Source organism: Spongiivirga sp. MCCC 1A20706, assembly GCF_046524175.1.
GTDB lineage: Bacteria > Bacteroidota > Bacteroidia > Flavobacteriales > Flavobacteriaceae > Spongiivirga.
In genome coordinates this window covers 1-230,686 of the sequence record NZ_JBEFZF010000003.1, presented here as the reverse complement: position 1 = coordinate 230,686, position 230,686 = coordinate 1, and the positions used below count along the sequence as shown (strand labels likewise).

Annotated in this window: 209 protein-coding genes (1 of these 209 cut by a window edge); 108 read left to right on the top strand and 101 right to left on the bottom strand. The window is 36.0% G+C overall.

Features of this window, described 5'->3' with window-relative positions; all coding sequences use genetic code 11:
* The 3 genes from ABN763_RS08965 to nudK all read left to right on the top strand — a co-directional run.
* A protein-coding gene (locus tag ABN763_RS08965) for a Crp/Fnr family transcriptional regulator (protein WP_410485120.1) crosses the window boundary here: on the top strand, positions 1-253 show its final stretch. Its footprint begins 317 nt before the window's first position; 253 of the gene's 570 nt are visible here — the last part of the coding sequence; its start codon lies off the left edge, out of view; it ends in the stop codon at positions 251-253.
* Positions 254-319: 66 nt separating this feature from the next.
* A complete protein-coding gene (locus ABN763_RS08960) occupies positions 320-682 on the top strand; it encodes a DUF4406 domain-containing protein (protein WP_410485119.1) in 363 nt (120 codons plus the stop codon).
* On the top strand, positions 648-1,250 hold the full coding sequence (gene nudK / locus ABN763_RS08955) for a GDP-mannose pyrophosphatase NudK (protein ID WP_410485118.1): 603 nt from the start codon (positions 648-650) through the stop codon (positions 1,248-1,250). Before ABN763_RS08960 ends, nudK begins: the two co-directional genes overlap by 35 nt.
* Before the next feature lie 28 nt (positions 1,251-1,278).
* Here the strand turns inward: nudK and ABN763_RS08950 are convergent, their stop codons facing one another.
* Positions 1,279-3,993, bottom strand: coding sequence for a carboxypeptidase-like regulatory domain-containing protein (locus tag ABN763_RS08950; protein WP_410485117.1), 2,715 nt, complete (start codon positions 3,991-3,993; stop codon positions 1,279-1,281).
* A 48-nt stretch (positions 3,994-4,041) separates the two neighbouring features.
* On the bottom strand, positions 4,042-4,872 hold the full coding sequence (locus ABN763_RS08945) for a GLPGLI family protein (protein ID WP_410485116.1): 831 nt from the start codon (positions 4,870-4,872) through the stop codon (positions 4,042-4,044).
* 216 nt (positions 4,873-5,088) lie between these two features.
* Here ABN763_RS08945 and ABN763_RS08940 point away from each other — a divergent pair, with 216 nt between their 5' ends.
* From ABN763_RS08940 to ABN763_RS08925, 4 genes are all read left to right on the top strand, one after another.
* Positions 5,089-5,979 carry a hypothetical protein gene (locus ABN763_RS08940; protein WP_410485115.1) on the top strand — a complete coding sequence of 297 codons (891 nt, stop codon included), beginning with the start codon at positions 5,089-5,091 and terminating at the stop codon, positions 5,977-5,979.
* 32 nt (positions 5,980-6,011) lie between these two features.
* Positions 6,012-6,941 (top strand): carbon-nitrogen hydrolase family protein, encoded by a 930-nt coding sequence (locus ABN763_RS08935; protein ID WP_410485114.1) that lies wholly within the window; start codon positions 6,012-6,014, stop codon positions 6,939-6,941.
* A 61-nt stretch (positions 6,942-7,002) separates the two neighbouring features.
* On the top strand, positions 7,003-7,632 hold the full coding sequence (locus tag ABN763_RS08930) for a hypothetical protein (RefSeq protein WP_410485113.1): 630 nt from the start codon (positions 7,003-7,005) through the stop codon (positions 7,630-7,632).
* A 6-nt stretch (positions 7,633-7,638) separates the two neighbouring features.
* Positions 7,639-8,436 carry a DUF1853 family protein gene (locus ABN763_RS08925; RefSeq protein ID WP_410485112.1) on the top strand — a complete coding sequence of 266 codons (798 nt, stop codon included), beginning with the start codon at positions 7,639-7,641 and terminating at the stop codon, positions 8,434-8,436.
* A gap of 146 nt (positions 8,437-8,582) precedes the next feature.
* On the opposite strand, the gene ABN763_RS08920 is transcribed toward ABN763_RS08925, so the two are convergent.
* The 7 genes from ABN763_RS08920 to ABN763_RS08890 form a co-directional block, all read right to left on the bottom strand.
* Entirely contained in the window at positions 8,583-9,005 is a 423-nt protein-coding gene (locus tag ABN763_RS08920) for a DUF2141 domain-containing protein (RefSeq protein ID WP_410485111.1), read from the bottom strand.
* A gap of 199 nt (positions 9,006-9,204) precedes the next feature.
* The gene (locus ABN763_RS08915) at positions 9,205-10,539 is read right to left on the bottom strand and encodes a DUF58 domain-containing protein (RefSeq protein WP_410485110.1); all 1,335 of its coding nucleotides are present in this window, start codon (positions 10,537-10,539) and stop codon (positions 9,205-9,207) included.
* A gap of 8 nt (positions 10,540-10,547) precedes the next feature.
* Positions 10,548-11,606 carry an AAA family ATPase gene (locus ABN763_RS08910; RefSeq protein WP_410485109.1) on the bottom strand — a complete coding sequence of 353 codons (1,059 nt, stop codon included), beginning with the start codon at positions 11,604-11,606 and terminating at the stop codon, positions 10,548-10,550.
* Positions 11,607-11,611: 5 nt separating this feature from the next.
* Entirely contained in the window at positions 11,612-12,817 is a 1,206-nt protein-coding gene (locus tag ABN763_RS08905; RefSeq protein WP_410485108.1) for a DUF4350 domain-containing protein, read from the bottom strand.
* Positions 12,814-13,557 carry a DUF4129 domain-containing protein gene (locus tag ABN763_RS08900; RefSeq protein ID WP_410485107.1) on the bottom strand — a complete coding sequence of 248 codons (744 nt, stop codon included), beginning with the start codon at positions 13,555-13,557 and terminating at the stop codon, positions 12,814-12,816. Before ABN763_RS08900 ends, ABN763_RS08905 begins: the two co-directional genes overlap by 4 nt.
* A gap of 64 nt (positions 13,558-13,621) precedes the next feature.
* Positions 13,622-14,563: a hypothetical protein gene (locus tag ABN763_RS08895; protein ID WP_410485106.1), complete on the bottom strand. Its 942-nt coding sequence runs from the start codon at positions 14,561-14,563 to the stop codon at positions 13,622-13,624.
* Positions 14,550-15,527: a stage II sporulation protein M gene (locus tag ABN763_RS08890; protein ID WP_410485105.1), complete on the bottom strand. Its 978-nt coding sequence runs from the start codon at positions 15,525-15,527 to the stop codon at positions 14,550-14,552. The genes ABN763_RS08895 and ABN763_RS08890 overlap by 14 nt, the downstream gene beginning before the upstream one ends.
* Before the next feature lie 23 nt (positions 15,528-15,550).
* On the opposite strand from ABN763_RS08890, the gene ABN763_RS08885 reads away from it, so the two are divergent.
* Together ABN763_RS08885 and ABN763_RS08880 are read left to right on the top strand one after the other, a co-directional pair.
* Positions 15,551-16,294, top strand: a complete 744-nt coding sequence (locus ABN763_RS08885; protein WP_410485104.1) for an RDD family protein — start codon at positions 15,551-15,553, stop codon at positions 16,292-16,294.
* Between the two features lie 20 nt (positions 16,295-16,314).
* Positions 16,315-16,899: a trimeric intracellular cation channel family protein gene (locus ABN763_RS08880; RefSeq protein ID WP_410485103.1), complete on the top strand. Its 585-nt coding sequence runs from the start codon at positions 16,315-16,317 to the stop codon at positions 16,897-16,899.
* 50 nt (positions 16,900-16,949) lie between these two features.
* Here the strand turns inward: ABN763_RS08880 and ABN763_RS08875 are convergent, their stop codons facing one another.
* The 5 genes from ABN763_RS08875 to ABN763_RS08855 all read right to left on the bottom strand — a co-directional run bounded on the left by ABN763_RS08875 (position 16,950) and on the right by ABN763_RS08855 (position 22,932).
* Positions 16,950-17,474: a GNAT family N-acetyltransferase gene (locus ABN763_RS08875; protein WP_410485102.1), complete on the bottom strand. Its 525-nt coding sequence runs from the start codon at positions 17,472-17,474 to the stop codon at positions 16,950-16,952.
* Positions 17,462-18,019, bottom strand: a complete 558-nt coding sequence (locus tag ABN763_RS08870) for a thioredoxin family protein (protein WP_410485101.1) — start codon at positions 18,017-18,019, stop codon at positions 17,462-17,464. Before ABN763_RS08870 ends, ABN763_RS08875 begins: the two co-directional genes overlap by 13 nt.
* Positions 18,020-18,109: 90 nt before the next feature.
* A complete protein-coding gene (locus ABN763_RS08865; RefSeq protein ID WP_410485100.1) occupies positions 18,110-20,620 on the bottom strand; it encodes a M14 family metallopeptidase in 2,511 nt (836 codons plus the stop codon).
* 97 nt (positions 20,621-20,717) lie between these two features.
* On the bottom strand, positions 20,718-21,098 hold the full coding sequence (locus ABN763_RS08860; RefSeq protein WP_410485099.1) for a PUR family DNA/RNA-binding protein: 381 nt from the start codon (positions 21,096-21,098) through the stop codon (positions 20,718-20,720).
* Between the two features lie 76 nt (positions 21,099-21,174).
* Positions 21,175-22,932 carry an ABC transporter ATP-binding protein gene (locus tag ABN763_RS08855; protein WP_410485098.1) on the bottom strand — a complete coding sequence of 586 codons (1,758 nt, stop codon included), beginning with the start codon at positions 22,930-22,932 and terminating at the stop codon, positions 21,175-21,177.
* A 142-nt stretch (positions 22,933-23,074) separates the two neighbouring features.
* On the opposite strand from ABN763_RS08855, the gene ABN763_RS08850 reads away from it, so the two are divergent.
* The 4 genes from ABN763_RS08850 to yajC all read left to right on the top strand — a co-directional run bounded on the left by ABN763_RS08850 (position 23,075) and on the right by yajC (position 26,040).
* Positions 23,075-24,178, top strand: coding sequence for a Glu/Leu/Phe/Val family dehydrogenase (locus ABN763_RS08850; protein WP_410485097.1), 1,104 nt, complete (start codon positions 23,075-23,077; stop codon positions 24,176-24,178).
* 85 nt (positions 24,179-24,263) lie between these two features.
* Positions 24,264-25,202: a transcription antitermination factor NusB gene (nusB, locus tag ABN763_RS08845; protein ID WP_410485096.1), complete on the top strand. Its 939-nt coding sequence runs from the start codon at positions 24,264-24,266 to the stop codon at positions 25,200-25,202.
* 40 nt (positions 25,203-25,242) lie between these two features.
* Entirely contained in the window at positions 25,243-25,716 is a 474-nt protein-coding gene (locus tag ABN763_RS08840; protein ID WP_410485095.1) for a DUF1573 domain-containing protein, read from the top strand.
* A gap of 24 nt (positions 25,717-25,740) precedes the next feature.
* Complete coding sequence (gene yajC, locus ABN763_RS08835; RefSeq protein WP_410485094.1) at positions 25,741-26,040, top strand: preprotein translocase subunit YajC; 300 nt, start codon at positions 25,741-25,743, stop codon at positions 26,038-26,040.
* Between the two features lie 90 nt (positions 26,041-26,130).
* Here yajC and ABN763_RS08830 read toward each other — a convergent pair whose 3' ends face one another.
* Both ABN763_RS08830 and pepT read right to left on the bottom strand, forming a co-directional pair.
* Complete coding sequence (locus tag ABN763_RS08830; RefSeq protein ID WP_410485093.1) at positions 26,131-26,718, bottom strand: YdeI/OmpD-associated family protein; 588 nt, start codon at positions 26,716-26,718, stop codon at positions 26,131-26,133.
* A gap of 320 nt (positions 26,719-27,038) precedes the next feature.
* Positions 27,039-28,274: a peptidase T gene (pepT, locus tag ABN763_RS08825; protein WP_410485092.1), complete on the bottom strand. Its 1,236-nt coding sequence runs from the start codon at positions 28,272-28,274 to the stop codon at positions 27,039-27,041.
* Between the two features lie 159 nt (positions 28,275-28,433).
* Between pepT and ABN763_RS08820 the strand changes: the two genes are divergently transcribed.
* The 10 genes from ABN763_RS08820 (at position 28,434) to yidC (ending at position 41,554) form a co-directional block, all read left to right on the top strand.
* Entirely contained in the window at positions 28,434-29,462 is a 1,029-nt protein-coding gene (locus tag ABN763_RS08820) for a quinone-dependent dihydroorotate dehydrogenase (RefSeq protein WP_410485091.1), read from the top strand.
* A complete protein-coding gene (locus ABN763_RS08815; protein WP_410485090.1) occupies positions 29,463-30,089 on the top strand; it encodes a LysE family translocator in 627 nt (208 codons plus the stop codon).
* A gap of 31 nt (positions 30,090-30,120) precedes the next feature.
* Positions 30,121-30,984, top strand: coding sequence for a hydroxymethylglutaryl-CoA lyase (locus tag ABN763_RS08810; RefSeq protein ID WP_410485089.1), 864 nt, complete (start codon positions 30,121-30,123; stop codon positions 30,982-30,984).
* A gap of 138 nt (positions 30,985-31,122) precedes the next feature.
* Positions 31,123-32,340 carry a DUF4856 domain-containing protein gene (locus ABN763_RS08805; RefSeq protein ID WP_410485088.1) on the top strand — a complete coding sequence of 406 codons (1,218 nt, stop codon included), beginning with the start codon at positions 31,123-31,125 and terminating at the stop codon, positions 32,338-32,340.
* A 130-nt stretch (positions 32,341-32,470) separates the two neighbouring features.
* A complete protein-coding gene (locus ABN763_RS08800; RefSeq protein WP_410485087.1) occupies positions 32,471-33,592 on the top strand; it encodes an imelysin family protein in 1,122 nt (373 codons plus the stop codon).
* 3 nt (positions 33,593-33,595) lie between these two features.
* Positions 33,596-34,966, top strand: a complete 1,371-nt coding sequence (locus tag ABN763_RS08795) for an HTTM domain-containing protein (protein ID WP_410485086.1) — start codon at positions 33,596-33,598, stop codon at positions 34,964-34,966.
* Positions 34,947-37,382 (top strand): TonB-dependent receptor domain-containing protein, encoded by a 2,436-nt coding sequence (locus ABN763_RS08790; protein WP_410485085.1) that lies wholly within the window; start codon positions 34,947-34,949, stop codon positions 37,380-37,382. Before ABN763_RS08795 ends, ABN763_RS08790 begins: the two co-directional genes overlap by 20 nt.
* Positions 37,383-37,400: 18 nt before the next feature.
* The gene (locus ABN763_RS08785) at positions 37,401-37,880 is read left to right on the top strand and encodes a heme-binding domain-containing protein (RefSeq protein ID WP_410485084.1); all 480 of its coding nucleotides are present in this window, start codon (positions 37,401-37,403) and stop codon (positions 37,878-37,880) included.
* An 83-nt stretch (positions 37,881-37,963) separates the two neighbouring features.
* Positions 37,964-39,598 (top strand): CTP synthase, encoded by a 1,635-nt coding sequence (locus ABN763_RS08780; protein WP_410485083.1) that lies wholly within the window; start codon positions 37,964-37,966, stop codon positions 39,596-39,598.
* A gap of 66 nt (positions 39,599-39,664) precedes the next feature.
* The gene (gene yidC / locus ABN763_RS08775; protein ID WP_410485082.1) at positions 39,665-41,554 is read left to right on the top strand and encodes a membrane protein insertase YidC; all 1,890 of its coding nucleotides are present in this window, start codon (positions 39,665-39,667) and stop codon (positions 41,552-41,554) included.
* 68 nt (positions 41,555-41,622) lie between these two features.
* Here the strand turns inward: yidC and ABN763_RS08770 are convergent, their stop codons facing one another.
* Positions 41,623-42,363 carry a hypothetical protein gene (locus tag ABN763_RS08770; RefSeq protein WP_410485081.1) on the bottom strand — a complete coding sequence of 247 codons (741 nt, stop codon included), beginning with the start codon at positions 42,361-42,363 and terminating at the stop codon, positions 41,623-41,625.
* A gap of 95 nt (positions 42,364-42,458) precedes the next feature.
* On the opposite strand from ABN763_RS08770, the gene ABN763_RS08765 reads away from it, so the two are divergent.
* The 6 genes from ABN763_RS08765 to ABN763_RS08740 are packed head-to-tail and all read left to right on the top strand — an operon-like array spanning position 42,459 to position 48,328.
* A complete protein-coding gene (locus ABN763_RS08765; RefSeq protein ID WP_410485080.1) occupies positions 42,459-43,337 on the top strand; it encodes a PPK2 family polyphosphate kinase in 879 nt (292 codons plus the stop codon).
* Positions 43,330-44,736 carry a M20/M25/M40 family metallo-hydrolase gene (locus tag ABN763_RS08760; RefSeq protein ID WP_410485079.1) on the top strand — a complete coding sequence of 469 codons (1,407 nt, stop codon included), beginning with the start codon at positions 43,330-43,332 and terminating at the stop codon, positions 44,734-44,736. Before ABN763_RS08765 ends, ABN763_RS08760 begins: the two co-directional genes overlap by 8 nt.
* 17 nt (positions 44,737-44,753) lie before the next feature.
* Positions 44,754-46,064, top strand: coding sequence for a CoF synthetase (locus tag ABN763_RS08755; RefSeq protein WP_410485078.1), 1,311 nt, complete (start codon positions 44,754-44,756; stop codon positions 46,062-46,064).
* Positions 46,065-46,117: 53 nt separating this feature from the next.
* Positions 46,118-47,503: an MATE family efflux transporter gene (locus tag ABN763_RS08750; RefSeq protein WP_410485077.1), complete on the top strand. Its 1,386-nt coding sequence runs from the start codon at positions 46,118-46,120 to the stop codon at positions 47,501-47,503.
* Between the two features lie 22 nt (positions 47,504-47,525).
* Positions 47,526-47,753 carry a hypothetical protein gene (locus tag ABN763_RS08745; protein ID WP_410485076.1) on the top strand — a complete coding sequence of 76 codons (228 nt, stop codon included), beginning with the start codon at positions 47,526-47,528 and terminating at the stop codon, positions 47,751-47,753.
* Between the two features lie 5 nt (positions 47,754-47,758).
* The gene (locus tag ABN763_RS08740) at positions 47,759-48,328 is read left to right on the top strand and encodes a phosphatase PAP2 family protein (protein ID WP_410485075.1); all 570 of its coding nucleotides are present in this window, start codon (positions 47,759-47,761) and stop codon (positions 48,326-48,328) included.
* On the opposite strand, the gene ABN763_RS08735 is transcribed toward ABN763_RS08740, so the two are convergent.
* Genes ABN763_RS08735 through ABN763_RS08715 form a run of 5 tightly spaced genes read right to left on the bottom strand, consistent with a single transcriptional unit; the run spans position 48,315 to position 52,362 of the window.
* Positions 48,315-49,004: a hypothetical protein gene (locus ABN763_RS08735; RefSeq protein WP_410485074.1), complete on the bottom strand. Its 690-nt coding sequence runs from the start codon at positions 49,002-49,004 to the stop codon at positions 48,315-48,317. The two genes, ABN763_RS08740 and ABN763_RS08735, sit on opposite strands and share 14 nt — an antisense overlap.
* A 53-nt stretch (positions 49,005-49,057) precedes the next feature.
* Positions 49,058-49,777 carry a glycosyltransferase family 2 protein gene (locus ABN763_RS08730; RefSeq protein WP_410485073.1) on the bottom strand — a complete coding sequence of 240 codons (720 nt, stop codon included), beginning with the start codon at positions 49,775-49,777 and terminating at the stop codon, positions 49,058-49,060.
* Positions 49,778-49,791: 14 nt separating this feature from the next.
* Positions 49,792-50,877, bottom strand: a complete 1,086-nt coding sequence (gene meaB, locus ABN763_RS08725; protein ID WP_410485072.1) for a methylmalonyl Co-A mutase-associated GTPase MeaB — start codon at positions 50,875-50,877, stop codon at positions 49,792-49,794.
* A complete protein-coding gene (locus tag ABN763_RS08720; protein WP_410485071.1) occupies positions 50,877-51,428 on the bottom strand; it encodes a DUF2911 domain-containing protein in 552 nt (183 codons plus the stop codon). The genes meaB and ABN763_RS08720 overlap by 1 nt, the downstream gene beginning before the upstream one ends.
* Positions 51,429-51,453: 25 nt before the next feature.
* Positions 51,454-52,362 (bottom strand): aldose epimerase family protein, encoded by a 909-nt coding sequence (locus tag ABN763_RS08715; protein ID WP_410485070.1) that lies wholly within the window; start codon positions 52,360-52,362, stop codon positions 51,454-51,456.
* Positions 52,363-52,487: 125 nt separating this feature from the next.
* Here ABN763_RS08715 and ABN763_RS08710 point away from each other — a divergent pair, with 125 nt between their 5' ends.
* The 5 genes from ABN763_RS08710 (at position 52,488) to ABN763_RS08690 (ending at position 57,016) form a co-directional block, all read left to right on the top strand.
* The gene (locus tag ABN763_RS08710) at positions 52,488-53,030 is read left to right on the top strand and encodes an RNA polymerase sigma factor (protein ID WP_410485069.1); all 543 of its coding nucleotides are present in this window, start codon (positions 52,488-52,490) and stop codon (positions 53,028-53,030) included.
* Positions 53,014-53,595 carry a hypothetical protein gene (locus ABN763_RS08705; protein WP_410485068.1) on the top strand — a complete coding sequence of 194 codons (582 nt, stop codon included), beginning with the start codon at positions 53,014-53,016 and terminating at the stop codon, positions 53,593-53,595. The genes ABN763_RS08710 and ABN763_RS08705 overlap by 17 nt, the downstream gene beginning before the upstream one ends.
* On the top strand, positions 53,567-54,994 hold the full coding sequence (locus ABN763_RS08700; RefSeq protein ID WP_410485067.1) for a hypothetical protein: 1,428 nt from the start codon (positions 53,567-53,569) through the stop codon (positions 54,992-54,994). Before ABN763_RS08705 ends, ABN763_RS08700 begins: the two co-directional genes overlap by 29 nt.
* 4 nt (positions 54,995-54,998) lie before the next feature.
* A complete protein-coding gene (locus ABN763_RS08695) occupies positions 54,999-55,574 on the top strand; it encodes a hypothetical protein (RefSeq protein ID WP_410485066.1) in 576 nt (191 codons plus the stop codon).
* A gap of 236 nt (positions 55,575-55,810) precedes the next feature.
* Positions 55,811-57,016, top strand: a complete 1,206-nt coding sequence (locus tag ABN763_RS08690; RefSeq protein WP_410485065.1) for a hypothetical protein — start codon at positions 55,811-55,813, stop codon at positions 57,014-57,016.
* A 66-nt stretch (positions 57,017-57,082) separates the two neighbouring features.
* Here ABN763_RS08690 and ABN763_RS08685 read toward each other — a convergent pair whose 3' ends face one another.
* From ABN763_RS08685 to ABN763_RS08675, 3 genes are all read right to left on the bottom strand, one after another.
* A complete protein-coding gene (locus ABN763_RS08685; protein ID WP_410485064.1) occupies positions 57,083-57,745 on the bottom strand; it encodes a M15 family metallopeptidase in 663 nt (220 codons plus the stop codon).
* A 91-nt stretch (positions 57,746-57,836) separates the two neighbouring features.
* Positions 57,837-58,502, bottom strand: a complete 666-nt coding sequence (gene msrA, locus ABN763_RS08680) for a peptide-methionine (S)-S-oxide reductase MsrA (protein ID WP_410485063.1) — start codon at positions 58,500-58,502, stop codon at positions 57,837-57,839.
* Positions 58,503-58,568: 66 nt separating this feature from the next.
* On the bottom strand, positions 58,569-58,922 hold the full coding sequence (locus tag ABN763_RS08675; RefSeq protein WP_410485062.1) for a DUF6249 domain-containing protein: 354 nt from the start codon (positions 58,920-58,922) through the stop codon (positions 58,569-58,571).
* A gap of 241 nt (positions 58,923-59,163) precedes the next feature.
* Between ABN763_RS08675 and ABN763_RS08670 the strand changes: the two genes are divergently transcribed.
* Genes ABN763_RS08670 through ABN763_RS08660 form a run of 3 tightly spaced genes read left to right on the top strand, consistent with a single transcriptional unit; the run spans position 59,164 to position 60,819 of the window.
* Positions 59,164-59,754, top strand: a complete 591-nt coding sequence (locus ABN763_RS08670) for an RNA polymerase sigma factor (RefSeq protein WP_410485061.1) — start codon at positions 59,164-59,166, stop codon at positions 59,752-59,754.
* Positions 59,735-60,127: a hypothetical protein gene (locus ABN763_RS08665; protein ID WP_410485060.1), complete on the top strand. Its 393-nt coding sequence runs from the start codon at positions 59,735-59,737 to the stop codon at positions 60,125-60,127. Before ABN763_RS08670 ends, ABN763_RS08665 begins: the two co-directional genes overlap by 20 nt.
* Before the next feature lie 8 nt (positions 60,128-60,135).
* Positions 60,136-60,819, top strand: a complete 684-nt coding sequence (locus ABN763_RS08660) for a peptidoglycan DD-metalloendopeptidase family protein (RefSeq protein ID WP_410485059.1) — start codon at positions 60,136-60,138, stop codon at positions 60,817-60,819.
* A 10-nt stretch (positions 60,820-60,829) separates the two neighbouring features.
* On the opposite strand, the gene ABN763_RS08655 is transcribed toward ABN763_RS08660, so the two are convergent.
* From ABN763_RS08655 to ABN763_RS08615, 9 genes are all read right to left on the bottom strand, one after another.
* Complete coding sequence (locus ABN763_RS08655) at positions 60,830-61,309, bottom strand: DUF4199 domain-containing protein (protein ID WP_410485058.1); 480 nt, start codon at positions 61,307-61,309, stop codon at positions 60,830-60,832.
* 113 nt (positions 61,310-61,422) lie between these two features.
* The gene (locus ABN763_RS08650) at positions 61,423-62,988 is read right to left on the bottom strand and encodes an amidohydrolase family protein (protein ID WP_410485057.1); all 1,566 of its coding nucleotides are present in this window, start codon (positions 62,986-62,988) and stop codon (positions 61,423-61,425) included.
* 11 nt (positions 62,989-62,999) lie between these two features.
* A complete protein-coding gene (locus ABN763_RS08645; RefSeq protein WP_410485056.1) occupies positions 63,000-65,534 on the bottom strand; it encodes a M14 family metallopeptidase in 2,535 nt (844 codons plus the stop codon).
* A 127-nt stretch (positions 65,535-65,661) separates the two neighbouring features.
* Complete coding sequence (secA, locus tag ABN763_RS08640; protein ID WP_410485055.1) at positions 65,662-69,018, bottom strand: preprotein translocase subunit SecA; 3,357 nt, start codon at positions 69,016-69,018, stop codon at positions 65,662-65,664.
* A gap of 79 nt (positions 69,019-69,097) precedes the next feature.
* Entirely contained in the window at positions 69,098-69,319 is a 222-nt protein-coding gene (locus ABN763_RS08635) for a DUF2795 domain-containing protein (protein ID WP_164029274.1), read from the bottom strand.
* 160 nt (positions 69,320-69,479) lie between these two features.
* Positions 69,480-70,052: a cob(I)yrinic acid a,c-diamide adenosyltransferase gene (locus ABN763_RS08630; protein WP_410485054.1), complete on the bottom strand. Its 573-nt coding sequence runs from the start codon at positions 70,050-70,052 to the stop codon at positions 69,480-69,482.
* A 299-nt stretch (positions 70,053-70,351) separates the two neighbouring features.
* Positions 70,352-70,780, bottom strand: coding sequence for a hypothetical protein (locus tag ABN763_RS08625; protein ID WP_410485053.1), 429 nt, complete (start codon positions 70,778-70,780; stop codon positions 70,352-70,354).
* Complete coding sequence (locus ABN763_RS08620; protein WP_410485052.1) at positions 70,773-71,546, bottom strand: glycosyltransferase family 2 protein; 774 nt, start codon at positions 71,544-71,546, stop codon at positions 70,773-70,775. The genes ABN763_RS08625 and ABN763_RS08620 overlap by 8 nt, the downstream gene beginning before the upstream one ends.
* 72 nt (positions 71,547-71,618) lie before the next feature.
* The gene (locus ABN763_RS08615; RefSeq protein ID WP_410485051.1) at positions 71,619-72,434 is read right to left on the bottom strand and encodes a 2,3,4,5-tetrahydropyridine-2,6-dicarboxylate N-succinyltransferase; all 816 of its coding nucleotides are present in this window, start codon (positions 72,432-72,434) and stop codon (positions 71,619-71,621) included.
* Between the two features lie 256 nt (positions 72,435-72,690).
* On the opposite strand from ABN763_RS08615, the gene ruvX reads away from it, so the two are divergent.
* The 4 genes from ruvX to mazG are packed head-to-tail and all read left to right on the top strand — an operon-like array spanning position 72,691 to position 74,941.
* The gene (gene ruvX, locus ABN763_RS08610) at positions 72,691-73,101 is read left to right on the top strand and encodes a Holliday junction resolvase RuvX (protein ID WP_410485050.1); all 411 of its coding nucleotides are present in this window, start codon (positions 72,691-72,693) and stop codon (positions 73,099-73,101) included.
* Positions 73,102-73,125: 24 nt separating this feature from the next.
* Positions 73,126-73,716, top strand: a complete 591-nt coding sequence (gene def / locus ABN763_RS08605) for a peptide deformylase (RefSeq protein ID WP_410485049.1) — start codon at positions 73,126-73,128, stop codon at positions 73,714-73,716.
* Positions 73,717-73,736: 20 nt separating this feature from the next.
* On the top strand, positions 73,737-74,162 hold the full coding sequence (locus ABN763_RS08600; protein WP_410485048.1) for a DUF5606 domain-containing protein: 426 nt from the start codon (positions 73,737-73,739) through the stop codon (positions 74,160-74,162).
* Between the two features lie 5 nt (positions 74,163-74,167).
* Positions 74,168-74,941 (top strand): nucleoside triphosphate pyrophosphohydrolase, encoded by a 774-nt coding sequence (mazG, locus tag ABN763_RS08595; RefSeq protein ID WP_410485047.1) that lies wholly within the window; start codon positions 74,168-74,170, stop codon positions 74,939-74,941.
* A 9-nt stretch (positions 74,942-74,950) separates the two neighbouring features.
* Here the strand turns inward: mazG and ABN763_RS08590 are convergent, their stop codons facing one another.
* The 14 genes from ABN763_RS08590 to ABN763_RS08525 form a co-directional block, all read right to left on the bottom strand.
* Positions 74,951-75,718 carry a CDP-alcohol phosphatidyltransferase family protein gene (locus ABN763_RS08590; protein WP_410485046.1) on the bottom strand — a complete coding sequence of 256 codons (768 nt, stop codon included), beginning with the start codon at positions 75,716-75,718 and terminating at the stop codon, positions 74,951-74,953.
* Positions 75,719-75,777: 59 nt separating this feature from the next.
* The gene (locus ABN763_RS08585; protein WP_410485045.1) at positions 75,778-77,721 is read right to left on the bottom strand and encodes a DUF349 domain-containing protein; all 1,944 of its coding nucleotides are present in this window, start codon (positions 77,719-77,721) and stop codon (positions 75,778-75,780) included.
* Positions 77,722-77,861: 140 nt separating this feature from the next.
* Positions 77,862-78,593 (bottom strand): shikimate dehydrogenase family protein, encoded by a 732-nt coding sequence (locus ABN763_RS08580; protein WP_410485044.1) that lies wholly within the window; start codon positions 78,591-78,593, stop codon positions 77,862-77,864.
* 6 nt (positions 78,594-78,599) lie between these two features.
* Positions 78,600-79,628: a DUF368 domain-containing protein gene (locus ABN763_RS08575; protein WP_410485385.1), complete on the bottom strand. Its 1,029-nt coding sequence runs from the start codon at positions 79,626-79,628 to the stop codon at positions 78,600-78,602.
* A gap of 7 nt (positions 79,629-79,635) precedes the next feature.
* The gene (locus ABN763_RS08570; protein WP_410485043.1) at positions 79,636-80,601 is read right to left on the bottom strand and encodes a DUF368 domain-containing protein; all 966 of its coding nucleotides are present in this window, start codon (positions 80,599-80,601) and stop codon (positions 79,636-79,638) included.
* 43 nt (positions 80,602-80,644) lie between these two features.
* The gene (locus ABN763_RS08565) at positions 80,645-82,045 is read right to left on the bottom strand and encodes a tetratricopeptide repeat protein (protein WP_410485042.1); all 1,401 of its coding nucleotides are present in this window, start codon (positions 82,043-82,045) and stop codon (positions 80,645-80,647) included.
* A 152-nt stretch (positions 82,046-82,197) separates the two neighbouring features.
* Positions 82,198-83,373, bottom strand: coding sequence for an aspartate aminotransferase family protein (locus ABN763_RS08560; RefSeq protein ID WP_410485041.1), 1,176 nt, complete (start codon positions 83,371-83,373; stop codon positions 82,198-82,200).
* A 1-nt stretch (position 83,374) separates the two neighbouring features.
* A complete protein-coding gene (locus ABN763_RS08555; protein ID WP_410485040.1) occupies positions 83,375-83,887 on the bottom strand; it encodes a hypothetical protein in 513 nt (170 codons plus the stop codon).
* Positions 83,888-83,904: 17 nt separating this feature from the next.
* Positions 83,905-85,539 (bottom strand): OstA-like protein, encoded by a 1,635-nt coding sequence (locus tag ABN763_RS08550; RefSeq protein WP_410485039.1) that lies wholly within the window; start codon positions 85,537-85,539, stop codon positions 83,905-83,907.
* Positions 85,540-85,643: 104 nt separating this feature from the next.
* Entirely contained in the window at positions 85,644-86,915 is a 1,272-nt protein-coding gene (locus ABN763_RS08545) for an adenylosuccinate synthase (protein ID WP_410485038.1), read from the bottom strand.
* The gene (locus ABN763_RS08540; RefSeq protein WP_410485037.1) at positions 86,915-87,370 is read right to left on the bottom strand and encodes a Fur family transcriptional regulator; all 456 of its coding nucleotides are present in this window, start codon (positions 87,368-87,370) and stop codon (positions 86,915-86,917) included. Before ABN763_RS08540 ends, ABN763_RS08545 begins: the two co-directional genes overlap by 1 nt.
* A 101-nt stretch (positions 87,371-87,471) precedes the next feature.
* The gene (locus ABN763_RS08535; protein WP_410485036.1) at positions 87,472-89,676 is read right to left on the bottom strand and encodes a RelA/SpoT family protein; all 2,205 of its coding nucleotides are present in this window, start codon (positions 89,674-89,676) and stop codon (positions 87,472-87,474) included.
* Positions 89,677-89,773: 97 nt separating this feature from the next.
* Positions 89,774-91,012, bottom strand: coding sequence for a M48 family metallopeptidase (locus tag ABN763_RS08530; protein ID WP_410485035.1), 1,239 nt, complete (start codon positions 91,010-91,012; stop codon positions 89,774-89,776).
* Positions 91,013-91,059: 47 nt separating this feature from the next.
* Complete coding sequence (locus ABN763_RS08525) at positions 91,060-91,857, bottom strand: TrmH family RNA methyltransferase (RefSeq protein WP_410485034.1); 798 nt, start codon at positions 91,855-91,857, stop codon at positions 91,060-91,062.
* A gap of 113 nt (positions 91,858-91,970) precedes the next feature.
* Between ABN763_RS08525 and ABN763_RS08520 the strand changes: the two genes are divergently transcribed.
* Positions 91,971-92,771, top strand: a complete 801-nt coding sequence (locus ABN763_RS08520) for a DUF6503 family protein (RefSeq protein WP_410485033.1) — start codon at positions 91,971-91,973, stop codon at positions 92,769-92,771.
* 60 nt (positions 92,772-92,831) lie between these two features.
* On the opposite strand, the gene ABN763_RS08515 is transcribed toward ABN763_RS08520, so the two are convergent.
* The gene (locus tag ABN763_RS08515) at positions 92,832-93,350 is read right to left on the bottom strand and encodes a fasciclin domain-containing protein (protein WP_410485032.1); all 519 of its coding nucleotides are present in this window, start codon (positions 93,348-93,350) and stop codon (positions 92,832-92,834) included.
* A 202-nt stretch (positions 93,351-93,552) separates the two neighbouring features.
* Here ABN763_RS08515 and ABN763_RS08510 point away from each other — a divergent pair, with 202 nt between their 5' ends.
* From ABN763_RS08510 to ABN763_RS08500, 3 genes are all read left to right on the top strand, one after another.
* Positions 93,553-94,110, top strand: coding sequence for an RNA polymerase sigma factor (locus ABN763_RS08510; RefSeq protein ID WP_410485031.1), 558 nt, complete (start codon positions 93,553-93,555; stop codon positions 94,108-94,110).
* Complete coding sequence (locus tag ABN763_RS08505) at positions 94,107-94,883, top strand: anti-sigma factor domain-containing protein (RefSeq protein WP_410485030.1); 777 nt, start codon at positions 94,107-94,109, stop codon at positions 94,881-94,883. Before ABN763_RS08510 ends, ABN763_RS08505 begins: the two co-directional genes overlap by 4 nt.
* Positions 94,884-94,968: 85 nt before the next feature.
* Entirely contained in the window at positions 94,969-95,565 is a 597-nt protein-coding gene (locus ABN763_RS08500) for a hypothetical protein (RefSeq protein ID WP_410485029.1), read from the top strand.
* Between the two features lie 54 nt (positions 95,566-95,619).
* On the opposite strand, the gene ABN763_RS08495 is transcribed toward ABN763_RS08500, so the two are convergent.
* Together ABN763_RS08495 and ABN763_RS08490 are read right to left on the bottom strand one after the other, a co-directional pair.
* Positions 95,620-96,735, bottom strand: a complete 1,116-nt coding sequence (locus ABN763_RS08495; protein WP_410485028.1) for a fasciclin domain-containing protein — start codon at positions 96,733-96,735, stop codon at positions 95,620-95,622.
* A gap of 151 nt (positions 96,736-96,886) precedes the next feature.
* Complete coding sequence (locus ABN763_RS08490) at positions 96,887-97,930, bottom strand: fasciclin domain-containing protein (protein ID WP_410485027.1); 1,044 nt, start codon at positions 97,928-97,930, stop codon at positions 96,887-96,889.
* Between the two features lie 247 nt (positions 97,931-98,177).
* Here ABN763_RS08490 and ABN763_RS08485 point away from each other — a divergent pair, with 247 nt between their 5' ends.
* Together ABN763_RS08485 and mnmA are read left to right on the top strand one after the other, a co-directional pair.
* Positions 98,178-98,873 carry a toxin-antitoxin system YwqK family antitoxin gene (locus tag ABN763_RS08485; RefSeq protein ID WP_410485026.1) on the top strand — a complete coding sequence of 232 codons (696 nt, stop codon included), beginning with the start codon at positions 98,178-98,180 and terminating at the stop codon, positions 98,871-98,873.
* Between the two features lie 63 nt (positions 98,874-98,936).
* Positions 98,937-100,124 (top strand): tRNA 2-thiouridine(34) synthase MnmA, encoded by a 1,188-nt coding sequence (mnmA, locus tag ABN763_RS08480; RefSeq protein WP_410485025.1) that lies wholly within the window; start codon positions 98,937-98,939, stop codon positions 100,122-100,124.
* 126 nt (positions 100,125-100,250) lie between these two features.
* On the opposite strand, the gene ABN763_RS08475 is transcribed toward mnmA, so the two are convergent.
* Complete coding sequence (locus tag ABN763_RS08475) at positions 100,251-101,321, bottom strand: hypothetical protein (protein ID WP_410485024.1); 1,071 nt, start codon at positions 101,319-101,321, stop codon at positions 100,251-100,253.
* 178 nt (positions 101,322-101,499) lie between these two features.
* Here ABN763_RS08475 and ABN763_RS08470 point away from each other — a divergent pair, with 178 nt between their 5' ends.
* From ABN763_RS08470 to uvrB, 4 genes are all read left to right on the top strand, one after another.
* Positions 101,500-102,408 (top strand): ABC transporter ATP-binding protein, encoded by a 909-nt coding sequence (locus ABN763_RS08470; protein ID WP_410485023.1) that lies wholly within the window; start codon positions 101,500-101,502, stop codon positions 102,406-102,408.
* 15 nt (positions 102,409-102,423) lie between these two features.
* Positions 102,424-103,257, top strand: a complete 834-nt coding sequence (locus ABN763_RS08465) for an ABC transporter permease (RefSeq protein WP_410485022.1) — start codon at positions 102,424-102,426, stop codon at positions 103,255-103,257.
* 68 nt (positions 103,258-103,325) lie between these two features.
* A complete protein-coding gene (locus ABN763_RS08460) occupies positions 103,326-105,335 on the top strand; it encodes a T9SS type B sorting domain-containing protein (RefSeq protein ID WP_410485021.1) in 2,010 nt (669 codons plus the stop codon).
* Between the two features lie 76 nt (positions 105,336-105,411).
* Entirely contained in the window at positions 105,412-107,415 is a 2,004-nt protein-coding gene (gene uvrB, locus ABN763_RS08455; RefSeq protein WP_410485020.1) for an excinuclease ABC subunit UvrB, read from the top strand.
* Positions 107,416-107,507: 92 nt separating this feature from the next.
* On the opposite strand, the gene ABN763_RS08450 is transcribed toward uvrB, so the two are convergent.
* The 4 genes from ABN763_RS08450 to ABN763_RS08435 form a co-directional block, all read right to left on the bottom strand.
* Positions 107,508-107,942, bottom strand: coding sequence for an Hsp20/alpha crystallin family protein (locus tag ABN763_RS08450; protein WP_410485019.1), 435 nt, complete (start codon positions 107,940-107,942; stop codon positions 107,508-107,510).
* A gap of 194 nt (positions 107,943-108,136) precedes the next feature.
* The gene (locus ABN763_RS08445; RefSeq protein ID WP_410485018.1) at positions 108,137-108,487 is read right to left on the bottom strand and encodes a hypothetical protein; all 351 of its coding nucleotides are present in this window, start codon (positions 108,485-108,487) and stop codon (positions 108,137-108,139) included.
* Positions 108,488-108,668: 181 nt separating this feature from the next.
* The gene (sucC, locus tag ABN763_RS08440) at positions 108,669-109,865 is read right to left on the bottom strand and encodes an ADP-forming succinate--CoA ligase subunit beta (RefSeq protein ID WP_410485017.1); all 1,197 of its coding nucleotides are present in this window, start codon (positions 109,863-109,865) and stop codon (positions 108,669-108,671) included.
* Positions 109,866-109,960: 95 nt separating this feature from the next.
* Positions 109,961-110,605 (bottom strand): LON peptidase substrate-binding domain-containing protein, encoded by a 645-nt coding sequence (locus ABN763_RS08435; RefSeq protein WP_410485016.1) that lies wholly within the window; start codon positions 110,603-110,605, stop codon positions 109,961-109,963.
* A gap of 140 nt (positions 110,606-110,745) precedes the next feature.
* On the opposite strand from ABN763_RS08435, the gene lysA reads away from it, so the two are divergent.
* The 5 genes from lysA to ABN763_RS08410 all read left to right on the top strand — a co-directional run bounded on the left by lysA (position 110,746) and on the right by ABN763_RS08410 (position 116,011).
* Positions 110,746-111,984 carry a diaminopimelate decarboxylase gene (gene lysA / locus ABN763_RS08430; RefSeq protein ID WP_410485015.1) on the top strand — a complete coding sequence of 413 codons (1,239 nt, stop codon included), beginning with the start codon at positions 110,746-110,748 and terminating at the stop codon, positions 111,982-111,984.
* A gap of 82 nt (positions 111,985-112,066) precedes the next feature.
* Positions 112,067-113,233 carry a serine hydrolase gene (locus ABN763_RS08425; protein ID WP_410485014.1) on the top strand — a complete coding sequence of 389 codons (1,167 nt, stop codon included), beginning with the start codon at positions 112,067-112,069 and terminating at the stop codon, positions 113,231-113,233.
* A complete protein-coding gene (locus tag ABN763_RS08420) occupies positions 113,214-113,729 on the top strand; it encodes an SRPBCC family protein (RefSeq protein ID WP_410485013.1) in 516 nt (171 codons plus the stop codon). Before ABN763_RS08425 ends, ABN763_RS08420 begins: the two co-directional genes overlap by 20 nt.
* A gap of 70 nt (positions 113,730-113,799) precedes the next feature.
* Positions 113,800-115,131 carry a hypothetical protein gene (locus ABN763_RS08415; protein WP_410485012.1) on the top strand — a complete coding sequence of 444 codons (1,332 nt, stop codon included), beginning with the start codon at positions 113,800-113,802 and terminating at the stop codon, positions 115,129-115,131.
* Positions 115,132-115,180: 49 nt separating this feature from the next.
* The gene (locus tag ABN763_RS08410) at positions 115,181-116,011 is read left to right on the top strand and encodes a M23 family metallopeptidase (RefSeq protein ID WP_410485011.1); all 831 of its coding nucleotides are present in this window, start codon (positions 115,181-115,183) and stop codon (positions 116,009-116,011) included.
* On the opposite strand, the gene ABN763_RS08405 is transcribed toward ABN763_RS08410, so the two are convergent.
* The gene (locus tag ABN763_RS08405) at positions 115,989-116,363 is read right to left on the bottom strand and encodes a VOC family protein (protein WP_410485010.1); all 375 of its coding nucleotides are present in this window, start codon (positions 116,361-116,363) and stop codon (positions 115,989-115,991) included. The two genes, ABN763_RS08410 and ABN763_RS08405, sit on opposite strands and share 23 nt — an antisense overlap.
* A gap of 27 nt (positions 116,364-116,390) precedes the next feature.
* Here ABN763_RS08405 and ABN763_RS08400 point away from each other — a divergent pair, with 27 nt between their 5' ends.
* Both ABN763_RS08400 and ABN763_RS08395 read left to right on the top strand, forming a co-directional pair.
* Positions 116,391-116,918 (top strand): DinB family protein, encoded by a 528-nt coding sequence (locus tag ABN763_RS08400; protein ID WP_410485009.1) that lies wholly within the window; start codon positions 116,391-116,393, stop codon positions 116,916-116,918.
* Positions 116,919-116,924: 6 nt separating this feature from the next.
* Positions 116,925-117,512 carry an NUDIX domain-containing protein gene (locus ABN763_RS08395; protein ID WP_410485008.1) on the top strand — a complete coding sequence of 196 codons (588 nt, stop codon included), beginning with the start codon at positions 116,925-116,927 and terminating at the stop codon, positions 117,510-117,512.
* A gap of 3 nt (positions 117,513-117,515) precedes the next feature.
* Here ABN763_RS08395 and ABN763_RS08390 read toward each other — a convergent pair whose 3' ends face one another.
* The 7 genes from ABN763_RS08390 to ABN763_RS08360 all read right to left on the bottom strand — a co-directional run bounded on the left by ABN763_RS08390 (position 117,516) and on the right by ABN763_RS08360 (position 123,502).
* Positions 117,516-118,472 carry an NAD(P)H-dependent flavin oxidoreductase gene (locus tag ABN763_RS08390; RefSeq protein WP_410485007.1) on the bottom strand — a complete coding sequence of 319 codons (957 nt, stop codon included), beginning with the start codon at positions 118,470-118,472 and terminating at the stop codon, positions 117,516-117,518.
* 57 nt (positions 118,473-118,529) lie between these two features.
* Entirely contained in the window at positions 118,530-119,588 is a 1,059-nt protein-coding gene (locus tag ABN763_RS08385) for a nucleoid-associated protein (protein ID WP_410485006.1), read from the bottom strand.
* Positions 119,589-119,624: 36 nt separating this feature from the next.
* Entirely contained in the window at positions 119,625-120,128 is a 504-nt protein-coding gene (locus tag ABN763_RS08380) for an IS1096 element passenger TnpR family protein (protein WP_410485005.1), read from the bottom strand.
* A gap of 23 nt (positions 120,129-120,151) precedes the next feature.
* Positions 120,152-121,186 carry a COX15/CtaA family protein gene (locus ABN763_RS08375; protein WP_410485004.1) on the bottom strand — a complete coding sequence of 345 codons (1,035 nt, stop codon included), beginning with the start codon at positions 121,184-121,186 and terminating at the stop codon, positions 120,152-120,154.
* Positions 121,187-121,189: 3 nt separating this feature from the next.
* A complete protein-coding gene (locus tag ABN763_RS08370) occupies positions 121,190-121,387 on the bottom strand; it encodes a hypothetical protein (RefSeq protein ID WP_410485003.1) in 198 nt (65 codons plus the stop codon).
* Positions 121,384-122,811 (bottom strand): CCA tRNA nucleotidyltransferase, encoded by a 1,428-nt coding sequence (locus ABN763_RS08365; RefSeq protein ID WP_410485002.1) that lies wholly within the window; start codon positions 122,809-122,811, stop codon positions 121,384-121,386. The genes ABN763_RS08370 and ABN763_RS08365 overlap by 4 nt, the downstream gene beginning before the upstream one ends.
* Before the next feature lie 124 nt (positions 122,812-122,935).
* A complete protein-coding gene (locus ABN763_RS08360) occupies positions 122,936-123,502 on the bottom strand; it encodes an L-threonylcarbamoyladenylate synthase (protein WP_410485001.1) in 567 nt (188 codons plus the stop codon).
* Positions 123,503-123,542: 40 nt separating this feature from the next.
* On the opposite strand from ABN763_RS08360, the gene ABN763_RS08355 reads away from it, so the two are divergent.
* On the top strand, positions 123,543-124,328 hold the full coding sequence (locus tag ABN763_RS08355; RefSeq protein ID WP_410485000.1) for a glycosyltransferase family 2 protein: 786 nt from the start codon (positions 123,543-123,545) through the stop codon (positions 124,326-124,328).
* Here the strand turns inward: ABN763_RS08355 and ABN763_RS08350 are convergent.
* On the bottom strand, positions 124,323-125,141 hold the full coding sequence (locus tag ABN763_RS08350) for a glycosyltransferase family A protein (protein ID WP_410484999.1): 819 nt from the start codon (positions 125,139-125,141) through the stop codon (positions 124,323-124,325). The two genes, ABN763_RS08355 and ABN763_RS08350, sit on opposite strands and share 6 nt — an antisense overlap.
* Complete coding sequence (locus ABN763_RS08345; RefSeq protein WP_410484998.1) at positions 125,131-126,207, bottom strand: glycosyltransferase family 9 protein; 1,077 nt, start codon at positions 126,205-126,207, stop codon at positions 125,131-125,133. Before ABN763_RS08345 ends, ABN763_RS08350 begins: the two co-directional genes overlap by 11 nt.
* Positions 126,208-126,292: 85 nt before the next feature.
* Between ABN763_RS08345 and ABN763_RS08340 the strand changes: the two genes are divergently transcribed.
* A complete protein-coding gene (locus ABN763_RS08340) occupies positions 126,293-127,129 on the top strand; it encodes a glycosyltransferase family 2 protein (protein ID WP_410484997.1) in 837 nt (278 codons plus the stop codon).
* On the opposite strand, the gene ABN763_RS08335 is transcribed toward ABN763_RS08340, so the two are convergent.
* From ABN763_RS08335 to ABN763_RS08325, 3 genes are all read right to left on the bottom strand, one after another.
* Entirely contained in the window at positions 127,126-128,991 is a 1,866-nt protein-coding gene (locus ABN763_RS08335; RefSeq protein WP_410484996.1) for an ABC-F family ATP-binding cassette domain-containing protein, read from the bottom strand. The two genes, ABN763_RS08340 and ABN763_RS08335, sit on opposite strands and share 4 nt — an antisense overlap.
* Positions 128,992-129,062: 71 nt before the next feature.
* A complete protein-coding gene (locus tag ABN763_RS08330) occupies positions 129,063-129,566 on the bottom strand; it encodes a hypothetical protein (protein WP_410484995.1) in 504 nt (167 codons plus the stop codon).
* Complete coding sequence (locus tag ABN763_RS08325; RefSeq protein ID WP_410484994.1) at positions 129,550-130,740, bottom strand: DUF4105 domain-containing protein; 1,191 nt, start codon at positions 130,738-130,740, stop codon at positions 129,550-129,552. The genes ABN763_RS08330 and ABN763_RS08325 overlap by 17 nt, the downstream gene beginning before the upstream one ends.
* Before the next feature lie 167 nt (positions 130,741-130,907).
* Here ABN763_RS08325 and ABN763_RS08320 point away from each other — a divergent pair, with 167 nt between their 5' ends.
* The gene (locus tag ABN763_RS08320) at positions 130,908-131,630 is read left to right on the top strand and encodes a CDP-alcohol phosphatidyltransferase family protein (protein ID WP_410484993.1); all 723 of its coding nucleotides are present in this window, start codon (positions 130,908-130,910) and stop codon (positions 131,628-131,630) included.
* Here the strand turns inward: ABN763_RS08320 and ABN763_RS08315 are convergent.
* The 5 genes from ABN763_RS08315 to ABN763_RS08295 all read right to left on the bottom strand — a co-directional run bounded on the left by ABN763_RS08315 (position 131,627) and on the right by ABN763_RS08295 (position 135,436).
* A complete protein-coding gene (locus ABN763_RS08315; protein ID WP_410484992.1) occupies positions 131,627-132,433 on the bottom strand; it encodes an alpha/beta fold hydrolase in 807 nt (268 codons plus the stop codon). The two genes, ABN763_RS08320 and ABN763_RS08315, sit on opposite strands and share 4 nt — an antisense overlap.
* A 46-nt stretch (positions 132,434-132,479) precedes the next feature.
* Positions 132,480-133,220, bottom strand: coding sequence for an LPS export ABC transporter ATP-binding protein (gene lptB, locus ABN763_RS08310; RefSeq protein WP_410484991.1), 741 nt, complete (start codon positions 133,218-133,220; stop codon positions 132,480-132,482).
* Positions 133,221-133,285: 65 nt separating this feature from the next.
* Positions 133,286-133,627 carry a carboxymuconolactone decarboxylase family protein gene (locus ABN763_RS08305; protein WP_410484990.1) on the bottom strand — a complete coding sequence of 114 codons (342 nt, stop codon included), beginning with the start codon at positions 133,625-133,627 and terminating at the stop codon, positions 133,286-133,288.
* A 7-nt stretch (positions 133,628-133,634) separates the two neighbouring features.
* The gene (tatC, locus tag ABN763_RS08300) at positions 133,635-134,474 is read right to left on the bottom strand and encodes a twin-arginine translocase subunit TatC (RefSeq protein WP_410484989.1); all 840 of its coding nucleotides are present in this window, start codon (positions 134,472-134,474) and stop codon (positions 133,635-133,637) included.
* On the bottom strand, positions 134,474-135,436 hold the full coding sequence (locus ABN763_RS08295) for an SIS domain-containing protein (protein ID WP_410484988.1): 963 nt from the start codon (positions 135,434-135,436) through the stop codon (positions 134,474-134,476). The genes tatC and ABN763_RS08295 overlap by 1 nt, the downstream gene beginning before the upstream one ends.
* Positions 135,437-135,534: 98 nt before the next feature.
* Here ABN763_RS08295 and ABN763_RS08290 point away from each other — a divergent pair, with 98 nt between their 5' ends.
* Together ABN763_RS08290 and ABN763_RS08285 are read left to right on the top strand one after the other, a co-directional pair.
* Positions 135,535-137,727, top strand: a complete 2,193-nt coding sequence (locus ABN763_RS08290; protein WP_410484987.1) for a RecQ family ATP-dependent DNA helicase — start codon at positions 135,535-135,537, stop codon at positions 137,725-137,727.
* Between the two features lie 487 nt (positions 137,728-138,214).
* The gene (locus ABN763_RS08285) at positions 138,215-141,973 is read left to right on the top strand and encodes a fasciclin domain-containing protein (RefSeq protein WP_410484986.1); all 3,759 of its coding nucleotides are present in this window, start codon (positions 138,215-138,217) and stop codon (positions 141,971-141,973) included.
* 98 nt (positions 141,974-142,071) lie between these two features.
* Here ABN763_RS08285 and ABN763_RS08280 read toward each other — a convergent pair whose 3' ends face one another.
* Complete coding sequence (locus ABN763_RS08280) at positions 142,072-142,284, bottom strand: DUF2892 domain-containing protein (RefSeq protein ID WP_410484985.1); 213 nt, start codon at positions 142,282-142,284, stop codon at positions 142,072-142,074.
* Between the two features lie 151 nt (positions 142,285-142,435).
* Positions 142,436-143,053, bottom strand: coding sequence for a Crp/Fnr family transcriptional regulator (locus tag ABN763_RS08275; RefSeq protein ID WP_410484984.1), 618 nt, complete (start codon positions 143,051-143,053; stop codon positions 142,436-142,438).
* A 144-nt stretch (positions 143,054-143,197) separates the two neighbouring features.
* On the opposite strand from ABN763_RS08275, the gene ABN763_RS08270 reads away from it, so the two are divergent.
* From ABN763_RS08270 to rimO, 6 genes are all read left to right on the top strand, one after another.
* On the top strand, positions 143,198-144,133 hold the full coding sequence (locus ABN763_RS08270; RefSeq protein WP_410484983.1) for a peptidylprolyl isomerase: 936 nt from the start codon (positions 143,198-143,200) through the stop codon (positions 144,131-144,133).
* A 130-nt stretch (positions 144,134-144,263) separates the two neighbouring features.
* Positions 144,264-145,292 (top strand): alpha/beta hydrolase, encoded by a 1,029-nt coding sequence (locus ABN763_RS08265; protein WP_410484982.1) that lies wholly within the window; start codon positions 144,264-144,266, stop codon positions 145,290-145,292.
* Positions 145,289-146,947, top strand: coding sequence for an amidase family protein (locus ABN763_RS08260; RefSeq protein WP_410484981.1), 1,659 nt, complete (start codon positions 145,289-145,291; stop codon positions 146,945-146,947). The genes ABN763_RS08265 and ABN763_RS08260 overlap by 4 nt, the downstream gene beginning before the upstream one ends.
* Complete coding sequence (locus ABN763_RS08255; RefSeq protein WP_410484980.1) at positions 146,948-147,229, top strand: hypothetical protein; 282 nt, start codon at positions 146,948-146,950, stop codon at positions 147,227-147,229.
* The gene (locus tag ABN763_RS08250; RefSeq protein ID WP_410484979.1) at positions 147,217-148,086 is read left to right on the top strand and encodes a DUF2911 domain-containing protein; all 870 of its coding nucleotides are present in this window, start codon (positions 147,217-147,219) and stop codon (positions 148,084-148,086) included. The genes ABN763_RS08255 and ABN763_RS08250 overlap by 13 nt, the downstream gene beginning before the upstream one ends.
* A 27-nt stretch (positions 148,087-148,113) precedes the next feature.
* Positions 148,114-149,421, top strand: a complete 1,308-nt coding sequence (gene rimO, locus ABN763_RS08245) for a 30S ribosomal protein S12 methylthiotransferase RimO (RefSeq protein ID WP_410484978.1) — start codon at positions 148,114-148,116, stop codon at positions 149,419-149,421.
* On the opposite strand, the gene ABN763_RS08240 is transcribed toward rimO, so the two are convergent.
* The 3 genes from ABN763_RS08240 to ABN763_RS08230 all read right to left on the bottom strand — a co-directional run bounded on the left by ABN763_RS08240 (position 149,422) and on the right by ABN763_RS08230 (position 152,857).
* Positions 149,422-149,835, bottom strand: a complete 414-nt coding sequence (locus tag ABN763_RS08240; RefSeq protein WP_410484977.1) for a response regulator — start codon at positions 149,833-149,835, stop codon at positions 149,422-149,424. It lies immediately after the preceding gene.
* Positions 149,836-149,848: 13 nt separating this feature from the next.
* A complete protein-coding gene (locus tag ABN763_RS08235; protein ID WP_410484976.1) occupies positions 149,849-151,330 on the bottom strand; it encodes a PAS domain S-box protein in 1,482 nt (493 codons plus the stop codon).
* Positions 151,331-151,552: 222 nt separating this feature from the next.
* A complete protein-coding gene (locus ABN763_RS08230) occupies positions 151,553-152,857 on the bottom strand; it encodes a carboxypeptidase-like regulatory domain-containing protein (RefSeq protein ID WP_410484975.1) in 1,305 nt (434 codons plus the stop codon).
* Between the two features lie 112 nt (positions 152,858-152,969).
* Between ABN763_RS08230 and ABN763_RS08225 the strand changes: the two genes are divergently transcribed.
* Complete coding sequence (locus ABN763_RS08225) at positions 152,970-153,848, top strand: aminotransferase class IV (protein ID WP_410484974.1); 879 nt, start codon at positions 152,970-152,972, stop codon at positions 153,846-153,848.
* Between the two features lie 73 nt (positions 153,849-153,921).
* Here the strand turns inward: ABN763_RS08225 and ABN763_RS08220 are convergent, their stop codons facing one another.
* The 7 genes from ABN763_RS08220 to ABN763_RS08190 all read right to left on the bottom strand — a co-directional run bounded on the left by ABN763_RS08220 (position 153,922) and on the right by ABN763_RS08190 (position 158,902).
* Positions 153,922-154,290 carry a hypothetical protein gene (locus tag ABN763_RS08220; protein WP_410484973.1) on the bottom strand — a complete coding sequence of 123 codons (369 nt, stop codon included), beginning with the start codon at positions 154,288-154,290 and terminating at the stop codon, positions 153,922-153,924.
* A 256-nt stretch (positions 154,291-154,546) separates the two neighbouring features.
* Positions 154,547-154,912, bottom strand: a complete 366-nt coding sequence (locus ABN763_RS08215; protein WP_410484972.1) for a hypothetical protein — start codon at positions 154,910-154,912, stop codon at positions 154,547-154,549.
* Positions 154,913-155,079: 167 nt separating this feature from the next.
* Positions 155,080-156,255 (bottom strand): THUMP-like domain-containing protein, encoded by a 1,176-nt coding sequence (locus ABN763_RS08210; protein ID WP_410484971.1) that lies wholly within the window; start codon positions 156,253-156,255, stop codon positions 155,080-155,082.
* 7 nt (positions 156,256-156,262) lie between these two features.
* Positions 156,263-157,351, bottom strand: coding sequence for an AI-2E family transporter (locus ABN763_RS08205; RefSeq protein ID WP_410484970.1), 1,089 nt, complete (start codon positions 157,349-157,351; stop codon positions 156,263-156,265).
* A gap of 37 nt (positions 157,352-157,388) precedes the next feature.
* The gene (locus tag ABN763_RS08200) at positions 157,389-157,904 is read right to left on the bottom strand and encodes a TrmH family RNA methyltransferase (RefSeq protein ID WP_410484969.1); all 516 of its coding nucleotides are present in this window, start codon (positions 157,902-157,904) and stop codon (positions 157,389-157,391) included.
* A gap of 1 nt (position 157,905) precedes the next feature.
* Positions 157,906-158,247 carry a GlsB/YeaQ/YmgE family stress response membrane protein gene (locus ABN763_RS08195; RefSeq protein WP_410484968.1) on the bottom strand — a complete coding sequence of 114 codons (342 nt, stop codon included), beginning with the start codon at positions 158,245-158,247 and terminating at the stop codon, positions 157,906-157,908.
* Positions 158,248-158,251: 4 nt separating this feature from the next.
* The gene (locus tag ABN763_RS08190; RefSeq protein ID WP_410484967.1) at positions 158,252-158,902 is read right to left on the bottom strand and encodes a DUF4159 domain-containing protein; all 651 of its coding nucleotides are present in this window, start codon (positions 158,900-158,902) and stop codon (positions 158,252-158,254) included.
* 60 nt (positions 158,903-158,962) lie between these two features.
* Between ABN763_RS08190 and ABN763_RS08185 the strand changes: the two genes are divergently transcribed.
* A complete protein-coding gene (locus ABN763_RS08185) occupies positions 158,963-159,733 on the top strand; it encodes a DUF1223 domain-containing protein (RefSeq protein WP_410484966.1) in 771 nt (256 codons plus the stop codon).
* A 249-nt stretch (positions 159,734-159,982) separates the two neighbouring features.
* Here the strand turns inward: ABN763_RS08185 and ABN763_RS08180 are convergent, their stop codons facing one another.
* Positions 159,983-160,687 carry a 16S rRNA (uracil(1498)-N(3))-methyltransferase gene (locus ABN763_RS08180; RefSeq protein WP_410484965.1) on the bottom strand — a complete coding sequence of 235 codons (705 nt, stop codon included), beginning with the start codon at positions 160,685-160,687 and terminating at the stop codon, positions 159,983-159,985.
* Between the two features lie 7 nt (positions 160,688-160,694).
* A complete protein-coding gene (tsaD, locus tag ABN763_RS08175; RefSeq protein WP_410484964.1) occupies positions 160,695-161,717 on the bottom strand; it encodes a tRNA (adenosine(37)-N6)-threonylcarbamoyltransferase complex transferase subunit TsaD in 1,023 nt (340 codons plus the stop codon).
* Between the two features lie 179 nt (positions 161,718-161,896).
* Between tsaD and ABN763_RS08170 the strand changes: the two genes are divergently transcribed.
* The 4 genes from ABN763_RS08170 (at position 161,897) to ABN763_RS08155 (ending at position 169,423) form a co-directional block, all read left to right on the top strand.
* Entirely contained in the window at positions 161,897-166,270 is a 4,374-nt protein-coding gene (locus ABN763_RS08170; protein ID WP_410484963.1) for a translocation/assembly module TamB domain-containing protein, read from the top strand.
* Positions 166,271-166,479: 209 nt separating this feature from the next.
* On the top strand, positions 166,480-167,466 hold the full coding sequence (gene pfkA / locus ABN763_RS08165) for a 6-phosphofructokinase (protein ID WP_410484962.1): 987 nt from the start codon (positions 166,480-166,482) through the stop codon (positions 167,464-167,466).
* Between the two features lie 22 nt (positions 167,467-167,488).
* A complete protein-coding gene (gap, locus tag ABN763_RS08160; protein WP_410484961.1) occupies positions 167,489-168,490 on the top strand; it encodes a type I glyceraldehyde-3-phosphate dehydrogenase in 1,002 nt (333 codons plus the stop codon).
* 72 nt (positions 168,491-168,562) lie between these two features.
* A complete protein-coding gene (locus ABN763_RS08155) occupies positions 168,563-169,423 on the top strand; it encodes an N-acetylglucosamine kinase (protein WP_410484960.1) in 861 nt (286 codons plus the stop codon).
* Positions 169,424-169,432: 9 nt separating this feature from the next.
* Here ABN763_RS08155 and ABN763_RS08150 read toward each other — a convergent pair whose 3' ends face one another.
* Together ABN763_RS08150 and ABN763_RS08145 are read right to left on the bottom strand one after the other, a co-directional pair.
* Positions 169,433-169,813 (bottom strand): Rid family detoxifying hydrolase, encoded by a 381-nt coding sequence (locus ABN763_RS08150; RefSeq protein ID WP_410484959.1) that lies wholly within the window; start codon positions 169,811-169,813, stop codon positions 169,433-169,435.
* 48 nt (positions 169,814-169,861) lie between these two features.
* Positions 169,862-172,576: a putative LPS assembly protein LptD gene (locus ABN763_RS08145; protein WP_410484958.1), complete on the bottom strand. Its 2,715-nt coding sequence runs from the start codon at positions 172,574-172,576 to the stop codon at positions 169,862-169,864.
* Between the two features lie 203 nt (positions 172,577-172,779).
* Between ABN763_RS08145 and ABN763_RS08140 the strand changes: the two genes are divergently transcribed.
* The 9 genes from ABN763_RS08140 (at position 172,780) to ABN763_RS08100 (ending at position 182,906) form a co-directional block, all read left to right on the top strand.
* Entirely contained in the window at positions 172,780-173,928 is a 1,149-nt protein-coding gene (locus tag ABN763_RS08140; protein WP_410484957.1) for an N-acetylmuramoyl-L-alanine amidase family protein, read from the top strand.
* A 115-nt stretch (positions 173,929-174,043) separates the two neighbouring features.
* Complete coding sequence (locus ABN763_RS08135) at positions 174,044-175,009, top strand: MlaD family protein (RefSeq protein ID WP_410484956.1); 966 nt, start codon at positions 174,044-174,046, stop codon at positions 175,007-175,009.
* 22 nt (positions 175,010-175,031) lie between these two features.
* Entirely contained in the window at positions 175,032-176,348 is a 1,317-nt protein-coding gene (locus ABN763_RS08130) for a 4Fe-4S dicluster domain-containing protein (RefSeq protein ID WP_410484955.1), read from the top strand.
* A 15-nt stretch (positions 176,349-176,363) separates the two neighbouring features.
* Positions 176,364-176,810, top strand: a complete 447-nt coding sequence (locus ABN763_RS08125) for a phosphoheptose isomerase (RefSeq protein WP_410484954.1) — start codon at positions 176,364-176,366, stop codon at positions 176,808-176,810.
* Positions 176,811-176,848: 38 nt separating this feature from the next.
* Positions 176,849-177,640, top strand: a complete 792-nt coding sequence (locus ABN763_RS08120) for a (Fe-S)-binding protein (RefSeq protein WP_410484953.1) — start codon at positions 176,849-176,851, stop codon at positions 177,638-177,640.
* 50 nt (positions 177,641-177,690) lie between these two features.
* Complete coding sequence (locus ABN763_RS08115) at positions 177,691-178,173, top strand: ABC transporter ATPase (protein ID WP_410484952.1); 483 nt, start codon at positions 177,691-177,693, stop codon at positions 178,171-178,173.
* 138 nt (positions 178,174-178,311) lie between these two features.
* The gene (locus ABN763_RS08110; RefSeq protein ID WP_410484951.1) at positions 178,312-181,227 is read left to right on the top strand and encodes a glycoside hydrolase family 3 N-terminal domain-containing protein; all 2,916 of its coding nucleotides are present in this window, start codon (positions 178,312-178,314) and stop codon (positions 181,225-181,227) included.
* Positions 181,228-181,293: 66 nt separating this feature from the next.
* Positions 181,294-182,421, top strand: a complete 1,128-nt coding sequence (bshA, locus tag ABN763_RS08105; RefSeq protein WP_410484950.1) for an N-acetyl-alpha-D-glucosaminyl L-malate synthase BshA — start codon at positions 181,294-181,296, stop codon at positions 182,419-182,421.
* Between the two features lie 11 nt (positions 182,422-182,432).
* Positions 182,433-182,906 (top strand): protease complex subunit PrcB family protein, encoded by a 474-nt coding sequence (locus tag ABN763_RS08100; protein WP_410484949.1) that lies wholly within the window; start codon positions 182,433-182,435, stop codon positions 182,904-182,906.
* On the opposite strand, the gene ABN763_RS08095 is transcribed toward ABN763_RS08100, so the two are convergent.
* Complete coding sequence (locus ABN763_RS08095) at positions 182,903-183,943, bottom strand: UDP-glucose--hexose-1-phosphate uridylyltransferase (protein WP_410484948.1); 1,041 nt, start codon at positions 183,941-183,943, stop codon at positions 182,903-182,905. The genes ABN763_RS08100 and ABN763_RS08095 overlap by 4 nt on opposite strands.
* Positions 183,943-185,115 (bottom strand): galactokinase, encoded by a 1,173-nt coding sequence (gene galK, locus ABN763_RS08090; RefSeq protein WP_410484947.1) that lies wholly within the window; start codon positions 185,113-185,115, stop codon positions 183,943-183,945. The genes ABN763_RS08095 and galK overlap by 1 nt, the downstream gene beginning before the upstream one ends.
* A 161-nt stretch (positions 185,116-185,276) precedes the next feature.
* On the opposite strand from galK, the gene ABN763_RS08085 reads away from it, so the two are divergent.
* The 9 genes from ABN763_RS08085 to ABN763_RS08045 all read left to right on the top strand — a co-directional run bounded on the left by ABN763_RS08085 (position 185,277) and on the right by ABN763_RS08045 (position 202,876).
* Positions 185,277-185,990, top strand: a complete 714-nt coding sequence (locus ABN763_RS08085; RefSeq protein WP_410484946.1) for an NUDIX hydrolase — start codon at positions 185,277-185,279, stop codon at positions 185,988-185,990.
* Between the two features lie 4 nt (positions 185,991-185,994).
* Positions 185,995-187,020: a GntR family transcriptional regulator gene (locus tag ABN763_RS08080; protein WP_410484945.1), complete on the top strand. Its 1,026-nt coding sequence runs from the start codon at positions 185,995-185,997 to the stop codon at positions 187,018-187,020.
* A gap of 346 nt (positions 187,021-187,366) precedes the next feature.
* Positions 187,367-190,444 carry a SusC/RagA family TonB-linked outer membrane protein gene (locus tag ABN763_RS08075; RefSeq protein ID WP_410484944.1) on the top strand — a complete coding sequence of 1,026 codons (3,078 nt, stop codon included), beginning with the start codon at positions 187,367-187,369 and terminating at the stop codon, positions 190,442-190,444.
* A 36-nt stretch (positions 190,445-190,480) separates the two neighbouring features.
* The gene (locus tag ABN763_RS08070) at positions 190,481-192,070 is read left to right on the top strand and encodes a RagB/SusD family nutrient uptake outer membrane protein (RefSeq protein WP_410484943.1); all 1,590 of its coding nucleotides are present in this window, start codon (positions 190,481-190,483) and stop codon (positions 192,068-192,070) included.
* Between the two features lie 117 nt (positions 192,071-192,187).
* Complete coding sequence (locus ABN763_RS08065) at positions 192,188-195,511, top strand: VCBS repeat-containing protein (RefSeq protein WP_410484942.1); 3,324 nt, start codon at positions 192,188-192,190, stop codon at positions 195,509-195,511.
* Positions 195,512-195,517: 6 nt separating this feature from the next.
* Complete coding sequence (locus tag ABN763_RS08060) at positions 195,518-197,281, top strand: glycoside hydrolase family 36 protein (RefSeq protein ID WP_410484941.1); 1,764 nt, start codon at positions 195,518-195,520, stop codon at positions 197,279-197,281.
* Positions 197,282-197,307: 26 nt separating this feature from the next.
* Positions 197,308-199,035, top strand: coding sequence for a solute:sodium symporter family transporter (locus ABN763_RS08055; RefSeq protein ID WP_410484940.1), 1,728 nt, complete (start codon positions 197,308-197,310; stop codon positions 199,033-199,035).
* Between the two features lie 149 nt (positions 199,036-199,184).
* Positions 199,185-202,346 (top strand): glycerol kinase GlpK, encoded by a 3,162-nt coding sequence (gene glpK / locus ABN763_RS08050; RefSeq protein WP_410484939.1) that lies wholly within the window; start codon positions 199,185-199,187, stop codon positions 202,344-202,346.
* A gap of 116 nt (positions 202,347-202,462) precedes the next feature.
* A complete protein-coding gene (locus tag ABN763_RS08045; RefSeq protein ID WP_410484938.1) occupies positions 202,463-202,876 on the top strand; it encodes a hypothetical protein in 414 nt (137 codons plus the stop codon).
* On the opposite strand, the gene ABN763_RS08040 is transcribed toward ABN763_RS08045, so the two are convergent.
* Positions 202,873-203,433, bottom strand: a complete 561-nt coding sequence (locus tag ABN763_RS08040) for a pentapeptide repeat-containing protein (RefSeq protein WP_410484937.1) — start codon at positions 203,431-203,433, stop codon at positions 202,873-202,875. The genes ABN763_RS08045 and ABN763_RS08040 overlap by 4 nt on opposite strands.
* 68 nt (positions 203,434-203,501) lie before the next feature.
* Here ABN763_RS08040 and ABN763_RS08035 point away from each other — a divergent pair, with 68 nt between their 5' ends.
* From ABN763_RS08035 to ABN763_RS07970, 14 genes are all read left to right on the top strand, one after another.
* On the top strand, positions 203,502-205,370 hold the full coding sequence (locus ABN763_RS08035; protein ID WP_410484936.1) for an ATP-binding protein: 1,869 nt from the start codon (positions 203,502-203,504) through the stop codon (positions 205,368-205,370).
* Entirely contained in the window at positions 205,367-206,008 is a 642-nt protein-coding gene (locus tag ABN763_RS08030; protein WP_410484935.1) for a response regulator, read from the top strand. Before ABN763_RS08035 ends, ABN763_RS08030 begins: the two co-directional genes overlap by 4 nt.
* 195 nt (positions 206,009-206,203) lie before the next feature.
* Positions 206,204-206,629, top strand: coding sequence for a hypothetical protein (locus ABN763_RS08025; RefSeq protein ID WP_410484934.1), 426 nt, complete (start codon positions 206,204-206,206; stop codon positions 206,627-206,629).
* 26 nt (positions 206,630-206,655) lie between these two features.
* A complete protein-coding gene (locus tag ABN763_RS08020; RefSeq protein WP_410484933.1) occupies positions 206,656-207,279 on the top strand; it encodes a hypothetical protein in 624 nt (207 codons plus the stop codon).
* Positions 207,280-207,640: 361 nt separating this feature from the next.
* Positions 207,641-209,281, top strand: coding sequence for a TldD/PmbA family protein (locus ABN763_RS08015; protein WP_410484932.1), 1,641 nt, complete (start codon positions 207,641-207,643; stop codon positions 209,279-209,281).
* A 30-nt stretch (positions 209,282-209,311) separates the two neighbouring features.
* Positions 209,312-210,628 (top strand): TldD/PmbA family protein, encoded by a 1,317-nt coding sequence (locus ABN763_RS08010; protein WP_410484931.1) that lies wholly within the window; start codon positions 209,312-209,314, stop codon positions 210,626-210,628.
* A 77-nt stretch (positions 210,629-210,705) separates the two neighbouring features.
* Positions 210,706-211,323, top strand: coding sequence for a DUF4159 domain-containing protein (locus ABN763_RS08005; protein WP_410484930.1), 618 nt, complete (start codon positions 210,706-210,708; stop codon positions 211,321-211,323).
* A 10-nt stretch (positions 211,324-211,333) separates the two neighbouring features.
* Complete coding sequence (locus ABN763_RS08000) at positions 211,334-212,326, top strand: AAA family ATPase (protein ID WP_410484929.1); 993 nt, start codon at positions 211,334-211,336, stop codon at positions 212,324-212,326.
* A 14-nt stretch (positions 212,327-212,340) separates the two neighbouring features.
* Positions 212,341-213,237, top strand: a complete 897-nt coding sequence (locus ABN763_RS07995; protein ID WP_410484928.1) for a DUF58 domain-containing protein — start codon at positions 212,341-212,343, stop codon at positions 213,235-213,237.
* On the top strand, positions 213,238-214,530 hold the full coding sequence (locus ABN763_RS07990) for a BatA domain-containing protein (RefSeq protein ID WP_410484927.1): 1,293 nt from the start codon (positions 213,238-213,240) through the stop codon (positions 214,528-214,530).
* Positions 214,530-216,773, top strand: coding sequence for a tryptophan-rich sensory protein (locus ABN763_RS07985; RefSeq protein ID WP_410484926.1), 2,244 nt, complete (start codon positions 214,530-214,532; stop codon positions 216,771-216,773). The genes ABN763_RS07990 and ABN763_RS07985 overlap by 1 nt, the downstream gene beginning before the upstream one ends.
* A complete protein-coding gene (locus ABN763_RS07980) occupies positions 216,766-218,517 on the top strand; it encodes a hypothetical protein (protein WP_410484925.1) in 1,752 nt (583 codons plus the stop codon). Before ABN763_RS07985 ends, ABN763_RS07980 begins: the two co-directional genes overlap by 8 nt.
* Positions 218,518-218,698: 181 nt before the next feature.
* On the top strand, positions 218,699-219,181 hold the full coding sequence (locus ABN763_RS07975) for a COG2426 family protein (protein WP_410485384.1): 483 nt from the start codon (positions 218,699-218,701) through the stop codon (positions 219,179-219,181).
* Between the two features lie 39 nt (positions 219,182-219,220).
* Positions 219,221-220,129 carry a LamG-like jellyroll fold domain-containing protein gene (locus ABN763_RS07970; protein WP_410484924.1) on the top strand — a complete coding sequence of 303 codons (909 nt, stop codon included), beginning with the start codon at positions 219,221-219,223 and terminating at the stop codon, positions 220,127-220,129.
* Positions 220,130-220,202: 73 nt separating this feature from the next.
* Here ABN763_RS07970 and ABN763_RS07965 read toward each other — a convergent pair whose 3' ends face one another.
* The gene (locus tag ABN763_RS07965) at positions 220,203-220,658 is read right to left on the bottom strand and encodes a hypothetical protein (protein ID WP_410484923.1); all 456 of its coding nucleotides are present in this window, start codon (positions 220,656-220,658) and stop codon (positions 220,203-220,205) included.
* A 229-nt stretch (positions 220,659-220,887) separates the two neighbouring features.
* Between ABN763_RS07965 and ABN763_RS07960 the strand changes: the two genes are divergently transcribed.
* Positions 220,888-222,024, top strand: a complete 1,137-nt coding sequence (locus tag ABN763_RS07960) for a right-handed parallel beta-helix repeat-containing protein (protein WP_410484922.1) — start codon at positions 220,888-220,890, stop codon at positions 222,022-222,024.
* Positions 222,025-222,031: 7 nt separating this feature from the next.
* On the opposite strand, the gene ABN763_RS07955 is transcribed toward ABN763_RS07960, so the two are convergent.
* The 7 genes from ABN763_RS07955 to ABN763_RS07925 all read right to left on the bottom strand — a co-directional run.
* Positions 222,032-223,795: a hypothetical protein gene (locus ABN763_RS07955; RefSeq protein ID WP_410484921.1), complete on the bottom strand. Its 1,764-nt coding sequence runs from the start codon at positions 223,793-223,795 to the stop codon at positions 222,032-222,034.
* 12 nt (positions 223,796-223,807) lie between these two features.
* Complete coding sequence (locus ABN763_RS07950) at positions 223,808-225,055, bottom strand: DUF4249 domain-containing protein (RefSeq protein WP_410484920.1); 1,248 nt, start codon at positions 225,053-225,055, stop codon at positions 223,808-223,810.
* A gap of 2 nt (positions 225,056-225,057) precedes the next feature.
* The gene (locus tag ABN763_RS07945) at positions 225,058-227,814 is read right to left on the bottom strand and encodes a carboxypeptidase-like regulatory domain-containing protein (RefSeq protein ID WP_410484919.1); all 2,757 of its coding nucleotides are present in this window, start codon (positions 227,812-227,814) and stop codon (positions 225,058-225,060) included.
* On the bottom strand, positions 227,814-228,572 hold the full coding sequence (locus ABN763_RS07940) for a hypothetical protein (RefSeq protein WP_410484918.1): 759 nt from the start codon (positions 228,570-228,572) through the stop codon (positions 227,814-227,816). The genes ABN763_RS07945 and ABN763_RS07940 overlap by 1 nt, the downstream gene beginning before the upstream one ends.
* 145 nt (positions 228,573-228,717) lie before the next feature.
* Positions 228,718-229,962: a GNAT family N-acetyltransferase gene (locus ABN763_RS07935; RefSeq protein ID WP_410484917.1), complete on the bottom strand. Its 1,245-nt coding sequence runs from the start codon at positions 229,960-229,962 to the stop codon at positions 228,718-228,720.
* A 363-nt stretch (positions 229,963-230,325) separates the two neighbouring features.
* Positions 230,326-230,475 carry a hypothetical protein gene (locus ABN763_RS07930; RefSeq protein WP_410484916.1) on the bottom strand — a complete coding sequence of 50 codons (150 nt, stop codon included), beginning with the start codon at positions 230,473-230,475 and terminating at the stop codon, positions 230,326-230,328.
* Positions 230,476-230,489: 14 nt separating this feature from the next.
* Positions 230,490-230,686 (bottom strand): type IX secretion system membrane protein PorP/SprF (locus tag ABN763_RS07925; RefSeq protein ID WP_410484915.1); only part of this gene is annotated, 197 nt, incomplete at its 5' end.

The window sequence follows — 230,686 nt, the reverse complement described above, 5'->3', positions numbered from 1 at the left end:
ATTAGATGGCAACGCTCTTGAAGCACTCTTTGATAAGATACCCAAGTTCGAACGTTTTTTTAGGATTCTTTTTCAGAATGCGTATATACGAGAACAGCAAAGAGCACTTCATTACATATCGCTAACAACGGAAGAACGGTATCGGAAATTTATTAATAAGTATCCAGGAATAGCTGACAAGGTAACACAAAAGCAAATTGCCTCATATCTTGGGGTGACCCCAGAATTTTTAAGCACAGTGAAAAGAAAATAGCGTTGTCTTAAACTATCTTATTTTTTAGAATGACACAATTTATAATGTTTGCAAAAAGCTTAACATATGATGCTAATATTAATTGCTGGTCCGTATAGAAGTGGTACCAATAATGACTTGAAACTTATTAAAAGAAACATGGACAGATTAGAGTCCGTAGCGCTCCCAATATTTAGAAAGGGTCATATACCTATGATTGGTGAGTGGGTCGCAAATCCATTAATAGCGTTGGCTGGATCTACAGAAGTAGGTGACGATATTTTTAATGAAATCCAGTATCCTGCGGCACATCGGTTACTGACCAAATGCGATGCTGTGTTGCGCATTGAGGGAGCATCAAAAGGCGCAGATCAAGATGTTGAAATTGCGAAGCAACTTGGATTAAAGATCTACTATGACATCAATGAAATTCCCGATGCCGGAGCGTAAAATTCGAAACTTAAAAACCGAGGTGCTTTCTGATCATTGGTATACATTGAGGAAGGCCACTTTTGAGTATTTAAAGAAAGATGGTAGCTGGGAAGTTCAAACTAGGGAAGCTTACGATCGTGGTAATGGTGCTACTATATTATTATATAACAACGCCAACCGCACTGTAATACTTACAAGGCAGTTTCGAATTCCTACATATTTAAATGGAAATGATTCTGGAATGTTAATTGAATCTTGTGCAGGGCTTTTAGACGCCGAAAATGCGGAAGATTGTATAAAAAGGGAAACAGAAGAAGAAACTGGTTATAAAATTGGCTCTGTGCAAAAGATTTTTGAGGCATATATGTCTCCTGGTTCGGTAACCGAAGTTGTACATTTTTTCATAGCTGGGTACACAAAATCAATGAAAGTAACCGCGGGTGGTGGCGCGCATGACGAACAGGAAGAGATAGAAGTTTTAGAATTACCAATTGAAAGGGCTATCGAGATGATAGCAGATGGTGAGATCAAAGACGGCAAAACGATTATGTTACTTCAATATGTACAACTAAAAGGTATTTTATAAATTGAGATTCGTTTTCTGAATATCTCTTTTACAAGGTGTATACAAATCGAAAGGTTACAAAGCGAGGCTGTATAAAGGTTTCTGAAGTAAAAACTGAAATATTATTCGCGTTGTTACGTACTTGAGAGTCGATATCTAAAATATTGGTTGCTTTTAGCTCATATTCCCACTTAGCATCTCGATTTTTACGGTAAGATAAGGTAGCATCCCAATTTTGGAAGGATTGAGAACTTCCGTTACCCAAATCTTGATTCGTATAAGTGTAATTCGTACGAAAAGTGAATTTCTTCCAGATATAAGCATCAAACTCAACCGAAGGTGCATTTGTAACAAAAGTGGTATTACGTCCTCCCTGGTTGTTGTCTGTAATACTATATCGATATCTAACATTGATATTAGGTGCTATCTTAAAATTCGTACGTATTCCAGGAATATACGTTTGGGTATACCCTTCATTTAAAGATCGCTGTCCTTGTATGAATTGATTGATTTTACTGTAGTTAAAACTAGCGCGTAATTCAGCTCTTATTTTACCAAAGGTTCGCTGTACTCGCCCGGAGACGTTGACGTTTTCATCGGCAAAATTTGAATTAAAAAATGTACTAGTTCGTATAACATTTTCGAAATTGGTAAGGTTTCGTATCTGATCGATGTTACTTGAGTATGAAGCCCTGGCAAAAACATTGGTATAATTAAATAAATTAAAGCTAGTGTAAATTAAATTGACATTATGCGATAACGCATTTTGTAGATCGGGTTCACCAAATTGAATACTGTTGAAGTTGTTTAAAACAAGACCTTGCGCTAATCGTGTGACGTCTGTAAATTGATTTCGCATATCATAGCGTAACGTCAAAGCCTCGCTCTTTTTTAATTGTATTCTGGTTTCAAAGTCAGGTAGTACTCGGAAGAAGTTATCTTTAAATGTTTCTCCAAATTGGGTGTTTTTGTTACCATAAGCATGTACAGAAAATCCTGGTGTAATGGTAAATTTTCCGGTTTTTATCCGATAGTGAAAGCCCATATATACATCACTAAAATTGTATTCGGTATCATTGGTGGCGCGGCCTTCGTTAAATGTAGGTGACGGGTTCAACTGCGAACCATCTCCTAAAAATTGAAAAATATTGGAATCAAATCGCTGATTGCTGAAAATAGTACCCAGGGTTATATTCAGGTTGCTCTTTTGATTAATCAGGTAGTAATAATCCAATTTAGCATCTAATTGATTTGATTTAATTCTTCTGTTTTGCCCAAGATCGTAATTAGTAAGTGTGGTGTTTAGTCCTAGTGCTTCTGCTGTAGTATCGAAAGCATCAACCCCAGTGGGATTATTGACTAGCAGTGCATTGTAAAAAGGATCTTCATCTTTTATTAAATGCTGTGCTTCAAAAGCGAATATATTTTTTTCGTTAAGGGTGTAATAATAATTTAAATTCTGATTAATGCTAAATGGAGTCACTTCATCAACCTGGGTGGTATTGCCAATAACTGATGAAAAAAGATTCTGATTTTGTCTATCGTTGGATGTTCTGGCCAACACATCATAGTCCATTTGGTTGTTAAGGTTAGGTTGGTACGAAGCACTTAGCTTTAGCAGTCCTTGATTTGACCGTTCTTTACTTGTTTGCTCAGTCGCTTCATCAGGAATACCCAAATTGGGATTGGTATATTGAACGAAGCTTGTTTCCCTAGAAAGGATACGACTTGAATTGTAAATAATAAATCCACTTAAATCTAAAGCTTTAGAAGGGGAGTAGCTAAAATTACCTGTGGCTAATTTATTTTCAATTTCAAGCGCATTGCCCTGAGTCGTTAAAAAATTTAGGCTATTATTCCCAAGATTGATATTAGTACCGCTACTCCTGCTGGGTGCTCTAAAACCTCCTTCGAAATTTCGAATATCCCGCCTTGTTAAGGCTGCTTCTCCCGTATTATTGAGGTCACCTATAAAATTGAGACTATAATTGGGGCTATAGTAAAATAGCTTTGGCTGTAATACATATAACTCATTATCCGGCGCGGTACCCCCACCAGCTGTAATATTGCCAAACCAAAAATTCTCTTTTCCTTCTTTGAGTTTGATATTTAAAGCAACATTGTCTTGATTATTGGTAACCCCGCGCAATTGGCCTACTTCTGAATAATTGCGCAGTACTTGTATCTTGTCAACTGCCTTGGAAGGAATATTTTTGGTAGCCAATTTGGTATCACCGTCAAAAAAATCCTTGCCATTAACCATGAGTTTGTTTACCACTTTTCCTTCAACTTCTACCTGACCATCTTCATTAATTTCGACACCGGGCAACTTTTCTAAAACGTCTTCTAACTTTCGTTCGCTACCGCTTTTGAAAGAGTCGGCATTGTAAACAATAGTATCGCCTTTTACGGCAACAGGCATTTCGTAAACCAGTTCTACTTCGTCTAAAACATTATTCGATGTTAGGATGTAATCTTTAGTAATATTACTTTCCTTTGTTGCAATGGTATCTTTGAGGGTTTGCATTCCCACATAACTAATCTGTATCTCATAAGAACCATTGATACCAAGCTCTAACTTAAATTTCCCCTGATCGTTAGTAATACCATATGATTCTAGGCTAGAAGTTTTCTGATTGATAGCAATAACATTAGCCAATTCTAAAGGCTTATTTAAACTATCCATTACAACACCTTCTAGTTTAATTTGACCATAAGTGATGCCTGTCACCAGAATAAGTGCGACACAAAGTAAATTTTTCATGAAGTTGGCTTAGGTTGCTTGTTAGCTGAAAGTAGTTTTTAAAGAAAATTATCGACTTCTTCTACGACCCCTATTGTTTGCCATTTCTCGCATCTTACCAACAATAGTTTCTTGATAACTCACTTTGGTGATTTCTTTACCTTTTCTAGGAGCTTCAATTTTAATTTTTTCTTTTGGGTTCATCACAATTTTAGAACACAACATTGTTGTATTTCCTGCACTTACTTCTAAAATTAACCCTGGCAAACCCCAAAACTCAGCAGGACCATGACCCACAGGAACTTGTGGTGTGTACCATGCTTCTACTTCAGTCATTTTAATTTCTGGAGTAGTATTAGTAGAATCGTTTTCCTTTCTGGCTTGTTGCCTTAATTGACTCCAAGAGAAATTGTACCAGCTAAGTTCACTTGTAGGAACGGAAGCGGTAGCTTTAAAGCATGTATATTGACCTATTTGTTTAGTTTCCGAACCCATTTTCCAATCAAACTTCTGCAGTTTGTCTTTAACCAAGAATTGTTTACCATAAAACTCCTGTTGCTGCACTAAAGCATTTTCCTTTACATTTTTATAGGATTCTCCTTGAGAAAAGTTCTTTCCCCAAGAGTCTGTTGCCCCAGAAATAGCATCTAATTTCTCCTCTTCATTAAAAACTGACTCTTCTTTGTTGAAATTAAGTATGTACGTTTTTTCTAATCTATTTTTTAAGCGAGCCATAATTTGCTTTTTCTGGGCTTCACTCATTCTTGCTCCCCAGCTGCCAAGTTCCATGGTCGACTTCGCGAAATAAGTAGCTTGCCCCTGAAATTCTTGAACGGTTGGTTTGTTCGACATTAGCAGAACAAAGGAAAGGAGACTGAATTTGAATAAAAGCGATTTCATGACTTTAAATATGAAGTTAGTTATTTTGTTTAACGAATTTAATTAAACATGAAACAAATAAGTAGTATTTATCAAAAGATTAACACGAGTTTTTTCTTTGATAGTATTAGAACAGGAACGTCATTAGTCAAAAACTAACAGGTTTTTAACGTTATTCGATCAAATAAAAACTACTTTGCGTACATACCTAAAACAATGCTTACCGTATTTCTAGTTATGAGGAAGAACCTTTTTTACCTTTTAATATTTATTGCATCCAATACTTTTGCCCAGAACAATCCAATTTTCGAAAGACTAACTGCTATTGCAAATGGCGGTACAATCTACTACAATATAGATGGTTATAGTATTACAAAAGAAACGTTGAATTTTCCTTTTACCGAAAAAGGACTTAAAAAGATTTACCGCAAATATAAAATTAGAAAAGACGATCCTAGAACGACAGATTCGTCAATTAAAACCAAGCATACGTACGTGTACAATAATGATAAGGTGACCACAGGGATTGTACAGCATAATTCGTTTTATTTTTTGGAGAATAAAAAGAAAAGGGTGGATATTATTCGCTTTAGCAATATCAATAAACTTGATAAAGCTTTTGAATTATCAATGCTAACGTTAATATTGGATAATAAGATTCCAAAGGCGAATTTTTCTTCGACTTCTACTGACAGTATTAACTTTGCGGGAAGGCAAATTAAATTAGGAGATCCTTGTCGTTGGATGGATGTGAATTCCGTTCAATGCCCCGGCCATGGTCAGATCAATTGGTCAGTTTACAAAGATTTTGAAAGCGCTAACAATGCAGTTCAATATCAATTTGAAATAACTAAAGCCAAAAGAGGGGGCAAGGTAATTTCTGAAGAAGAAGTCGATGTGATCTTTGAAGATACCGAGGTCAAAGCAAAGAAAGTGATATACGACTTTAAAGGAATTAACTCATTACTAGCCGGAATGTCTGGTGGAGAAACATTGACAATTTATTACGTTACTGCCCCTGTTCGAGCTAATTATGTAGGTTGTGTATTAAGTCATTGGAATAATGATGTCATTCAAGAAAACGGGCTTCCGTTATTATTAGGTGAGGTTATGAGCTTAAAAGAGTAAATTTAGATGGTAAAACTATTTCAATAAGATAAATGAAACTTAAAGTTTGCCTGATACAAGATGCTCCTATTTTCTTCAACAAAGAAAAGACCATTCAAAAGATCGAGGATCTTACAGTAAAACATGCTAAAGAAGGCTGTGGATTAATTGTGTTTCCGGAGTCTTTCATTCCGGGATACCCACGCGGATTTTCCTTTGGAGCGGTTATAGGAAGCAGGAGTGATGAAGGCAGGGCACTATACAATGAATACTATAAAAACAGTATTGACCTAGAAAGTGATGACCTTAAAAAGCTTGAAAAACTTGCTAAGTCAACCAAGACATATCTGGTAATTGGGATAACCGAAAAACAATATGTAAACGGTAGCTTATTTTGTTCAATGCTTTATATTTCTCCCAAAACAGGATTGTTAGGCGTACACCGAAAAATTAAACCTACGGGGACCGAGCGTTTAATATGGGCAGAAGCTGGGGCCGAATCGCTGGTAACATTTCAAACGGGTATTGGCAGGTTAGGCGGACTCATTTGTTGGGAGAATTATATGCCTCTTGCGCGAATGTCGATGTATAACAAGGGGGTAGAAATTTACATTGCTCCAACCGCTGATTCTCGCGAAGCCTGGTCCGCGACAATGCAGCAAATTGCGCTGGAAGGACGATGCTTTGTGTTAGGTTGTAATCAGTATTTTACAAAATCAATGCTTCCTGAAAAGTATCAGCACCTGGTTAAAGATGAGCCCGAAATAATGTGTCCCGGTGGAAGTGTAATAGTCTCTCCGCTTGGAAAAGTAATTGCAGGTCCGGTTTTTAACAAGCAAGAAGCACTTACCGCAGAGATCGATCTTGAAGATATTACCAAAAGCAAACTTGACTTTGATGTCATTGGTCATTATACAAGAAACGACCTTTTTGATTTTGGGGTGAAAGGGCAGCCAGAGACTTTAAATGAAAGTCAAAATTAATGGTCTACATGTAACAAATTCTTTCAAATGTTTACTTATAAATTAATAAAACGAACCGTTGATGAAAGAAATAGCACCATATACCGATAGTATTCAGGCTACTAAAACGCTAGATAATGGAGGCCGATTTTTTAATGTATTTACAAAAGAAGATGATGGTGTTATAAGTCAAGCAGAACTCAACAAAGTTGCAGGTTTATTGAGTGGCAAGCAACAAATGATATTACATCTTGAGTTACTATTGTCAGCACTTAGTGCGAATCAAAAACAGGCTGTTTTGACAAAGTTAGATGATAGTTTAAAAGGTATCTACAGAAAGTACAAACCAGAAAAATTAACCGTTGCTGAAGCGCTTGATAAAGGGAAATTATCTTCTAATGTTATTATTTCTGGAGTTCCCCGAATGATAGATACGAAGACGGAGTTTAATGGTTTTATAATGATTCCAATTATGACAGGGAAGGTAACCACATTTTCTATGGTTCCAATTATTGATCAATATGATGTATATGAGGTTAGGGATGAAGTATCGAAAGCAAGAGTGATCATAGCACATGCCAAGGGCCAACAAAAACTCCCGGAAAAGTCGTTGGCAATAGGGGGTGTATTGAAGGAGTTGAAGAAATCAAAAATTGCCGAAACAACCAATGAAAAATACTTGGAAGCCTTTTATTATTCGATTATTAAATAGTCCTTTTTGAAACATATTAACGGTTTTTTAAATTCAGAACCTTTGTGGATGGGCAACCAATTCGGGCTGCAGCAATTTAAAATGCCAATTGTTGATCTAGAAGCCTTTAAACCCAGGCCCATTCCGACAAATCTTCGATTAGGTCATCAAATAGAACATATTTTAACCCAAATACTTGATTATTGTGATGATTATGAATTACTAGCACACAGCATTCAAATAAAAAAAGGAAATGATACCATCGGTGAGTTGGATTACCTTATAAAATCCAATTCGCGCCAAATAGTTCATCTTGAGTTAAGTTATAAATTCTACTTGCTAGACCCCGATATCTCTGAACCTATTCATCGATTGGTAGGCCCAAATAGAAGAGATATGTTTTTTACTAAACTGGATAAAACTAAAGATAAACAGCTTCCTTTGTTATATACAGACTACTGTAAGCGCACCTTAATACGTAAAGCACTACCAACAGATAATATTGAACAACAAGTTTGTTTTAGAGCGCAGTTGTTTGCTCCATACCAACGGAAATCACCATCAATTCGTCCTTTAAACACTAATTGCGTCGTAGGTTATTGGCTTCGATTTGTTGTTTTCGAAACAGATGACTTTAAGGATCATACCTACTATTTGCCAAGAAAATATGAATGGCTGCATGAGCCCCATACTGGTGTAAAATTCAATAGCTTTTTCGATACGTTAATGGAGATCAATTTACAGCATTTAAATGAACGTAGTCCTATGGTATGGATGAAAAAGAAAGATAATAGTTTAGAAAAATTTTTTGTTGTTTGGTGGTAATGGTGGGTTTAAGGTTTAAAGTTTTAGTTCCATGCTTTTACAAGTAGATGATTAATACAAAAACCCCTCCGCAGAGCAGAGGGGCATCAGCTGTAAGCCGATGAAACTTACGTTTCTTTTCTATACCTGCATTGCAGGTTGGTTACTTATAATCTTATATTTAGGTTAAGGTCTTCTTTATTGACCTCGAACTTGGCAGAATCGAATTGTGGTGGTCCAAAGCTCATGTCATTTCCGCTCATCCCGTATGATTCTTTTGGCATTCCACTAGCATCAAAATCCATTTTTTGATTTTCATTTACATCATGTAAGAGCATGATCGCATAGGTGCCAGGAGTCACATTTTTAAATGTAATAGTGACTTTACCATCTTCAATTTTTGATTCAGCATTTTGAACGCCAGGTCCTTTCATAAAAGTGTCTTCAGTATGCAGCGCATACATTGCTTTGCCTTCATTGTTCAAGAAGTTTTCTGTTACAACCGTAATGGTTATTCCTTCAGTTTTTTCTTGTGCCAAACTTACTAATGATGTTAGTGCTAGAGTGAAAATTAGTGCTAGTTTTTTCATGTTATTGTTTTTAATGATTGATATTAAATCGTTCGTTCTTTGTTAATGACAGGTCAAATATCAGCACATAGTTCGATTGTTGGAAAAGAGAACTACCCAATTGTCATTTTTATAGGATGAGTTGTTGGTTAGCATAGGGGTGAGGGTAAAAGGTTATGAACCAACTCCATTACAACCACCTGCTATTACTCAATGAAGACTACAATAACCCTCTAGCCTTAATCTCTAAATACTTATTAATAGTATTAATCGTTAAGTCCTCAGGTTCAGTAAGGATAGAGTAGATACCGTATTTTTTAAGCTCGTTGACGATTAGACGCTTTTCAAACGCAAATTTCTCAGCAATGACTTTGTCATATACTTGTTGGATAGTGTTCGCATCTTTTTGTATCAACTCGTTTAATTCGGTATTCTTAAAGAAAATGACGACCAGTAAATGATTTTTGGCCAAACCTTTTAAGTACGGTAATTGCCGATTTAAACTGTCAAGGGTTTCAAAATTGGTGTAGAGTAGTAGCAGGCTTCGATGTGAAATATTCTTTTTTATATCGGCATATAAACGACCAAAATCTGATTCGTAAAAGTCCGTTTCTACATTGTATAATGCCTCCATGATCAAGTTCATTTGAGAATTTCGGCGTTCTGCGACCACCATATTCTCCACTTTTTTCGAGAAAGCAAACATTCCTGCTTTATCTTGTTTTTTGGTGGCTACATTACTTATTACTAAGGTGGCATTAATCGCATAATCTAGAAGACTCAACCCTTCAAAGGGCATTTTCATAAGACGACCCTTATCAATAACCGAATATACGGGCTGTGATTTTTCGTCTTGAAACTGATTAATCATTAACTGGTTTTTCTTTGCAGTCGCCTTCCAGTTAATGGTCCGAATATCGTCACCAAGCACATATTCTTTTATTTGTTCAAACTCCATTGTATGGCCCAATCGGCGTATTTTTTTAATGCCATATTGCAATAAATTATTGCTTATCGCGAGTAGGTCATATTTTTTAAGTTGAATAAAAGAAGGATATGTAGGCACCATTTGCTGGTCGTCAAAAATAAAACGACGACTCACTAAACCAATGGCTGAGCTAATGTAAATATTAAGTTTGCCAAAATGATATTCTCCTCGTTCGGTTGGGCGTAATTCATATTCAACGGCTTTACTGCTCGAGGCGGGTAGACTGCGTTTAATTTTAAAGTTACGAACCTGAAATTGTTCTGGTATTTCGTCAATGATACGGGCAATAACCTTAAAGGTATAATAGTTGGTAATGCTAACCTTAATGGGATTAGGGTCACCATTTGAAAATTTCTCCGTGGTTTCTCGTTTACCTAAAATTCCTCTTTTTGTGGCAAAAAGTATGATAATATCCAGAAATGTAAACATCAGCAAAGCCAACAGAAGCCACTTTACCACATTAAATAATTGTGGATAGATATAGCTAGCTATAAAGAGCGTAAAGATGCCAATACAGCAATAAAAAAAGCTGTTATTTAAATAAAGTGCCTTTATGGATTTAAGCATACTAATGTTTAACGAGGTATCTCTACCGCGTCAATTATTTGTCTAATAATCTGTTTTGAACTAATACCTTCCATCTCCCTTTCAGGGGTAACAATTACACGATGTTGTAATACTGGAATGGCCGCTTTTTTAATATCTTCAGGAGTAACAAAATCGCGTCCTGAAATAGCGGCAAATCCTTTGGAAGCTGCTAAGATGGCAATTGATGCACGTGGCGAAGCACCTAAAAACAAAAATGGGTTACTGCGTGTATTTACTATTAATTGGGCTATATAACTAAGCAAATGTGGCTCCACAATAATCTCGTTGACCAAGGCTTGAAATTTCTCAATTTGATCTTTGGACAAATGCGATTGTACTTTTTCTAATTTGTTAGCACCTTTAAGTGCATGCTCACGGTTTAGAATTTCAACTTCTTCTTCTAGTTTTGGATAGTCTACATCAACTTTGAAAAGAAAACGATCTAATTGCGCTTCAGGTAATCGGTAGGTACCCTCTTGTTCAACCGGATTTTGTGTTGCCAAAACCATGAAAGGAGCGTCCATCTCATATTTAGTACCATCAATGGTAATCTGGCGTTCTTCCATTACTTCAAATAAGGCTGCCTGTGTTTTTGCAGGAGCTCGGTTAATCTCATCGATCAATATCATATTTGAAAAGATAGGCCCCTTTTTAAATTCAAACTCTGATTTTTTCATATCAAAGATCGAGGTACCTAAGATATCAGAGGGCATTAAGTCCGGTGTAAATTGAATTCTGCTAAACCCAACATCTAAAGATCGTGCCAATAGCTTTGCCGATACGGTCTTAGCAACTCCAGGTACTCCTTCAATTAAAGCGTGGCCTTTTGCCAACATGGCAACGATAAGCATATCGACCATTTCTTTTTGACCGACAATGACCCTGCCAATTTCGGTTCTAATGGCTGCAATTCCTTCTTGCAGTTCGGTAAGGTCTATTCTGTTTTGAAAACTGAGATCTCCATTTGTAGTCGCATCTGTAACGGGTTGAATTGGCTTGATGTCAGACTTGTTTTCTTCTGGTTGTGCTCCTTCTTGATTTTCCATAGGGTCTAATTGCTATAAAATTTTTCAATGTTTTTATTAATCCGAAGTAAATCGTCTTCAGAACAGTATTTTTTCCCTTTAAGTTGGGCTATTAATTTGAATAAACGTTCTATTTGTTCCTTGTCTTTTCCTGATTTTAAGGCTAGATTCTTAACAAACTTCTCATCCATTACCTGGGTGTCTATATAATAGGTGCGCCTTATACTTTCAAGAAAGTAGGTAATCTTCTTTTCAACTAAATTATTATGATTTTTACTTTCGTAGTATAAGTTGCCAATTGTTTTAGTAAAAGCAATGGTTGTATTTTCTAGAGGCTTTATCACTTTAACGATGCGTTGTCTGCGCTTAGCATTAAAGATGATAAAGATTAACAACGCAGCAAGACCAAACTGCCAAGCCCAACGCAGCGGTGGTTGGTTCATGATAAAGCGTAGCTCATTATCACCTAATTCATCACCAACTTTATTTACTGAAGCAAAATAAACCGCACCGTCCGGGATATAAGATAGTACAGCCTCTGTATATTTTTTGTTATACTCTTTAAGTAGGTGATAATTGGTGAATGTTGCGGGCTGCAGATGTAAATAAATGGCACCTTTATTTTTAAAATCGACCTTTACAAAATTAACTCTGGTCGTATCATGTGCGGTTAATTTATGATAGCCCAAGACGGTAGTAGTAGCCGTATCTAAGGTTGTGAAATAACTTTGATTTAAGCCGCGATTAATAGTAATGGAATCGTTTTTAAACCGTTTATTGGCAAGTGAAATATTCCCTTTTTTAGATGGTTGAAAATCAGTCTTAACATCAAGCGCTAAGGTATCTAGTAAATGAGTCGGAGGATAGGTGTTTGATATAAAAAGTGTATTACCATTTTCAACAAATTTCAATAACTCGTTTGTTGAATATTTATCAACATAGCCTCCTTTGTTAATAGACAGAAATGTCCCCTTGGCATCAAAAGTGCCTTCTTCCCAATCAAAAGACTCGTTTAGGTATTCATAGGCTGTTCGTCTTATCGTTACAACAGAATCAATACCATCTAGATTTTCCAGTTGTTCTCTCAAAATCTTTAAACCGAATGGTTTAGTATGTTTTTCATTGTAGCTAGGTCGCCAATCGACGGGTGTGGGTTGAGAAAACTCTATAGCAACGATACCCACAAAGAATAGGATTAGTAACAGGATATATATACGAGCGGTTTTGTTCATGCGGCAGTAGCTTTGATTAACAAATCAAAGGCATTACTTGCCTTTACAAACTCATCGTCATTTACATCGAACTCACCATACCATATATAATTGTATAAGTAAGAGGTATAGCCGAACTCTTTCTGTAAGTTTTTATCTTTTAATTCATTTTGATAGTCACTATTGGTTTTTTCAACATCATACTCAATCAACTCCTTATTACTCATGTTTTTTAATAACCATAAATAATAATAACGCACTGCCATCCGGTAATTTTTTTCTTCTTTGGCTTGTTGTACCAAAGCAACGAAATCGGTTTCATGAATATTGGTTTCTACATCAACACCATTTACGACTCCTTTATCTGATGCTCTGCCAAAAATCCAATTGCCTTCATCATTCATTATTGCTCTAACAATAAAATAGACCACTAAAGCTAGAAGTGCAATACCGCCAATCCAGTAAAGTAATGTTATGAAATTTGAATTCGAAGCGTTTCGTCTAGTATCAAAAAGTTCAGCCCAAAAACGTCTCCAGCTTTCTTTAAAACGGGCCCACCAGCCTGTTGGATTAGTTTCGCGATCGTATCGATATTCTTCACCTTTATATAGCTCATTTAAATCTTCAGGAAATTCACGAGGATTCCGTGCACTGTCATCTTCAACGTTGTCTAATATTTCCTGTGGATTTAATACTCCATGAATAATACTTGTTTCTTCTTCCTCATCTTCATCAACTTCAATAATGTCTTGGGAAAACATAATTCCTACACTAAAAAAGCTTAGTAAGAAAAATACAAACAAATATTTGATATGTATTGAAGTACTACTCACCCGAACCTATCTGGTCTATTACACTGCTGGTATTAATATGTTCAGTCTCCTCTTTATAGGTGTAGAAAATAAGACTTTGATTAATTTGAAGGATTAAACCACAAAATGTTTGGATTACAAAGCTAATAATGTAAGAAACTAACAATATGATGATCATAATTGTTGAAGAATCCGCTATATCCATTTGGGCTTCCGGAGTCATGGTATAGATTCCCGCACCCGTAAATAGTGTTTGGATTAAGCTAAACCCAACCTGTACTACATAATACATTAAAACTAAAATACCGAGGCAGCCTATGGCATGCATAAACTTATTACCCAGAACACTAAAGCTATAACCAATAGAATCAAAAATACCGCGTTCGCCCCGTATATATTCCATTAATGTAGAGTGAAAAAAGAGCATAGGTATAGCAATAACAGCAGGAATTAATAACATACCAACGATGGTAATTGCAACAATGAAGACACCTATGCTAGTAGCAATGATCGCAGGGATAGCTAATAGAAAAATGGAAACTAAAACATAGATGATTAATTTACCAAAATTAGCTTTCAATTTATTGAACACTTCTTTGGAGGTAAAACTGGTACCGCCATTTTCTTCATAAAGTTTAAAGTAAATAGGAGTGAATGAATAGTTTACTACAGCGGCTATAATGGCAAAGATTATGAAGACAAACAGTAATACAATAGCTGTCGGCCCATAATTATCGATAAAATTTTCAACTTCCGATTGCCCACCACCATAAATAGTGCTGGTCATTAAATTGGCATAAAACTTTGAAAAGAAGTATGCAAATGTCATTAAAATAAGAAGAAAGATACCGTTAATAATCAGGTAGTTTTTAAAAAAATGCTTCCCGTTAAACTTAACAAAGTCAAACGTATCACTAAAAAATGAACTAAAGTCTCTAGATTTAAATAGTTCCATATTGGGAATTGAATTTTCTTTTTACAATATGCGGATAGATCAAATAATAAAATGAGATCAAGCTTAAAGTCACTAAAATTATCGTCACCGACCCCCAATTGGGCATGGTATTGTAATAACGGGTAATAAACCCTTCTAAGAATCCCGCTGCGATGGTAAAAGGCATCGTGCTTATCAAAATTTTAAAACCATCTTTTAGGCCACGGGTGAATGATAATTTTCTTGAATATGTTTTAGGAAATAAGATGCTTGCACCTAGCATAAAGCCAGCAGCGCCTTCGATAACAATGGCAAAAATCTCCATGCTTCCATGAATCCAAATGGCGCGAACACTTTCCCAAAAAACACCTTCTTCATAAAACATATATTGAAAAGCACCCAGCATGATTCCGTTTTTAAACATGATATAACCGGTGCCAATACCACCAAAAATGCCAAGAAAAAAGTTGTAAATACCTACCCGAAGATTGTTAAAAGTGATTCCGAAAAAGGTGCCAAAATGGCTACCTCCCTTATATACGGCTGCAGGGTCTCCTTTTTCAATGTTTTCTAAAGTCATATTCACATAGTAATCTCCAAGAATAAGCCTTACAAATGAATCATCATTCATTGCAGAAATAACACCGATGGTAACAAATAAGCCAAATACTAAAAACGCGTAAAGTACGTATCTTCTATACTCATGCATTAACAAAGGTACTTCTGTTTTAAAGAAGTGAACAAAGCGATTTTTATCCTCGCGTTTGGTCTTATATATTTTTTGAAAAGCTTTTGCTGCCAAATTGTTTAAATAGATTATTGTCTTACTTTTGGCGTAATAGGTTTGAGCAAAAGACAGGTCATTCATTAATTGAATGTAGAGTGAAGCGAGCTCATCTGGATTTTTAAAATTGTTGGTAAAAATGGCCTTTTCAAAATCGAGCCATTTTTCCTTATTTTGCTTGATAAATGCAGCTTCTCTCATAAGAGGCTAATGTAATACTTTAAATGTCAGAATTACAAGTAAACACTACACAAAATGTTAATTTAAACTTTACGGCGGCGACTGTGGGGCATCGAATTCTTGCATTCATAATTGATTTTTTAATTATCGCAGCCTACTGCTTTGTGTCGCTGTACATTTTATACGAAGTGCTGGGTTTTAATAGCTGGACACGTGACTGGGATGGTTGGTCCAAATCTTCTGTTGTGACGATCGTTTTATTACCTGCAATTTTTCACACCTTATTATTTGAAATGCTACTCGAAGGGCAAACCGTTGGTAAACGTATAATGAAAATTAAGGTGATTAAAATCGACGGTTATCAAGCTGGCTTTGCGGATTATATTGTGCGCTGGATGTTTCGTACAGTAGAAATTTATTTAGGTAGTGGTATTATAGGCATGATGGCGATCGTATTGAATAGTAAAAACAGAAGGTTAGGCGATATAGCTGCTGGAACAGCAGTCATTAATCTAAAAACTAATATTAATATTTCTCACACCATTTTAGAAGAAATTCATGAGCAGTATCAACCTATGTTTCCTAGCGTGATAAGACTTTCTGATCGGGATGCTACTATTATAAAAGATAGCTATTTGATTGCAAAAAAGAATAATGATCTTACTACAATCATTAAGTTGCGAAAGAAAATTGAAGAGGTGATCGACGTGAAGAATACATTATCTTCTGATTATCATTTTATTGATACTATATTGAAAGACTACAATTTTTATACTCAGAAAATGTGACACTCTTCGAGGTTTTTGATATGACAGGAACATTTGCATTTGCTGTTTCAGGTGCACTTACTGCCCTGAAAAAGCGAATGGATACCTTCGGTATTTTTATTATTGCTTTTGTCACAGCTGTTGGCGGTGGCACGCTTCGGGATGTTTTAATAGGGAAAACTCCGGTTTCCTGGATGACCGATTTATTAAATGTTTATATCATTTTCGGAGCAACTGTATTTACCATTCTTTTTAGAAACTACCTAAAATACCTTAGTAAGTCGCTTTTTCTGTTTGATACCATAGGATTGGGAGTTTTTACACTATTGGGTATTAAGGCTGGCTTATCGGTTGGGATTAGCGCTGTTGCTTGTGTCGGACTTGGGGCTATGACCGGTAGTTTTGGTGGTGTCATTCGGGACATATTATGTAATGAGATTCCAGTAATTTTTAGAAAAGAAGTATATGCCACTGCATGCATACTTGGCGGTGTATTCTATTTTGCGGCAAAACATACAGGAGCAACTGATTTGGTGATGGATATTGGTTGTGCCACTACGGTGATTGTAGTTAGGTTATTGGCTGTACGTTTTAAGTTGCAACTGCCAGTGGTTTATAGTAGGTAGTTTTCAGTTGTCTGTTTGATCAGGCTAGAGGAACCTTAAACTCGAAGGCATTAAAGCATTTTCAACATTCGATGCATTTTTAGTTGATCTGATTTTAGACCTGGGTAGTCTAAGTCCCAATTGCTCCAAGTATTAAATCCCATTTTCTCGTAGAATCTTTTTGCTGGACTTGTATGCATGACATCAACCCAGAGCACTTTCTTTCTTAATTCAGATGCTAACTTCATAATGTGATTAAGCGAAGCGTGACCAATTCCTTTTCCTGAAAACTCGTTAAGGATATATATTTTTTCAAGCTGAATTGCCTCTGCCGTTTTGTAAGAGCCAATCTTACTATTTAATTCCAATTTGTAAAAACCGACTAATACTTTAGCAACATATATTAGGTAGTAGGCCAAGTTTTCATTTTTAAGATCGGTTGCAAATACGTTTCGGGTAAACGCCTTTTGTATATAATATTCGGGTTTGTTTTGCTCCCAAACACTGGTATACGCTTGTAAATACGCTTTTTGCGCAATAGGCACTAAAATATCAATGTCGTTATTGGTGAGTTGCTTAAAACTTATACCTTCCATTTAATATTACAACCAATACTTGGTTTTTGAATAATATCTACTAGTGCTCCTTTTACTGTGGCATCGATCGCTATTCTCAAATCCTTACCGGTAACAGCGATTCCGTTCCCCGGACGGGAATCATCTAATTGGCCGCGATACGTTAGTTTTAAATTGGAATCAAACACATAGAAATCCGGAGTGCATGCTGCGTCATAATCTTTTGCCACTTGTTGGGTTTCATCATACAAGTAGGGGAAATTAAAGCCTTCATCAAGAGCATTTTGTTTCATTAACTCAGGGGAGTCGGCGGGATAATTTTCAACATCATTACTCGATATTGCGATAAAACCAACTCCACTATCTGCGTAATCAGCACCTATTGCCGCTAATTCCGCATTTACATGCTTTACAAAAGGGCAATGATTGCAAATAAACATAATAACGGTGGCTTTTGCACCTTTTGCTTGCTCTAGCGAAATATTATTTCCTGTAACAGTATCAAGGAGTTCAAAGTCAGGAGCGATTGTTCCCAACGGAATCATATTTGAAGGTGTACGGGCCATTTTTTTTGGTGTAAAAGTTAATACTCACTACTGATTACTCACTACTCACTACTCACTACTCACTACTTACTACTCATTACTAATATATTATTACATCATCTTGGAAAAGAAAATCGCATTCATCAACAATTTATTGGTGCCATACCAGAAAGCTCTAAAGTTGGTATTGTCCGTGAAAACAGTAACACGACCTCGACCTAAGCGCTTTGTTTGAAATGGTACCGTATTTTTTAAGCTATCTAAATTTTCTTCAGAAATATAACCTGCTAATAAGGGTTTTGAAGTATATTTAATTGGATTGTTATAGCTGTTTTTATCGGGTTTTATGTGAATATTGGTGTTTCTAAAAAGAGATATTTCATCATTTTTATATCCAAAGTTAATTGGGTGTGATCTATCAATATTGGCCTCGAAAATTGCACCACCGGTAACTTGTGCCCCTCTAAAATCACGACGTTGATCGAACTTAATATTTTTCGCTTCCATATCATTCTCTTTCAGCTCTAGCTTGATAAATTCTTTACGTTTAAGCCAGCTTACGGCATTTCTGTAACCAATTAGCGTACCACCATTACGAACCCAAGTCTTCAATTTCTTTGCACTATTATCACTTAAACCACCCCAACTATTTGGAAGTATAAAGTGTGTATATTTTGATAGGTTTACATTGTCAAAACTCCGAGTGTCAATTCGAGTTACGTTCATTTCATATCGTGTATCAAATAAATGCCAAATCTCACCCGCATCGTAACTGGTCACACCGTCACCAACCAACATAGCTACTTTTGGGAGGGTTAGGGCATCAAAGTCATTACTTCCTAAGTCAATGCCGATGGTATTTCCCGTATTCACCCCTGTTATGCTAATATGACTTTCTTCTGCTACTTCTTTTAAGAATTTAAAAAGCTCGTCAGACTTTAATTTTTGATTTTGTACTGGTACCATAATGGTTCCATAATCATAATTAACATCATTTAATTTGAATGGAGTAGCACCCACTTTTGCACGAAGTCCTTTCTTTAATATTTTATGTAGTGCTTTTGGTGTATAGTATTCATGCCACTCGAACAAATAGGCATAGTTACTTTTATTAATAGTACTTTTTGGGGCCTTGAGATCAGTGATTTCCGCTCCTGCCTGATTCAGGTTACTCAGCATTTCATGATCTAAACCAAAAGCCAGAGGGAATGTCCATGCTGATATATCATAAAAGATACTGTCCTGAAAACTTGTTTGACGGTTAAACATGGCCTTAATTAGCTTGTAATTTTGTTGCTGCATTGGCACGACATAACCATATCCCTTTTTATACTTTTTGCCTTTTTGGGTAAAATTGTCTTTCAGCTCATGTACTGTTATTTGGTGCCTTTTCAAAATTTCAGCAAGATGATATGCTTTGGTGGCATCTTTTTCATCGCCAAAAACAATAGCCTTTGTTCTATCTGAAGTGGCTTCTTTTTTAGCATCGCTATAAAAACTACGTTGGTAGTTAAGAATCTTCGTTCTCATTTCTTTCGCAGCTTCCAATGTTGATAAAGCTGCTGTAAACTGATTTCTTATAGAAAAGGGAAAGGTGACCACACCATTTTCACTTTCTTGAGCATGGCCACGAGAACTGCCTTGTTCGAATAAAATACCAATACCGCCATTTACATCTGGAAAAGTACTTCCTTTGCCATAATAGAAATCATCAAAGCCTTCTTCAGCATAATACAGAGAACCAATTTTATCAAGAGCATCAATGTGAAACTGACTAATTTCCTTAGTTAATTGCTGATTCATTTTCGGGGTAAGCGGATTCGTTCTTGATGGTACTCCAGGCTGAAAGAAGAAAGTACTGTTAGTACCCATTTCATGATGATCTGTCAAAACATTTGGCATCCATTTATGAAAACTAGCAATTCGGGCTCTTGATTCAGGTAATTGTACTGGTAGCCAGTCTCTATTCATGTCAAACCAATAGTGATTGGTTCGACCGCCCGGCCACACTTCTCTAAACTCACGATCGTTGTTATCCGTGTTTAGATGAATGCTTTTGTTGGTGTTCGCCCAATACGCAAAACGAGATAACCCGTCTGGATTGTAAGAGGGATCAAACAAGATTATAGCATCGTTCAATAATGCGTCGATTTCAGGACCTTGCGCTGCTGCAAGATGATATGCAGCTAATAAGGCAGCGTTAGAACCACTTGGTTCATTACCGTGTATAGAAAAACCTTGATACACTACAATAGGAATATCATTTACATTTTTTGAGGATTTTCCGGAAGCAAAATCATTGTGCTCTCTTCTGAGTTGATCAATATTTTGATGATTTTTTGGAGAGGTGATGGTCAATAATAATAGTGGTCTGTCTTCAAATGTCTTGCCGCGGTCTTCAATAGTAATTCTGTCTGATGCTGCAGCAAGAGCCTTCATGTAATACGCTAACTTGCTGTGGTAAACATGCCATTGCCCTACTTGATGACCAATAATACTTTCCGGGGTAGGAATATCAGGATTATAGGTGATGTTTTGGGGTAAATAATAAGAGAGATCAATAGTTTTTTGAGCAGTACAAAGTGCAGATACTGTTAGTAGCAGCAGAAAAATTTTCTTCATAGTTGTTTGGTGTAGTGGTTTGTTGGTGATGTAGTAAAAATAAAAAAAACCGTATTGATATTATCAATACGGTTTTTATATAATACGTTAAAACTTTCTAAATATCGTCAAAGCTGACATCGGTAAAGCTATCAGTACCTTTATTATCTTCGCTGGCGCTTTCATTCTCTTCATAATCTCTTTTAAAGTCACGCTGATGACGTTCTGAAATGACTTCCTGTCCTTTTTCATTGACTATATACTGGGTCATTTCCTCAAGAATTTCTTTAAAAGAATCAAAATCTTCTTTATACAGGTAAATTTTGTGTTTTTTGAAATGGTACGATCCGTCGTCGTTCGTAAATTTCTTACTTTCCGTTACAGTTAAATAGTAATCTCCTGCTCTTGTAGCTCTTACGTCAAAAAAATATGTTCTACGTCCGGCTCTTAATACTTTAGAAAAAATCTCTTCCTTTTCTAAAATTGATTTTTCACTCATATTCCTTCTACTTAAATCTAAGTTGGTTTAAACTGAACCAAATTTGTAAAAAAAAAAGTTAGCCACCAACAAATTCTTAGATTTCTTTTTCAGAGAGTTGCTTGTTATAAAGCTCTTTGTAGTATCCATCAATGTTTAAGAGAGAATCATGATTTCCTTCCTGAATAATATGGCCATCCTCTAATACGATTATTTTGTCAGCATTTTTAGCAGATGATACACGATGACTTACAATTATCGTAGTAGTATCTTGAGATATGCTGTATAGATTATTCAAAATCTGTTCTTCAGTTTCGGTGTCAACTGCAGATAAACAGTCGTCAAAAAGAAGTAATCTAGGGTTTTTTATGATAGCACGCGCTATCGATACACGCTGTTTCTGTCCACCTGACAATGTGATTCCGCGTTCACCAAGAACGGTATCATAACCTTTAGCAAAACCAATTATGTTTTCATGGACGGCGGCATTTTTAGAAGCTTCGATTACTTCTTCTTCAGTTGCCTTTTGCTTGCCAAACTTGATATTGTTTTTAATACTATCAGAAAATAAAAACGCATCTTGTGGTACATAACCAATGCTTTTTCGAAGATCGAATAAGTTCATATCTTTGATAGCACGGCCATCTATTTGAATAGCTCCGGAATTAATATCATACAAGCGGCCTATAAGGTCGAGAATGGTCGATTTCCCTGAGCCGGTTTTTCCGATAATAGCTAAAGTCTCACCTTGCTTAATGCTAAAAGAAACATTTTTTAATGCAGTAATGTTAGTATCATCATAAGTAAAACTCACATTTTTAAACTCAATATCTCCTAATACAGGTGTAGGATTCTCGTTATAATTTACAATAGCAGGTTCTTCGCTTAAAAATTCATTAATGCGTTTTTGAGATGCTTCAGCTTGTTTTACTATACTGGTCACCCAACCAACTGTGGCAACCGGCCAGGTGAGTAAGTTTACATATATAATAAATTCCGCAATAATACCTATGCTGGCTATTTCTCCACTAATGTATTGTTGACCGCCAATAAAAATCACGGTTAGGTTGCTTACCCCAATAAGCAATAGCATTAGTGGGAAAAATAATGCCTGTACCTTCGTAAGATCAATTTGTTTGTCCTTACTTTCATTAGATAATAACGCAAATGAAGCATTGGTTTGCGGTTCAATACCGTAGGCCTTGATGACCGATATGCCACTGAATGATTCTTGCGTGAAGGTTGATAATTTCGATAAATACTCCTGTACGATAGTACTACGTCTATGAATCGCTCTACTAAGCCTGTATATGATAACCGAGAGTATGGGTAGCGGTATGATGGTATATAAAGTCAATGTTGGTGCAACATTAAACATATAAATCAACGCTATAATGAAAAGTGTTAGCGTATTAATGCTATACATGATGGCTGGTCCGGAGTACATTCTTGTTTTACTTACGTCCTCACTAATACGGTTCATCAAATCGCCAGTTCTGTGACTCTTGTAGAAACTAAGTGATAGTCGTTGATATTGTTGATACACTTCATTTTTGAGATCATATTCAATATATCGAGATACATTAATAATGGTCTGGCGCATTAAAAAGGTCAAAATTCCTGCGATGATTGCAGCACCAATAATCAGTAAGATGTTTTCTACTAATTCAGTTTTTAAGACAGCTTTGTCAGTTATGATGCCCTCTTCATAATCGATAACCGCATCAATAGATTCCCTGATAAGGCGTGGTGTAAATAACAAAAATATCCGCGCCACTATGGTTATAATAATACCGAGGGTAAGTTGTTTACGATATTTGCGAAAGTATTTATTTAAATGCTGAAGTTCTTTCATTTACAAATTTGCTAATCAACGTTAAAGTATGCACATTTGACAATTTTAATAGTATTTTATGTAGAATTATTCAAAATGAAGTTATTTTTGCGCTATCATTTTGCGAATAATAAAATACATCTATTATAACAACTAAGTAATAATGACATCAGAAATACTAGAAAAAAAAGACTTGATAAAGGCCGATCCAGTGTTTGGACAACTTTCTTTTAACGACCATGAGCAAGTTGTTTTTTGTCAGGATAAAGATACAGGTTTAAAAGCAATCATTGGAATTCATAATACAGTTTTAGGTCCTGCTTTAGGGGGTACCCGAATGTGGTCGTACCAAAGTGAATGGGATGCCTTAAATGATGTATTACGCCTTTCCAGAGGTATGACTTACAAAGCCGCTATTACGGGATTGAATTTGGGCGGTGGCAAAGCGGTCATTATAGGAGACGCTAAAACCCAAAAAACACCGGAGTTGATGAAACGCTTTGGTGAATTTGTACATACTTTAGGCGGTAAATACTATACTGCCGAGGATGTAGGTATGGATACTGCTGATATGGATCTGGTACGAACAGTAACTCCTTTTGTTACCGGAATTTCTGAAGAGATTGGTGGTGCAGGAAATCCTAGTCCAATCACTGCTTATGGGGTGTATATGGGATTGAAAGCTGCCGCAAAGTATCAATTTGGGACTGATGATTTAAGAGGAAAGAAAATTTTAGTACAAGGTATAGGACATGTAGGCGAAACTTTAGTAGATTATTTGGCTAAAGAAGATACTAATATTGTCATTTCTGATATTAACGAAGAACGACTAGAAGTGGTTAGTAAAAAATACAATACCACGATTTTTAGAGGTGTAGATATTTTTGATGAAGATATGGACATTTACGCTCCATGTGCTTTAGGCGCAACCTTAAACGATGTGTCAATAACCAAATTGAAGGCTAAGGTGGTGGCTGGTGCAGCAAATAATCAATTAGCAGATGAAACTAGACATGGGGCCATGCTTAAAGACAGCGGTATTGCTTATGCTCCAGATTTCTTAATAAATGCTGGTGGTATTATTAATGTATATACCGAGTTAGAATCTCATGATCGGGATTGGATTATTAAAACAACTGAAAATATTTATAACACTACTTTAGATATTTTTAAGCATGCCGAAGTGAACGGGTATACATCACATCAGTCAGCCTTAAGTATTGCTCAACAACGAATTGATGATCGAAAAAAAGGCATTAAAAAGTAGCTTTTTTTTAGTATAATAGTATTTTTGCAGGGCGAAAGAAAATAACTTCTTTCGCCTTTTTTATTCATAGCCAAGTTCTTTATAAATGTTGACAAGAAGACATATTCGGGTGAAAGTAATGCAATCTGTTTACGCATTTCAACGTGCTAATAATGATGATCTTAAACCTCAAGAAAAGTTTTTGAATGCCAGTATGGATCATATGTATGATCTATACTTAATTATGATTAACCTGTTGTTGGAAACTAGAGCACTGGCAGAGGTTCAATTAGAAAAAGGACAAAAGAAATACTTGGCAACAGCCGAAGAAAAAAACCCTTCCAGAAAATTTATAGAAAACGAACTACTCACTACACTATCAAATAATTCTAATTTGATACACTTGTTAGATGATCGTAAACTACGAAATTGGAAAGATGACGATGAATACGTCCGTATCATTTACGATGCGATTGTTGAAAGCGACTTGTATCAGGTCTATCTACAAGATGAGAAAAGATCATTTAAGGGAGATTTGAACATTATAATAGATTTATACAAGCAAGTGATTGCTCCTAACGATAAGTTGTATGATTACTTAGAGGATAAACGCCTAACTTGGCTTGACGATTTACCTTTGGTAAATACAATGGTGTTAAAAACACTTCGGAAAATAAATCAGGACGTTGACTTTAAACTACCAAAGCTGTTTAAGGATGAAGATGATAAAAAATTTGCAATAGACCTTTTTCGAAAAACGGTACTTAATGACGAAGCATTAGGAAAAGAAATAGAAGGAAAAACACCAAATTGGGATAAAGAGCGTATTGCACAACTTGATGCCGTATTATTACGAATGGCGATATGCGAGTTTACAAAATTCCCTTCGATACCGGTTAAGGTTACTATAAATGAGTACTTAGAAATTGCAAAAGAATATTCAACTCCTAAGAGTAGTGTCTTTATTAATGGTATTCTTGATAAACTTGTAAAAGAATATCAGCAAAAAGGGACGTTAAATAAGGTCGGACGGGGTTTGATGTGAATAAAAAAATAGTATTTTTACCCATCAAAATTAAACAAAAATGAAAAAAATAGCTCTTTTATCAAGTGTGATATTGCTAACCTTTGCCATTGGTTGTAAAGAAAATGCAACTTCAAAAGTAAAGGCAGAAAATGTAGAAGTGGCTGCTCAACGAGATGCCAATGTAGGGAACTTTCCTGTGATGAAGTTTGAAGAAAACGAATGGGATTTTGGTGAAATCGAATCGAGAGCGGCTCAGCAGCATGTTTTTAAGTTTACCAATACAGGAAAAGCTCCTTTGGTAATAGCAAATATTAATACTACTTGTGGTTGTACTGCTCCTGAGTGGACCAGAGAACCTGTTGCACCAGGTGCTAGTGGAGAAATTCTTGTAAAGTTCAATGGTAGTGGCCAGAATCAAGTCACTAAACGTTTAACAGTAAACGCTAATACAGAGTCGGGTAAAGAGACTTTAACAATCAAGGCGTTTGTAAAGCCAGCAGCAACCGCAGCAGCGGCAACTAGCGGCAAATAATAATAAGTACCTGAAGTAAACGAGATGGAAGGATTAGGAGGACAGTTACCTTTTATATTGATGATGATCGTGGTGATATTCTTTTTTATGATATTACCAGCACAACGACGTCAAAAAAAGGAGAAGAATTTTGCAAGTAGCTTAAAACGCGGCGATCGTGTCATTACCAAAAGTGGTATGCATGGTAAAGTACTTGAACTTAATGATAAAGATAATACCTGTGTTATTGAAACAGGTGCAGGAAAAATCAAGTTTGAGCGTAGCGCATTGTCAATGGAAATGAGTCAGAAGCTAAATGCTCCTGCAGCGCCGGCGAAAAAATAGCATAGCAAATAGTACGATTGGATATAAAAGCCCGGCTAAATCTTAGCCGGGTTTTTTGTTTCTCTTAAAGTAAGCTGATTTAAATCGGACTTATTTATATTTATCATGGAGCCCTACACCGTCCATTATCATCGGAATGATTTTTTCCAATCTACTTAATTTAGTAGCTTCTCTTTTCGCCTCATTGATATACTCAATGAATTCTCTTTTTTTTCCTGGAGTTAGATCATCGAATTTAGATTGAAATCTTTTGTCATCTGCTAGTTTTTGTTCTAGCAGCTTCGGTACCACATCCGACTTTTTTTCTATTCGAATTTCTTTGCCATCTTTTTGATTTTGAACGGCTTCTTCAATATAGCTAGTAATGAATTCCGAATCCATTTCATTTATTGATGTAAAACGCCATTGCCGCATTCCTTTTGTCTTCCCTTCTTGGGCATTGACCAATACCTTCTTTTTGTCTTTTAAAAATGAACCTTGAAAAAACCATAAGCCTGCATAGGCCTTGAATGCTCCCAAACCAATAACATTTTTATTGTTCAAGGTATAAACAGGAAAATTCCACTTAAAATCTTCTTTTAACTCGGACTGATTTAAAAGTTTTCTCAAGAAACTAAGTTCTTCACCCCATTGTATGTTTCGTTTAAAATATCGTTCTAATCGTTCGGATTTTTCCATAACAGGTAGAGTTTACAGGAAAGAAGATACAAATTTGTGTGAAATAAGAAGAACTGAAATCAAAAACACCTGCCGAAACAGGTGTTTTCTTAGTTTGCAAAAACAAGTAGACTGTATAGGTCAAAATTGGGGACTTTGCTTTTGTCAAATGTAAATGATGATTTGATCAGAAATCATCGACTAATTCAAAATAATTAGTGCTATTTATATCGTAATTGCACTGCAATATAAATTAGACACCTTCGATAGAATGAAGTTTTGTTTAAAAAAGTATGGCTTTTCGATAAACAACTGATTTTTAAGGATAAAAATCCATTTATTTAAAGTTTTACTGCTTCTTTTGCTATGTTAACGATTACTTCAACGGCTTTGACCATGCTTTCTACAGGGACATATTCATAACGACCATGAAAATTATGTCCTCCGGCAAATATATTTGGACAAGGTAATCCCTTATAACTTAGTTGTGAGCCATCAGTTCCGCCTCTTATGGGTTTAATTATTGGTTTTATGTTAGCTATTTGCATGGCCTTTTCAGCTAGATCAACAATATGCATAACTGGTTCTATCTTTTCACGCATATTGTAATATTGATCAGCAATTTCTACATTCACTAGTTCTTTTTGGTACTTGCTGTTAATATCATATGCCAATTGCTCGAACATGTTTTTACGTGCTGCAAAATGCCCTTTGTCATGATCTCTAATAATATACTCTAAATGGGTTACGTCTACATTGCCATTAATATCAGTTAAATGAAAAAAACCTTCATAACCTTCGGTATGCTCTGGTGTCTCCATTTTTGGTAACGAATCAATAAATTCTTGAGCGATATACATACTGTTGATCATCTTTCCCTTGGCATAACCAGGATGTACAATTTTACCTTTTATATGAACCTTGGCACCTGCAGCATTAAAGTTTTCATATTCTAACTCGCCTATTTGGCTGCCATCCATTGTATAGGCCCAATCTGCTCCAAATTTTTGAACATCAAATAAATGAGCGCCACGGCCTATTTCTTCATCTGGAGTAAATCCTACTCTAATGGTACCATGTTTAATTTCAGGATGTTCAAGCAAATATTTCATTGCTTCCATGATTTCGGTAATACCTGCTTTATCATCAGCACCTAGTAGGGTAGTGCCATCAGTTGTTATCAAGGTTTTTCCTTTATATTGTTTAAGATCATCAAACTCCTTGGGAGATAAAATAATATCGAGTTCTTCATTTAGAACAATATCTTTTCCATCATAGTTTTCAATTATTTGTGGGCTCACATTAGCTCCTGTAAAATCCGGAGTAGTATCAAAATGAGAAATAAATCCTATAATAGGAACCTCGTGATTAACGTTAGTTGGTAATGTTGCCATGATATAGGCATTATCATCAATGCTTACATCACTCATTCCCATTTCTTTTAATTCATTAGCTAATTTATTTGCTAGGTCCCATTGCTTTTTTGTACTTGGACAAGTGTCAGAATTCGGGTCAGATTCCGTGTCGATGGTAACATAACTAATAAAACGATTTATTAGTTGTTCTTTATCAATCATAAGGCGGGCTTTTTCATCATAAATTTACGACACATGTGTTAAAATAAACCAGGGATTTTTCCTTTTTTATCATGCTCTTTTTATAAGTAGTAACTTTAGATGTTTGCTTTTTAAACTACCATACCTATTTGCTATTTTTGTGCTACTACACCTTATTATATGTATCGATTACTAATCAAACCCATACTTTTTCAATTCGATCCTGAAAAAGTTCATTATTTCACTTTCTCACTTATTCGTTTTTTATGTAAAATTCCTGGATTTAAGCAGCTATTTCGAAACTTATATGTGGTCGATAACCCGGGATTAAAGCGCGAGTTGTTTGGTCTTACTTTTAATAATCCTGTGGGACTAGCCGCGGGTTTTGATAAGGATGCCAAGTTGTACAACGAGTTGTCAAATTTTGGATTTGGATTTGTGGAAATCGGTACGTTAACCCCAAAGCCACAGGATGGTAACCCAAAGCAGCGTTTATTCCGACTGAAAACAGATAGTGCTATCATTAATCGAATGGGATTTAACAATGGGGGAGTTGAAGATGCTGTAAAACGATTGAAACAAAATAAGGGTGTTTTAATTGGTGGAAATATTGGTAAAAATAAGGTGACACCAAATGACAAAGCGGTGGATGACTATACCATTTGCTTTAATGCATTATATGATTATGTTGATTATTTTGTAGTAAATGTTTCTTCACCAAATACTCCCAATTTAAGAGCATTACAGGATAAAGAACCACTGACGCATTTATTGAATACGTTACAGCATCTAAATAACATTAAGCAAAAACCAAAACCAATTTTATTAAAAATAGCGCCTGATCTTACAGATGAACAGTTATTGGATATTATTGATATTGTAAAAGACACAAAAATTGCTGGAGTTATTGCTACCAACACTACAATATCGCGAAAAGGGTTAAAAAGTCCCATCACTTTGGCGAGTCAAAAAGGGGGATTAAGTGGAAAACCCCTAACCAATCGAAGCACTGAAGTAATAAAGTTTTTGGCAGAAAAAAGTAATAAAGCCTTCCCCATTATTGGTGTGGGCGGTATTCACTCAGCAAAAGATGCTCTTGAAAAATTGGAAGCCGGTGCAGATCTTCTTCAATTGTACACTGGTTTTATTTATGAAGGCCCTACTCTTATAGGTAAAATAAATCGTGCTATTTTAAAGCGTGTTTCGTAAATGGATTATGGAATACTTATCTCATTTATAGGTACAACGATGACCTTGGCAATTATGCCAGGTCCCGATAATATATTTGTATTAATGCAAAGCATGGTGAATGGTTTTAAGTACGGCTTTGCTACCGTTTTAGGACTAATGACAGGCTGCATTATTCATACTTCATTGGTTGCATTTGGCGTTTCAGCAATAATAAAAGCTAATGATTATTTGTTTTTTGGCTTAAAACTGTTTGGCGCAATCTATCTTTGCTATCTGGCGTGGATTGTGTATAACAGCAGTGGTGAAATTGTATTAAATAGGAAGGGTATTCAGAAAAAAAGTACCATTCAACTATTTAAACAGGGCTTTATAATGAATGTATTAAACCCAAAGGTTTCCATATTCTTTCTCGCATTTTTTCCCCGTTTTTTGTTTAGTAATACGTATTCCGAACTTGTCCAGTTTTACAGTTTAGGCTTTCTATTCATTCTGGCAAGCTTTTTTGTATTCACATTAATTGCATTATTGGCAGGAATGATATCAGGCTTTTTAATAAAGAATCCAAGATCCGGTTTGGTGCTAAAATGGCTCCAGATCATTGTTTTTGTAGGGATCGCCATTTTTATTTTAGTCCCGGATAAATAAATTATTTTTACGTAGGTTATTTTTCAACTATATGCAGCAAGTAAAATTAATTGAATGTCCGCGTGATGCCATGCAAGGTATCAAGACATTTATCCCTACGGATAAAAAAGTGCAATACATTCAATCGTTGTTGCGTTGTGGTTTTGATACTATCGATTTTGGGAGTTTTGTTTCACCAAAAGCCATTCCGCAAATGGTAGATACCGCTGAGGTGCTTTCAAAACTAGATCTTTCAAAAACCAGCAGTAAATTACTTGCTATTGTTGCGAATGTACGTGGCGCTACTGATGCTGCAAAGCATGAACCTATTGATTATTTGGGGTATCCTTTTTCTATTTCAGAGAACTTCCAAATGCGAAATACTCATAAAACAATAGCCCAATCTATCGATGTTTTAAAAGAGATTTTAGAAATAGCCTCTAACTCAAACAAAAAAGTAGTTGCTTACCTCTCGATGGGATTTGGTAATCCGTATGGCGATCCTTGGAACGTTGATATTGTTGGCGATTGGACCGAGAAATTAGCTAGCATGGGAGTGTCTATATTGTCTTTGTCAGATACCGTTGGTAGCTCTACACCCGAAGTGATATCCTATCTATTCTCTAATTTGATTCCTAAATATCCGGAGGTCGAGTTTGGTGCCCACTTACATACGACACCAACTAAATGGCATGAAAAAGTTGATGCCGCTTACAAGTCTGGTTGCCGAAGGTTTGACGGAGCTATTCAAGGTTTTGGAGGCTGTCCAATGGCTAAAGACGAACTGACAGGAAATATGCCAACCGAGCGGATGGTGTCTTATTTTACTGCGGAAAAAGCAAATACAAATATCCGGCCTATGAGCTTTGAAAGTGCTTATAATGAGGCAAGCAAAATCTTTAATCACTACCATTAAGAAGACTTAAGGCATTGCCTAATTGTTAAATATTATTTTTATTTAAAATAAATCTAAATAAAGGTTGTTTGTTTAGATTTACAACTATATATTTGCTTCGTATTTATAATCAGTCTAAATAAACATAAACACAAAATAATGAAGCTAATTACCAAATCACTAGCGCTTACTTCGCTATGTTTTATAGGATTTTCTTGTTCATCGGATGATGATAACATGCCTCCTATCGATAATACAGTAGTTGCACCGGCAACATATTCTTTCGAAAGAGATGGAAGTAGTACTGTAAGTTTTGGTGGGCAAACCACTAGAATAAAAATGGGAGAGGAACTAGCCGATATGCTAAAAGATTGGGATAACAACTCAGAGCAAATTTTGCTGGATATGTATGCCAATCAAAATACTCCGTTCGCAGAGGCAGCATTGAATGGCGAAACAACAAAAATTTTGAAAGCAAAAACTGCTAATTCTGCTGACTTTTTTGCTAACGATCCAACCGCTTCAGCGGAAATTAGAGCAGAGTTTGAAGACTTTATGACCAAGCAAATTACTGAAGTAAAACCGAATATAGATGTAGTAGCTACTGCAGGGAACGCTGGCCAAATTGCAGATGGTTCTAGTACCCGTTATGTAAATGATAAGGGGTTGGAGTATGATCAAGCAATTGTAAAAGGCTTAATAGGTGCTTTAATGGCAGATCAAGCAATTAATCACTACTTAGGTACTAATGTTTTAGATGAGTCAACCAATAGAGCAGATAACGACGCAGATATTGTTGCAGAGGGCAAAGTATATACTACTATGGAGCATAAGTGGGATGAAGCGTTTGGGTACGCTTATGGGTTAAACGCCGATCCTGCAAATCCGAATGCTGATCTAGGGGCTGATAGCTTTCTTAACAAGTATATTGGTCGTGTAGAAGGTGATGATGATTTTGCCGGGATAGCAGCTGATATTTTTGATGCCTTTAAATTAGGACGCGCGGCTATTGTTGCCAAAAATTATACAGTAAGAGATGAACAAGCCAATATTCTAAGAGGATTGATCTCAAAAGTAATTGGTATTAGAGCGGTTTACTATTTACAGCAAGGAAAAAATGCACTAGCCAATGAGGATTTTGGTGGTGGTTTTCATGATATATCAGAAGGTTATGGTTTCATTTACAGCTTACAATTTACTCGTAAGCCTGGTACCAACGAACCTTATTTCACAAGAACACAAGTCCAATCAATTATAAGTCGTTTAATGGGTGATGGTGATAATGGTCTTTGGACAGTTACCAGTGAAACTCTTGATGCTTTATCAGCAGAAATTGCTGCAGAATTTGACTTCACAGTAGCTCAAGCTGGAAGCTAAAAAGAACTTTGTGTGTCTTACACGAGTTTTTGGTTTTGAATGTTGAAAAAAGGGATGGGTTAATTACCGATAATTCATCTCTTTTTTTACCTTTGCTCCGCTTTAATTAGAATAAATAAAAATAAGAAGCATGAAAAAGATAATCACCTTTTTGATTATTGGATTGGTACTTATCGCATGTTCAGACGATAATGGTGATGGGGGAGATCAGACATCAGATAATTTTGATAGAGTAGCTCTTCTAACAAATTGGGCTGACAATATTATCATACCCGCTTATGCAGATTTTAATGCCAAGCTTAATGATTTGCAAACTTCCTTTAACACATTTGAGAACGAGACTACTCAAGAAAACCTAGTTGCTCTTCGTGCGGAATGGTTAACATCTTATAAGGTATGGCAACGTGTTTCGATGTTCGAGATAGGTCCGGCCGAACAAGTTGGCCTAAGACTTAACATCAATTCATATCCTGCAAGTGTAACCAAAATAGGCGATAATATCACGTCCGGATCGGCCAATTTAAGTTTGCCTTCTAACAGAGATGCAAAAGGTTTTCCGGCAATAGATTATTTGTTAAACGGTTTGGCAAGCACCGATGGCGAAATTGTTCAAATTTACTCAGGTAATTCTGAAGGGGAGGCGCATTTAGATTATCTAAAGCTTGTTATTCAAGATATGACCTCCTTATCTAATAGTGTAGCTTCAAGCTGGACTAATGATTATCGCGATACTTTTGTGAATAACAGCGGAAGTTCAGCAACTGCTTCTGTAGATCGTTTTGTAAACGATTTTATATTCTATTATGAGAAGTTCTTAAGAGCAGGGAAAATGGGTATTCCTCTTGGGGTTTTTACGGGCACTCCGGCACCTAATACCATAGAAGCTTTTCACAAAGCTGATGATGTTTCAAACGAATTGTTTTTAGTTGGACTTCAAGCAAGTATTGACTTCTTTAACGGTAAGCATTACAATTCAACGACGCGCGGAGAGAGTTTGAAATCGTATTTAGATGAGTTAAATACAGTGAAAAACGGTGCGGATTTATCCGCAGCGATAAACACACAATTGGAAACAGCTAAAACAGCCGTTTCAGCCTTAGGAGCATTTCGAACAGAAATAGAAACTAATAATCCACCTACGCAAATGCTTAATGCATATCAGCAAGTACAGGCTGCGGTACCGTTGTTTAAAGTAGACATGGTCTCTGCAATGAGCATTAGTATAGATTTTGTTGATGCTGATGGTGATTAATCAATGAGTAAGAATCGTTTTCAGAGCTATTTGAATAAGCATACTGAGGCCGCCCCTTTGGCGGTCTTTCGTATTTTTTTTGGTTTAATGATGCTCATTAGTATAGTTAGATTCTGGTCTTACGGTTGGATTGATAAACTATATATTCAACCAAAATTCTTCTTTTCTTATTTTGGTTTTGAATGGGTAAAGCCACTAGGCATTTATACTTATATACTATTTGCGATCGTGGCTATTGCTGCTGTTTTGGTTATGCTTGGTTATAAATATCGGATGGCGATCATTGTATTTTTTCTTGGGTTTACCTACATAGAACTCATGGATAAAACCACTTATCTAAACCACTACTATTTTATAAGCATATTGAGTTTCCTACTCATTTTTTTACCTGCCAATCGCTATTTTTCAATTGATGCCTTTAAAGATTCAAAGCTTCGGTTTCAACAAGTTCCTAAATGGACTATTGATAGCCTGAAATTATTAATGGCCATTGTGTATTTCTATGCAGGATTGGCTAAGCTTAATTCAGATTGGCTTCTCAATGCAATGCCCCTCAAAATATGGCTCCCCAGCAAATTCGATATTCCATTAATTGGTGACTTAATGACAGAAAGCTGGATACATTATGCCTTTAGTTGGGGTGGTGCCGTTTATGACCTTCTTATTCCGTTTTTTCTTTTGTATAAAAAGACAAGGCCATATGCATTTATAATGGTGGTAATATTTCATGTATTAACACGTGTATTGTTTCCCATTGGGATGTTTCCGTATATTATGATTGTGAGTGCATTGATATTTTTTGATGCTACTTTTCACAAAAAGATTATTCGCTTTATTGGAAGAATAATTAAAACCGACGTATCTATTTTTAATTCGGGGAGATCGTATCAACAACTATCACTGAATAGGAAAAAAGGAGTGCTAGTTGTTATTGGTGTTTTCTTTTTGTTTCAATTATTGTTTCCTTTTCGAAATCTGGCATATCCTGGTGAGTTGTTTTGGACGGAAGAAGGCTATCGTTTTTCTTGGCGCGTAATGTTGATGGAGAAATCCGGATATGCTCAATTTAAGATTGTCGATAAAAATACTGATAAGTGGTTTTATGTGGACAATAGCGATTTTTTGACACCTTTTCAAGAGAAGCAAATGTCCTTTCAGCCGGACTTCATTTTAGAATATGCACATTTCTTAAGCGACCACTTTTCTTCTAAAAATGAAACGAAAGTTGCCGTATATGTAGAAAATGTGGTGAGTCTTAATGGTCGTCCGAGTACCACCTTTGTAGACCCCACTGTCGATTTATCACAAATAAAAGAATCATTTAAACACAAAAATTGGATTATTCCGTTCAACGATGAGATTAAAGGAATTTAGATTATTTAGCGTTTTGTTTTTTATAAGTTTTTCCTGTTGGGCACAATTCACGCTGGATATAACTGTTGTCGATGGTTCAAATAATCCAGTAAATAATGTAGAGGTTTACCTCAAGAATATTGAATATGTATTGGTGACTGATGAAACGGGTAAGGTGCAATACAACAATCTTGATGCAGCTATCTACGATCTCATTGTTTTCGCATATGGCTACAAAATTGTGGAGCAAAAAGTTTCATTAAGTGCTAATGAAAAAATAACGATCCCCTTAGAGCAATTAGGAGAACAACTATCAGAAGTGGTGTTAACCCAACAGCGTGAAAAGGTATTTGCGCTTCGACGATTAAGAGAAGTAGAAGGCACGGCAATTTATTCCGGAAAAAAAACTGAGGTGATTCAGATTGATCAAATAACCGGGAATCTGGCAGCCAATAATGCAAGACAAGTTTATAGTCAAGTGGTCGGACTTAATATTTATGAGAATAATGATGCAGGACTTCAATTAAATATCGGAGGACGTGGACTAGACCCAAACCGAAGCGCTAATTTTAATACACGCCAAAATGGATATGATATTAGTGCCGATGTACTTGGTTATCCTGAGAGTTACTATACTCCACCGCCAGAAGCATTGAGCGAAATTCAAGTAATTCGTGGTGCAGCTTCCTTACAATACGGGACCCAATTTGGAGGACTGATTAATTTTAAATTTAAGCCACCAAGTTATAAACCGATTGAGTTTGTTTCGAGACAAAGTATTGGATCGAATAATTTATTAACCAGTTATAATAGTCTTAGCGGTACAAAAGGAAAGCTGAGTTACTTTGGTTATTTTTTATATAAAGAAGGGGATGGTTTTAGACCTAATTCTCGTTTTAATTCCAGAAATGGCCACATTCATATTGGGTATCAATTTACTGACAAAACCAAGTTAACAGCAGAGTGGTCTAAACTCAATTATTTGGCAAAACAAGCGGGTGGTTTAACTGATGCTCAGTTTATTGCAGATCCTGAGTTTAGTAATCGCGAACGCAATTGGTTTGATGTCGATTGGAATTTATATTCACTTCGCTTAGATCATCAATTTTCAACCAATACGGATGCGAGTCTTCATTTTTTTGGCCTAGATGCTTCTAGAAGTGCAGTTGGCTTTAGGCAAAATCGCGTCTCTCAGCCTGATGATATTACACAAGCAAGAGAGTTGCTTGTTGACAATTTCTCTAATTGGGGTGCAGAAGCACGTGTACTTACTCGTTATAAAATCAAGGAAAGAACATCAGCACTATTGCTAGGATCAAAGTTTTATAAAACTAGCAATGACCAGCGACAAGGTCCCGGAAGCGCTTCATTAGCCCCTGATTTTAATTTCGCCACTGATCAATTTCCAAATTTTGAAAGACAGGCACAATTTGATTTACCCAATTTGAATGTTGCATTTTTTGGTGAAAATGTGTTCAAACTATCCGATAAATTAACGGTAACTCCTGGCTTCAGATTTGAGTATGTCAAAACAGAAAGTGAGGGGAGTTTTCAAAATATCGTACTCGATCTGGCAGGTAATGTTTTGTTGAATGAGGCGGTTCGCGATGATCGTGTTTTCGAGCGGAATTTTATATTGCTCGGTATCGGAGCGACCTATAAATGGAATAAAGACATAGAATTATACGCTAATTTTTCAGAAAATTATCGCTCTGTAACCTTTAGTGATATCCGTATTACAAATCCTAGTTTTATAGTAGACCCTAATATTGGCGATGAAGATGGCTTTACGGCTGATCTCGGTCTTAGAGGTAAGTTGGGTAATGATCTTTCTTTCGATTTTAGTGCTTACGGCTTGCTATACGATAATAGGTTAGGCGAGGTGTTAGATGTTGATAATGGTCGTGTTGTTAGATTAAGGGGTAATATTGGCAAGGCTTTTATATACGGCTTAGAGACTTTTGCTGATTGGAATATTAAAAATACCCTGTTGAATCAGAATGACAATCTCAAACTAAATATGTTCACCAACCTAGCGTTGACCCAATCCGAATATTTAGAATCCCAGCGTAATAATGTGGAAGGTAAAAAGGTGGAGTTTATACCTACTATAAATCTTAAAACCGGGCTTAACTTTGGGTATAAAAATTTACTAGGTAGTATTCAGTATACATATCTTTCCGAGCAGTTTACTGATGCGACCAATGCCCCGCAAGATGTTACTGATAATCAGCGCGGTATCGAAGGAAGTATTCCTGCATATGACATTTTAGATGTATCCTTATCATATACCTATAAAAAATGGAAATTAGAAACGGGTATCAATAATCTCTTGAATAAATCGTATTTTACACGCAGAGCAACGGGTTATCCTGGACCGGGGATTATTCCTTCACCACCACTGACCTTTTATACAACACTTCAATTTAAAATATAAATCAACAAACTGAACAGTATGAAAATCATAAAAAAAATTCTAATTCTTGCTTTGGTAGCCTTAGTCGGAATTCAATTCTGGAGACCGGAAAAAAACCAATCAGGATATGAAACCGTAGCAGCCTTTGAAGCCGAAACAAAACTAACTGAGCAAATAACAGCCATTTTAAAAGCTAATTGCTACGACTGTCATAGTAATCAAACAAACTACCCTTGGTACGCTCAAATTGCACCTGTTTCTTTATGGTTAGATGATCATATACGTCACGGAAAAGGAGATTTCAATGTTTCAGAATGGGCTACTTATTCAGTTAAAAAGAAAGATCATAAGCTCGATGAATTGATAGAAGAGGTGGAAGAAGGGCATATGCCTTTAGATAGCTATACCTGGATTCACGGTAAGCTGTCAAAAGAAGATCAAAAAACCTTAATTGATTGGGCAAGAGCAGCAAGAAAGCCCTATCGTGCTCAATTGGCAAGCCAGGAATTGCCACAATAGTGGTACTGTAATAGCCTTAGTTTCTTCAAGGTCATCTCATTTCTTTTTGTATTTTTGCCGCGTCAAAAATCGCATCATTTATAATGGCTCAGACCAAGTATATATTCGTAACCGGTGGCGTTACATCGTCATTGGGAAAAGGGATTATTGCAGCTTCCCTGGCAAAATTGCTACAAGCACGAGGGTATAAAGTGACCATCCAAAAATTAGACCCCTATATTAACGTAGACCCTGGAACTTTAAACCCTTATGAACATGGAGAGTGTTACGTAACAAATGATGGTGCAGAGACAGATCTCGATCTTGGTCACTATGAACGTTTTTTAAACAGTCCGACCTCGCAAGCCAATAACGTTACTACGGGTAGAATTTACCAGAGCGTTATTGAAAAAGAGCGCAAAGGTGAGTTTTTAGGAAAAACCGTGCAGGTAATTCCGCATATCACAAATGAGATTAAAGATCGCATTCAAAAGCTTGGTAAGTCAGGTAACTTCGACATTGTAATTACTGAAATTGGTGGTACTGTTGGCGATATCGAGTCACTACCTTATATAGAGTCTGTAAGGCAATTGCTTTGGGAACTAGGCGAGAACAACGCCATTGTGGTGCACTTAACCTTAATTCCATTCTTATCTGCTGCTGGTGAGCTGAAAACCAAACCGACTCAGCATTCGGTTAAAACCTTAATGGAAAGCGGTGTTCAGGCGGATATTCTTGTTTGTAGAACGGAACATGAATTATCAGACGACCTTCGTCATAAATTAGCCCTTTTCTGTAATGTAAAAAGAGAAGCTGTTATTCAATCGATTGATGCATCAACCATTTATGATGTTCCTAATTTAATGTTAGAGGAGGGATTGGATAAAGTGACATTAGAGCGTTTAGATCTTAAAGGGTATAAGGAACCTGACCTCACTCAATGGAATCAATTTTTAAAGCGACATAAAAATCCAAAGGATACGGTAAAAATCGGTTTGGTAGGTAAGTATGTTGAACTTCAAGATTCTTACAAGTCGATTTTAGAAGCATTCATTCATGCTGGGGCAGAAAATGAAGTAAAGGTAGTAGTCGAAAGTATTCATTCTGAATATTTAGACATATCAAATGCGGAAGAAAAAATAAAACATCTGGATGGCATTCTAGTTGCACCTGGTTTTGGGGAGCGAGGTGTCGAAGGAAAGATCGCCGCTATAAAGTATGTAAGAGAGCATAACATTCCGTTTTTGGGTATTTGTTTAGGAATGCAGATGGCGGTTATCGAATACGCCCGTAATGTACTAGGTCTCGATGAAGCTAATTCCACAGAAATGGATCCCGAAACTGTCTATCCTGTAATTGATTTGATGGAAGATCAGAAAAACATAACTAATAAAGGAGGTACGATGCGTTTGGGCTCTTGGAAGTGTCAATTAACACCCGATAGTATGGTTGCTTCTATATACGATGATACTCTAATTGAAGAACGTCATAGGCATCGTTACGAGTTTAATGATAGTTTTAAAAATCAACTAACAGATGCTGGCATGATCGCATCGGGTTTAAACCCAGGGACAAACTTAGTTGAGGTCATTGAGTTACCTCAGCACGATTGGTTTGTTGGGGTACAGTATCATCCTGAATATAAGAGTACTGTGGCAAATCCACATCCACTATTTGTAGCCTTTGTTAAAGCAAGTTTAGCACATAAGATGAAAAAAGAAGGTGCCACTATGGCATAATTTTCAATTTTGGCTACCATTTTGAGATACCTTTTTTAATAAAGCACCTAAGATTTAAATAAACACATGGAAGAAAAGAAGCTGGATATAAATTCGATTATTGGTTTTGTACTAATATTTGGAATTTTAATGTGGATGACGATCAGTAATCAACCAACCCAGGAAGAGATTGATGCTGAAAAAGCAAAACAAGAACAGGTAGAAGCTGAAAAAAAAGCAGCTACAAATGGTTCTGACGCAAAGGTGGTAAATACGCCGACCGCTGTTCAAGAAGGAGATTCAACCGCTATGGCAGCTGCGCAGCAGAAACTTGGTGCATTTGCCTATGCAGCAGGGTTACCATCCGCTAATGGTGGTGAAACCGTTTTAGAAAATAGACTTGTCAAATTAGTGGTATCGAATCAAGGCGGGACTATTAAGGAAGCAAAGATGAATGAATATGTTCGCTTTGATTCATTACCGGTCTATTTGGTAAAAGATGATAACGCACAGTTCGGTATTACTTTTAGAACAAAAAATGGCAGAAAAATTAATACACAAGAAATGCCATTTGAGCCTTCGTTAACTAAAAACGGAGAGAATCAGGTGCTGTCAATGAAACTTAAGGTTGACGCAAATCGCTTTTTAGAGTACCGTTATGAAATGAAACCTGATGACTATATGGTCGATTTTAGTGTGCGGTCACAGGGCCTTGATGGTGTTATCGACGGTACCGAGCCAATTGAATTATCATGGGATCAAAAGGTACGCCGTCAGGCAAAGAGTGTGAGTTATGAAAACAGATATACTAGATTGACATATCAACATGATGGTACGAAGATTGACAAATTAGCCCAAACCGGTGCAGATGATGAAGTTGAAGAAGATGTCAACTGGTTATCGTACAGACAATTCTTTTTTAGCAATATTTTGTTAACTGATACTCCGTTTAAAACGGCATCAATAACTTCAGAGGATTTAGTAGAAGACGAAACTGTTGACACGGTATTTACCAAAAAGTATACGACGAAAATTCCATTGGAATTAAAGGGTAATGAGTTAGCTGAAAATTTAAGTTGGTATTATGGTCCGACGGATGTTGAAGTGCTAAAACAGTATGAGGCCGATTTAGAAGATAGTATTCCATTTGGTTGGGGCATTTTTGGTATTATCAACCGATATGTATTTACTCCTTTATTTGGCTTTTTAAGTAGCTTTTTACCCTTTGGTATTGCAATTATTGTAATGACTATTGTGGTTAGATTGGCGATGTCACCAGTAACCTACAAATCATATGTTTCTCAAGCTAAAATGAAGGTGCTAAAACCTGAAGTTGCTGAAATTAGCGAGAAGTACAAAAATGATCCTATGAAAAAGCAGCAGGCAACAATGAAGTTGTATAGCAAAGCAGGAGCAAGCCCAATGGCAGGATGTATCCCGGCCTTGTTACAGCTTCCGGTTTTCTACGCGTTGTTTATGTTTTTTCCTACCGCATTTGCTTTAAGACAAAAAAGCTTTTTATGGGCTGAAGATCTTTCGTCCTATGATGTAGTTGCGAAATTACCTTTTAACATCCCTTTTTATGGAGATCATGTTAGTCTATTTCCAATATTGGCTTCCGTTGCCATATTCTTTTACATGCGCATGACTACAGGCCAACAAATGGCAAGTCAGCCTACTCAAGAAGGGATGCCTGATATGAGTAAGATCATGAAATATATGATTTATGTATCACCGTTGTTCATGCTAATCTTCTTTAACAACTATGCGAGTGGATTGAGTTTATATTATTTCGTATCGAACTTGTTAACTATTGGAATCATGTTGGTTATCAAGAAATACATCATCGATGAAGATAAGATTCATGCGAAAATTCAGGAGAATAAAGCCAAGCCTAAAAAACAAAATAAGTTTCAAAAGCGGATGGCCGAAATGATGGAGCAGGCGGAGGCACAACAGAAAGCTAGGAAGAAGTAATTTTTAAACCAAAAAGAAAGCCGAATACTAAAAATAAAGTATTCGGCTTTCTTCTTTTAGGTACTTTATTATTGACAAGCTTTCAACTTATCGGCAAGTGCTTTAGCCAAATTAGCAGCTTCACTTTTAAAGACTGACTCAATTTCTTCAAAACTTAAATCAAGTATGCTGTTATCGGCTTCGGTCATTTCTAAGGTATCTTCGCATTTGGTAGCACTCAAAATGTTGTTTGCACTATTTACGAAAGCACTAAGATGTGCATTTTGTTTTTTTACAAAAGCTTCCTTTTTCAAACGTTCTTTCTCTTTTGCTTTTGTTGCCATTTCCTCCTTAAGCGCCATTTCTTTTGCTTTAAGTGCCTTTTGCTGCTCTTCCAATGCTTTTTGTTGCGCTTGTAACTCGGTTAGACCGCTGTCATCTAATGTTACCTCTTCGACCATTGGTCCGTTGGCCGCACATTGATCAAGCGCATCGATAATTTCTTGAGCCAATGTTTTAGATTTTTTTACGTAGTAGCGTCCATCTTCCCATTTAGTAACATCAACAGCCTTAGAAATTAATTCGACAGCATCATATGCTTTATTATAGGCATTATCACAACCGCATTTCTCGGCAGCGTCTCTTGTGTTTACAAAAGCTTCATACGCTCTCTCCGATGCTTGCGTTAAATGGTCTCTGTTATTGCTATCGTATGCTTTTTTGGTATGTGAGTAAGCATAAGAAGCCTGAGAAGAAGCATCATCACATGCCTGAGAATAACTAAATAATGAAATTAACAACAAAAAAGCAGTAGGTAGTAAAGTTTTCATTTTAATAAGTTTAGTAAAATTTGGAATGCTCAATGTAACAAAAAAATGCAGATGTAGCCTAAATTAAATATCTTTAAGCGGCAAACATCGACTAAATGAACAAGATATCTATTAATGACTTTAAAGTTACTTCGAACATTGAACTTAAAGAAAGATTGACCACCTACGATCTTGACGCTTCAAAGAAAAAAATTGAAAAGGAGCTCGAGGAAGTAAGAGAAAAACTGGGCGAACTTCAAGACACTATCTATGCACATGGCAAGTATGCGGTACTTATTTGTATTCAGGGTATGGATACAGCAGGTAAAGACAGTTTAATTCGCGAGGTGTTTAAAGATTTTAATAGTCGCGGTGTGGTGGTACACAGTTTTAAAGTCCCTACAGACTTAGAGCGTGCTCATGATTATTTATGGAGGCATTATATAGCACTTCCCGCAAGAGGGAAGTTTGCGGTTTTTAATAGAACACATTACGAAAATGTATTGGTCACACGAGTACATCCTGAATATATTTTAGGAGAAAATTTACCCGATGTACATTCCGTAAGTGACATCAATGATGCTTTTTGGAAAAAGCGATTTGAACAGATTAACAATTTTGAAAAAACCATTGCACAAAATGGGACCATTATCTTTAAGTTCTTTTTGCATTTGTCAAAAGACGAACAAAAAAATAGATTGCTAAGAAGACTGAGATTGAAGGAAAAAAACTGGAAGTTTTCTCCTGGAGATTTAAAAGAACGTAAGCTTTGGGATGACTATCAAGCTTGTTATGAAGATGCTATTAACAAGACTTCCAAATCGCATGCGCCATGGTATATTATTCCTGCCGATGATAAGCCAACGGCACGTCTATTAACGGCTAAAATTATGTACGATACGCTTAAAGAATATAAGGATATTAAAGAACCGGAGTTAGATGAAGAAGTGAAACTCCGGATTGATGAATTTAAAGATCAACTAAACAATGAATAAGTATTTATTTACATTTCTACTATTCGCAACTACCATTTCTTTTTCTCAGGATAAGGATGATGAAGTGCAATTAAAAAACATCTATAAAACGGCATTGACTAATGGGCAAAGCTATCAGTGGTTAGATCATTTGTCTAATAAAATAGGTGGGCGTCTATCGGGTTCTTTAAATGCAGAAAAAGCTGTTAAATATACCAAAGAAGAGTTAGAATCTCTTGGCTTAGATAAGGTATGGTTACAGCCGGTAATGGTACCAAAATGGGTTCGTGGTCCGAAGGAAGTAGCCTATATAGAAGCTCAACCGGGTTCTAAAAACGAAGTGCCGATTTGTGCGTTGGGTGGTTCTGTAGCAACACCAAAAGAGGGAATTAAAGCCAAGGTGATCGAGGTAGAATCACTAGAAGAACTTGATAGTTTAGGAGAACAAAAAATAAAAGGTAAAATAGTCTTCTATAATCGGCCCATGCAAGCCGACTTAATTAATACATTCCATGCCTATGGTGGGTGCGTCGATCAGCGGGCATCAGGGGCGAAGGAGGCTGCCAAATATGGGGCCGTTGGTGTAATTGTCCGGTCTATGAATTTACGATTAGACGATTTTCCACACACCGGGGCGATGAACTACGGCAATCTTCCTAGAAGAAAGTGGATACCGGCCGCTGCCATTAGTACCAATGGTGCTGAGCTGTTGAGTAAAATGATTAAGTGGAATCTAGACACACAATTTTACTTTAAACAATCTTGCGAACAATTTAAAGATGTAGAATCATATAATGTCATTGGCGAAATGACAGGAACAGAATTCCCGAAAGAAGTAATGGTTGTAGGAGGACATCTAGATTCTTGGGACCTTGGCGACGGAAGTCATGATGATGGTGCAGGGGTTGTGCAAAGCATGGAAGTATTGAGGTTACTTAAAAAAACCGGTTATAAACCAAAAAGAACAATTCGCGTTGTATTATTTATGAATGAAGAAAATGGACTTCGTGGCGGCCGTAAATATGCAGAGGTAGCGCGACAGAAAAATGAACGCCATGTGTTCGCTTTAGAAAGCGATTCCGGTGGATTTACACCCAGAGGTTTTTCTTTTGATGCAAATGACGCAGCTTTCGCTCAAGTGCAATCATGGAGGTCTTTATTCAAACCCTATCTTATTCATTATTTTGAAAAAGGTGAAAGTGGAGCGGACATCGGTCCCCTTAAAAATAATGAGATTGTAATGGCAGGATTGCGACCGGACTCACAGCGATATTTTGATTATCATCATGCTGCTAACGACACTTTTGATGCCGTCAATAAAAGAGAATTAGAACTTGGTGCCGCTACCATGACCTCATTAATGTACCTTTTTGACAAATATGGAGTAAAAACCCAACCGCAACCTAAAATAAAAGGATAGTTGATAGCTAATAATTTATGGCATTTACTAATCGGTTACGAAATAAAGCGTTCTGGCTTTTAGATACATTTAAAGGAAGTCCAGTTAAAAAACATTTTAATGAAGTACGTGTTATTTTAGGTTATGATAATTGGAACCAGGTTAAGCAATACCACAAGATTAAAATAGGCGAGTTAACGCAACACGCGATAAGAAATATTCCTTTCTATAGTAATTTAAATACTGCTCGTTTAGAGGATTTTCCAGTTGTTTTTAAAAGAAAAATCGTCGAAAATTATGAGGAGTTTTATGCTGAAAATTATTTAAAAGAAAAGTACTGGATAAAATCTACAAGCGGTTCAACCGGAGAGCCTTTTGATGTGCGTCAAAATGATTTGAAGATTAATAGAAATATTGCAGACACGCTATATTTTTCACAGCGTTCTGGATACCAATTGGGAAGCTCTTTATTCTACATACGTTTTTGGGATGAACTTCTTAGGAAAAGTGGTTTACAGGCAAAAATTCAGAATGTTGTTCAAATAGAAATTACAGAACTTGATGACCGTGCACTAAATCGTCTTTGTCAACAACTAAGTCGAAATCCTAAAAGAACAAAAGGGCTCTTAGGATATGCTTCTGGTTTTGATTTATTGATAAGGTATCTGGCAGATCAGCATGTACGTTTTGATTTTAGTGGAGTTAAATCCGCAATAGCGATGGCGGAAGCATTATCGCCAGTTACCCGTGACAAATTTAAATCTTATTTTGATGTTCCATTATTGTCACGATATTCTAATACTGAAAATGGAATTATCGCACAGCAAATCCCTGGCACGGGTACTGATTTTATAATTAATTGGGCTAGCTATTATATCGAAATTCTAGACTTTAATAGCGATACACCTGTTCAAAATGGTCAGCAAGGTAGAATAGTAATAACCGATCTGTTTAACTATGCAATGCCATTAATTAGATACGATACTGGTGACGTTGGGACTATGGAAATTGGTCATGACGGCATCCCATTATTATCTACCATCGAAGGCAGATTACATGATACTATTTACGATACCGAAGGTAACATTATTTCTTCTTTTATACCTTCTTATTTAGAGCGATATAAAGGCATCATAGAATACCAGTTTTTACAAACGGGTAAAAAAGAATACACAATTAACTTAATTATCAATGATCAGTTTTCAGTTGAAAAAGAGATTATTGAATTTATGAAATCACATTTTGGTGCGGATGCTGAATTGAAAATCAACTATATCGATTCCATTCCCTTACTTTCATCTGGTAAACGAAAAAAGGTGTTGAATACTTTTAAAAATCCAATGCACTAAACTTTAAAAAGCGAAAAGCAATACCGTATTTTTATAGTGTTAAATTTCCGCTAGTGTCCTTAACTAACTACACCAAAGAATTTGCATATAATTGGAAACTTGCAGCTCCCGTAATGCTTGGGATGCTTGGACACACTTTTGTGCAGTTTGTTGATAATATTATGGTAGGGCAATTAGGTACTGCTGAACTTGCTGCGGTTTCTTTAGGTAATAGTTTTATGTTTATTGCGATGTCAATAGGTATAGGTTTCTCCACAGCGATAACTCCCTTAATTGCCGAGGCTGATGCTGCTGAGAACTTTACCAATGGAAAATCATCATTTAAGCACGGACTATTTCTATGTACCATTTTGGGTGTAGTGCTGTTCATTATGGTGTACTTTGCAAAACCACTAATGTATTTAATGAAACAGCCCGAGGAAGTTGTTTTATTAGCAATTCCGTATCTCGATCTTGTTGCCTTTTCGCTCATACCCCTTATCGTATTTCAGGCATTTAAGCAGTTTAGCGATGGTTTATCTATGACTACCCTTCCTATGATTGCCACATTGATAGCGAACGTGGTAAATGTGGTGTTAAATTACCTCCTTATTTTTGGAAAGTTTGGGTTCCCTGAAATGGGAATAGTTGGTGCCGCCATTGGCACATTAACCTCCCGTTTTGTGATGGTCGCTTTTATTTGGATTTTACTGTCTAAACGAGAAAAATCAAAAGCATACGTAACGAATATTAAGTTTTTTACGCTTACGAGAAGAATGCTAAAAAAAATCATTAGCCTCGGTGCTCCAAGTGCCATGCAAATGTTTTTTGAAGTGGCGATATTTACATCGGCAATATGGTTATCAGGTATTTTAGGTAAAAACCCACAAGCTGCAAATCAGATAGCACTCAACTTATCATCAATGACCTTTATGGTAGCAATGGGTTTAAGTGTTGCTTCTATGATTCGTGTCGGTAATCAAAAAGGACTGGGTAATTTTAAAGAATTGAGGCGTATAGCCTTTTCAATTTTCTTACTTACGACATTGATAATGTTTGTTTTTGCAATGACATTTTTATTGTTTAATGAAGTGCTACCAACCGTATATGTAGACTTAAATGACGCAAGTAATTTTGCTGATAACACAGAGGTAATGGCTATTGCTTCACAACTATTGCTAGCTGCTGCTGTTTTTCAATTATCAGACGGAATTCAGGTGGTGGTTTTAGGCGCATTAAGAGGGTTACAAGATGTGGCAATCCCCACTTTGATTACTTTCATAGCTTATTGGTTAGTTGGTTTTCCAGTTATGTATTATCTAGGACTGCATACCGAATATAAGAGTACAGGTATATGGATAGGACTATTAGCTGGATTAACAACAGCAGCCTTATTTTTGTATATTCGATTTAATCATTTAACCAACAAACTTATTGCTCAAAAGCATGAGAATAAATAGCAAGTATTTAATGTTATAAACTATGGAACTACCTAAATTTATTCTAGGAGATAATACTGATTTTCCTGAAGCCATATTTATTGTGCACACCGATTTCCCTAGGTTTATTCTGAATTTGGAAAATGATGAGGTTGAATGGCTAGAAGATTTTGAAAAAGAAGATCAAAAAGAATTAGAAACAGAAGCAGAAAACCTAATTCAACAGGCCACCGACTTTTATGATCGTGAAGTGTCCAGGTATGATAATTAGGTAATATGGAAGAATTAATTAATCAAGATCAACAATTATTTCTTTTGTTAAACGGTTTAGGCACCGAAAGCTGGGACGGGTTTTGGATGTTCATGACCGCCAAACTAAGTTCACTACCGTTATACCTTTTATTACTATACCTAGCCTTTAGGCAATTAGGTTTAAAATCCACATTATTTCTTCTTATTATAGTTGCTTTAATGATTACAGCAAGCGATCAACTTTCGAATGCTTTCAAATATGGCTTTGAGCGTTTACGCCCTTGCCACGATGATATTATTTTTAATCAAATGCGATTGGTAAAACCGTATTGTGGGGGTAAGTTTGGTTATTTTTCTGCACACGCTTCTAATTCCTTTGCTGTGGCTACTTTTTTTGCACTGCTTCTAAATAAATCAAATAAATGGTGGCCAGCCATCCTATTATTGTGGGCATTAACTGTTGCCTACAGTCGTATCTATATTGGGGTACATTATCCACTAGACGTGATTACAGGAATGAGTTTTGGAATGTTGTTTGGATGGGGATTTTACAAGCTATTTAAAATAACTTCTCAACGATTTATAAGTAGTTAGCCTCTTCTTGATTTTTGAAAATTTCTCCGTTCAAAGGATTAATAAAAATTAATAAGAATATTACACCAAAAGCCAGTTCATAGACTTCCCATTTTCTATCAGAAGGAATAGCAAGGACAAATGCCGTGCTTAACAAAAATGCGATGGTATGCGACCATCTAGGAATCGGCACTGCGAAACGATTTGCAAGACTCTTAAACCAAGATGCTTTTCTAAACAAAATAGGGCAAACAATAAGATAAATGACCAGTACAAGGGTAAGAAGTTGACTAAAAATTACCTTGTTTACTTTTTTCCCGCCTACTACCATATTGTGTAGGTTGGTTTCACCTTGGGCATTATTTTCTTTAAAAAACTCGCTCGACTCAACATCGAAAATGCGTTGTCCCCAGCTTATTTCCTCTCCGGCGCCAAAAACAAAAAGTAGCACAAATAATGAGGTGCCCAAAATCCATAGGGCTTTTTTAACTTTCCCTAGTTTGATCAACCGGAATAACGATAAAAACGAGATGCTAATTAACATTACCGCAGTTAAGTATTCAATTACTCCATCTTCTACGGTAAAAACTGTATCAAAATAAATATCATCTGTAAAACCAAAATAAAGGCCTAGTATAAAAACTAACAATAAAAATAAAAATGCAATTTGTTCTAAACCTGTTATTTTACTTTTCAAGATTGTCTGTTTAATAAATTATTGAGAGACAAAAATACATTTAAAAAATGCAATCAATGAAGTTCCTTTTTACTTTCAATGGTATAATCAATATATTTTCGTTTCATCCATAAGTAAGCAAAGCAATCTGCAAATGAGCTAAATACTCGGTTGATTATTCCGAATTTAGATGTACCAGCCATCCTTGGAAAATGTCTTATGGGTATTTGTTTTATTTTTCCATTTTGCAACAATATCATGGCCGGTAAAAAACGGTGTATACCCCTGAACATTGGGATTTTTTTTGCATAGTTACTATGAATGACCTTTAGTGGGCAACCGGTATCATCCATACCGTCTTTTGTAAACAACCGTCTTATTTTGTTTGCAATGGTTGATGAGGCCTTTTTTATGAAAGCGTCGTTACGTTTATTTCGTGCACCGGTGACTAGTTGATAGTTATGTGCATGCTTTAATAGTAGATTGAAATCGTAGGGAGTAGTTTGTAAATCACCATCCATATATCCTGTTAAAGGGGTTTTAGTATGGTCGAATCCGGCTTTTATAGCGGTGCTTAGTCCACAATTTTCAGTAAATGAAATAAAACTAAATGCCTTATGCTCACATATGCTTTTAATCTTTAGCAAGCTATTATCGGTACTTCCGTCATTTACAAATAGAACACAAGTTTTTTTAATTGCTATTGGTAAGTAGTTTAGTAATTCCTTTTCAAGTCGATCCAGGTTTGCTTCCTCATTATAGATAGGAATAATTATGGTAAACTCAAAGTCCATATTGGCGGTAGTGCTTAACTTTTATACTGATCCAAAAGTGTTTTTGCAGCACTAAAAGGAGAAATTTGATTTTTTTCCACCTTTTCCAACATTTGCGCTAGCGCTTTTTTCATAACGGGATTTTGATAAAAAGTAGATTTAAGTTGCCGATCGATAGTTTGTATTAACCAATATTGGTTTTGTGCTGTCCGGTTTGTTTTAAAGTATTCATTTTCTTTTGTCTGCTTTACATAGTCTGCTATCATTTTCCATACCGTATCAATACCGTTGTTTTCAAGTGCAGAACATGTTGCTGTCTTCGCAATCCAACCTGATGGTTTAGGTGGGTACAAATGAAGTGCTCGCTGAAATTCTGTCTTCGCAAGTTTTGCTCTTTTAATGTTGTCTTTATCTGCCTTATTAATTATAATCGCGTCGGCCATTTCAATAATACCCCGTTTAATACCTTGTAGCTCATCACCAGCCCCGGCTAGTTTAAGTAGTAAGAAGAAATCAACCATGCTGTGTACCGCGGTTTCAGATTGGCCAACTCCGACAGTTTCAATTAAAATAGTATCGAACCCCGCAGCTTCGCATAAAATGATAGTTTCCCTTGTTTTTTTAGCAACCCCTCCAAGCGAATCTCCAGATGGAGAGGGCCTAATAAATGCATTGTCGTTTTTAACCAACTCTTCCATCCTGGTTTTATCACCAAGAATACTTCCTTTAGAAATACTACTACTGGGATCGACTGCAAGTACGGCTACTTTTTTTCCAATAGAGGTTAGATAAGTGCCAAATGCTTCAATAAATGTGCTTTTCCCTACTCCCGGTACTCCCGTTATGCCAATACGAATAGAATTGTTGGCAAAAGGTAAGCACTTTTCTATCAGTTGTTCGGCTTGTTTCTGGTGCTTAGGATTCTCACTTTCCACTAAGGTAATACCGCGACTAAGTGCGGTAATATTTTGCGCAATTAGTTGCTTACTAAGTGTTTCTATTTGGAACTTTTGCTTCCTTTTTTTTTTGATTTTTGAAGAAGCTAGCACATTAGTGCTTTGTGGTTGAGAAACACCATCTTTTTCTTTTAATGCCGATATATGCTTGTTCTTGTTTGACACTATTTTTTCCGAAATGGTATACTAACTTTGGTTCTATCCCATGAAAGTGTCATTGTTTGTGGGGTCTCATTTAGAGAAATCGTAAACTGTTCAACTTCTGGTACCTGTTCGACTGGAACTGTTGTAATAAGAACATCAAAATCGGGATTTCTAGCGGATACCCCAGCAAGTGAGACACCCCACCCATACATTTCGCTGTTAAAAATAATATCCCAACTACTTAAAGTAGGCTTTGTCCATAAGGTGTATTTACCTTTTGGTAGCGTTTCGCCATTAATTAGGAGGTCATGCTGTGTTTCAAACGTTGTTGCTTCATTAGCACCTGTTCTCCAAACCTTATCAAAAGGCACGAGCCCACCAAATACATCCCTTCCTTTTTTATACGGACGGCAATAAAACACTTCAATCTCGTTTCCTTGTTTAGTATATGTTATTGTTTGTTCTGGACTATGCTTTTTGGTTTGAGAGCGCATTATTGGTCCTACCACAAAAAAAAGTAGTAACGCTAGAATACCCACTACAGCGACTGTCCAAATTATAATTTTCTTCATGGCTATGAATATTTAGTTGGTAGTACTAAGTTAGGGAAAATTTGAACGTGGTTTCTTGTTTGTAATGCTTCTCTGGTGTTAAAACAGTAGACGGAAAATTCGAATGGTTTGGCGCATCAGGGCATTGTTGTGTTTCAAAACAAATACCACTTCCATCCGATGGTGTAAAAACAACCATTGCAGGTTGATTAGTCATTACATCCAATCGAATTCCACTTTCTTCGCATGACAGACTAGCTGCTCTTTGTGTAGGATTATTCAATATGAAAGTATCGTCTAAAAAAGCGCTTGTAACTGGTTTTTTCGAATTAAAATCATATTTGGTAGTACCAACATTCAAAATATTTCCCGAAGGTATTAGTCGGTCGTCTGTTTCTAAGTAGGTGTCTGAATTGATAAACAACGTGTGCGTTGTAATAGAATTTCCATTATTTAAATTAAAGTACGAGTGATTCGTTAAATTGAGAATTGTTGTTCTGTCGGTGGTAGCTTCGTATGAAAGCCGAAACTCGTTCTCAACAAGCTGATAAGTTAGGTTTACAGTAATATTTCCTGGATATCCCTTGGTATCATGTTCTTTTTTTAGTTGAAGCGTTACAGCAGGTCTCTTTCCATGTTCTTGGCTAATGATAGTCCATTCTCTTTCATGAAACCCGGCGTTACCTCCATGAAGATGTACACCATTAATTGTATCTAGTTGAATGTAGGTATCTCCCAGTCCGAAGCGTCCGTTGTCGATTCGTCCGGCATAAGGACCAATACATGCGCCTAAATACATCGGGTTCCCTTTTTTATATTCTTCTTCATTTTCCAAACCTAAAACAACATTCTGCCAATTATCATCTTTGTTCTTAACGAACAGCTTTTCTAAGATAGCTCCATAGCTTAGGATTTCAACCTTTAAAAAAGCGTTTTCAAGAATAACTTTGCTCAAAGTAGTTTCATTTTTGTCAGCGGTAAATTACATAATCAAATGTTAAAATTATACTCTTTTGCCACAGTGTTTTTTTTCTTACGTCTTTAAACTGAACATCAACTAAACCAAGTTAACCAATCAGCATGTTGCAAGTCGACATTATTGAACGTTGCAAACAGAACGACCGTAGGTCACAAATGGCATTGTACAAGCAGTACTGCGATGCCATGTTCTGTGTAGCGAATCGTTTTCTTAAGAATACTCACGATGCTGAAGATGTAATGCAAGAATCTTTTGTAAAAGCATTTCAAAAATTACATCAGTTTACAGGAGAAGTAAGCTTTGGAGCTTGGTTAAAGCGAATAGTAGTGAATAAAAGTATCGACAAATTAAGAGCCGAACAAGAACGATGGGTCCAAATTGACGATATGCCACTTTCAATAGCTGATGATAACGATTGGATGGTTGAAGAATCTTTAACCATTGATGAAGTAAAGTCTGCCATTGAAAAACTTCCAGAAAAGTATAAATATGTGGTCATGTTATACTTGATGGAAGGTTATGACCACAGCGAGATTTCTGAAATACTGCAGATTTCTGAAACCGCTTCACGAACGCAATTAATGAGAGGAAAGTTAAAGCTTAGAGAACTTTTAAAGCATAAAAGAAATGGGACAGGATCTTAGAAAAATGTTTGAGAAAGATGCCGAAAATAGCAAGTCTCAACTTGCTGAAGGCCATGAGGATCGGTTTTTAGAGCGGTTAGATACTGCACTACCGGAAAGTACAAAAAGGAATTATCCATTTTTGTGGTTGGCTGCATCGGTTGTGATTTTGGTTGCTTTAGGTGTTTGGTATCAAGTGAGTCAACAATCAACGATTCCTATGGAAACGAAAATTGTTAAAACGGATTCACAGGAATCAAATGATCTTTCCTTAGGCGATATTTCTCCAGATTTAAAAAAGATTGAAAATTATTATGTTTCGAATATCAATTATCAACTCTCACAAGTAGAAACCGATGAGGAGACCGAAACATTATTTGATTCTTATATGAGTCAGTTAAATGAACTAACTGAAGAACGTAAGGTATTGAATAAAGAACTTAATGAGTTTGGTCCCAACGAATTAATTATTGGGGCCCAAATAGATAATCTTCAAAAAAGCTTGCAGTTGTTGTTAGATTTAAATGAAAAGATTAAGGAACTTAAAAAATCAAAAAATGAACAATTCACTAATAAAACAATTTAGTGCAGGTATAGCATTTTTGCTACTAAGTTGCACTAGCCTGGCACAGGAGACTAAAACCTATAAAGAAGGTTTTGATGTTAGTAAAGATGTTACACTTAATGTGAATACCACCCATACAGATGTACAGTTTGAAACTTGGGATAAAGACCGTGTTGAGATCGTAGCAACTATTACGGTTGAGGATATGGATAAGGAAGAAGCCGAACGCTATATTAAAAACTGGAATTTTGATGCAAAAGGGAATAGCAGAGAAATAGACATTAGCTCAGGAAGAGGTTCTGGAAGATCTTCTTTTCCTTTAGCGGTATCAACAACTGGTTATAATGGAAATGATTTTTCGTTTAGGGTATCTCCTGATTTTCCCGGCCATTTTGATGTTGAACCATTACTAGGTATTATAGACGAAATGCCGCCAATGCCCTTCGTATATTCAGGGAAGAACAAATTTAGTTTTGATTATGAAGCGTACAAGAAGGATGGCGATAAGTATGTTGAAAAATGGAAGAAAGAGTATAAGGACAAATACGATGAAGAATGGGAGGAAAAAATGGAAAAATGGGCAAAGCGATTGGCTGAACGGAAGGAACGTCTAGAAAAGAAAAAGAGTGAGTATGCAGAACGTAGAAAAAAGTTAAAAGAAAGACGAGAAAAATCTGAAAAAGAGCGGGTTATTGCTATCGAAAAATTAAGAAGCAGTACAACGCTTCCAAGAGGTAGTGTTATCTGGTCAGATGGTGGGCAAAATTCGTTTTTCCGAATTTATGGTGGTAAGGATGATGAGAATAATGCCAAAGTAAAAAAGACAATTATCATCAAAATGCCTAAAGGCACAAAGCTCAATATGAATGTACGTCATGGTGAGGTGAAAATGGCAAACGTATTAAGAAATATTAAAGCTAATTTGTCACATAGCAGTTTACTTGCTGAAGTGATTGATGGTGATAAAACAGAAATTAAGTGTTCGTACGCTCCGGTTATCGTTGATAACTGGAACGGCGGGCAGCTTAACGTAAACTATATAAAAGATGTACAGCTTAAAACGGTAAAAGAATTAAAGTTATTGGCAAAATCATCAGATGTGTTAATTAACGAAGTTCTAACTGATGCCTTTTTATCAGCAAGAGGAGGAACGTTAAATATTGACAAAGTAGACCCTAAATTTGAATCGTTGCTAGTTGGTTTAGAAAATACCGATGCGGTCATAGTGTTGCCAAAAACTTCTTATGGTTTTAAATATCAGGGAGAACGCAGCAGAGTGGACTATCCTGAATCTATGAAGTTAGATGAGAAACAGTCGTGGAACACTATCTATCTGCTAAATCAAAATAGTAATAGCTCTCAAAATAAGATAGTAGATGTCAACGCTAAGTACAGCAAAGTGGTATTAAAAAACCAATAAGCCTATGAAAAGACTTTTACTTTTTTTTCTTCTTATCAATGTGAGTTGGATTAGCACTGCATCAGAAAATTTGATTGCGGTTTCTGTATTTATTGAAAATAGAACTATTCATAAATTTGAAAAAGGGCTTATACAATTCGATAAAGAAAAAGGATTAGTTTTCTCCGTTTCCGGTAATACCGATAATGAATTTTTAATACCTCGGGGAAAGTATGATGTAAAATTTGAATCTAAGGAATTTTCGTCTTGGGTAGTAAAACCGAAGCGAATTAATAAGAAAAACAATAGCATTAAGGTTATACTTTTCCCAAAAGAAAACCAGCTTAAGATTGATTTTGAAAAATCAATGTTTATTCAGGAAAGTAACGAGTTCATTGTTCATTCATTAATAGGAGAGCATAACAACTTAAGCGATTTTAGGGAAAAATATGATATAGGGTTTAAACTGGAAGCCTGCATGATCGACCCATTTTCAATGAAAAAGGCTAGAGAGCAAAATTTAAAACTAGCCCGACAACTAACTGAAAAATATGGCGATTCTTGGAAGAAAGATTTGCCACTTAAGCCTTTCGGTTTGTAAGTAATTACGTTAACAACACCTTACTTTTCCCTTTTCTCCTCACCATTTCTCACTATAAATCATAAGGATAAATACTTTAATATTTGGGGAGTCTTCTTTATTTAATACAGTACTTCTACTCTTGATTTAACCTCCATTCTGCATCTAATTTTGTGAGGTTCACGGGCTCAATCAATGAACTAGGCGCAAACCGAAAAGCCGATTAATAGAGTAGGCATCATTTAAATCAACCAATCATGAAAATGGACCAATGTACCTATGACCTAGGTACCGAAATTGTCGATGGGTGTGATCAGTGTAGAACGTCAAGGTTCAAAACACATCATACTATCCGACTGGGAGCTTTCCGTCTTGTTATCACAAGAAATTATCAGATAAAGACCTGTTTTGAAGGCTTCGCTCCTGGAAATTTAATCAATGCGTTTAGCTTACTACCTGGCGAAGAACAGGAGGTGGAAATCGTAAGAAGATCTAAGTATTCAAAAGCACTACATGAAGAACGATCTGTAGAAAGTGAGTTTGAATCAGAACTGCAAAATACCATGAGAGTAGAATTAAATAGTAGTCAAGATTTTAATTTTACTCAAAGTGCAGGGGGCGGATTTAACTTCTTTGGATTGTTCGGAGGTGGGGCAGAAGTCACTGCTGAGCAGGACTTCAGTTTCGACCAAAGTTTTTTTAATGAAGTAATTGCAAAAACTTCATTAAGCGTAAGTCGTAAATACGACGTTGCAATCGATATTAAAACAGAGGTAGAAAATCGGTTTAGATCATTGCGGAAGATTAAGAATCCTAATGACTGCAAGGTAGTCACCTATTTCTTTAAGCAATTGCATAAGAAATACAGTTTTGAAGTATCATTATTGTCTGTTAAATTTGATATTGTACGTGTTTTACCACCAATATTTGGAAACCGATCTCCTTTTATTTTGAAGCAATTAGCTGTTAGTGATAATCAGGAGATTCTTCCAGTTAAAACACTAGAACTTGCTGATGTAGGAAGCCGAAATCTGGCAGCGAGTAACATAGCAAGTTCAGCTACATTTGCTACTGCTGCGGTTTCTGCAGCACGACCTTCTAAAAATGTAAGCGTTTCAAGATCATTTGAACAGTTAAATCCAAGAGAAGAACGTCAGTTTTTAGAACTTGATGATGCGTTGTTAAACAATCGATTTGCAGTATTAAATGTGCCAACCAAATCGAAGAATGCGATTTTAAGACGTATTAAAGCAATTAAAGACAGTAAGTTTAATAAACCAAGAGTGGTTCATAAAACTGAGTATTGCGTTCGAACTCATAACGTTATTGCTGAGCCAAAAGTTTCAGAATGCTCAATATGCGATTGCGGGTGTGCCGATCACAAAGATCCTGATTTAAGAAAATTAGAGATTGAGAAACTGCAAGTAGAGATCGACCTACTTAAAAAACAACTAAACGATTAGAAAACTAAGCGTTTTGGTTTGAAGCAACAGGTGCTTGTATTGGGTGATAGCAGTATAAGTACCTGTTTATTGTACCGGAAAGTTGAAATAGGTCTTGGGAAAAGGTTCATCGGTCAATGTAAAGTGCCACCACTCGGTGCGTAAAGGCTTAAAGCCTTGTTTAATCATAGCTTGTCTTAGTATTAACCTGTTTTTTTGTTGTTTTTTTGTTATCTCGGTATTAGAAGGCCAGGATTTTTTACTGAAAAAATCCCATGGTGTACCCATATCGACCTCGTTTCCGCTAGCATCTACCAGGGTAAGGTCAACTGTGCTGCCTCGACTATGTCCCGATTTACTGGCAATGTAACCACGTTTAAATAATCTTGATTTTGGTTCGTTAGGATAATACTTGGCTTTCATCTTTGTATCTGATAGATTTCTTGCCCAACGAACAAAATGATCCACCGCTTGTTGGGGTCGATACGCATCAAATATTTTCAGGCCATATCCTTTTGATTTCAAGTCTGCTTGCACTTTTTTAAGTGCATTAGTTGCTGCTGTGCTAAGTATGCAAACATCATCTTTGTAACCATCAATAGTTTCACCAACGAAATTGTCATCTTGGCAATATCGAAGTTCTAAAACTATATCCGGAATCTTATTTTTTACATAAGTAAACCCTGTTGGGAGTTGCTGGCCTTTTAATTGGATTGCAAATAAAAATAAGATAAAAAGAAAACGATTCATACGCTAAGATTGAATTTTAAATATACAAAGACCCCAAAGGTTTCAAAACCTTTGGGGTCTATTATGTGTTTTAAAACAAACGATCTATATTCTAATGAATTCCCTTTTTTAATAACTCTGGATACAACTTTTGAAAACGCTTTAAGCGCGGTATTGATACATTACGGACATAAGGGTTATTTGGGTTTCTTTTTTCATAATCTTGATGATATGGCTCTGCATTATAAAATTTTTCGAGCTCCAATATCTGCGTAGTTATTGGTTTGCTGAATATTTTTTCATCCGTCAGCTTTTTCATGTAATTCTCAATGATCCTTTTTTCCTTTTCATTGGTATAAAAAGCTACAGAGCGATATTGTGTACCACGATCAGGTCCCTGTCTGTTTAAAGTAGTAGGATCATGCGATCCAAAAAATACTCTTACCAAAGTTGCAAAGCTCACAATATCGGGATCATAATAGATTTCGACGCTTTCTGCATGTCCGGTGCGTCCTGTACCAATTTGCTCGTACGTTGGATTTTTGGTGAGTCCACCTGCATAACCAGAAATCACTTCTTTGACCCCCTCGACACTTTCAAAAATTGCTTCAACACACCAAAAACAGCCACTAGCAAAATATGCTTTGCTATACTTGCTTAAATCTTGTTCAGTATCAACTTTAATTACTTCAGCATTATCTTTAGAGGCTGTGCTATAAATGCAGCTTGAAGAAATTATTAAAACAAAAAATAAGGAACTTAGTTTGAGATTTCGCATATCAATTTTATTTAAAACGATAGTCGAAACTAACTAAATTCCTTACGTTAGGATGTTTAAAAAGCGTTAAGATTCGCTTTCGTGCATTTTCTTGGTGATAAAGAATGAAGCTAAAAGCCCGAGTCCAGCAAATAAGAAAATGGCTCCTGGCATTGCAATTTCTTCTTCAAGCCCACCATATTCATACATCATGCCACCTACGAAAATACCTGCACCAATACCAACTAACAGTAAAGCTAGATTCAATACGATCATTTTGGTTGATGAGAATCCTTTTTTTCCTCCGTAAAAAATAGAAGCGTCTGCTCCTTTTTCAATAAGTGCCATACGTTCTTTATTTCTAGCCGTTACAAATAAATAGTAAATTCCGAATATGGTTCCGAAAAAAACAGGGATGATTACAAGTTCTGAGTGTATCATAATAATTCGCTTTAAGATTAAATTTTGATTTGTTTGCTTCTTATGACGATACTTTTTTGGAAAGGGTTACAAAAAGTTTAAAAAAAATATTTTTTTATCCTTTAAAAGGACAAATTGTTGCCCTAAGTTTATTTTAAGATTGCCATGTTTCCTTGTTTTTATGACCCCAAAAGTATGCAGATTCAGATTTAGAAACTTTTTTGTAACCAACTTAATGTGCGTATCGTCTTATTGCTAAACTATGACTAACGAAGACGACCAGTTTTATATAACCAAGATTCTTGAAGGCGATTCAAGTTACTATACCTATCTAGTAAATAGATATAAAAATTTGGTTTATAGTATAGTATTGCGAATGCTAAAAAATGAAGATGATGCGCATGAAGTGGCTCAAGATGTTTTTGTCAAAGTATATACTAATCTTGCCAGTTTTAAAGGTAAATCAAAGTTTAGTACTTGGATATACAAAATTGCTTATCATAAGTGTTTAGATGCATTAAAAGCCAAAAAAAGAAGTTTTGATACCATATCAATAGACGATGTTTTTGATATTAATACAGATGCTGTTGATAATGCATTAGATATGTTAGAAAAAGAAGCACGAAAGAAAACCATAATGAATGCAGTCATGTCTTTGAAAGAAGATTATGCGACGATCTTAACTTTGTATTATTTTGAAGAGTTATCTTTGAAGGAGATCACTGAGGTGGTTGGAAGCACCTTAGATAATGTTAAAATAAAGTTGTACAGAGGACGTAAACAGTTATTTACAATATTAAAAAAAGCACTAGACCCAGAAACACTTGCTATTTATGAAAAAGGATCAGAATGAGAAGATAGACAGCGCGAGCAAAAAAATGTTTAAAGAAACCGGACTTCAATTACCGGATAGCAACTTTGAGTTTAAAGTAATGCAGCAAATTCAAAAATTGCCTATTCCGGGAACAATTTCGTATAAAGCACCTTTTAGTAAGTGGGTAATACCAATTGCAGTTATTTTTATTTTGGGAACTATTTTAAGTGTTATTGCTTTGGGTACGGATGGTAGTTCATCACTTATCGATAAAATACCAAAAGTAAGTTTCGATAACCTAACCTTACCATCAATACAAGTACCCAAGTCGGTAATTTTTGGTTTATTGGCTTTTATAGCGCTAGTATTTGCCCAAGTTCCATTATTAAAAAATAGTTTTAAGCAACAGTAGGACTGTTTATGAATACCAAAGATTTCCAGGAGTTTTTAAAATCACTTACTAGCGGAATCACCTATGTAATCGATAAGACTATTCCATTTTCCGATTACGTTGTACTTGATTTGTCCAAAAAAAATCAAGAGCTTGAATCTGTAAACCTATCTGACCCTTACGAAATGCAGTCATATATTATTGATTTGTTATCTAGAAAAAAAGGGAAGTTGGCCTTTGGCGGATATAATGAACAGCGCGTTTTATATAAAGATAATGCACAGTTTAATGGTGCGGTTAAAAGAGATATTCATTTAGGTATAGATCTATGGATCACTGCCGGAACGAAAGTGTTAGCTCCATTAAGTGGGATAGTAGAAAGTTTTGCAAACAATAAGATGATAGGGGATTACGGACCAACGATTGTTTTAAGACATGAGTATGATGAAGTAGTATTTTTTACTTTATACGGGCATCTTTCAACATCATCATTAGATAATTTGTACATAGGTAAGCAATTCGACGCAGGCGATGTAATTGCCACATTAGGCAAGCCAGAAGAAAATGTAAATTATGCGCCACATCTACATTTTCAAATAATTAGAAATTTAGAGGGAAACATAGGTGACTATCCGGGTGTATGTTCGTCAGAAGATCGGTTATTTTATTTAAATAATTGCCCCGATCCTAATTTGCTGTTGAAAATCAATTAGCTAGAAGGCACTATTTCTTTTTCTGTAAAATCAATCCAAAGATTGTCCCCGCTACTAAACCTAAAGGAATTGCCGCTAGTGCTGATTGTTTAATAGTAGACTCAAGGGTATAAAAACTTTCTGCCATTTTTTGTGTCATTCCTCTTTCAACACCAGCTTTAATAGCATTATTAAAATAATCTGGGGAAATATAACTAAAGGTTACATATTGCACGATGGGTGAAAAAATAGCAACTATGGTACCAATAATTGCTCCTGAAACCACCAACTGCTTCCAATCCATAATACCATTATAATCAAGATCTCTTTTTTCTTTTAAAGCGAAGAAATAGACAAGTAAGGCAGGAATACCAAATGACATGGCATAAATGGGATACATTCCTACTTTTTCGTCGTGCCACCCCATACTTTTTTCGAAGTATGCCCATAGCACGGCTAAGACGGATAGTACGGCGCCCCATTTTATTTCGGTAGTTATTCTTTTGATCATTTTATTTAGGTGAAGGTTTAAGGGTAAAAGGTAAAAATAGGTTTCAATTCCACTTAACCGAACATTTTATAATTCCGTATTTTTTTTGCCGACTAAATACTGTCTATTGCAGACTAGTTCCCCGGTTGCTTTAATTCAAATCCCTCTTTCGCTTTAGCCTCATCTACCATTTTCTTTACATCTGCTAAAAGTCGTTTAGCATCATATATAATGCCATCTTTAATGGTGTATTTTACACCACCAACACGAACGACTTCATTGTCTTCTGTCAATCTGATAGCTCCTGTACCATATAGTACTTTAAAATTTTTCAGAGGGTTTTCTTCTACGACAACAAAATCTGCCATTTTTCCTATTTCTATTGATCCTATTAGATTATCCATCTTCAATGCTTCTGCACCATTCAAAGTAGCGGCCCTGATTACTTCTAGCGGATGAAAACCAGCTTCTCGAAGTAACTCCAATTCACGTATAAATGCAAACCCGTATAGCTGAAAAATAAACCCTGAATCAGAACCTGCGGTAACGCGACCGCCTCTGTTTTTATATTCGTTGATGAAGGTCATCCATAGTTTAAAATTACGTTTCCATGCGATTTCTTGTTCTGTTCCCCAATCGTGCCAATACGAACCATGAGATATTTTACTGGGTTGATAGAATTTCCACAACGAAGGTAAAGTATAGTCTTCATGCCATTCTGCCCTTCTTGCGCGATGTAAATCGCGACTTGCTTCGTAAATATTGAATGTTGGATCCAGTGTAAAATCCAATTCAATTAATTCGTTCATGACTTTGTTCCAATGCTCAGAATAAGGTTTTGCAGCCTGTTCCCATAATTTTCCGGCCTCTTCAAAACGATGTTGCTCGTTTTGATAGTTATAATCTAATGGGTAATCTTGTACAGTTCGGTCATCAAATAGTGCTTCTGGTAAACCATACCAATGTTCCATACTGGTTAATCCAGCTCTAGCCGAATGTAATACATTCCATCTAGCGACACTCATTTGGGCATGATGGCAGGCAGAACCTAATCCTAACTTTTTGTTTTCATCTAAAGCGGCAGTCATTATTTCTGGTTCTGCACCAAAAAACTTGATTCCGTCAGCACCCTTCTTTGCGTTATTTCTCACCCATTCTCTAGCCTGTTCGGGAGTACTTATGGGGTCTTTACTTCCTTGTCCAAAGCCTGTATATGCAATAACTCTAGGCGCTACAATCTTATTTTTTTTGCTCAGCTTTTTCAGGTTCAATGTCCAATCAAGCCCACGGCCCGACGGCTCTCTTACTGTTGTTACCCCATGTGCCATCCATAGTTTAAAAACATATTCTGAATCTGCTCCTTGAGCCACCCCTCCAATGTGTCCATGCATATCAATAAAACCAGGCAGCACATACATTCCCTTACAATCAATTTCTTTACCACCTGATTGTAATTTAGGCCTTTTGGTATCATCTATCTGTACACCTGGAAATCCAACAGTTTTAATAGCTACAATCTTTTTGTTTTCCACCACAATATCGACCGGACCAATGGGTGGAGCTCCGTTGCCGTTAATTAACATAGCGCCACGGAGAATCATTTGATTAAAAGGTCCATCACCTAAGTAGGTGTCTTGAGATTTGACAGCAGTGATTATAAACAGTGTCAATACTATAAAAAGTATGTACTTTTTTACCATGGCTATTTAGTTTAGTTTTCCGTTGGAACATCAATATGGTTACCAAGAAAAATGGCATTTAAAAATAGGCGATTGGTGCCGTACCAGGAACCGCGAAAGTTAGGATTATCCGCAAACATGACCACACGGCCGCGACCAACAGGGCTTACAATTAAAGAGGCTGATTTTGCAACGAAGTGATCCATATTTTTTTTTGTGACAAACCCATCAATGTGTGCGTTTTTACTGTACTTAGAAACAGTGGCGTATTCACTTTTGCTTGGTTTTAACCATATAGTATTGTTCTTGTATACAGGTAAGGTACCACTTGTATAGCCAAATGCTATCGGGTGTGTTACATCAATATCTGTACTTAAAATAACACCGCCAACCTGCTCTTTTCCGATGTTTTCTCCTGCTTCGATATATGGTTTACGCTCGACCGCTTTGGTGCTGTCTTTTTTATGTTTTATTATTGATTCTTTTACTATTTTCTTATCAATAACCCATTTTGAAGCCCCAGCTATTGTTATTAATGTATTGCCTTTTGAAATCCATTTTTTGATCTTTTCCTGTTGCTTTTTATCTAATGACCCATAAGAACCTGAGACCATTACCAATGTATTGTACTTGTCTAAACTTCTTCTACTAAAATTGCGCATTGGTATTTTGGTGATTGGCATATGTACTCTGGTATCCATTAGATGCCAAATTTCTCCAGCCTCATAAGAGCGGACACCATCCCCAATTAACATAGCAACTTTTGGTTTTTGTACCGCCGCCATCCATCGACTTCCTAAATCAACACCTTTTGTACTATAGCCTGAAGTGGTTGAAAACATTGGGATATTGTGCTTGCGCTGAGCTTTTTGAATGATGGCGAATAGCGAATCTTTACTTATACTTTGTTTACTTACTGGCACCAACAACGAGCCTTGATTAAAAGACTGTTTACCTTGATTGGTATTGATAGTAAACGGTTTAAAGGCTGTCGATATGTTGGCACCTTTTTCAAGAAGATAGTTTAAAACAGCAGGCGCATTATAGTCGTTTCCATCAATAAGATACATGTACTTGGCCTTCTCAATTGGTTTGATATTGAATAACCCATTGGTTGAGGTTACTTGATTGCCTAGGCTGGGAACTCTAGTTGATGAACGATACTTCATGTTATAAAAGTTGGCTACTGACCATGCTGAGGCATCATAATATACGCTATCACGATATTGCGAATAGGTTTCGAACATAGTTTGTACCATTCTATATTGATCTTGGTCAGTTGGCACGATATATTCTCCTTTCGCATTCGACTTATATAACTTAATTCGATGTAGTAACAACTTATCAACAAATGCTTTGGTCCTATTTTGATCTTTAGCATCCCCAAAGGTGTATGATCTTATTTTGCTTTTAGCTGCATTTTGAAGTCCGCTTTTAAAAAACCTTTGTTGGTACTTGTAAAGGGTGGCTTTATTTTCAACAGCAGCCTTTACCGTCGTCATACTTGAGATATATTGATTTCGAATAGTAAATGGGAATGTGACTTTACCATGTACTGTTTCTTGCACATGACCTCGAGAACTAGCCTGTTCAAATAAAATTCCTAATCCCCCTTGAAGGTCAGGATAAGATGAACCATAACCCGGATAGGTGCCATCAAATACCTCTTTGGTAAAGTAAAGACTCCCAATGTCATCCAATGACTTTGCAAAGTACTCACCAAATAGGTTATTTAAATCTTCATAATTCTCTTTTGGCATTATTGGATCCTTAGAGGCATTGATCTTCATGGGTTCAAAAAAATAGGTGCTGTTGGTTCCCATTTCGTGAAAATCGGTCACCACATTAGGATACCACTCGTGATACCAATTTAATTTGCCTCTACTTTCTGGGTTGATACCAAGTAACCAGTCCCTATTCAAGTCAAACCAATAATGATTGGTTCTACCGCCTGGCCAGTATTCATTATGTTCGGCATCAAAGGGATCTGAAACTAACGGACTACCCTTATACATGTTAGCCCATTGTGTGTGTCGATCACGTCCATCAGGATTAATAGTGGGGTCAACAAAAATTACCGCATTTTCACGATATTTTTTTATTTCGGGGTGTTGGGAAGCCACTAAAGTGTAAGCAGATAACATAGCAGCCTCAGAACTCGATGGTTCGTTGCCATGAACATTGTATCCAAGGTTTACAAAAATAGGAACGTCATCATAATTAGTGATAGTTTGCGCTGTATTGGTGAATGCCAAATGTTGTTTTTTAATTGTAGCTAGATTCCGAAGATTTGCTTTGCTCGTAATGGTTAAGATGATCAACGATCGGCCTTCATGCGTTTTACCATATTCAGAAATCGAAGCTCTGTCACTAATTTCTGCTAACTTTTTAAAATAGCTAACGATCATATCATGACGCGTATGTTGAAATCCGATAGGGTAGCCTAAAAATTCTTCTGGAGAAGGGATTTCTGTATCAAAAGGGGCATAATTTTTAAAGAAATAATTTTGTGAATACAGTGTTGTGCTTATCAGCAATAACAAACTGACTAAAAAAGTCTTTAGCATTGGTGTGGTGGTGTTGATTAATTAGCAGCTTAAAAATACGGCTTTCTTCAATAATCCTAAACGCATTTTGGTAAATAAAAAAGCCGGCATAATAGCCGGCTTTTCTTTCACTTTAATTAAATATTATTTACTCATCAACCAGAACCCACTCACCTTTGTTAATAAGAGGTTCAGCTTGCTTGTACTTCACCGTTTTCTTTTCTCCCGACATGACATGCGCTATGGTGACCCTATCGTTACGGCCTATTTTAGGCTTATCACGAACAATTGTTTCTACCACCTGTTGTCTTTGCCCTGCACCTTGTCCAGCTTGACGATTTCGTGCCGCCATTTCATCACTATTTAGTACTTCTTCTTTTGAAGTTTGTACTTTTTCACGACGATGGGTTTGTCTTGCCTCTTGAATTTGGTTTGGGTTTTGAGTCGGTAATTCACCTTTAAACAAGAATGAAATAACGTCTTTATTTACCTTATCGATCATTGTTTTGAATAACTCGAAGGATTCGAATTTATAGATCAACAGTGGGTCTTTTTGCTCATGCACAGCTAATTGCACGGATTGTTTTAACTCGTCCATTTTTCGCAAATGAGTTTTCCATGCATCATCAATAATCGCTAATGAAATATTTTTCTCGAAATCAGCAATTAATTGTTTTCCTTGAGAATTGTATGCATTTTCAAGATCGGTAACAACGTTGAGCGTTTTAACACCATCAGTAAATGGTACTACAATTCGCTCATATTTACTGTTAGGATCTTCATACACATTTTTGATTACTGGGAAAGCAGTAGTCGCGTTGCGCTCCATTTTTTCCTGGTAATGAGCATAGGCAACGTCATATACTTTAGAGGCAATATCCTGAACATTTAAGCTCTTTAACTCATCTTCAGAAATCGGCGAGCTAATTGAGAAATAGCGAATAAGTTCAAACTCGAAATTCTTAAAATCGTTAGCAAGCTTATTTGTTTCGGTAATTAATTCAGAAGTATCGTAGATCATATTTGCAATATCTACACTTAGTCGATCTCCAAATAATGCATGATGTCTACGCTTGTATATTACCTCTCGTTGCGCATTCATTACATCATCATACTCTAATAAGCGTTTACGAATACCAAAGTTGTTTTCTTCGACCTTTTTCTGGGCGCGTTCAATAGACTTAGTCATCATTGAATGTTGAATCACTTCCCCATCTTCAAGTCCCATACGATCCATCATTTTAGCTACACGTTCTGATCCGAACAGTCGCATTAAGTTATCTTCTAATGACACATAAAATTGCGAGCTTCCGGGGTCTCCTTGACGGCCTGAACGACCACGTAATTGTCTGTCAACGCGACGAGAATCATGGCGCTCGGTCCCAATAATGGCTAAACCACCGGCTTCTTTAACTGCATCAGATAATTTAATATCGGTACCTCGACCTGCCATATTGGTTGCAATGGTTACCATACCTGCCTTACCAGCATCGGCGACAATATCAGCCTCTTTTTTGTGCAATTTTGCATTTAATACATTATGCGGAATTTTACGAATAGTCAACATTCGACCTAATAACTCAGAAATTTCTACCGATGTGGTACCAATAAGTACTGGTCTGCCTGCATTTGATAATGCGGTCACCTCTTCAATCACCGCATTGTATTTTTCACGTTTCGTTTTATAGATTAAATCTTCACGATCATCACGAGCAATAGGTCGATTAGTAGGGATTTCTACCACATCTAGTTTATAGATTTCCCAGAATTCACCAGATTCCGTTACAGCTGTACCTGTCATACCGGATAGCTTGCCGTACATTCTAAAGTAATTTTGAAGCGTTACCGTAGCAAAGGTTTGTGTGGCTGCTTCAATTTTTACATTTTCCTTAGCCTCAATCGCTTGGTGCAGTCCGTCACTATAACGACGACCGTCCATAATACGACCGGTAGATTCATCAACGATTTTCACCTTGTTATCCATAACCACATACTCAACATCTTTTTCGAATAGGGTATAGGCTTTTAACAACTGGTTCATGGTGTGAATGCGCTCACTCTTCACTGAAAACTCCTTAAACAGTACTTCTTTAAGTTCTGCTTCTTTTTCAGCCTCCAAGCCTTGGTTTTCAATAGCGGCGATTTCTGTACCAATATCTGGCATGATAAAAAAGTCACGGTCTTCATCTCCCGAGAGTTCATCAACTCCTTTATCAGTCAATTCGATTTGGTTATTTTTTTCATCAATCACAAAAAGTAAGGCCTCATCAACCTTTGGCATTTCGCGATTGTTATCTTGCATATAAAAGTTCTCGGTTTTTTGGAGTAATTGCTTAACGCCTTCTTCACTTAAAAACTTAATTAACGCTTTATTTTTAGGCAGTCCTCTGTATACACGTAGTAGTTGAAAACCACCTTCTTTGGTATCTCCTTCTTTTATTAGTTTTTTAGCTTCTGCCAAAACTCCGGTTAGATACTGCCGTTGTTTTGTTACAATACTTGCAATACGCGGTTTTAATTCGTTAAACTCATGACGATCTCCCTGCGGTATGGGTCCGGAAATAATTAACGGAGTACGTGCATCATCAATTAAAACAGAATCTACTTCATCGACAATGGCATAGTTGTGTTTACGTTGCACCAGATCATTAGGTGCATGTGACATATTATCACGTAAATAGTCAAAACCAAATTCATTGTTGGTTCCATAGGTAATATCAGCATTATACGCTTTTCGGCGATCTTCAGAATTTGGTTGGTGGTAGTCGATACAGTCAACACTTAGCCCATGAAATTCGAAAATAGGCGCCATCCAAGCGCTATCCCGTTTTGCCAAATAGTCATTTACCGTAACTAAATGAACACCGTCGCCAGTCAGTGCGTTAAGATATACAGGAAGTGTGGCCACAAGAGTTTTACCTTCACCTGTTTGCATCTCAGCAATTTTTCCTTGGTGCATTGCAATACCGCCTATTAGCTGTACGTCATAGTGTACCATGTCCCAAGTAATGGCTTTTCCCGCAGCATCCCAACTGTTACTCCATATGGCATTGTCGCCATCGATTGTTACATTTTCCTTTTTTCCTGAAATCTCTCTATCAAAAGCTGATGCGGTTACTATAATCTCTTCGTTATTAGCAAAACGTTTAGCTGTTTCCTTCACTACGGCGAAGCCTTCCGGTAGAATTTCGTTTAAGACCGCTTCAGAAGCTTTGTATGATTGTTCTTTTAGTTGATCTATCTCAGTATAGATATTTTCTTTTCTGTCAATATCTGCAGTCTCAGATTCTTTTTGTAGTGTGGCTATCTGATCGTTAAATTCTTTTCTAGCTTCAGCGATCTTGTTTTTAAACTCAACAGTTTTAGCTCTAAGTTGATCGTTAGATAATGATTCTATTGCAGGCTCAAGTGCCTTTATTTTATCAACCAGCGGTTGAATTTCTTTAATGTCTTTCTTCGATTTGTCTCCAACAAATACCTTTAAAAGGTTGTTTACAAAACTCATGCTCCTTTATCTTATATCAGGTTTAAAATTAAGCAAAAAAAAAGCCTCAAATGAGACTTTTTCAGCTTTTAGTGTTTATTTAATATTCATCCTCATTCCAAAGATAATCTTCTTCTGTAGGATAGTCTGGCCATATTTCTTGTATCGATTCATAAGAATCGCCCTCATCTTCAATTGCCTGTAAATTTTCAACAACTTCTAAGGGAGCTCCTGTTCTAATTGCATAGTCAATAAGCTCGTCTTTTGTTGCCGGCCAAGGGGCATCACTTAAATAAGATGCCAGTTCTAGAGTCCAATACATAGCGTATTTTTTAAAATTGTTGCAAAAATAATTTTTTATGCGAAAAAGTCAAGTAAATAATACTCGAACTCGTAATTATTTATATGAACGTACAAATGAGGTTGTTTCAATGAATTTTTCTTAATTAAATGGCTATAAATCTAAATATTTGATAATGAATTTAGAGTTTTTCCGGAACCCATTTTACCTCATTTGCGCCCAAATCGTGGGACAATTTCCGTGCCAACACAAATAAGTAGTCAGATAGACGGTTAATAAATGACAAAGATGAAGGGTCAAACGGCGAAATTTCATATAATTGAGTAGCCATGCGCTCCGCTCTGCGGCAAACGCATCTGGCAATATGACATAATGACACTGTTTGATGTCCTCCTGGTAATATGAAGTGTGTCATTGGAGGCAACGATTCGTTCATTGTATCAATTTGCTTCTCGAGGTACACAATGTCATTTTCCGATATTTTAGGAATATTCAGACGTTCTTTACCGCTTTTAAGAATCGCTTTTGCGGGATCGGTTGCCATAACCGCTCCTACAGTAAATAATTTGTCTTGAACGTATTCTAACACCTGCTTATGACCAGTATCGATCTCTTGATCTCTAATAAGTCCTAAATGGCTGTTAAGTTCATCTATTGTGCCATAAGCCTCTATACGAATATGGTGCTTTGGAACTCGGGTACCGCCAAATAGAGCGGTAGTACCTTTATCACCGGTTTTGGTATATATTTTCATTTTTGGATGAGGTTTTAACTATAAGATGTTGGATTTTTAATCTAAATTCTGTTTTCCGAATTATACTTACTCTTTCAGACTACTAATGATCACTTTTAACTTCAACAAACCTTCAACAGATCACTACTCATCACTTGTTTCTTTTTTGCGCTGATAATAGTTTTTTCTGAAATTTCTTCCTTTTCGATTATACAATCGTTTTTCATTATTCTTATTGTTTCGAATAACTAAGATAAAAAGCGGAATAATTACTAAAGCCCACCACATAATTCAAATTCGTTTAATTAAATATAAGTTATTTAAACGCGGATAGCAAAATGCTGTTTTGGTTGCTCTTTTCTAACAAAAAGTAAACCAAGATAAAAAGTGTCAACACTTACCGAAACTGTCTCCAGTTGTATCAGTTGATTCCACAATAGTCGCCTAGATTTAGATTGATAAGGATCTTTAATGATCATGTAGGAGTCATTGTCAAATTGTTCTAACAGATTTTCTACCTCATTTATCTTGCAAAAACTGTCTTTTAAGAAGACGTATTCTGTTGTGTTGAAATAATTAATCACCTTTTTTGCAATTCGAGTACTTTTTGGCACTTCTTTATTTAATCTTTTGTCTTTTTCATTTAAACATTTTGTAACCAAATCGTACACAAAAGGCGAATGAACTCCATGTTTACTTACAGATTTGGCTAAAAATTTTAAATATAGATACGTATGCGAATTAAACATCAGCAACTTTCTGAGTTTGTAACCGTTGTAATTCCCTATATCGTTCGGCGACCCCAAGTGCATTTAGATAACAGACTATATACCCTTTTTTACCATCTAAAATTCCTAATCTGAAAATGTAGTGATTAACAAATTTGTAGGCTGGTTTTATTATGCGATGGAATAGTGTTGGTTTCTTGCCTTTAGTAAATAGTTCTTTAGCCCGAAGTCTGCCATAGCTCAGCATTTTTTGTTTGTACGATTCGTAATCATTGTATGAGTAATGAATTAGCTTGTGCTTTAACTTTCCTATATTACCATCTACACTGAGCGTTTCATGTACTAAGCGTTCTGCTACATATGAAGCTCTACTTTTTTTAAAAAGTCGAAAAATCTTATCAGTTTGCCAACCACTAAAATGAAGTGGCTTTTTACAAAACATGAACTTTCTGTAAAAATAGTAAGCGTCGTCAGCTTCAGGTTTCACTATGGTCTCTACTATTTCTTTCTGGAGAGCAGGTGTAACACGTTCGTCTGCATCTATGAAAAGAATCCAATCGTTAGAAGCCTTTTCAATAGCGAAGTTTCGTTGCGATGTGTAGTCATCAAAATGCCTTTGATATAATTGTACCGCATCAAGTTTTTTGATAGCTTCTACGGTCCCATCACTACTGTATGAGTCAACAACTATAAGCTCATCAGCAAATGATAAATTGACTAGTACATCGTTTATATGCGCAATCTCGTTATATACAATTAATAATGCAGATAATTTGTGCTTACTCAATACGGGTATCTTTATTTTTAAACGCTAACACAGTTTTGATTGTATTTGCGTGCCCAAAAATACGTATTCCTTTTAGATAGCTACATCATATTCGCGCAACGCATCATTAAGAGATGTTTTTTTATTGGTGCTTTCTTTGCGTTTACCTATTATTAACGCACACGGTACATTATAATCACCAGCGGGAAACTTTTTAGTATAGCTTCCTGGAATCACGACTGATCTTGCTGGTACAAGTCCTTTCAATTCAACTGGACTATCTCCCGTAACATCAATAATCTTGGTAGATCCGGTAAGTACCACATTGGCACCTAACACGGCTTCACTTTCTACACGAACACCTTCTACAACAATACAACGCGACCCAATGAAAGCATTATCTTCAATAATCACCGGGGCAGCTTGCAAAGGCTCGAGTACACCACCAATACCAACACCACCACTCAGGTGCACATTTTTTCCTATTTGTGCGCAACTCCCTACTGTTGCCCAAGTATCAACCATGGTTCCTGCATCAATATGAGCTCCAATATTTACATAACTTGGCATCATAATGACACCTTTGGAGATGTATGCCCCATGTCTGGCAACGGCATTGGGTACAACACGTATTCCTTTTTCTTCATACCCTGATTTTAATGGAATTTTATCATGATATTCGAAAATACCAGATTCTAATGTTTCCATTTTTTGAATTGGGAAATATAGGACAACTGCTTTTTTCACCCACTCATTTACCTGCCAACCGTTATTCGTTGGTTCAGCAACGCGAAGTGTTCCTTTATCTAAAAGATTAACAACTTCTCTAATAGCATTTATGGTAGTGGTATCGGTAAGCATGCTTCTGTCATCCCATGCTTTTTCTATAATTGATTGTAATTCGGTCATTAAATATGATATTTAGGGCAAATATAACTGCATTAGTTGAATTCTTAAAAGCATTCAAATAGCTTAAAATTGTAAATGTATGGTTCATAACATTTCAGTTTACGAATGGTATATTCTTAACTTTATCTTTAGTTGTTTTTCCGTAATTAGTAGCCACTATAACTGCTAATGTCGGCTAGATTAGAACCTATTTAATAATCCATGAACCTGTGTTATAATATGGTTGGAATATCCTATTTTTGCCAAAATTTTTAGAATGTCACGCATTGTTGCTATTGATTACGGGGTAAAGAGAAGTGGTGTTGCGGTTACTGATGAATTACAACTTATAGCAAGTGGATTAACAACAGTACCAACCACAGATTTACTCACTTTTTTAAAGCAATATCTGGCTGAAGAATCAGTTTCAATTGTGGTTATAGGTGAACCTAAGCAAATGAATAATGAAGCCTCAGAAAGTGAAGTGCATATTCAGGAATTTATTAAAAAGTTGAAAGAAGCCATTCCTATGATTGAGATAGCAAGAATAGATGAGCGTTTTACATCTAAAATGGCATTTCAAACGATGATCGATAGTGGTTTAAAAAAGAAACAAAGACAGAACAAAGCGTTGGTTGATGAAATTAGTGCGACTATCATTTTGCAGTCGTATCTGGAAAGTAAATAACATAAACGCAACAAACTAAACAACATGATATTACCAATAGTAGCATATGGAGATCCTGTATTAAGAAAGAAAGCTACTGATATTAATAAAGAGTATCCCAAACTTGATGAGCTGTTATCAAATATGTGGGAGACGATGTATGGCGCTCATGGTGTTGGATTAGCAGCACCACAGATTGGCCTACCTATTCGATTATTTATAATTGATGCTTCACCTTTTGCCGATGATGAAGAACTATCTGCTGAAGATCGAGAACAGTTAACCAATTTTAAACAAGTTTTTATTAACGCCGTCATAGAAGATGAAAGTGGGGAGGAATGGGCTTTTAATGAAGGTTGTTTAAGTATTCCGGACATACGTGAAGATGTTTTTAGAAATGAAGACTTGACAATCACATATTATGACGAGAATTTTGAAAAACATACACAAGAATTCTCAGGTATTGCAGCTCGTGTTATTCAGCATGAGTATGATCATATTGAAGGCGTCTTATTTACCGATAAGCTTTCGGGACTGAAAAAGCGATTACTAAAGGGAAAGCTAAGTAACATATCAAAAGGAAAAATAAAAGTCGACTATAGAATGCGTTTTCCCGCGGCAAAAAAGGGAAGATAATAATTTCATAATTTGAGAATATGGCATTAGATAAAATATTAAGTATTACTGGAAAACCCGGGTTATTTGAGTTAAAGACCCAGACAAGAACAGGTTTTGTGGCAGAATCGTTACTAGATGGCAAACGCATTACCGTAGGTATGCGTAGTAACGTTAGTTTACTAAGTGAGATTGCTATTTATACCTATAGCGAAGAAGTCCCCCTACGAGAGGTTTTTCAGAAAATAATGGATAAAGAAAATGGGGAGCCAACTGCTGTAAAACACAAAGATGATAAGAAAAAACTAGAGGCCTATTTTAGCGAGGTGCTTCCAGAATATGATGAAGATCAAGTGTATGCAAGTGATATTAAAAAAGTAATACAGTGGTATAACTTATTGCAATCTAAAGGTATGATGGATTTTTCTGCACCGGAAGAAGATGAGCAGAAGGAAGAAGCCAAATAAAATTTATGAATTCTAGGCAAAAACAGCTCAAAGCCATTGATCGCTTGCTTACCATTATGGATGAGTTGCGAGAAAAGTGTCCATGGGATAAAAAACAAACCATGCAAAGTCTTCGGCATCTAACCATTGAAGAAACGTATGAGCTGGGTGATGCTATTTTGGATAACGATCTGGAAGAAGTTAAAAAAGAACTGGGTGATTTATTACTCCACATTATTTTTTATGCCAAGATAGGAAGTGAGACCAATGATTTTGATATCGCTGATGTAGCCAATAGTATTTCGGAAAAACTAATTAGTCGCCATCCTCATATTTATGGAGATGTTGAGGTTGCAAATGAAGAAGATGTAAAACGCAACTGGGAAAACCTCAAGTTAAAAGAAGGAAAAAAGAGTGTTTTAGAAGGGGTGCCTAAAAGCCTACCAGCTTTGGTCAAAGCCAATCGAATTCAAGATAAAGTAGCGGGTGTTGGTTTTGACTGGGAGGCTCCAGAGCAGGTTTGGGAAAAACTAAAAGAAGAATTAGCCGAATTTCAAGATGAGGTAAAAGCAGGAGATCAGGAAAAAATGGAAGCGGAATTTGGTGATGTATTATTCTCAATGATCAACTATGCAAGGTTTTTGGAGATTAACCCCGAAAATGCATTAGAGCGAACAAACAAAAAATTCAGTAAGCGTTTTCAGTATTTGGAATCAAAAGCAAAGTCAATAAACAAAGACTTAAAAGATATGACCTTGGCAGAAATGGATATTTTCTGGGAAGAGGCAAAGCAGTTATAACAGCTATTACTACTTTAAAAAGACTCTTCTAATTCCGATGAAAACTACAATAAAAACTGAATATCCAATAAAAAAGGGGATCACATAGGTTTCTAATTCTAAAATTAGCATTGTTGCTATTAGCAGTAGTTGAAATCCCAATCCATAGATTGATATTGATGTCATAAACCATTTTGGGAAAGGTTGACCTTCATCTGCACTTTTGTCTAAATGATATATTGTCTTGTCGAAGACAATGTACAAGGCATCGTATATTCTGTACAAAATGGTAACCGTTTGTTGTTTTTCACCTTTCATAGCGGTGGGAACTTTATCTTCAACAATACGGCTCGTTGTATCACCTGCAACCTTATTTCTTTGTATTACATAATAATAATTGTAAACAGTGCCCTGCAGTTGTATTCCAACAAATGCAAGAAGCAAATAAATTATTGATTCTTGGGTTATATACCAAAAACTTAGTAAAAAGAGAAAATTTAAAATTAAATCGGCTATCGAGTCATAATACCTTCCAGTGTACGATGGTGTATTTTTCAATCGTGCTAGTTCTCCGTCCGCAGCATCCAAAACGGACTTCAAGATCAGGAAGAATGAGGCTGTAATGTAATATCCATTTAATATGCATACAATAGCTATCAGTCCTGAAATGATAAAAAGCGTAGTCAAGTGAAGAGGGGTGAAGGCTGTGTTTTTCAACGCTTCTGCAATTACCTTTCCTCCTCGTCTCCCATAGTCAGATAAATCAATAAATTGATATTGTTTTGGTAATTTCGACATGGGGTCTGTGCACTAAATCTGTGAAAGAATTTACCTTAAAGGTATAGTTGAGAAATCTACTAAATCTCCTTTAAATGTTTCAACTTCGCTTTCCAAATATCGAGTTCTTTGCGGTGTTTTTCAATATTTTTATGAACATCTTTCACCAACGGGTTTTCAGAATTACTGTTAGCAAAAAATTGTAAATTATTTTCCAGTTGATGCATTTTACCTGTGATTTCGGTGATTTTCTTACGAACAAAATTACGTTCGTTTTCAATTTTTCGGTGGTCCTTACTTTCAGATAAAGCGCTCATTTTGTTGCTGTATTTTATCATTTCAGCCTCCGTGGGGTCAACCCCCAATTTTTTGAAAATTCCGTCTAACCTTTTATTAAAAGTGTCTTCAATATTCTTTTTATTATAAGGAACTCGACCGATTCCTTTCCACTCATCGATATGTTGCTTTACAACTTCAAGATCAGCTTCCTTATCACCTGAGAACTCCAATGCGTTCATTTTTTCTAAAAAGACATTTTTAGTTTCCAGATTGGCAATTTCTTGTTCACTAGCTTTATTTTTAGAGGCATGAAGCCTGTCAAAATAATGATTGCAAGCATCTTTAAATTCTTTCCAAATTCGGTCACTATGTTTTCTTGGTACATGACCAATTCGTTTCCATTCACTTTGAATTTTCTTCATAATTGGGGTGGTCATCTCCCAATCTTCACTGTCTTTATGAGCTTGTGCGGTTTTAACAAGATCCAGCTTTTTATTTAAGTTACTTTGCTGATCCTTTTTTAGGTCCTTGTAAAAGGCGTTCTTATTGCGATTAAATGTACGTACAGCCTCTTTAAAAGCTGCCCAAGTATCTTCATTAACTTTTAAAGGAACTTTTCCTGCATTAAAAAAAGCTTCCCTCAATGCTTCGATCTCTTTTATTTTCTTTTGCCAAACATTATGACTACTCACTTTTTCGTTAGCCACTTGCATAATGTTTGATATGATTTCCTGTTTTTTAATCAGATTTTGCTCGTAAATAGCATCAATATTTTTTAAGTATTCTTGACGTTTGTCATGAATTACTTTAGTCGCATTGCTAAAACGTTGCCATATATCTTCTCGTAGTTCCTTGGCTACGGGGCCCACTTCTTCTTTCCAGATTTTGTGGAGAGACTGAAGCTTTCTAAACGCTTTGTTGGCATCAGCCTCTTCAGCAAGTGCTTCTGCTTGAGCAATTATTTGTTCTTTTTCTTCAAGATTTCTTTTAAAATCTAGATCCCTTAGATCCCTATTTAAATGAAGAAAATCATAAAAACGTTCAATATGATGATGATAGGTGCGCCATACGTTGTTGTATTCTCCTCTTGGAATTGGCCCAGCGTTTCGCCACTGTTCCTGAAGCGATTTAAAATGTTTATAGGTGGTATTTATATTTTCTTCAACATTGATGAGTCCCTTTAACTCTTCAATAATTGTTAATCGGTTAGCCAGATTTTGTTTTAGATCTTGTTCCAGGTTTTTATAGTAAGCGTTTCGCTTTTCTTTATACTCATTGTATATAGAGTTGAAGTCCGTTTTGACTACTGTAGTGTATCTAAAATCTATAATATTGCCGCCATCGGCAATGAATTCTTCCTTTTTTTGCTCGATTAATTCTCCGTACTTCTGATTAAATTCAGTTTTAATTTGATCAACGTGATCTTTTATCACTTGAATTTTTTCATTCTTAACAAGCTTACCAAACTCCTTAACCAAATTTTCCATGCTCATTGAGTGATAATCGAGCACTGGAATCTCATGTCGTTTGGTTGCAGACTCATCTTCAGAATCTTCCGCTACGGTTTCCTCTAATTCATTAACTGCCTCCTGTGTTTCCGCCTGAACTTCTTCTACTGTAGTATCTTCCGCTTGGGTTTCTTTGGTATCAGTTGTTAATTCTTCAGTTTTAGAAGTCACTTCCTCTTTTTTTTCAACTGCATTCGTGTCATCAGAGGTGGTAGGATCATTTTTCTCGTCTAACATTATAAAAATGTTTAAGGTTCATCATTGCTTTCATCATGAAAGATACTAACTAACTGCTAGATGTCAAAGTTAAAGAAGCTAAAAGGTAGAAGAGGATAGCGCTAGATATTACTTAAACCTTTAGGGTACAGCATCCAGTATTAACTATTCCAGATCATCCATGCTTTCTCTGCCTGAAATTCTAGCATTTTCAGACCATTAGTAATTGCAGCTTTTTGTTCCTCGCCTTTAGCAAGAAATGTCGACTTTTTTGGATTGTAAACAAGATCGTATAGTAAATGCTCTTTTGTCAAATACTCATAAGGAATATCAGGGCATTCCTCAATTTTTGGAAAAGTCCCTAGAGGAGTACAATTGATGATTATTTGATATTGGCGGATGGTTTTTTTATCAAGATCATTATAAGAAATATTTGATTTTACTGGAGATCTTGATACATATTTGTAGATTATTCCAAGTTGATCAAGGGTAAATGCAATTGCTTTTGAAGCACCGCCAGTTCCTAAAATCAAAGCTTTTTTGTGGTGAGGCTCAATAAATGGTTCAATCGATTTTCTAAAGCCATAGCAGTCGGTATTATACCCCTTTAGCTGCCCGTTTTTTAAAAACTTAATCGTATTTACTGCTCCAATTTTTTCTGCTTTCTTACTCAGTTTATCTAAAAAAGGAAGGACTGCTTCTTTGTATGGTATTGTAACATTAAGTCCCTTTAGTTTAGGGTAATCCTTTAACACTTGTGGTAAGGCCTCAATATCTTCTAAATCAAAATTATCATATCGACTTGAAACAAGTTTTAACTGTTTAAACTTATTGGTAAAGTATGCCTGAGAAAACGAGTATGATATGTTTTTGCCTATAAGTCCGTAGCGCATCTTGGGTTAATTTACTTCTAATTTTTTCCTATTCATTTTTCCGTACCAATCAAGTGATAGTACAATCAAAATACCAATGATCATAAATACAACCGCAATCCATGTTTCTGTATTGTTTAAATCAGGTGCAAAGCGTCGATAATTGAGAATAACTGGCTGACCAGATGAATCTATTAACTGTTCTCCGAATGCGTCCCTCTTGTAAACAGTTTCTTTCCAAGGCCAAACGGTACCTAAACTACCTGTAATGAAACCAATGATAACGGCAATCGTTATATGTTTAAAGTTTTTGAGAACATAGTTAAGCAGGTGTGACAAGGTAACCAATCCTGTAAATGATCCGGTCGCAAATACGGTAAGTACAGTTAATAACCGGGTTCTTTCCTGGTTATTAGTAAACGAAAAGTCTCCTCGTATTACTTCTGCTAAGGTATCGTAAAGTGCATTTACAGCGTCCACTAATAATAGAACATAGTTTCCTAATAAAATGAGTAAGAAAGAGCCAGACAAGCCTGGCAATGTCATGCCAGATACTCCGATTATACCGCATACAAATACAAACAGTAAATGATCATTTTGCTGCGCAGGGTCTAAAAAGCTTATTGAAATACCAATACTCATTCCTACTACTAATGAAAGTATTGTTTTGCGATTCCAATGTTCAAAGTCTTTAGCGATATAGTAAATTGAACCAAGTATCATCCCAAAGAAAGCTGACCACACATACAATTCTTTTTGTTGAATAAAATAATCAAGAATTTTTGATACACTAAAGTAACTAATTAGCATACCGAGTATTAGCAGGCTCAAAAAACGGCCATTGACATATCGGAAAAAACTATTGAATCGGCCACCGAATAGTAGGCGAAAGGCTGTTTTATTTATTCGCTGAAGTGAATATATGAATTCTTCATAGAATCCGGCTACAAATGCCACAACACCGCCCGAAACGCCTGGAACTTTGTTAGCAGCGCCCATTACCAGTCCTTTTATTACAAGAAACACTTTGTCTTGCAGCGATCTGGCTGGTTGCATTTGCATATTATTCTGCAGGTTTGTTAGCGATTTTTTCTAGAATAAAAATAGTCAAAAATCCCACTACCATAAGCCCAATCGCCAATAGTATTTTTGGCTCCCCTTCAAATGAACTGGGGCTAATACTTTTTTGCAATAAAGGAACAATCTCACCCTTTGAATTTACACGGGTACTAAGTGTTTCTTTCCAGGGCCAAATCTTGTTTAATGAACCTATCATAAAACCAGTAAGTATTGCTAAGGTTACATCTTTGTGCTTAGTAAACATCCAGGTAAGCGCTTTAGAAAATAGTTTGAGACCTACAACTGCTCCTAAAGCTAAAATGATGAACTTCATAAAAGCGTTACCAAACTTATCCCAATCGCTTTCTAAAAGCCCTTCACGTAATTGATTAACAGTACCTAAGGCAACTTCATAAGCACCAAGCAAAATAAGAATAAATGAACCCGAAATACCCGGTAGTATCATGGCGATGATCGCGATAGCGCCACAGAAAAATAGATAAAAATTATTGTCGGAATTACCTAGTGGTTCAGAAACAGTAATTAAATAGGATACGACAAGGCCAATGATACAGGCGATGATTACAGTAACACCCCACTTTTTTACTTGTTTTGCTATGTATACTGCACTTGCTACGATCAAGCCAAAAAAGAAAGACCACAACAAAATGGGCTTATTGTGCAATAGCCATTCTAGGCCTTTAGCTAATGAAAAAATACTAATAGCGACTCCACTAAAGAGGGCAAACAGAAAATTACCGTTGATGGATTTCCAAGTTGCTTTGAGACCATTTTTTTTCAGCTCTTTAAGCTTGCTGAAATCAAGGTTATTAATTGAAGACAGCAATTCTTCATAAATACCAGAAATGAAAGCTATGGTGCCGCCCGAAACCCCCGGTACCACATCAGCAGCTCCCATTGCAAGTCCTTTTAAACCAATAACGAAATAGTCGCCAATCGATCTTGACATAGAGTTGTTTTTAGGCAGCAAATATAGGTATAAAAAGAGCAGCCTAGAGGGGTGCTTTTTTAAAGGATTGTATGATGCTCTTTAAAGATGATTTGTCAAATATTGAAGGAAAAACTTCCTTTACAATATGTAAATATTCAGCATCAATATTCAAGGCGTTTTTTAAGTAGTATTCAGCTTTTGTGGTGTTCATTAAAAGCATATGTACGCCAGATAATCTGTATTCGATTTCAGCATGCTCTGGGTAAAACTCTATTGCCTGGTACAAGGTTTGTGCGGCAGTTTCATATTCACCGAGATGAACTAAAATATCTGTCCACGAAATCCAGGTTGACAATTCGTAATTACCTAGTTCAACAGTACGTTGATATGCGATATCAGCTTCTTCGTAAAAATGTAACTTTCGATTTAGTTCAGCATTTCGCTTCCAATACATTACATTTTTGTCATCAATTGCAATGGCTTTGTTTATATAATCTAATGCCTTTTGGTAGTCTTTTTTGCGATAATAAAAATCGGTAATTGCCGTCCATCCCTTATCTAAAAGTGGATCTTCATGAACTGTTTTATAATAAAAATCGACAGCTAGAATGTCATTTCCTAGTTTTTCATGACATTGCCCCATTCTTAAATATGCAAAAGAAGTAGGATCGTCTAGATGAAGTGTAATTTCATAATTTTCGATGGCCTCATTTAGCCGTCCCATCTTTTCAAGAACTTTTCCTTTTTCAAAATAGGCCCCTATGAAGGCATCATCAGCAATAACGGCAAAGTCAAAGGCAGTAAGTGCTTCTTGATACATTTTTTTGGTGTAGTACTGTTTACCCAATTGATGCCAGGCTACTTCACTATATGGGTTACTGTCAAGGAAAATATTTAGATATTCAATAGCACCATCGTAATCTTCTAAAAATTCAAAACAGTAGATTACATTGTAAAGCGCGGCATAATCTTGCTGGTCCAGCTCCAAGCATTTCATAAAGGATTCTTTTGATGCCTGGTAGTCTTCGACAAAAAGGTACTCCATTCCAATTAAGGAAAATACGTCAGCTTCATCTTCTGTGTAGGTTAAAGCCATTTTAAGTAAGTCGATGGCCTTATAGTGTTCGTCTTTTTTTGAATAGATGTTCGCTTTTTGTATATAAATCTCTTCATTAGAAGATTCTATCGCGAATAGTTCATCCAGTAACTGCTCAGCGATCTCTAGCTTGTTTTCAAAGACTAACAACTCAACTTTTGCTAATTTGAGATTAAGGGCATCTGGGTGCTGTTCAAGCCCAATTTTTATTGCCTTTTTGGCGAGCCCAATTTTTCCAGTATCTAGGTAATAATGAATAATGTCTTCAAACTCCAAGGAATCAAAGAAGAAAACAGTATTTGTTTTTAGCATGGACTCGAACTTCGATAGGGAAACATTGTGATCTTCGTTCGGACTAAATTGCATACAGGCTGAGTTAGGCTTTTCTACAATTATAAATGTAGTATTCAATGTGCCTGAATCAGATTGCTGTATTCGTAGTTTTTAACAAATTAATTAACATGGTCACAACAAATGTCGAAAATTCTAGCCGTTAATAAAGTGTGGGTTGCCTGATATTATAGGTGGTTCAAGGCATTTAAAATAATGCTACAGCCCTCAATTAATTCTTCATTGCTAATGGTTAAAGGCGGCGAAATTCGTACTGCTTTGGGCTCAAAAAGCAACCAAAAAAGGATAAGACCATTATCTTGACATTTAAAAATAAGTTGATTTACTAGCTCAGGGCTATCTAATATTAGCGCAAGCATAAGACCTTTACCTCTTATTTCTTTGATTAGAGGATGCTGTAGTTTTTCTCTTATTAAAGCTTCTTTTTCTAATACCTGTGACATCAAGGTTGATGATGTTATTTCTTGTAAAGTAGCATGTGCGGCAGCTGCAATGACAGGATGTCCACCAAAAGTGGTAATATGTCCTAGTTTTGGATTATCAGATAAACTATCCATCATTTCCCGTGATGCAATGAAGGCCCCAACTGGCATTCCACCTGCTAATCCCTTCCCAATTACCAATATGTCGGGAACAACATCATAATGTTCAAAACCAAATAGTTTTCCGGTGCGTCCCATTCCTGGTTGAATTTCATCTAAAACGAGTAAAGCACCCATTTTTTGGCATCTCTCTTTTACTTTTTGTAAGTATCCTGATTTAGGCTCAATAAAACCGGCACCACCTTGAATAGTCTCTAAAAATACTGCTGCCGTCTTTGCTGTAATCTTGTCGATATCGTGCCAGCAATTAAAACGAATATGACCAATATCTCCGACCATTGGCTTAAATGGTCTGGTTCGTTCTTCATGGGTCATTAAGCTCAATGCTCCATATGAATTACCGTGGTACGCATTTTTGGCAGCTAGTATTTCGGTTCGACCTGTGAATCTACGTGCAAGTTTCATAGCACCATCAATAGCTTCGGTACCGCTATTTACTAAATAGGTTTTGTTTAGCGTAGAAGGGAGCTGTTTAGCAAGTAATTTAGTAAGTTCTACTGCAGGTTTTTGAATGTATTCACCGTAAACCATTACATGTGTATAATGGTCAAGTTGTGTTTTAATTGCGTTAAGGACTTTTGGGTGCGAATGACCTAAAGAACAAGCCGAAACACCTGCTACAAAATCTAAATATTTTTTTTGATTGTTATCATAAATGTAAGAGCCTTTTGCGTGACTTATCTCCATCGCTAAAGGATGTGGGGTGGTTTGCGCCTGGTATTTTAGAAAGTCTTCTTTCAAATTATATTGAATCTAAGCTATATGCAGTTGTTTTCTTATTCACAAGTCGATAAATAATAATAAGCATAGAAATTGAAAGAATTACAAAAATAATTCCCATCGCCATGCCTAAAATTGATCGCCCAATAAAATTTGCAATAGCTGTAACTATAAATACTAAGGTAACTAAACTGTAAACAACAAGTTTTCTGCCGATGTTGAGTCTTTCCTCAGTTGTCAGTTTTTGATTAACTGAGTTTAGCATGTTTTGTGATAATTCAATATCACGATCTTTAAAGTGTAGAATAACGTCTTGAAGATTCTCGCCGTATTTTAAACGGTTTTTGACTTCTGCTACTAAATCGAAATTATACTTTTTTTGAAAATCTTTTAGAGATAGTCTTCTTTTTTTAAAGGTAGTTTCCGCTATTGCTATTACTTCTTTTTTATAAAGTCCGCGTTCAAGCGTAATTATTTTGAACAATGCCTCATCCGATAACTTTTCAATAGTTGCTATATGCGAAATATCCGCCATGATGAGGAATTATTTTTTTATTTGATTTTTTTCTCATCAACCTCCTCGCCAGGTAGTTCTAGATCGATATCTACACGTTCTTCAAGACCCTTTATTTTAACAAGCTTGATATTGTTATCATCTTCATCGAAAATATCATCTTTTTTCTTGATCCATTCATCTTCACGCCATACAAAACCCTTTAGCTTACGAGCATTTGGTGGCAGATCTTTTTCAGGATAGACATCGCCTTCAACATTGGTAAAAAAGGTGATATCACGAATTTGATTTTCTTCTAGTAACAAATTAATCTTGGTGCTACATATGGTTTTATCGATGCCTGCCAACTCACCACTTTCCTCTCTCATATAATATACGATCTCGGTATTTTTAACGATATCGACATCTCTTAAAGCATTATCAATAAACTTACCGTACAAATTAACCCCTTGTACCTGATTAAATGCATCGACTCCTAAACTATCCTTTTGAACAATAAACGCATTATTGATGATCTTTAGCGAATCTAATTTTTCGGTTTCTAAATTTGACAAAATATATATAGAATCACCCGTCATCTGGCTTTCACCTGACCATAAAACAGGGTTTCTAATTAATTTAGTGATTCCTGTTTTGTTGCTTACATGAATGGAATCACTTTTACCACTCATGTCAGATTTGAAGAATTTAGCATTGTAAAAACCACGAATAATACGATTATCCGGTTTACCCGTAACCATTAAAGTGTCCGCATGAATGTAAACGCTATCATTCTCAACTTTGTTAATAGCAACAGCTCTTTTTGTAATAAATACCGAATCTTTTTCTTTAAAAACTTCAGCATAATGACCTCGTACGACACCCTCGTTAATGGTGTCTGTTACCTTAATATTGTTGGTTGCTGAAGCAAATTTCCTGATATTGTCAAAATATAAACTATCACCTTCGATGATGCGGTTGTTGTAATTTATTTTTGATCTTTTTACAAAGTATCCATTGTCATTAGTGGTATCAAAAAAACCACGTTCGCAATAAATTTTATATTCTTCCCCGGTTATGGTCGAAGGCCCGTAAAGGTACGCATTACCAGCATCAGTATAGTAGTCTAATTGTGATGAGTTAAGTACGTAGTCGGGGTGGGTAATAACTACATCGCTAACAAATTGATATTTTTTTTGTGCTAAAAAGTAACGTCCTTTATTACTGGTAAGTACGTTGGCAGAGTCTTTTACGGTTCCGAAGCTATTATAATAGGCAACTTCGCGATCTCGATCGAAGTATAGCGTGTCAGTTTCTAAGGTTTGCTCAGGTGTTGTTAGTTTTACTTCGCCTTGTGACTTAGCAAGTTTATTATTACCATTATATTCAACATAGTCGCTAGTTTGTGAGATGGTATCGCCTTGTTTGAAAATAACGTCACCCCATGCTCTTAAGTTATTAGTAGCGCTGTATAAAACGGCTCGATCACAAATAAGTTCTGCACCTTCATGAACAAACTTCACACGTTTAGTGGCGTCTTTAGAAAATATCTTTGCGCCTGGAAACTTTTCCTCATTAACATCGGCTGCTCCTGCATATTGTAGAATTATCTTGGTTTTTTCTTGCTCTTGTGCTTTGGCTAAAGCGAACGCGAAAAAACAGGCTACTATAAATATAAAAAGACTTTTATTCATTTGCTATACTGCAACTTATACCAATAATACGATTCCAAAGTTAATCAAAACCACTTATCGGCTATTTTGATTAGCAAATATTTAGCATTGAGATCAACCCTAGTTTACCTATTTATTGTTTGCGTTCTATCCGGTCCTACGGATACTATTTTGATAGGGACCCCTAGCTCTTTTTCCAAAAAGATGATGTAGTCATTTAACGCTTTAGGCAATTGATCTGCAGCGGTCATTTTAGTAAGGTCTTCAGACCAACCTTTCATTTCTGTATAGATTGGTTTGACGTTTTCTTCTTCAATATTATAAGGAAGGTGCTCGATTTTTTGACCTTTATATTCGTAGGCCGTACAAACCTTTAGCGTTTTAAAACCAGAGAGTACATCACCCTTCATCATCATTAGTTGGGTAACACCGTTTACCTGTACCGCATATTTTAGTGCAACTAGATCTAACCAGCCGCAACGTCTAGGTCTACCAGTTGTGGCGCCAAATTCATTACCAACTTTGGCCATGGTTTTTCCATCTTCATCAAACAATTCGGTAGGGAAGGGGCCACTACCTACTCGCGTGGTGTATGCTTTAAAAATGCCAAAAACTTCTTTAATATGGTTCGGTGCAACACCAAGACCAGTACATGCACCTGCAGCCGTTGTATTTGAAGAAGTTACAAACGGATACGTGCCGAAATCAATATCTAACAATGAGCCTTGTGCGCCCTCAGCTAATATGGTTTTGCCAGATTTTTCAGCTTGATGAATGTATTCTTCACTGTCAATAAATTGTAGACTTTTTAGCACTTGGATAGCGGCAAAAAATTCTTCTTCTAACTCTTTTAAGTCATATTGAATATCGACATTGTAGAAGTCGATCATCGCCTCATGCTTATTGGCTAAATTGCGATACTTGGTTTTCCAATCGCTTAGTTCCAGATCACCAACTCGAATACCGTTACGTCCGGTTTTATCCATATAAGTAGGGCCAATACCCTTTAGGGTCGATCCTATTTTCGCTTTGCCCTTTGAAGCTTCAGATGCTGCGTCTAACAAGCGATGAGTCGGTAGAATAAGATGTGCTTTTCTTGATATCAACAACTTCTTTTGAATGTCTATATCAAACTTTTGAAGGTTGTCTAGTTCTTTTTTAAAAATAACGGGATCAATTACCACCCCATTACCCACTAAATTAATGGCATTTTCATGAAAAATACCAGAGGGAATCGTATGTAATACATGTTTAATCCCGTCGAATTCTAAAGTGTGTCCTGCATTTGGACCACCCTGAAAGCGCGCTATTATATTATAATTTGCCGTAAGAACATCAACAATTTTGCCTTTTCCTTCATCTCCCCACTGTAATCCTAGTAGTAAGTCTACCGCCATTATGTAGTTTGTTTTTTAGTCGATTTTTTAGTGCCGTAAAAGTATAAAGAATGATTGTGAATATCGATATCAAAAATCTCTTCTATTGTTTTTTTTATCGATTGAATTCGCGGGTCACAAAATTCCATTACGTCACCACTGTCGGTAAGGATAATATGATCATGTTGCTTGTCGAAATACGATTTTTCGTAATGAGCTTGATTATGCCCAAATTGATGTTTTCGTACTAAGTTACATTCCAACAATAATTCAATGGTATTGTATAAAGTAGCACGACTAACTCGATAGTTTTTGTTTTTCATTTTAATATAGAGCGATTCAATATCAAAATGTTCTTCACTATCATAAATCTCTTGAAGAATAGCAAATCGCTCGGGTGTTTTACGATGCCCTTTTTCTTCTAAAAATTTAGTAAAAACGTTTTTTACAATCTCTTGATTTTTGTTTTCAGCCATAACGGGATGATCCTATAAAGAACAAAGGTACATTTAAATTAGAAATCTAGCTGGAATATGTTTTGTCAATGCTACGTTAAAAGACCTAATAGTGGCGAAATTTATTGTCGAGTTACCTTTTCGATGCCCTGAATTTTCTTAAGATTTTGCATCAGTTTTTTAAGTTCATTGTTTGACTTAACAACAACAGTCATTTTGCCATTAAAAACACCATCGTCAGAGGTGAAGCTTATTTTTTTCATGTTAACGTGCATGTGATTTGAAATCACTTTTGTTACCTGATTGACCAATCCAAGGTCGTCGATGCCCGATACATTTAACACCGCCATATATTCTTGCTGAGAAGAATCGATCCATTTTGCTTGTATAATTCTGTACGCATATTTGGACTGCATGCCCAATGCATTAGGGCAGTTTTTTTTATGCACTTTTATACCATCATTGACTGATACGAAACCAAACACATCGTCACCAGGAATAGGATTACAGCAGTTGCTTAATTTATAGCTTAATTTTTCTTCTTCTTTACCAAAAACAAGCATGTCATACTTTGCAGTAATCTCATCCTTGTCAATATCTTGATTGCTGGTGCCTCGTCTAATTCTGCTTTTAAAGAAGTTTACAAAAGCATTATTCCGGCTAGCAGCAAATTCTTTAATCTTTGCATTATCTAAAGTGCCAATACCTGCCCTGTAGAAAAGATCCAGACTGGTTTTTAACTTGAAGAAAGTGACCATCTCATTAACCGACTTTTCATTTAATGTGATTTTAAGTTGTTTTAACTTTCTTCGTAAAAGTTCTTTTCCTTCTGCAGCAATCTCCTTTTTCTCCGCGTTTAAGACACTTTTAATTTTAGACCTTGCTCTTGCAGTAGTTGCATAGTCTAGCCAGTTTGAATTCGGTTTTTGGTTTTTTGAGGTAATAATTTCTACCTGATCACCACTTTGTAAAGGATGACTTAGCGGAACTAATTTCCCATTCACTTTCGCTCCTCTTGTCTGCATACCTACTTCGGTATGTATACTAAATGCAAAGTCGAGCGGAGTGGCCCCTTTTGGCAACGATTTTAATTCACCTTTCGGTGTAAATACAAAAATTTCCTTTGCGTATAAATTCAGCTTAAATTCTTCAACAAAGTCTACGGCATTTGCTTCAGGATCTTCTAATGCTTCCTGTAGTCTGTTTAGCCATTCGTCTAGGCCTTGTTCGTTTTGTTCTCCTTGTTTATATTTAAAATGCGCGGCGTAGCCTTTTTCTGCAATTTCATGCATACGTTCTGATCGTATTTGCACTTCGACCCATCGACCTTTTGGTCCCATTACGGTTATATGCAATGCTTCATACCCCGTTGATTTTGGTGATGAAATCCAATCTCGCAGTCTAACAGGGTTAGGTCTAAAATGATCAGTTACAATTGAGTAAATCTTCCAGGCCAGGAATTTTTCATTGGCTTTATCAGACTTATAAATGATTCTAATTGCAAACTTGTCGTACACTTCATCAAAAGTGACATTCTGCTTAATCATTTTTTGTCGAATACTAAACACAGATTTTGGCCTGCCTTTAATTTGATAGTTAAGCCCCTCACGTTCTAATGAATCATGAATAACTTCGGTGAACGATTCTATATATTCTTGTTGTGCTTCTTTACTATCCTCCATTTTTCCGAGGATATCATTGTACACTTCTGGTTCTGTATATTTTAGTCCAAGATCTTCTAGTTCGGTTTTGATGTTGTAAAGACCTATTCTATGAGCTAGTGGTGCATAAATATAAAGAGTTTCTGAGGCTATCTTTACCTGCTTATGCTCAGGCATTGATGCCATAGTTTGCATGTTGTGAAGACGATCGGCTATTTTAATTATGATCACCCGAACATCATCGTGCAAAGTGAGCAACATTTTTCTGAAATTCTCAGCTTGAAGTGATACATCTTTATCTTTTTTAAGGTGCGATATTTTGGTGAGCCCATCGACAATACGGGCTACCGTTTCACCAAACATATGCTCAATATCTGCTAAGGTGTACGGAGTATCTTCAACAACATCATGTAAGAGTGCTGCAGCGATTGAAGTTGCATCTAATCCGATTTCCGATGCTACAATCTTTGCCACAGCAATGGGATGAAAAATATAGGCTTCTCCCGATTTACGGCGTTGCGAGCTATGTGCATCAACAGCTATATCAAAAGCATTTCGAATAAGTTTTTTATCAGCACTACTTAGCGTCTGATAACTAATTCGGAGAAGCTCTTTATACTGTTTGGCAATTTCTTTGTTTTCTTTTTCAACATCAACTTCTACCATAAATTAAAGATAACTAATTTCTAATAAAGGATTAAAGTCCAAAGTTGAAAGTCCTAAGTCAAACCCTTTACCCAAATAACATAACGGTTGCCCTTAATTATTGTTCATTTTTCAAATTGCGTACCCTCTGTAACAATGTAGGGTGCGAGTAATTCATAAACACATAACTTGGATGAGGTGTAAGATTACTCAAGCTGTTTTTAGATAATTTTTTGAGTGAAGTAATTAAAGGTTCGGGCTGATAGGTTTCTTTTGCGTAGTCATCTGCTTGATATTCGAACATACGCGAAATATAGTTCATCACAATACCTGTAATTTCGGAAATAGGACTGTACAAAATACCAAAAGCAACAAGGCCAATATGAAAACTGGGAATGCGTACTCCTAATGCTTCTGATAAAAGTGGACTACTGATAAAAAGGGATAAAATGTAAAATGTAAGGCCCGTTAATAAGGTAGAGATAATCATATTATATATAATATGTTTTCGCTTATAATGCCCCACTTCATGCGCCAGTACGGCCACAATTTCGTCTGTCTCTAAATCGTTTATTAGAGTGTCGTATAGTGTAATTCGTTTTTCCCGTCCAAACCCTGAAAAATAAGCATTTGCCTTGGTTGATCGTTTACTACCATCGATGACAAAAATATTTTTCAGTTTAAAGCCCACTTTTCTTGCATATTCTGAGATAGCTGCTTTTAACTCGCCATCTTCTAGTGGGGTTTGTTTATTAAAAATAGGGACCACCAATCGGGCGTAAAACATATTCATAAATAAACTGAATACGGTAACAAAGAGCCATGTGTATATCCAGAAATAGTCTGTGGTCAATTGGTAAAACCAGATAATTAAAGCAAGAATACCACCGCCAACGATAAGCATTAATAACCATCCTTTCAACTTGTCAAAAAGAAATGTTGCTTTTGTTGTTTTGTTAAAACCAAATCGTTCTTCAATCACGAAGGTGTGGTAATAACTAAACGGGGTGCTTATTAGATCACTTGCAAATACCAACATTCCGAAAAAAATAAGGGCTATAATAATCTCATTATTTGAAAAACCCCTGGCAATACCATCGACTATAGCAAAGCCGTCAAAAAAGAAAAATAGTAAAAGACCGATAAAAGAAATTGACGAAACAACTAATGAAAAACGATAGTTTGTTTTTTTGTAACGTTGTGATTTTTCGTATTCCGTCTGGTCATAAACATCATTGATTTCTCTTGGTAATGCGTCTTGAAAATGCTTAGCATTAATCGCATTGATGATTTTATCAATTAAGAAATTGATAATCAAAATACCAATAATTAAATAAAAAAGGTAAGTAGCTGTCATATCATAAGGGGTAGGTTGTGCAAAGTTGTTTGGGGGCGATCACTAACTTATTGAAAATTACGTTGTCGCTTTGCTTCAAAGATAACAATCGCAGCCGAAACTGATACATTCATGCTATCAATTTCCCCTTGCATCGGTATAATGATGTTTTTTTCGGTATGTTGCAAGAATTCTTCACTTAAACCTGTCGCCTCTGTTCCCACAACAATAACCGCCGATTGTGTGAAATCAATAGTATAATATGGCACAGAAGCTGTTAGCGCTGCACCGAACATAGGAAGTTGTTTTCGGTTTATAAAACTAATAACGTCAGGAGTACTGGCCATTGCGATTTGATTGGTGAACACGCACCCTACGCTAGACCGAATAATATTTGGATTGTACAAATCTGTTTTTGGGTTTGCAATGATTACTGCATCAATATTAGCGGCATCCGCAGTGCGTAATAAAGCGCCAATATTACCAGGTTTTTCTGGTGCTTCGGCAATTAAAATGAGGGCTTTTTCTGTAGGAATTTTAAGCGTATCCAAACTGTGCTCTTTCGATTTAGCGATTGCCAAAATCCCTTCGGTTCCCTCTCGATATGCAATTTTCTGATATACTTCTTTTGAAATCTCGATCAGTTGTATATCATTTTTGTCAATAGCCTCAAACTCATCTTCATAGCTTAATTCTGGACAATATAGTATGGTTTGAAGTTGATAGCTACCTTTTTGCGCGAGCATAATCTCGCGACTTCCTTCAATAAGAAAGGTTCCTGTTTTCTTTCTTAAACGCGATTTTTCCTTTAAAGCAACCACCTCTTTGACGGTGGAGTTTTGTACACTTTCTATGCGCTTGATCATAATGCCAAATAATATCACAAAATAACGGTATTTTGCTGTAATGTATCATTCTGTATATCGACTTATTGACGATTAATAATTACTTAATTAACAAACCAAATAACTTTTACCATATGAAAAACTTATTGTTAATAGTTGCTTTACTATTGATTTTTACTGCTTGTAAACAAGAAAAAAAAGAATCTTCAACGGTTGAAACTTCTGTTGAGCAAGAAGCAAAACCCTCAAAAGTATACCCAGCAGATATAGCTGGTATTTTTAATGCCCACGGTGGTGTTGAAGCATGGAACACCATGAATTCAATAACCTTTGAAATTGTGAAGGAAGACGGAAATGAAAAGCAAACTATCGATCTTAACAGTAGAAATGATTTAGTCGAAACGCCGACCCACACTATTGGATTTAACGGAGAAAAATCGTGGCTAATTGAAAAAGAGGTGGGGAGTTATAAAGGGAACCCTCGTTTTTACCATAATTTGATGTTTTACTTTTATGCAATGCCATTTGTGTTGGCTGATGATGGGATCAATTATGAAAAGACGGATCCTATTACCTATGAAGATAAGACCTATCCCGGAATAAAAATATCATACAATGCAAATGTAGGTGATTCGCCAAACGACAATTACTATTTGTATTATGATCAGGAGACAAAGCAAATGCGATGGTTAGGTTACACGGTTACTTTTGGTAAGGATGAAGCAAGCACAAGGGTTAGCTACATACGTTATGATGATTGGGGTAATCATGGGGGGTTGGTATTACCAAATTCTATAACATGGCATAAGGTTGAAGATGGCGCTATAAAAGAAGCAGCTGCCACTAGAACTTTTACCAATATCAACATTTCTAAAGATGTAGTTGATGCTACCATATTCAATATTCCAGAAGGAGCAACGGTACCAGAGCAGTAAAACAATACAAAAAACCCTGGCGTTAACAGCCAGGGCTTTTATCAATCAACCATAACAAGCCTATTTAGGCATCACTACACTTTCGATAATGTGGATTACTCCGTTACTACCGGCAACATCGGTTTTTGCGATCTTGCTGTAATTGCCGTTAGCATCTTTTAAGTAGATACCACCATCTTTAGACATTGCAGTTAATTTTCCACCGCTTAAAGTGGTTAATTCTACCTTGCCTTTTCCTTTCTTCAAAGCTGCGGCTACGTCGCTAGCCATTAGCTTTCCTGACACCACGTGATATGTTAATATACCGGCTAAAGTTGATTTGTTTTTTGGTTCTAATAGCGAATTCAAGGTGTTGCTATCAATTTTTCCGAATGCATCGTTGGTTGGTGCAAATACGGTAAACGGTCCGTCACCCTTTAAAGCACCAACGAGGTCGGCTGCCTTTAAAGCCGTAACTAGTGTTGAGAAGTCGTCTACTGATACCGCAATATCAACAATGTCTTTTTTAGCTTGAGCTTGTGTTTGATTAAAAACAGCTGTGAATGCTATTAATGCGAATGTTACAATAATTTTTTTCATGATTTTGTTTTTCTAATGTTTAATAAATGATTGTTAAGCGCTTTCATTTTTATAAACACCAAAAAGAGATCTTTAGATGAGTTAAGATTTATTTTGTGAAACTTTTAACTAAATTCATTAAACAAAAAAATGAGTCAATGCATTCTATCCCGAATGTGTTGTTTGAATAATAATTCATTAATTTTGAGATATTCCATCTTACATGAAAGAAGATCTTAGTTTAATTAAGCAGTTACAGCAAAAAGACACCAAGGCATTGTCATTATTATATGACCACTATGCGCCAGCACTAAATGGTTTGATTATTAGGGTGTGTAAAGATGAAGTACTTGCGGAGGAGTTGCTACAAGAAACTTTTATGAAGATTTGGGAGAAAGCTACCTTGTACGATCCCAAAAAAGGTCGATTTTACACCTGGGCCTATCGCATAGCAAAAAATACTGCTTTAAACGGAATAAGAAATTCAAAAAAGCTCATCCAAACTGAAGATTTAGGTGTATATACAGAAAAAGCTGCTACTGAACCGGCTAGTGATTATACAGCACTTAAAGGTTCAATACATCAACTAGACCAACACCATCAGGAAGCCATTGAATTGGTTTACTTTAAAGGTTTAACGCATCGCGAAGCTCATCAGGAGATGGGAGTTCCGCTGGGTACGTTTAAATCATATGTAAGTCAGGCTTTAAAAAAATTGAGGGCAACCTACCAGAAACAACTAATGTTGTTAATTTGTTTAATTGAAATGGTTGGATCATGAAGAAGAAAATAAATTTGGAAGAAGAAGGGATTTTAGAGCAATATGTACTAGGTGGACTTTCTAAGGATGAAATGAGCCAGATACAGCGCTTGTTGTCTGAAAATGAAGAGCTGCAAACAAAGGTTGAGCAACTAGAAAAAGATCTTGAACGGTTAGCTGTTGAAAATGCGATCGAACCATCTTCAATAGTAAAAACAAAACTTCTAAGGTCAATAGAAGCTAAAAAATCTAAAGAAAGATACAATCTTACGTTACAGAAAAAATCCTATTATCTTCCATTAGCAGCTAGTATTGCTTGTATAGCTATTGCATTGGCTGGATATTTATTCACGCAATGGCAATCTGCTAAAAAACAACTTCTAGAAGTTGAGAATGAAACTGTTGTGTTAACTGATCGATTGAATGAAGTACAGAATCTGCTTGAGCAAACGGAACAGCGTTACAACGTGGTCAATAACTCGAAAGTAATACCCTTACGCTTAGTTGGAAACCAAAAAATGCCGCAGGCTGTCGCATTGGTTTATCTTAATCATGAAGCGATGGAAGTAGTTATTAACTCCCAAGGAATGCCTAAACTACCAAAAGATAAAGATTATCAACTTTGGGCCGATGTCAATGGCGAAATGATCAATATGGGCGTTGTACCGGCTGAGCAACAGTTGGTTAAAATGAAATATATATCAGATGCTTCATCCATTAACATTACGATAGAGCCGGCTGGTGGTAACGATCATGCTACAGTAGAGCAGTTAGTTTCAAATATCATTTTATAAAGATTTTTATCAATTAATTATCTAGTATCAGGTAAAAGAATTCTTTTAGCTACATTTAGCAGCATAAACATAAATAAGCTGTTAAATGAACGAACTTAAGTTTCCGATTAATTTCGATTTTAAAATTTCAACACTGTCCAATGATTTTACTGCGACTGATGCCAATGGTAATACCATTGCTTATGTAAGGCAAAAGATGTTTAAACTTAAAGAAGCGATTACCATTTATAATAACGATACGCGATCGCATGAGTTATATAAGATCAATGCCGATAAATGGTTGGATTTTTCTACTGCCTATAAATTTACCGATACAACTGGTACTAATTTAGGGAAGGTGGCTAGAAAGGGCTGGAAATCTCTTTGGAAAGCCAATTATGAGGTAATTGATCAGAATGAAAAAATGCAATATCGAATTCAAGAAGAAAATGCTTGGGTTAAAGTACTTGACGGTTTTTTAGGTGAAATACCGATTATTAATTTCTTCACAGGCTACTTAGCTAATCCTGCTTACATTGTAACTGATACCAAGGACCAAAAAGTAATGAGATTGAAAAAGCAGCCTTCATTTTTTGGTCGTAAGTTTCAAGTAACTGCTTTAAAACAAACTGATGCTGATGATGATCATCGCTTAATGCTAAGTCTAATGATGTTAGTGTTACTTGAGAGAAGACGAGGATAATAATACTTGTATAAAAACACCTTAGACCAAGAAAGACTTAAGGTGTTTTTTGTTTCAAATACTGTTTGGCATTAATACGCCTTCAATTAAATGAATAGCACCATTCCACGCTTGAATGTCAAGAGTGCTTAAGCTAAACGTATTGGTCTTTTCGTCAGTTATATGAATAGTATCTCCCATTCTACTTACGGTAAGTTCTCCTGTTTCAATGGTTGTTATTGTCATACCATCCATTAATCTTGCAGAAATCAAAATTTTGTCACTACCACTAGCTATAATTGCATGGTAGTTTAATAAGCTAACCAGTTGTGTGCTTGTGAAAACAGTAAGATCGGTATTATTAATAGCATTATTGGTAGGGGCGAAAATGGTGAAATCGGTATCAAGGTCGCCTAAAACTGTTCTCACGTCTTCGGTAATAATACTTTTAAAAGATGACATATTAGGATCGGCATCAATAAAATCGGCTACAGTTGGAAGCTTTAATACCTCGCTGGTTTTATGAATAATCCCATTAGTAACATTAATATTAGCTTCTGCTATGGTAACGGTTCCATTAAGTAAAATTGAATTTCCGGTCTGGACATATAAGTCAATATCTTGATTATTACTAAGTTCTTTAGCCAACGTACTAATGTAACCATTAGTAAAATTATCGCTTGCTGTGGCCCCACTTTTTAAATGATAATTGACCATTGCAGACAATAGCGTTGCCGGGATATTGTCTAAACCAATATTAGCTCCTAAAGTTTCAAAATACCTATCGAAAGCATCGTTATCTGGCAAAAACAAGGTGAAATTACCCGAGCTGTTGTTCAAGGCATTTGAAAAACCTATACGGTCTATTGCACTGCGAAAAGTCGAGTAATTTGCATCCGCATCAAGATATTCTATAATGTTCTGAGTGGCATTATTATCATTTCCTCCAGATCCATCGTTGTTTCCATCGCCCGAGCTGGAATTGTCATTTTCACCGTCATTAGATTCGCCGCCATCGCTGGAATCTCCATTAGCATCACTGTCGTTATCACTCTGTTCATCATCGTTATCTCCGTTTTGAATGTTTTCTAAAGCTTCCTGTAATTCAGGGTTTAAGGTTTGCACTTCACATCCTAGAGATACTAAAGAAATAAATGCAACTACTGCGGTTAATTTATAAAATTTGGGCATGGTTATTAGTTTGCCATGTAACGATGGAATGTTAAATTATTGTTTCCATTCAAGGAAACTACCCATTTATTCGATTAAGGACAAAAAGAAAGCTGATTTACTTATTTGCAAATCAGCTTTTTATAAGGTGAACTAAAACTTGTGTTGAGTCTTACATACCTTGCATAGCTGCAAAGTCTACCGCTTCTTGTGGTAATAAAACTTTGCTAACTACATGTACTACACCATTGGTAGCTTCAACATCAGTAGCGACTAAGCTTGCATCTGTCATTGAAGCATCGCCAATTACAAAAGTACCACCACTTTCTATAACTTCAATACTGTTATCAGTAAGAGCGGTCGCTACGGTACCCGCTGCTAAGTCTCCTGATTTTACTTGAGCAGGAACAACATGATACAGTAAAATGTTTCTTAATAAATCAATTTCAGCCATCTCATCAAAATCATCAAGACTGTTATAGTTTGGTCCTAATGCATCCAGCAAAGCCACGAAAGCATCATTCTGTGGTGCAAAAACAGTAAATGGACCTTCACTTTGCAAAGTGGTAACTAGGTCAGCTTTTATTACAGCATCTACTAAAACACTAAAGTTGGTGTCAGCTTGCGCAATTCCTACAATATCTTTTAAAGTAGCAACAAAGTCTAAAGCAGCTTGTGGCAATAATACCTTGTCGATTACATGTACTACTCCGTTGGTTGCTAAAACATCTGTTGCTGCGATATTAGCATTGGTGTCGGATGCATCACCAATCACAAAAGTATCACCACTTGCAATGATTTCAATACTATTGTCAGTAAGAGCAGTTGAAACATCACCTGCGGCCAAATCATTCGCTAGAACCTGACTTGGTACAACATGATATAATAAAATACTTCTTAATAATGCTATTTCTCCATCAGTATCAAAGTCATCAATACTGTTGTAGTTGCTTCCTAAAACATCTAACAATGCTTGAAAAGCTGTATCTGTTGGTGCAAAAACTGTAAACGGACCGTCACCACTAAGGGTATCTACAAGATCGGCTTTTATGACAGCTGCTTCTAATTGAGTAAGGTTATCATTAGCGATAGCCAGTTCTACAATATTTGAAGTTGGGACTGCTGGCCCTCCATCATCATCATCGTTACATGAAAATGCAACGAAAGAGGTGATTGCTAAAAATAAAACATGGGTTTTTTTGAAGATTGATTTCATAATACTTGATTTAATTTTTTGTTTAAGATATTTTACAATTAGTTAAACAATTTATAGGTGCCAATTATTGCTAAAGGTTGCTTTCGTTTATCGGATTTAGTAAAACTTTAACAATCAGTGAAAACTGATTTTTAGGAAGTAAAGACTTTAACGGAAGGTTTGGCAGTATTTTTGAAATACTACTCACATGTTATGTACGTTATGTTGACAAGTATTAGATGTTAAATAAATAGCTTTTAGATTAATTATGATCAAATCATTAATAATAGGAATATTCTTTTTTTGCCAATTACTTGTAGGTCAAGATATTAATCAATTTGATGCGAATAACAACCGTCATGGTACTTGGAAAAAATACTTTGATGGCACCAAGCAATTGCGTTATGAAGGTCAGTTTGACCACGGAAAAGAGGTAGGCTTGTTCAAGTTTTACACCAAAAAAAGTAAGGCGCAACCAGTTGCTACTCGTTTTTTTAAAAAAGAAAGCAATGTTGTTGAGGTAAAGTTCTATTCCTTATCTGGAAAACTTATTAGCAAGGGTAATTTGGTAGGAAAAGAACGTGATGGGGTTTGGGAGTTTTATCAAAAAGATGGAAAAACATTGTTATCTAAGGAAGTCTATTCAAAAGGAGTTCTAAATGGAGACTTTGAAGTGTATTATGATAATGGCCAACTATCTGAGTCTTTTACATATGATAATGGGCTTAAAGATGGCCCGTCTAAAAAGTATGCGCCTAACAAAGCAATTATTCATGAAGTGGTTTATGTGAAAGGAAAGCTTCGTGGTCCTGCAACCTATTACGGGGCTGATGGAAGTGTAAGTATTAAAGGTGAATATGCAGCTGATAGAAAGGCAGGTCTTTGGAAGTATTATGAAGGTAACAAGCTTGTAAAGGAAGTTGATTATAAAAATTGGAATAAGCCGGTGACCATTCAATATTAAATTAGGTTGTTGTAATTTTGCAAATCAAATTGCGACAGCTTTTTGACAAGTTAAAAATTGCAAATGAAACGTGTAATCGTAGGCCTTTCTGGTGGAGTTGATAGTAGTGTTACCGCATATCTTTTAAAAGAACAAGGATATGATGTGATCGGCCTATTTATGAAAAATTGGCATGATGACACAGTCACTCTTTCAAACGAATGTCCGTGGTTGGAAGATAGTAACGATGCGCTGATCGTTGCTGAAAAATTGGGCATTCCTTTTCAAACAGTAGATCTAAGCAAAGAATATAAAGAGCGCATTGTTGACTATATGTTTAACGAATATGAGCGTGGTCGTACGCCAAACCCTGATGTTCTTTGCAATCGTGAAATCAAATTTGATGTTTTTCTTAATATTGCACTTAGTTTGGGAGCGGATTATGTTGCAACCGGTCATTATTGTCAAAAAGATACTATTGAAGTCGATGGCCAGAATGTGCATAGATTGTTAGCAGGTAAAGATGATAATAAAGACCAATCGTATTTTTTATGCCAACTCTCGCAAGCTCAATTATCAAAAACGTTATTTCCAATAGGTCATTTAACGAAGCCTGAAGTTCGTGAGATTGCTAAAGAGCAAGACCTAATCACGGCAGGTAAAAAGGATTCACAAGGATTATGTTTTATTGGCAAAGTGAAACTTCCAGACTTTTTACAACAGCAATTGCAACCAAAGGAAGGAGTAATTGTTGAGATACCAGAGACTATAGATAGTTACAATAAATCAATTCCGCTTTTTTCATCTAAGGAAGAAGAATTGAAGTTTTTCTCGAATAAAATAGATTACAACATTGATCAAGGTAAGATAGTTGGTAAGCATCAAGGAGCCCATTATTTTACGATCGGCCAGCGTAAAGGCTTAGCAGTCGGCGGTACTGCGGAACCTTTATTTGTAATTGATACCGATGTTGATGAAAATGTAATTTACACGGGGCAAGGTAAGGCCCATCCGGGATTATATCGCCGCACCTTGTTTGTTGATGAATCTGAACTTCATTGGGTTCGAGAAGATTTTGCTTTGCAGTATGATGAAACTATGAGTGTAAAAGCAAGAATACGTTATCGTCAACCTTTACAAAAGGCAACGTTGTATAGGGTAGAAGGAGGGCTTTATGTTGATTTTGAAGAACCACAGGCATCAATAACTGCTGGACAGTTTGTTGCGTGGTATCAAGGTGAAGAGCTTATCGGTTCTGGTGTTATTGCCTAGATTAATTGAAAGTCAAAAGTGCAAGGTTGGAAAATAAGCAGTATAGCGGATATTAAACATTAAATATTGAATACTCTGTACTCAATACTGAATACTCACTACTCAATACTACGTCCATAAAATTAATCAACCATTCATTAATCGTTTCATATTGACATTTTCGTAGTTCCGCTTTACAAAATCTAATGCGGCAACCATGACGTCACCCATATTGGTACTTCTTTTAAATTCAACATCATTAGTCAAATCATAAATCTCTTTTTTTAGTCTTTTGATATGATCTTGCAAGGATATGGTATCATTTAACATACATGTTAGTAAATCTTCTAAACGATTTTCTGCACTCAACATTCGCTTTGCAATAATCGACCGTTCTTCAACCTTGTATTGATCAACCGATCGCTTTTGAAGTTTTGCTTGTACTAACTCCACCATTTTATTATTCTCTTTAAAAAATTGAGGACGGTATACCTTTAGTTTTCCTTCAAAACACTGTTGATCAAAGTCAATTGCTCGTATTCTATAAACAACATGGTCAAAGTCGTGTACTGGAACGATTACGTAGTTATATGATCGCATATCGCCTAATAAGCGAATCATACATCGTTCATTAAATTTCACAAACTCCTTCGCTATCTGCGATTTAGCACTTTCAGTAACGTTGGGTAATTCTTCTTTAATGAATACGTCGCCTGGAATTCCTGCTATATGCTCTTCTATCAGTGTATCCTTGTAGACAAGAAAGTTTAGATTATAAGGTGAAAGCATATGTTCAAGCTCCAAGCCATAAATTCGAGACGCATCTGCCTTTTTTACATAAAAATAGGTGTAGTTATCGTTTAAAATATTTCTGATTTTTACTCGAAATGGTTTACTGTTTCCAAAAGTGCAATAATCAATAGCATCTACATTTAGAAAAGGAATAGTCTCGTTTGTACCATCAGAATGCAGAATAGTGTAGACCTTTTTCAGACTAAGATCAATTTCTTCCCGTTCAAATTCAGAATAATAAACACGAACCCAAAGAGTATCTTCTTCGTTTTTATCGTATACAACAACTGAACCCTGAAAACGCAGTAGGTCTTCATAAAAAATGGGAATTTTTATGTTTCTATTATATTCATTTAAGTATGAATGCAGTTTTTCGTTTACCGGGTACGAAGGTTTTTTCTTCGACATTAATTTTTCATTATTCATCAAGCGGCTTTTAAGAAAAACCTCTAGACACTCTCTTAAAGTCCGTCTTGGAAACCAACTTTTGGTTTAAGGTAGAGCGTAGAGTATAAAAATCTCGATTATCAAGTAAAGTTAGCATCTTTTCTTGTAACAAAACTTTATTTTGGTCGTCATACGTACATAATCAATCAAACCAAACATGAGTTCAGAAACTATTTTGACCATAAACAACCTAACCAAAAAATATGGTTACGTAACCGCGGTCAAGGACCTTTCATTTACAATTGAAAAAGGGAATGTGTACGGCATTCTAGGACCCAACGGAAGCGGAAAAAGTACCACCTTAGGCATTGTGCTAAATGTTGTTAATAAAACATCAGGAGACTTTCATTGGTTTGATGGAACTGTCTCGACCCATCAAGCATTAAAAAGAGTAGGGGCTATTATTGAACGTCCCAACTTTTATCCGTATATGACGGCGGTTCAAAACCTAAAATTGGTTTGTAAGATCAAGGGAGTTCCGGAGCAAAAAATTCTAGAAAAATTAGATGTAGTTGGCTTACTTGAAAGAAAGGATAGTAAGTTTAGAACCTATAGTTTAGGTATGAAACAGCGTTTAGCAATTGCATCCGCTTTGCTAAATGATCCTGAAATTCTGATTCTAGATGAACCAACAAATGGACTTGATCCCGAAGGAATTCACTCTATTCGTGAAATCATAAAAAAGATCGCAAGTCAAGGCACCACAATTTTGTTAGCCTCACATCTCTTAGATGAGGTAGAGAAGGTGTGTAGTCATGTAGTTATATTGCGTAAGGGAGAAAAACTATATGGTGGTCGAGTGGATGAAATGGTTGCTAGCCATGGCTTTTTTGAATTAAAAAGTTCGGCTAACGGCGAGTTGGTAAAACTACTGGAATCGCATGACGCGTTTGGCAAAGTTACAACTGAAGGAGCGTTAATTACTGCGTTTTTAACTAAACCACTAAAATCTGATGAACTTAATAAATACCTTTTTGAAAAAAACATCGTGTTGTCACATTTAGTGCAACGAAAGGAAAGTTTAGAAGAGCAGTTCTTAACCATCACTCAAAATCAATCAAACTAAAACAGCAATCAAAAAATGGTACGTTTATTACAAATAGAATGGATTAAGCTCTGGAATAACAGAGCTAGTAAAATATTGATTATAGCCTATTTTGTATTGCTCACATTAATCTCTTTGGTGGCAGCAATTAAGTTTGATATTGGGCCAATAAAGTTTCATTTGGCAGAGTTAGGCATTTTCAATTTCCCATACATTTGGCACTTTAATACTTTTATCGCTGCTTTTTTTAAGTTATTCCTAGCCGTAGTAATTGTCTCAATGATGGCCAATGAATACAGCAATAAGACCATTAAGCAAAACCTAATTGATGGCTTTAGTAAATGGGAGTTTGTGTATTCAAAGTTTCTCACAGTACTTGCCTTTTCGGCGGTTTCAACTGCGTTTATTTTTGTTGTTTCAATGCTTTTAGGTTTGGGCTATTCAGATTATAATGAGATAGGAATAATTTTCTCGGATCTTGAATTTATACTAGCCTTTTTCATCAAACTAGTTGGCTTCTTTTCATTTTGTTTGTTCTTAGGTATTTTGGTAAAACGATCTGCATTCGCTTTAGGCTTTTTAATTCTATGGATCATCATCGAGCAGTTGATTTTTGGACTATTGGGTTGGAAAGTAGTATCCTGGGACACAGCTAAACAGATTAAGAATTTGTTTCCGCTCGAGTCTATGTCAAATTTAATCAACGAGCCTTTTAGTAGATTATCAGCTGTCCAAAATCTTGGACAACAAATAGGTGAAGACCTAAAATTTGATTATGCGGTACACTGGTACGAAATTCTAATCGTATTAGTTTGGAGTACCTTGTTCATCTACTGGTCCTATGCCTTATTAAAACGAAGAGATTTATAATATTTTGTCATTTTTTAAGTTATTCTAGAAGACCTTAACCCATTACGTTTTCTATTGTTAACCTAATTATGACTACCAATCGAATTACCAAATTTTTACTAGTAGTATTTTTATTTCTCTATGTAGAACAAAATCAGGCGTTTAGCGGTGTTTTTGTTCCGCCGGAATGTGTTAATCTAGTTTCACCATTAAATGGCGCCCAAAGTGTTGCGATCGATTCTAACATTAGTTGGGAAGAAGAACAAGATGCTACGGGGTACAGAATTACAGTAAGTACTGTAACACCGACAGCAGGAAATATTGCTAATAACCTAGATGTAGGCAATCAATTATTTTTCGATCCACCGGCTGATTTACCGGCAAATACGATCATTTTTGTTCAAATAGTGCCTTATAATTTGGACGGACCGGCAACACCTGCTTGTAAATTTCAATTTTTTAATACCGGTACAGGTAGTGTAACTGCGGGGGTGACAGACCTTGTTGAATGTGAAGGGCAAAATAATGCCGATGGAATCGCTGTATTTGACCTTACCGAAAAAGATGCTGAGATCACTCAGGGGGATCCGAATTTGGTTGTTTTTTATTACTTAACTGAGCAGGACGCTATTGATGCTACAAATTTGATAGTTGATCCGGAAAACGTAACAAACACTACAAACCCACAACAGATTTGGTTTAGAGCGCAAGATATTACGGACCCTTTAGTATTTACTACAGGGCCCTTTAACCTGGTTGTGGAGACTGGAGTAAATGCAAATAATGTTAGTGTTCTTACGCTACCTGATACCAATGCGAATGGTATTAACACCTTCGATCTAACTTCGGCCTATAATCAAATAACCAATACAACACCGGGTCTAACGTTACAGTTTTTTGAAAATATTGATGATGCCAGAAATAATTCGATAACCGATGAAATTACGAATCCCACGGCTTATGATAATATTGCCAACCCTCAAGAAATCTATGTTCGCGTTAGTAACGCAGCGGGTTGTGATGAGGTTGTAAGGCTTCGCTTACGTGTAGGTTGCGATTTTGACAGCGCTACCACTCCGGTATTAAATAGTATTCCGCCACTTGCGGTTTGTGATGATACTGATGGAGTTGATAGAAATGATGTGGGTGTTTTTGACCTTGAAAGAAAGCGAAATCAAATTCCTGTTGAAATAGGTCTTTCACCGGATGTGACGATAACATTTCACAGGACATTAACCGCTGCACAGAATAATCAGAATCCTATTACGGGTGACCTTACATCGCCTCCAGACTTTTTATACGTTCGTGTTGACGGAGGCGCCCAAGGTTGTAACGCCCAAATTACTGAGCTTACCTTGCTAGTAATTCCATTGCCAGTAATTGTAATGCCTTCAGAATTTATTTTGTGTTTGAATAACCTTCCAGAACCATTACGCATTAATGCGCCATTCGGTTTTGATGGGTACGAATGGAGACGGGTAGGGGATAATGCTGTAATTGAGACAGATTCTCAAATAGCAATTACTGAAGCAGGAATGTACAACCTTACCGTTTTTCAAAATAGTCCGTTTGGCCCTAGATGTGAGGATGATATGGATTTTGAAGTGATCGCCTCAAATATTGCAACGGTAACAAGTGTGGACGTTAATGATATTATGGACAAGAATACACTTGAAGTTTTTGTCGATGGTGAGGGTGATTACGAATATGTGCTTGATAATCCGGAAGGAACCTATCAAGATAGCAACTTTTTTGATGACGTACGACCAGGATTCAGAACCATTTATATTCGTGATAAAAATGGGTGCGGAATCACAGAATACGAAGTAGCAGTAATAGGTTATCCTAGATATTTCACTCCCAATGCCGATGGTTTTCATGATACTTGGCAAATTAAGGGTATAGATAATTCCATCCCGACAGATACCAAAATATATATCTTCGACCGTTATGGTAAGTTCATTAAACAAATAAGGACCGACAGTCCAGGTTGGGATGGTTTGGTTGATGGTAAACCATACCCCTCAACTGATTATTGGTTTACCGTAGAACTTGAGGACGGTAGAAGCTTCAAAGGTCACTTTGCATTAAAGCGTTAATTTAAATTACAAACTACTGACACAATTCCTTTTTTAGATTTACCATTTGCGACTTTCGTTTTCTTAATTTTGCAGTATGCAATTCAAACTTGAGTCAGAATTTGACCCTACTGGAGATCAGCCCGAAGCAATAAGCCAATTGGCAAACGGGATTACATCAGGAGAACGCTATCAAACACTATTGGGTGTAACCGGTTCAGGTAAAACATTTACGGTTGCTAATGTCGTGCAACAGGTGCAACGACCTACTTTGGTTTTAGCGCATAATAAAACTTTGGCCGCTCAATTATATTCTGAGTTTAAGCAGTTTTTTCCTAATAATGCGGTCGAATATTTTGTATCATATTACGATTACTACCAGCCTGAGGCTTATATTCCGGTCACAGGAACCTATATCGAAAAAGATCTTTCTATTAATGAAGATATTGAAAAGCTTCGCTTAAGCACTACCTCTTCGTTATTGTCAGGTAGGAGAGACGTTTTGGTAGTAGCATCAGTTTCTTGTTTGTATGGTATTGGAAACCCGATTGAGTTTCAGAAAAATGTGGTCAAGATTAAACGCGATCAGGTGATTTCTAGAACCAAGTTGCTGCATCAACTAGTTCAGAGTTTGTATTCTAGAACAGAAGCGGAATTTAAAAGAGGTAATTTTAGAATTAAAGGTGACACAGTAGATATCTTTCCGAGTTATGCTGACATCGCATTTAGAGTACACTTTTTTGGTGATGAAATTGAAGAAATTGAGGCTTTTGACCCAAATAACAATGCTGTTATAGAAAAGTATGATCGCTTGAATATCTATCCTGCAAATATGTTTGTTACCTCGCAGGATGTACTGCAAAATGCAATTTATCAAATTCAGGATGATCTGGTGAAGCAGATTGATTACTTTAAAGATATAGGTAAACATCTTGAGGCGAAGCGGCTTGAAGAGCGGACGAATTTCGATTTGGAGATGATTCGCGAACTCGGATATTGTTCTGGAATCGAAAATTACTCTCGTTATTTGGATGGCAGAGCTGCGGGTACCAGACCTTTCTGTTTGTTGGATTACTTTCCAGATGATTATTTGATGGTGGTTGATGAAAGCCATGTTACCATTTCACAAGTGCATGCCATGTATGGAGGCGATAGAAGTCGAAAAGAAAATCTAGTTGAATATGGCTTTAGACTTCCTGCAGCGATGGATAATCGTCCGTTAAAATTTGATGAGTTTGAAACATTACAAAATCAGGTAATTTACGTAAGTGCAACCCCGGCTGATTATGAAATGCAAAAGACGGAAGGTCTGTATGTTGAACAGGTCATTCGTCCTACTGGATTGCTAGATCCCGAAATTGAGGTACGCCCTAGCTTAAATCAGATTGATGATTTGATTGAGGAAATTCAACAACGGGTTGAAAAAGACGAACGAACATTGGTCACAACACTCACCAAGCGAATGGCGGAGGAATTGGCGAAATATTTAACACGAATTCAAATTCGATGCCGGTATATTCATAGTGATGTGGATACGTTGGAGCGTGTTGAAATTATGCAGGATTTGCGTAAAGGTATTTTTGATGTATTGATTGGGGTGAACTTACTTCGTGAAGGTTTGGATTTACCTGAGGTATCATTGGTGGCTATTTTAGATGCTGACAAAGAAGGATTTTTACGTAGCAACCGATCGTTAACACAAACGGTAGGTCGTGCGGCTCGAAATTTGAATGGTAAGGCTATTATGTATGCTGATACGATTACCGGAAGCATGAAAAAAACAATAGATGAAACCACCTATCGCCGTGAGAAGCAAATAGCATATAATGCCAAGCACAATATTGTGCCGAAAGCGCTGAAGAAAAGTATTGATAGTGCATTGGCTGGTAAAGGGTTTAGTCCCTATCGTTTTGATGAGGAGATGCCGCAGGTAGCCGCAGAACCTGAAAGCGAATACTTAACAAAACCACAATTAGAAAAGAAAATTCGCGAAAAGCGAAAAGCGATGGAAAAGGCTGCCAAGGATCTAGACTTCATGCAAGCAGCGAAATTAAGAGATGAGATCAAGGTCGCTCAAGATAAATTGAAGGAGTTAGCATAAAAAAAAGCGTCCCGCATAGGCGGGACGCTTTCAAACTAACTAACCAAACTTCCAGCATCCTAGCAAACACTGGAGTGTCTTTCTATACCTACTTAAGCAATTTCTATTGCTCGTTTGCTTGGTACAGTCGCTTCTTCTTTTTTGGGAAGCGTAATTTTTAAAATGCCATCTTCATAACCCGCATTAATGCTCTCTACATTCACCGTTTCAGGAATGGTAAATGAACGTTTGAATTCGCTATAGTTGAACTCAAATCTCGTATAACCATCATGTACGTTTTTGGTTTCTTCTTTAGTATTAGATGCAATCGTCAATACATCGTTGTCTAAGTCAATGTTAAAATCTTCCTTTTTTAGACCAGGTGCCGCAACTTCTAATATAAATGCGGTGTTATCTTCTTTAATGTTAACAGCCGGACTACTATTTTTAAAAGGCTTAAGGGTAACACCACCCATAAAATCATTTCCAAAAACGTCTTCTAAAAGAGAAGGAAACCAAATATCATTTTTTCTTTTAACTAAACTCATCGTATTTTATTTTTTTGGTGAATATCTATTTTCAAATTCACTGAGATATAGTCAAAAGCTATTCCATTAGTATTTTAGCGTCACTTTGTCATATTTTCTTATTAAACACATGTCAAAATGACATTTTTTAAAAAATACAAGAACCTGTTACCATCATTTTAGCAACAGATTCTTGGGCTCAAAGGTTTGAATATTTATTCTATACTTCTTTTAATAGTAACCGGTAGCTTAAATTCAGGCAGTTCATCTTTATTAACCTTAGTGGTAAGTTTTTTATAGTTTAAGCTCGCTTTAATATAGCTTACCACTTGTTGGTCTTTTGAATCAATAGATAATACTACAATTTCATTTTCATCATTAAGTGTAAACTTTACTAATGCTCTCACATCTTGCTTGACATTGAAGTCCGGAGTTTTTAAAAGCTTACTCATTTCGGCAGAGATTGCCGCATTGTTAATGGTTTTTGGTTCTGTTTTGGTTTCGCTTGCGAAAGCGCTTCCTATAGCAAAAACGGTTGCTAATAAGAAAACATTGATTTTTTTCATAATGTTCTATTTAATGATTGATGCTATAAAGACGCCTTAAAACAAATGATGTTACAAGAATATGTTGCATTTAACGTACGTTTAACTTTGATTAGTAATTTGTTAACGCAAGCACCTAAAATGAAAAAGCTCAACCGATAGGTCGAGCTTTCTTTTATATTGTAAGTATGTGTTCTATTCTCTATCCGATAACTGCTTGTACTTTATCAGCAGCTTCTTGAAACTGTACGGCCGATTGTACATCTAAGCCTGAATTATCTATTAATTCCTTGGCGATATCAGCATTAGTTCCTTGCAAGCGCACTATAATAGGAACTTTAATGGCATCTCCCATATTCTTATATGCATCTACTACACCTTGCGCTACACGATCACAACGTACAATACCACCAAAGATATTGATAAGAATGGCTTTTACATTCGGATCTTTCAGGATAATTCTGAATGCTTCTTCAACGCGTTTCGCATCAGCGGTACCACCAACATCTAAGAAATTTGCTGGCTCACCACCTGCTTGTTTTATCAAATCCATGGTTGCCATTGCAAGTCCAGCACCATTTACCATGCATCCAACATTACCATCAAGGTCAACATAATTTAATCCAACTTCTTTGGCTTCTACTTCGATCGGGTTTTCTTCACGTAAATCTCTCATATCAACATAATCCCTATGTCTGTACAAGGCATTATCATCTATTGTAACCTTTGCATCAACTGCCATGATCTTGTCATCAGTAGTTTTTAATACAGGATTTATTTCGAAAAGCGAAGCGTCAGAACTAACATATGCCTTATAAAGCGCTGATACGAATTTGGTCATATCTTTAAATGCCGCACCGCTAAGCCCTAAATTAAAAGCAACACGTCTTGCCTGAAATGGCATTAAGCCCACGGCAGGATCAATCTCCTCAGTAAAAATTAAATGAGGTGTTTTTTCAGCAACCTCTTCAATGTCCATCCCACCTTCTGTACTGTACATGATCATGTTTTTTCCTGATGCACGATTTAGTAGTACTGACATATAAAATTCTTTGGTCTCACCACCTTCAGTTGGGTAATACACATCTTCAGCAACAAGTACCTGATGTACTTTTTTCCCCTCGGCAGAAGTTTGTGGGGTAATCAAATTCATACCAATGATCTGTCCAGATAATTCTTCAACTTGCTCAAGGTTTTTTGCTAGTTTAACACCACCACCTTTACCTCGGCCGCCAGCGTGCACTTGTGCTTTAATTACATGCCATCCTGTTCCGGTTTCTGCGGTTAATTGTTTGGCAGCAGCAACTGCTTCTTTTTTATTCTGAGCTACGATACCGCGTTGTATGCGAACACCGAAACTGCTTAATATTTCTTTTCCTTGATATTCGTGTAAATTCATCTTGGTTGAATACTATTATTCGTATAATGCTTGCAAAAATAGGAAACCATTTATAGATTTTCTATTAATTACGGCTCAACTTTATGATAAAGCTTTTAGAGGTTGAAATCCTTAAAATCAAGTGGATCATAATTTCTAAAATGTCCGTTCATTTGAATGATTGACTTGGTACGATTGACTTCATCAAGTACCGGTATAATTTGGTTAATATGATTGATCATAAATTCAAGGCGCTCGTATTCACTAGTGACACCAAGTAAGTCATGCTCTTGTTTAATACTCATGCCAATCTTATGTGCATATTGATAGCTGTTGATGACTGCAGTTTGACCTTCAGGAATTTCAGTGTTGATCAAACGGTATAATTCACAAATACGTTGAAATAGAAGTTCACGTTGTTCAGTGGTACCATCGTCAGCGTTATCAAGCCAATCGACCATACCACCTGCATATAATTTAGTACCCAGAGGGTTGTAAAACTCTTTTACTTTAAACACCCTGCCGGCTTTACAAATGATGTCTGAAGAACCATTTTCGTACCTATTAATAACAGAATCTAGCGTGATTTCTGTACCGTACTTTATTTCATCATCTACTACAGCCGGAATTCCAAAAGTAATATTTTCTTCTTCACAATCTTGTATCAACTGCTGATAACGGTCCTCAAAGATATGTAGCGGGATACGTTCTTCCGGGTAGGCTACTAATTGCAAAGGAAATAGAGGTATAACTTCGGCCATTTCTTTTTATTTTTAAAAGTACAATTTTATCATTGATATTTGATTGTTATAAATATAACATTTTGTTGTAAATTTATATAAAACGAACTTGAAATTTGTGTTGCAATGACATGATTTCTAGTTTTATTAAAAATTTAGAAATGAATAGAAGTGATCTTTTAAACGTGGCGGAAGAATTCGGGAGTCCGTTATATGTGTATGATTCTGAAACAATAGTAAATCAATACAATCGACTAAGCAGTGCATTTAGTGGGGTGGCTGACCTTAGATTAAATTATGCTTGCAAGGCACTAAGCAATATTTCAATATTAAAATTAATGAATAAGCTAGGTGCCGGGTTAGATACTGTTTCTATTCAAGAAGTAAAACTAGGTTTAGCTGCAGGTTTTTCAGCCGAGCGAATCATATTCACACCAAATGGTGTTTCTTTACAAGAAATAGAAGAAGTAACTTCTTTAGGTGCACAGATTAATATTGACAATCTTTCAATATTAGAACAGTTTGGTACAAGGCACCCTGATGTACCGGTATGTATTCGTATTAATCCGCACGTTATGGCTGGTGGTAATACCAATATTTCGGTAGGGCATATCGATTCGAAATTCGGAATCAGTATTCATCAAATTCCACATTTACTGCGCATTGTCGAGAATACTGGAATGAATATCAATGGTATTCATATGCACACAGGTAGTGATATTCTTGATATTGATGTGTTTTTATATGCTTCGGAAATACTCTTTGAAACGGCTAAGAATTTTAAAGACTTAGAATTTATTGATTTTGGTAGCGGATTTAAAGTGCCCTATAAACCTGGCGATATTGAAACTAATATCGAAGAGTTGGGTGATAAGCTATCTACTCGATTTAACGAATTTTGCGTTGAATATGGCAAAGAATTAACCTTAGCTTTTGAACCAGGAAAATTCTTGGTAAGTGAAGCCGGCGTTTTTTTGGCGAAAGTAAATGTAGTGAAGCAAACTACCTCGACTGTTTTTGCCCAGGTTGATTCAGGATTTAATCATCTTATTAGACCTATGTTATATGGTTCGCAACACCAGATAGAAAACATATCGAACCCTAAGGGAAGAGAGCGCTTTTATTCAGTTGTAGGATATATCTGTGAGACCGATACATTTGCCAACAATCGTCGCATTAACGAAATATCTGAGGGCGATATTTTATGCTTTAAAAATGCAGGAGCTTACTGTATGACTATGGCATCGAATTATAATTCACGGTATCGTCCAGCTGAAGTATTATGGCATAACAACAAAGCACATTTAATTCGCAAACGAGAGACTTTTAATGATTTACTCCATAACCAAGTAGATGTTGAGATTTCGCTTTCCGAAAAAAAGGAAATGTTGGTAAAGTAGTATTTAATACATATTGATTGTTCAAAGCACTTGGTTTAAAAGACTAGGTGCTTTTTTTTATCTTTAGAAAAACAACTAATTCATGAACCGGCTCACTTTCGTATTGATTTTTCTATTTTTTATTTCCTGTAGCCAAGATCAAACACCACTTCAAAAAGTACTAAATAGCGACAAGCCCCTCATTAAAAAGGTAATGAAAAATGCAGCTAAGCATGAAGTACAAATTATGTATTCCCAAATAGATCGCGATAGTATGGGGAAGCCGTATTTTATAGACCATAGTTTTAAAGTGAATGATAACCAGTACTTCTATCCTGCGAGCACTGTTAAGATGCCTGTAGCTTTTTTAGCTTTAGAGAAGTTAAAGGAAATGCAACAAAATAATATCAACGTTGATAGAAATACTCCTTATTCTTTTGAGGGTGATACTATAAAGCATACGATCTCCAAAGACATTATCGAAATCTTTGCGGTAAGTGACAATAGTGCATACAATCGATTATATGAATTTTTAGGAAGAGATTATATCAATTATAAGATGAATGAAAAGGGGCTTGTTCCCTCTCAATTTTCGCATCGGTTATCAGTTGCTAATGCAGCAGAAGCTGAAACAAAACCGATACTATTTTTTATGGGTGACAGTTTGGTACATCGACAAGAAAGCATCAAAAACGCTGAAATAATAGCATTAAATGTGGAAAACACATTGAAAGGTAAAGGGTACAAAGAAGATGGAAAAATGGTTACGAACCCTATGGATTTTTCGAAGAAAAATCAATATTCAATTACTGCAATGCACAACACAATGAAACAATTGGTTGTTCCAGGTCGTTTTCAAGAAAAACAACGTTTTGATATTAGTAAAATTGACAGGGAGTTTTTAATAGTCGCTATGTCAACGCTACCAAAAGATGTAAAGTTTAAAAATTATGATCCCAAAACCTATTATGATAGCTATGTAAAGTTTTTCATGTTTGGTGACAAAAAAGATCCTATTCCCAATAATATCTCAATTTATAATAAGGTAGGCTATGCTTATGGATATCTAACGGACTGTGCTTATATAACAGATTATGAAAATAAGATTGCATTTATTTTAACAGCAACTGTTCATGTGAATGAAAATGGGATTTTTAATGATGATACCTACGAATATGACGAAGTGGGAATTCCCTTCTTGGCTGAATTAGGTCGACAGGTTTATGATTATGAACTAAATAGAAAAAAAAATGAAAACACTGAGCTTTGATTCCTTTACTAAAAAGATCTATATAAAAACATCTATTGAAAAGTTATATTGGTGTTGGGGCACTGCGGATGGGATAGCTTCTTGGTTTCTTCGTAATGCCGAATATATTTCTCCAGAAGGTGCAAAAAGAGTGCCCGGCGAAGGTATTCAAGCTGGAGATACATACACTTGGATGTGGCATAATTGGGATATTGCGGAAAAAGGAAAAGTACTTGCTGCAAATGGAAAAGATACTATTGCATTGAGTTTTGCTGGTGATTGTAGAGTAGAGGTCATGATGCATCAAAAAGGGCATGCAATTCTGTTAGAACTTGTTCAGTCAAACATACCCACAGATGATAAAAATAAACTCGATATTCATTATGGCTGTAGTAACGGTTGGACCTTTTGGCTTGCGAATTTAAAAGCATTTTTAGAATACGGAGTATTACTAAATGAAACTGAATTTGATCTTCGAAACGAGCCTTTAGCTGGTTATGAATTCGTGAATATGTAAAGTTGTTGTTATATTTAATTTGGTGTTACGAATATTAGTAAGCCTAATCTTTATTATATAACAATCCTATATGAGTACCGACTATACTAAGACTTCTTTTAAAAAATTACTCGAAAAACTACAAGAAGAAAGCTGGCAACTAGAACTTATTATTTCCGGTTTTGCCATTTTTGGACTATTTACAGCTTTAGATCCAATAAGTATCGCTCGAACTGAGGCACTAAATGTTGAGAATCCAGCAGGATATATCACATTAACCATAGTGCTTATTTCCTGTTATATCTTGTTGTTCAATTTATTATTACACGTTATTTTAAGAGGTTTATGGATAGGAGCGCTGGGGTTGCGATATGTATCTGGGGATATAGATTATGATGCATTGAATTATTCACCTAAATTCACCAAGTACCTTCAGAAAAAAATTGGATCTTTTGATCGGTACATAGGGACACTCGAAAATTATTGCAGCGTTATTTTCGCAATTTCCTTCCTTCTTATTTTCTATATTTTTTCGGTTACTCTTATAATCCTTTCTATCTTTTTGGTAGCCAACTACATTATTGGTAACGATGACTTACCTCAATATGTATCGATGGTTTTAGGTATTCCATTAATGCTTTTTATAGTCTTTGGCATGTTTCTCACTTTTTTCGATTTTATTACTCAAGGGTGGCTGAAGAAAAAACAGTGGATATCTAAAATATACTTTCCTATTTATTGGGTATTTAGTTTTATCACGCTATCATTTTTATATCGCGCACTTGTCTATAATTTTTTAGATCACAAATTTGGTAAACGCTTGAGTTTGATTTTGGTGCCGCTATATATCTTAATTTTCCTAGGCAGTTCTTTATATTTCAAAAACTCGAATTATTTTAGAATCACTGATCGCTCTAATTCTATATACGCCAATAACCGAAATTATGAAGATCTTATTGCAGACAAGAAAGATGTTTTTATTAATCGGGCAGCTATTCCCTCTAAAATAGTTTCGGCTCCTTATTTACAGGTTTTTGTAGTATATGATGACGCAATTGAAGATGCTGTTTTTGATTTTAATCAAGGTATTGAACCCGAAGAGGATAAGCGGGGTTTAAGCTTTGACATGCAATCCGGAAATAATAACAATTTTTCATCTTACAAACGTGATAGTATTCAATTGGAATACTTGCGAACTTTTAATGAGATTGTAAGCGTTAAAATTGATACGCTAGCATATCAAAGTGATTTTATTCTGGCGCAAAGCAGGAAAGATGAATTGGGGTTTGAGACTTTTCTGAACTTAAAAGGACTAAAAGAAGGAAAGCACTATGTAGATATCAATCGCAAGCGTATTTGGCGTCGTGATACCGTAAATAGACGTATAGCCAGAATTCCTTTTTGGTATTATAAGGAAAACTAATTGGATTTAAGAACAGGTTATCAATCAACTATTATCTAATAAGAGGAATTTGAAAAACTTAATTTGCTGTTTTATTGGGATTCTATTTGCTTCATCAATGAATGCGCAAAGCGTTAGTTTATTGAAAAAGTATGAAAATGATTCGGTTTACCTAAGCTTAAAGAGTAACTATCCTTGCAATGTAACCTATGTATATTCATTAAAAGATGCTTATAAAGGAAAGCTAAGATTGGCAGGAGAAATCGTTGTTCCAGCAAACGACACTTTGTTTGATGCAGCGGTTGTTCCGTTGAGTCTAGTTAAGGACACTGCAAGCATGCGTTTGGCTGACTACGCTAATGGAAAGGGTTATTTAGGAAATCTTGGCGATGAGCACGATGATTCTTATCGATATCATTTTCCATTTCCTACTGGAAAACGCTATAAAATAATTCAAAGTTTTAATGGGAGTTTTTCTCATTATGAAAAGCACTCTAAGTATGCGATTGATTTTAATTTGAAAGTAGGCGACACCGTTACCGCTGCCCGAGGTGGGGTCGTTGTGCGGGTCAAAGAGGATTCAAAAGAATATGGCGGACGTGAATACGTAGATAAAGGAAATAGAATTGTAATTATGCACAATGATGGTACTATGGGAGACTACGTTCATTTAGATTACAATGGTGCATTAGTGAAGGTAGGTGATACTATTAAAGTAGATCAACCGATCGGGATATCAGGGCTCACAGGTTTTACTACAGGTCCCCATTTGCATTTTGTGGTTATGAAACCAGGCAGTATATCCGTGCCTATTTATTTTAAAGGGTTGGGTAAAAAGAAACTTAGAAAAGGCAAATATTACAGAAGAGCAAGACCTACTAAAGATCACAATAAAAAGTAAGTCCGTTCATGTCAGGGTCGTAAAAAGCAAACTCTTTGGTGCCCCATGGTTTTTCTGATAACGAAGTGTGATTGTGAAAAACCCCTTTTAGTTTATATTCCTCATACAATGCTTCAATATTTTGAACGACAAATCGTAGCATCGGTCGGTCAATTCCAGCTTCCCATTCGCTTGCATCATGCCATTGTAGGTGAATTTCAATACCGTCTTTAGTAATACCCGCGTAAGTTGGACTCTTTTCTTCATCGGCAAAAGCCACATTAAATCCTAATTTATCTGTGTAATACAATAATGATTCGAAAACATTCTTCACGGGGAGTACAGGGTGAATCTCTTTGATATAACCTTTCATATTTATAAAGTTAATATATTTATCACTATGGATAAGGAAGCGATAGTTTTAAGGATAACACAAAACCACAATGATTTCCTAGATTATATGAATACCTTAAGTGATAGTGACTTTAATTATTCAGCTAATAAAGAAAAATGGACCGCAGGTCAAGAAATGTTACATATTGACAAGAGTATTGCGCCTTTGATTAAAGCATTTAAGATGCCAAAACTAGCTTTGAGAGCTTCTTTTGGCTTGGCAAATAGGCCTTCAAAGTCCTATGATGAACTAATAGAGAAGTATAAGAACAAATTAAATAATACTCAGGTTGCACTAGGCAGATTTGCTCCAAAAAAAGAAGGTGTCCCGGAAAAGGAAGATTTGATTGAAAAGCTATCTCAAAGAGTTGAAAAACTAACCAATCTAATTGCTAAGTTCAAAGAAAAAGAGCTAGATAAGTATATTTTGCCGCATCCTTTGTTAGGTAAACTAACTCTTAGAGAGATGCTCTATTTTACTGCATATCATGTTAATCATCATCTGAATAATTCAAAGAATAATTTGAATAAATAACAGCTAATGGTTGGAAATAGAATAAAGAACATCGCTAAAAAACTGCTATCTGATAATTGGTATATCCTGCATAAAGTTGATTTTGATTATCAACTTAATAATGGTGAATGGCAACGGCAACAGCGAGAAGTTTATGATCGAGGAAATGGTGCTTCCATATTACTTTATAATCAGAAGAAGGGTACGGTTATTTTAACTAAACAGGTTAGAATACCCACTTATTTAAATGGAAATGATGGCGGAATGATGATCGAAGTGGCTGCAGGGGTTATTGATGAAGAAAACATTGAAACTTGTATTAAACGAGAAGTTTTAGAAGAAACAGGTTATAAGCTAGACCAGGTAACCAAAGTCATGGAAGCCTATATGTCCCCCGGAGCATGTACAGAATTAATGCATCTATTTGTGGCGCATTATGATTCAAATATGAAAGTGAGTGAAGGTGGCGGACTCGCTTCGGAAACTGAAGAAATCGAGGTGCTAGAAATGCCCTTTTCTAAAGCAGTTGGAATGGTACAAAACGGTGAGATTAGAGATGCAAAGACAATGATGCTATTGCAATATGCGCAGCTTCATAATTTAGTTAAGAGTTAAGAGTTAAGAGTTAAGAGTTCGAAATGTGCTAATTTCCTTCGTGGCTTCTTCAAATTCTGCCACCATTTCCTTGACAATCTGTGCGGCAGGTTTGATTTCATGAATAAGTCCAGCTATTTGTCCTATTTCCAACTCTCCTTCCTCAAGGTCGCCTTCAAACATACCTTTTTTAGCGCGTGCTCGACCCAATAGTTCTTTTAACTCTTCTACGGTTGGTGCCGTTTTATAAAGTTCTTGTACGTCATTGAAAAACTTATTCTTGATCAGTCTAACAGGAGCTAGTTCTTTAAGAGTAAGTTGTGTATCGCCTTCTTTAGCTTTAACCACTGCATTTTTAAAATTGATATGGGACGAGGCTTCATGGCTGGCCACAAAACGACTTCCTACTTGAACGCCATCAGCTCCTAAAACCATAGCGGCTAGCATAGCGCGACCCGTTGCAATTCCTCCGGCTGCTATTAATGGAATTTTAATCTGCTCTTTTACCATTGGTATGAGTGTGAGAGTAGTGGTTTCATCACGCCCGTTATGGCCTCCAGCTTCAAAACCTTCAGCAACTACCGCATCAACTCCAGCCGCCTCAGCCTTTAGGGCAAATTTTACGCTGCTTACAACATGCACAACTGTAATTTCTTTTTCTCTAAAAAAAGGCGTCCAGGTTTTTGGGTTTCCAGCTGAAGTAAAAACAATTTTTACACCTTCTTCTGCGATAATATGCATGATCTGTTCTAAGTCAGGATATAGCATTGGTACGTTAACCGCAAAAGGTTTGTTAGTTGCTTTTTTACATTTTTGAATATGTTCAAGAAGTATCTCAGGGTACATAGACCCGGCTCCAATAATACCTAAACCACCCGCATTGCTTACCGCCGAAGCCAACTTCCATCCACTTGCCCAGATCATGCCAGCCTGTATTATTGGGTATTTTATATCGAAAAGTTGCGTGATGCGGTTTTTCATTTTTTTAAGTGTGCCTTAAATCTATGAATAAAGAATAATACTTCTTTACACTATTGGTTAACTCTTTTGTTCTTTATTAAAATATACCAAGTAATAGTACATCTGCTTTTCCTCATCCCAGCCTTTTTCGACAAATTTTTCTGCCGACTCCGGATTGATAAAATCCATTTTGATTTGAATATTAGTATCCAGATCAATGACATTTTTTATAGACTTTCTTGCGGCTGAAACCGCCTTGTTGGCAATAGGGAATGCAGTAAGATCTTCAATCTGATATTTAGGTGCTTTTTCTACTTTGTAGTGTTTAAACTCTGGAATAAGATCAGGATTATCGATCACCTCATTTAAAAAAGTAGATTCCTCAAAAGCATCATTTTTTGCAAAATGATTTACCGCACGGTTCATAAACATCACCTGCTCTTTTTTATCTTCTGCGGGTAGTACCACATCTTTTGCAAAATCCTGGCAGAACTTTAAGTATTTCTTGGTTTTGAAGTTTTCATCATTTAACGCATCTACTCCAAGAAAATGTTCTAGCCAATATTTAGTATCATATCTATTGCTGTCGACAGAAAGTATTTTGTATCCATTTTCTTTTTCCACATTGAAAATAATACACCCTTTATCTAACTTGTTCAAATTGATGCCTTGTTGCAATACCATTTCAAGATTATTCGATTGTTCTTCAAATTGCAGAAAATCATGTTTTACTTCTGATTTAAAAATACCAACCGCATCTACATTTTGATTATCAATGACCACATTCGTTAAATAGCTTACATAAACCTCTCCATTTTTAATGTGTGGATGTTGTGATTGATCAAATAGTAAACTTGTAATCTTTTTTGATTGTTCGTGCACATTTTCTGGGTTATCGAAAATGGCAGTTACAATTTCATAAAGACTATTAAAAGAAACGTCAACATCATTAGCAAACTGAAAGTAGTTTTCTTCTTTATCCCTAAAAGGTTTAAAAAAGAACTCTTTAATTAGTGGTTGAAGTTCATCCGTTAATTTGCATGGATTTTCAGATAGAAACATGCCTTCATTTCTGCTTTTGTTGCCAACTCTATGAAGCGATAAACTTTCAATATTTACAGGATATAGATTAATCATAAATAGGTGTGATTTTTTGAGCGGATTTTTAACAAATTAATTCCAGTTTTCATCAAAACCCAGTTCGTCATAATCTTCCGGGTCAAGATCATCATCGGTATTAAAGTCTTCAGTTTCAAATTGTTTTTCTGGCACTTCGTCAGGAAGTTGGCCATGCACAAACATTAAATTAGGGTAATCGGTACCATCAATTACATCTGCAATATCAGCAAGCTCTACTAAAAATGTCCATAAGTTGAAAAAATCATACACATAAATTAGTTTGGTTTTCTCTTTTGACACCACTTCTTCTAACATGGTTTCACCCATTAACCTCACTGGTTGACTCGCGTCACTCATATCAAAAAGTGAAATCTCCTCACCTTGATTCCAATCATCATCGCTGATGTAAAATGAAGCCATTTCTGTTCCGTCAAATCCAAATGATTGGGTTATGGAGTTATGGAAATCTTCTAGGGTATGATGTTTTAGCATCTCGATATCACGAAAAACATCTTCTTCGGCTTCTGAATCAAGAAGCACTCTGAAACGATATACCATTATAAATTGTTTAGCGGGTAAATTTACGAACTTTGAATGGTTGTACCTTGTTTTCTTGACTCTAAAAACAGGTAAAATTGTAGTCCGAATAATAATGTGGCAATTACCAAATGAATTGGCTGACTGCCAAATGGGAAATCAACATAAAACATCAGAATTCCGGTAATCACTTCGACAAAAATAAAAACCATCACCCAATTAATCTTGTTAAAACCAAGTTTCTTATTTTTATTTAAATACCATAAAAAGCCATTTGAAGCCAAAACTAATATAGATAGCGATCGATGTATATAAAAGGTTAAGGTAGGATTGTTAAGCCATAATTCAGGAGTATCATAGCCTACCGCTTTTATTTGAACATCGACATATTGACGTACCTGTGTGCCAATAATAACTTGAATAAGGCTTAAAAAGATAGCAGCTAAAAGAACGTTATTAAAGGTGATATTAAAAAGCTGTTGCCTAGGAACATCTTTACTCCGATAGATGAGCGTTAATAACAAGGCTACGATTAACAAGGCTACCGCCATATGAATGGTAATCTTATATGGAGCTAAATTAGAGTCGACCACTTCTTTACCCAACCAGGCTGTGAAGCCAAGTGCAATTAAGGTTAGTATTGACAAATGAGTAAGCCATTTATCGTCTTTAAAAAGAAAAAATGAAATTGCCGTTATTATCAGAATCGGGATGCCCGAAGCAGCACCAAGGAGTCTATTGATATACTCGATCCATGTGTGGAGCGGATTAAATATTGCATAGTCATGTTCGGTATACGCTTCCCAATTGGTATTACTATAACTAGCGCTCGTGGTGAAATCTTTGGGTGCAATTTGCAGTGCTTCATTGACAATTATTATACGTCCTTTTTTGTAAAACGTATCAGGCTGCCATTCTAGTGCTGCTCTTTCCGTTGGTGGAATATAAAACCCGAAACATTTAGGCCAGTCAGGGCAGCCCATTCCGCTTCCTGTCATCCGAACCACAGCTCCAGCTACAATCACTAGATATATTAGGATTAGGGATATTTTTGCAGCTTTTCTAAAGTTATTTTTCATAGTCTAATTTGAAGCGTCTTTTTTATTTTTCCAAGCAAAAACCGTTGCCATAAAAAAACCGACGAAGAGGAAATAAAAAAGAAATTGGCTAACGTCAAAAGGCTTTTTGTCGGTGAAATCAAAAATCGCCATTATTGTTGCAAAGGTTCCACCATTGGCGATAACAGAAAGTAAAAACGTTTTATTAAACCATCGCTTCATTTAACTTTTTTTAAACCAAGTTCTTTACCCTTTTGAAGCATCAGTTCTTTTGCAGCTTCATATTCATTAGGAATAGTACCTTCTAAAATTGCCTCTTTAATTGTTTCCTTAATAATTCCAATTTCCCTTGAAGGTTTTAAATTGAAGGTTTTCATGATTTCCTCACCAGAAACAGGAGGTTGAAAATTACGAATTTGATCGCGCTCTTCTACTTCGATCATTTTTTTACGCACCAGTTGAAAATTATTATGATATTTTCGAAATCGTTTGGGATTTTTGGTGGTAATATCAGCTTCGCATAAGGTCATTAAATCCTCAATATAATCACCAGCATCAAAAATTAATCTTCGTACTGCTGAGTCTGTAACGATGTCTTGAGCGATTACAATAGGTCGTGAACTCATCATCACCATTTTTTGAACAAATTTCATCCTTTCATTTAAAGGCATGCGTAAACGTTTAAACAGTTTGTATACCATTTTAGAACCAACAAATTCATGTCCGTGAAAGGTCCACCCAACTTTCTTACTGAAACGTTTTGTTGGGGCTTTACCAATATCATGTAATAGCGCGGCCCAACGCAACCACAAATCATCGGTGCGTTGGCTAATATTGTCAACTACCTCAAGTGTGTGATAAAAATTATCCTTATGGGTTTGGCCTTCAACTTCTTCCACGCCCTTAAGGGCTATCAACTCAGGCATGATATAGGATAAGAGACCTGTTTCTTCCAATAGTAAAAACCCAATTGAAGGTTTAGAACTTAATAATATTTTGTGTAGTTCGTCTACTATACGCTCTTTACTTATGATTTTAATTCGTTCTGCATTATGTGTAATTGCTTGGAGCGAAGCTTTTTCAATGTTAAAATTTAACTGCGTAGCAAAGCGAATAGCACGCATCATACGAAGCGGATCATCGGAGTATGTTATGTTGGGTTCTAAAGGCGTTTTTAAAATTTTCTTTTTCAGATCTTCAAACCCGTTAAAAGGATCAACTAATGCCCCGTAATCATGTTGATTTAGAGATATTGCCATTGCGTTAATGGTAAAATCTCTTCTGTTTTGATCATCTTCAAGTGTGCCATTTTCTACCGCTGGTTTTCTGCTGCTACGATCATAACTCTCTTTTCTGGCACCCACAAACTCTAGTTCGATATCGTGGGTTTTGATCATTGCAGTACCAAAGTTTTTAAACACCTGTACCTTGGTGTCCGGACCAATGCTTTTAGCAATTTGCTTTGCAAGCTCAATGCCACTTCCAACTGCTACGATATCAATGTCTTTTGGTCGATCTCGTTCCAGTAAATGATCCCTCACAAAACCACCAATGACGTAGGTTTCTAGCCCTGTTTGTATAGCAGCGCTTGCAACAAGATCAAAAATAGGATTTTTTAAGGCAGACTTTAAGTTATGTGTGCTCAAGGAGACAGTTTATTTTTTTGCTTGAAACAATGTAGCAAAGGTACTTTTTATACTTGTAAAGACCACGTATTAAAATCTCAAAAATTGCATAATGGTCGAATCGTTTAAAGAAGGATTTAAAAAATCATTTCCTAATAATATTGACCAAACCATTATTAGATAATTTAATAATGGATGAAGGTTTTGTTGTGACCTTTTCTTTTTCAAGCTTGACCACATAGTCAACACCATTGATTATATCAGCATGAATTTCTTTGAACGACTTAGGTGTTGGTTGCCCGCTAATATTTGCAGATGTAGAAACCAAAGGTCGCTTTAGTTTTTTAATAAGCTCTTGACAAAAGCGATGTCTCACAACTCGTATTGCTAAGGTATTATCATTTGCTACAAGGTTTGACGCAATTCTAATCGGATTGTCGTAAATTATGGTAGTAGGTTTTTGTGTGTTTTTTAGAATATCGTAAGCAACTTCCGGTACTTCTTCCACGTAATGTCCTAACATCCTAAAATCATTAACCATGCATATGAGTGCTTTGCTATCATCACGTTTTTTTAGGGCATAAACCTTTTTTATAGCATCAGGATTTGTAGCATCACAGCCAATACCCCAAACAGTATCGGTAGGATACAGAATTAATCCTCCTTTTTTCAAAACATTTAAAGATTGGTTTATTTCTTTATCAAGACTCATAATAGGGTAAAAATAGTATTTTTGTTCAACAATATTTGGTATGACTACAGCACTACTTTTTAGTACCTATAATTGGCCTGAGGCGCTAAACCTTCTCTTGAAAAGTATAATCAGACAGGTGGAAATGCCTGACGAAATTCTTATTGCCGATGACGGTTCTCGAAAAGAAACAAAACAGCTAATTGATAGCTACAGGGATAAGATTTCGGTACCCATTCATCATGTTTGGCACGAAGATAATGGCTTCAGGAAAACAATTATATTGAATCAGGCTTTGGCCAAATGCACTTCTGACTACATTATTCAAATAGATGGCGATTGTATTCTACCTTCTAAATTTATAAAAGATCATAAAAGTTTTGCAGATAGAGACTACTACGTATACGGTACTAGAGTTCATTTAAAAATGAGTCAAGTTAAAGAAATAGAAAAGAAGGAAAAGATTGACTTCTCATTTTTTAATGCTGCACTGAAAAAGCGGGCGAGAAGATTACGTTCACCAATTTTGGCACAAAACTCCAAACAAGAAGCAGTACTATCCAGAAAGTTGCGCGGTTGTAATATGGCATTTTGGAGAGAAGATATTCTAAAAATTAATGGCTTCAATGAGTCCATTCACGGATGGGGCCGATCGGATTCTGAACTAGCCGCCCGTATGTTAAACATTGGGATTAAGGCCCGTAGAATGAAGTTTATGGGTTTTGTTTATCATTTAGATCATCCTGTTAATGATAAAGGAAGACTTGGTGATAATAGTAAGATAGAAAGCAATACAATTAATAACAAAATAACTTGGGCTGATAACGGATTGGATAAATACCTATAGTTCAATTCCAAAGTACTCAATAAGAGCTTCCCATTGCGTTCTATTCTTATCATGGTCGATATTATGTTTTTTTAGGGATACTGCTTGTGTTCCAAAAATGGGAATCGCTTTTTTGGGTCTATTTTCAGCTTGAATAGATCGTGTCCCTTTTAAGAGAGACATCGCTTTAAACCAAAGATCATCCGCTTTAGGTGCCAGTTGCATAAATAAATCAACATTTACAACCCGACTATCAAGGCAATTTGGTGGATACAAAACACCTTCGGCACCGATGGGTAGTATGGCATTCTGATTCACCTGATTGTCATAAGGGTACAACCATTGTTTGTAAGGCAATACATTTCCTTTGGAGTCATATTGAATATACCTTGTTTGATTTCCGATTACGGCTTTAGGCTTTTTTAAGTGTTCATTATAGATAAGTGCTAACCAGTTTTTGCGATAAATCATGTCATCATCGCAGGTTACAATAATCTGATCTTGGTACTTTTTAAGACTGTGTATAAGCTTTCTATGTGAAAAAGTATAAGGTGATGATATTATTTCAAACCGATCGCCCTCAATTTTTCTCAAGCTATCGGGAAGCAACTCGAAATGATCTTCATTAAGCCATAAAACTACTTTCTCAGGCTTTTTAGATTGATCAAGAATACTTCTAACGGTAATATGAAGGGTTTTTAATCTACTGGGAATGGTTGTAAGTGATATTATAATGGGCAGTGATTTATCTTTACTTTCATGAAGAGATTTAGTTCGGAGTGATTTCAACCGAAGTGTATGATAAATAGATGTTGGTATTTCTTTAAGCTTCATGTTTATTGGATGGATAAATATGGGTAAGAAACGATATGAGTTTTTCAGTTATCAACGCTGGTTCAAATTCTCGATATAGTATTAAAGCATTTTCTTTTTGTTGCTTTCTGGATAGGTTTTGATATAGGTCCGGTTTAACATCCTTCAAATGTATTGCTTGATTGTTCTCATCGGCAAAAAGATGCCAGGCCTCTTTATTGATCCATGGAGAGAAAATGCTAAAAGTGGGCACATTAAGTGCTTTAGCCATATTAACAGCACCTCCTTCATTACCAATTAACGCATTGCAATGGGACAGGACCGCCAAAAATGATCGTAAGGAAGGTGTAAAAGCATCTAATTTAATGTGATTTTGCGTTTGGAGGTTGCAATGATCATATACTTCTTTAGCTTGATCAAATTGAGATGGGATGTAGTTAAAAAGGAGGTAAGCACCTGTTTTTTTAACAATCTGATCTAACAACTGTGCACTATATGTAGCCGGATAGGTCTTATTTTTAGAACTTCCAAGCACACTGATCATGATAATTTTATCATCTAACGAAAGTTTAAACTGTTTTAAAAAACTTTCTGCTTCTTTCTTTTCAGCATCGGTAAGATAAATTTTAGGCTTGACAATGATTTTCTTGTTGTCTATAAAGGATTCAACCAACAACAGACGGTCCTTTACCGCTAGATTATTACTTTCTTGCCGTTGACTTGAATCATAGGTTTTGTTATAAATCCATTTAGTATAAGACTTTTCCCAGGCAATTTTTGTTTTTGCACCAGAGAAAAAGCTTGTTAGATTACTTTCCAATTTACCATAAGCATCAATGACTACATCATATTTTTCTTTCCTAATAAGTTTAAGAAACTTATAAAGTTGAAACTTATTACTTCGGTACTCTTTTTTAAAAAGAACAAGCTTGTCAATCGATGGGTGGTTCTTTATAACAGACTCCGTATTTTCATTAATCATGTAATGAACAATACTATTTGGACGACTACGTTTTAAATTATCACAAATGATAGATGAGGTAAGTACGTCACCAATCATTTTTTGTTGAATAACCAAAATCTTCATACAGAAATTGTTGTCAAAAATATTAGTTTTTGAGATGATAGAAAAGAAACTTAACTTCGCAAAAGATTAAATAGCTCATTCCTAAATGAATATATCAGTAATCATAAGCACTTATAATGCGGAGGCTTGGCTTGAAAAAGTACTTATTGGTTATGATATGCAAATATTTAAAGATTTTGAAATGGTCATTGCCGATGATGGTTCCGGACCCAAAACTAAAGCTTTAATCGATAAATACCAGAAACTCGTAAGTTACCCAATTGTCCACGTGTGGCAAGAGGACGACGGTTTTCAAAAATCTCGTATTCTTAATAAAGCAGTAGAAGCTTGCAGTGCTCCGTATATAGTAATGAGTGATGGAGACTGCATTCCTAGACAAGATTTTTTAAAGATTCATGAAGAACATAAGGAACGCGGATACTTTTTGTCCGGAGGTTATTTTATGCTACCAATGAATATTTCTGAGGTTATTAATGAAGCTGATATCCGATCAGGCAGATGTTTTGATGCAAAATGGTTAGCAGCAAACGGGTTACCCTCTTCATTTAAGACGAACAAGTTAACCTCACATGGATTCAAATCTAGATTGTTAAATAAGCTCACTCCAACAAATGCCAGTTGGAATGGCCATAATGCTTCTGGTTGGAAAGATGATATTCTTGCAATTAATGGTTTTGACGAGCGTATGCAATATGGTGGTCAAGATCGTGAATTGGGAGAACGACTTTTTAATCTTGGGATCAAATCGAAACAAATACGATATAGTGCCATTTGTATTCATTTAGATCACCCAAGAGGCTACAAGAATAAGGAATCAATAGCAAAAAATCGGGCTATTCGTTTTGAGACCAGGTCCAAAAAGTTAAAGTGGACAGATCATGGTATTCAAAAAAAAGAGGAGGTTTTAAGTGAAACCGCTTAATTCTCCAGCTTATCTGCCAGTTCAAACCAACGCTCTTCTTTAACTTCGATTGATTTAATAACCTCTGCTAATTCTTTAGATTGTTCTAAAATGGCATCATTGTTTAGCGTTCCGCTAGCGAAAAGTGTTTCCATCTCTTTCTTTTTAAATTCTAGTTGCTTCAACTCTCTTTCAATTTTCTCATATTCTTTTTGCTCGTTATATGATAATTTATTGGAGCTATTCGTCTTTTTCCAGTGTCCTTTAACTACGGAAGTTTCTTTAGCGATAGGTTCCGGGGGCGTACTATCTTCATAACTTCTGAAATCGGAATAATTACCCGGAAAGTCTTCTATTTTGCCATTACCTCTGAATACAAAAAGATGATCTACAATCTTGTCCATAAAATAGCGATCGTGAGAAACCACGATCAAACATCCAGGAAAATCAAGTAGGAAGCTTTCTAATACGTTTAAGGTAACAATATCAAGATCGTTAGTGGGTTCATCTAAAATTAAAAAGTTGGGATTTTGTATTAGAACCGTACATAGATACAACCTTTTACGTTCGCCGCCACTTAGTTTCTCAACATAATCGTATTGCTTTTTTCTGTCGAACAGAAAACGCTCTAATAACTGTTGTGCTGAGATTTGCCGTCCCTTTTTCAAAGGAATGTAGTCACCAAATTCACGAATGACCTCAATTACTTTTTGACCAGGATTTATTTTAATACCCTTTTGAGTGTAGTAACCAAATTTTACTGTTTCGCCTACTACAATCTTACCGGCATCAGGCTGTAAACTTCCCGTTAGGATGTTTAGGAACGTCGACTTTCCAGTACCGTTTTTTCCAATTATACCCGCACGCTCTCCAGGTAGAAAGTTATGTTCAAATTGCTGTAGAATAACTTTTTCATCGAACGACTTACTTATTTTATGAAGTTCTACTACCTTATTGCCGAGGCGTTCCATGTTAATTTCTAACTGCAACTGATGATTCTCGCGTCGCTTATGCGCTTTTTGCTTTATTTCTTTAAAATCATCAATACGCGATTTCGATTTAGTAGTACGTGCTTTCGGTTGACGACGCATCCATTCCAACTCTTTTTTGTACAATTGCTTTGCTTTACCAGTGTTGACCGCTTCAAGTTGTAATCGTGCTTCTTTTTTCTCTAAATAGTATGAGTAGTTACCTTTGTATGTGTAAAGTTGTCCATCTTCCAACTCAACGATCTCATTACAAACTCTTTCAAGAAAGTATCGATCGTGTGTTACCATAAACAGCGTGATATTCTCCTTGGCAAAGTAGTCTTCCAGCCATTCGATCATTTCTAAGTCAAGGTGATTTGTCGGCTCATCTAGAATAAGAAGGTCTGGTTTGTTCAGCAATGCATTTGCCATGGCCAAGCGTTTTTTCTGACCACCTGACAACATTCCGACTTTTTGATCTAATTGTTCGAGTTTTAGTTTGAACAGAATTTGCTTGTACTGCGTTTCAAAATCCCAGGCTTGAAGTTGCTCCATCTCATCAAAAGCCTTTTGATATGCTTCTTGATCATCAGGATTGCCAAGTGCTTGTTCATATCGTTCAATTACCTTTAATATCTCATTGTCAGAAGTGAAAATGGTCTGCTCAACTGTAAGGGCAGCTTCTAAGTTAGGTTCCTGTGGTAGAAATGAGATCTTTATGCCTTTTCTGCTTACTACCTGGCCTGAATCCGGAGTAGCTACTCCGGCGATGATATCGAGAATAGATGTTTTTCCTGTTCCGTTTTTTGCAACAAAGGCTATTTTTTGGTCTTTGTTGATTCCGAATGAGATATCCTCGAATAAAACACGTTCGCCAAAGGCTTTCGATATATTTTCAACTGAAAGGTAGTTCACTTAAGCTCAATAAAAGTTGACAACAAAGGTACTAAGCTGAAGTAGTTTTTTGAGGTTTTCAATCTATTTAATTAATCTATCGGAAAAGCAACTCTCAAACTTACACTTCCTCTATTTATTGGCTCAAAATCTTTATTGCTTAAACGTATATGTGGATTTATGGATAACCTGAAAGGTTTACCACCAATACCAAAATATGGAACGAAGCGTAGGCTTTCATCTAGGAAATTGGTGTAATAGATTAATTCTGACCCTAAAACAAAACCACCAAAACTAACAAAACCACCTAATTTAGGGCCTATCAGAAATGAGTTTTTGACGAATCCCATTTCGCTAGTAGCGTACCAGTTGGCACTAGTAGCATGAACTCCTGAAGTACTGGATTTTTGATACCCAATTTCAAGAAGATGAAATTTACTGGTATTTGGTTCACCAAAATTGTAGTGATATCCAATTACGAACGATCTATCTTTAATGAATCCTGATGAGGTAACTTGATTTTGGTAGGCAAAGGCAATTTGATTGCATATGACTAATAAGCAGCAAGCAAGTAATAGTTTATTTAGTGGTTGCATTGGTTGAAAAGTATTGATATAAATACCAATAACGTATCAATAATAATACCAAAATAGGAGTAAGGGAAATAGCAAAAAGCTGAAAGCTAAATACCCATAAAATGAGCATTAAGATGAGTGCTCCTATTAGAAAGGAAACGTATCGTTTGTTCCACTTTAAATCATTCTTTTTTAGATAAAATAGGAATATGATGTTAGGGGCAAACGCCCAGAGAATATTAAAATTATTATCACTAGATGTATGGTCAGTAGCAAACCATAGAAGTAGCAAACCAATTCCGATTAAGCCGGTGAGTGAAAATATGAGCCAGTCCAGCAGCTTCGTTCTTTTACCTCTTTTTTTGTCTCTATAGGTTATATAAATCCCAAGAATAGTTAATAATGAAAATATGAAAAAGGGGCTCCAGAAGAAATCAATTTCGAAACTTGATTTTCGTGTGCTATCAATTATAGTGGCAGACTTTTTTATTATGGGAATGGTCCCATTTTCCGACTTTAATGTGGCCTTTTCAAATGCTTTATTTAGATATTGCGGAATGTACATATGTTCCATAGGAGTTGCTTCGCTGTCTATAACAGATCCTAATGCGGTTGTAATACCGAGATTCCCCCAGTCATTGACTGGCAATTCATCTAAGTATAGCTGTCTAATGGTACGAAGTTTGGCGACATACGATTCATCAAATTTGAGGTTGTCTCCTAAAATAGACTGAAGAACATCCCTAGGTCTAGTAGCACAATTATCGTAAAAGTAATCGTATAAGTAAGAGCTGTTTTGTGGCTTAGCATTGATCAATAGTTTATCAAAAAATTGCTGTTTTTGATCTTGATTTAAAGCGAGCCATTGTTCTTGTACAGATTGATTATCACGTTTGTAAGCACGTTCCAAAAATTCATAGCGGTAGTTAGAGAGCTTATATAATAATCTGCCCTTGGCAAAATTTAGATAGAAATTGGGTTGATCAAAATCAAAGGAACCATAGTTAAACACCACATCAAAACCATTTACAGGATCGTTAACACGAACTGCGGTATGTCCGAACTTAGTATATAAATTATCTCCAGGACCTCCGGTAAGAATACTTATTTCTGCTTCAGTAGACAAGGTGATGTCTTGCGCAACGACAGTGTTGAAAAAGGACAAGAAAATAAAAAGTATGTAAAAAAATCTCATAGTAATTATGCTCTTCAAATAGGTTGGTGCATGTATTCCTTTGGTGAAAATAGAAATATTAGTTTGTTTTACAGAACAAGATATTCATAAAATAAATCAAAAGAGGTTGTTTCATTATTAAGATACTTTAGGGTCATTTCTTATTTTAGCATTCGCGAAACCAACGAATGAAGAAACACATTCCAAACCTTTTTACCTTTGCCAACTTATGTTGTGGCTTATTAGCCATAATGTTTGCATTGAGGCACGAATTGGATTATGCTGCTTTTCTAGTCTTTTTGGGAATTTTCTTTGACTTTTTTGACGGACTAGCTGCACGGTTGTTAAAAGTAGAAAGTGAATTGGGGGTACAGCTAGACTCTCTTGCTGACCTCGTTACTAGTGGTGTAGTCCCTGGTTTTGTTATGATGCAACTTCTAGCAAGTAGCATAGGGAGTACCGCTATTTCCGGAGAATGGGTACTTGCCAGTTCGTTTGTTCCTTATATTGCTCTTTTGATACCTATAGCATCAGCATATAGACTGGCCAAGTTTAATATTGATGAGGAACAAAAGGATTCGTTCATTGGTCTGCCAACACCGGCCAATGCTATTTTAATTTTATCACTTCCGTTGATCATTGATTACCAATTTAGTGAGTTATCAGCTGGTATAATTCATAATTATTGGTTTCTAATAGGTCTTACCTTGCTGAGCACTTTTTTACTTAATGCGCCCATTCAACTTTTTGCACTGAAATTTAAAAGCTGGGGTTTTAAAGAAAATGCAGTTCGCTACGTTTTTATTGCATTATGTGCAATTTTGTTAGTGTTACTCAAGTTTGTTGCTATCCCAGTTATTATTACCAATTATATTTTTTTATCATTATTTTCTAAAAGTAAAAAGGGCTAACGAAGTTTTTCTTTGAAAATAAATTGTGAAGCCATACGACCGAAATTAGCCTGTTTATAGGTATTGTTATGGTCCCCCTTGACATAAATTAACGTACTGTTGGGCAATAATTTTTGCAGCGCTTCTCGATTGCCATTCGTGGTATCTTCTTTTCCTGAGATAATTAAAATTGGGATTTCTATGTTAGCACATTGTGCTGCTGTCGTTTTGGGTTGATGTTGTTGCTGTAAGCTTAAACTTTTAAGGTCAGCATTAATAGATTTTGCGTACGTAACGGCACCTCTGGTCATATCATTTAGCTCATCTTCACCACTAAATGCTTTGGCAAATAGTTCGGGAATTTCCCATTTAGGATTTGTAAAATCAGCTCCTACGCCACCAATAACTGCTTTTCTAATTCGATGATCCATTGTCAGTAATTTAGTAAGTATAATAGCACCCCGCGAGTACCCAACAGCTTTGTACGACGAGATATTTAAATGATCTATTAATGCGATGATATCTTTTAATTCGGCGCTGTTTTGGTACGCTTCGTCATTTTGAGGTTTGTCCGATTCGCCATTGCCTCTCAGGTCAGGCGCAATTACACGGTAACCTTTCGCTAACAGTACTTTTTTGAGGTCACTCTTATCCCAATTTTTTCTTGTGTTTATAAAACCATGAAGTAATACTACTGGATATCCATTACCTTGGTCGCTATATGCAATTTTAATCCCGTCATGCGATTTAAAATAATGAGTTTTTTCCTGAGCGCTTCCTAAAAAACTAAAAAGAATGAAAAGAAAAACGAAAATTGATTTCATATTAATTTGTTAATTAGAAAAAGATATAAGCTGTTGAATGGAACACTTAAAACTCAAGCTTCTTTTTACGAAGTTCGAAGTTTTGACCAAGGTATACTTTTCTAACCATTTCATCTTGCGCCAGCTCTTCTGGTTCACCGGCCTTAAGAATGCCACCTTCAAACATCAAATAGGTACGATCTGTAATTGCTAAGGTTTCTTGCACATTATGATCCGTAATCAAAATACCGATGTTTTTGTTTTTAAGATGTGCCACAATACGTTGAATATCTTCTACCGCCACAGGATCAACTCCAGCGAATGGTTCGTCCAACAAAACAAATTTAGGATCGGTTGCTAACGCTCGCGCAATTTCAGTGCGGCGACGTTCGCCTCCCGATAACAAATCACCACGGTTTTTTCGAATATGGCCCAAACCAAATTCTTCAATCAGCGATTCCATTTTATGGTGCTGTTCTTTTTTACTGAGTTTTGTAAGTTGCAGTACACTAAGTATATTATCTTCAATACTTAACTTTCTAAAAACAGAAGCTTCTTGTGCCAAATAGCCAATTCCGTTTTGTGCCCTCTTGTACATGGGATATTTGGTAATATTGGTATCATCGAGATAGATCTGACCTCCATTTGGTTTAATTAACCCAACTATCATATAAAATGAGGTAGTTTTCCCGGCACCATTAGGTCCTAGAAGCCCGACAATCTCACCTTGATTTACCTCCAAGGAGATTCCTTTAACCACCTTTCGACCCCGGTAGGTCTTCATTATGTTATCAGCACGTAAGATCATAACTCAAAGATGCGGTATCAAAGCATAAATACCAAATACCTATTCCCAAAATCTTATTAAAACCATTAGCTTGCTTCTAAGGCTTCCCAATATTCATAGGCGCGTCGCAAATGAGGAATAACAATCGTGCCGCCTACTAAGGTTGCAATACTTAGGCTTTCCATAACCTGTTCTTTACTTATTCCTTCTTTGTAGCAGGTTTCTAAATGATATTTTACACAATCATCACAACGCAATACGGTAGAAGCAACCAGTCCTAAAAGCTCTTTGGTTTTTACATCGAGCGCTCCCTCCATGAATGCATTAGTATCTAAGTTAAAAATGCGTTTAATGATCTTGTTATTGTCGTTCAATAACTTACTATTCATTCTTTCGCGATAAGCATTAAATTCTTCTACTTGATTCATAGCTGTATTACCTTTTAGCCTTTGCTGCTTTTTCCTTTTTTAATTGATTTTTAATTACCCGTTTTGAGATTATGATGCTTATTTCATAAAGAATTAATACTGGAATAGCAACAATAATCTGACTTGCAATATCTGGTGGCGTAATAATAGCCGATAGAATAAGAACGACGACTAATGATATTTTTCGGTACTTTCTTAAAAAATCTGGAGTGACCAATCCTATTTTGGTAAGAAAATAGATCACAATAGGAAGTTCAAAAATAACTCCAGATGCTAAAACTGATGCTCGCACAATGCCTATATACGAATCAAGGTCAAACTCGTTCATTACATCAGCACTGACCTGGTAACTTCCTAAGAAATTAAGTGATAACGGTGTTACCACATAGTAGCCAAATAATACTCCCATGAAAAATAATAACGAGGATATCCAGATAAAACCGCCTGCATTTTTTCGTTCATTTTCATACAAACCGGGGCTTATAAACTTCCAAAACTCATAAATAACATAGGGGAAGGCAACAATAAGACCTGCGGTTATTGATGTCCACATATGCGCTGAAAATTGTCCAGCTACTTTTCTACTTTGAAGCGTATACGGTATTTCATCTAGACAAAAAGCTTGATCAAGACCAATGGCTTTAGAGATATTACAGAGAATCCGAAAGGTTGGAAAATTGACATCTCTGGGTCCAAACAATATCACATCAAAAATGATACTTTTTGCTAAAAACGCCACAGTTCCACCAATTAATATCGCAGCTGTCGCTCTTATTAAATGCCACCTTAATTGTTCAAGATGTTCTAAAAAAGACATCTCAGTGCCTGCTTGCTCACTTGCTCCCATTAAATAATACCTTCTTTAATAAGATTATGTAAATGTACCACACCAGCATAATTCCCATTTTCTTCTGCTAATAGTTGAGAGATGTTATTCTCTTCAAGTACCTCTAACGCGTCAACTGCCATTGCATTGTTATTAATAACTCTAGGATTCGGAGACATTATGTCCTTTGCCTTAAGCAGGCTAAAGTCATCATTGTTATTAAGCATTCGCCTAATATCACCATCAGTGACAATACCAATAATTTTATCTTTTTCGGTGACTGCAACCACGCCCAGCATATTTTCAGAAATCTCTACGATCACCTTTTTTATACCGCTTTCGGCATTAACTTGTGGTTTCATATTTTGAGAAGTAATATCGCTAACTCGTAGGTATAACTTTTTCCCTAAAGCTCCGCCAGGGTGATACTTTGCAAAATCGCTACTAGAAAATCCACGAATATCTAAAAGGGTAACGGCAAGTGCATCGCCCACAACCAATTGTGCCGTTGTACTTGTTGTAGGGGCCAGATTGTTTGGACATACTTCTTTTTCGACATATGAATTAAGCACGCAATTGGCTTCGGTACCTAAAAACGAATCCTTGTTTGCGGTAATAGCAATAATGGGATTCTTGTAGTTTTTAATTAAAGGAACCAACACTTTAATTTCCGGAGTGTTTCCACTTTTAGAGATACAGATGACAACATCATCTTTTAAGATATTACCAAGATCACCGTGAATGGCATCTGCAGCGTGCATAAAAATTGCCGGTGTTCCAGTTGAGTTAAAAGTGGCCACAATTTTTTGTGCAATGATGGCACTTTTACCAATTCCGGTAACAATTACACGACCTTTTGAGCTGTAAATCAGGTCGACAGCTTCGCAAAAATTTTCATCTACAAGATCAACTAAATTGGCTATAGCATTTGCTTCTTCTTGTATGGTATTTCGGGCAACCCGAATTATTTTCTGTTTGTCCATTAAATAGGCAGCTAAGTTTTGTTTAACCTAAAAAATGCTTATATTTCATTATACAAATGCAAATGTAGCTATTAATTACTTAGCGATAGTGAGTGCCTATGGAAATTGATTTACATAAGGAGCTGAAAAAATACTTCGGTTTTAGTCAATTTAAAGGATTACAAGAAAAGGTAATAAATAATATAATAAATGATCATAACACTTTTGTGATCATGCCAACGGGTGGTGGAAAGTCACTTTGTTACCAATTACCTGCCTTGGTAAAAGAAGGAACTGCGATAGTAGTATCTCCCTTGATTGCCTTGATGAAAAATCAAGTTGATGCGTTGAGAAGTATATCTGAGGAAAATGGGATCGCTCATGTATTAAATTCTTCATTAACCAAAACCGAGATCAGGCAGGTTAAAGAAGATATGACCAATGGTGTTACCAAGTTACTCTACGTAGCCCCCGAGTCACTTACTAAAGAAGAAAATGTTGATTTTTTGCGTTCGGTTACCATTAGTTTTATGGCAATTGATGAAGCGCATTGCATATCAGAGTGGGGTCACGATTTTAGGCCAGAATACCGCAATCTTAAAAACATTATTAAGCGAATAGGAGATCAAATACCTATTATAGGTTTAACTGCTACTGCTACACCAAAAGTTCAAGAAGATATTTTAAAGAACCTAAGCATGACAGATGCCAAGGTTTTTAAGGCATCATTTAACAGGCCTAATTTGTTTTACGAGGTACGTCCTAAAACAAAAAATGTAGATGCTGATATCATCCGGTTTATTAAGCAGCACTCGGGAAAGTCGGGTATTGTGTATTGTTTGAGCAGAAAACGGGTCGAGGAACTAGCGCAAACACTTCAGGTAAATGGTATAAATGCCGTACCATATCATGCTGGTTTGGATGCTAAAACCAGAGTGAAACATCAAGATATGTTTTTAATGGAAGAGGCTGATGTTGTAGTGGCAACTATTGCATTCGGAATGGGAATTGATAAACCTGATGTCCGTTTTGTAATTCACAATGATATCCCTAAAAGTATTGAGAGTTATTACCAAGAAACAGGTCGAGCCGGTCGCGATGGAGGAGAAGGAATATGCTTAGCCTTTTATGCCTATAAGGATATCGAAAAGTTGGAGAAATTCATGTCCGGCAAACCAGTTGCTGAGCAGGAAATAGGTCATGCACTCTTACAAGAAATGGTTGCTTATGCCGAAACCTCAATGTCCCGTAGAAAATTCATACTTCATTATTTCGGAGAAGATTTTGATAACGACACAGGAGAAGGAGGTGACATGGATGACAATGTGCGAAATCCTAAAAAGCGACATGAAGCGAAAGAAAAAGTAGTTAAATTGTTAGAAATTGTTGATGCTACTAAAGAGAAATACAAGTCAAAAGAAATAGTGAATACACTTATCGGGAAGTCAAATGCTTTGATGAAGTCTCATAAAACTGATGAGAAACCTTTTTTTGGTACTGGTAAGCAAGAAAATGATAAGTTTTGGATGGCATTATTGCGTCAGGTACTGGTATCAGGTGAACTACGCAAGGATATTGAAACATATGGTGTTATCAAATTGACTGATAAGGGGCGTGATTTTTTGAACACTCCGCAGTCCTTTATGATGACCGAAGATCATGCTTACGACAGTGAAGATGATGGCAGTATCATAACAAATGCAAAAGGTAGTGGAGCGGTAGCCGATGAAAAATTAATGACCATGCTGAAGGACTTAAGAAGAAGCACTGCTAGGCGATTAGGCGTTCCACCATTTGTTGTTTTTCAAGATCCTTCTTTAGAAGATATGGCATTAAAATATCCGGTAAGTCTAAAAGAGCTATCGAATGTTCACGGTATTGGTGAAGGTAAGGCTAAAAAGTACGGATCAGAGTTTGTTGAAATGATCGCCCAGTATGTCGAAGACAATGACATTATTCGACCTGAGGACATGATTGTTAAAAGTACTGGTGCCAACTCAGCGCTTAAGTTATATATTATTCAAAATGTAGACAGAAAACTTCCATTGGATGATATCGCATCTGCTAAAGGAATGGAGATGGCAAATTTTATAAAAGAAATGGAAGCCATAGTGTATTCTGGTACTAAACTGAATATTGATTATTGGGTTGACGAAATTCTAGATGAAGATCAACAAGAAGAAATTCACGAATATTTCATGGAATCGGAATCCGATAAAATAGATGATGCTATAGAAGAGTTTGATGGTGACTATGATGATGAGGAACTGCGCTTATACCGAATCAAATTTATTAGCGAGGTCGCCAATTAACGGCTTCGTAATTGATCAACTTTTTACTTCATTCAGAACAACACTTCTCAAGCTGAATCTATTTCAGCTTCTCAGCTCATGACATGCTAATGTTATAAGTTAATATAAGGGGTAAGAAACAGTTAATATTGCGATATTTTATCCTTGAATTAACTTCAATTCTAGTTTATTCATTACATCTATTAGCTTCAACACTTTCCAAGTGTTTTTTTCATGTGTAGTTTACAGCGCATTTTCTTAAAAGAATAAGCTTTTTTGTGTTTAAGGCTGGCCATAATGTGCTAAAAACAGTTTTTTGAAGAGGCTGTTTATATATCGATATTAATTCATTTTTGTTAAAATTATACTAAAAAATATTAAACAAAGCAACCTTTTTATTTATGCTGTATCAAAAGTTTGTTGAATTATTAATCAAATAAGTTAAACGAAATTTTGTTGATTGATAATTGATAATGAACAAAACATAAACCATTAAAAATTACACAGCATGAAAACACTAATTAACCAAGTAGTGAAAAAAAGTATTTGGGTGTTTGCATTTCTACTCATTTTAGGAGCTTGTAAAAATGATGACGGTCCTCTAGTTATCGAAGAAGCTTTTGAAGAAGGAGAATTTGCAGAATCACCTATTATTAGTTTCGAAGAAATCGATGAAATGACAAAGTCGGTTATCGATGGAGAGTTGAATGATGAGTCTTCAGCAAAATCTTCAGATAAAGAATCAACCAACAGGGGCGGAATTAGTATTGAAAGAAGACGATACGATTTCAACGCGACTGTTACTAGAGGTGCTGATGCAGGTACCGAGTTAAGCGGAGAACTCAATGTGAAATTTACATTGTATCACGCATCGTTTGCCATTATCAGAGGTTTTCTTGATCTAGGTAATGGTGACCGTGCTACATTAAGAGGGGCTTGGATCAGTGATGGCTTTGTCTACCTAATCATGAGATTACCAGATAATAGTCTAGTATTTGGGTATGGTGTTGCTGATGATGAAGGAGATATCCAGGGAAGATTTAGGTTTTTTACCAGAAATGGAAGGAGTGTAGGTGACTGGACTGCTGAGCTAACTAGTGTAACCACCCCTGATCAGGATTTAGTTGATATTATTGCTGCAGATGGTCGTTTTGAAACACTCGTTGCTGCGGCTACTCAAGCTGAATTAGTTGGTGCTTTAAAAGGTGAAGGACCCTTAACATTATTTGCGCCAACCGATGATGCCTTTGCCGCGTTGGATGCTATTCCAGAAGGAGAAACCTTGAAACAAGTGTTGTTATACCATGTTCTCGATGGTAAATTCCGAACGCAGAAGCTACTTAGAAAAGAGATGCTCACAACCCTTCAGGGAGAAGATATAAAAGTGACATTAAATGAAAATAATGAACTTATTATAAACGATGTTGTAAAGCTAGTACAAGCAAATATTCGGGCTAAGAACGGTATTTTACATGTTATTGAAGCGGTGTTGATTCCACCGTCACTTCAAGACTTACCTTCAATTGTTGATATCGCCACGGGAGATGAAAATTTCTCAACCTTAGTAAGCGCTTTAAGTAGTGCTGATTTGGTTGAAACACTACAAGGTGATGGGCCATTTACAGTATTCGCTCCTACAAATGCAGCCTTTGAAAAACTAGAAGCTATTCCCGAAGGAGAAGCCTTAAAGGAAGTGTTACTTTATCATGTAGCTGCCGGAAAATTAACCGCTGCTGATATTGTAGAAGCTGGTACGGTGGTCACGCTTAACGATGGTGCAGAAATAACCGTAGAAATGATTGATGATAAGGTTATTTTGAACGGTACTATTGAAGTAGCTGTGGCTAATATTATGGCATCTAATGGAATCGTACATGTGATTAATGATGTTTTAATTCCACCACTACCTTCAATTGTTGATATTGCTACCAGTGATGATAATTTCTCGACCTTAGTTGGTGCCCTTGCTAGCGCCGATTTAGTTGAAACGCTGCAAGGTGAAGGGCCATTTACGGTGTTCGCACCAACAAATGATGCTTTTGATAAATTAGATGCTATACCAGGAGGTGAAGCTTTAAAGGACATTTTACTGTATCATGTTGCGGCGGGAAAATTTGACGCTGCCACCTTACTTGCAGATGGCAAGGTGAAAACTATTCAAGGCGCCGAAATCACCGTGGAAAAAATAGGTGATGATGTCATTCTTAACGGAATGGTGAAAGTAGTGGCTGCTGATATCATGGCATCTAATGGTATTGTTCATGTAATTGACACAGTGTTAATACCGCAATTGCCTTCCATTGTTGAAATTGCTACTGGCGATGATAATTTCTCGACTTTAGTGACTGCACTGGCTAGTGCTGATTTGGTCGAAACGCTTCAGGGTGAGGGGCCATTTACAGTATTTGCACCAACAAATGATGCATTTGCTAAACTAGACGCTTTACCAGAAGGTGATGCTTTAAAAGACGTACTGCTGTACCATGTAGCAGCCGGAAAATTTGATGCAGCTACACTATTAGCGGATGGTAAGGTAACAACCATACAAGGAACGGATGTTACTGTGGAAAAGGTTGGTGACGATGTCATTTTAAACGGAATGGTAAAAGTGGTAATAGCTGATATTATGGCGTCTAATGGTATTGTACATGTAATTGATACCGTTCTTATTCCAACACTTCCATCAATAGTTGATATTGCAACTGGTGACGAGAATTTCTCAACCTTAGTATCTGCATTGTCCAGTGCCGACTTGGTTGAAACACTTCAAGGCGATGGACCGTTCACGGTGTTTGCTCCGACAAACGACGCATTTGCTAAATTAAACGCATTACCTGAAGGTGATGCTCTTAAACAAGTATTGTTATATCACGTAGCATCCGGAAAATTTGACGCGGCAACATTACTTGCTGATGGTAAAGTTACCACGATTCAAGGTGATGAGGTTACAGTAGAAAAAGTTGGGGACGATGTAATCTTAAATGGAACAGTAAAAGTGGTAGTGGCCGATATTATGGCATCTAATGGTATCGTTCATGTAATCGATACTGTATTAATTCCACCGGTACCTTCAATTGTTGATATTGTGGTTGAAAATGATGATTTCTCAACTTTAGAAGCCTTGGTAATTCAACAAGGATTAGTAGATACCTTAAATGGCGATGGTCCGTTTACGGTTTTTGCGCCTACCGATGCTGCATTTGCCATGTTAAATGAGGTGCCACAAGGACAAGATTTAACAAACGTATTATTGTACCACGTTTTATCAGGTACCTTTACATTGAATGATATTCCTGAAGGTGTTACCATGATCGCTACAGCATTAGGGGAAGAGCTTAAAATTGATCGAAATGGAAACATGATCACTTTAAATGATACAATCACAGTGACCACAACGGATATTATGGCTTCTAATGGGGTAATTCATGTGATTGATGGTGTATTGATTCCGCCAAGTTTGCAACCCCTTCCTACCATTGTAGAAATCGCTGCGGGCAATCCCGATTTTAGTACCTTGGTAAGTGCAGTACAGCAAGCCGGTTTGGTAGACGCTTTGAATGCAGAAGGACCTTTTACTGTATTTGCTCCAACAAATACTGCCTTTGCGCAACTAGACGCAATTCCTGAAGGCGATGCTTTGGCACAAGTACTACTTTATCATGTGATTGATGGTAAAATTACTTCAGACGATATTCCTCAGGGAGAAACGCTGGTGACAACAAAGCAAGGAGAACAAGTTTCTGTTGTTCGAAATGGCGATATGATCACTCTAAATGAAACCATTAGTGTTATTGTTAAGGACATTATGGCTTCTAATGGAGTAATTCACGTGATTGATGGAGTATTGATCCCGCCTAGTTTTGCAGGTAAGACGATCTTAGATCTTGCTAAAGAGACTCCAGAGTTATCAACTTTGGTAAGTGCGGTAGAATCCGCGGGTCTTGATGGCGTGTTAGATGGGGAAGGTGATTTTACCGTATTTGCTCCAACGAATGACGCTTTTGCGCAATTAGCTGAGTTACCTGAAGGTGATGCATTAGTGGAAGTTTTAAAATATCACGTTGTTGGAGAGCGGTTGTTTGCAGATGATTTAAAGCAATTACATACGGTAACGACCTTACAAGGTCAAGATGTTACTATATTTTATAATAATGGAAAAATCTACTTGAACGGTCATGTAATTCAGGTAGCTATTGCAGATATCGAAGCAACCAATGGGGTTGTTCATGTTATCACTGGCGTATTAATTCCTCCTGCCTCGCACTAAACAATCATTTAATTAGCTTAAAAGCCCCTGTCAGAAATGACAGGGGCTTTTTGTTTAAAGAAAAAATTTTCTTTTTCATTTTCCTAGACTAAGGAATATTATTCTTTAGTTTTTACAGGACAAGTACTAATACCAAATGGAGCATATAGAGGGCAAAAACTTACGAGACTTGTAAGCAAAAATATACCAGCAGCTGCTAGCAATACAATACCTAATGTTCCTGACACAGTGCCAGTAAAATATAATACTGCTGCAACGATAGCTACTAATACACGAATAACTTTATCGGTAGTTCCCATGTTTTTTTTCATCATTATAAGTTTTAGTTAAACAACAAGACAATGCCATAAATGGTACCAAAACAGATTATGCAAGCAATGAGCAGCTTTAATACTTTAAGTTTCATCATCTTTAAGGCAAAACTATAGGTTGCTGCCTTTCTATGCAGTGACTAAAGTCACTTTAAAGTACTTCAATGGTATTAGGAGATATTTTTATTAGTTCTTCAATCTCTAATTTTTTTAAAACACGACTTATCACTTCGCGAACTGTACCAAGCTCGTTTGCAATTTGTGAATGGGTAAGTTTTATTTCATTATTTGAGGTAACTCGGGCTTTTTCTTTCAAATAATCATACAGACGTTTGTCCATTTTATTGATTAAAATGTGTTCTATGCTTACCAGCAAATCTGTATAGCGGGTATTGTATTGCTGATAAAATAGATCATTGAGCTTCGGGTATTTTTTAATCCATTCATTCACTTTTTGTACAGGCAGCAATAAAAGAGTAGAATCTTCTTCTGTTATTGCATATACCTTACTTGGCTTATTGTACAAACCAGAAGAAAATGACATTACACAACTTTCTTTTGGTTGAATATAATATAAGAGTAGTTCACGTTCTTCAAAGCGAGACATCACTTTTACTAAACCATCAATCACGAAAGGTATGACCTTTATATATTGATCCTTTCTAAGGATTTCTGTAGACTTTGGTACTTCTTGAATACTTCCCTCTTCTAAAATCTCATCAACTAGTGGTTGACCCAAAAAGGCAATTTTATCTTTGATATTTTTCATATGATGCCGCTAAAGCTAATTAGTTTATCCAGTAATTCAAAAATGTAACTGTACTATAAGTCCAATTAAAATTAATCTCCTTTCAAAAAATACAGCTCATACGTCAGAATTAAATATCTTTGCGCTCAATTTAAAAACAAGAACATGCAAGAAGGTTTATATGCTAAATTCAATACCAATAAAGGTGAGATTTTAGTAAATCTAGAGTTTGAAAAAACACCTGGAACTGTAGGTAATTTTGTTGGCCTGGCTGAGGGTAATTTAGAAAACGATGTAAAACCACAAGGTACACCTTACTATGATGGTTTAAAGTTTCATCGGGTGATTCCAGATTTTATGATTCAAGGAGGCTGTCCACAAGGTAGTGGTGTAGGTGGACCCGGTTATCAGTTTGATGACGAAATTCACCCAGATTTAAATCATACTGGCCCAGGAGTACTTTCAATGGCAAATGCAGGACCAGGAACTAATGGTAGTCAGTTTTTTATTACTCATGTGGCCACTGATTGGTTAGATGGTAAACATACTGTTTTTGGTAACGTTGTCGAAGGACAGTCAGTTGTTGATGCTGTCGCACAAGGTGACAGTATAGAGAGTATAGAAATTGTTCGAGTAGGGGCAGCTGCTGAAGCGTTTAATGCTGTTGAAGCATTTAGAACGTTTGAAGGTGCACGTGAGGCTCGTTTAGCTGCTGAACTAGAAGCACAAAATGAAGCTTTGGAAAAGCTTTCGGCAGGGTTTAACGTAACTGATAGCGGTTTACGATACCAGATCATTCAAAAAGGAGATTCAGGAATCAAAGCAGAAAAAGGAAAAACAGTATCGGTACATTATAAAGGTCAATTAGATGATGGTACAGTATTCGATTCTTCATTTAAAAGAAATCAACCTATTGATTTTGCCTTGGGAGTAGGTCAGGTTATTCCCGGTTGGGACGAAGGTATTGCTTTGTTAGAAGTAGGCGATAAAGCACGATTGGTAATACCCAGTCATTTAGGATATGGAGCTCGTGGTGCTGGCGGGGTGATTCCACCTAATGCTAACCTCGTTTTCGATGTGGAGCTTGTAAATGTAAAGTAAATATCAATTTCATATAAAGAACCAAGAAGGTAAGACGTTGTTCTTATTTTCTTGGTTTCTTTTTTCCATCCTTTCTCATTTCAATATCTAATTACTAAGCAGTATCTTTAATCGCACAAACCTATATCAAGTGCGATTTATTAAAAAACTACTTCGCTTTCTTTTAGTTTTAGTGGTCATTGTTGTAACTATTTATGCGATTGGGCCACGTGTTGAAAAGCCAAATCTTGATACAGGCATTCCACAAGTTACTTCGAATCTAGCTGAATTAGAAAATGAAATCCTTGTTAAGGAAAAATCAAACCCTAAAATAAAGGAAGGTAATAGCTCTAGGTTTGTTTGGTTTGACTCAGTTCCAAGAAAAACTACATACAGTGTCTTATATCTCCACGGATGGTCAGCTAGTCATGAAGAAGGTGCACCTTTGCATCGTCTTATAGCAAAGAGATACGGAGCAAATTTATATTTACCAAGACTAGCTGGGCATGGCATTGCCGAGAACGAACCGATGTTGAATTTAACAGCAACCGATTATCTGAATAGTGCTAAAGAAGCACTGGCAGTAGCTAAAACAATTGGAGAAAAGGTAATTGTCATCGGAACTTCTACAGGGGGTACCTTGGGACTTTGGTTGGCTAGTTTTGATGAAACAATTGAAATCTTACTTTTATATTCACCCAACGTTGCTATTTATGACAGCACATCAAAATTACTCTCTGGCCCTTGGGGAACGGAGTTGGTAAGACTAGTTCAAGGAGGGGATTATTTTTCGTTTAAAGCAGATTCTATCAAGCAGCAATATTGGACCACAAAATATCGGATTGAAGCCTTGCCACATTTACAAGTGTTGATTGATCAGACAATGACAGAAGCCACATTTAAAAAGGTAAAGCAGCCCGTTTTTATGGGATATTATTTTAGAGATGAAGAAAATCAAGACAAGGTGGTATCGGTCCCAGACATGCTGTCTATGTTTGAGCGGCTGGGGACATCTGAAAATTTAAAAAGAAAAAAGGCTTTTCCTGATGTAGACGATCATGTCATGACCTCGCATATTACCAGTAAGGATTTTGATAGCTTTAAAAAAGAAACTTTTAGTTATTTAGAAACGGTTTTGAACCTACAACCTGTTAAAGAAGAAATAATAAAAAACCAATGAAAAAAATTAGCATTTTATTGGCTATTGCTATGCTAATAGCCTCTTGTAAAAAGGAAATAAAACCCAAAGAACCAGCCGTAGTTTGGGAAGCATTTGATGAAGCCGAAGTATTGGCTAATCAGCAGGAGCATGATAACGAGCGAATGCGTTATAAACTTATCAATTCAGTCATTACTGATAAAAATACGATTTGGGCTCCTTTTGCTGACGATTTAGCCTATGTAACTAAGGCAGATTATGAGGCGCTAAAGCCATTGATTCTTGAAAAATCAATTCCTGAAATTAATCTATCGATTAAAGAAGGAAAGCTAACATACGAGCAGCTTACACAGTTCTATCTCTATCGAATTAGGGCGTTTGAAAGCGATAATGATCTTTCTTTAAACGCGGTTATTTCTTTAAACCCGAAAGCACTTGATTTTGCTCGTGACCTTGACCTTGCTTTTGATGCAACGAAAATTGATTTGTACAGCGTTAAAGGCATGCCAATTCTGATTAAGGATAATATTGGTCTTGAAGGCACTGCAACAACCGCAGGAGCAGTTGCTCTAAAAGACAATATGGCCGATGATGCTTTTATCACAAAGCGTTTAAAAGAAAGCGGGGCCATCATTTTAGGAAAAGCTAATTTAAGTGAGTGGGCCTATTTCTTTTGCAGTGGTTGTCCGCTTGGCTATAGTGCTTTGGGTGGACAAACGATGAACCCTTACGGACGAATGAAATTTGAAAGCGGTGGCTCTAGTTCTGGTAGTGGGGTAGCAGCAGCTGCTAATTATGCTGTGGCTACTGTTGGAACTGAAACAAGTGGTTCTATTCTATCTCCGTCAAGTAAAAACAGCGTTGTAGGGTTAAAACCGACTATTGGTAAACTTAGCCGTGGCGGAATCGTACCGATTTCAAGCACGCTTGATACACCTGGACCTATGACCAAAAATGTGATCGATAATGCAATTTTGTTAAATGCCATGTTGGGTAAAGACAAAGCAGACGCTATAACGGTTGCTTCTCTGCCGACCGATATTCTAAGCATTGAGAGAGGAAATTTACAAGGCAAACGGTTTGGAGTAATAAAAGCTTTAAAAGAAGATTCATTGTACATTACTGCACTAAAAAAGATAGAAAGTGCTGGTGCTGAACTTATCGAATTTGATCCTGGAAATCCAGGGTTAACTGGTTTTATTACGCTTTTAAATATGGACATGAAAGTTGATATGCCGTATTATTTAGCTGATTATGCTAATGATCAAATATCGTTTAAATCGATCGCTGATTTAGTTACGTTCAATCAACAAGATTCATTAGTAAGGGCTCCCTATGGTCAACAATTGTTTGAGGGAATTGTTGCGGATACCACTACCATGGAACAGTTGAATGAAATAAAGTCGAATTTGGAAAATGTAGGGAGGAATTTTTTTAATAGTGCACTTGATTCGTTGAAAGTAGATGCAGTGCTATCAATAAATAATTATCACGCAGGATATGCTGCGGTAGCCAAATATCCGGCTTTAACGGTACCAATGGGTTATACTGATGATGGAGAGCCGATAAGTCTTACCTTCGTCGCAAAACCATTTGAAGAAGAAAAGTTACTGCAACTTGGCAGGGCCTACGAAAAAATAAGTAAGGAGCGTAAGGCCCCAAAAAACTATCAATAAATGAAGAATATGCAAGGGGCTATTGTGATGATCACACGTATCGTGGCATACTACTGCCTTTTTTATGGTCTAGTAAAAGTAAGTGCAATATTTAGAGGTGCCTGGGCGATACCAAATGGAATAATTGCCGCTGCCTTATTAGTTTTAGGGGGTATCGCTTTCTACTTAATACGAAAGAAACTGTTTAGTGGTGTGTTTGTTGTTGTAGCAATTATCTTAATTTCTGCATTGCGATTTTATGAAACACGTTTGGTACATTTAATACAGTCATGGGTAAGCTAGAAAACAACATATTTTTTATTTTATTGCTCTCAGCAATTTCCACAACTGCACAAATCACGCATCCTAAATTAAGCCCGTTTTCAACCATTAAACAAGATATCGGTTTGGTCAAGATTACAGTTGAGTATTCTAGACCTAGCGCTAGAGGTCGTAAAATAATAGGAGATTTGGTCCCTTATGATCGTATTTGGAGGGTAGGTGCAAATGAGTCAACTAAATTTACCACTTCACATAGTATAAAAATAGGGGAGTATGTATTAGAAAAAGGAACGTACGCCTTGTACACAATACCGCATAAGGATAGGTGGGAGGTTATATTTCATAAAAACACAACCCATTGGGGCGATGGTCGAAATGATTACAAAGCAGACGAAGATGTTTTTAGGCTAAATATTCAGCCAGAAAAAGTTAATGACTGGCAAGAAACTTTTTTAATTGCCTTTAACCATATCGATCATAATAGTGCTGTGATGGACTGGATTTGGGAACATACCAAAATTAGCATTCCAATTGAAGTTGATACCCATAGGATGATGCTCACTCAAATAGACACGGAGTTGAAGTCCAATCCAACTGCGATGAGCTATTATCAGGCGGCACGATATTTTCAGGAGCAAGATGTAAATGGAACAAAAGCCTTAAAACTGTTAGCGAAGGCAGAAAAGAAAGGCGGAAAAACCTATTATATTCATCGAATACGCTCTTTACTTTTGGCAAAAAACGGTCAATATAAGTCGGCTATAAAAGAAGCTCAAGCCTCACTTAGAATTGCTGATTCATTAGGGAAGGATGAGTTTGTAAGAATGAATCTAAAGAATATTGAATTTTGGAGTCGCCAAGGCAACAAAAAACCCTAATTTTGCACACCTTTTAAAAAGACAGGTATGCGCGCTAAATCTTTAAAAAACAATAAAATAAATGTAGTGACACTTGGTTGTAGCAAAAATGTCTACGACAGCGAGGTGTTAATGGGACAACTTCGTGCTAATAATAAAGAGGTCGTGCATGAAGAAGAAGGTAATATTGTAGTGATCAATACCTGTGGATTTATTAATAACGCTAAGGAAGAGAGTGTAAATACCATATTAGAGTATGTTGCTAAAAAGGAAGAGGGTGCGGTGGATAAGGTATTTGTTACGGGCTGCTTAAGCGAGCGTTATAAGCCAGATCTTGAAGAAGAAATTCCGGATGTTGATCAGTATTTTGGTACGACAGACCTGCCTCAGCTATTAAAGGCGCTTGGTGCTGATTACAAACATGAACTTATTGGGGAGCGTTTGACTACTACACCAAAGAATTACGCATACCTTAAAATAGCCGAAGGCTGTGACAGACCTTGTAGTTTTTGTGCAATACCAATTATGAGAGGTAAACATCGTTCAACCCCTATTGAAGATTTGGTATTGGAAGCTGAGAAGTTAGCAGCAAATGGTGTTAAGGAGCTCATTTTGATCGCTCAAGATCTTACTTATTACGGACTTGATTTGTATAAGAAACGGAATTTGGCCGAATTGTTATTAGCTTTAGTAAAAGTAAACGGAATTGAGTGGATTCGATTACACTATGCTTTTCCAACCGGTTTTCCTGTTGATGTTTTAGATGTGATAAAAAATGAACCGAAGGTTTGTAATTACATTGATATTCCTTTACAGCATATTGCAGACCCTATTTTAAAAAGTATGCGTCGCGGTACAACCAAAGCTAAGACTACTAAATTACTACAACAGTTTAAAGAGAAAGTACCGGGAATGGCAATTCGAACCACATTGATTGTGGGGTATCCTGGAGAAACCGAAGAAGATTTTCAAACATTGAAAAATTGGGTAGCCGAAATGAGGTTTGATCGCTTAGGCTGTTTTACTTACAGTCATGAGGAAAATACACATGCTTATAATCTGGAAGATGATGTTCCTGAAGACGTAAAGCAGAATCGTGCCAACCAAATTATGGAAATTCAGAGTCAGATATCATGGGAGTTGAATCAGGAAAAAATTGGAAAAACTTTTAACTGTATTATCGATCGAAAAGAAGGAAACCATTTTGTAGGAAGAACCGAATTTGACTCACCTGATGTTGACAATGAAGTACTGATCGACGCGTCTAAACACTACTTAAAAATCGGAGATTTTGCAATGATCAAGGTTATTGAAGCTACTGATTTTGACCTAATAGGGAAGCCTATCCGCAAATGATTAGGAAAAGTAGTTGCTAATTGTTTCTTCCAATTTCTCTCGCGTTAGTGGTTTTTTCATAAATATTTTGACATCATTATACTTCTCGGCCCTTTTTTCGTCATCAATATTTAAACTAGTGGTTAACATGGCAACGACGATTTTTGCTTTCTTATGTTCTGGTAATTTTCCATACTCTTCTAAAAAATCCCAGCCGCTCTTTCCAGGCATATTAATATCCAAAAAGATTAAGTTGGGGCGAGGTGCATTGTTTTCTGAATGGTTAATATAAGAAAGTGCATCATTAGCGTTTTCCTTTATTTGCACACTAACATCAATTTCTGCTTTATTAATGACACGTTGGTTTACAAAGTTTGTGATTTTATCGTCGTCTACCAGTAAAATGCAGTTGAGTCCGTCTACTGTCTTTTTCATTTGATCAAATTTCTTATGTTATTTCAAAATGTTTATTGATGGTAAAATGGAATTCGCTGCCTTGACCATATTCGGATTCTGCCCATATTTTTCCATCATGTAGTTCTACTATTTTTTTGCAGTGGGATAGTCCTATTCCCATACCTTCATATTGCTCGTTTTTATGTAGCCTTTGAAAGATTACAAATATCTTTTCTTTAAATTGTTCCTCGATACCAATTCCATTATCTTTTACGGTAAACTGATATCCCTCCTTATTTTTTTTTGAATGAATATTAATTTGAGGGCTAATATCTGGTTTTCTAAACTTAAGTGCATTACTAATTAGATTTTGAAATAATAGCCTAACTTCGGTCTCGTAGATTATCATAGTTGGCATTTCTCCTATTTCAATGGATGCTTTAGTTTCTTTTATTCGCTGACCTAAATCACTTACTACTGATTCTAACAATAAACCAACGTCAACATTTTCCGGCCTATTTTTTTGACCGAGTCGACTATAATCTAAAAGCGATTTAATCAAATCACGCATTCTATTTGCAGAATTCTTCAAGAACTCTAAGCTCATTTGCCCAGTATCGTCTAATTTGTCGCCGTAATCTTCGATTAATATTTCGGCTAGGCTGCCTATTGAACGAACAGGTTCTTGCAAATCGTGAGAGGCAATGTATGTAAATTGTTCTAACTCTTTGTTCTTAGTCTCTAGCTTATGCGTGTATTTTTGTCTTTCTTCTTCAATCTTTTTTCTATTGGTAATATCAATTATAGATGCCGATACCATTTTTCCATTTGCAGTATCAATAGGGTTTAAACCTATTTCTATCGGAAACTCACTCCCGTCTTTTCTCAGACCATATAGTTCTCTGCCTTCCCCCATTATACGAGCGCTTGGCTTTTTTAAATAGGTATTTCTAGTATCGACATGTTGTTTGGCGTACCGCTGCGGAATTAATAATTCAATTTTTTGCCCAATAATCTCCTCTTGAGTATACCCAAAAAGAGCTTGCGTTTGCTTATTGGCAAGTTGTATGGTTCCAATATCATTTACCATTATCATAGCGGTGGGGGCAGCTTCAAAAACTAACCGCAACTGTTCACTAGCTTTTTTTCGCTCAGTAATATCGATGATACCAGCTAAAACCAATGTGCCATCTATAGTTGCAATGGGATTTAGACCTATTTCTACGGGAAAAACACTACCGTCTTTTTTACACGCATAAAGCTCTCTGCCTTCCCCCATTACTCTAGCTTGCGGATTTAGAAAGAACAAATTCACAAAGCCTAGATGCTTTTTCTTAGCGGTTTGTGGTAAGAGCATTTCCAAATCGTTACCAATTAGCTCGGTTCTATGATACATGAAAAGGCTTTCAGCTTGGGTATTCACATACGCTATTTTACCATATTTATTTACTAAAATAAGTGCACTTGGTGCGGCATCGACCATTAATTGAAACGTGAGTTCATTATGCTTTGTTAAACTTTGAGAATCGCTCATGTAATTTGTAGAAATCTATATAGGGCTTTTAAGTGTTTAATTGTTGATTTATAGGTGGTTATATTAAAGATATGAATATTTTTTATAATTCAAATATTCTTGGGGTGTAATGAGGCATTTAATCAAAAGTTTTGTCAGTGGGTCAATAAGAACAGTTAAAAAAGCGTAAAAAAAAGCCTGACATCTCCTATCAGGCTTTCAAGTATAATTTAAAGAAATGAACTAGCTATTGTTCGTGCGTTTTAGCTGGCGCTGTATTTTCTTGATGGCTGATTCTATTGATTTTTCTGGTTCGATGACATTATACTCTCCCCAGAAAGATGGATCCGAAAAGCCTGAAGCTTCGTCACCTATGATCACTGTAGGCCGTAAACGTTCTTTTGGTTTTAAATATTTGTTTTCAGTATTTGTTTGCCAATCAGTGACTGCCATTTCACATGAAAGCTTGTATCTTGAATTAAATAATTTTCTTTTCCAATTCACCTTAAATTCTAACTGTACATTCCCGTATCCATAATGCCATTTCCCATTTTTATTTCTATAATCAACACGATAAGAAGCTTCAGTAGGAGTAACGGTAACATTTCGTGGTTTTTTCTTTACGAAGGCGGCAGAAGCTAATTTCTCATTTTCTAAATTCAAATGATAGATAGCACTAGTCAATACAAAATTATCTGGATTGATATATAAAGTACCGTAGTAAAGAGGTTCGTTTAATGTTTCAAGCTGCTTGAAGTTCACTACATATACTGGTTGATTATTAATAGACGTAGTTTGACCGAAAGAAAATGTATAGTAGTCTAACATATCTTCGGTAAATACATATTCAGGATACTTCATAATATCCAAATATAGCGTACTAAAGGGACCACCTTGTAGTTTGAGAGCAACTGTATCTAACTTTTTATAGTTGGTACTTTTTCTAGCTTTATAAAGTTGTACAGCATCTTTTCGAGAATAGGTATATGGCTGTTTGTAAATGTTAACCACCGCTTCGGATAACGAAACATTGGTTCGCCTTTTTTTAATAGTTTCACGGTAGAAAGCTGTCATTACGGTTGGATCATTTACATAATTAGACCCTCTATTTTGTAGTGTTTTACGCACTAATGACTTCGCATCTTTTGGTACTGAAATATTTACTTCAGTAAGTTCTGTAACCGATGTATTTAGTGCAATTTTGTTTCCATCTTCTTTCAAATCTTCAATATTCACCACTTTGGTTTCAAAACCTAAAAAAGAAACTGTGATTTTACCCGATGTTAAGGTTTTAGGAATTTTCAATAAAAATTCACCTTCACTATTAGTTATTGTACTAATATTTGTGCCATTTACTGTAAGCGATGCAAATACTAAGGGATCTTTATTGCTGCTATTTACAACTGTTCCCTTGTATTGATTAAAGGCGACAGTAGCTGCAATTTGAACAGGCTCCTGAGCGAAGATATTTTGATTAATTCCTAGGCATAAACACAACAGTATCAGTAAGCCCGATAGTTGTTTTACGTTTGGTTTTTTGGTATACATAATTCGTTAATTTTATAATTTCAAATGACATACTATCAACTATGTAAGTTAATTATTTAATAAATGTTGTCCAACTTTGCGATGTTAAAAGCTGTTAATCAATTTAATAAATATGTTAGTTTTTGATAATGGATTTCCTGAATATGTATTTTTAAACACGACGATTGTCAAAACAAAAGATGCAAAAATTTCTGTTTTTGATCGGGGTTTTAATTTTGGTGATGGTGTCTATGAAGGACTACTTATTGTTGATGGTGTCATTCTTTTCGAAGGTGCCCATTGGAAACGTTTAAAAAATAGTTTAGATGCCTTGGGTATTAACATGAGTATCGCTCATTTAAAAAAATGTATTACTTCGTACTTAGCTCATCAAGCAGTTGCGAGCAAAAATGCATTTTTATATGTTCAAATAAGTAGGGGGGTAGCAATGAGAGGTCATGGCTATTCGGATACTATTCAACCAACGATCTTTATGTATTCAATACCTAAGGAAATTCCCACAGTAAATGATAATACTTACAATACCGTACTAACTAAAGATGAACGTTGGCATCGATGTGATATTAAAATGACATCCTTGTTGGGCAATGTTATGGCTAAAAACAAAGCATTAAAAGCTGGATGCTATGAAGTAATTCTTCATCGAAATGGAATGATTACAGAGGGATCACACTGCAACATCTTTTTTGTAAAAAATGAAGTGGTTTATACGCACCCCGCTGATAACTATATTTTGAATGGAATAACCAGATTAAAAACAATAGAGCTTTGTGAAGCATTAGGAATACCGTATGTTGAAAAAGCTGTTGAAGTCGACACAGTATCAACAATGGATGCCGCCTTTTTGGTAGGCACTTCTACACAAATAGCACAAATTGGTAAGATTGACGAGATAGTATTCAAAAACAGTGCTGGAACAAAGATCATAAATAAATTGCAAGAGGCTTATGCTAGTTTAAAATCGGATTATATTAATGAAAGCATAAAATAAAAATCCCGAGTATTAATACCCAGGATTTTTATTTTATATAACTAAGTTTTCGATTGTCAATACTGCTATCCAATTACATACCGAAAGCCACTTTAGTGAAAAATACCATCATTGGTAATACTAGTGCTACAGTAAGCAGCGTACTAATTACACTACCGTTAGTATCTTCATTCTTTTGAACATTCATTACAAGTGACTCCATTTTATCTTGATTAAAGATCATGTAAGAAGCTACGTGTAAAGTAGGTTGTAACAAAAGCAAAGCAATTCTGTAAGGTAAACTCAATTCGATTCCCATCATTTCAACCATTTGGTAAGCATAAAAGAAAATGGTTACTGAAAAAATAAAAGAAGTTTGAGCGTGCAGGTTAAAAGTTTTAATTCCGGCGTAGTTAAAGTATTGGTGAACTTTAGCGTAAAAAAGGATAGCAGGGTTATTCATGTCTTTTTGTTTAGGTGATTAAGTAAGATGTTGTTGCAATTATTAAACACCTACCTTTTAAAAAACCCTACCCTTTTTGAAAAAAAATATTTCAAATTAAACTTAACTATTTGATTTTCAATACTAAATTGTTTTGTGTAAATCTATATTCAATTAGATAAAACTAAAAAACCACCTAAAAGTTAGGTGGTTTTTGACCAATTGTTAGGGTAGGTTTAGGTAGAATTCCGTAACAAAAAGGATTGGGGCTGTTTAGTTAGCTGTTAAATACTGTAATGGTAAAGAAAACCACCATAGGTAATATTGCGGCAATAGTAAGTAGACTACTTATTACATTCGTTTGAGTATTTTCTTTTTCGGTAATCCTACGTAATTCGTTGCTTCTTTTTTCATTTTTGAAATGGTAGTATGCTATCATTTGAAGAATAGGACAAGTAGCCAGTGTTATCACTTTAAAAAAATCAGAAGCTGCTATCGGAAAGGATCCAATTATCACCATAAAGTAAAAATAAAAAGTTGCTGCAAATACAAAAGAAGCTTGTACATGTACATTAACCGTCTTTATTCCTGCATAGGTAAAGTACTGTAGTAGTTTCGCATAAAATAGGTGAATTGGGTTCATTGTAGGTGTTTTAGGTTATGTAAATTTGGGAGCACTAATATATATTTACATCGATAATTGGGCAAAATATATCGATAAAATGCAATTGTTTTAACATATGTTAACAATTAAGTTCTTGATAACCCAATTTTCCGTTAAGATAATTTTCTTCTAGGTAATAGTGTAGTTTAGCTTTTAATGCATTCTAATACTGCCAAATCTCCATTTGATATAGTAGTAAAGAATAAGTATTTTGAACCTCCATCTTTAATGTTTAGTATTTTCTTTAGAGCAATGGGAGACTCCGGGAAGTTGCGACAACTTATATTTGCTTTTGTTCCTTTAAAAATGGACTTTAACTTTTTCTTGCTATAATCAAAAACCTTCTGAACTTTAAAAATGCGACCTGGGAAATTAATTTGATCTACTGACGTATAAAGATGCGAGTGCTGGTGCAGTTTTTTGAGCTGATATTGACTGGCCACTTCATTAAAGGCACCAGACTTTAAAATAGCTGGATTCGGTTCGTACAGATAATTTTCGGGTATGGAATATTGCACTTCGGCATTCTTTAAAGGATAGGTAGTTTTAAATGATTCTTGCTCAGTATCTAGATTAATTGCTGTAACAGCTATATCGTTCGCTTCTTTTTTACCGATCACCCATAACAATTCTTTGACTTCATTTTTTAGCGCCACTATATGTATCTCTTTTACATGAACAAGCTCCTTTAATCCAACGCTTATATCAAGTAGTGGTGAAGTTTTAATAAGCACATTGTCTGTCTTTTTAAGCAATAACTCAATATGTTTTGGAACATTGGGAGTGCAATCGGAAAGAAAAAAAACTTTACGTTTTGTAGTGTCACGCCTTCCAGGATCAACATAAATCCAATCAAAATGCAAATTAGTATCCTGCAAAAACTGTATTCCATCTTGCGCTATACAACTAATGTTGTTTACACCTAATTGTTTGAAATTATGCCCTGCAATTTCAGATAGCTGCAATTGCTGCTCGCAATGAGTGACCCGAGTTACTTTTTTAGAGAAATAAAAACAATCAACCCCAAATCCGCCAGTGATATCAATTATTGATTCTCCCTTAATTAAATTTGCCTTGTATTTTGCTGTTCGTTCTGAAGAGGCTTGCTCAATAGAAATTGGTGGAGGGTAATAAATAGTGTTTTCTGCATACCATGAAGGTAGTTTTTTACTCGCCTTCTTTCTTGAGACCAGTTGTTCAATAAGCTCCTTATTGGTAACATTGAGAAAGACTGCTTTTTTAAAAGCAAGCGGTAACGGATCTTTTAATCCATAATCGACTAAAAAATCTTGAACTGCTTTATGTAAAATATGTTCGTTCAATAGCCAATTAGATATCCTTAGTTAAGCTTTTTACAAGTTTATTATCTGCTAGGAATTCTTTCAAAACAACTTTTATAACTGTATACGCCGGAACAGCTACGATCATTCCTATGACACCAAATAGCAATCCTGCAATTATGATAATCAAAAATATTTCTAATGGATGTGACTTTACACTACTTGAAAATATAAATGGTTGGCTGAAAAAGTTATCAACCAACTGAGCGATGATAAAACCAATCATCACATAAATGGTCGTTGGTAAAATAACACTGCTAAAATCTTCGCCAAGATTAGATGTCATTGAAAGTATCATTAATAAAACAGCACTAATGATTGGTCCAACATAAGGTATGAGGTTCATTAACGCACATAAAAAGGCTATTACAATGGCATTATCGATACCAAAGATTAATAAAACAATAGCGTATAGCACAAATAAGATTAAAATTTGAAAAAGAAGTCCTATAAAGTAGCGGGATAGTAACCCTTTTATTTTTTCAAATGATTTGTTAGCTCTTTTTTCCTTGCCGCTTGGTGTGAGCACCATGATGCCATCTACCAATAGATAACTGTCTTTTAAAAGAAAAAAAGCAATAAATAGTACCGAAAACAATCCGATACTAAAACTACCAAAAGCACCTACAACCGAATTCAAAAAATCTGGGATCATCTGAAAGTTGAGTTTCGATAATATATTCGACTCTTTTAAAGATTCTCTAATATCAATATTTGAATTGTCAAAATACGATTGTATTTGAAAGTATAGATCTTCCAGATTGCCATTTAACGCATCAACATCTAGTAAAGAAAGATTTCTGCCTTGTTCAATAACCAATGGAATAAACATGAAAAGTATACCTAGCAGCAAGCCGACCATAAGCAGCATGGTAGTAATTACTGCTAAAGTGTTTTTAAATTTTAGTTTATTCTTTAAAAACAAAACGATGGGTCTACCAATTAATGAAATGACAGCCGCAATCGCTATATAGCCTAAAACGGAACGTATTTGGTATAAAAAATATAACAGGATAAAAATTCCTGCCAATATACCTACAGCTCTTAAAATGCCATTGGCAATGGTTTTTGGTTTCATTTGGTCAATTTAAAAATGAAATATAGCTAATAATTTGTCAAATACGATTGATAAGCGCATTCGACAATTCATAAAGTGTAATGGCAGTTGCTTGGGAGACATTCATACTGCTATTATTACCATACATTGGAATATGAATAATCTCATTGGAAAGTGTCAAAACTGATTCGGATACACCAAAATTTTCACCACCCACAACCAATGCAATCTTTTTAAAACTGCCTAAGTCCAACTTACCTAGCGGAATACTATTTTCTGTAATTTCTAAAGCAACAACGAGGTATCCATCATTTTTTAGCATATTGATTAGGTCTTCTAAGTGATCAATATGTTTATGTGCTACGTGATCAATGGTAGCTCTGGCGGTTTTGAGTACTCTTTTTGATTGTAAATCGACGACAGCATTACACAAAAGTAATTGTTCAACACCAAAAGCATCTGCAATTCTAAATAGCGAACCGATGTTAGGCGCTAATGACACACCATCTGCTATTAGTGTTATTGGTAATTGCTTTTTTTCGAAGTTCGTATTGTAATGGGTGCGTTGTGACAACTTATTTGCGACGTATGGTGGTTTTATTAAAAGTACTCACTGTTTTTTGTTGTTGTGCTGCTATTATCGCAGGAATTGAAAATGCGAGCGCACCAAGCCAACCAAATAAATATATAAGAAAACCGCCAATGAGAATTCCAGCTACTCCAACAATAAACGATATCATTTTGCTAGGCGATGCCATTATTCTATTAAGGTGTTTTATATTTAAATGACTGCAATATTTACAACGTTCTTTTATTTCATCTTTACCAAGAAACATCTGCAGTTCTACTCGAGTGGGAGCGGAAGCTTTGATAAAATTTTCTTGTTTGCAACTATCACAATAGTAGGATAACTTCATAGGCTTAGTTTTCGAAAACGTATTGCACAATATTCGCCCCCATTCTTAGTGCCTTTAATCGCACTTCTTCGGGGTCATTATGTACTGCTGGATCTTCCCAGCCATCACCAAGATCACTTTCAACTGTAAACAACAGTACAAGTCGTCCTTCGTGAAAAATACCATATGCCTGAGGCCTCTTGCCATCGTGTTCGTGTATTTTTGGTAGTCCGGTTGGAAATTTAAATTTTTGATTAAATATCGCATGATTACCCGGCAATTCGGCTAACTCTTTATCGGGAAATACTTTTTTTATCTCTTTACTAGCATATTTAAACATCCCATAATTATCATCGATGTGAAGAAAACCACCGCTCAACAGGTAGGTGCGTAAATTTTTTGCATCATCATCATCAAATAACACGTTGCCATGCCCCGTCATATGGATAAATGGATATTGAAATATATCAATACTGCCTACTTCTACAGTTTGATTTTTAGGATTAATCTTGGTATTGATCTGCTGATTACAAAAAGAAATGAGGTTAGGCAAAGCTGTCGGATTTGAATACCAATCGCCTCCTCCTTTATATTTAAGTACTGCAATTTCCTGCGCTTTGAGTGAGGATGTTAATAACCCAATACTCATAAAAATTCCTAAAATAATGTAGCGCATTGTAAAGTATTTAAAATTTGGTGGACTAAAACCTCCAAATCAAAAATAACAATAATTGTTATGCAGAAAATACTTTTTAGGATAGTTTTAGTCTTTGTTTTAGTGGTAGGAGTAGTGCTCGTTTCTAACGCCCAAGCTCCATATAATAATGAAACTGTCATCAAAACGGAACCTGTGGTGTTACTGGAGCTATTTACTTCGCAAGGCTGTTCAAGTTGCCCGCCAGCAGATGAGTTATTGGCTGAAATAAGTGATACATATAATAACAAAAAGGTGTTTACACTGAGTTATCATGTTGATTATTGGAACTACATAGGCTGGAAAGATCCTTTTAGTAGCAAAAAGTATAGTGATAAGCAGCGATTATACGCTCAAAAATTTCAAAGCCGATCTATTTACACACCGCAAATCGTTGTGAATGGCAGTGAGCACTTTGTAGGCAGCAGCGAATACAAGTTAAAATCAGCAATAAACCGATATGCTTCTAATAACCAATTTTGGGGCGAAATTAAAATAACAAACCTTCAAGAATCAAATGGTAAGATAGAAATAAACTATGTTTATTATGGTGACTCCGATGGTAAAAACATAAGAGCGGTATTAGTTACTAAAGAAAAAACAACTCATATAAAGCGGGGTGAAAATAGAAACTTGACTTTAACCAACAGAAATATTGTGACCGCAGAATCAGAAGCTAAACTGATTACTGAAGGAGAATTAACACTACAAATACCTTCGTGGGTTAAAAATAATGATAGGTTGCAAGTAGTTCTTGTGGTAGAAAATAAAAGTTTAACTACGTTAACCGCTGTCGCGGCTGAAGTGAAATAGAATTTATTAGACTTCAGTGCTTACCAAGAATAATAACATAGTTGAGGTCATAAGTCATCTCGAACTTGGTTTTAGATTATCTTAAAATACTTGTTTTTTAACTAAGAAGTGTGAGAGCTGAAACACTTGCCTATCGTAAGGGCGGGAATTCATCTTGACTGAAATACTTATCTTATGCTGTGATGAAATAGGTGAAACTCCGAATTAACTAAGATAGAGCAGCCGACTTTATTAATAAATAGTGATTAATTATTCATTTGCTAAAGCCACCGTATGACAGGCAACTATAGCAGCAGTTTCCGTGCGCAATCTGGTTCCGCCTAAACTTACCGGTTTACACTCATTTTCCAATGCGCGTTGTATTTCATCTGCTGAAAAATCACCTTCCGGTCCTATGAGTATAATGGTATTTTCATTGGATGATACGCTATTTTTTAGCGATTTTTTTTCAACTTCATCACAATTAGCGATATAGATAGAATCTGATGTTGCTGTATTTAAGAAATCGGTATAGGAAATAACGTCATTCAACTTGGGTAGATAATACTGTAAAGACTGTTTCATTGCTGCAATAAGTATTTTTTCAAAACGTTCTTTCTTAATAACTTTTCGTTCAGAATGATCACAGATAATAGGAGTTATTTCATCAATGCCTATTTCAGTTGCTTTTTCAAGGAACCATTCATAACGATCGTTCATTTTAGTGGGTGCCACGGCAAGGTGAAGTCTATATTTACGTTTTGATTGTTTCTTGTGTGAAAGTACTTTTAATTGACACTTACGTATATCGGCAATGGCAACGGTTACTTCAAATAGAAGTCCTTTGCCGTTAGTAAAATGCAATAAATCTCCTTCTTTTTTCCGGAGTACTTTTACCAAATGCCTACTTTCTTCTTTACTGACATAAAAGTCGCGCGTTTTGATATCAAGATTAGGGTCATAAAACAATTGCATGGCCTACTTAAAAATGTGTTCTGGCTTTTGCCGTTATACGTTCATCGGCAAAACTGCCTGCCAAAAATTTAAGATACCCCACAATGGCTATCATTCCCGCATTATCTGTGGTATACTCAAATTTGGGAATAAATGTTTTCCAACCATGTATAGCTTCAGCATCTTTTAAGGACTGTCTAATTCCTGAGTTTGCTGAAACACCACCCCCGATCGCAATCTGTTTAATGCCTGTTTCTTTTGATGCCTTTTTCAATTTATCCATCAAAATATTAATAATGGTAAATTGAATCGATGCACAAATATCCTCCAGATTCTCTTCTATAAAGTTTGGGTTATTTTTTACTTCTTTTTGAATGAAATAAAGAATACCAGTCTTGAGTCCACTAAAGCTAAAATTAAGGCCATCAACTTTTGGTTTAGAAAATTTAAAAGCTTCGGGATTGCCCTGTTTTGCTAATCTGTCAATTACAGGACCCGCAGGATAATCCAAACCCAGAATCTTGCCGCTTTTATCAAAAGCTTCACCTACCGCGTCGTCTAAAGTTTCACCAATTACTTCCATTTTAAAATAATCATCAACGCTAACAATTTGTGTATGCCCCCCAGAAATGGTCATAGCTAAAAAAGGGAAATCCGGTTTTTCAAATCCTTCTTCATCGATAAAATGAGCCAGGATATGAGCTTGCATATGGTCAACATCAATAAGCGGTATATTTAAACCAATTGCTAAAGACTTTGAAAATGAGGTTCCTACAAGTAGTGACCCCATAAGTCCTGGTCCCCTAGTAAATGCTATGGCACTTAGCTCTTTTTTGTCGATATTTGCTTGGGCTAAAGCTTGGTGTACTACCGGTACAATATTTTGTTGATGTGCCCTTGAGGCTAACTCGGGTACAACCCCTCCGTATTGGGCATGAATTGCCTGATTTGCAACAACATTAGATAGTATTTTACCGTTGTGAAGTACAGCAGCAGCAGTATCGTCGCACGATGATTCAATGCCTAAAATATAAATGTCTTTTTGTTTCAAGGTGATTAAAAACGTTAAGGATTCATTAAAGCCAATAAAAGGGCACGGTCGTTGTTATCTTATTTGACAAAATTAAAATATTAAAGGCTATCAAAAAATTCAGAAAAATATTAGGTCGATTTCTTCTTGGGATCATTCTGCTTTTTTTGTTGCTTTTTATTGTTCTTAATATTCCGTTTGTGCAAACCTATTTTGCAAGAAAAGCAACCAATAGTATTAACAAAGAGTTTGGCACAAGCATTAACATAGGAAAGGTTGGTCTTAGCCTTACAGGGAACGCCGATATAAAGGACATTTATATTGAGGACTACAAGAAAGATACACTTATTTATATTCAGAATCTAGAGGCTTCTTTGCTTAGTGTTAAAAATGCAATTGACGGCAAGCTTGAGTTTGGTAGTATTGATATTGACGGGCTGTACTTCAATTTAAAAACTTACGAAGAAGAGGACTTTACCAATCTTGATGTTTTTGTTGAGAAGTTAGATACTCCTTCAGAATCGGATGAACCTTCTTCTTTTTTATTCGTTTCAGACGATATTGGTTTAGAAAATGGAATTTTTAAACTGGTTGACGAAAACTTAGAAACCGAGGATGTACTTAATTTTAAAAATCTTTATGCCCAACTCAGTGATTTTAAAATTAGTGGGCCTAATGTAACAACTGATATTAATCAAATGTCATTTGTAGATCAACGAGGGTTGCAAATGCAACAACTACAGGCTAAATTTTCATATAGCTTATCGCAAATGCGTTTTGATGATTTGCAAATTAATACCGAGGCTTCTGAGGTAAATGGTGTTTTGGTTTTTGATTACAAGCGAGAAGACATGGCAGATTTTACTGATAAGGTTAAGGTCAACGGTAATTTCACCAGCTCAAAAATAAGTTTTAATGAGATCAATTTATTTTACAATCAATTTGGTTTAGGTGAGGCATATTTTAATACGGATTTTACCGGTACATTAAATGAGTTAGAGTTAAAAAAACTCAACTTGGTTTCCTCCAATACCCGCATAAAAGGGGATATGTATTTTAAAAATATATTCAACAGCACGCGTCAGTTTTATATGGAGGCAGACTTGTCGCAGTTAAGTTCAAATTATTATCAATTAAAACGATTATTACCTGATCTTTTAGGGAAAACACTGCCCTCAAGCTTCGAGAAGTTGGGTCAATTCAACATAAAAGGAAATACAATTATTTCTGAAAGTATGATCGATGCAAACTTGACAGTTGATACACGCATTGGGCGCTCAGTCTCTAATTTGACTTTAACTGATATCGAAAACATTGATAATGCATCGTATCAAGGGGTTGTTGAATTAAAAAGTTTTGATCTCGGTGATTTTTTAAATGATCCCATTTTAGGTGAAGCTACATTAAAGTTGAATGTTGATGGCAAGGGTTTTGTCCAAGAAAGTCTGAATACCGAAATTATTGGTACGGTTGATACATTAAAGTTTAATAACTACAAATACAAAAATTTAGAAGTTTCCGGAGTTTTAAAAGATCAGCTTTTTGATGGCTTTTTGCAATCTAATGATCCCAACTTAAAGTTGCGTTTTGATGGTTTGGCTGATTTATCTAATGATCAGAATCAGTTTGATTTTAAAGCGAACGTTGGCTATGCTAATTTAAACGTGCTGAACTTTGTAAAAAGAGATAGTCTTTCAATTTTTAAAGGAGATATTGATATTAACACCGTCGGAACGAATCTAGATAATATGGCTGGTACACTAAGTTTTAAAAAGACAGTGTATCAAAATCAAAACGACCAATATGTTTTTAATGATTTTAAAGTCACTAGTGCATTTAAAGATAGTATTCGAACCCTTACAATAGACTCACCTGATATTGTAAACGGCAAGCTGTCCGGACGATTTTCATTTAATGAACTTGGTAAGCTAATACAAAACTCTGTGGGTAGTATCTATGCTAACTATAATCCGCATCAGGTGAACACCGGGCAATTTATCGATTTCAATTTTATCGTTTATAATAAGATTGTCGAAGTGTTTTATCCCGAATTGAAGTTTGGTCCTAACACCATTATTCAAGGAAAAATTGCTGCTGATGATGGTAATTTTAAACTGAATTTTCGTTCACCGCGTATTGATGTATTCGACTATATGATGGATAAAGTAAGTGTCCAGATTGATAACAAAAACCCGCTTTTTAATACCGCTATTCAAGTAGGAAAAATTGATGCTGGATTTTATCAAGCAAGTGATTTTGACCTGATAAATAAAACACTTCGTGATACACTGTTTTTTAAAACAAATTTTAACGGAGGTAAACAGGATAATGATCTTTACAACTTAAGTTTTTACCATACAATTGACGACAAGAATAGATCCGTAGTGGGTATCCAAAGGTCGGAGGTCGACTTTAAAGGCAATCGATGGTATATAAATAAAGAACGGGACCGTAAAAATCGCGTGGTACTTAATAAAACACTAGATACTATTAGTATTGAAGATATAAGCATGAACCATGAAGATGAGTATATTAATATTCGTGGTATCATGTTAGATAGCACATATAAGGATATTGGTGTTGGTTTTAAAGTAGTCGACTTAAATAAAATTACGCCTGAAGTTGACAGTTTAAGGCTTGACGGAGTAGTTGATGGTAAGATCAACATATTGCAGCGTCAAGGTATATATTTGCCTAATTCTCGGATGGTTATTTCCAATTTTAAGGTTAATAAACATGAGTATGGTAATTTCTTGGTTGATATACAAGGTGATGAGCGTCTGCGAGATTTTGTTGTGAACGCTTCGATTTCGAATAAGGACACAAAGCCATTATTTATCAAAGGCGGTATCAACAAAAAAAGACAAGGATACGTTTATGACCTAGATCTGGAACTCGATAAATTTTTGATTAACCCGTTCAGTGCTTTGGGTGAAGATGTAATACAGCGAATTCGTGGTGAAGCTACTGGAAAGGCCAAGGTATCGGGTGCTATGGACCGACCTATGATCAATGGATACTTAGAACTAGATAATGCAGGGATTTACCTCCCAGATTTAAATGTTGACTTGGCGATGGATAAAGCTTCGACCATTCAGTTAAGAGAAGAAAGTTTTGTATTCGATAATGTGAGTATTACTGATACGAAATATCTTACTAGAGGAGTAGTAGATGGTAGTATTTCTCATACTTATTTTGATGATTGGCGACTCGATTTGGAAGTTTTGGCACCGCGAAGATTAATGGTTTTTGACATTCCTAAAGGAGAGGACGCTTTATACTACGGAACTGCATTTATCAGTGGTAATGGTAATATATATGGTCCTATCGATGCATTGACAATAAAAGCTGAAGCTCGATCTGAGTCAGGTACTTCAATAAAAATTCCGATTGATGATACTGCAAGTGTGGGCGATGAGTCGTTTATTACCTTCATTGATAAAAACCAGCTAAGAGAGGATGGCGAGCGTCGGGTGGTCGACGATATTCAAGGTATAGAAATGGAATTTGATCTCGACATTACTACGGATGCTGAAGTAGAGGTTGTGATTGATCAGGAGACTGGGAGTAAACTTTCTGGACGAGGTGTAGGTTTATTGTTAATGGAGATTAATACCAATGGTAAGTTTAATATGTACGGTAGTTTCGCTGCCTATGAAGGAATTTATAATTTTAGAACACTTGGCGGACTGTATACTAGAGATTTTATAGTACAACCCGGGGGTAATATCGACTGGAGTGGCGATCCCTATGGGGCGCAATTGACTAATATGACCGCTATTTACAGCTTAGAAGCGAATCCAGCAGTATTGTTGGCTAATGGTCAAGATTTTAATAGAAAAATACCCACCGAAGTATCCGTTTCTTTGGATGGAAGTTTAGATTCTTTTACACCAACTTTCGATATCGATTTCCCGAATGCAAGTGGTATTGTAAAATCGGAGTTACAGTTTAGTCTGCAGGACGAAGATCAAAAACAATTACAGGCTTTGTCGCTAATTACTCAAGGTGTTTTCATTGATCAAGTAAGTATTTCTCAACAAGCGATTACAGGTAATTTATTTCAAACGGCCAGTAATGTATTTAATGATCTTATTTCAGGTGATGATGAGGTAGTGCAATTGGGTGTAAATTTTGATCAAGGTGATAGAACTGGACTTACCAATTTGAGAACCGAAGATAGACTAGGTTTTACTTTAAGTACAAAAATTAGCGACCGCATTTTATTAAACGGAAAGTTTGGGGTGCCGGTGGGCGGCGTTAGCCAGACTGTAGTAGTAGGAAATGTGGAAGTCGATATTTTATTAAACCAAGACGGATCATTACGTGCTAAAGTTTTTAATCGCGAAAATGAATTGCAATTTGCCCAAGTGGCAGAAAATATTGGTTATACCCAAGGTATTGGGTTGTCCTATGAATATGATTTTGATACCTTCAAGGAATTACTTCAAAAAATCTTTAAAAAGGCCGATAAAGCAGCTAAGAAAAAGCAAAAAAACAAGCGTAAAAAAGATTCAGTTGTTGAACCGGCTCTTGTAAATTTCCGCGCAAAAAAAACAAGATCTAATGACTAGATAAGATGCTTGGTTTGTAGAGATGCTTAAATATTAATCTACCAAATATATTGTTTCCAATCGATATGCTTCTGAACTGCTATTTGAGCACTTTCAAAATAAATTATTATTAACGAAATCGTTTAAGGTTTAAATATCGATTAATTCTTGCTCCTTGTGGCTGATATATTCTGCTAAGTTTGGTAATTTTGATATTCAATTCATATTTAATGTCTAAAAAAGTTAGCAGAATTGGGGTGATGACCTCTGGTGGGGATGCTCCAGGAATGAATGCGGCCATAAGAGCTGTAGTTCGTGCATGTGCTTATCATCAGGTGGAATGTGTTGGTATTTACCGAGGGTATCAAGGTATGATCGAAGGAGATTTTGTCGATATGGATGCTCGTAGTGTTCGCGGTATTATCAATAAAGGGGGTACCATTTTGAAGTCGGCTAGGTCAAAACAATTTATGACTCCCGATGGTCGTAAAAAAGCCTACCGACATTTGATGTCTAAAGGGATTGAAGCCTTAGTGCTAATTGGTGGTGATGGAACGTTTACAGGAGGTATGGTCTTTAATGAAGAATATAAATTTCCTGTTTTAGGGATACCAGGAACCATTGACAATGACATTTATGGAACTGCATTTACACTTGGGTATGATACTGCTCTTAACACGGTGGTAGAAGCTATCGATAAAATCAGAGATACAGCTAGTTCACATGACCGCTTATTTTTTATAGAAGTTATGGGGCGTGATGCTGGCGATATCGCACTGAATTCTGGAATTGCTGGTGGAGCGGAGGAGATTTTGATTCCAGAAGAAGATATAGGACTCGATGTATTATTAGAATCCCTAAAACGCAGTAAAAGCTCTGGAAAATCTTCAAGCATTGTCGTGGTAGCGGAGGGTGATAAAATCGGAAAGAATGTCTTTGAATTAAAAGACTATGTCGAGGAAAACCTTCCACTGTATGATGTACGAGTATCCGTCTTAGGACACATGCAACGCGGTGGAGCCCCCTCTTGCTATGATCGTGTTTTAGCAAGCCGAATGGGGGTAAAGGCAGTGGAGAGTTTGTTAGAAGGTAAATCAAATTACATGGTAGGAATCAATAATAACAAACTTGATTTAACCCCACTTGACAAAGCAGTTAAGGGAACACATACAATAAATAAAGAATTACTAAGGGTTTCAGACATTATGTCGACCTAAACTTAATACTAAGATTAATAATATGGCAACAGTAAAAATTGGAATTAACGGATTTGGAAGAATAGGACGCTTGGTTTTTAGAGCATCTTTAAACCGTGACAATATAGAAGTAGTAGCGATTAACGATTTACTTGATGTAGATCATTTGGCATACTTATTAGAATACGATTCTGTTCATGGTCGTTACGATGGTACTATCGAAGTTAAAGATGGTAATTTAATCGTTGACGGAAAGACTATTCGTATTACTGCAGAAAGAGACCCAAAGAACTTAAAGTGGGATGCGGTTGGCGCTGAAATCGTAGCAGAATGTACTGGTATTTTTACCACACTTGAAACCGCAGACCTCCATATTCAAGGGGGTGCTAAAAAGGTGGTAATCTCAGCACCTTCTAAAGATGCACCAATGTTTGTTATGGGCGTAAATAACCATGAGTTAAAAGCATCTGATACCATCATTTCAAATGCATCTTGTACCACTAACTGTTTGGCTCCGATCGCTAAAGTGTTAAATGATAACTTCGGAATCGAAGAAGCATTAATGACTACAGTTCATGCAACAACTTCAACGCAGTTTACCGTTGATGGTCCTTCGCGCAAAAATTATCGATTAGGTCGTTCGGCATTAGCTAATATCATTCCATCTACTACAGGTGCTGCAGTGGCAGTTACCAAGGTGATACCTTCCTTGAAAGGAAAGCTTACGGGTATGGCATTTAGAGTCCCCACTCCTAATGTATCTGTTGTAGACTTAACCGTTCGTTTATCAAAAGACACCTCTTATGATGCTATTAAGAAGGCAATGAAAGATGCTGCTGACGGCGACTTGGCAGGAATTTTGGGATATACTGATGAACCTGTTGTTTCTACCGATTTTGTATCTGATGCACGCACCAGCATTTTCGATGCCGAAGCGGGTATTGCATTAAACGATCGTTTTTACAAGATTATTTCTTGGTATGACAACGAATTTGGTTACTCAAATAAATTATTAGACTTAGTGGCACACGCTGCAAGTTTGTAAAAAGGAACTATACAATCTAATTCCCGTTTATCGGATTATTTTCAATAAACGGGAATTTTTCTTTTAGCCATTATGATATTAATTGCTGACAGCGGATCAACCAAAACAGATTGGATTGCAATAAGTGCAAACGGAGAAACCTTGTTTCAAACACAAACGTTAGGGCTAAATCCACAGGTACTTACCCGTGAAATAATTCGTGAACGCATTATTAATAACTTCGAACTTTATCAGCATAAAGACGAGGTTACTGATGTATACTTCTATGGCGCAGGCTTAGGAGTTGAACGCCCTAAAGAACGCATCAATGATGTTTTTGGCGAATTTTTTACAACAGCAAAACTTCATATTAAAGAAGATACTTATGCGGCTTTATATTCAGTTTTAAAGAATGATGAGCCGTGTATCGTTTGTATTTTGGGTACAGGATCTAACTGTAGTTATTATGATGGATCAACCGTTCATCAAAAGGTAATTTCCTTAGGTTATATTTTAATGGATGACGCTAGCGGTAATTACTTTGGAGGTGAAATGATACGAGATTATCATTTTAACAAAATGCCGGAGCATTTAGCCGAAAAATTCGAAGCGCAGTATGAGTTATCGGCTGAATCGGTTAAAACACATTTATATAGGGAACCGAATCCAAATACATATTTAGCAACCTTTGCTCGTTTTTTAATTGAGAATAAAGATGAGGACTATTCTCAAAAATTAATCAAAAAAGGACTTCAGCTATTTGTAGATAATCAAATTACTCAATATGAAGATTGCCATGAAATCCCTGTACACTTCGTAGGATCTATTGGTTTCTATTTGGAAAAGGAACTCCGTGAAGTTTTAAAAGAAAACAATATCAAACCCGGTACAATTCTCAAGGCTCCTATTGAAGGTCTAGTAAATTACCACTTAAGAAATAAGATGCGCGCTTAGAAAATAATTTTATTTAATAGCGATCATTGAAATTTCAACATTCACAAACTTCGGTAAGTTAGCCACTTCAATTGTTTCTCTGGCTGGTGCAGTTTGTTCATCAAAATACCCAGCGTAAACCGCATTTACTTCGCTAAAATTATTCATATCAGAAAGAAAAATCGAAGTTTTTACAACATTCTCAAAGGTCATTTCTGCAGCATACAAAACTGCTTCTAGATTTTTCATTACTTGTTTTGTTTCCTCCTCAATGGAATCTGTTATTAACTCCATACTTACGGGGTCAAACGCTATTTGACCCGACATGTATAAGATGTTGTCTGAAAGAATTGCTTGATTGTAAGGGCCTATTGGTGCAGGAGCTTGGTCGGTGGTGATTACTTTTTTCATTTTTGTACTGTACTTATTGTAGATTTTTAATTTCTATAAACTCTTAACTTATAACCTTCTATCTGGTTGCGCTTGTTTGTCATATTTAATATCTTGAAGGAAGCTGGACTTAATACCTATAAAGAAACTCCAATTAACGCGGGTATCAAATGGACTCCATGTAAAATCCATTCTCCAACTTTTTAAATCACGACCAAAACGTAACTGGGTCGATGTGATCCCATTTCGTACAAAATCGTAACCGCTATTAAAACCTATATTCCATTGTGGAGTAAGATCTACCGTACCGCTGAATTGTAGTGAATGAGCACTAATATTCCTTTCCCGATTTCGATTACTGTAATTAAAGCTATGGCGTATACTTAATCGCCACGGGACCACAGATCGATAGTATGATTCACTACCGTCTTCTTTTTTGTTCTTTTCTTGGCCTTCGAACCGATCTCTAAAGTCAGTATCCTTTCCGAAAAAGGAAGCACTTTCTTCTGCGCCAAGGTCATAGGTGGTTTCTCCTTCTCGACCTGCCGGTTGTTTTTTGCTGCCTTTTTTAAAATCTTCATTGCTGAACGAATAGCTATAACTTGCCCTTGCTGCCGTAAGTCTGAATAGGCTTCCTCCATTATCAATATTAAATTTTTCTATACGCCTACCGTTGTTGTCAATCGCATAAGGATCAAGTACACCTCCAAATGATAAGTTTAACTTTTGATTAAAAAGTGGGATGGTTCCTGTAAAGTTAACAGGACTCCATCGAAGTGAATCTGCAGCAATGTTATAGTTGGTTGAAAAGTTTAAATTATTCAGCAGTTTTATTTTTTTGGGTTCGGTGGCGGTAGTGTCCTTATCTCTGACCTTTGCTTCAAAATTATTACTGACTGTGAATCCAATAGAACTGGATTTGTTTTTACCGGGCGCTCGAAATAAACTAATATCGAACGGACTATACTCTCTTAAATTACCTTCGGCATCAACAACGTATTCATCAAAAAACTGTGAGAATCCAGGATTCAAAGAATAACTTATTCTAGGCGCTATCGTATGTCGTATTGCTTGTATTTTTTTGTCATCACCAAAATTAAAGGTGCCGTAAATGGTGGTACCAATGCCGGCACTAAAGTTATATCTTCTGTGTGATTCAAAACCAGATATGGTATCGGCAACCGCTTCAATATCATCCGTCAAGTCGTCGGGAGTACCATTGTTGTCATAATCTGAAAACCGTAAGGTTTCAAAAACCCATGATTCTTCGTAGTTAGTACCCATGGTAACACTCAAATGCTTAAATAACTTAAAATTGGTACTAACAGGGATGCGATGCTGTACCCCAAGCCGGGCATTGTCAAACATTTCCTTTTTAAAGAAAAGAGAGTCTGCTGTTCGTATGGTATTCGAACCATTCACAGTGTACTGAAAGTTGAGATTCTTTATAATCCCTTTTTTTGAACCTGATCTGCTAACAAACGGATATATGCGCTCCATGTTTGCCTGAAATGTTGGCAATGTCATATCAATAGTTTGTGTACGGTTATTTTGACTATGTGTGGCTGTTAGGGATAAATTTACAGAGGGATAGGCTGGAAATGTTTTTGAATAACTTACAGATGATTGCGTTTGGTTAGTCGCTCGATCAGCAACAGTATTAATGCTCTGCGATTCTGTAAAGAAATTGCTACTCGATATATTTACATTAGCGCTAAATGTAGAATTAGGGCTAGCCTTTGGATCTTTACTATGATTCCAGCTGATTCTGTACAAAGTACTCCTAGAAAAATCTGGGAAACCTCGCTGACTTCTCACCTGGTTTTGATATTGCAGATTAATGCCACCACGAAATTTATATCTCAAAGCATATTTGCTATCTAAGCGAAGTCCATAGCTTCCGTTAGTAAAGTAATCACCCAATAAGGCAATATCGGCATATTCATTAATTACTTGATAATATCCCAAACCTTGTAAAAAATACCCCTGGTCACCACGCTCTCCGAAGGTAGGGAATAAGATACCCGAAATCGATTTTTCATTACTAAGTGGAAAATATGCAAATGGAAGCCCAATTGGAGTGGGAACATCAGCAATATACATATTAGTAAATCCGGTAATAATCTTCTTTCGGGGGACCATTTTGATCCTTCTTGAAAAGAAATAATATTCAGGATTATCAAGATCTTCAGAGGTGGTAAATTTGGCATTTTTTATAAACACTACGGAGTCGTTCTCTTTTTTGGTCATCTCGCCAAAAACATTAAAATCATTTTGGGCAGTGCGACTATTCCATATCAGCGCTTTCTCCGTATCAAAATTGAAGCGAATGGAATCCGGCTCAACTACATTTTGCCCCTGTTTAAAGTAAGGGTATTGCGTTAAGGTTCCTGTGCTATCCTTTATTCTACCGGCATACACTTCATTTTTACCATAATCTAGTATGATAATACCGGCTTTTAATTCAGTATCCTGATAGTATAATTCGGCTTCATCGTATAAATAAATCTTGTTTTCTTTCCGACTTATTTTAGTGTATTCTTTAGCCTTATATCGTATTTTATCTAGCAAAATGGGCTGTTTTTGCTTTGTTGTATCGATCTTTGTGGTATCAGTTACCACGGCAGGAACAAGACCCAGACTGTCTTTTTTAATCGAAATACTGTCTTTGACTTTAGGTTGCTCCAGCTTTTTTTCTTTTGGAGGCTCTTGGGCTAGCGCCGTAAGGCAAAAAAGTAGTAACCCGAAGGTACTGTATATGTAGCGTTTAGTTATTTGCAACACGAATTATACAATATTAAAGTATGGCGCGATTGTTGGAGTGTCAAACATACATATATTTTTTTGTCAATTGTTAATAGAAGTACTAATAGTTTGATAAAAAGTGTTCATAACGAGTTAATAAAAAATGGGCTCCTCGACCAAGTGAAATTAAAATTGTAGTAATATCGTTGGAGCGTAGAAGCTCTTGTTTAATGTTGTTTCAGGTGAAGTTGAAAATTTTATATAGCATCGGTGTTATTCTTAGTGTGTTGGTTTTTGCATCATTCGGCATCAAAAAACCTGCCAAAAGTGATTTGTTTACCATTGTGTTAGATGCGGGGCATGGAGGAAAAGACGGTGGAAATCTAGGGGCAGGAAACAAATATCGAGAAAAGACAGTCGCACTTAATATTGTTCTTGAAGTTGGTCGTATTCTAGAAAAACAGCCTGATATTAAGGTGATTTATACAAGAAAAACCGACGTTTTTGTCGATTTATATAAAAGAGGAGAAATAGCGAATCGCGCAAATGCTGATCTTTTTGTTTCTGTACATTGTAATGCGCACAGCAGTCAGGCATTTGGAACAGAAACCTTTGTTCTTGGGTTACATGGTAACAAGCAAAATTTTGAAGTTGCCAAAAAAGAGAACGAAGTAATTTACATGGAAGATGACTACGAAATGAATTACGAAGGTTTTGATATCAACTCGCCTGAATCTATGATTGGTCTTACCCTAATGCAGGAAGAATATCTTGATCAAAGTATTAATCTTGCCAGTACCATTCAAAAGAACTTTAAGACAAAACTGAAACGTAAGGATAGAAGCGTAAAACAGGCGGCTTTTATCGTTTTGCACCAAACATATATGCCTAGTGTATTAATTGAAACAGGCTTTTTAACAAATAAATCTGAGGGTAAATATTTAAACTCTACTAAAGGACAAAAAGAAATTGCCACTTCAATTGCGAACTCAATTCTTTCTTATAAAAATGAGGTAGATGAGTTTGTGGGAGATCAAATTTTTGATAAAGCAGAGGAAGAGATGCAGGTTATTGAAAAGGAAACAGAAGAAGATGCGCCTGTTTTATTCAAGATTCAATTAGCAGCCAGTAAAAATAACTTAGAAACTAAACCTTTTAATTTTAAAGGGCTTGAGCCTATTTCTAAAGAAAAGTATAAAGATTTTTATCGGTATTTGTATGGTAGTACTTCAGACTATAAAAAAGCAAAACTGCTTCAGAAAAAAGCGACCGAAAAGGGATATCCCTCTTGTTACATAGTTGCTTATAAGGATGGGGAAAAAATACCCATTAATCAGGCGATTAAAGCGTTACAAAAATCTAAATCACTTACTTCTAATAATGGGCGTTAATGCTTAGCCGTTATAAAGACTTTTACTTCAATAACGCATTACCTTATTCTTAACCCTATTTAGAAGTGTTCTTCCAAAATTATTTCTACTTTTGTTTACAAGAAAAAATTAGTGTTTGAAACTATCCAAAGAGCTTAAAACTGGCATAATTGTGCTAGGGGGAATTTTACTTTTTATCATGGGATTTAGCTTTCTAAAGTCAAATCCAATTTTTGGTAAAAAGAAAGAATTTTTCGCAATCTATGACAACGTAGAAGGACTGGTGCCTTCTTCTAACGTGACCATTAATGGTTTACCTGTTGGTAAAGTAACCGCTATCGAATTTAAGGATAAAACAGGTAAGTTATTAGTGACTTTTAGTTTAGAAAAAGAATTTGATTTTTCGGTAAATAGTAAAGTCGAGTTGTATGAACCTGGTTTAATTAGTGGTAAAGCATTAATGATCGTTCCGGCTTTTGATGGTGCTGCGTTAGCAAAAAATGGCGATACCTTAACCGCTGCAGTTAAACCGGGACTTACTGCCTTAGTTAACGAAACTATTACTCCGTTAAGAGAAAAAATAGAATCGATGTTGGGAAGTGCTGATTCTTTGATGTTGAATGTAAATTCAATGCTAGATGATGATACTAAACGGGACTTCCGTAATAGTCTAAAAGCATTAAACCAAACGGTGGTAAGTTTTAATAACACGTCAAAAACCTTAAATGAGTTAGTTTCCGGTAATAAGCAAAAACTAGATAATACTATTGGTAATATTGATAAGATTACCACCGATCTTTCTAAAACAACCGATGCCCTAGCAAAGGCAGATCTGCAAAAAACTGTGGCTGACCTACAGAAAACAGTCAATAACTTTAATAGCGTTTTGGCTAAGGTAGATAAAGGAGAGGGTTCATTAGGTAAGTTATTGAAAGATGAAGGTCTTTATACTAATTTAAGTGGAGCCTCAAAACAGTTAGAAGCTCTTTTGGAAGATATGAAGTTAAACCCTAAGCGCTATGTACACTTTTCATTGTTTGGTAAAAAGCAAGTAAAATATGAAGCGCCTGGAGAAACGGATGATGCTAAACAAGATAATTAACTAAACTACAAAATTACAATCGATGCATTTTGGTATTGGTAACATAGTATTTCTAGTCATTTTCGCAATTGGAGTTGGGTATTTTACGATGAATGTCCGAAAACTAATGCGAAATGTAAAGTTAGGCAAAGAGATTGACCGTAGTGATAACAAATCAGCTCGATGGAAGAATATGGCAATGGTTGCCTTAGGTCAATCTAAAATGGTAACAAGACCAATTGCAGGTTTACTTCATATTATTGTTTACATTGGTTTCATCATTATTAACATCGAAGTGTTAGAAATTGTCATTGATGGTATTTTCGGTACGCATCGTATTTTTCAACCAATTTTAGGAAACGCGGTCTACGGATTTCTAATAGGTACTTTTGAAATTTTAGCTGTATTGGTATTAGTCTCAGTGATTATCTTTTGGTTGCGTCGTAACGTAATTAAATTACAGCGTTTCATGAAGTCTGAAATGAAAGGCTGGCCCAAAAGCGATGGTAATATCATATTATATTTTGAAGTAGTGCTAATGACATTATTCCTAACAATGAATGCCACTGATATTTCTTTTCAAGAAGCAGGAGTTGGAAATTGGATAAGTGGCCCATTTGCATCTGTTTTTGGTGATAATGCTGATACGCTACATATAATAGAACGAGGAGCTTGGTGGCTGCACATTGTGGGGATTCTCATTTTCTTGAATTACTTGTATTTTTCAAAACACCTGCACATACTATTGGCATTTCCAAATACATTTTACGCTAATTTGAAGCCTAAAGGTGAGTTCAATAATCTTGATTCTGTTACTAAAGAGGTCATGCTGATGATGGATCCTATCGCTGATCCTTTTGCGGTACCAGCCGAAGATGAAGCGGAGTCAGAGCCTGAGAAATTTGGGGCAAGTGATGTAGCAGATTTAAACTGGGTACAACTGCTAAATGCATATACCTGCACGGAATGTGGACGTTGTACGAGCGAATGCCCTGCGAACCAAACAGGTAAAAAACTGTCTCCTAGAAAGATTATGATGGATACTCGTGATCGTTTGGAGGAAGTAGGTAAGAATATAGATAAAAATAAAGGCGAGTTTGTTGATGATGGCAAACAGTTGCTTGATGATTATATCACAAAAGAAGAATTATGGGCATGTACTTCATGTAATGCATGTGTCGAAGCTTGCCCAGTAGGTATTGACCCATTATCAATTATCATTGATATGCGTCGTTATCTTGTAATGGAACAGTCGGCCGCACCAACCGATTTGAATAACATGATGTCTAACATCGAAAATAACGGCGCACCATGGCCATTTAATCAAATGGACCGCCTAAATTGGAAAGATGAAGTTTAAAATTAACTATTTATTGTGAACAAAGAAGAAGTAGAGAAGTTATTACATGACAAAGTAGAAAGTGGAGAACATGTAAGTCCGGTGCTGCCAGAAGGAATTAAAAATTATCTTATTGATATTGACGGAACAATCACCGAAGATGTACCAAATGAAGAGCCTGAGCGGATGGAGACCTGCGAGCCCTTTCCTGATGCGTTGGCTACGCTAAATAGGTGGTACGATGAAGGTCATATAATCTGTTTTTTCACCTCTAGAACCGAAGATCATAGAGTGGTAACGACTGAGTGGCTTAACAGACATGGATTTAAGTTTCATAGCCTGTTAATGGGTAAACCCAGAGGTGGTAATTATCATTGGATAGACAATCATTTGGTACGCGCGACTCGTTACAAGGGTAAGTTTACCGATTTGGTTGAAAAAGAAGTGACAATAGAAGTATTTGATGACGGACACCACGATTAATTTAATGTCCAGTGCGTCTTTTGTAAATAATAAAGCATATGAGTGAGATTCTAAAGGTGCCAACGATGGCCGAATATATGGCTGAAGGAAAACAACCTGAGGTGCTCTTTTGGGTTGGCTGTTCCGGAAGCTTTGATGACCGTGCAAAAAAGATAACAAAAGCCTTTGTGAAGTTATTGTATAAAGCTAATGTTGATTTCGCTGTTTTAGGTACTGAAGAAAGTTGTACTGGAGATCCTGCCAAACGTGCTGGAAATGAGTTTTTGTTTCAAATGCAAGCGGTTACCAATATCGAGGTGATGAATGGCTATGGAATAAAAAAAGTAGTAACAGCATGTCCACACTGTTTTAATACGATTAAAAATGAGTATGCTGCGCTAGGCGGCAGTTATGAAGTAGTGCACCATACACAGTTTTTAAAATCACTTTTAGACGACGGTCGATTAACCATTGAAGGTGGACAGTTTAAAGGTAAACGTATCACTTTTCATGATCCCTGTTATTTAGGTCGTGCCAATAATGTATATGAAGCACCTAGAGAGCTAATAAGAAAATTAGATGTTGAGCTTGTTGAAATGCGCAAATGCAAGAAAAATGGACTGTGTTGTGGTGCAGGTGGGGCCCAGATGTTTAAAGAACCCGAGCCCGGAAATAAAGACGTTAACATTGAACGTACAGAACAGGCTTTAGAAACAAAACCGGATATTATTGCGGCCGGGTGTCCATTTTGTAATACCATGATGACCGATGGTGTGAAAAATAAGGAAAAAGAAGAGAGCATTGCCGTAATGGATATTGCCGAGCTTATCGCAAATGCACAAGATTTATAAAATAATCTGCAAGGTTTTCAGAAGCTTGCAGTTTTGATTCTACTTTTAAAATGCTAGTTGATTTTAATACATTACCAGATACCGCTAGAGTTTGGATTTACCAAGCCAATCGTAGTTTTACTGATGACGAGCTAGCGACCATTAATAGTAAATTAGATAGTTTTATAACTGAATGGACAGCACATGGGGCTGATTTAAAGGCAGGGTATGACATTAAATACAAGCGTTTTATTACCATTGGGCTCGATCAAAGTTTAAATGCGGCTAGCGGATGTTCAATTGATGCATCAGTACATTTTATTCAAGAGTTAGAAAAGGAATTCAAGGTTGATTTGCTAGACAAAATGAATGTGTCTTACAAACAAGGTGAATTCATAGCTTATAAACCTTTATCAGATTTTAGAAAAATGGCTAAAAACAAGTCAGTTTCAAAAAAGACGATTGTCTTCAATAACTTGGTTACCAATAAAGCAGAGTATCTTGATAATTGGGAGGTTCCGGCAGCTGAAAGTTGGCATGCTAGATTTATGTAATGACTTAAGAGACATTTTCCTATTACTCATTCTGCATTTCTACCTTAGAGAACAACTTTGTTAATAGCATTTTGTTAAAACAAAATTTTATCTCATTCAAACCGTTATTTTAGAGGTAGATTTTTCGGATTATATTTTATGCGTAGTATTTTTACTTTATTGCTTCTAGTGAGCATACCCCTTTCTATTTATTCACAACAACCAGACCCATTACTAGCGAAAGATGCGTTGGCCCAACAGCAATGGGTCGATAGTATCTATAACCAACTTAGTTTAAAAGAAAAGGTTGGACAGCTTTTTATGGTACGAGCATTCTCAGGTGCCAAATATCAGAATAGCGATAAAATAAAGAAGCTTATACAAGAACACAACGTTGGTGGTATAATTTATTCCTTGGGAAATTCGTTAGCTCAGGCAAAACTTAACAATGAGTTTCAGGCACTCTCAAAAGTTCCTTTGATAAATGGAATGGACGCCGAGTGGGGCTTAAGTATGCGACTTGATGATACTTTTTCTTTTCCTTATAATGTGACTTTAGGGGCTGTCAAAGATGAAAGCTTAATTGAGAAGGTCGGTAAACAGATGGGGGAGCATTGTAAGCGTTTGGGTGTGCACATTAACTTTGCACCCGATATTGATGTGAATATCAACCCAAAAAACCCTGTTATTGGTAGCCGATCTTTTGGTGAAGATAAAAACCGCGTTAGTAATTTAGGAGTAGCTTTTTCAAAAGGTATGCAAGCTGCGGGTGTGCTGGCTTGCGGTAAGCACTTTCCTGGTCATGGTGATACAGATACCGATTCACATAAAGCTTTACCAACAATCCCTTTTACAAAAGAACGCATTGATAGTATAGAACTGTATCCTTTTAAAAAACTTATCGAGGCCAATGTTGCGAGTATGATGATTGCCCATTTAAATATCCCCGCTTTTGAAAGTAGGGTGAACGTTCCGTCTTCTGTTTCAAAAAATATTGTTACCGATCTATTACAAAAACAACTCGGGTTTAACGGTTTGGTATTTACTGATGCCTTAGAAATGCGAGGAGTAGCCAATTCTGGTAATCCCGGCGAAGTCGATTTAAATGCTTTTTTAGCGGGTAACGACATGCTACTTATCTCAGAAGATGTCAAGCTTGCATCAGAAAAAATTATCAAAGCATATAATGATCGTATTTTCAGCGAAGAGCGCCTGGCACATTCCGTAAAAAAAATACTGAAGGCAAAATACTTGGTAGGGCTAAACAATTACTGTGATGTTTCTCTTGAAAACTTAAGAGAAGATTTACATACAATTGAAAATGATCTGCTCGAAGAAGAAATCTATGAAAATGCGATTACCCTTCTTAAAAATGAAAGTGAGATATTACCAATTAAGGACCTTGAAAGAAGTAAAGTTGCTTATGTGAAATTTGGTGATGCAAATTCAGATGCCTTTGTAGAGGTACTGAACAATTATATGAAGGTAGATGTGATAAAAGCTCCAAAATTAGATCAACTGTCAACTAAGTTAAAACCATATACGCACGTGATTATTGCTTTGCATAAATCTACTAAAACTCCTTGGGAATCGTATCAATTTACAGACAAAGAAAAGGTTTGGTTATATGAAATTGCCAGAAATAAAAAGGTGATTCTAGATGTATTTACTAAACCCTATGCATTGAATGATTTGTTAACTACAGTTAACATCGAAGCGGTTATAGCAAGCTATCAAAACAATAGGGTAAGTCAGGAGAAATCTGCTCAGTTAATTTTTGGAGCGATTCCTTTTAAGGGAGGCTTACCTGTAACGTCAGGTTCCGATTTTCCTGTTGGGACTTCGCTTACTACAAAACCCATAAGTCGATTGAAGTATGGCCTGCCCGAAAGTGTTGGTTTAAGTAGTTACGGGCTTAAAAAGGTTGATTCACTAGCGCAACTTGTGGTGAAAGGGGCGATGGCACCCGGGCTACAGTTGTTAATTGCTAAAAAAGGAACGGTAGTGTACCATAAATCACTCGGGCATCATACATATGATAAAAAACAAAAAGTGAAGAAAAGCCATCTTTATGATGTTGCGAGTATGACCAAAATTATGGCAACCTTACCAATGGTAATGAAGTTAGTAGATTCAGGGGCGATAAGTATTGATACTAGGCTGCGTAAACTGTCTAAAGAACTAAGAAAATCAAATAAAGATACACTTACCATTAAGCAGATATTGTCTCATTATGGTCGTCTAAAACCTTGGATACCATTTTATTTAAAAACACTTGACAGTAGCTCGGGTAAATTACTTGCCCAGTATTACCAACGTCGTCGATCGAAACGCTTCTCTGTTAAAGTGGCAGATGATTTATATCTAAGAACGGATTATAAAGACAGTATTGTAAAAATGGTACTCGATAGTGATCTAAGAGATCGACTGGAATATCGATATAGTGATCTTCCGTATTATTTAATGAAAGATTATATCGAGAAGACATATGGTAAGGGACTGGATAAACTAGTGCAAGATAATTTTTATAAGTCTATCGGTGCCCATTTTACAACCTATAATCCGCTTCAAAAGTTTAATAGAAAATTAATAATACCTAGTGAGAATGATACGTATTTTCGCAACCAAACAGTTCATGGTTATGTGCATGATATGGGGGCGGCAATGTTGGATGGTGTAGGTGGTCATGCTGGTATTTTTAGCAATGCGAATGATGTAGCCAAGATTATGCAAATGTATTTACAGGGGGGTAGTTACGGTGGCAAAAAATACCTAAATGAAGAGACCATTAACGGATTTAATACGTGCTATTATTGCCCTGAAATGAATAGAAGAGGCGTTGGTTTTGACAAACCTCAATTGGGCGAGAAAGGGTCAACCTGCGGCTGCGTTTCAATGGATAGTTTTGGACATTCAGGTTTCACAGGTACATATACTTGGGCAGATCCGGAAAAGGAAATTATCTATGTCTTTTTATCAAATAGAACATACCCAACGATGTCAAATAGAAAGTTAATTAAAACCAACATTCGTACAGAAATACAACGAGCTATTTACGATGCAGTAATCGAGTAGACAAGTGTAAGTTTTTAAACGAAAAATGCACTAATAAATCGAATCTTATAACTAAAACTAAATAAATTGAAAATAGCGATCGTTTGTTATCCCACCTTTGGAGGTAGTGGTGTTGTTGCTACAGAGCTAGGCATTGCCTTAGCGAATCGGGGTCATGAAGTTCATTTTATTACCTACAAGCAGCCTGTGCGTCTCGCAATGCTAAACAGTAAAATCCATTTTCATGAAGTTCATGTACCGCAATATCCACTATTTAAGTATCAGCCTTATGAGCTAGCATTGTCTAGTAAGTTAGTTGATATGGTGAAGCTGTATAAGATAGATTTACTTCATGTACACTATGCCATTCCACATGCGTACGCTGGATATATGGCAAAAAAAATGCTGGAAGACCAAGGGATTACAATTCCTATGGTTACAACACTTCACGGTACCGACATAACCTTAGTAGGAAACCATCCCGATTATAAAACAGCCGTTAGTTTTAGTATAAATAAATCAGATGTTGTAACGGCAGTTTCACAAAGTTTAAAGCGTGATACACTGAGATTATTTGATATTAAACAAGATATTGAGGTGGTTCCTAACTTTATCGATGCAGGTAAGTACAATCATGGTTTTACTGATTGTCAAAGAGATATGTTGGCTGGAGAAGAAGAAAGGATTGTAACACATATTAGTAATTTTAGAAAAGTAAAAAGAATATCAGATATCATAAGAATATTTTACCGTATTCAACAAGAACTTCCGGCTCGTTTGATGATGGTAGGTGAAGGACCTGAGAAAGAAGGAGCAGAAAAATTATCTGAAGAACTGGGAATAGCTGATAAAGTAATATTTTTAGGAAACAGCGAGGAAATCGATAAGTTACTCTGTTTTTCTGACCTCTTTTTATTACCATCGGAAACAGAAAGCTTTGGATTGGCAGCCTTGGAGGCGATGATAAATAAAACACCGGTAATATCAAGTAATACAGGAGGGATTCCAGAGGTGAATATCAATGGAATTTCAGGTTATTTAAGTGATGTGGGTAATGTAGAAGAAATGGCAAATAATGCGATCAAAATCTTAAAAGACCCTGCCGTATTAGAGAAGTTTAAAAGCAACGCGTTAACGGAAGCAAAAAAGTTCGATATCTCTCATATTGTACCTATATATGAGGAAATCTATCAAAAAGCTTTCCAGTTGGCCTAACTTAAGAGAATATGAATAAAGCAGCATTAATAGTAGTTGCATTTTTTATGACAGCTTGCGGTGGCGCAAAACAACAAAATGGAGCGATGGAAGCTAACCAAAATAATCAAAAAAAACCGTTGTTTGAAGTGCTTGTTCAGCATTCTCATGGTGGCTACGAACAACCACAAATAAAAATTATTAAGGAGCCAAAGGCTTTACAAGAAGTGTATGCTAAGATAAATATGACCAGAAGACCCGGTTTCCCTATTCCGGATGTTGATTTTGATAAGGAAATGATTATTGGATTATACATGGGTGAAAAGAATTATGGAGGATATTCAATTAGTATTGATAACGTTGAAGAAACGAAAAAGGAACTGATAATATTTGTTAAGGAATCTACTCCTGAAGGGATGATGGCCACGACGGTCATTTGCCAACCGTTTTGCATTGTAAAAATACCTGCTACTAAGAAAGAGATTGTTTTTAAAAAAGTAAGCTAGCGATCCAGATAATGTTTATCAGGTAAGTTTCGTAATGATTCTGCAGCCTGCTCTGCGCTAATGTCACGTTGTGGGCCGGCAAACATTTCATATCCAACCATAAATTTCTTTACGGTTGCAGACCGCAAAAGAGGAGGGTAAAAGGACATATGAAAGTGCCAATGTTTATTCTCTTCTCCATTTGTAGGGCTTTGATGAATACCTGCCGAATATGGGAATGAAGTTTCAAAAAGGTTATCATATTTGGTGGTGAGCTTCTTTAAGATCGATGCAAAAGCTTCTTTTTCATCGTCATTTAATAAACCAATATGTTGAACGTGCCTCTTGGTAATAATCATGGTTTCATAGGGCCAGACTGCCCAAAACGGCACGAGGGCAACAAAGTGGGTATTTTCTGAGATAATTCGCTCTTTTGTTTCTAGTTCTTGTGCTAAGTAATCGGCTAACAAACTATTTGAGTTACGTTGCCAGTAAGCTAATTGGTGTTTATCTTTTTTAACTACCTCATCAGGTATCGTTTGCTGCGCCCATATTTGTCCATGTGGGTGCGGATTACTGCAACCCATCACGCTTCCCTTATTTTCAAATATTTGAACATGATTAATGTTGTTTAACTGCCCGAGAGTTTTATACTCCTCTTGCCAAAGGTTGATTACCTGATAGATAGCATCAACTGACATTTGCGGAAGCGTAAGCGAATGGTCAGGGGAAAAGCACACAACTTTACATAGTCCATCCTCTGTTTTAGCTGTTAGCAGCCCCTTGTTCAGTTCAGTATTACCTGTGTTTTCTATTAAAGCAGCAAAATCATTTTGAAAAGCATAGGTCGAAGTATAAGCAGAATTGGTTTCACCATTTGCCCTTGTATTTCCTGGACATAAATAGCAGGTTTCATCATAAGAGGGCATTTTTGTAGTATTTATTTTTTCAACTTTACCCTGCCATGGTCTTTTGGTACGATGTGGTGAAACCAAAATCCATTCGCCAGTTAAAATGTTATAACGTCTATGAGGCTGTTGGTAAAAGTTTAGGCTCATTATATAGCAGATTTTAGTGTTGTACCCTCGTCGGGTTCAATAATATTGGCGCTTAATTCAAATGAAAATTTTTCTAAATAGGCCTGACTAACTTGAGAAATATAGTTGTCAATTATATCTTGATGAATGATGTTAATGGTACAACCACCAAAACCCCCGCCCATCATTCGGGCTCCTAAAATTTGATCGTTCTGCTTTGCGAATTCAATTAAAAAGTCAAGTTCTTTACAACTTACCTGATATTGATTTTGTAATCCTTTATGCGATTCATACATAAGCTTTCCGAATTCATGTAGCTGATGTTTTTGTAAAAAATCAGCCGCTTGCAAAACACGAAGATTTTCGTTTACGATAAAATGACTTCGTTTAAACAGGATGGGGTCCATTGATGCTTGCAGGGTGTTTAGCATATTGTTATCCACTTTTCTAAGCGAGGTGACTGCAGGATAATGTTGTTGAATAAACTGTACTGCTGTCTCGCATTCAGTTCTTCTGGTATTGTATTCACTACTAGCTAGGTTATGCGAAACATTTGTATTGAGTAGTAATAATTTATAAGGTTTTAAATTCATGGGAATCAACGAATAAGTAACTGATTCACAATCTAGAAGTACCACATGGTTTTTCTTACTAATCATTACAGCAAACTGGTCCATGATTCCGCATTTTGTACCAACAAAATGATGTTCTGCATCGCGAGATAGCTGAATCATATCAAGTGTTGATACTCCAAGATTAAACAATTGATTAAGCCCATACGCCATACCACACTCCAACGCGGCTGATGAACTTATTCCTGATCCTATAGGTAGCTGACTATCAATTATACAATCAAATCCTGATATTGCACTGCTGTATTGTTGCAATCCGTGAATTACACCAAGAATATAATTTTCCCATTGATGCTCACTTTTTTGAATATGGTTGAGATTTATTTTTAAAGTATTGTCAAAACCAATACTATTAATAGTACATATATCTGGATTATTACTCTTCTTAAAATACAGGTGAATCTTTTGGTCAATTGCTGTTGGTAATACAAGACCATCATTATAATCAGTATGTCCTCCAATAAAATTAATTCTTCCAGGAGAGTGCACCGTGATATCTGCATTAAAAGCTTTGATTAACGCATCGCTATCTTTAGTAAAAAAAGTTTCAGTTTTTTTCAATGTTAGGTTAAAAACGATTAATGACAACTAGCATGTTGATAAAAGAATTACACAAATATAATAAATGTATTTTTTACATTTATTATATAAATTGTTCTTCTTTTTCCTCAAAATTGAAAAATCATTGAGTTCATGTATTTTTGGAGAAATCTAAAAGCTTAATGAGTACGTCAACTTCACTTTGGAAAAGAGATTGGTATCAAGATCACGACCCTATGTATATCGCAACCGATTGTATCATTTTTGGTTTTGATGATGGTATTTTAAAGCTGTTGGTGTTTAAACGAAGGGTAGAACCCCAAAAAGGTGCTTACTCGTTGATAGGTAGCTTTGTAAAGCTTGATGAGAGCGTTACTGATGCAGCAAAAAGGGTACTAGAGGAGATCACTGGTTTGCAAAACGTTTTTATGGAAGAACTTCGCACCTATAATGCTGTAATGAGAGATCCCGGGTATCGGTGTATATCCATTGGTCAATATGCACTAATTCGCATTAATGAATATGATAAAGAATTGGTCGAGGAACACGGTGCCATTTGGTATCCTTTTGATGAATTACCAGGATTGGTTTTAGACCACGATGATATGGTAAAAGACGCTTTGGCGAGGCTGCGTAGAAAAGCTAGATACCAACCTATTGGTTTTGAATTGTTACCCGAGAAGTTTACCATTCCGCAATTACAAAGTCTGTATGAGGCTATTTACCAGAAGAAAATGGACTCTCGAAATTTTCGCAAGAAAGTCTTGTCATTTGGAGTATTGATTAAACTAAATGAGAAAGACAAGTTAAGCTCAAAAAAGGGAGCATTTCTCTATAAGTTTGATCACTTAAAATATGAGGCTTTGGTGGCGAAGGGAATTAATTTTGAGGTTTAAAGAGATGAAGGATTATCAGATACTTTTTGATAATATACATGAGTTTGTTAAGGTAAAGACCTTTTCTAAGCACGAACAGTTGGTTAATGGTATAATTGCTACTATTGAATCTGGTTATGCGAAAAAAGGTGATCGGTTACCATCTATTAACAAAATGGTTGAAGAATTAGGATTTGCTCGTAAGACCATTGTTAGAGCCTACGAAGAAATGAAAAGTAGAGGTTTGGTAGAATCTAAAAGCCTGAAGGGATATTACATCGCCAATACCAATACCAAATTAAAGCTAAAGTTAGCTATCATCTTATATGCCTTTCACCCCATACAAGAAGATTTTTATAATGCTTTTAGAAAAGAACTAGGAAAAAAGTATCAGATAGATGTTTTTTTTCATCATAACAATCAAGAAGTTTTTTTGAATATCCTCTCAACAATTAAAGGTAAATATGGGATGTATGTTATTGCGCCTATACCATCTAAAGAAATGCCTTTGTTGTTAAGTGATATTCCAAAAGAACGTTTACTAGTGGTGGATAGGTTTATAGAATTGCCTGATGAATACTCTTATATCGCTCAAGAATTTGAAGATTCTACCTATCAGCAGTTGGTCGATATGTTGCCTGCGATTAAAAAGTATCGGAAGTTTATTCTTTTTTTTCAAGAAGCTTCAGACCATCCAGAAGGAATCAAGAATGCCTTTAGTCGTTTTGTGGACGATTACAATATTGATGGCTCCATTGAAAAAAAATATAATAGAGGTAGCGTCCGGAACAAAACCGCATATTTTCTGATTACCGACAGCTATCTGTGGGAAGTGTTAAGAGATTGTCGAAATGCCGAATATGTAATAGGTAAGGATGTTGGAATTTTATCGCATAATGATAATGCTGTGAAAGAGATGATATTTGGTGGTATAACAACCATATCTACCGATTTTAAGCAAATGGGAATTGAAGCTGCTGCATTTGTTAAGTACGGTGCTCGAACACACCGGATTATCCCTTCAAAAACAATAAGACGTAACTCGTTGTAATAACAGAGTCGGCGTTTTATGTATCAATAATTACTAATACCTGATTTTTTTTGTTAAAATTTTGCTTAATGTAAAAAATTTAATTCTATATTTGCTTGTAGCATAGAGTATCACAGATTATATAACTAAAAAACCTAATCTTCACTCTTAGCTTATTAAATAAGTAATTTTACGGGCTTATATTAACAAAACACCAATTTTCAGTTGGTATTTTTTTGAAATAATGAATTTTAAATCACTTTGAGGTATGTCTTGACCAATAAGTGTATTTTTTACATTTAATAATATAAACGTATAATTTACATTTATAAAATTTTAGTAATCAACCTTAATTAACAATCATCTTATGAGTAAAACTTTAAAAAGACTGTTACTAATAATGGTATTAGTCGCATTTGGCTCATCTGCCTATGCCCAAACCATTAGTATTTCAGGTACGGTATCAGACGACACTGGCCCCTTACCCGGAGTTAACATCGTAGAAAAAGGAACAACCAATGGTGTTACCACTGATTTTGATGGAAACTATACCATAAACAATGTTGCATCAGATGGTGTCTTGGTATTTAGTTATCTAGGTTTCCTTACACAGGAAATTCAGGTTAATGGACAAAGTACGATCAATATAACCATGCAGGTGGATGCGCAGCAATTAGATGAAGTCGTTATTGTTGGTTTTGGTTCTCAGACAAAACGAGATGTAACCGGTGCAATATCCCAGATTAAGCAAGAAGAAATAAAACAGATTGTAAATGCAGATCCAACCAATGCATTACAAGGACGTTTAGCGGGTGTGCAGGTAGAAAGCGGTGGTGGTGAACCTGGTGCACCTACCAATGTAATTGTCCGTGGTATTAGTTCTTTAACCAATACCTTTCCCCTTTATGTAGTCGACGGTACAGTTGTAGACGATATTAGCTTCTTAAATCCACAAGACATCGTAGATATACAGGTTCTTAAAGATGCAACGTCTGCTGCCATTTACGGTACAAGAGCTGCTAATGGTGTGGTTATCGTTTCGACCGATAGAGGTTCTGCTAATTCGGCACCACAAGTTTCGTTAAATATTCGTTCTGGGGTTAATACAGTTGCCAATACTTTAGATCTTTTAAACGGCCCTGAATTTATCAATTTTCTAAATCAGGCAGATCTGAATAGTGGCGGTACTGGTGGATTAACTGATGCTGGTATTAATACTGATTTTCAAGATTTGTCACTAAACTCAGGGACTATACAAGACGTGGGTTTTAATGTAAAAGGGGGTGGAGAGGACTCATCGTACTATTTTTCTGGGAATTATTATAACGAAGAGGCCATTGTTATTAGTAGTGATTTTGAGCGTATTAATACGCGATTAAATAGTCGATTTAAGTTTGGTAAATTCAAAATAGAACAATCCTTGGCGTTTAATCAAAATACCTTTAATAGAAATCCATTTTTCGGATCAGGTACATACGAACCGCCCGTGGTAAGAGCTTCTGCCCCTGAAAATGACGGTGGTTTTGAAGCTATTAATTCTAATAATTTTTTCGGCTCCGGAGGAACTAACAATTATGCATTAGCTCAGCTTGTTCAAGATGAAACTGTAGTTCGAAATGTATTGGGTAATGCTAATCTGTCATACGAAATAATTGACGGTCTGACTGCAACCATAAATTTTGGAGTTGACTACAGAAGTTCATATAGCAATACCTTTCAACCAACATATTTTTTAAGTCCAACGGATCAGCAGATCAATGATAACCCATTAAATGATTTGACTGAAGTTCGCGGAGAGATTACTTCTACTAACATAGAACCTACAGTTAACTACAAAAAGCAGTTCGGTAAACACGATGTAGATATTCTTTTAGGAGCTGCGCGACAGCAAATTGACAATAATACGCTTGCGGTTAACGTAGAAGGACTTCCTTCAAATAGTATTACTAATGTCGCAAACTTTGCAGATTTGGTTTTGAATACCGGTGGTGGTAGATTTTTATCTCGACTATTTTCTGGTTTCGGCCGTGTATACTATAAGTATGATGACACCTATTTATTATCGGCAATCGTGCGTAGGGATGCATCTTCTCGTTTTTCATCGGACGATGACAGGAATGTTGGAGTTTTTGCTTCATTTTCCGCGGGTTGGGTTATAAGCAATGAGTCTTTCTGGCCTGAAGATGGGTTGATTAATACTCTTAAACTAAGAGGAGGATATGGAGAGTTAGGATCTCAAAACATTGGTGACTTCTTGTTTCAACCTGTGCTGCAAGGCAACTCAGGGATTGCCATTAACAATAATTTCTTGAATGGTTTTGCTGTGGTGAATGGTGTAGATACGACCATTTCCTTTGAAACTGCTACTTCAACTAGTGTTGGACTCGACGCTACCTTGTTAGATAATAAGCTCTCAGTAAGTGCCGATTACTTTATTCGTGATAATAAAGATGTTTTAGCGCCAGTTTCCCAACCTGGTTCGCTAGGTATTGCAGGAACAATCATTCAAAATGCAGCTTCTATCCGTAACTCAGGGTTAGAACTTCAAGCAAATTATAATCATACTACGGAAAGTGATTTCAGTTTTAATGTAGGCGTTACATTTGCTACTGTTAAGAATGAACTTACTGCCTTACCTTCACCTTTTGTTGGGCCTAGTCTTGATGAAGAAGGTAACCGAGGTAACAGATTCGAAGTAGGTCAACCGGTAGGTTTCTTTTTCGGTTATGTGACCGATGGTATCTATAGAAGCCAAGCTGAAATAGATAGCGATCCAGGTCTAGCAAATGACGACGGTTCTGGTCGAAGAGGAGATTTAGTTCCTGGAGACTTTAGACGAATAGATATTAACGGGGATGGCCTTATTACAAGTGATGATCAAACTAATATTGGTTCACCTGTACCGGATTTTACATATGGTGTTAACTTTAATGCGAATTATAAAAATTGGGATTTTGGTCTAAATATAAACGGAGTGCAGGGAAATGAAATTTACAATGCAACACGTTTTACAGGTACATTCTTTTTAGACGGTAACAAATTTGGTTATAACCGTAATGCATTTGTTGCGGGTGTTAATGAAAACACAAATATCCCTAGACCAACTTTTGGGGGTGGGGCTGCAGCAAACAACGCGCCTTCTAGCTTTTTTGTGGAAGATGGTTCTTATTTAAGGTTACGTTCTATTGAAATTGGCTATGATCTTACAAAAGCAATTAATATTGATTGGGTGAGCAGAGCAAGGTTATTCTTTAATGCGCAAAACCTATTCACTATTACCAACTATACTGGTTACGATCCTGAAATTGGATCTACCCTTCGAGGTACGGGAGGTGGATTCTTCGGATTTGCAAATAACACCACTCCTATATTGGGAAGGGGAATTGATTTAGGAACGCAACCAAGACCAAGAACGTTTATGCTTGGAGCGCAGTTAACGTTTTAAATTGTTATGAATAAAATAATTTTAAAGTTAGAAAAAATGAAAATCAAAACGAGCAAGATCTTTATTGTAGCGATAGTGCTAGCTTTGTTATTTCCTTTAAATGGATGTGACGAGAATGAATTAGAAATATTTAATCCCAATACCGTATCTCAAGAAGCTTTTTTCAGTAGTGAGTCAGATTTTAGATTGGCAGTGAACGGAATGATACACCCTATAACAGCGGTGTTGTTTTGGGGCAGGGTAGTGCATACGGGTGCGTTGTTAAGATCAGATGCTTTTAACGTAGTTCCGTTTCAGCAGAATACAACGATGTCAACGCTTAATGGTTCGCCAGGAGATCGGTGGGCTTCCGATATGTATCCACAGTTGTATCAAACAATACGCCGTGCTAATACGATAATTGAAGAAGCTGATGAAGAAGTACTACCGCCAGGTGATGCTAGAAATGAAATTCTAGGTCAAGCTTATTTTATGCGAGCTTTTGCACACTGGTATCTAGCAGCTTTTTATGGAAACGTACCTTTGGTCTTAAAGGTACCTTCTCAGGATAATCCAGAAGAAGTATTCCCTATGCAGAGCACCCAGGCACAAGTTTTTGCTGCGGCAGTTGAAGATTTAGGAACAGCGGCTCAGTTGCTACCGGCATCTTGGCCAGATAGTGAGTCAGGAAGAGCGACGAGAGGTGCTGCTTTAGCATTGCGAGGAAAAACACAATTGTATCTGGGGAATTATTCGGAAGCGGCTACAGATCTTCAGGCTGTTGTAGATAGTGGATTATATAGTCTGCTACCCGCTGCCAGATATGGAGAGAACTTTGGCTCTGGTGCTACTGAAAACAATGAAGAGTCAGTTTTTGAGCTACAATTTTCTCCCCAAGATGCATTTGTTTGGGGTACAGATTCACCTCAAACTGGTACACAAACTAACTTTCATATTGACTACGCGCCACCCTTAGAAGCTCTTGATAATGGACATTTTATTAATCCCCACATATTGGCCACATTTGAAGCCAACGGTGATACGGTAAGACGCAATGCTACCATTGCATTTGATTATCCAGGAGCTACGGGATATGCTAATCTACCGTTCTTAGAAGACTTTGAAGGTGATATAGAAAATGCCAATAGCTTTGGTGTAGAACCATTATTTACTAGAAAGTATAGTGGTATGGATTCTGGATTGACAAGAGATGAAATTCCAGGTTTTGGCCAAATTCTAGGCAATAATTGGAGAATAATACGCTATGCTGATGTATTGTTAATGCTTGCCGAAGCATTAAACGAGGGAGGAACAGATACTCCAGGAGCTGTTGCATTGATTAATCAGGTTAGAGAAAGAGCAGAAATTGCTCCTATTGCAGTAGGTACCGAAGATGAGGTTTTCGATGCTATTGTAGACGAGCGTATTATGGAATTAACTGGTGAGGGACATCGTTATTTAGACTTAGTGCGTTGGGGACTTGCTGATGAAGTAATGGGACAAGGTTCTACCATTGCCGGAGGTCGACACCCCAAGTCGCTAGCGGGCTCAACTGCATTTTTTACTGCAAATCAAGACGAGCTAATTTGGATTCCCATTCCAGAGTTAAATGCGAATCAGAACCTAAATCAAAACCCGGGTTACTAAAAATTAAATAATAGAGTTTGTTTAATTGAATTAGTAGTTTAATTCTATTAGTTGAAAGAGCCAAGTAGTTTGCTTAAATTACTTGGTTCTTAATTTAAAGTTGTTACAAAGCCAATAATGAGCCTGTTCCGATTCGCACTTTTATTAGTAGCAGTGGTTATTTTTATATCATGCAATTCGTCTAATGAGAAACTACTTTTTCAACAATTAGATGATGTTCAAACTGGTATTGATTTTGAAAATGCTATTGAGGAGAATGATGAAATAAATGTCATCGACTTTCAGTATTGTTATAACGGTGGAGGAGTTGGTATAGGGGACTTTAATAATGATAATTTGCCGGACATTTATTTTACAGGAAATCAAGTATCTTCTAAATTATATCTAAACTTAGGAAATTTCAAGTTTAAGGAGGTGACCGAAATTGCACAGGTAAATACGACTAGTTGGGTTACTGGTGTCTCCGTAGTCGACATAAATGCTGACGGTCTTGACGATATCTATTTAAATGTAGGGGGTGCAAATTGCAAGGCGGATTGTTTCAATTTGTTATTTGTAAATCAAGGTAATAACAAGGATGGAATACCAATTTTTAAGGAAAAAGCTTCCGAATATGGATTGAATGAAGCTGAATACGCACAGCAAACAGTATTTTTTGATTATGACCTTGATGGTGATTTAGATGCCTTCATTGCTCGAAACGGCAACGTCCGATTCGATAAGAATTCACCGATGCCTAAAAGATATTACCCCTATTATCTAAATGATGTGCTATTGAAAAATACCTTCAATGAAAAATTAGGTCATCCTTATTTTAAAGACGTTTCTAAAGAGAACGGAATTACTGGGAAAGGTTTTGCTTTAGGATTGGGGATAAATGATTTTAACGAAGACGGTTTACCTGATGTTTTTGTGGGAAACGATTTTATAACATCTGACTTGTTATACATCAATACAAATGAAACTGAAAAACGATTTAGCGATCAAACCAAGCAATTTTTTGCGCATAGCACATACAATTCAATGGGTTTGGATATTGCGGATATTAATAATGACGCCCTTCCTGATTTAATGGTGGTCGATATGCTTCCCAACGGTTATAAAAGACAAAAAATGATGCTGGGAGCAATGAACTATGATAAGTTTCAGCTAAGCCTTAAAAATGATTATCAACCCCAATATATGCGTAATACCTTAAGCATCAATAGCGGTAAGATTGCGAATGAATCACTAAAATTTCAAGAGCTGTCTTTTTATGCAAATACCGCTATGACTGATTGGAGTTGGGCTCCGTTGCTAGTTGATTTCGACTTAGACGGATTAAAGGATATTTTTATCACAAATGGTTATGGAAAAGATGTAACGGATCTCGACTTTATCAATTATACAAAACAGAATAACGTATTTGGTACTCCCCAGGCTCGTGAGCAAAAATTAAAGGCCTTGCTTAAAGATTTACCGGAAGTAAAAATGACCAATTTCTTTTTTGAAAATAAAGGAGAATTATTCTTTGAAGACGTTTCCACTTCATGGTCTAACCAACAAAAGTCACTTTCAAATGGTGCAGCCTATGCCGATTTTGATCTGGATGGAGATCTTGATCTTGTCATCAACAATATTAACCAAAAAGCAACAATATTAAAAAACAATACCACTGACAACGAGGACATTAATTTTCTAACGATACAGCTTAAAGGAACTAAACAAAATAAGAATGCTATTGGGGCTAAAATTACACTTTGGAGCGAGGGCGAAGTACAACAACATTATCAATCGGTTATTCGCGGATATCTTTCTTCGGTTCAACCCGGAGCCTATTTTGGGTTAAAAAGTAGTAAGATTGATTCATTAGAAATTAAATGGCCCTTGGGAGAAGTTTATAAGTTAAAAAATATAAAAGCGAATCAAGAAATTGTTGTTGATATCACATCAGCAAAAAATGAAAGTCCAACCCATTCTAGAACTAAGCTAATTGTTAAAAAAGTAGTGGGGATGATTCCATTTGAACATACTGAAAATGTGTCAAATGATTTTAATTATCAACAGCTGTTAATGAAGGAATATTCCAAAAATGGGCCATGTATTGCATCCGCCAATTCAAATGGTGAAAATCTGTTATTTGTTGGGGGTAGTAAAGGGCAACCGGGCTTAGTGATGAAACTTGAAAATGATATTTTTAATATTATCCAAGAACTTGAAAGCGAATATGAGGATACTGATGCCCGGTTTCTTGACGTGAATCAAGATGGTTTTATGGACCTATATGTCTCAAGCGGCGGTAATGAATTTGAAAGCAATTCAACTTTTTATCAAGATCGACTATATGTAAATAATGGTCAGAATAACTTTTCAAGATCATCAACAGTACTACCCAATTTTTTGGTAAATACAAGTTGTGTTCTAGAAAACGATTTTGACAAAGATGGTGACCTAGATCTTTTTGTCGGGGGCGGCTTTCAAGCGCGATCGTATCCTATACCTTCATCAAGTTATTTGTTAGTTAATGAACAAGGAAAATATGAGCATTCAACTAATTTAGATCTAACAGGGATCATAAACGATGCAGTATGGAGTGATATTGACGGCAATGGTTGGGATGATTTATTTGCTGTTGGAGAATGGATGCCATTAACGATATTCAAAAATGAAAATGGAAAACTAGTAAGCATTCAGCCAACTTTTCTAGATAAAGAGAATCAGTCATTGAAAACTTCAGGTTGGTGGAAACAAATAATCAAAGGAGATTTTGATAATGATGGTGATATCGATTTTGTTGTTGGTAATCAAGGGTTAAATAATATTGTAAATCCTTCCCAAGAACAGCCAATACATATCTATACAGGAGACTATGACAAAAATGGAAGTGTCGATCCGGTAATTGGAGCATACTTCGATAACGGTGGTTCAAATAAGGAACTCATGGTGCTACATACTCGTGACGATGTCATGAAGCAGCTAAGCGCTCTTAAAAATAGATTTACGAAGTATGAGGATTTTTCAAAGATTAAGTATAAAGAATTACTCAATATTAAGAACTTAAAAGAGGAAACACTGAAAACTGAAATGTTTGAGAGTGTTTATCTAGAAAACATTGGCAACTTCAAGTTTAAAATAAAACCCCTTCCAAAAAACTGTCAGTTGGCACCCATAAACACTATGTTGGTTCATGATGTAGACCAAGATGGAAACTTAGATGTTTTTCTGGCAGGGAACAATTATTACACTGAAACGCATTTTGGAGGCAACGACGCCTTAAACGGACTTTTTTTAAAGGGTGATAACAATGGAAGTTTCAAGGTTCTTGATGCTGCTAAAAGCGGATTTTATGTGCCTGGACAGTCAAATGATATAGAAAAAATCAAACTAAACTCTGGTGGTGAGCTAATTCTCGTCGCTCAAAATAATGATTCGATCGCCACATTCAAAAACAATCAACATTGATAAATAATGATCAACACTAAAACAGAAAAAGATTATCAAATTGAGATCATAGGAGAAGATTCTCTTGGTATTCAATGCACCTTGATAGAAGATGTTGATGATGTTCAAATCTATAGGTTGGACATGAATCCTGATCAACCATTAAAGCCAAATCCAGTTGCTATAAAGTGGAATATTCCTGCTCATAATGTCAAAGGAGTGTGGAAGCCAACGACTGATTTTTCAAAGCGTATCCAGGCCGATTGGGAGCTGGATAATATGGAGTCCCGAATCTCAATTGATGCACCGGTAATCTCCTTATTTGGTAATGATGATATGAATACCCACACATTTGCATGTTCGAATGCGATTAATAAATTGGAATTGAATGCAAGAATCCGTGAGGAAAATGATCGTTTTTACTGCCATATTATCTTGTTTAGTGAAAAGCATTCTTCCATATCGAACTATAGTGTACACATACGAATAGATAGTAAAAAGCAACATTTTTCACAATCACTGATTAATGTGAGTAAGTGGTGGGAAACATTCGAAAAGCTTCAACCAGCTACTGTACCAGATATAGCCAAGCAACCCCTATATTCCACTTGGTACCAATTCCATCAAAACCTTGATCATGAGGTTTTGATCAACGAATGTAAAATCGCATCGCAAATGGGCTATGAAGCGATTATTATTGATGATGGATGGCAAACCAAAGACAACAATCGTGGTTATGATTATACAGGTGATTGGCTACCGGAACGGCTTACGGAGACCAAACAGTTTGTTGAAGCGATCCATCAAACTGGCATGAAGTTAGGATTTTGGTACTCCGTACCATTTTGTGGTAAACATTCTAAAGCTTATCAACGTTTTCGAGGAAAGTTTTTAACGGAGAATCACCGCTGGGCTCCTGTATTTGATCCACGGTTCCCCGAAGTGAGAGCATACCTCATTAACATCTATAAAACAGCACTTATAGATTGGGATTTAGATGGCTTTAAACTGGACTTTATTGATGATTTTAAACTGTATCCAGATACAGAGCTCACTGCAGCCAACGGACGGGATTTTGTTTCTATTAATGAAGCGGTCGATCGGTTGATGACAGATATTAAGGATACTCTGATGGCAATAAATCCTGACATTTTTATTGAGTTTAGGCAAAAATATACCGGACCTGCAATGCGTAAATACGGTAATATGTTAAGGGCTTTTGATTGCCCAGGAGATGGCACAATGAATCGTGTTCGAATTAGCGATATAAGAATGCTGGCCGGAAATACGGCTGTACATTCCGATATGATTACTTGGCATCTGGAAGAAAAGGTTGAGGTAGCAGCACTGCAAATGGTAAATACATTATTTGGAGTACCACAATTATCTATTGAACTTGGCAAGGCTCCAGATGATCATATGCGTATGATAGAATTCTATACAAAATATTGGAAAGAAAATTCAGAGGTTTTAATAGGTGCTGATTTTGTACCTTATAAACCTTTAGCGAATTATCCTATTCTGCATTCCTTTGATGATAACAAATCTATATTTGGACTTTATGATGATAATTTCATTACTTTAACCAATTCATTGAATAAAATTGACGTGATCAACGGTAAATTATCCACCACACTTATTTTTAAAATTGAAAGCGACCTCGGTTTTTATAATTATGAGGTTTTAGATTGTTGTGGTAATTCTAAGATAAGCGATTCGATAAAGCTTGATAAAGGTTTAGTTGAATTGACCGTTCCTTCCTGTGGATTAGTTCAATTGAGGAAACGTTAAACTAATTAAACCAACAACAAAGTATTATGGATGCATTTTCGATTATCTCCTTTTTTGGCTTCACGATTTTGGTGGGAGTCATTGCCTGGTATGCGACAAGAAAGACAAATGAAAAATCAGCTGATGGGTATTATTTAGGAGGAAGAAGTCTGGGTGCGATCACTATTGCAGGATCACTTTTATTAACGAATCTTTCTGCGGAGCAGATTGTAGGGCTTAATGGACAATCATTTGCAGAAGGTGTTTTGGTTATGGCTTGGGAAACACTTGCGGCTATTGCAATGATATTGACTGCCATTTTCTTATTGCCAAAATATATGAGCGTTGGTATAACAACCATTCCGCAGTTCATTCAAAACCGATTCGACCAGCAAACAAAAGCAATATTATCTGTATTATTTCTTATAGCTTTTGGTATCGTATTGCTGCCGACAATATTGTATTCAGGTTCTTTGGCCTTTAGTACCATGTTTGATCTTCCTTCGATGTTGGGAATATCAGAATGGGGGGTAATCTGGATTTGTGTTTGGACTATTGGAATTATTGGAAGTATTTATGCAATTTTTGGTGGATTAAAAGCGGTTGCGGTATCAGATTTGATCAATGCAATTGGTTTGCTAACCGGAGGATTGTTAATTCCAGTTTTTGGTTTAATGGCTATAGGCGATGGTAGTGTATCTGCAGGTCTTGATACGCTATGGAATTCCAATCCTGAAAAATTTGAAGCGGCTGGAGGTATTACCTCTTCAATTCCTGTTGGAACCATCTTTACAGGAATGATGATTGCCCAAATTTATTATTGGGGAACCAACCAATCGATCTTACAACGCGTTTTCGGCGCTAAAAGTCTTAAAGAAGGGCAAAAAGGTATGATCTTGGCCGCCTTTGTTAAGTTCTTAATTCCGGTGATAGTAGTCTTGCCCGGTATAATAGCATGGCACTTGTTTGAAGGGAATCTTGATAATGCTGATCAAGCGTATCCTGCTTTGGTTAGAAAAGTACTTCCAACAGTTTATATCGGATTTTTCGCTGCAGTTTTATTCGGCGCAGTGTTGAGTTCCTTTAATAGTTTGCTAAATAGTAGTGCAACCTTATTTGGTTTCGATTTATATAAACAACTATTTAATAAAGATGCCAATGAATTGCAAACAGTAAAAGCCGGTAAGCGATTTGGGTTGATGTTGGCAGTAATCTCAATGAGTATATCGCCATTTATCAAATTCGCTCCTGACGGACTCTTTTCTTATATACAACAATCACTAGGTAGCTTAAGTGTACCGATTTTAGCGGTGGTAACAATTGGTATTTTGACCAAAAAAGTTCCTGCTCTGGGGGCTAAGATTGTTTTAATTGGAGGCGTTATTATGTATTTGATTAGCTTACTAATATTGGGACCATATTTTGTATCAAGTGCTCTAGACAAAGCCGGACTTGATAGTTCATCCTTTATAAATGGTCTTGAAGATGCAGACAAAGCAGCATATTTTACTAAAATAGGAGTTACTGATATTGCTGCTCATATGGAAAAAATAAGTATAGTTGAAGCCGAGGCATATCCTCACTTTTTGCATATCATGGGAATACTGTTTGTAGTGAATATCATTATCATGCTAATTGTGGGAGCTATAAAACCAAAACAAGATATTTATGTACCGAAAGTAACGCGGGTAATCGATGTTACACCTTGGAAATGGGCTGTTCCGGTAGGAATTGTAATAACGCTATTAGTGCTTAGTACCTATCTGATTTTTTAGGTAATCTAGTATTCAATATGCTGCTGATGTTTTTGTTTAATGTTTAGTATCAATTACAACGTTTTCGTTGATATTTTACTTAAAAACTGATAAGCTCTTAAAGCGTTAGTTACTATTAAGCCTAACTTTAGACGAATCATCAACACACTATGAAAAAAAAATACGTCATTGCATTTGATCAGGGCACTACAAGTACTCGCGCTATTATTTTTGATGTAAAAGGGAAAATTATTGCAATTTCTCAAAAAGAATTGACCCAACATTATCCGAAATCAGGTTGGGTAGAGCATGATGCAAATGAGATATTTGAAGATCAGCTAGCAGCATTTAAGACTGTGATGAAAGAGTCTGGTATTTCACCAGAAGAAATTGCTTCAATAGGCATTACCAATCAACGTGAAACTACTGTTGTTTGGGATAAGAAAACAGGAGAACCTATTCACAATGCAATTGTGTGGTTAGATAAACGCACAACAGATATTTGCGATGATCTAAAATCAAAAAATCTAGAGGAGTATATTCGAGAAAACACGGGTCTCATTATTGACTCTTACTTTTCTGGTACTAAACTAAAATGGATTTTAGATAATGTTGAAGGAGCGCAAGAAAAAGCAGAATCCGGAAAGCTATTGTTTGGTACTATCGATAGTTGGTTAGTGTATAAGTTTACAGGCAATCATCTTACAGATCACACCAATGCATCCAGAACGATGATTTATAATATTAAGAATCTAAATTGGGATCATAAACTACTAGATGTATTGAACATTCCAAAGTCGGTTTTGCCAAAGGTTCAAGCTTCTTCTTCTGATTTTGGTTCGGTCACCTATAAAGGAGTACAAATTCCAATATTTGGGGTTGCAGGAGATCAGCAGGCTTCACTATTTGGACAAGGCGGATTTAAATCAGGAATTGCCAAGAACACATATGGTACCGGCTGTTTTATGTTACTTAACACAGGCAAGAAACATGTGGTTTCCAAAAACGGATTACTGACTACACTGACCGCGAGTCTGAATGACAATGAGGTAAAGTACGCCTTGGAAGGCAGTATTTTCGTCGGAGGTGCATCGATACAATGGCTTCGTGACCAAATGAAATTGATTAAAAAAGCTGCTGAGACCGAAGAAATCTGTAATAGTATTCCACCCTTAAAAGATCTATATGTAGTCCCAGCATTCGCAGGATTGGGTGCTCCTTATTGGGATGCAAATGCAAAAGGTGCAATTTATGGTCTTACCCTAGACTCGGGTAAAAATGAGATTGTAAAGGCAACTGTAGAAGCGCTGGCTTACCAAACTCGTGATGTTATCGATGTTATGATGGAGGATAGCGGTAAGCAAATGACAACCTTAAAAGTCGATGGGGGAGCGTGCGCTAACAATTATTTGATGCAGTTTCAAGCGGATATTCTCAATGTAAGTGTAGATAGGCCCAAAATGCTTGAGGTAACGGCCTTAGGAGCGGCTTTCTTAGCCGGGATAAAGCACGGTATTTGGTCGCTTGAGGATATTGAATCGGTTAGAGAAGCAGAGCGTGTTTTTGCTCCCGAAATGAAATCGAAGCAACGCAAGCAAAAATATAAAGGCTGGCTAAAAGCAGTCGATCGTACACGTTCTACTAAAACAAAAAAAAAGCCTAAATCCTATAAATTCTCAATTCTAAATAGAGAAAGTCAACTTAAAAAATTGGCGACTGAGACTTTCGATTTAATTGTTATTGGTGGTGGAGTTACCGGATCTGGGATTGCACTTGATGCGGCATCCCGTGGAATGAAAGTTTGCCTTGTTGAAAAAAACGATTTCGCTAGCGGCACGAGTAATAAATCAACTAAGTTAATTCATGGAGGACTTCGCTATCTTAAGCAATTAGAGATTGGTCTGGTTAAAGAGTCAGGATCAGAACGTGCTATAGTTCACAAACTAGCACCCCATTTAGTAGTACCTGAAAAAATGTTATTACCACTGGTTGAAGGTGGTACCTACGGAAAGATAATGACGTCCATCGGTTTAAAAGTCTATGATTTTCTGGCAAATGTTGAAGGTAATGACCGTCGCAAAATGCTAGATAAAGAGGAAACAATCAATAAAGAACCTCTACTGGACGAAAGTACTTTGTTGGGAGGCGGTTATTATGCTGAATATCGAACAGATGATGCTCGGTTGACGATAGAATTACTAAAAAGGGCAAGTGAATATGGTGCTACAGTGATCAACTATTGTGAAATGGAGGAGTTTATATATGATAGTGAAGGTAAGATTAAAAGCGTGAATTGCGTTGATCATAACACCGGGACTAAGCTGAATATTACTTCAAGAAAATTTGTGTCTGCCGCTGGTCCTTGGGTCGATTTACTGCGTAAGAAAGATCACAGTATGAATAACAAATATTTGCACCATACTAAGGGCGTACATATTGTTTTTCCGGCTGAAAAATTACCTATAAAGCAATCGGTTTATTTCGATGTACCTGATGGTCGTATGATATTTGCTATCCCACGTGGTCGAGTGACCTATGTGGGTACAACCGATACCAATTATAGTGGTAACCTCGATCGAGTGGTCGCTACTAAGGATGACGCCAACTATTTGTTAGATGCTGTTAATGCTACTTTCCCATCTGTAAACCTAACCGTTGACGATATAGAATCAAACTGGGCAGGTTTACGACCACTAATTCATGAAGAGGAGAAAGATCCTTCGGAATTATCGCGAAAAGATGAGATTTTTATTTCTGATACAGGGCTTATTTCTATTGCGGGAGGCAAACTTACAGGTTATCGTAAAATGGCGCATCGCACTATTGATGCGGTTCTTAAAACAATGAGCAGTAAACGTCGAGATAAGTTCAAAAAATCAAAAACAGAAAAAATACCATTGACTACACCAGCATTAACTTCTGTAAAAGAAGTTGAAGCGTATCAAAAGGAGCTAGAAAGTAAGTTAGTGGAAATAGGAATTGACAACCCCTATTTCGCTTGGTATTTAGCTACAACCTACGGCAAGCAAGCTGATACAATTTTGAATAAGATAAACTATTTTGCTAATGACAATGTATATGAGCGTTTAATTCGAGCGGAACTTTGGTATTGTATTCATAATGAAATGACCAATAGCTTAACTGACTTTTTTGTAAGACGAACTGGCCGACTGTATTTTGATATTACCTCAATTCCTAAATACTTAGATATTGTTTTAGAAGATATTGTGAATTATCTAGATTGGGATGAAAAGCGCATAGAAAGTGAGAAATCCTATCTAAACGATTTAGTGTATGATGCTACGCATTATTACGAAGAGGAATTAGTATAAAAAGATGTTATTAGGCCCTGTAAGTCGGCTAAATGAGTCATTTGGCAGATTAATAGAGGCTATTTTGGATTTCGGTTTAACTTGTTTATGCAAGTTTGACTAAATACCAAATAGGAATGAAAACCATTTTAATACGCTGCTTGCCCCTTCTTTTATTTTTCTCACCTACAATGAACGCCCAAGATAGTGATAAAGTGCTGCACGCTGCTGCAGGGTTTGGTATCAGTGCGGTAACATATACCATTGTCAAATCGACTACAAAGAATCGAAAAAAGGCACTTATTTGGAGTTTTGTTACTTCAACAGCTGCGGGTATTGCCAAAGAGCTAATAGATAGTGGAGAAGAAGGTAATAAGTTTGATGCTGTTGATGCATTGGCAACCACCGGAGGGGGTATTGTGGGAGGTTTCACGATGCATTTAATTCTAAATGACAAAAAGAAACGCACAGCAGAGATTAATGAAATTGAGCTGGCACAGGAAGCGTTCTTTGCTCTTGATGCTGAAATATCAGCCGCACAAAGTCCTTAATGAATAGCTAATTTATACTTTTTGAGTAATCCTGCTAAATTATCCTTTGAAAACGTAGCGCCCATCAGTTGATTCACTTCCGGATCGATTGAAAAATTGTATGCTGTTGCGAAATTAGCTTTCGTTAGATCGGTATGATCGAAAATGGCATTTTTTAAATCACAATTCTCAAAAAGGCCTTGACTGAAATCTGCATCCGAAAAGTCAACATCTGTAAGCTTACAGTCTTTGAAATTGGTTGCTTTTAGATCGGAATTATTAAAGTTGGAAAATTCTAAATTAGTGTTCTCAAAGTAGAGGCTTACTAGGAAAAAATTCATTTCGCCAAATGCAACTCCGATCATTTTACAATCAATAAAACGAACATCGTTGAATGTAGTATTCTTTAAACGTACCTTGGTCAAGTTACAATCAACAAAAGTACACTCATTAAAAGACGAATTGGAAAGATCAGCATCATTAAAATTACAGTTTTCGAACGTACAATTCTCAAATTCTTTGTGGGTGAAAAATGACTCCGAGTAATCTTCTCTTTTAAATGTGGTATCTAATATCATAAATGCTAATACCTTGAAAAATGCGCACGCTAATGTAGCTATATAATTTTCTATTTTAGCATGAATCAATGAAGAGATTAAACTTTAAAAAGCAGTACCTGTCAATTACGATGTTTAGTATGATGTTGGTTGGCTACGGGCAACAAACAAGTACAGGATACACCGCTTTTGGGACTAATCCGGCCAAAGTGCCAATGTCATTGCTAGATAGCCTGAAGAACGAAGCAGATGCACTTGCTAGATTTCGGTTGATTGATACAATTTCTAAGATCCATCTTCAGTACGGTTATACAGATTCTATTATTAGCTACGGACAGATGCTGCAACGAGAGGTAGAATTTAATAAAGATGAATTCGTAAACAAACCCTATTGGCTTGCAAAATCATATTACATAATAGGAGTTGGAAAGCATTTAAACGGACTTCCAGATCCTGCGCTTGGGTATCATATTAGAGCATTGCAACTTAATATTGATGATGAATCGCTAGTATACGAAAATCAACTTGGTATGGCTAGGGCGTATTATTCTAAAAAAGAGTATGAAAAAGCGCTCCCACTTTTCTTATCAATCATCAAGGAAAGCGAAGATTTATCAACAGTTTCAACTGCTGAACTATATGCTTCATTATTATACAGGTCGAAGGGCGAAAACCAAGAATCAGAAAGATTATTATCATCTGCACTTACAAAAGCAAAGCAGGCAGGTAATGATAAACTGGAGATGATTATTGAGTTAAGTGGTATTCAAATGACGCAAAATGTTAAATACAACGATACGTTGTTTAATCAACTTGAAACTATAAAGAATAGAGCACTAGCAGCCCATTATTATGATTTATATACTGAGGTTATTATAGAAATTAGTAAAATGTATGTGGCAAATGGTAATGCCGATGTTGCTAACATGACTTTAAGTATTGCATATACTAATGCAATACAGTGGGATCGTTGGCAACTTCAAAAACGAATTCTGCAAGCATTGTCTAGATTTTATAAAACTCAAGAAGACTATGAAAATGCCTATGCAGTAATGACACAGTATACAGCCTTAAATGAGCAGATTATAAAAAATCAGAACTATAATGCAGTAAAAGAGCTTGAAATTAAACATGAAATTGATAAGATCGAACAGGAAACAGATAGACAACGGCTTATAAAAAATAGTATTCTTATTGGATTTTTAGTGTTATTAGGACCCGTTATAGCCTTGCTGGTCACCTACTATCAAAAATTGAAAACACAGATTGCTCTAAACGAATCGCAAGAAGAAGTAAACCAACAACGTGTAACTTCTTTAATAAAAGACCAAGAATTAAAATTGATAAAAGCATCGGTAGAAGGGGAAGACAAGGAACGCAAGCGAATAGCACAAGAACTTCATGATAGTATAGGGGGTAATTTAGCAAGTATCAAATTGCAATTAAGAAGTAATGAAACTAGAACGTCCGCCTATAAAAACATTGCTAAGCAATTAGATGACACTTATGAGCAAGTACGGAATTTATCACATAATTTAACAGCGAAAAAGTTTGAACAAAATGCCTTTACCCAGCTTGTTTCTGATTATATTGAAAATATCAACTCGGGAACCGATGTATCGATAAGTTTTAACCCACATCCCAAGGAAAAAGTAAATGGGATTAAGCAGCATATTCAAGTGGAGATTTTTAAGGTAATTCAAGAATTGCTTACCAATGCGTTAAAGCATGCAAAGGCAGCAAATATTGAAATTCATGCAAACATATATGATCAAAAGCTCACTTTGTTGTTTGAAGATGATGGGCTTGGTTTTGATTTAGCCAAGGTAACTTTTGGTATGGGATTAAAAGGAATGAAAAATAGAATAGAAACAATTGGTGGGACCATGATTATTGACGCGATGCCGAATAGAGGTACAGTTGTTAACATCGATATTCCATATAAAATAAAAATATGAGTCCGAGTGTTATAATTGTTGATGATCATAAAATGTTTTTGGAAGGCTTATTAGGAATCCTTCAAAAAGAAAAGAACTTCAATATTTTGTTTACCGCAAATACGGGAACCAATGTTATCAAGTATCTAGAAATAAACGATCCTAAAACTGTGCAGTTGGTCGTTACTGATATTAGTATGCCGGAGGTAGATGGTATTGAACTGAATCAACATATCAAAAAAAAATACCCTACTGTAAAAGTACTTGTAGTTAGTATGCATCATGATCCTGCGAAAATAAGCACCTTAATTAACGACAAGGTGGATGGATATGTGCCTAAAAATGCTGAAAAAGAAGAATTACTGCTAGCTATAAATACTATTTTAGGTGGAAAAAAATACTTTTCTGAGAGCATAAAGAAAGTGTATTCAAATAGTATTTTTAACGAAGAAAGTGCCGTTGTTGCTTCGTTAACCAAGCGTGAAAAAGAAGTACTAAAGTTAATAGCACAAGAGTTTACAACCCAAGAAATAGCAGATCAACTTTTTTTAAGTAAGCACACTGTTGAAAGCTACCGCAAAAACCTGATTTCGAAGCTCAATGTTCGCAATCTCGCCGGACTTACCAAGCAGGCCATAAAAATGGGACTTGTCGATTAGTGCTAGGTATTTAGTATATGGCTTGCATACCTTGTGCAACTTCAAGTTCTTACTTTAAAATTCTAATCTACAAACCAACACTTTTGTATTGCCATCCCTGAAAACAGGGGGTGTAATTTCACGCTTACTAGTGTATTTCTAGATGTGCATTTGCAGCAACTTTGTCCCCAACAATAATCTTTAAAATTACATATTATGATCTGGGGAATTTCATTAATCCTGTTAAGTATTATCGCTGTACCGTCATTAATACTTTCAAAAAAACCAAATGCCAAGGAACTTTTAGAAAAAATTGAACCGTATCAGGGTTGGATTGGTATTGTTTTCTGCTTCTGGGGTATTTGGGGAATTATTTCGTGCATTTTAAATATGGGGCTTTTAACCGCTGCTCCTATCTGGTGGATTACCTGGCTAGCAGGATGTATCGTTGAAGCGACTTTGGGTTTCATGTTAGGTTACGGACTCATTAGTAAGTTTTTCTTATCTAAAAACGAAGCAGCAAAAGAAAAGGGAGAGCAATTAAGAAAGAAAATTGCCCCTAAGCAAGGTAAGTTGGGCATCGTAGGTATTGCAGTAGGTGTATGGATGATCGTTGCCACTTTTGTTTTCACAATTGCATAATTCAATCACCTTAAAATCAAACAAAAATGAAAAAGTTTTTAACCATAGTTATTTTATTGAGTGCTGTCGGCTTTTCTAAAGCCCAGCAAACAACAATAAATGATAATCGTTCAAAATTAAAGGTGACTGCCTACGTGAAGTATGATCTTAAACCGATGAAATATCGAGTTAAATTCACCATTCGCGAAGACAACTATGCTGATCAATGGGGGAAGATTGCCACTGTGGAGGATATTCAGTCAAAGTTCTTGGAGTCTCTGGAAGCCAAAGGAATTGACACCTCTAAATTTAAAGCTAATAATGCCGAGTATGCACTTGCAAACTACTATGATAAGGGTACAATTCTTACCTATGAAACTACGAACAGGAAAGAGCTTGAGACAATTTTGACAACGAAACGGTCTAAAAATGTAAATCTATTTAAGACAGAGATGTACTGTAAATCAAGTAAAGATCAATACAAAAAGTTAGTCGTGAAAGGTCTTGAAAAAGCTGATACTAAAGCAAGAATGTTGGCAAGACAAATAGGTAAATCTATTGATAAGTTGGAGTTGGTAGAAGACGCATACTATGATCGTAGCGAGTGGGTGTATATGTCAGGACAAACTCAGCAATATTATACATTAACTACTACCTATAGTTTAAAATAAAAAGCAAACAATAGTAATTTTTTGTTTGATTAGAAAGTCGCTCCTAAGTTAATTGGTTGGTATCCTGGAGCGGCTTTCTTTATATAAAATAAACCAAAATAACAGATAACCTCAGGTGTTTCATTAAACTATTCTGAGGTTTTTTAGTTTGTAGCTGTCATCTTGAATTTAGAGCTTTTTTTATCTGATAGCGTATTTAGTATTGACTTATCAGGTTTAAGCGTATTTCACAGAGTTTTTAACATAAAAATAACAGCTTTATTGAATACTTTTTGAAATCTTGTAAGGCGGTATTATGAATGAACTTTTTAATACACGACTACGATCAACCTAAATAAAACAATCAAAAAATGAAGACTTTATGAAACGAAGAGAATTTGTTCAATATGCAGGACTTGGAGCTGGAGCTTTAATGGTTCCTTCTTTGATGTTAGGTAATAACATTGCGGAAGAAGCCTTACTGGAGCCAGGAATGGATATTGCTATTAAAAAAAGACTAGCTGATGTTGCACTTAATACTGCTAAATCACTAGGATCGACCTATGCAGATGCCAGAATTGGCAGGTATCTTAATCAATACGTATTTACCCGTGAAGATAAAGTACAGAACGTGGTAAATACTGAATCATTTGGAATTGGAATACGGGTAATTGCAAATGGCACTTGGGGTTTTGCTTCTACTAACGATGTTTCAGAAAATGGGATAAAAAAGGCTACTGAACAAGCGGTGGCAATCGCAAAAGCGAATTCAAAAATACAAAAAGTACCCGTTAAGCTCGCGCCGGTACAATCGTACGGAGAGGTTTCTTGGAAAACACCCATTAAAAAAGATTTTAAAGATGTTCCTGTTTCAGAAAAGGTAGATTTGCTTTTAAATGCCAATGCTGCCGCCATGAAAAACGGGGCTAATTATGTGAATTCGGCATTATTTATGGTAAATGAGCAAAAGTATTTTGCTTCTACCGAAGGTTCGTATATCGATCAAGATGTGCATCGCATTTGGCCAACTTTTGGTGTTACTTGTATTGACAGAGGTACAGGCAAGTTCAAATCACGACAAGCGCTTAGTGCTCCAATGGGTATGGGGTATGAGTATATGGACGGACTTGACTCAGAAAAGTTAGATGGTCCGGCAGGCATTAAACTATATCGAAATAGCTATGATATGGTCGAAGATGCTGCCTTGGCAGCACAACAAGCAAAAGAAAGACTTACGGCCAAGTCAGTTGAAGCTGGTAAGTATGATCTAGTGCTTGAGCCAAATCACTTAGGATTGACCATTCACGAATCGGTAGGACACCCATTAGAATTAGATCGTGTTCTTGGATATGAGGCGAACTATGCAGGTACCAGTTTCGCAACGCTCGATAAATGGGAGTCGAAAAACTTCAAATACGGTAGCGACATTGTTAACCTCGTAGCCGACAAAACTCAAGTCGGATCACTTGGAGCTGTTGGTTACGATGATGAAGGAGTGAAAACTAAAAAATGGGATTTGGTACGTAATGGTATATTGAAAAATTATCAGGCCATCCGCGATCAAGTTCATATGATCGATCAAAATGAATCACATGGTTGCTGTTATTCCCAAAGTTGGAATGATGTTCAATTTCAACGCATGCCAAACGTATCATTAGAGGCAGGTAAAGAAAAGTATTCGGTTGCCGATATGATAAAAGACGTTGAAAAGGGTATTTACATAGCTGGAAGGGGGTCATACTCTATTGACCAACAACGTTATAATTTCCAATTTGGCGGAACTGTTTTCTACGAAATTAAAGACGGTAAAATTGTTGGTATGTTAGATGATGTGGCATATCAATCTAACACCCAAGAATTCTGGAATTCCTGTACTAAAATTTGTGATGAAAGCGATTACCGATTATTCGGTTCTTTCTTTGACGGTAAGGGCCAGCCTTCGCAAATAAGTGCTGTTTCTCACGGAAGTTCTACTACAAGATTTAATGGTGTAAATGTTATTAATACTGGTAGAACAATATAATTCATCGTTTTATAACAAATAGAAAATATCATGGCAATATATACAAAAGAAGAAGCAAGAAAGATCATGGAAAAAGCGTTGAGCTTTTCCAAGGCTGATGCTTGCGAAGTAAATTTAAATGGAAGTGAAAGCGGCAATATTCGTTATGCCCGAAATACAGTTTCAACAGCTGGACATAGATCAAATCAAACCTTAGTGGTGCAGTCTAACTTCGGTAAAAAATCGGGAACTGCTACTATCGACGAATTTGATGATGCATCGTTAGAAAAGGTGGTTAGAAGAGCAGAAGAACTTGCTAAATTATCTCCTGAAAATCCTGAATTCATGGAGCCTTTAGGCCCTCAGAAATATGACGAATCAATTACGTTTAGCGAGGCTACTGCAAATATAACACCAGAATATCGTGCTAAAGTAGCAAATAGTAGCATTGAGCCTGCAGCAGCTAAGGATGTAACAGCAGCAGGATTTTTGAACGACTCATCTGGTTTTAGTGCAATGATGAACTCTAAAGGGCTTTTCGCTTATAATAAATCTACGAGCGCCAATTTTACGGTTACCATGCGTACCAACGATGGTACAGGGTCGGGTTGGGTAACACGCGATTATAATGACGTTAGTAAGTTTGATGCTGCTGAGGCTTCGAAAATTGCAATTGATAAGGCATTAATGTCTAGAGAAGCAAAGGCGATCGAACCGGGTAAATATACCGTTATTCTAGAACCCGCAGCTTCCATAGGACTTTTGGGTAATATGTTTGGTGCATTTAATGCCCGAACTGCCGATGAAGGTCGAAGCTTTATGTCCAAAGAAGGAGGAGGTACGAAGCTCGGAGAAAAAATAGTAGATGAGCGCATTCAATTATGGTCAGATCCTTTAAATCCTGAAGTGCCGACTGGCACTTGGAATGGGGCTGGACAACCGCTCAAAAAAATGAAATGGATTGAAAATGGCGTTGTAAAAAACCTTTCTTACAGCCGTTATTGGGCGAAAAAGAAAGGCGTTGAAGCCGTTCCGTTTCCATCCAATGGAATTATGGCCGGTGGTGATGCTTCACTTGAAGATTTAATAAAAGATACTAAAAAGGGAATTTTGGTTACAAGATTATGGTATATACGTAGTGTAGACCCACAGACTTTACTATATACAGGTTTAACGCGAGACGGTACCTTTTATATCGAAAACGGAAAATTAAAGCATCCTGTAAAGAATTTCAGGTTTAATGAAAGTCCGATAATTATGCTCAATAATCTAGAGACTTTAGGTCAGCAGGTTCGTATAGATGGTAATTTGATACCTTATATGAAAATTAGAGACTTTACATTTACAAGCCTTTCTGACGCGGTTTAATTTTTAATAATAATAGCAATAAACTGGTTGTTTTGATAACATCATTATGGCCAGTTTTTTCTTTAAACCTAATAGTCTTGAATAATAAGTTTTTCTTTACCAGACTACAATATGAATCTGGAGATTGGGACGTTGACCAGCGCATGCCATCTAATCTGCTTAATTCGTTGGTAGAGTATACAACTTTGACTGTTGATACCCAAGAAAAGATAATTTCCTTAAGCAGTGATGATATATTCAAAAGTCCGTTTTGTTATCTGTCAGGACACAAACTGGTTCAATTCACTAAAAAAGAAGCCGAAAACTTTAAGAAGTATGTAAGTAATGGTGGTTTTGTTTTTGTTGATGATTGTAATCATGATATTGATGGTTTGTTCTCAAAATCATTTGAAAGACAAATGGAAATTCTTTTTCCCGGACAATTAAAAAAAATACCCAATGACCATGAACTTTATAAAGTATTTTTTGAGTTTGAAAATGGACCACCCACTACATCACAAGAATTAAATGGTTGGGGCGATGATTTAGTACATGACTATCTTAAGGCCATTCTTGTTAATGGACGCATTGGTTTGCTATACAGTAATAAAGACTATGGTTGCGAGTGGGATTATGACTTTAGAAATAAACGCTGGTATAAAATTGATAATACCCGATTTGGTGTAAACATCGTTATGTACGCACTTACATCGTAAAATTATATCTATGAATGAAGAATTAGCAAGCATTGAACAAGAGGTAACGATGCTTACCGATAAAATTGATGCTCTAAGAGTTGAAATTGCAAAAGTAATAACAGGTCAACAAGAGACAGTCGAACAGCTTTTAATTACATTTTTGGCTGGAGGGCATGCGCTTCTTGAAGGTGTTCCAGGTTTAGCAAAAACACTCATGATAAGAACCTTAGCGCAAGCGATTGATTTAAAATTTAAGCGAATACAATTCACTCCTGATTTAATGCCTTCAGACATTATTGGTACTGAAGTATTAGAAGAAGATCATAGTACGGGAAAGAAGTTTTTTAAGTTCAATAAAGGTCCCATTTTCGCTAATATTATTCTTGCGGATGAAATTAACCGCACCCCACCTAAAACGCAGGCTGCGTTGTTAGAAGCTATGCAAGAATTTAAGGTGACTTATTCTGGGAAAAACTACCCATTGGATAGACCATTTTTCATATTGGCTACGCAAAATCCAATTGAACAATCGGGAACTTTCATGTTACCTGAAGCACAACAGGATCGTTTTCTGTTGTACATAAAAATCGGATATCCAACAGAGTCTGATGAAACGACTATTTTAAAAAATACTACCGGGACTAAAAAAGAAATTGTGAATGCAATTATAAGCGGTGAAGAAATCCTTCGTTTGCAAGAGTTAGTAAGAGAAATCCCGATTAGTGACGATTTAATCGACAAAGTGAGTAAACTAGTAAGAGCTACCAGACCTGAAACTACGTCATCCAATTATGTTAAAGAATGGGTAAGTTGGGGAGCCGGACCAAGAGCTGGTCAGGCAATGATATTAACCGCTAAGGCAAGCGCGTTAGCTCAAGGTCGACTATCCGTTACTTTAAACGATATTAAAAATGTAGCTTATCCAGTATTACGTCATCGTATTATAACAAATTTTAGAGCGGAGTCAGAAGGTATTACCGCAGACCATGTTACCCGTGAACTTCTAAATGCCATTACATAGCAAAATAACTACTTGTGAAACAGTATGATCATCAACTTTTAAAACCAGAATTGATACGAAGTGTATCAGGACTCGCTCTCATTGCGAAAGTTGTTGTTGATGGATATCTCTCAGGATTAAACCATAGTCGTAGAGTAGGAGCTGGAATGGAGTTTAGCCAGTTTCGAAATTACGAAGTGGGAGATGATTTAAGGTTGTTAGATTGGAAAATGCTAGCCAGATCTGGAAGATATTATATTAAGCAGTCTGAAATTGAAACCAATATTACAATCAAATTTGTGGTAGATGCAAGTGCTTCCATGATGCATACCGAAAATGAGCTTTCAAAAATGGATTATGTTAGGGTTTTGATAGCCGCCATGGCCTATATATCCCAGAATCAGGGTGATGCTATTGGCTTATTTGCTTTAAACAATGACGAGTTATATAGTCTAGCTTCAAAGGTACAACGACAACATTTTAACCAACTACTTTCTACTTTAATAAAAATAGAAAGTAAGGGCAAGTGGCCTGAAAAGCTTAAAGAAGCCGGCATTTTTCATGACAGAGGTCATAAAGAATTAATATTCTTTATAACTGATTTTTACGAACATAATGATGAGTTAAGCAATTTTGTGCAGCGGTTAAAAACCAATAGAAATGAAGTAGTGGTTTTGCATATAATGGGAAAAAATGAAATGGATTTTGACTATGAGGGAACGCTCACTTTTGAAGATTTAGAAACCGGAGCTAAACGAAAAGTAGATACTAAAAATGCCAAAAACTATTATTTGGAATCCTTGCAAACTCATATATCCACCGTACAAACTACATTGCTGAGTAAAAATATTGGCTATCATCTTTTTAGATTAGATGGACCAATTGGTTATGCATTACAACAATTTATCAAAATGCGAAATAGAATTGCGTAAATGACTTTTTTAAACCCAACATATCTATGGGCTTTATTGGCACTGGCTATTCCAATAGTAATTCACTTATGGAGTAAAAAAGAAGGTAGGACCATTAAGGTTGGAAGCATTCAATTACTTGATGAGTCCGATTCAAAAAAAACGAGTAGCATTCGGCTTAATGAGATTCTATTATTGTTACTACGTTTATTATTGGTTACTATTTTGGTTTTTATTTTGTCAGAACCACAACTTAAAAGAAAGGTAATAACAACCCCGATTACTTATATAGTGGAACCTTCACTATTAGATGATTCTAAAATAGCAGCTGTTATTGACACAATCGATCGATCGAATGTAAAGCTTTTGCAGAAAGGATTCCCAGATTATGATCCGGATAATTCTTATGAGGTATTTAATGTTCCGAATTATTGGAATTTAGCTAAGGAAATGGAGAACCTGCAAACAGATAGTGTGGTGGTGTTTACAAAAGCATTTATACAAGGCCTCAAGGGGCTTCGTCCAACGATATCATCAAATATTAACTGGATTGTATTTGATACAGAATCTACTATTAACGAAAGAATAAATGCTGAGAATAAAGGCGATTCTATCAAACTGGTATCTGTTTTTAGTAATGCTAAGAAACTTTCTTATGCAGATAATGTGATTTCAATTGATGATCGAACACTTCAGTTAAATAAAACGAAGGATAGTGTTTTTTTTAATGATAATGAGTTCATTAAAAACATAAAAATTAATAAAACAGCATCACTGAAGACGTTGATTTATTTTGATGATAGCTTACGTAATGAAAAATTATATGTAGAAGCTTCTTTAAAGGCGATTTCCAGATATATTGACCAATCCATAAAAATCGATACCAGGACAAGTGATGATACTACAGAAAATCTAGAATATGATCTTTTGGTTTGGTTAAGCGGGAAAGTACCACCAAAAAGTGAAAGAAAAGTATTGATATATAAAATGGATGATCTTGCTCATAATCTTATTGAAAAGGGGGAGTTGCCAAATACATTTTATTTAACCAAAACGCTTAGTACTGATATCGTTGTTCAACAACACTTTGCAGAACAGCTTCTAAGAACACTTAACCCAAATCGTAATTTAAAAAAGCACGTTCAACAATACGATAAAAGAGCTGTAGCCTCAAACGAGATTGATACGATAAAAACTAGACCCAATAAGAAATCCAAACAAACGGCTAATGTTTCCTTTGATAAATGGTTTTGGGTACTATTCATTTTGTCTTTAATAGCCGAAAGAGTGGTTTCAAAAACAAGAAAGCAATAATGGGAGAAGCGGCTAACATATTAATTCAGTTTAAAAGAAAATGGCAGTGGCTTAAATGGTTGGAAGTCTTTCTTTATGCTATAGGAATTATGGTGTTTACACATTTTTTGTTTGAACATATAGTTATCACAATGCTGGTTTCCTTGTTAACTTTTGTGATAATTTCTTTCGTTATCAAGCCTTGGACCACTAGTTTGAATACGGTAACTATGTATATCGATGAAAGTCTTGATAAAGCTCAGTACAGTTCGGGTTTATTATTAAAAAAGAAAGAAACCCTATCGGGCTTAGCGCAATTACAGCAACATAAGATTCTACAGACACTCACAACTAACTTAAACAGAATAAAACCTCCTCATAACCTATTTAAAGCCGGTTTGACAATGTTGGTATTTATCATGGCCGGTTTGTTGGCATATCAATTCAATGTAGTTGAATATCTTACCAGCAACTCATATCCAAAGCCTCCATCAGAGAATATTACTTTCATACCTGTGGATTCTACTGAAGTAGCAAAACAAGTTCCCAACATTAAAAACCAATTAGTACGAGTACGGTATCCCTCATACACCAATGTTGGCCCCTTTAAAAACACAGATATGAATGTCAAGGCGTTGGAAGGCGCCACATTATCTTGGGAGCTTAGGTTTGATTCAGAAGTTAAGAATGTTGTTATTGAGAGTATGGGAAAAAGGTATCCTATGAATTTTGATAATGGCACTTATAAAAGAACCTTTTTAGTTAAGGCATCCGGATTTTACAATTTTAAATTTACAGATCTTTATGACAGGGAGTACACCTCAAAATTGTATGCCATTGAAATGCTGAAGGACAAAGAGCCTGATATTAAGATCAACAATATCGAGCAGTTTACATCTTTTGATCATGATGGAGAAATGAAATTGCCTTTTACAACTAATATTAACGATGATTATGGTCTGGCTGACGCTTACATTGTTGCTACAGTGAGTAAAGGTTCAGGAGAGTCCGTTAAATTTAGAGAAGAAAAATTAGATTTCGACACATCGATTGATAAAGGAAAAAAGAATCAAAATCTGCTAAAAACAATAAATCTACAAAAGCTTAAAATGGAACCTGGCGATGAGCTCTATTTTTATGTTGAAGCTTTTGATTATAAAAAACCAAAACCAAACAGTGCGCGAAGTGAAACCTTTTTTGCCGTTATAAAAGATACGATTTCTGATCAATTTGCAGTGGAAGCGACCATGGGAGTTGATTTAATGCCAGAATATTTTAGAAGTCAACGACAATTAATTATCGATACCGAAAAACTCATTAAAAGTAAACCAAAATTAACTGCGAAAGAGTTTAAGTTCAGTAGTAACGAATTGGGATTTGATCAAAAAGCTTTGCGTCTAAAGTATGCTCAATTTATGGGTGATGAGTCGGAGTTTGCTCATGCCCCAGAGGAAGATGAAGGCGATCATGATCACGAGCATGAACATGATGATGGTCATGATCATGAAGACGAAGATGAAGATCCGCTAGAAGCATATACCCATGACCACGACCATGAAAATGAGCATAATCTGGTTGATGAAAATACCCAGGAAAAGAATAAAGGAACCGTTCAAGAATTAGAAGAGTACGTTCATGATCATGGAGATCCGGAGTCAGCAACCTTATTTGCTAAATCATTAAAAGGTAAGTTAAGACAAGCTTTAAACGAAATGTGGGATGCAGAATTATACCTTCGTTTGTACACCCCAGAAAAGTCCTTACCCTATCAGTACAGAGCACTAAAACTCATTCAGGAAATAAAAAATAGCGCGCGTATTTATGTACATCGTATTGGGTTTGATCCTCCTCCAATTAAAGAGGATAAAAGACTCAGCGGGAAAATTGATGAAGTTTCTAATTTTAGAAAGAATGAAGATTTAAGAAAACCAGAAATGTATCCATCAATTCGAGAAACGATCGATAGGTTAGAACAGCTTATTTCACAAAATGAAATGCCGTCAGAAGCAGACACTGTATTATTCAAGAATGCAGCCAATGAATTGGCTATAAAAGCAATCGAAAACCCTGGAAGTTATCTCATTACATTACAGGGATTAAAAGTACTATCAGACACAGATCGAGGAACTCCAAAACTATTAAGATCGGTTCAAAAAGGATTATACGCTGCTGTGCCTGAAAAAAAACCGAGTCCTTCAAAAGTATCGGCCAGTCAAAGTGAAATCAATGCATTATTGATTAATGAACTTAATTTTAATGACTGATTCTCTACTTTTTTTAAATAAGAATTGGTTGTGGCCTGCCCTAATCGCTGGATTTTTATTACTGCTAGTTTTTATATGGAAGGAATATCAAAAGCCCAATTCTGAAAATATTTGGATACGTATTTTCATAGCCTTCATTGGGATTTCATCATTAGTAATATTGGCCTTGAAACCCATCATCAATATAGAGGTTAAACCATTTAAAGCTGTTGTTGTTACAGATGATTATTCACAACAACGGTTAGACAGCTTAAAAAAGGAACATAAAAATATACAGTTAGTATCCTACAATGTTAATGAGCCTATATTTGAAACTAACAAGTTTCCTGATACTGTTTTTATCGTTGGAAACGGTATAAAACCCTATGACCTTTGGCAATTGGATAAGACCAATGTGACCTATTATAAAGGGGGTATTCCTCAGGGAATCATTCGATTCAAATACAATGATCAGGTTACCTTGGGGAAGCAACTTGTATTCAAAGGTCTTTATCATAAGGCAAAAAAAGGAAGAATCTTAACACTTAAAGGGCCGGGTGGAGTTGCTTTGGATTCAATTTCCTTAAAAGATACAATATTACAACTCATTAATCTTGAAACCAAAGTAAGGGTTAGTGGTAAGTTTCTTTTTTCTATAGAAGAAAAAGATTCAACAGGCACAGTATACTTCGATAACCCACTTCCTGTTATCATAAACAACCCACAGCCGTTGAAAATTTTGATGCTGAATGGCTTCCCGACTTTTGAAACAAAATATCTCAAAAATTATTTAGCAGAAATGGGTCATGAACTTATTGTTCGTAGTCAGATTACCCGAGGACGTTTTAAGTATGAATATTTTAACATAAAAAGAACACCAATTGGTCAATTAACTGAAAAGAATTTGGCAGCTTTTGATCTTGTATTCTTAGACGCAACTACTTTCAAAAAGTTCGGTAATTCAACTAAGGAAGCATTTAAGAAGGCCGTTACGAAAAATGGTTTGGGCATATTTATACAAGCAACTAATGATGGTATTGGTGCGGTAGAGAAGTTTGCAGGCTTTTCATTTATGTCAGATAAGTTGACCGAAATTAGGACCTTGAATAATTCAAAATTCAATGTATCTAAATTACCTATTGTGTTTAGGGAGAATTTGGCTCAATATCCTATTCATGATAGTAATGATAAAATGATATCTGTTTTTAAAGCGATAGGTAATGGTAAGATTGGTTCAAGTGTATTGCAAAATACATACGAGTTACTTTTAAGAGGAAACACCGATGAATACCAAAGGCTCTGGAGCAAAATAATTAACGAGATTGGTAAAAAAGAATTAAAGACTATTGAATGGCAAACAGATTCTAAAATAGTATATCGAAATCATCCCTTTGAATTTGATCTTAGGTCGACCAATCAAAATATTGAGGTTCGTTCTAATGACGAATATAACATTCCCATAAAAGAAGATATTGACGTTTCTAATCTTTGGCATGGTAGAACCTATCCTAAAAAAATGGGATGGAATTCAGTGTCAATATCAAAAGATACAATGCTGGCACTGCATTATTTTGTTACCGATACCCTAAAATGGCAAGCAAATCATACGTACCAAACTATTCTTGAAAATCAGAGGTATGCTAAAAAATCAACAAAAACCTCAATGCCATCTTATCTAAAAAAGCCACTATCGCCTTTGTGGTTTTTCTTCATCTTTATAGGATGTATGGGGTATTTGTGGTTAGCACCAAAGCTTCAAAATTAAATCTTCTTTAATATTTAATGATGATTACAATCTGTTGACTGTGAAAGTGCTATTAAGTCAGGAGTGCTGTTTGACTCGAGGAAATCAACTAATTACCGTTCTCATGAAGGTAAGTAGGTCAAATGGGATTATTTAATGTTTATTTATGACTTTCTATGCGTTAAATAGTTGATTGCGCTATATCTTTGCAAATCCTAAAATAAAAGGATTGCTAGAAGACTTTATTATTTCTTTTTTATGGAGTATATCTCCCTTTGGTGAAGCAAAGGTGGGTATACCGTATGGTATGCTTAATGGTGCAAATATTTACATAATATTTTTTATCTGTTTGGTGGCTAACATTCTGGTTTTTCCTATTATGATGTTTTTTCTTGATCATATTAATCGCTATTTACTTCGATTTCATTGGTATAAAAAACCTGCTATTTTTGTTGCTAGAAGAGCCAAAACCGGTTCAGGCAGCAAGATCAGAAAATATGGTTTCTTAGGACTGACTTTTTTTGTGATGATTCCGCTTCCTGGTACTGGGGTATATGCCGGTAGCATTGCTACTTATATTTTTAAAATGGATAGGAGTAAGGCTTTTATAGCGAATAGCATTGGTATTGCAGTGTCATCGATTATTATTTGGGTTACTACTTATTTGAGCATGACATCTGTTTAGGGAATAATTTTAATTCAACAATACACCATATAACTAACTATGAGATTAACTACCAATAGTTTTTTGATTGTATTCATGTGCTTGATACTATCAAACTGTAAAAATGAGAAAAAGAAAACAACAAGTGATAGTGTTACAAGTAATGCTGCAGGGAAACATCAAGACCTTAAAGACAACCTAAGTTTGTATGCTTCTTTTGATAATGGGGTCGATGCAGATTTTGCGAAAGGGGATGCTAGCATGTACAGTGTTACAAACCGTAAAGAGCGAGATTCGGCAAAATTGGGACTTGATAAAGAAGGTGTTTCTATTGTAAACCAGGAAGGATATGTTGGAGATGCTTTAAAGTTTACCAAGCGCAGTAAGGGTTATATCTACTTTAAAAGTAAAGGTAATGTTAGTTACAGCACCGCAAATTGGGAGGGTACCATATCTTTTTGGTTAAGTCTAGATCCAGAAACAGACTTAGAACCGGGTTATTGCGATCCTATCCAAATCACTGATTCTGGTTACAATGATGCCGGTTTCTGGGTAGATTTCACAAAAGAAAATCCGCGTGACTTTCGTTTGGGAGTCATTGGTGATCGTATAAGCTGGAATCCGAATCCTGAAGGTCCGGATAATGAAAATCCGATTTTTATTGAGCAGTTACCTGTAGTTAAAAATCCACCATTTGATACAGGGAAATGGACTCATGTGGTTATTACATTTAAAGATCTCAATACTGAAAATGGCCAAGCAGCGCTTTATCTTGACGGTGCTCTTAAAGGGGAACGTAAAGAAATAAAGGATCCTTTTACATGGGAGGTCGATCAGTCTAATATCTATCTTGGTCTTGGGTATATCGGACTTATGGATGAGATTTCTATTTTTGAAAAAAGCCTATCTTCTGAACAAGTTGGTGCTTTATATACATTAAAAGGCGGAGTAAAAACACTTTTAGATTAATATCTAAATTATTGTACAATTGTAAAAAGGCAGGTCTCATCACCTGCCTTTTCAATTTCTTAGAAGTAGTTTATTACTTGGTGGAAACTAAAACACCGTTTTCCCAAACTCCAGTAACAATACTACCGTCTGTTTTCCAGATTTTACCTTTACCATGGCGTTTGTCTTTTTTCCACTTACCGCTAAACTTTTCTCCGTTGACGTAATACATACTTCCTTTACCATGACGTTGGTTTTTTTTGAAAGCACCTTCATAACGTTCGCCATTGGCCCATGTGTATGTACCTTTTCCTGCAATACTACTTAAGGACAATGAACCAGAATAAGTATCCTCATTAAACCATTTAATATTTCCCCTTATGATATATCCGTCTTTTACTTCGACATCAAAAGTAGCCCCTTCAGATTGATATTTATACCAGCCGTTATCAAGTTGAGAAGCTACCAAACCCGGTACGTTATTAATTATTTGAGCATTTGTTATAAAACCGATTGTTAACAGTAACAGTGTAAAAACGTTTCTTTTCATCTTTTTTTTAGCAATTGTCGAAAAAGGGTAGTATTACCTTACGTAATACTGTGATACTAGATTGTGTAGTTTATTCGACTATGATTGAACCTGGTTCACAATTATGTCCCCTTTCTTGGAAATCAAAATCTTTAGGCTTATTTTCAATGTATAGGTTTAATGAAGATAAAATCGTATTCATATTTTGTTAGGAAGAGGTAGTTTTTTGATTAGATTTTTTTCACTTTTTATGGTAGCCTTTACTATATCTTGTAATGAAAGTGAGGTTGAAGAAAGCAGTTTGATATCCTGTTCGGATGGAGTAATGAATGGTGATGAAATTGGAATTGACTGCGGGGGTTCATGCGAAAATGACTGTTTACCAGAAAATGCCATTGAAGGAGAGCTGGTTAGTGTGTTACAATTAACTTCGGATAAAGAATATGTATTAACTGGTCCCTTATTAGTAAGGGATGGAGGTAGACTATTAATACAAGCAGGAACGGTCGTCAAAGCACAAAAGGGAAATGATGTTTACATCGCAATCGCCCAAGGTGGCGAAATACTTGTTTACGGCAGAGAGGATGCGCCTGTCATTATTACTTCAGCTGAGGATAATCCTCAACCTGGAGATTGGGGAGGTTTGCTAATTTGTGGTAAGGCACCATTGAATTCAGGAGAAATTTCCAGGTCAAGACTGTTAGATTTGTTCTATGGTGGAAATGACACCACAGATTCATCTGGTCTGTTAAGATATCTTAGAATTGAGTATGCTGGTGCATTACAAAACGATGGAGTACCATTTAATGCATTTTCTTTTTATGGCGTTGGGGCTTCAACTACAATTTCAAACGTTCAATCGTATAATTCTCTTGGTAACGGTTTTGAGTTTATTGGAGGATCAGTAAATGTGGAAAATCTCGTTGCAAACAATAGCAATGCAAACGGTATTTATTTAAGAGAAGGCTGGGATGGAGTTCTTAATCGCTGTTATCTTGAAGAAAATGAAGAAGCTGGAATTACAATTGCTAATAATGAGCAAAATTCGTTAGCCCTTCCGCTAACTCAGGGAGAAATTTTCGAGGTAACGATTATTGGGACTAACACTAAAGGGATATCACTTTTAAATGGTGGAGGCGCATTTAGTTTGTCTAATATTTATACTAAAGGACTCAATATTGGGATTAATGTATCTGGATCCGAAACCGTAAATCTAATTGATAGCGGGAACTTCACTATTAATAATATCGAATTTGATGATCCCTTTACTGATTTTATTGCAACCAATTATACCGGTACGTTCCCATCCTTTTATAATGAAAGCAGTAATGAAGGGGCGGGAAATAAAGAACTTACTCCAGAGTGGGCAATAAATTGGATTCGCTGAATCTATATTATTCAACAACTACTGTTCTTGAAATAGAAGTGGTTTTTCCATTGGAAGAAATACCTTGTATAGTTATTTCAAATGCTCCTTTAATATCAGATGTATAAAAATTGATAACAGCCTCATTTTCATTTGTGGTCAAATTAGGAAGCCATAATAACTGCAGTCGATCATCAGGAATTTTACTTTTGGTATTGACATCATATATTTGATTAAAATACTTTTTAGACGTTAGTTGTGTACTTAATAGCTCATAAGTAGAGCCAAAAGTATCGTAGTTTCCTTCTTGATCTAAATTTCTCGATTTTAATAAAATAGCACCTTGGAATACCGAAGGACCTACTATAAACTGATCGCGATACACGACGATTTCATCTATGCCAGCTGATTTCATATTGAGTATCTGATCATGATTTTGTATTAGAATTCCATCAAGCAATAACAGTGGCAGTATACCTGTATTTGTATTGTAATTATACCCTTGAACGAATAAGGCACTAGTTTCTTTCGATACTTTTTTTATTGATACATCTTTTACAATTTCAAAAATGGTTTCCTCTAATAATTCAAAACGACTGTAGTCATCTAGTTTATAGGACTTATAAGCTTTATTTGATAGAATGTTATTGGCGGGTGTACTTAAAATAGAATCTGGCTTAAACAAAAAGTATGCGTTCTCTACTTGGTTATGAATACTTCTTTGTAAAATGTCTTTTCTCATTAAACTGTCTAAATAGAGATTACTAAAGACTAGGTTATCTAATTGCGGGGATTTATGTTTCTCAAGTTTAATTTGGTAATCGTTAGTGTTTTCATTTAATATTTGCACTATTCCTTTGTTGTTTGCAAAATTGGAATCAATATTTTGATAGAAAATGCCCCTATCATTGGTGTAGGCTATGCCAAAATAAAATTTTTCACCAGGAATAGACATTGCTACCTTTAATCTCTCTATCGGCTTATCGTTATTATTGGAGGATATGGTACCTTTGATTAAGCTGCCTCTAAGTTCTGGTAGATAATAGCTTGCGTTGACATTATTGAATAAATACTTAGGTTGTTTAAGATAATTCAGTCCTTGAAAATTAGTTTTTGCTGGACTTTTAAAGGAGTTTTTTTTCCTTACTGAAATACTGTAAATTCCATTAGAAAATGTAGTATCTAGGCTTTTTAAAAGCATTTCTACTTTTGATCTTTTTTTGAAAACTGAGTCTTTTAGTTGTAAAACAACTCCATTGTCCTGATCTGTACTTCGTGTATTCGGTTTATTCGTTAAACTTTGCTTTGTTTCAAGGCCCTCTTTTTCTATATTATTGGTAACAAATTGATTGCCTTGGTATGGATTGATAATATGTATATCATTCTGGAAGAAAAGATCTGACGTTCCATTTTGCATCCACTGGGTATATCCAACGAGTTTGTAGCTGCCAGATTTTAAGGAGGTTGGTACAAAATAATCACTTTGTCCGACCCCGTTTTTTAGCCTTAGCTTGTGCTTAAAAATGACATCACCATTTGCACTAATCAATTCTACGTAACCAATTTTGCTTAAGCCGCTTAATAAACTAGTTTCTGTATTGAGACAATAGAAGCTATAGTATAGATATTCACCAGTTAATAAAAAAGAATCATTAAAATGAATATAAACAGACTCCGGTGCTGTATTACCAAGTACTGCAAGTTGTTTTTTGTTTTGAATACGTGTTTGCGCCTGAAGGGGATGTACTAAAACCCAGAGAAGTAGAAATGAAATGAGAATGTTTTTTTTCATCGATTCTAATAATTATTCAATCCAAAAATCCGGAATTTTGTTACTTCCTAAAGTGGTGCAATCTCCACATTCTTTCCGCACCATTAAAAAAGGACCTCCTGGCATTACACCATTGTTAAAATCATAGAATCTTAGGACATCATCATATATTAAATTAAGTAGTTCTCTTTCTCCCAAAGATCCTTCAGTAAGTGGAGCACTAATTACGCAGTCAGCGAAGTAGGGGGGTAGCTCCTCACCAGGAAAATAATCTTCATAATTAAAAAATATGCGTTTTTCATCACTTGCTACAATTTCAAAAAAACCTGCTACATTTTCATTTGGATTTTGAACGGAAGAGACGTTTCCTTGCAAGAAACCGGGTTGGTCTTCAGAAAAAACATTACCGGAAGTTTGTGAGAGACCTTTTAAGGTTTCGTAATATGAAAATGCTTCAGGACTTTGAACAAATTGTTTGATTAAAATACTATATCGATGTGTCAAAACATAATCATCACTGTCGATAAATCGGACCATGGCCCTATCTAATCTATCTTCACTTAAGTTTAATGTACTATTTAAAATAATATCCTTTGATAGGTTTTCCCCATAACATACTCGTTCCTCCTGTTCTCTTAAAATTGCTCGTATATCAAAAGTTGATATGCCTTCCGTAACAACGACAGCATCAAAAGGACTCCAAAAAGGCGCTATTATTTTAAAATTTTCGACATATTCATGACGATAGAATTTTGACGAATTATTTGAATCAAAACTATCGATAAAGATTCCAAGTCCATCGATCCCATCGTTGTTTATAAATCTTTCGACATATAAACGGTCAATAGTCGTGGTTTCAGTTGGTAATTGCATTGCAGACGAGCGATACGCTTGTCCTTGACTGGTAACAATATTTAGTACATATTCTTTACCCATTTCGGCAGCAAATGCAATATCAGAAATATATCTGCCAGGAGTAACTTCAGAAAAGGTTAGCTCATTTCCTGACTCATCAGAAATAAATACTTCCGCACCTTCTTCAGTCGGAATATCTTCTTCACCAAACTCAAATGACCTATTTAGTATAACTTCTTGTCTTTTTTGTTCATTAGTTATTGTGGCATTTACTACAAGAATGTCTTCAAAGCCTTCCACAAATTCGGCTTCTTCAAATGGTTCAATACACGCATTCGTTATGAAAAGACAAAGCAATAATGATAATACTATTTTAGTCTTAGATAAATATAGAAGCAGCAAGTATTTATGTTGTAAATCCTTCATTATTAAAAACGAAAATTATATGTGATTGAGGGGATCGGTACAGCAAAAATGCTGCTTTGTAATCCTTGTATCTCTCCATTTTCAGTAATAAAAAAAACAGAATATGGGTTATTTCTACCAAGAACATTATAAACCGAAATATTCCAAAAGCTATGTGCAAGCTTATTTTTCTTATGGTTTCCTTCAATATTAATACCTAAGTCTAAACGATAATAGTCTGGTATTCTAAATTGGTTTCTGTCACTATAAAGTACGAATGTACTGCCATTAATACTATAGTTTCCAACTGGGAAGGTGACGGGCCTACCCGTTTGGTATATGAAATTAGCTGAAAAACTGAAGCGTCTTGATAATCTATAATTTCCGACAAAACTTATATCATGAGGTTTATCGAAGTTAGATGGAAAATAATCACCATCGTTAACTTGCTCTTCTATAAAAGGGCTATCCAATTTGAAAAACGAACGTGAATAGGTATAACCTAGCCATCCATTGAATTTACCGATGTTTTTACGAATTAAAAACTCAACCCCATAAGCTTTACCTTCTCCTTGCAATACTTCAGTCTCTACAAACTCATTCAAAAGCAATTGTGCTCCGGTTTTAAAATCTAAAATATTTCGTTGTTTCTTGTAAAAACCTTCTAGACTTATTTCGTATTCGTTGACATTGATATTTTTGTAAAAACCTAAGGAGAAAATAGAAGCTTGCTGTGGTTTTATGTTGGTATCAGCCAATTTCCAGGTATCAATAGGGGAAACTGTTGTATTGTTCGATAGTGTCTGAATATACTGATAATTGTTATTGAAACTAGCTTTAACTGAAAAATCGTTATTTAAAAGATACCTTGCCGAAACTCTTGCCTCTGGTCCTCCATATGTTTCAATTATTTCGTTGTTTTCAAAAACCTCATTTCCAATAACTGTATTATCTGAACGGGGTACTCCATCTTCATATATTCTTTTAGATATTGGTCCTAGCGCTGCATATAACGAATATCGTAGACCAACATCTAGCTGAAGCCTTTCAGAGACTTTGAAATTATCTGCCAAAAAAATGGCGGATTCAAGTCCTTTTTCTTTTTGTATGGATAGCGGTACAATTAAATCAGCGCTGGTTCTAGGTTCTATATCACCCGGTTGGATGGTATATAGTTTGCTTGACAGTCCATAGCTAAAGTTATGGATTTCATTAGGGATGTAATTAAATTTGAATTTTATCTCTGTTTCATCTATCTGAAATCTTTGAGAAAAATTTGCATTCGTACTGCCCTCAAAATCGATGTTGAACTTGTATTGGCTATTGTTTACAATCAAACTACCAGTATTTTTTTCATTAAATAGGTGATTCCATTTGGCTGATAATAGCCTGTTGTTGTAGTTAAATATTGAATCTGAAGTGATACTAAATTTATCATCACTATAATATGCATTGACAGTGAGATCATTTTTTTCATTAATGGCATGATCATATTTGACGATCAAATCATAAAATGATGCTTGACTATTCTGTAACTCTGAGTCATTTAGAGAACGCAGAACCCAGTCGGAGAAAGCGCCTCTACCTCCCACTAAAATTCCAGATTTATCCTTAATTAAAGGTATTTCTGAAACCAAATTTGCTGTTATTGGGCCGACGGATCCTTCTAGTTTGAAATCTGACTTAGACGGCTTTTTTGCGTTGATATCAAAAACGGAAGATAGCCTTCCGCCATACTCAACAGGAATACTTCCTTTATAGATATTAACATCACTTATTGCAAAAGGATTAAGAGCCTGAAAAATCCCAAAAAAATGTGATGGATTGTAAATCACTGCATCTTCAAGAAGAATGAGGTTTTGATCTGTTTTGCCTCCCCTTACATTGAAACCGGATGCTCCTTCACCGGCAGTAGTAACTCCGGGTAGCGTAGTGGCAATTTTTAAAATATCTCGTTCTCCTAAAGCCGTTGGAATGTTCTTCGAATCTTCTGAACTGATTTTGGAACTTCCCGTGGTAGTATCATTAATATTTTGAGTAGCATCAGATTCTACGATGACCTCATCCAGCTGCTCAAAATTCTCGTTCACAACGAAGTTTAAAACTCCGTCATTATAAACAATAACATTTTTTTTGACGCTTTCATAACCAAGGAGACTAGTTTCTACAAGGTTGAGCCCGGGAGGTAGTTTAAGATTATAATTTCCATTACCATCAGTAATAGTTCCTTTCCCGATCAATTTTGAAAATACCGCAATATTGGGGACAGGTTTGTTGTTAAGACCATTAATTACGGTACCTGTAATTGTAAACTGTCTTTGACGAATGTTCTTATTTGCTCTTCCTATTGTTACTGTTTCAATGTTTGAAGATTGTAATGTCTTTTGCTTTTCAATAAACACGGGAGCGGATACAGTAGCTTCTTTCTTTATAGAGTCCTTTGACTTTTCAAGAAAGTTTTCAGGTAACTCCGTGTAGATAATTCTATTTTTAGTTAAGATGACTCGGTAGTCAGACCCTATGAAAAAATTAATATCAGTGTTAGAAAAAAGATCTTGAAGAATATCTGTGAGAGTAGCATTTTTGTATGTTTTAGTGAACTTTGAATCGGGTAGCCAATTTTTGGCATAATAAAATTCGAAGTCCGTTTTGCTTTCAAGTTTGGTTAAAACCTCTTCAAACGAGTTGTCTTGAAAGTCAATCGATATGCTTATTGCCTCTTGCTGGGCGAAGCAAAAGTTTGCTTGAATGAGTACAAAAAGAAGTAAAATAAATCTCATCAACCTTTAGTCTGTTTCAATATTAGTGCTTCCTGCAAATCGCTTATGATCGATTTAAAAAAAACATCCGGCTGAGTTTTTTTTAACCTTTGGTGGCTGTCATAACTGGTTTTTAAAATAGTTTTTTGATCAGGAAAAATGGAAATTAACGACTTTAAATTTTTAAGGGGATATAATTGATTCTTATACTTTAAGAAATAAGAATGCCCATCTTTAAACTCATAATAGGCTCTTTTACTATTCGTTTTTCGGGAAATAGCTTTTTTATGTTTCTTTAATAGCACTAAGGATTCTTTTTCGGATAATATTTCCGCATATCCGGAAAGGGCGCGATCACTGCTTTCTTCTTCTTTTTTTATATTGACAAAAGAGCTGTTTCCAATGGTGAAAGCAACAACTTTTCCCTTGTCTATTACGGTCATGGGCGATCCCAAAATCTCTAAATTCCCTATGATTAGCTCATCTAAATACACATCATACTTTAAGTCTAAATCAGGGTATGACGCTTCAGTCAGTAATAATGAGCCTTTATAAAACTGATCACCTTTAAAGAATTGATGTTTTTCATTAATCGTTCGAAACCTATTGAAATATTCTGTACCATTAAATACTCCGGTATTTGTTTTACCAACAATTTGATCAAAAACCAAATAGACTTCACTGTCTTTTTTTGCACTTTGCGAAAGTGCGTTATTAAAAGTTCCAATTAAAAAAAATGTGATTGAAATTTTTGCTAAGTAAAGTGCTTTTTTAGCCAATTTAGATGCGCTGGATTGAATGATGAATAGTTTCTACAGCAATTTAAGCAAAATGTTTTTTATCTAAGCCTTATTTAACACAGTGACGAATATGAAATTTGTACAATTAAGATTTTTCAAGCAATAAAATACTTGTATTACATATTTAACGTATTAGCATGCTAAAACGATCGGATCTATTCTTACACTTATAAAGTTCAATTTCAGAAAGTTTTTTTTGTTTTAAATATAAAATATCATTGATAGATTGTTTTAGGTCCTTATTGTAGTAATGTGCGGTATTTACCTTTTCTAATTCTTCGGTTATTTGGTAATGAGAAATGATATTGATACTACTTTTTGTTTGGTAGGTTTGTTTTTTACGCTTCGGTAGGTGTTTTATTTTATGTGCCAAGTGATGAAGATTGTAATTTCTTAAATACTGCAATGCTTTATAAAAACTAGCTAGTATCCATGATATCAATGTTGCCAATAACGATTTGGAATCATACCAAAAGTGAAATTCAAATCGGTATACATGATTACACCATTTGTGTTTATAGGCATATTCCAACTTTGAAAAATCAACAATCTTAATCTGTTGCTTATACGACCATTCCAATAACGTTTTAAGCTCAATGTGACCTAGTCCAAATTTTCTATAATCGGTATCAAAAACAATTCGGCTTGCAATTAGTAATTCATTAAGTATATAACTAAAGGAAATACAGATAGGTTCATTGTTATCACAGATTACAATAAATACCCCTTTTTTTTCTTTTAACAATTTAAATGATAGCTCCTTAAAAAACTTTTTCGATAAAATATTCCCATCAAGCAATTGCTCTCCTTTTTCTTGATAGCGTTTATTCATTAATTTATGATACGAATTAATGATTTGAGTGTGTTTTTTTCTGTCGGTATCTTCTTGGTAAAAGTGATAGGTAATATTAAAACTGTTCTCTAGCCTTTTTTGACATTTTCGATAGTATCTAAGTCTTCTAGCACTTACAATGCTATTTAAATATGAGTTGACATTCTCAAAACTTCTCATGTCTGCCAATAACCCTTTGTATTGTGGGATTGATCGTAGTTTGAGCGATCCACTATTATCATAACTTTTGGAAATACCAAAATAGGAGGGTACATCCCGAATGAAGAATACCTTTTTTCTATAGTCTTTCTCTTCAGGATTTGTCCGGTAATAGATCCCGTTTACCAAGTTGCCACCGACGTTTTTATAAACGTAAGGTATTTTTGATTTTACAAAGTGAACCGGATTAAAGCTATTAAATTTAAGAGGCTGTATTTTCTGTTTGAAAATAGATATCCAAAGATTTATATAGGTTCTAGAAGTGAACGGATTATTAATAAGATATTTTTTGGCCTCGACTTTTGAAAAAACGATCATTCCAGATGCTTTATGGGATTTAAAAGCAGCATATAACCCCTATGCTGCTTTTCACTACTAATCTAAAAACTCAATTAATCAATCAAAATTTGCACTGAGTCCTAGCTCCGCAAGAATGTTATGGTGTATGTAAGTATCCTAATACACCGGTTTCTATTAGTACTACCAATGCACCGATGCATATCAAACAGATCAGTAAGAATACTAATGGTGCTTTGTAGTTGTCACCTCTAGAATAGGGCATTTCCAAAAGTGTAAATGATATATAGAACCCAAATCAATATGGTCAGGAGACTTAATAAGGTTAATAACTCAAGAGCGAAGTCAGCTATCGCTTTCTTCTTATTGCTTCTATTGGTTAGTTTAAGAATCATTTGGTATTTGATTATGTCTTTTTAGCTTAATATAGAATTTGATACGATGGTCTTCAGTAGGTTCTCCCTTGTCAAGAACCATCTTTCTAACGGTATCATCTTTAATGCACTCTTTAAAATGAGCGTATGAGATTTCCATGATTACAGGTTTTGTTACAAATTAAACCTAAGTAACACCTCATGTGATCCTCTGCTGTAGTCTCCGATGTTGGTGGTCGATCTGTCATATGCATACCCAAAAGCCATCCAGTCTGCCATCTTCACAAAGGCCAGTCCACTCACTGATTCATTCAGTCGGTAGTTCAGTCCTAACTCCACACGCTTGTAGATATCAAAGGTCCCCGTCAGAT

Excerpts from the sequence above, each read along its gene's own strand:
- ABN763_RS08960 (WP_410485119.1), top strand. The coding sequence starts at position 320 with ATGATGCTAATATTAATTGCTGGTCCGTATAGAAGTGGTACCAATAAT.
- nudK (WP_410485118.1), top strand. The coding sequence starts at position 648 with ATGACATCAATGAAATTCCCGATGCCGGAGCGTAAAATTCGAAACTTA.
- ABN763_RS08950 (WP_410485117.1), bottom strand. The coding sequence starts at position 3,993 with ATGAAAAATTTACTTTGTGTCGCACTTATTCTGGTGACAGGCATCACT.
- ABN763_RS08945 (WP_410485116.1), bottom strand. The coding sequence starts at position 4,872 with ATGAAATCGCTTTTATTCAAATTCAGTCTCCTTTCCTTTGTTCTGCTA.
- ABN763_RS08940 (WP_410485115.1), top strand. The coding sequence starts at position 5,089 with ATGAGGAAGAACCTTTTTTACCTTTTAATATTTATTGCATCCAATACT.
- ABN763_RS08935 (WP_410485114.1), top strand. The coding sequence starts at position 6,012 with ATGAAACTTAAAGTTTGCCTGATACAAGATGCTCCTATTTTCTTCAAC.
- ABN763_RS08930 (WP_410485113.1), top strand. The coding sequence starts at position 7,003 with ATGAAAGAAATAGCACCATATACCGATAGTATTCAGGCTACTAAAACG.
- ABN763_RS08920 (WP_410485111.1), bottom strand. The coding sequence starts at position 9,005 with ATGAAAAAACTAGCACTAATTTTCACTCTAGCACTAACATCATTAGTA.
- ABN763_RS08915 (WP_410485110.1), bottom strand. The coding sequence starts at position 10,539 with ATGCTTAAATCCATAAAGGCACTTTATTTAAATAACAGCTTTTTTTAT.
- ABN763_RS08910 (WP_410485109.1), bottom strand. The coding sequence starts at position 11,606 with ATGGAAAATCAAGAAGGAGCACAACCAGAAGAAAACAAGTCTGACATC.
- ABN763_RS08905 (WP_410485108.1), bottom strand. The coding sequence starts at position 12,817 with ATGAACAAAACCGCTCGTATATATATCCTGTTACTAATCCTATTCTTT.
- ABN763_RS08900 (WP_410485107.1), bottom strand. The coding sequence starts at position 13,557 with ATGTTTTCCCAAGACATTATTGAAGTTGATGAAGATGAGGAAGAAGAA.
- ABN763_RS08895 (WP_410485106.1), bottom strand. The coding sequence starts at position 14,563 with ATGGAACTATTTAAATCTAGAGACTTTAGTTCATTTTTTAGTGATACG.
- ABN763_RS08890 (WP_410485105.1), bottom strand. The coding sequence starts at position 15,527 with ATGAGAGAAGCTGCATTTATCAAGCAAAATAAGGAAAAATGGCTCGAT.
- ABN763_RS08885 (WP_410485104.1), top strand. The coding sequence starts at position 15,551 with ATGTCAGAATTACAAGTAAACACTACACAAAATGTTAATTTAAACTTT.
- ABN763_RS08880 (WP_410485103.1), top strand. The coding sequence starts at position 16,315 with ATGACAGGAACATTTGCATTTGCTGTTTCAGGTGCACTTACTGCCCTG.
- ABN763_RS08875 (WP_410485102.1), bottom strand. The coding sequence starts at position 17,474 with ATGGAAGGTATAAGTTTTAAGCAACTCACCAATAACGACATTGATATT.
- ABN763_RS08870 (WP_410485101.1), bottom strand. The coding sequence starts at position 18,019 with ATGGCCCGTACACCTTCAAATATGATTCCGTTGGGAACAATCGCTCCT.
- ABN763_RS08865 (WP_410485100.1), bottom strand. The coding sequence starts at position 20,620 with ATGAAGAAAATTTTTCTGCTGCTACTAACAGTATCTGCACTTTGTACT.
- ABN763_RS08860 (WP_410485099.1), bottom strand. The coding sequence starts at position 21,098 with ATGAGTGAAAAATCAATTTTAGAAAAGGAAGAGATTTTTTCTAAAGTA.
- ABN763_RS08855 (WP_410485098.1), bottom strand. The coding sequence starts at position 22,932 with ATGAAAGAACTTCAGCATTTAAATAAATACTTTCGCAAATATCGTAAA.
- ABN763_RS08850 (WP_410485097.1), top strand. The coding sequence starts at position 23,075 with ATGACATCAGAAATACTAGAAAAAAAAGACTTGATAAAGGCCGATCCA.
- nusB (WP_410485096.1), top strand. The coding sequence starts at position 24,264 with ATGTTGACAAGAAGACATATTCGGGTGAAAGTAATGCAATCTGTTTAC.
- ABN763_RS08840 (WP_410485095.1), top strand. The coding sequence starts at position 25,243 with ATGAAAAAAATAGCTCTTTTATCAAGTGTGATATTGCTAACCTTTGCC.
- yajC (WP_410485094.1), top strand. The coding sequence starts at position 25,741 with ATGGAAGGATTAGGAGGACAGTTACCTTTTATATTGATGATGATCGTG.
- ABN763_RS08830 (WP_410485093.1), bottom strand. The coding sequence starts at position 26,718 with ATGGAAAAATCCGAACGATTAGAACGATATTTTAAACGAAACATACAA.
- pepT (WP_410485092.1), bottom strand. The coding sequence starts at position 28,274 with ATGATTGATAAAGAACAACTAATAAATCGTTTTATTAGTTATGTTACC.
- ABN763_RS08820 (WP_410485091.1), top strand. The coding sequence starts at position 28,434 with ATGTATCGATTACTAATCAAACCCATACTTTTTCAATTCGATCCTGAA.
- ABN763_RS08815 (WP_410485090.1), top strand. The coding sequence starts at position 29,463 with ATGGATTATGGAATACTTATCTCATTTATAGGTACAACGATGACCTTG.
- ABN763_RS08810 (WP_410485089.1), top strand. The coding sequence starts at position 30,121 with ATGCAGCAAGTAAAATTAATTGAATGTCCGCGTGATGCCATGCAAGGT.
- ABN763_RS08805 (WP_410485088.1), top strand. The coding sequence starts at position 31,123 with ATGAAGCTAATTACCAAATCACTAGCGCTTACTTCGCTATGTTTTATA.
- ABN763_RS08800 (WP_410485087.1), top strand. The coding sequence starts at position 32,471 with ATGAAAAAGATAATCACCTTTTTGATTATTGGATTGGTACTTATCGCA.
- ABN763_RS08795 (WP_410485086.1), top strand. The coding sequence starts at position 33,596 with ATGAGTAAGAATCGTTTTCAGAGCTATTTGAATAAGCATACTGAGGCC.
- ABN763_RS08790 (WP_410485085.1), top strand. The coding sequence starts at position 34,947 with ATGAGATTAAAGGAATTTAGATTATTTAGCGTTTTGTTTTTTATAAGT.
- ABN763_RS08785 (WP_410485084.1), top strand. The coding sequence starts at position 37,401 with ATGAAAATCATAAAAAAAATTCTAATTCTTGCTTTGGTAGCCTTAGTC.
- ABN763_RS08780 (WP_410485083.1), top strand. The coding sequence starts at position 37,964 with ATGGCTCAGACCAAGTATATATTCGTAACCGGTGGCGTTACATCGTCA.
- yidC (WP_410485082.1), top strand. The coding sequence starts at position 39,665 with ATGGAAGAAAAGAAGCTGGATATAAATTCGATTATTGGTTTTGTACTA.
- ABN763_RS08770 (WP_410485081.1), bottom strand. The coding sequence starts at position 42,363 with ATGAAAACTTTACTACCTACTGCTTTTTTGTTGTTAATTTCATTATTT.
- ABN763_RS08765 (WP_410485080.1), top strand. The coding sequence starts at position 42,459 with ATGAACAAGATATCTATTAATGACTTTAAAGTTACTTCGAACATTGAA.
- ABN763_RS08760 (WP_410485079.1), top strand. The coding sequence starts at position 43,330 with ATGAATAAGTATTTATTTACATTTCTACTATTCGCAACTACCATTTCT.
- ABN763_RS08755 (WP_410485078.1), top strand. The coding sequence starts at position 44,754 with ATGGCATTTACTAATCGGTTACGAAATAAAGCGTTCTGGCTTTTAGAT.
- ABN763_RS08745 (WP_410485076.1), top strand. The coding sequence starts at position 47,526 with ATGGAACTACCTAAATTTATTCTAGGAGATAATACTGATTTTCCTGAA.
- ABN763_RS08740 (WP_410485075.1), top strand. The coding sequence starts at position 47,759 with ATGGAAGAATTAATTAATCAAGATCAACAATTATTTCTTTTGTTAAAC.
- ABN763_RS08730 (WP_410485073.1), bottom strand. The coding sequence starts at position 49,777 with ATGGACTTTGAGTTTACCATAATTATTCCTATCTATAATGAGGAAGCA.
- ABN763_RS08720 (WP_410485071.1), bottom strand. The coding sequence starts at position 51,428 with ATGAAGAAAATTATAATTTGGACAGTCGCTGTAGTGGGTATTCTAGCG.
- ABN763_RS08710 (WP_410485069.1), top strand. The coding sequence starts at position 52,488 with ATGTTGCAAGTCGACATTATTGAACGTTGCAAACAGAACGACCGTAGG.
- ABN763_RS08705 (WP_410485068.1), top strand. The coding sequence starts at position 53,014 with ATGGGACAGGATCTTAGAAAAATGTTTGAGAAAGATGCCGAAAATAGC.
- ABN763_RS08700 (WP_410485067.1), top strand. The coding sequence starts at position 53,567 with ATGAACAATTCACTAATAAAACAATTTAGTGCAGGTATAGCATTTTTG.
- ABN763_RS08695 (WP_410485066.1), top strand. The coding sequence starts at position 54,999 with ATGAAAAGACTTTTACTTTTTTTTCTTCTTATCAATGTGAGTTGGATT.
- ABN763_RS08690 (WP_410485065.1), top strand. The coding sequence starts at position 55,811 with ATGAAAATGGACCAATGTACCTATGACCTAGGTACCGAAATTGTCGAT.
- ABN763_RS08685 (WP_410485064.1), bottom strand. The coding sequence starts at position 57,745 with ATGAATCGTTTTCTTTTTATCTTATTTTTATTTGCAATCCAATTAAAA.
- msrA (WP_410485063.1), bottom strand. The coding sequence starts at position 58,502 with ATGCGAAATCTCAAACTAAGTTCCTTATTTTTTGTTTTAATAATTTCT.
- ABN763_RS08675 (WP_410485062.1), bottom strand. The coding sequence starts at position 58,922 with ATGATACACTCAGAACTTGTAATCATCCCTGTTTTTTTCGGAACCATA.
- ABN763_RS08670 (WP_410485061.1), top strand. The coding sequence starts at position 59,164 with ATGACTAACGAAGACGACCAGTTTTATATAACCAAGATTCTTGAAGGC.
- ABN763_RS08665 (WP_410485060.1), top strand. The coding sequence starts at position 59,735 with ATGAAAAAGGATCAGAATGAGAAGATAGACAGCGCGAGCAAAAAAATG.
- ABN763_RS08660 (WP_410485059.1), top strand. The coding sequence starts at position 60,136 with ATGAATACCAAAGATTTCCAGGAGTTTTTAAAATCACTTACTAGCGGA.
- ABN763_RS08655 (WP_410485058.1), bottom strand. The coding sequence starts at position 61,309 with ATGATCAAAAGAATAACTACCGAAATAAAATGGGGCGCCGTACTATCC.
- ABN763_RS08650 (WP_410485057.1), bottom strand. The coding sequence starts at position 62,988 with ATGGTAAAAAAGTACATACTTTTTATAGTATTGACACTGTTTATAATC.
- ABN763_RS08645 (WP_410485056.1), bottom strand. The coding sequence starts at position 65,534 with ATGCTAAAGACTTTTTTAGTCAGTTTGTTATTGCTGATAAGCACAACA.
- secA (WP_410485055.1), bottom strand. The coding sequence starts at position 69,018 with ATGAGTTTTGTAAACAACCTTTTAAAGGTATTTGTTGGAGACAAATCG.
- ABN763_RS08635 (WP_164029274.1), bottom strand. The coding sequence starts at position 69,319 with ATGTATTGGACTCTAGAACTGGCATCTTATTTAAGTGATGCCCCTTGG.
- ABN763_RS08630 (WP_410485054.1), bottom strand. The coding sequence starts at position 70,052 with ATGAAAATATATACCAAAACCGGTGATAAAGGTACTACCGCTCTATTT.
- ABN763_RS08625 (WP_410485053.1), bottom strand. The coding sequence starts at position 70,780 with ATGTTTAATTCGCATACGTATCTATATTTAAAATTTTTAGCCAAATCT.
- ABN763_RS08615 (WP_410485051.1), bottom strand. The coding sequence starts at position 72,434 with ATGACCGAATTACAATCAATTATAGAAAAAGCATGGGATGACAGAAGC.
- ruvX (WP_410485050.1), top strand. The coding sequence starts at position 72,691 with ATGTCACGCATTGTTGCTATTGATTACGGGGTAAAGAGAAGTGGTGTT.
- def (WP_410485049.1), top strand. The coding sequence starts at position 73,126 with ATGATATTACCAATAGTAGCATATGGAGATCCTGTATTAAGAAAGAAA.
- ABN763_RS08600 (WP_410485048.1), top strand. The coding sequence starts at position 73,737 with ATGGCATTAGATAAAATATTAAGTATTACTGGAAAACCCGGGTTATTT.
- mazG (WP_410485047.1), top strand. The coding sequence starts at position 74,168 with ATGAATTCTAGGCAAAAACAGCTCAAAGCCATTGATCGCTTGCTTACC.
- ABN763_RS08590 (WP_410485046.1), bottom strand. The coding sequence starts at position 75,718 with ATGTCGAAATTACCAAAACAATATCAATTTATTGATTTATCTGACTAT.
- ABN763_RS08585 (WP_410485045.1), bottom strand. The coding sequence starts at position 77,721 with ATGTTAGACGAGAAAAATGATCCTACCACCTCTGATGACACGAATGCA.
- ABN763_RS08580 (WP_410485044.1), bottom strand. The coding sequence starts at position 78,593 with ATGCGCTACGGACTTATAGGCAAAAACATATCATACTCGTTTTCTCAG.
- ABN763_RS08575 (WP_410485385.1), bottom strand. The coding sequence starts at position 79,628 with ATGCAACCAGCCAGATCGCTGCAAGACAAAGTGTTTCTTGTAATAAAA.
- ABN763_RS08570 (WP_410485043.1), bottom strand. The coding sequence starts at position 80,601 with ATGTCAAGATCGATTGGCGACTATTTCGTTATTGGTTTAAAAGGACTT.
- ABN763_RS08565 (WP_410485042.1), bottom strand. The coding sequence starts at position 82,045 with ATGCAATTTAGTCCGAACGAAGATCACAATGTTTCCCTATCGAAGTTC.
- ABN763_RS08555 (WP_410485040.1), bottom strand. The coding sequence starts at position 83,887 with ATGGCGGATATTTCGCATATAGCAACTATTGAAAAGTTATCGGATGAG.
- ABN763_RS08550 (WP_410485039.1), bottom strand. The coding sequence starts at position 85,539 with ATGAATAAAAGTCTTTTTATATTTATAGTAGCCTGTTTTTTCGCGTTC.
- ABN763_RS08545 (WP_410485038.1), bottom strand. The coding sequence starts at position 86,915 with ATGGCGGTAGACTTACTACTAGGATTACAGTGGGGAGATGAAGGAAAA.
- ABN763_RS08540 (WP_410485037.1), bottom strand. The coding sequence starts at position 87,370 with ATGGCTGAAAACAAAAATCAAGAGATTGTAAAAAACGTTTTTACTAAA.
- ABN763_RS08535 (WP_410485036.1), bottom strand. The coding sequence starts at position 89,676 with ATGGTAGAAGTTGATGTTGAAAAAGAAAACAAAGAAATTGCCAAACAG.
- ABN763_RS08530 (WP_410485035.1), bottom strand. The coding sequence starts at position 91,012 with ATGACAGCTACTTACCTTTTTTATTTAATTATTGGTATTTTGATTATC.
- ABN763_RS08525 (WP_410485034.1), bottom strand. The coding sequence starts at position 91,857 with ATGATCAAGCGCATAGAAAGTGTACAAAACTCCACCGTCAAAGAGGTG.
- ABN763_RS08520 (WP_410485033.1), top strand. The coding sequence starts at position 91,971 with ATGAAAAACTTATTGTTAATAGTTGCTTTACTATTGATTTTTACTGCT.
- ABN763_RS08515 (WP_410485032.1), bottom strand. The coding sequence starts at position 93,350 with ATGAAAAAAATTATTGTAACATTCGCATTAATAGCATTCACAGCTGTT.
- ABN763_RS08510 (WP_410485031.1), top strand. The coding sequence starts at position 93,553 with ATGAAAGAAGATCTTAGTTTAATTAAGCAGTTACAGCAAAAAGACACC.
- ABN763_RS08505 (WP_410485030.1), top strand. The coding sequence starts at position 94,107 with ATGAAGAAGAAAATAAATTTGGAAGAAGAAGGGATTTTAGAGCAATAT.
- ABN763_RS08500 (WP_410485029.1), top strand. The coding sequence starts at position 94,969 with ATGAACGAACTTAAGTTTCCGATTAATTTCGATTTTAAAATTTCAACA.
- ABN763_RS08495 (WP_410485028.1), bottom strand. The coding sequence starts at position 96,735 with ATGCCCAAATTTTATAAATTAACCGCAGTAGTTGCATTTATTTCTTTA.
- ABN763_RS08490 (WP_410485027.1), bottom strand. The coding sequence starts at position 97,930 with ATGAAATCAATCTTCAAAAAAACCCATGTTTTATTTTTAGCAATCACC.
- ABN763_RS08485 (WP_410485026.1), top strand. The coding sequence starts at position 98,178 with ATGATCAAATCATTAATAATAGGAATATTCTTTTTTTGCCAATTACTT.
- mnmA (WP_410485025.1), top strand. The coding sequence starts at position 98,937 with ATGAAACGTGTAATCGTAGGCCTTTCTGGTGGAGTTGATAGTAGTGTT.
- ABN763_RS08475 (WP_410485024.1), bottom strand. The coding sequence starts at position 101,321 with ATGAATAATGAAAAATTAATGTCGAAGAAAAAACCTTCGTACCCGGTA.
- ABN763_RS08470 (WP_410485023.1), top strand. The coding sequence starts at position 101,500 with ATGAGTTCAGAAACTATTTTGACCATAAACAACCTAACCAAAAAATAT.
- ABN763_RS08465 (WP_410485022.1), top strand. The coding sequence starts at position 102,424 with ATGGTACGTTTATTACAAATAGAATGGATTAAGCTCTGGAATAACAGA.
- ABN763_RS08460 (WP_410485021.1), top strand. The coding sequence starts at position 103,326 with ATGACTACCAATCGAATTACCAAATTTTTACTAGTAGTATTTTTATTT.
- uvrB (WP_410485020.1), top strand. The coding sequence starts at position 105,412 with ATGCAATTCAAACTTGAGTCAGAATTTGACCCTACTGGAGATCAGCCC.
- ABN763_RS08450 (WP_410485019.1), bottom strand. The coding sequence starts at position 107,942 with ATGAGTTTAGTTAAAAGAAAAAATGATATTTGGTTTCCTTCTCTTTTA.
- ABN763_RS08445 (WP_410485018.1), bottom strand. The coding sequence starts at position 108,487 with ATGAAAAAAATCAATGTTTTCTTATTAGCAACCGTTTTTGCTATAGGA.
- sucC (WP_410485017.1), bottom strand. The coding sequence starts at position 109,865 with ATGAATTTACACGAATATCAAGGAAAAGAAATATTAAGCAGTTTCGGT.
- ABN763_RS08435 (WP_410485016.1), bottom strand. The coding sequence starts at position 110,605 with ATGGCCGAAGTTATACCTCTATTTCCTTTGCAATTAGTAGCCTACCCG.
- lysA (WP_410485015.1), top strand. The coding sequence starts at position 110,746 with ATGAATAGAAGTGATCTTTTAAACGTGGCGGAAGAATTCGGGAGTCCG.
- ABN763_RS08425 (WP_410485014.1), top strand. The coding sequence starts at position 112,067 with ATGAACCGGCTCACTTTCGTATTGATTTTTCTATTTTTTATTTCCTGT.
- ABN763_RS08420 (WP_410485013.1), top strand. The coding sequence starts at position 113,214 with ATGAAAACACTGAGCTTTGATTCCTTTACTAAAAAGATCTATATAAAA.
- ABN763_RS08415 (WP_410485012.1), top strand. The coding sequence starts at position 113,800 with ATGAGTACCGACTATACTAAGACTTCTTTTAAAAAATTACTCGAAAAA.
- ABN763_RS08405 (WP_410485010.1), bottom strand. The coding sequence starts at position 116,363 with ATGAAAGGTTATATCAAAGAGATTCACCCTGTACTCCCCGTGAAGAAT.
- ABN763_RS08400 (WP_410485009.1), top strand. The coding sequence starts at position 116,391 with ATGGATAAGGAAGCGATAGTTTTAAGGATAACACAAAACCACAATGAT.
- ABN763_RS08395 (WP_410485008.1), top strand. The coding sequence starts at position 116,925 with ATGGTTGGAAATAGAATAAAGAACATCGCTAAAAAACTGCTATCTGAT.
- ABN763_RS08390 (WP_410485007.1), bottom strand. The coding sequence starts at position 118,472 with ATGAAAAACCGCATCACGCAACTTTTCGATATAAAATACCCAATAATA.
- ABN763_RS08385 (WP_410485006.1), bottom strand. The coding sequence starts at position 119,588 with ATGATTAATCTATATCCTGTAAATATTGAAAGTTTATCGCTTCATAGA.
- ABN763_RS08380 (WP_410485005.1), bottom strand. The coding sequence starts at position 120,128 with ATGGTATATCGTTTCAGAGTGCTTCTTGATTCAGAAGCCGAAGAAGAT.
- ABN763_RS08375 (WP_410485004.1), bottom strand. The coding sequence starts at position 121,186 with ATGAAAAATAACTTTAGAAAAGCTGCAAAAATATCCCTAATCCTAATA.
- ABN763_RS08370 (WP_410485003.1), bottom strand. The coding sequence starts at position 121,387 with ATGAAGCGATGGTTTAATAAAACGTTTTTACTTTCTGTTATCGCCAAT.
- ABN763_RS08360 (WP_410485001.1), bottom strand. The coding sequence starts at position 123,502 with ATGAGTCTTGATAAAGAAATAAACCAATCTTTAAATGTTTTGAAAAAA.
- ABN763_RS08355 (WP_410485000.1), top strand. The coding sequence starts at position 123,543 with ATGACTACAGCACTACTTTTTAGTACCTATAATTGGCCTGAGGCGCTA.
- ABN763_RS08350 (WP_410484999.1), bottom strand. The coding sequence starts at position 125,141 with ATGAAGCTTAAAGAAATACCAACATCTATTTATCATACACTTCGGTTG.
- ABN763_RS08345 (WP_410484998.1), bottom strand. The coding sequence starts at position 126,207 with ATGAAGATTTTGGTTATTCAACAAAAAATGATTGGTGACGTACTTACC.
- ABN763_RS08340 (WP_410484997.1), top strand. The coding sequence starts at position 126,293 with ATGAATATATCAGTAATCATAAGCACTTATAATGCGGAGGCTTGGCTT.
- ABN763_RS08330 (WP_410484995.1), bottom strand. The coding sequence starts at position 129,566 with ATGCAACCACTAAATAAACTATTACTTGCTTGCTGCTTATTAGTCATA.
- ABN763_RS08325 (WP_410484994.1), bottom strand. The coding sequence starts at position 130,740 with ATGAGATTTTTTTACATACTTTTTATTTTCTTGTCCTTTTTCAACACT.
- ABN763_RS08320 (WP_410484993.1), top strand. The coding sequence starts at position 130,908 with ATGAAGAAACACATTCCAAACCTTTTTACCTTTGCCAACTTATGTTGT.
- ABN763_RS08315 (WP_410484992.1), bottom strand. The coding sequence starts at position 132,433 with ATGAAATCAATTTTCGTTTTTCTTTTCATTCTTTTTAGTTTTTTAGGA.
- lptB (WP_410484991.1), bottom strand. The coding sequence starts at position 133,220 with ATGATCTTACGTGCTGATAACATAATGAAGACCTACCGGGGTCGAAAG.
- ABN763_RS08305 (WP_410484990.1), bottom strand. The coding sequence starts at position 133,627 with ATGAATCAAGTAGAAGAATTTAATGCTTATCGCGAAAGAATGAATAGT.
- tatC (WP_410484989.1), bottom strand. The coding sequence starts at position 134,474 with ATGGGAGCAAGTGAGCAAGCAGGCACTGAGATGTCTTTTTTAGAACAT.
- ABN763_RS08295 (WP_410484988.1), bottom strand. The coding sequence starts at position 135,436 with ATGGACAAACAGAAAATAATTCGGGTTGCCCGAAATACCATACAAGAA.
- ABN763_RS08290 (WP_410484987.1), top strand. The coding sequence starts at position 135,535 with ATGGAAATTGATTTACATAAGGAGCTGAAAAAATACTTCGGTTTTAGT.
- ABN763_RS08285 (WP_410484986.1), top strand. The coding sequence starts at position 138,215 with ATGAAAACACTAATTAACCAAGTAGTGAAAAAAAGTATTTGGGTGTTT.
- ABN763_RS08280 (WP_410484985.1), bottom strand. The coding sequence starts at position 142,284 with ATGAAAAAAAACATGGGAACTACCGATAAAGTTATTCGTGTATTAGTA.
- ABN763_RS08275 (WP_410484984.1), bottom strand. The coding sequence starts at position 143,053 with ATGAAAAATATCAAAGATAAAATTGCCTTTTTGGGTCAACCACTAGTT.
- ABN763_RS08270 (WP_410484983.1), top strand. The coding sequence starts at position 143,198 with ATGCAAGAAGGTTTATATGCTAAATTCAATACCAATAAAGGTGAGATT.
- ABN763_RS08260 (WP_410484981.1), top strand. The coding sequence starts at position 145,289 with ATGAAAAAAATTAGCATTTTATTGGCTATTGCTATGCTAATAGCCTCT.
- ABN763_RS08255 (WP_410484980.1), top strand. The coding sequence starts at position 146,948 with ATGAAGAATATGCAAGGGGCTATTGTGATGATCACACGTATCGTGGCA.
- ABN763_RS08250 (WP_410484979.1), top strand. The coding sequence starts at position 147,217 with ATGGGTAAGCTAGAAAACAACATATTTTTTATTTTATTGCTCTCAGCA.
- rimO (WP_410484978.1), top strand. The coding sequence starts at position 148,114 with ATGCGCGCTAAATCTTTAAAAAACAATAAAATAAATGTAGTGACACTT.
- ABN763_RS08240 (WP_410484977.1), bottom strand. The coding sequence starts at position 149,835 with ATGAAAAAGACAGTAGACGGACTCAACTGCATTTTACTGGTAGACGAC.
- ABN763_RS08235 (WP_410484976.1), bottom strand. The coding sequence starts at position 151,330 with ATGAGCGATTCTCAAAGTTTAACAAAGCATAATGAACTCACGTTTCAA.
- ABN763_RS08230 (WP_410484975.1), bottom strand. The coding sequence starts at position 152,857 with ATGTATACCAAAAAACCAAACGTAAAACAACTATCGGGCTTACTGATA.
- ABN763_RS08225 (WP_410484974.1), top strand. The coding sequence starts at position 152,970 with ATGTTAGTTTTTGATAATGGATTTCCTGAATATGTATTTTTAAACACG.
- ABN763_RS08220 (WP_410484973.1), bottom strand. The coding sequence starts at position 154,290 with ATGAATAACCCTGCTATCCTTTTTTACGCTAAAGTTCACCAATACTTT.
- ABN763_RS08215 (WP_410484972.1), bottom strand. The coding sequence starts at position 154,912 with ATGAACCCAATTCACCTATTTTATGCGAAACTACTACAGTACTTTACC.
- ABN763_RS08205 (WP_410484970.1), bottom strand. The coding sequence starts at position 157,351 with ATGAAACCAAAAACCATTGCCAATGGCATTTTAAGAGCTGTAGGTATA.
- ABN763_RS08195 (WP_410484968.1), bottom strand. The coding sequence starts at position 158,247 with ATGAAGTTATCCTACTATTGTGATAGTTGCAAACAAGAAAATTTTATC.
- ABN763_RS08190 (WP_410484967.1), bottom strand. The coding sequence starts at position 158,902 with ATGCGCTACATTATTTTAGGAATTTTTATGAGTATTGGGTTATTAACA.
- ABN763_RS08185 (WP_410484966.1), top strand. The coding sequence starts at position 158,963 with ATGCAGAAAATACTTTTTAGGATAGTTTTAGTCTTTGTTTTAGTGGTA.
- ABN763_RS08180 (WP_410484965.1), bottom strand. The coding sequence starts at position 160,687 with ATGCAATTGTTTTATGACCCTAATCTTGATATCAAAACGCGCGACTTT.
- pfkA (WP_410484962.1), top strand. The coding sequence starts at position 166,480 with ATGTCTAAAAAAGTTAGCAGAATTGGGGTGATGACCTCTGGTGGGGAT.
- gap (WP_410484961.1), top strand. The coding sequence starts at position 167,489 with ATGGCAACAGTAAAAATTGGAATTAACGGATTTGGAAGAATAGGACGC.
- ABN763_RS08155 (WP_410484960.1), top strand. The coding sequence starts at position 168,563 with ATGATATTAATTGCTGACAGCGGATCAACCAAAACAGATTGGATTGCA.
- ABN763_RS08150 (WP_410484959.1), bottom strand. The coding sequence starts at position 169,813 with ATGAAAAAAGTAATCACCACCGACCAAGCTCCTGCACCAATAGGCCCT.
- ABN763_RS08130 (WP_410484955.1), top strand. The coding sequence starts at position 175,032 with ATGCATTTTGGTATTGGTAACATAGTATTTCTAGTCATTTTCGCAATT.
- ABN763_RS08120 (WP_410484953.1), top strand. The coding sequence starts at position 176,849 with ATGAGTGAGATTCTAAAGGTGCCAACGATGGCCGAATATATGGCTGAA.
- ABN763_RS08115 (WP_410484952.1), top strand. The coding sequence starts at position 177,691 with ATGCTAGTTGATTTTAATACATTACCAGATACCGCTAGAGTTTGGATT.
- ABN763_RS08110 (WP_410484951.1), top strand. The coding sequence starts at position 178,312 with ATGCGTAGTATTTTTACTTTATTGCTTCTAGTGAGCATACCCCTTTCT.
- ABN763_RS08100 (WP_410484949.1), top strand. The coding sequence starts at position 182,433 with ATGAATAAAGCAGCATTAATAGTAGTTGCATTTTTTATGACAGCTTGC.
- ABN763_RS08095 (WP_410484948.1), bottom strand. The coding sequence starts at position 183,943 with ATGAGCCTAAACTTTTACCAACAGCCTCATAGACGTTATAACATTTTA.
- ABN763_RS08085 (WP_410484946.1), top strand. The coding sequence starts at position 185,277 with ATGAGTACGTCAACTTCACTTTGGAAAAGAGATTGGTATCAAGATCAC.
- ABN763_RS08080 (WP_410484945.1), top strand. The coding sequence starts at position 185,995 with ATGAAGGATTATCAGATACTTTTTGATAATATACATGAGTTTGTTAAG.
- ABN763_RS08075 (WP_410484944.1), top strand. The coding sequence starts at position 187,367 with ATGAGTAAAACTTTAAAAAGACTGTTACTAATAATGGTATTAGTCGCA.
- ABN763_RS08070 (WP_410484943.1), top strand. The coding sequence starts at position 190,481 with ATGAAAATCAAAACGAGCAAGATCTTTATTGTAGCGATAGTGCTAGCT.
- ABN763_RS08065 (WP_410484942.1), top strand. The coding sequence starts at position 192,188 with ATGAGCCTGTTCCGATTCGCACTTTTATTAGTAGCAGTGGTTATTTTT.
- ABN763_RS08060 (WP_410484941.1), top strand. The coding sequence starts at position 195,518 with ATGATCAACACTAAAACAGAAAAAGATTATCAAATTGAGATCATAGGA.
- ABN763_RS08055 (WP_410484940.1), top strand. The coding sequence starts at position 197,308 with ATGGATGCATTTTCGATTATCTCCTTTTTTGGCTTCACGATTTTGGTG.
- glpK (WP_410484939.1), top strand. The coding sequence starts at position 199,185 with ATGAAAAAAAAATACGTCATTGCATTTGATCAGGGCACTACAAGTACT.
- ABN763_RS08045 (WP_410484938.1), top strand. The coding sequence starts at position 202,463 with ATGAAAACCATTTTAATACGCTGCTTGCCCCTTCTTTTATTTTTCTCA.
- ABN763_RS08040 (WP_410484937.1), bottom strand. The coding sequence starts at position 203,433 with ATGATATTAGATACCACATTTAAAAGAGAAGATTACTCGGAGTCATTT.
- ABN763_RS08035 (WP_410484936.1), top strand. The coding sequence starts at position 203,502 with ATGAAGAGATTAAACTTTAAAAAGCAGTACCTGTCAATTACGATGTTT.
- ABN763_RS08030 (WP_410484935.1), top strand. The coding sequence starts at position 205,367 with ATGAGTCCGAGTGTTATAATTGTTGATGATCATAAAATGTTTTTGGAA.
- ABN763_RS08025 (WP_410484934.1), top strand. The coding sequence starts at position 206,204 with ATGATCTGGGGAATTTCATTAATCCTGTTAAGTATTATCGCTGTACCG.
- ABN763_RS08020 (WP_410484933.1), top strand. The coding sequence starts at position 206,656 with ATGAAAAAGTTTTTAACCATAGTTATTTTATTGAGTGCTGTCGGCTTT.
- ABN763_RS08015 (WP_410484932.1), top strand. The coding sequence starts at position 207,641 with ATGAAACGAAGAGAATTTGTTCAATATGCAGGACTTGGAGCTGGAGCT.
- ABN763_RS08010 (WP_410484931.1), top strand. The coding sequence starts at position 209,312 with ATGGCAATATATACAAAAGAAGAAGCAAGAAAGATCATGGAAAAAGCG.
- ABN763_RS08000 (WP_410484929.1), top strand. The coding sequence starts at position 211,334 with ATGAATGAAGAATTAGCAAGCATTGAACAAGAGGTAACGATGCTTACC.
- ABN763_RS07990 (WP_410484927.1), top strand. The coding sequence starts at position 213,238 with ATGACTTTTTTAAACCCAACATATCTATGGGCTTTATTGGCACTGGCT.
- ABN763_RS07985 (WP_410484926.1), top strand. The coding sequence starts at position 214,530 with ATGGGAGAAGCGGCTAACATATTAATTCAGTTTAAAAGAAAATGGCAG.
- ABN763_RS07980 (WP_410484925.1), top strand. The coding sequence starts at position 216,766 with ATGACTGATTCTCTACTTTTTTTAAATAAGAATTGGTTGTGGCCTGCC.
- ABN763_RS07970 (WP_410484924.1), top strand. The coding sequence starts at position 219,221 with ATGAGATTAACTACCAATAGTTTTTTGATTGTATTCATGTGCTTGATA.
- ABN763_RS07965 (WP_410484923.1), bottom strand. The coding sequence starts at position 220,658 with ATGAAAAGAAACGTTTTTACACTGTTACTGTTAACAATCGGTTTTATA.
- ABN763_RS07960 (WP_410484922.1), top strand. The coding sequence starts at position 220,888 with ATGGTAGCCTTTACTATATCTTGTAATGAAAGTGAGGTTGAAGAAAGC.
- ABN763_RS07955 (WP_410484921.1), bottom strand. The coding sequence starts at position 223,795 with ATGAAAAAAAACATTCTCATTTCATTTCTACTTCTCTGGGTTTTAGTA.
- ABN763_RS07950 (WP_410484920.1), bottom strand. The coding sequence starts at position 225,055 with ATGAAGGATTTACAACATAAATACTTGCTGCTTCTATATTTATCTAAG.
- ABN763_RS07945 (WP_410484919.1), bottom strand. The coding sequence starts at position 227,814 with ATGAGATTTATTTTACTTCTTTTTGTACTCATTCAAGCAAACTTTTGC.
- ABN763_RS07935 (WP_410484917.1), bottom strand. The coding sequence starts at position 229,962 with ATGATCGTTTTTTCAAAAGTCGAGGCCAAAAAATATCTTATTAATAAT.
- ABN763_RS07930 (WP_410484916.1), bottom strand. The coding sequence starts at position 230,475 with ATGGAAATCTCATACGCTCATTTTAAAGAGTGCATTAAAGATGATACC.